This window comes from Paenibacillus lutrae (assembly GCF_009757775.1).
GTDB classification, from domain to species: Bacteria; Bacillota; Bacilli; order Paenibacillales; family NBRC-103111; genus Paenibacillus_F; species Paenibacillus_F lutrae.
The window spans coordinates 173,015-373,005 of record NZ_RHLK01000003.1 but is presented as its reverse complement, the minus strand read 5'-3'; the positions used below and the strand labels follow the sequence as shown (position 1 = coordinate 373,005).

The 199,991-nt window shown below is 49.2% G+C and carries 188 protein-coding genes, 4 tRNA genes, 1 other RNA gene and 1 other annotated feature (1 of these 194 cut by a window edge); of the genes, 156 read left to right on the top strand and 37 right to left on the bottom strand.

Annotated features, from left to right (window positions below; genetic code table 11):
- The first annotated feature begins 297 nt into the window (after positions 1-297).
- The 17 genes from yqfC (at position 298) to rnpB (ending at position 16,571) form a co-directional block, all read left to right on the top strand.
- Entirely contained in the window at positions 298-576 is a 279-nt protein-coding gene (yqfC, locus tag EDM21_RS07760) for a sporulation protein YqfC (protein ID WP_068774378.1), read from the top strand.
- Between the two features lie 25 nt (positions 577-601).
- The gene (gene yqfD / locus EDM21_RS07755; RefSeq protein ID WP_166541889.1) at positions 602-1,792 is read left to right on the top strand and encodes a sporulation protein YqfD; all 1,191 of its coding nucleotides are present in this window, start codon (positions 602-604) and stop codon (positions 1,790-1,792) included.
- Positions 1,793-1,798: 6 nt separating this feature from the next.
- Positions 1,799-2,770 (top strand): PhoH family protein, encoded by a 972-nt coding sequence (locus EDM21_RS07750; protein ID WP_157334393.1) that lies wholly within the window; start codon positions 1,799-1,801, stop codon positions 2,768-2,770.
- 40 nt (positions 2,771-2,810) lie between these two features.
- Positions 2,811-5,033, top strand: coding sequence for an HD family phosphohydrolase (locus EDM21_RS07745; RefSeq protein WP_157334926.1), 2,223 nt, complete (start codon positions 2,811-2,813; stop codon positions 5,031-5,033).
- A 33-nt stretch (positions 5,034-5,066) separates the two neighbouring features.
- Positions 5,067-5,603: an rRNA maturation RNase YbeY gene (gene ybeY / locus EDM21_RS07740; RefSeq protein WP_166541888.1), complete on the top strand. Its 537-nt coding sequence runs from the start codon at positions 5,067-5,069 to the stop codon at positions 5,601-5,603.
- Positions 5,600-6,301, top strand: coding sequence for a diacylglycerol kinase (locus EDM21_RS07735; protein ID WP_157334392.1), 702 nt, complete (start codon positions 5,600-5,602; stop codon positions 6,299-6,301). Before ybeY ends, EDM21_RS07735 begins: the two co-directional genes overlap by 4 nt.
- A 115-nt stretch (positions 6,302-6,416) precedes the next feature.
- On the top strand, positions 6,417-7,316 hold the full coding sequence (gene era / locus EDM21_RS07730) for a GTPase Era (protein WP_157334391.1): 900 nt from the start codon (positions 6,417-6,419) through the stop codon (positions 7,314-7,316).
- 108 nt (positions 7,317-7,424) lie between these two features.
- Positions 7,425-7,571, top strand: a complete 147-nt coding sequence (locus EDM21_RS07725) for a YqzL family protein (RefSeq protein WP_157334390.1) — start codon at positions 7,425-7,427, stop codon at positions 7,569-7,571.
- Between the two features lie 55 nt (positions 7,572-7,626).
- Complete coding sequence (gene recO, locus EDM21_RS07720; RefSeq protein WP_068774384.1) at positions 7,627-8,376, top strand: DNA repair protein RecO; 750 nt, start codon at positions 7,627-7,629, stop codon at positions 8,374-8,376.
- 199 nt (positions 8,377-8,575) lie between these two features.
- Entirely contained in the window at positions 8,576-9,403 is an 828-nt protein-coding gene (locus EDM21_RS07715; protein ID WP_157334388.1) for a pyruvate, water dikinase regulatory protein, read from the top strand.
- A gap of 82 nt (positions 9,404-9,485) precedes the next feature.
- Entirely contained in the window at positions 9,486-9,956 is a 471-nt protein-coding gene (locus tag EDM21_RS07710) for a YaiI/YqxD family protein (RefSeq protein ID WP_420850648.1), read from the top strand.
- Between the two features lie 60 nt (positions 9,957-10,016).
- Positions 10,017-11,843 carry a DNA primase gene (gene dnaG, locus EDM21_RS07705; protein WP_157334387.1) on the top strand — a complete coding sequence of 609 codons (1,827 nt, stop codon included), beginning with the start codon at positions 10,017-10,019 and terminating at the stop codon, positions 11,841-11,843.
- Between the two features lie 40 nt (positions 11,844-11,883).
- Complete coding sequence (gene rpoD / locus EDM21_RS07700; RefSeq protein WP_068774388.1) at positions 11,884-13,005, top strand: RNA polymerase sigma factor RpoD; 1,122 nt, start codon at positions 11,884-11,886, stop codon at positions 13,003-13,005.
- Positions 13,006-13,394: 389 nt separating this feature from the next.
- Complete coding sequence (locus EDM21_RS07695) at positions 13,395-14,222, top strand: hypothetical protein (RefSeq protein WP_157334385.1); 828 nt, start codon at positions 13,395-13,397, stop codon at positions 14,220-14,222.
- Positions 14,223-14,224: 2 nt separating this feature from the next.
- Positions 14,225-14,989 carry a tRNA (adenine(22)-N(1))-methyltransferase gene (locus EDM21_RS07690; RefSeq protein ID WP_157334383.1) on the top strand — a complete coding sequence of 255 codons (765 nt, stop codon included), beginning with the start codon at positions 14,225-14,227 and terminating at the stop codon, positions 14,987-14,989.
- Positions 14,965-16,080 carry a Nif3-like dinuclear metal center hexameric protein gene (locus EDM21_RS07685; protein ID WP_157334381.1) on the top strand — a complete coding sequence of 372 codons (1,116 nt, stop codon included), beginning with the start codon at positions 14,965-14,967 and terminating at the stop codon, positions 16,078-16,080. The genes EDM21_RS07690 and EDM21_RS07685 overlap by 25 nt, the downstream gene beginning before the upstream one ends.
- A gap of 77 nt (positions 16,081-16,157) precedes the next feature.
- An RNA gene (gene rnpB, locus EDM21_RS07680) (RNase P RNA component class A) lies at positions 16,158-16,571 on the top strand.
- Between the two features lie 79 nt (positions 16,572-16,650).
- Here the strand turns inward: rnpB and EDM21_RS07675 are convergent.
- The gene (locus EDM21_RS07675; protein WP_157334380.1) at positions 16,651-18,558 is read right to left on the bottom strand and encodes a S8 family peptidase; all 1,908 of its coding nucleotides are present in this window, start codon (positions 18,556-18,558) and stop codon (positions 16,651-16,653) included.
- A gap of 186 nt (positions 18,559-18,744) precedes the next feature.
- Here EDM21_RS07675 and EDM21_RS07670 point away from each other — a divergent pair, with 186 nt between their 5' ends.
- The 10 genes from EDM21_RS07670 (at position 18,745) to EDM21_RS07625 (ending at position 27,304) form a co-directional block, all read left to right on the top strand.
- Positions 18,745-19,245, top strand: a complete 501-nt coding sequence (locus EDM21_RS07670) for a YpuI family protein (protein ID WP_068774393.1) — start codon at positions 18,745-18,747, stop codon at positions 19,243-19,245.
- Positions 19,246-19,412: 167 nt separating this feature from the next.
- Positions 19,413-19,625 (top strand): DUF1540 domain-containing protein, encoded by a 213-nt coding sequence (locus tag EDM21_RS07665; RefSeq protein WP_157334378.1) that lies wholly within the window; start codon positions 19,413-19,415, stop codon positions 19,623-19,625.
- A 39-nt stretch (positions 19,626-19,664) separates the two neighbouring features.
- The gene (locus EDM21_RS07660; RefSeq protein ID WP_157334376.1) at positions 19,665-20,099 is read left to right on the top strand and encodes a hypothetical protein; all 435 of its coding nucleotides are present in this window, start codon (positions 19,665-19,667) and stop codon (positions 20,097-20,099) included.
- Between the two features lie 215 nt (positions 20,100-20,314).
- Entirely contained in the window at positions 20,315-21,220 is a 906-nt protein-coding gene (locus EDM21_RS07655) for an ABC transporter ATP-binding protein (RefSeq protein WP_201280764.1), read from the top strand.
- Complete coding sequence (locus EDM21_RS07650) at positions 21,217-21,984, top strand: ABC transporter permease (RefSeq protein WP_157334373.1); 768 nt, start codon at positions 21,217-21,219, stop codon at positions 21,982-21,984. The genes EDM21_RS07655 and EDM21_RS07650 overlap by 4 nt, the downstream gene beginning before the upstream one ends.
- A 153-nt stretch (positions 21,985-22,137) precedes the next feature.
- Positions 22,138-22,914: a lytic transglycosylase domain-containing protein gene (locus EDM21_RS25300; RefSeq protein ID WP_157334924.1), complete on the top strand. Its 777-nt coding sequence runs from the start codon at positions 22,138-22,140 to the stop codon at positions 22,912-22,914.
- A gap of 235 nt (positions 22,915-23,149) precedes the next feature.
- A complete protein-coding gene (locus EDM21_RS07640) occupies positions 23,150-24,322 on the top strand; it encodes a cysteine desulfurase family protein (RefSeq protein WP_157334371.1) in 1,173 nt (390 codons plus the stop codon).
- Positions 24,319-25,524, top strand: coding sequence for a tRNA uracil 4-sulfurtransferase ThiI (thiI, locus tag EDM21_RS07635; protein ID WP_157334370.1), 1,206 nt, complete (start codon positions 24,319-24,321; stop codon positions 25,522-25,524). The genes EDM21_RS07640 and thiI overlap by 4 nt, the downstream gene beginning before the upstream one ends.
- Positions 25,525-25,635: 111 nt before the next feature.
- Positions 25,636-26,307, top strand: a complete 672-nt coding sequence (locus tag EDM21_RS07630) for a TerC family protein (RefSeq protein WP_157334368.1) — start codon at positions 25,636-25,638, stop codon at positions 26,305-26,307.
- Between the two features lie 184 nt (positions 26,308-26,491).
- Entirely contained in the window at positions 26,492-27,304 is an 813-nt protein-coding gene (locus EDM21_RS07625; RefSeq protein ID WP_157334366.1) for a hypothetical protein, read from the top strand.
- Between the two features lie 148 nt (positions 27,305-27,452).
- Here EDM21_RS07625 and EDM21_RS07620 read toward each other — a convergent pair whose 3' ends face one another.
- Complete coding sequence (locus tag EDM21_RS07620) at positions 27,453-28,661, bottom strand: MFS transporter (RefSeq protein ID WP_157334364.1); 1,209 nt, start codon at positions 28,659-28,661, stop codon at positions 27,453-27,455.
- A gap of 241 nt (positions 28,662-28,902) precedes the next feature.
- Here EDM21_RS07620 and EDM21_RS07615 point away from each other — a divergent pair, with 241 nt between their 5' ends.
- From EDM21_RS07615 to EDM21_RS07585, 7 genes are all read left to right on the top strand, one after another.
- The gene (locus tag EDM21_RS07615) at positions 28,903-30,555 is read left to right on the top strand and encodes an alkaline phosphatase (RefSeq protein WP_420850647.1); all 1,653 of its coding nucleotides are present in this window, start codon (positions 28,903-28,905) and stop codon (positions 30,553-30,555) included.
- A gap of 268 nt (positions 30,556-30,823) precedes the next feature.
- A complete protein-coding gene (locus EDM21_RS24710; protein ID WP_201280760.1) occupies positions 30,824-31,687 on the top strand; it encodes a hypothetical protein in 864 nt (287 codons plus the stop codon).
- A gap of 371 nt (positions 31,688-32,058) precedes the next feature.
- Positions 32,059-33,894, top strand: coding sequence for a translational GTPase TypA (gene typA, locus EDM21_RS07605; protein ID WP_157334360.1), 1,836 nt, complete (start codon positions 32,059-32,061; stop codon positions 33,892-33,894).
- 104 nt (positions 33,895-33,998) lie between these two features.
- Positions 33,999-34,292 (top strand): YlaH-like family protein, encoded by a 294-nt coding sequence (locus EDM21_RS07600; RefSeq protein WP_157334358.1) that lies wholly within the window; start codon positions 33,999-34,001, stop codon positions 34,290-34,292.
- A gap of 47 nt (positions 34,293-34,339) precedes the next feature.
- Positions 34,340-34,618, top strand: a complete 279-nt coding sequence (locus EDM21_RS07595) for a hypothetical protein (protein WP_166541887.1) — start codon at positions 34,340-34,342, stop codon at positions 34,616-34,618.
- 208 nt (positions 34,619-34,826) lie between these two features.
- On the top strand, positions 34,827-35,099 hold the full coding sequence (locus tag EDM21_RS07590; protein WP_157334356.1) for a hypothetical protein: 273 nt from the start codon (positions 34,827-34,829) through the stop codon (positions 35,097-35,099).
- 125 nt (positions 35,100-35,224) lie between these two features.
- Positions 35,225-36,556: a PhoH family protein gene (locus EDM21_RS07585; protein ID WP_157334354.1), complete on the top strand. Its 1,332-nt coding sequence runs from the start codon at positions 35,225-35,227 to the stop codon at positions 36,554-36,556.
- A gap of 258 nt (positions 36,557-36,814) precedes the next feature.
- Here the strand turns inward: EDM21_RS07585 and EDM21_RS07580 are convergent, their stop codons facing one another.
- Both EDM21_RS07580 and EDM21_RS07575 read right to left on the bottom strand, forming a co-directional pair.
- On the bottom strand, positions 36,815-37,912 hold the full coding sequence (locus EDM21_RS07580) for a coiled-coil domain-containing protein (RefSeq protein ID WP_235918092.1): 1,098 nt from the start codon (positions 37,910-37,912) through the stop codon (positions 36,815-36,817).
- A 101-nt stretch (positions 37,913-38,013) separates the two neighbouring features.
- Positions 38,014-38,973 carry a hypothetical protein gene (locus tag EDM21_RS07575; RefSeq protein WP_157334353.1) on the bottom strand — a complete coding sequence of 320 codons (960 nt, stop codon included), beginning with the start codon at positions 38,971-38,973 and terminating at the stop codon, positions 38,014-38,016.
- 314 nt (positions 38,974-39,287) lie between these two features.
- Here EDM21_RS07575 and EDM21_RS07570 point away from each other — a divergent pair, with 314 nt between their 5' ends.
- Complete coding sequence (locus EDM21_RS07570) at positions 39,288-40,355, top strand: SAM-dependent methyltransferase (RefSeq protein ID WP_157334922.1); 1,068 nt, start codon at positions 39,288-39,290, stop codon at positions 40,353-40,355.
- 126 nt (positions 40,356-40,481) lie between these two features.
- Here the strand turns inward: EDM21_RS07570 and EDM21_RS07565 are convergent, their stop codons facing one another.
- Entirely contained in the window at positions 40,482-40,712 is a 231-nt protein-coding gene (locus EDM21_RS07565; protein ID WP_068774410.1) for a DUF2626 domain-containing protein, read from the bottom strand.
- Between the two features lie 376 nt (positions 40,713-41,088).
- Here EDM21_RS07565 and EDM21_RS07560 point away from each other — a divergent pair, with 376 nt between their 5' ends.
- From EDM21_RS07560 to EDM21_RS07370, 39 genes are all read left to right on the top strand, one after another.
- Complete coding sequence (locus tag EDM21_RS07560; RefSeq protein ID WP_157334352.1) at positions 41,089-41,736, top strand: RsfA family transcriptional regulator; 648 nt, start codon at positions 41,089-41,091, stop codon at positions 41,734-41,736.
- Positions 41,737-41,930: 194 nt separating this feature from the next.
- Positions 41,931-42,881, top strand: a complete 951-nt coding sequence (locus EDM21_RS07555; RefSeq protein ID WP_157334351.1) for a ketopantoate reductase family protein — start codon at positions 41,931-41,933, stop codon at positions 42,879-42,881.
- A 7-nt stretch (positions 42,882-42,888) separates the two neighbouring features.
- On the top strand, positions 42,889-43,281 hold the full coding sequence (locus EDM21_RS07550; protein ID WP_235918089.1) for a DUF3397 domain-containing protein: 393 nt from the start codon (positions 42,889-42,891) through the stop codon (positions 43,279-43,281).
- A 521-nt stretch (positions 43,282-43,802) separates the two neighbouring features.
- A complete protein-coding gene (locus tag EDM21_RS07545) occupies positions 43,803-45,482 on the top strand; it encodes a peptide ABC transporter substrate-binding protein (RefSeq protein ID WP_157334350.1) in 1,680 nt (559 codons plus the stop codon).
- Positions 45,483-45,582: 100 nt separating this feature from the next.
- Entirely contained in the window at positions 45,583-46,515 is a 933-nt protein-coding gene (locus EDM21_RS07540; protein ID WP_068774413.1) for an ABC transporter permease, read from the top strand.
- 2 nt (positions 46,516-46,517) lie between these two features.
- Positions 46,518-47,453 carry an ABC transporter permease gene (locus tag EDM21_RS07535; RefSeq protein WP_157334348.1) on the top strand — a complete coding sequence of 312 codons (936 nt, stop codon included), beginning with the start codon at positions 46,518-46,520 and terminating at the stop codon, positions 47,451-47,453.
- Positions 47,454-47,467: 14 nt separating this feature from the next.
- Positions 47,468-48,514, top strand: coding sequence for an ABC transporter ATP-binding protein (locus tag EDM21_RS07530; RefSeq protein ID WP_157334347.1), 1,047 nt, complete (start codon positions 47,468-47,470; stop codon positions 48,512-48,514).
- The gene (locus EDM21_RS07525) at positions 48,507-49,463 is read left to right on the top strand and encodes an ABC transporter ATP-binding protein (protein WP_157334345.1); all 957 of its coding nucleotides are present in this window, start codon (positions 48,507-48,509) and stop codon (positions 49,461-49,463) included. The genes EDM21_RS07530 and EDM21_RS07525 overlap by 8 nt, the downstream gene beginning before the upstream one ends.
- Positions 49,464-50,050: 587 nt before the next feature.
- Positions 50,051-51,685 carry a bacillithiol biosynthesis cysteine-adding enzyme BshC gene (gene bshC, locus EDM21_RS07520; RefSeq protein WP_157334343.1) on the top strand — a complete coding sequence of 545 codons (1,635 nt, stop codon included), beginning with the start codon at positions 50,051-50,053 and terminating at the stop codon, positions 51,683-51,685.
- Positions 51,686-51,699: 14 nt separating this feature from the next.
- Positions 51,700-52,962 carry an adenosylhomocysteinase gene (locus tag EDM21_RS07515; protein ID WP_157334341.1) on the top strand — a complete coding sequence of 421 codons (1,263 nt, stop codon included), beginning with the start codon at positions 51,700-51,702 and terminating at the stop codon, positions 52,960-52,962.
- 158 nt (positions 52,963-53,120) lie between these two features.
- Positions 53,121-54,173, top strand: coding sequence for a DUF4349 domain-containing protein (locus EDM21_RS07510; protein ID WP_157334339.1), 1,053 nt, complete (start codon positions 53,121-53,123; stop codon positions 54,171-54,173).
- 252 nt (positions 54,174-54,425) lie between these two features.
- Complete coding sequence (gene mraZ / locus EDM21_RS07505) at positions 54,426-54,863, top strand: division/cell wall cluster transcriptional repressor MraZ (protein WP_068774420.1); 438 nt, start codon at positions 54,426-54,428, stop codon at positions 54,861-54,863.
- A gap of 44 nt (positions 54,864-54,907) precedes the next feature.
- Positions 54,908-55,858 carry a 16S rRNA (cytosine(1402)-N(4))-methyltransferase RsmH gene (rsmH, locus tag EDM21_RS07500; RefSeq protein ID WP_157334337.1) on the top strand — a complete coding sequence of 317 codons (951 nt, stop codon included), beginning with the start codon at positions 54,908-54,910 and terminating at the stop codon, positions 55,856-55,858.
- Between the two features lie 14 nt (positions 55,859-55,872).
- Positions 55,873-56,295, top strand: coding sequence for a cell division protein FtsL (gene ftsL / locus EDM21_RS07495; RefSeq protein ID WP_157334335.1), 423 nt, complete (start codon positions 55,873-55,875; stop codon positions 56,293-56,295).
- Between the two features lie 36 nt (positions 56,296-56,331).
- Entirely contained in the window at positions 56,332-58,647 is a 2,316-nt protein-coding gene (locus EDM21_RS07490) for a penicillin-binding transpeptidase domain-containing protein (protein ID WP_157334333.1), read from the top strand.
- 93 nt (positions 58,648-58,740) lie between these two features.
- Positions 58,741-60,693, top strand: coding sequence for a stage V sporulation protein D (locus EDM21_RS07485; RefSeq protein WP_157334331.1), 1,953 nt, complete (start codon positions 58,741-58,743; stop codon positions 60,691-60,693).
- A gap of 105 nt (positions 60,694-60,798) precedes the next feature.
- Positions 60,799-62,286, top strand: coding sequence for a UDP-N-acetylmuramoyl-L-alanyl-D-glutamate--2,6-diaminopimelate ligase (locus tag EDM21_RS07480; protein WP_157334329.1), 1,488 nt, complete (start codon positions 60,799-60,801; stop codon positions 62,284-62,286).
- Positions 62,283-63,704: a UDP-N-acetylmuramoyl-tripeptide--D-alanyl-D-alanine ligase gene (locus tag EDM21_RS07475; RefSeq protein WP_157334327.1), complete on the top strand. Its 1,422-nt coding sequence runs from the start codon at positions 62,283-62,285 to the stop codon at positions 63,702-63,704. Before EDM21_RS07480 ends, EDM21_RS07475 begins: the two co-directional genes overlap by 4 nt.
- Before the next feature lie 192 nt (positions 63,705-63,896).
- On the top strand, positions 63,897-64,859 hold the full coding sequence (mraY, locus tag EDM21_RS07470; protein WP_166541886.1) for a phospho-N-acetylmuramoyl-pentapeptide-transferase: 963 nt from the start codon (positions 63,897-63,899) through the stop codon (positions 64,857-64,859).
- Between the two features lie 2 nt (positions 64,860-64,861).
- Entirely contained in the window at positions 64,862-66,250 is a 1,389-nt protein-coding gene (murD, locus tag EDM21_RS07465) for a UDP-N-acetylmuramoyl-L-alanine--D-glutamate ligase (protein WP_157334325.1), read from the top strand.
- 110 nt (positions 66,251-66,360) lie between these two features.
- Complete coding sequence (gene spoVE, locus EDM21_RS07460) at positions 66,361-67,458, top strand: stage V sporulation protein E (RefSeq protein WP_157334323.1); 1,098 nt, start codon at positions 66,361-66,363, stop codon at positions 67,456-67,458.
- A gap of 5 nt (positions 67,459-67,463) precedes the next feature.
- A complete protein-coding gene (gene murG / locus EDM21_RS07455; RefSeq protein WP_157334321.1) occupies positions 67,464-68,582 on the top strand; it encodes an undecaprenyldiphospho-muramoylpentapeptide beta-N-acetylglucosaminyltransferase in 1,119 nt (372 codons plus the stop codon).
- A 221-nt stretch (positions 68,583-68,803) separates the two neighbouring features.
- On the top strand, positions 68,804-69,709 hold the full coding sequence (murB, locus tag EDM21_RS07450; protein ID WP_157334319.1) for a UDP-N-acetylmuramate dehydrogenase: 906 nt from the start codon (positions 68,804-68,806) through the stop codon (positions 69,707-69,709).
- Positions 69,710-69,724: 15 nt separating this feature from the next.
- Positions 69,725-71,011 (top strand): UDP-N-acetylglucosamine 1-carboxyvinyltransferase, encoded by a 1,287-nt coding sequence (gene murA, locus EDM21_RS07445; protein ID WP_157334317.1) that lies wholly within the window; start codon positions 69,725-69,727, stop codon positions 71,009-71,011.
- Positions 71,012-71,095: 84 nt separating this feature from the next.
- The gene (locus EDM21_RS07440) at positions 71,096-72,022 is read left to right on the top strand and encodes an FtsQ-type POTRA domain-containing protein (RefSeq protein ID WP_166541885.1); all 927 of its coding nucleotides are present in this window, start codon (positions 71,096-71,098) and stop codon (positions 72,020-72,022) included.
- Positions 72,023-72,378: 356 nt separating this feature from the next.
- A complete protein-coding gene (gene ftsA / locus EDM21_RS07435; protein WP_157334315.1) occupies positions 72,379-73,632 on the top strand; it encodes a cell division protein FtsA in 1,254 nt (417 codons plus the stop codon).
- Positions 73,633-73,857: 225 nt separating this feature from the next.
- On the top strand, positions 73,858-75,000 hold the full coding sequence (ftsZ, locus tag EDM21_RS07430) for a cell division protein FtsZ (protein ID WP_068774434.1): 1,143 nt from the start codon (positions 73,858-73,860) through the stop codon (positions 74,998-75,000).
- A gap of 199 nt (positions 75,001-75,199) precedes the next feature.
- Entirely contained in the window at positions 75,200-76,123 is a 924-nt protein-coding gene (gene spoIIGA / locus EDM21_RS07425; protein ID WP_157334313.1) for a sigma-E processing peptidase SpoIIGA, read from the top strand.
- A 29-nt stretch (positions 76,124-76,152) separates the two neighbouring features.
- A complete protein-coding gene (gene sigE, locus EDM21_RS07420) occupies positions 76,153-76,875 on the top strand; it encodes an RNA polymerase sporulation sigma factor SigE (RefSeq protein ID WP_068774436.1) in 723 nt (240 codons plus the stop codon).
- Positions 76,876-77,123: 248 nt separating this feature from the next.
- Positions 77,124-77,951, top strand: a complete 828-nt coding sequence (locus EDM21_RS07415) for an ABC transporter substrate-binding protein (RefSeq protein ID WP_157334311.1) — start codon at positions 77,124-77,126, stop codon at positions 77,949-77,951.
- A gap of 353 nt (positions 77,952-78,304) precedes the next feature.
- Positions 78,305-79,087, top strand: a complete 783-nt coding sequence (sigG, locus tag EDM21_RS07410; RefSeq protein WP_166541884.1) for an RNA polymerase sporulation sigma factor SigG — start codon at positions 78,305-78,307, stop codon at positions 79,085-79,087.
- Positions 79,088-79,294: 207 nt separating this feature from the next.
- Positions 79,295-79,591 (top strand): YlmC/YmxH family sporulation protein, encoded by a 297-nt coding sequence (locus EDM21_RS07405; RefSeq protein ID WP_157334309.1) that lies wholly within the window; start codon positions 79,295-79,297, stop codon positions 79,589-79,591.
- Positions 79,592-79,809: 218 nt separating this feature from the next.
- On the top strand, positions 79,810-80,664 hold the full coding sequence (gene pgeF, locus EDM21_RS07400) for a peptidoglycan editing factor PgeF (RefSeq protein WP_157334307.1): 855 nt from the start codon (positions 79,810-79,812) through the stop codon (positions 80,662-80,664).
- 53 nt (positions 80,665-80,717) lie between these two features.
- The gene (locus EDM21_RS07395; RefSeq protein WP_157334305.1) at positions 80,718-81,401 is read left to right on the top strand and encodes a YggS family pyridoxal phosphate-dependent enzyme; all 684 of its coding nucleotides are present in this window, start codon (positions 80,718-80,720) and stop codon (positions 81,399-81,401) included.
- Between the two features lie 83 nt (positions 81,402-81,484).
- The gene (locus EDM21_RS07390) at positions 81,485-81,916 is read left to right on the top strand and encodes a cell division protein SepF (RefSeq protein WP_157334303.1); all 432 of its coding nucleotides are present in this window, start codon (positions 81,485-81,487) and stop codon (positions 81,914-81,916) included.
- A gap of 30 nt (positions 81,917-81,946) precedes the next feature.
- Entirely contained in the window at positions 81,947-82,228 is a 282-nt protein-coding gene (locus EDM21_RS07385; protein ID WP_068774443.1) for a YggT family protein, read from the top strand.
- Entirely contained in the window at positions 82,221-83,000 is a 780-nt protein-coding gene (locus EDM21_RS07380; RefSeq protein ID WP_166541883.1) for a YlmH/Sll1252 family protein, read from the top strand. The genes EDM21_RS07385 and EDM21_RS07380 overlap by 8 nt, the downstream gene beginning before the upstream one ends.
- Before the next feature lie 119 nt (positions 83,001-83,119).
- The gene (locus EDM21_RS07375) at positions 83,120-83,605 is read left to right on the top strand and encodes a DivIVA domain-containing protein (protein WP_068774445.1); all 486 of its coding nucleotides are present in this window, start codon (positions 83,120-83,122) and stop codon (positions 83,603-83,605) included.
- Between the two features lie 388 nt (positions 83,606-83,993).
- Complete coding sequence (locus EDM21_RS07370) at positions 83,994-84,365, top strand: DUF5665 domain-containing protein (protein WP_235918087.1); 372 nt, start codon at positions 83,994-83,996, stop codon at positions 84,363-84,365.
- 29 nt (positions 84,366-84,394) lie between these two features.
- Here the strand turns inward: EDM21_RS07370 and EDM21_RS07365 are convergent, their stop codons facing one another.
- On the bottom strand, positions 84,395-85,132 hold the full coding sequence (locus EDM21_RS07365; protein ID WP_166541882.1) for a TraR/DksA C4-type zinc finger protein: 738 nt from the start codon (positions 85,130-85,132) through the stop codon (positions 84,395-84,397).
- Positions 85,133-85,275: 143 nt separating this feature from the next.
- Here EDM21_RS07365 and lspA point away from each other — a divergent pair, with 143 nt between their 5' ends.
- Genes lspA through EDM21_RS07350 form a run of 3 tightly spaced genes read left to right on the top strand, consistent with a single transcriptional unit; the run spans position 85,276 to position 87,940 of the window.
- Positions 85,276-85,755 carry a signal peptidase II gene (lspA, locus tag EDM21_RS07360; protein ID WP_157334299.1) on the top strand — a complete coding sequence of 160 codons (480 nt, stop codon included), beginning with the start codon at positions 85,276-85,278 and terminating at the stop codon, positions 85,753-85,755.
- Positions 85,752-86,714: an RluA family pseudouridine synthase gene (locus tag EDM21_RS07355; protein ID WP_157334297.1), complete on the top strand. Its 963-nt coding sequence runs from the start codon at positions 85,752-85,754 to the stop codon at positions 86,712-86,714. The genes lspA and EDM21_RS07355 overlap by 4 nt, the downstream gene beginning before the upstream one ends.
- Before the next feature lie 56 nt (positions 86,715-86,770).
- Entirely contained in the window at positions 86,771-87,940 is a 1,170-nt protein-coding gene (locus tag EDM21_RS07350) for an aminotransferase A (protein ID WP_157334295.1), read from the top strand.
- Between the two features lie 126 nt (positions 87,941-88,066).
- On the opposite strand, the gene EDM21_RS07345 is transcribed toward EDM21_RS07350, so the two are convergent.
- Together EDM21_RS07345 and dapD are read right to left on the bottom strand one after the other, a co-directional pair.
- Positions 88,067-89,224, bottom strand: a complete 1,158-nt coding sequence (locus tag EDM21_RS07345; RefSeq protein WP_157334294.1) for an N-acetyldiaminopimelate deacetylase — start codon at positions 89,222-89,224, stop codon at positions 88,067-88,069.
- 132 nt (positions 89,225-89,356) lie between these two features.
- A complete protein-coding gene (gene dapD / locus EDM21_RS07340; RefSeq protein ID WP_157334292.1) occupies positions 89,357-90,067 on the bottom strand; it encodes a 2,3,4,5-tetrahydropyridine-2,6-dicarboxylate N-acetyltransferase in 711 nt (236 codons plus the stop codon).
- 431 nt (positions 90,068-90,498) lie between these two features.
- On the opposite strand from dapD, the gene pyrR reads away from it, so the two are divergent.
- The 7 genes from pyrR to pyrE all read left to right on the top strand — a co-directional run bounded on the left by pyrR (position 90,499) and on the right by pyrE (position 99,298).
- The gene (pyrR, locus tag EDM21_RS07335; RefSeq protein WP_068774451.1) at positions 90,499-91,050 is read left to right on the top strand and encodes a bifunctional pyr operon transcriptional regulator/uracil phosphoribosyltransferase PyrR; all 552 of its coding nucleotides are present in this window, start codon (positions 90,499-90,501) and stop codon (positions 91,048-91,050) included.
- The gene (locus tag EDM21_RS07330) at positions 91,047-91,955 is read left to right on the top strand and encodes an aspartate carbamoyltransferase catalytic subunit (RefSeq protein ID WP_166541881.1); all 909 of its coding nucleotides are present in this window, start codon (positions 91,047-91,049) and stop codon (positions 91,953-91,955) included. The genes pyrR and EDM21_RS07330 overlap by 4 nt, the downstream gene beginning before the upstream one ends.
- Before the next feature lie 53 nt (positions 91,956-92,008).
- Positions 92,009-93,301 (top strand): dihydroorotase, encoded by a 1,293-nt coding sequence (locus EDM21_RS07325; protein WP_157334290.1) that lies wholly within the window; start codon positions 92,009-92,011, stop codon positions 93,299-93,301.
- 43 nt (positions 93,302-93,344) lie between these two features.
- Complete coding sequence (gene carA, locus EDM21_RS07320; protein ID WP_157334288.1) at positions 93,345-94,523, top strand: glutamine-hydrolyzing carbamoyl-phosphate synthase small subunit; 1,179 nt, start codon at positions 93,345-93,347, stop codon at positions 94,521-94,523.
- On the top strand, positions 94,510-97,719 hold the full coding sequence (carB, locus tag EDM21_RS07315) for a carbamoyl-phosphate synthase large subunit (protein WP_157334286.1): 3,210 nt from the start codon (positions 94,510-94,512) through the stop codon (positions 97,717-97,719). Before carA ends, carB begins: the two co-directional genes overlap by 14 nt.
- A gap of 126 nt (positions 97,720-97,845) precedes the next feature.
- Positions 97,846-98,586 carry an orotidine-5'-phosphate decarboxylase gene (pyrF, locus tag EDM21_RS07310; protein ID WP_157334284.1) on the top strand — a complete coding sequence of 247 codons (741 nt, stop codon included), beginning with the start codon at positions 97,846-97,848 and terminating at the stop codon, positions 98,584-98,586.
- Between the two features lie 67 nt (positions 98,587-98,653).
- Positions 98,654-99,298 carry an orotate phosphoribosyltransferase gene (gene pyrE / locus EDM21_RS07305; protein WP_157334283.1) on the top strand — a complete coding sequence of 215 codons (645 nt, stop codon included), beginning with the start codon at positions 98,654-98,656 and terminating at the stop codon, positions 99,296-99,298.
- Positions 99,299-99,428: 130 nt separating this feature from the next.
- Here pyrE and EDM21_RS07300 read toward each other — a convergent pair whose 3' ends face one another.
- Both EDM21_RS07300 and EDM21_RS07295 read right to left on the bottom strand, forming a co-directional pair.
- Positions 99,429-99,935, bottom strand: a complete 507-nt coding sequence (locus EDM21_RS07300) for a GNAT family N-acetyltransferase (protein ID WP_157334281.1) — start codon at positions 99,933-99,935, stop codon at positions 99,429-99,431.
- Positions 99,936-100,078: 143 nt separating this feature from the next.
- The gene (locus EDM21_RS07295) at positions 100,079-101,455 is read right to left on the bottom strand and encodes a dipeptidase (protein WP_157334278.1); all 1,377 of its coding nucleotides are present in this window, start codon (positions 101,453-101,455) and stop codon (positions 100,079-100,081) included.
- Positions 101,456-101,725: 270 nt separating this feature from the next.
- Between EDM21_RS07295 and EDM21_RS07290 the strand changes: the two genes are divergently transcribed.
- The 4 genes from EDM21_RS07290 to EDM21_RS07275 all read left to right on the top strand — a co-directional run bounded on the left by EDM21_RS07290 (position 101,726) and on the right by EDM21_RS07275 (position 110,366).
- Positions 101,726-103,861, top strand: a complete 2,136-nt coding sequence (locus EDM21_RS07290; protein WP_157334276.1) for a COG1470 family protein — start codon at positions 101,726-101,728, stop codon at positions 103,859-103,861.
- A 238-nt stretch (positions 103,862-104,099) separates the two neighbouring features.
- Positions 104,100-107,198, top strand: coding sequence for an efflux RND transporter permease subunit (locus EDM21_RS07285; RefSeq protein ID WP_157334274.1), 3,099 nt, complete (start codon positions 104,100-104,102; stop codon positions 107,196-107,198).
- Between the two features lie 41 nt (positions 107,199-107,239).
- A complete protein-coding gene (locus EDM21_RS07280) occupies positions 107,240-108,499 on the top strand; it encodes an efflux RND transporter periplasmic adaptor subunit (protein WP_157334272.1) in 1,260 nt (419 codons plus the stop codon).
- 34 nt (positions 108,500-108,533) lie between these two features.
- Entirely contained in the window at positions 108,534-110,366 is a 1,833-nt protein-coding gene (locus tag EDM21_RS07275; RefSeq protein ID WP_157334270.1) for a hypothetical protein, read from the top strand.
- Positions 110,367-110,457: 91 nt separating this feature from the next.
- On the opposite strand, the gene EDM21_RS07270 is transcribed toward EDM21_RS07275, so the two are convergent.
- Entirely contained in the window at positions 110,458-110,970 is a 513-nt protein-coding gene (locus EDM21_RS07270; RefSeq protein ID WP_157334268.1) for a 2'-5' RNA ligase family protein, read from the bottom strand.
- A 222-nt stretch (positions 110,971-111,192) separates the two neighbouring features.
- Here EDM21_RS07270 and EDM21_RS07265 point away from each other — a divergent pair, with 222 nt between their 5' ends.
- From EDM21_RS07265 to EDM21_RS07245, 6 genes are all read left to right on the top strand, one after another.
- Positions 111,193-111,681 (top strand): phosphatidylglycerophosphatase A family protein, encoded by a 489-nt coding sequence (locus EDM21_RS07265; protein ID WP_157334908.1) that lies wholly within the window; start codon positions 111,193-111,195, stop codon positions 111,679-111,681.
- A gap of 117 nt (positions 111,682-111,798) precedes the next feature.
- The gene (locus EDM21_RS24545) at positions 111,799-111,966 is read left to right on the top strand and encodes a hypothetical protein (protein ID WP_166541880.1); all 168 of its coding nucleotides are present in this window, start codon (positions 111,799-111,801) and stop codon (positions 111,964-111,966) included.
- A 93-nt stretch (positions 111,967-112,059) separates the two neighbouring features.
- Positions 112,060-112,136: transfer RNA gene (locus EDM21_RS07260), tRNA-Met, on the top strand.
- 38 nt (positions 112,137-112,174) lie between these two features.
- Positions 112,175-112,248 (top strand) — tRNA-Ile (locus EDM21_RS07255).
- Positions 112,249-112,254: 6 nt separating this feature from the next.
- A tRNA-Leu gene (locus EDM21_RS07250) sits at positions 112,255-112,340 on the top strand.
- Positions 112,341-112,535: 195 nt separating this feature from the next.
- Complete coding sequence (locus EDM21_RS07245) at positions 112,536-113,477, top strand: alpha/beta hydrolase family protein (protein WP_157334266.1); 942 nt, start codon at positions 112,536-112,538, stop codon at positions 113,475-113,477.
- A gap of 233 nt (positions 113,478-113,710) precedes the next feature.
- Here the strand turns inward: EDM21_RS07245 and EDM21_RS07240 are convergent, their stop codons facing one another.
- Positions 113,711-114,202: a hypothetical protein gene (locus EDM21_RS07240; protein ID WP_157334264.1), complete on the bottom strand. Its 492-nt coding sequence runs from the start codon at positions 114,200-114,202 to the stop codon at positions 113,711-113,713.
- A gap of 152 nt (positions 114,203-114,354) precedes the next feature.
- The gene (locus EDM21_RS07235) at positions 114,355-115,065 is read right to left on the bottom strand and encodes a CPBP family intramembrane glutamic endopeptidase (protein ID WP_157334262.1); all 711 of its coding nucleotides are present in this window, start codon (positions 115,063-115,065) and stop codon (positions 114,355-114,357) included.
- Positions 115,066-115,396: 331 nt separating this feature from the next.
- On the opposite strand from EDM21_RS07235, the gene EDM21_RS07230 reads away from it, so the two are divergent.
- Genes EDM21_RS07230 through EDM21_RS07220 form a run of 3 tightly spaced genes read left to right on the top strand, consistent with a single transcriptional unit; the run spans position 115,397 to position 116,775 of the window.
- Positions 115,397-116,098, top strand: a complete 702-nt coding sequence (locus EDM21_RS07230; RefSeq protein ID WP_157334260.1) for a hypothetical protein — start codon at positions 115,397-115,399, stop codon at positions 116,096-116,098.
- A 2-nt stretch (positions 116,099-116,100) separates the two neighbouring features.
- Positions 116,101-116,625 (top strand): accessory gene regulator B family protein, encoded by a 525-nt coding sequence (locus tag EDM21_RS07225; protein ID WP_235918113.1) that lies wholly within the window; start codon positions 116,101-116,103, stop codon positions 116,623-116,625.
- A gap of 24 nt (positions 116,626-116,649) precedes the next feature.
- A complete protein-coding gene (locus tag EDM21_RS07220) occupies positions 116,650-116,775 on the top strand; it encodes a cyclic lactone autoinducer peptide (RefSeq protein ID WP_084783519.1) in 126 nt (41 codons plus the stop codon).
- Positions 116,776-116,995: 220 nt separating this feature from the next.
- Here EDM21_RS07220 and EDM21_RS24540 read toward each other — a convergent pair whose 3' ends face one another.
- Both EDM21_RS24540 and EDM21_RS07210 read right to left on the bottom strand, forming a co-directional pair.
- The gene (locus tag EDM21_RS24540; protein WP_166541879.1) at positions 116,996-117,202 is read right to left on the bottom strand and encodes a hypothetical protein; all 207 of its coding nucleotides are present in this window, start codon (positions 117,200-117,202) and stop codon (positions 116,996-116,998) included.
- 238 nt (positions 117,203-117,440) lie between these two features.
- Positions 117,441-117,851 (bottom strand): helix-turn-helix domain-containing protein, encoded by a 411-nt coding sequence (locus EDM21_RS07210; protein WP_157334254.1) that lies wholly within the window; start codon positions 117,849-117,851, stop codon positions 117,441-117,443.
- Between the two features lie 367 nt (positions 117,852-118,218).
- On the opposite strand from EDM21_RS07210, the gene EDM21_RS07205 reads away from it, so the two are divergent.
- On the top strand, positions 118,219-118,584 hold the full coding sequence (locus EDM21_RS07205; protein WP_157334253.1) for a hypothetical protein: 366 nt from the start codon (positions 118,219-118,221) through the stop codon (positions 118,582-118,584).
- Positions 118,585-118,941: 357 nt separating this feature from the next.
- Here the strand turns inward: EDM21_RS07205 and EDM21_RS07200 are convergent.
- Together EDM21_RS07200 and EDM21_RS07195 are read right to left on the bottom strand one after the other, a co-directional pair.
- Positions 118,942-119,014, bottom strand: a tRNA-Val gene (locus EDM21_RS07200).
- Positions 119,015-119,186: 172 nt separating this feature from the next.
- Positions 119,187-119,369: a hypothetical protein gene (locus EDM21_RS07195; protein ID WP_157334251.1), complete on the bottom strand. Its 183-nt coding sequence runs from the start codon at positions 119,367-119,369 to the stop codon at positions 119,187-119,189.
- A gap of 207 nt (positions 119,370-119,576) precedes the next feature.
- Here EDM21_RS07195 and EDM21_RS07190 point away from each other — a divergent pair, with 207 nt between their 5' ends.
- The 6 genes from EDM21_RS07190 (at position 119,577) to EDM21_RS07165 (ending at position 124,144) form a co-directional block, all read left to right on the top strand.
- Positions 119,577-119,807: a hypothetical protein gene (locus EDM21_RS07190; protein ID WP_157334249.1), complete on the top strand. Its 231-nt coding sequence runs from the start codon at positions 119,577-119,579 to the stop codon at positions 119,805-119,807.
- Positions 119,808-119,944: 137 nt separating this feature from the next.
- Positions 119,945-120,331 carry a VOC family protein gene (locus tag EDM21_RS07185; protein WP_157334247.1) on the top strand — a complete coding sequence of 129 codons (387 nt, stop codon included), beginning with the start codon at positions 119,945-119,947 and terminating at the stop codon, positions 120,329-120,331.
- A gap of 282 nt (positions 120,332-120,613) precedes the next feature.
- Positions 120,614-122,104, top strand: a complete 1,491-nt coding sequence (gene glpK, locus EDM21_RS07180; protein ID WP_157334245.1) for a glycerol kinase GlpK — start codon at positions 120,614-120,616, stop codon at positions 122,102-122,104.
- A gap of 298 nt (positions 122,105-122,402) precedes the next feature.
- Positions 122,403-123,041, top strand: a complete 639-nt coding sequence (locus tag EDM21_RS07175) for a superoxide dismutase family protein (RefSeq protein WP_157334243.1) — start codon at positions 122,403-122,405, stop codon at positions 123,039-123,041.
- Between the two features lie 34 nt (positions 123,042-123,075).
- The gene (locus EDM21_RS07170; protein WP_157334241.1) at positions 123,076-123,750 is read left to right on the top strand and encodes a hypothetical protein; all 675 of its coding nucleotides are present in this window, start codon (positions 123,076-123,078) and stop codon (positions 123,748-123,750) included.
- 202 nt (positions 123,751-123,952) lie between these two features.
- Entirely contained in the window at positions 123,953-124,144 is a 192-nt protein-coding gene (locus EDM21_RS07165; protein WP_157334239.1) for a hypothetical protein, read from the top strand.
- Positions 124,145-124,325: 181 nt separating this feature from the next.
- On the opposite strand, the gene EDM21_RS07160 is transcribed toward EDM21_RS07165, so the two are convergent.
- Complete coding sequence (locus EDM21_RS07160) at positions 124,326-124,739, bottom strand: CBS domain-containing protein (protein WP_157334237.1); 414 nt, start codon at positions 124,737-124,739, stop codon at positions 124,326-124,328.
- 170 nt (positions 124,740-124,909) lie between these two features.
- Between EDM21_RS07160 and EDM21_RS07155 the strand changes: the two genes are divergently transcribed.
- Positions 124,910-125,347, top strand: a complete 438-nt coding sequence (locus EDM21_RS07155; RefSeq protein ID WP_157334235.1) for a GNAT family N-acetyltransferase — start codon at positions 124,910-124,912, stop codon at positions 125,345-125,347.
- 4 nt (positions 125,348-125,351) lie between these two features.
- Here the strand turns inward: EDM21_RS07155 and EDM21_RS07150 are convergent, their stop codons facing one another.
- Together EDM21_RS07150 and EDM21_RS07145 are read right to left on the bottom strand one after the other, a co-directional pair.
- A complete protein-coding gene (locus tag EDM21_RS07150; RefSeq protein ID WP_157334233.1) occupies positions 125,352-126,980 on the bottom strand; it encodes an ATP-binding protein in 1,629 nt (542 codons plus the stop codon).
- Positions 126,981-127,143: 163 nt separating this feature from the next.
- Entirely contained in the window at positions 127,144-127,887 is a 744-nt protein-coding gene (locus tag EDM21_RS07145) for an MBL fold metallo-hydrolase (protein ID WP_166541878.1), read from the bottom strand.
- Between the two features lie 174 nt (positions 127,888-128,061).
- Here EDM21_RS07145 and EDM21_RS07140 point away from each other — a divergent pair, with 174 nt between their 5' ends.
- Positions 128,062-128,541, top strand: a complete 480-nt coding sequence (locus EDM21_RS07140; RefSeq protein WP_201280759.1) for a CcdC family protein — start codon at positions 128,062-128,064, stop codon at positions 128,539-128,541.
- A gap of 44 nt (positions 128,542-128,585) precedes the next feature.
- On the opposite strand, the gene EDM21_RS07135 is transcribed toward EDM21_RS07140, so the two are convergent.
- Positions 128,586-128,753 (bottom strand): aspartyl-phosphate phosphatase Spo0E family protein, encoded by a 168-nt coding sequence (locus tag EDM21_RS07135; RefSeq protein WP_157334224.1) that lies wholly within the window; start codon positions 128,751-128,753, stop codon positions 128,586-128,588.
- A gap of 117 nt (positions 128,754-128,870) precedes the next feature.
- On the opposite strand from EDM21_RS07135, the gene EDM21_RS07130 reads away from it, so the two are divergent.
- Together EDM21_RS07130 and EDM21_RS07125 are read left to right on the top strand one after the other, a co-directional pair.
- Positions 128,871-129,818, top strand: coding sequence for an alpha/beta hydrolase (locus EDM21_RS07130; RefSeq protein WP_157334222.1), 948 nt, complete (start codon positions 128,871-128,873; stop codon positions 129,816-129,818).
- Positions 129,819-130,019: 201 nt separating this feature from the next.
- Positions 130,020-130,337, top strand: coding sequence for a DUF1292 domain-containing protein (locus EDM21_RS07125; protein WP_157334220.1), 318 nt, complete (start codon positions 130,020-130,022; stop codon positions 130,335-130,337).
- 106 nt (positions 130,338-130,443) lie between these two features.
- Here EDM21_RS07125 and EDM21_RS07120 read toward each other — a convergent pair whose 3' ends face one another.
- Both EDM21_RS07120 and EDM21_RS07115 read right to left on the bottom strand, forming a co-directional pair.
- Entirely contained in the window at positions 130,444-130,863 is a 420-nt protein-coding gene (locus EDM21_RS07120; protein WP_157334218.1) for a DUF1885 family protein, read from the bottom strand.
- Positions 130,864-130,936: 73 nt separating this feature from the next.
- Positions 130,937-132,406, bottom strand: coding sequence for an aminotransferase class I/II-fold pyridoxal phosphate-dependent enzyme (locus EDM21_RS07115; RefSeq protein WP_157334216.1), 1,470 nt, complete (start codon positions 132,404-132,406; stop codon positions 130,937-130,939).
- Positions 132,407-132,587: 181 nt separating this feature from the next.
- Here EDM21_RS07115 and EDM21_RS07110 point away from each other — a divergent pair, with 181 nt between their 5' ends.
- From EDM21_RS07110 to EDM21_RS07100, 3 genes are all read left to right on the top strand, one after another.
- Positions 132,588-133,928, top strand: a complete 1,341-nt coding sequence (locus EDM21_RS07110; protein ID WP_235918086.1) for an MFS transporter — start codon at positions 132,588-132,590, stop codon at positions 133,926-133,928.
- Between the two features lie 257 nt (positions 133,929-134,185).
- Positions 134,186-134,614 (top strand): SRPBCC family protein, encoded by a 429-nt coding sequence (locus tag EDM21_RS07105; RefSeq protein WP_157334214.1) that lies wholly within the window; start codon positions 134,186-134,188, stop codon positions 134,612-134,614.
- Between the two features lie 354 nt (positions 134,615-134,968).
- Positions 134,969-136,120, top strand: a complete 1,152-nt coding sequence (locus tag EDM21_RS07100) for a right-handed parallel beta-helix repeat-containing protein (protein ID WP_235918085.1) — start codon at positions 134,969-134,971, stop codon at positions 136,118-136,120.
- 161 nt (positions 136,121-136,281) lie between these two features.
- Here EDM21_RS07100 and EDM21_RS07095 read toward each other — a convergent pair whose 3' ends face one another.
- Entirely contained in the window at positions 136,282-137,001 is a 720-nt protein-coding gene (locus tag EDM21_RS07095) for a hypothetical protein (protein ID WP_157334212.1), read from the bottom strand.
- Between the two features lie 158 nt (positions 137,002-137,159).
- The gene (locus tag EDM21_RS07090) at positions 137,160-137,810 is read right to left on the bottom strand and encodes a YktB family protein (protein ID WP_157334210.1); all 651 of its coding nucleotides are present in this window, start codon (positions 137,808-137,810) and stop codon (positions 137,160-137,162) included.
- A 154-nt stretch (positions 137,811-137,964) separates the two neighbouring features.
- On the opposite strand from EDM21_RS07090, the gene EDM21_RS07085 reads away from it, so the two are divergent.
- From EDM21_RS07085 to gndA, 13 genes are all read left to right on the top strand, one after another.
- The gene (locus EDM21_RS07085; protein WP_157334208.1) at positions 137,965-138,807 is read left to right on the top strand and encodes a stalk domain-containing protein; all 843 of its coding nucleotides are present in this window, start codon (positions 137,965-137,967) and stop codon (positions 138,805-138,807) included.
- Positions 138,808-139,179: 372 nt separating this feature from the next.
- Complete coding sequence (locus tag EDM21_RS07080) at positions 139,180-139,776, top strand: hypothetical protein (RefSeq protein WP_166541877.1); 597 nt, start codon at positions 139,180-139,182, stop codon at positions 139,774-139,776.
- Positions 139,777-139,964: 188 nt separating this feature from the next.
- On the top strand, positions 139,965-141,455 hold the full coding sequence (locus EDM21_RS07075; protein ID WP_338043947.1) for a serine/threonine-protein kinase: 1,491 nt from the start codon (positions 139,965-139,967) through the stop codon (positions 141,453-141,455).
- 19 nt (positions 141,456-141,474) lie between these two features.
- Positions 141,475-142,593: an SAF domain-containing protein gene (locus tag EDM21_RS07070; RefSeq protein ID WP_166541876.1), complete on the top strand. Its 1,119-nt coding sequence runs from the start codon at positions 141,475-141,477 to the stop codon at positions 142,591-142,593.
- Positions 142,594-142,616: 23 nt separating this feature from the next.
- Positions 142,617-143,330 carry a hypothetical protein gene (locus EDM21_RS07065; RefSeq protein WP_157334204.1) on the top strand — a complete coding sequence of 238 codons (714 nt, stop codon included), beginning with the start codon at positions 142,617-142,619 and terminating at the stop codon, positions 143,328-143,330.
- On the top strand, positions 143,327-144,160 hold the full coding sequence (locus EDM21_RS07060) for a hypothetical protein (protein ID WP_157334202.1): 834 nt from the start codon (positions 143,327-143,329) through the stop codon (positions 144,158-144,160). The genes EDM21_RS07065 and EDM21_RS07060 overlap by 4 nt, the downstream gene beginning before the upstream one ends.
- 6 nt (positions 144,161-144,166) lie before the next feature.
- Positions 144,167-146,074, top strand: coding sequence for an ATPase, T2SS/T4P/T4SS family (locus EDM21_RS07055; protein ID WP_157334200.1), 1,908 nt, complete (start codon positions 144,167-144,169; stop codon positions 146,072-146,074).
- On the top strand, positions 146,061-148,139 hold the full coding sequence (locus tag EDM21_RS07050) for a hypothetical protein (RefSeq protein ID WP_157334198.1): 2,079 nt from the start codon (positions 146,061-146,063) through the stop codon (positions 148,137-148,139). The genes EDM21_RS07055 and EDM21_RS07050 overlap by 14 nt, the downstream gene beginning before the upstream one ends.
- A 21-nt stretch (positions 148,140-148,160) precedes the next feature.
- On the top strand, positions 148,161-148,640 hold the full coding sequence (locus tag EDM21_RS07045; protein ID WP_157334196.1) for an ABC transporter permease: 480 nt from the start codon (positions 148,161-148,163) through the stop codon (positions 148,638-148,640).
- A gap of 13 nt (positions 148,641-148,653) precedes the next feature.
- Positions 148,654-149,052 (top strand): hypothetical protein, encoded by a 399-nt coding sequence (locus EDM21_RS07040; RefSeq protein WP_157334194.1) that lies wholly within the window; start codon positions 148,654-148,656, stop codon positions 149,050-149,052.
- A 66-nt stretch (positions 149,053-149,118) separates the two neighbouring features.
- Complete coding sequence (locus EDM21_RS07035; RefSeq protein WP_157334191.1) at positions 149,119-149,658, top strand: hypothetical protein; 540 nt, start codon at positions 149,119-149,121, stop codon at positions 149,656-149,658.
- Complete coding sequence (locus EDM21_RS07030; protein ID WP_157334189.1) at positions 149,645-150,628, top strand: hypothetical protein; 984 nt, start codon at positions 149,645-149,647, stop codon at positions 150,626-150,628. The genes EDM21_RS07035 and EDM21_RS07030 overlap by 14 nt, the downstream gene beginning before the upstream one ends.
- A gap of 579 nt (positions 150,629-151,207) precedes the next feature.
- The gene (gene gndA, locus EDM21_RS07025) at positions 151,208-152,617 is read left to right on the top strand and encodes an NADP-dependent phosphogluconate dehydrogenase (RefSeq protein ID WP_157334187.1); all 1,410 of its coding nucleotides are present in this window, start codon (positions 151,208-151,210) and stop codon (positions 152,615-152,617) included.
- A 138-nt stretch (positions 152,618-152,755) separates the two neighbouring features.
- Here gndA and EDM21_RS07020 read toward each other — a convergent pair whose 3' ends face one another.
- Positions 152,756-153,055: a hypothetical protein gene (locus tag EDM21_RS07020; protein WP_157334185.1), complete on the bottom strand. Its 300-nt coding sequence runs from the start codon at positions 153,053-153,055 to the stop codon at positions 152,756-152,758.
- Between the two features lie 168 nt (positions 153,056-153,223).
- Between EDM21_RS07020 and EDM21_RS07015 the strand changes: the two genes are divergently transcribed.
- Complete coding sequence (locus EDM21_RS07015) at positions 153,224-153,772, top strand: shikimate kinase (protein WP_157334183.1); 549 nt, start codon at positions 153,224-153,226, stop codon at positions 153,770-153,772.
- Between the two features lie 81 nt (positions 153,773-153,853).
- On the opposite strand, the gene EDM21_RS07010 is transcribed toward EDM21_RS07015, so the two are convergent.
- Entirely contained in the window at positions 153,854-154,147 is a 294-nt protein-coding gene (locus tag EDM21_RS07010; RefSeq protein ID WP_157334181.1) for a rhodanese-like domain-containing protein, read from the bottom strand.
- Between the two features lie 137 nt (positions 154,148-154,284).
- Here EDM21_RS07010 and crcB point away from each other — a divergent pair, with 137 nt between their 5' ends.
- From crcB to EDM21_RS06950, 12 genes are all read left to right on the top strand, one after another.
- Positions 154,285-154,665 carry a fluoride efflux transporter CrcB gene (gene crcB, locus EDM21_RS07005; protein ID WP_157334179.1) on the top strand — a complete coding sequence of 127 codons (381 nt, stop codon included), beginning with the start codon at positions 154,285-154,287 and terminating at the stop codon, positions 154,663-154,665.
- Positions 154,662-155,018, top strand: a complete 357-nt coding sequence (locus tag EDM21_RS07000) for a fluoride efflux transporter FluC (protein ID WP_338043946.1) — start codon at positions 154,662-154,664, stop codon at positions 155,016-155,018. Before crcB ends, EDM21_RS07000 begins: the two co-directional genes overlap by 4 nt.
- A 113-nt stretch (positions 155,019-155,131) precedes the next feature.
- Complete coding sequence (gene aroA, locus EDM21_RS06995) at positions 155,132-156,430, top strand: 3-phosphoshikimate 1-carboxyvinyltransferase (RefSeq protein ID WP_157334177.1); 1,299 nt, start codon at positions 155,132-155,134, stop codon at positions 156,428-156,430.
- A gap of 13 nt (positions 156,431-156,443) precedes the next feature.
- A complete protein-coding gene (locus EDM21_RS06990; RefSeq protein WP_235918084.1) occupies positions 156,444-157,259 on the top strand; it encodes a C39 family peptidase in 816 nt (271 codons plus the stop codon).
- A 53-nt stretch (positions 157,260-157,312) separates the two neighbouring features.
- Positions 157,313-157,738, top strand: coding sequence for a CoA-binding protein (locus tag EDM21_RS06985; protein ID WP_157334175.1), 426 nt, complete (start codon positions 157,313-157,315; stop codon positions 157,736-157,738).
- Between the two features lie 202 nt (positions 157,739-157,940).
- The gene (locus tag EDM21_RS06980; RefSeq protein WP_157334173.1) at positions 157,941-158,663 is read left to right on the top strand and encodes a hypothetical protein; all 723 of its coding nucleotides are present in this window, start codon (positions 157,941-157,943) and stop codon (positions 158,661-158,663) included.
- 115 nt (positions 158,664-158,778) lie between these two features.
- Positions 158,779-160,671, top strand: a complete 1,893-nt coding sequence (locus EDM21_RS06975; RefSeq protein WP_157334171.1) for a glucose PTS transporter subunit IIA — start codon at positions 158,779-158,781, stop codon at positions 160,669-160,671.
- The gene (gene ptsP, locus EDM21_RS06970; protein WP_157334169.1) at positions 160,664-162,394 is read left to right on the top strand and encodes a phosphoenolpyruvate--protein phosphotransferase; all 1,731 of its coding nucleotides are present in this window, start codon (positions 160,664-160,666) and stop codon (positions 162,392-162,394) included. Before EDM21_RS06975 ends, ptsP begins: the two co-directional genes overlap by 8 nt.
- A gap of 33 nt (positions 162,395-162,427) precedes the next feature.
- Positions 162,428-162,976, top strand: a complete 549-nt coding sequence (locus tag EDM21_RS06965) for a type 1 glutamine amidotransferase domain-containing protein (protein WP_157334168.1) — start codon at positions 162,428-162,430, stop codon at positions 162,974-162,976.
- A gap of 252 nt (positions 162,977-163,228) precedes the next feature.
- Positions 163,229-163,582, top strand: a complete 354-nt coding sequence (locus EDM21_RS06960; protein WP_338043945.1) for a hypothetical protein — start codon at positions 163,229-163,231, stop codon at positions 163,580-163,582.
- Between the two features lie 283 nt (positions 163,583-163,865).
- Positions 163,866-164,870, top strand: a complete 1,005-nt coding sequence (gene ccpA, locus EDM21_RS06955) for a catabolite control protein A (RefSeq protein WP_166541875.1) — start codon at positions 163,866-163,868, stop codon at positions 164,868-164,870.
- 37 nt (positions 164,871-164,907) lie between these two features.
- Positions 164,908-165,606: a 5'-methylthioadenosine/adenosylhomocysteine nucleosidase gene (locus tag EDM21_RS06950; RefSeq protein ID WP_157334165.1), complete on the top strand. Its 699-nt coding sequence runs from the start codon at positions 164,908-164,910 to the stop codon at positions 165,604-165,606.
- Between the two features lie 111 nt (positions 165,607-165,717).
- Here EDM21_RS06950 and EDM21_RS06945 read toward each other — a convergent pair whose 3' ends face one another.
- Both EDM21_RS06945 and EDM21_RS06940 read right to left on the bottom strand, forming a co-directional pair.
- Positions 165,718-166,896, bottom strand: coding sequence for an acetoin utilization protein AcuC (locus EDM21_RS06945; RefSeq protein WP_157334164.1), 1,179 nt, complete (start codon positions 166,894-166,896; stop codon positions 165,718-165,720).
- Between the two features lie 35 nt (positions 166,897-166,931).
- The gene (locus EDM21_RS06940) at positions 166,932-167,570 is read right to left on the bottom strand and encodes a GNAT family N-acetyltransferase (RefSeq protein WP_157334163.1); all 639 of its coding nucleotides are present in this window, start codon (positions 167,568-167,570) and stop codon (positions 166,932-166,934) included.
- A 202-nt stretch (positions 167,571-167,772) separates the two neighbouring features.
- On the opposite strand from EDM21_RS06940, the gene acsA reads away from it, so the two are divergent.
- Complete coding sequence (acsA, locus tag EDM21_RS06935; RefSeq protein WP_157334162.1) at positions 167,773-169,497, top strand: acetate--CoA ligase; 1,725 nt, start codon at positions 167,773-167,775, stop codon at positions 169,495-169,497.
- Between the two features lie 198 nt (positions 169,498-169,695).
- Here acsA and EDM21_RS06930 read toward each other — a convergent pair whose 3' ends face one another.
- A complete protein-coding gene (locus tag EDM21_RS06930; RefSeq protein WP_157334161.1) occupies positions 169,696-172,806 on the bottom strand; it encodes a transglycosylase domain-containing protein in 3,111 nt (1,036 codons plus the stop codon).
- Between the two features lie 140 nt (positions 172,807-172,946).
- Positions 172,947-173,268 (top strand) — a binding site (T-box leader).
- A 79-nt stretch (positions 173,269-173,347) separates the two neighbouring features.
- Between EDM21_RS06930 and tyrS the strand changes: the two genes are divergently transcribed.
- Positions 173,348-174,619: a tyrosine--tRNA ligase gene (tyrS, locus tag EDM21_RS06925; protein WP_157334159.1), complete on the top strand. Its 1,272-nt coding sequence runs from the start codon at positions 173,348-173,350 to the stop codon at positions 174,617-174,619.
- Positions 174,620-174,682: 63 nt separating this feature from the next.
- On the opposite strand, the gene rpsD is transcribed toward tyrS, so the two are convergent.
- On the bottom strand, positions 174,683-175,288 hold the full coding sequence (gene rpsD, locus EDM21_RS06920) for a 30S ribosomal protein S4 (protein ID WP_068774529.1): 606 nt from the start codon (positions 175,286-175,288) through the stop codon (positions 174,683-174,685).
- A 322-nt stretch (positions 175,289-175,610) separates the two neighbouring features.
- On the opposite strand from rpsD, the gene EDM21_RS06915 reads away from it, so the two are divergent.
- From EDM21_RS06915 to EDM21_RS06895, 5 genes are all read left to right on the top strand, one after another.
- The gene (locus EDM21_RS06915; protein WP_157334157.1) at positions 175,611-177,626 is read left to right on the top strand and encodes a sensor domain-containing diguanylate cyclase; all 2,016 of its coding nucleotides are present in this window, start codon (positions 175,611-175,613) and stop codon (positions 177,624-177,626) included.
- Positions 177,627-177,731: 105 nt separating this feature from the next.
- Positions 177,732-178,460 (top strand): TVP38/TMEM64 family protein, encoded by a 729-nt coding sequence (locus EDM21_RS06910; RefSeq protein ID WP_157334155.1) that lies wholly within the window; start codon positions 177,732-177,734, stop codon positions 178,458-178,460.
- 27 nt (positions 178,461-178,487) lie between these two features.
- On the top strand, positions 178,488-179,603 hold the full coding sequence (locus tag EDM21_RS06905) for an aminopeptidase (RefSeq protein WP_157334153.1): 1,116 nt from the start codon (positions 178,488-178,490) through the stop codon (positions 179,601-179,603).
- 106 nt (positions 179,604-179,709) lie between these two features.
- Positions 179,710-179,952, top strand: a complete 243-nt coding sequence (locus EDM21_RS06900) for an HPr family phosphocarrier protein (protein WP_157334151.1) — start codon at positions 179,710-179,712, stop codon at positions 179,950-179,952.
- Between the two features lie 152 nt (positions 179,953-180,104).
- Entirely contained in the window at positions 180,105-180,389 is a 285-nt protein-coding gene (locus EDM21_RS06895) for an Fpa/YlaN family protein (protein ID WP_068774534.1), read from the top strand.
- A gap of 35 nt (positions 180,390-180,424) precedes the next feature.
- Here EDM21_RS06895 and cax read toward each other — a convergent pair whose 3' ends face one another.
- On the bottom strand, positions 180,425-181,468 hold the full coding sequence (cax, locus tag EDM21_RS06890) for a calcium/proton exchanger (protein ID WP_157334149.1): 1,044 nt from the start codon (positions 181,466-181,468) through the stop codon (positions 180,425-180,427).
- A gap of 207 nt (positions 181,469-181,675) precedes the next feature.
- Between cax and EDM21_RS06885 the strand changes: the two genes are divergently transcribed.
- On the top strand, positions 181,676-182,059 hold the full coding sequence (locus EDM21_RS06885) for an Asp23/Gls24 family envelope stress response protein (RefSeq protein ID WP_157334147.1): 384 nt from the start codon (positions 181,676-181,678) through the stop codon (positions 182,057-182,059).
- A 125-nt stretch (positions 182,060-182,184) separates the two neighbouring features.
- Here EDM21_RS06885 and ftsW read toward each other — a convergent pair whose 3' ends face one another.
- Both ftsW and EDM21_RS06875 read right to left on the bottom strand, forming a co-directional pair.
- Positions 182,185-183,369, bottom strand: coding sequence for a putative lipid II flippase FtsW (ftsW, locus tag EDM21_RS06880; RefSeq protein ID WP_166541874.1), 1,185 nt, complete (start codon positions 183,367-183,369; stop codon positions 182,185-182,187).
- A gap of 10 nt (positions 183,370-183,379) precedes the next feature.
- On the bottom strand, positions 183,380-183,727 hold the full coding sequence (locus EDM21_RS06875; RefSeq protein ID WP_166541873.1) for a YugN family protein: 348 nt from the start codon (positions 183,725-183,727) through the stop codon (positions 183,380-183,382).
- Positions 183,728-183,935: 208 nt separating this feature from the next.
- Between EDM21_RS06875 and EDM21_RS06870 the strand changes: the two genes are divergently transcribed.
- The gene (locus tag EDM21_RS06870; RefSeq protein ID WP_157334888.1) at positions 183,936-185,090 is read left to right on the top strand and encodes a M20 metallopeptidase family protein; all 1,155 of its coding nucleotides are present in this window, start codon (positions 183,936-183,938) and stop codon (positions 185,088-185,090) included.
- 197 nt (positions 185,091-185,287) lie between these two features.
- Here the strand turns inward: EDM21_RS06870 and EDM21_RS06865 are convergent, their stop codons facing one another.
- Complete coding sequence (locus EDM21_RS06865; protein WP_157334143.1) at positions 185,288-186,043, bottom strand: thermonuclease family protein; 756 nt, start codon at positions 186,041-186,043, stop codon at positions 185,288-185,290.
- 193 nt (positions 186,044-186,236) lie between these two features.
- Here EDM21_RS06865 and EDM21_RS06860 point away from each other — a divergent pair, with 193 nt between their 5' ends.
- The 3 genes from EDM21_RS06860 to EDM21_RS06850 all read left to right on the top strand — a co-directional run bounded on the left by EDM21_RS06860 (position 186,237) and on the right by EDM21_RS06850 (position 190,704).
- Positions 186,237-187,916 (top strand): DNA repair helicase XPB, encoded by a 1,680-nt coding sequence (locus EDM21_RS06860; protein ID WP_157334141.1) that lies wholly within the window; start codon positions 186,237-186,239, stop codon positions 187,914-187,916.
- Positions 187,906-190,119 (top strand): helicase-associated domain-containing protein, encoded by a 2,214-nt coding sequence (locus tag EDM21_RS06855; RefSeq protein WP_157334138.1) that lies wholly within the window; start codon positions 187,906-187,908, stop codon positions 190,117-190,119. Before EDM21_RS06860 ends, EDM21_RS06855 begins: the two co-directional genes overlap by 11 nt.
- A 135-nt stretch (positions 190,120-190,254) precedes the next feature.
- Positions 190,255-190,704: a YlbF family regulator gene (locus EDM21_RS06850; protein ID WP_166541872.1), complete on the top strand. Its 450-nt coding sequence runs from the start codon at positions 190,255-190,257 to the stop codon at positions 190,702-190,704.
- A 184-nt stretch (positions 190,705-190,888) separates the two neighbouring features.
- Here the strand turns inward: EDM21_RS06850 and EDM21_RS06845 are convergent, their stop codons facing one another.
- Positions 190,889-191,911, bottom strand: coding sequence for an asparaginase (locus EDM21_RS06845; protein WP_157334136.1), 1,023 nt, complete (start codon positions 191,909-191,911; stop codon positions 190,889-190,891).
- A gap of 64 nt (positions 191,912-191,975) precedes the next feature.
- On the opposite strand from EDM21_RS06845, the gene EDM21_RS06840 reads away from it, so the two are divergent.
- From EDM21_RS06840 to EDM21_RS06815, 6 genes are all read left to right on the top strand, one after another.
- The gene (locus EDM21_RS06840; protein WP_068774545.1) at positions 191,976-192,239 is read left to right on the top strand and encodes a YlbG family protein; all 264 of its coding nucleotides are present in this window, start codon (positions 191,976-191,978) and stop codon (positions 192,237-192,239) included.
- Between the two features lie 286 nt (positions 192,240-192,525).
- A complete protein-coding gene (locus tag EDM21_RS06835; RefSeq protein ID WP_157334134.1) occupies positions 192,526-192,963 on the top strand; it encodes a hypothetical protein in 438 nt (145 codons plus the stop codon).
- 116 nt (positions 192,964-193,079) lie between these two features.
- A complete protein-coding gene (locus EDM21_RS06830; RefSeq protein ID WP_157334132.1) occupies positions 193,080-193,988 on the top strand; it encodes a selenium metabolism-associated LysR family transcriptional regulator in 909 nt (302 codons plus the stop codon).
- A gap of 46 nt (positions 193,989-194,034) precedes the next feature.
- Positions 194,035-194,883, top strand: coding sequence for a PHP domain-containing protein (locus EDM21_RS06825; protein ID WP_157334130.1), 849 nt, complete (start codon positions 194,035-194,037; stop codon positions 194,881-194,883).
- Positions 194,880-195,758 carry a UTP--glucose-1-phosphate uridylyltransferase GalU gene (gene galU, locus EDM21_RS06820; protein WP_166541871.1) on the top strand — a complete coding sequence of 293 codons (879 nt, stop codon included), beginning with the start codon at positions 194,880-194,882 and terminating at the stop codon, positions 195,756-195,758. Before EDM21_RS06825 ends, galU begins: the two co-directional genes overlap by 4 nt.
- A gap of 181 nt (positions 195,759-195,939) precedes the next feature.
- On the top strand, positions 195,940-196,875 hold the full coding sequence (locus EDM21_RS06815; protein ID WP_157334128.1) for a MerR family transcriptional regulator: 936 nt from the start codon (positions 195,940-195,942) through the stop codon (positions 196,873-196,875).
- 76 nt (positions 196,876-196,951) lie between these two features.
- Here EDM21_RS06815 and EDM21_RS06810 read toward each other — a convergent pair whose 3' ends face one another.
- Positions 196,952-198,709: an Rqc2 family fibronectin-binding protein gene (locus EDM21_RS06810; RefSeq protein WP_157334126.1), complete on the bottom strand. Its 1,758-nt coding sequence runs from the start codon at positions 198,707-198,709 to the stop codon at positions 196,952-196,954.
- Positions 198,710-198,882: 173 nt separating this feature from the next.
- Here EDM21_RS06810 and EDM21_RS06805 point away from each other — a divergent pair, with 173 nt between their 5' ends.
- Positions 198,883-199,991, top strand: partial view of a calcium-translocating P-type ATPase, SERCA-type gene (locus tag EDM21_RS06805; protein WP_157334125.1) — the 5' end (the start) only. Its footprint extends 1,678 nt past the window's final position; 1,109 of the gene's 2,787 nt are visible here — the first part of the coding sequence; it begins with the start codon at positions 198,883-198,885; its stop codon lies beyond the right edge, outside the window.

Sequence of the window (199,991 nt, the reverse complement as noted above, 5' to 3'; positions counted from 1 at the left end):
CGTGTCCGTCACCGTGTCCGTCACCGTGTCCGTCACCGTGTCCGTCACCGTGTCCGTCACCGTGTCCGTCACCGTGTCCGTCACCGTGTCCGTCACCGTGTCCGTCACCGTGTCCGTCACGCAACTCAAATTTTGCCCAACACCAACTTTTTAGAGAACAATTGCAGGCAATAAGCTCATAAAACTTTCCGGAGCCGCATAGATTGGAAAAAGCAGCGGTCTAAAAGAGCATGTCTTTAGAACATACGCCTGCATGCTTATGCACTGACGGGCAATGGCTGGGAGGGACGAGAGAGGATGCGCCGGCTCACGCAAAAGTGGAAGCAACTGACCGCCAATATGCTCGACCTGCCTCAGGATGTCGTACAAGACATCCCGAGGATTACGATGATTGGCAATGTCCAGCTGTATGTGGAGAACCACTGCGGCGTCCTTCATTTCTCAAGCGAAATGCTGCGCCTGCAGTTGACGAAAGGAAGGCTGGAGGTAACCGGTCAGGAACTGGTTATTCGTGCCATTTTGTCCGAGGAAGTTTTGATCGAGGGGATTATAGCAGACATCAAATATATGCCGTAAACCGGATTGGAAAGGGGCGCTTCGGGTGCAATCGGAAGTGGTGCGGTGGATTCGGGGTTATGTCAGACTTGAGGTGCAGGGCAAAAGTGGTGCGGAACTCATTAACCGGGCACTGGCACAAGGTTTCGCTTTATGGGATATAAGGGTATCAGGTGAAGACAAGGTGCAGATCAGCATTCCCGGCCGGGATGCGCTGCGTCTTCGTCCGCTTTTGAAAGAGACAGGCTGCCGTATACATGTGCAAAAGCGTGAAGGCCTTCCTTTCGCCGCGAGAAAATGGTCCAAGCGTAAGACTTTTGCTATTGGCGCTGTCCTGTTTGTCGCTGCGCTTTATTTTCTATCTTCCTTTGTTTGGAACGTTAAGGTCGAAGGTAACGTATCAATAAGGACACAGGCGATTCTGGATGCAGCCAAGCAGGAGGGGCTTTATCCTTATCAGTGGAAGCCGCGCATGCCGGATTCCGAGAAGCTCTCTTATCAGCTCCAGACACGTCTGGAAGGGACATCGTGGGTTGGAGTTGAAATTAACGGGACGCAGGTAACCATCAAGGTCGTCGAAGCGGACAAACCTGAAGAAAAGCCTCTGGTGAGCCCGCGTAACCTGGTAGCGGGCAAGCATGCGGTGGTAACAGAAATTCAGGCGAAGAGAGGACGCCCGCTAGTCCAGCCCAATACATATGTCCGTAAAGGGGACGTGCTTATTTCAGGTACGCTCGGGGATGAAACTCACCAATCCATTGTGGTTGCGGACGGATATGTTAAAGGCATCGTCTGGTATGTATCGAAGATTGAGGTTCCGCTGGTTCAGACTTATCAGACCTATACGGGAGAGAGCAAAACGCGGCGGTACCTTGTTCTGGGTTCCCAGGGCATTCAAGTGAGCGGTTACGGCAAGCTGCCTTTCCAGCAATACGTGACGGTTCCTGAGCATACCACCTTGCAATGGCGCACATTCAAGCTTCCGGTGGGATGGCTGAGCGAGAAGCTTCTTGCGTCGGAAACGGTTGAACGACAGATGGAACCGGCCGAAGCCAAAGGAATGGGATTGGAGCAGGCCCGCGCCGATATTTTATCAGAAGGCGGACGGGAAGCGCGCATCGTCAGCGAAAAAATTTTGCATGAAAAAACAGAGAATGGTAAAGTTTATATGGAAGTGCATTTTGAGGTAGAAGAATTTATTATGCAAGAGCAACCTATCGTAAAGCAAGGAGAATGAGACCTTTTGGGAGAATACGCAAAGACTGTTAAATTAGAGTTGTCTAACACATCGGAAGCTCAGGCCGTATTCGGTCCACAGGACCGCTTTCTGCACCTGATCGAACAGGAAATGAACGCAAAGATTTTCACGCGTGATGCAGAGCTTACGATACAGGGGAGCGCGGAAGAAGTCCGCAAATTGGAGCACTTATTCGAAGTGCTGCTGGAATTGGTGCGCAACCAATATCCGCTGACAGAGCGTGATGTTCTGTATGCGGTGGAACTCGCTAAACAAATGAAAGCGGACCAGCTGCTGGAACTTTTCAAGGGAGAAATCACCACAACTTTTAAAGGGAAGCCTATCCGTGTCAAAACGATTGGACAAAAACAGTATGTTTCTACTATACAAAAGAAAGATATTGTATTCGGGATCGGACCGGCGGGTACGGGGAAGACGTATCTGGCAGTTGTTCTTGCCGTAAAAGCCCTTAAGGAATCCAGAGTAAAGCGGATTGTACTGACACGCCCTGCCGTAGAAGCGGGAGAAAGTCTGGGATTCTTGCCGGGTGACCTGCAGGAAAAGGTTGACCCTTATTTGCGGCCGTTGTATGATGCTCTTAACGACGTGCTGGGACCTGAACAGGTAGCTAAATCCCTGGAACGCGGCTTGATTGAAATCGCTCCACTGGCATATATGCGCGGGCGTACGCTTGATGATTCGTTTATTATTCTGGATGAAGCGCAGAATACGACGCCCGAGCAGATGAAAATGTTTCTGACCCGTCTCGGATTCGGTTCGAAGATGGTCGTTACCGGTGATGTGACACAGATCGATTTGCCCCGCGGCAAAACTTCGGGTTTAATTGAAGCTCAGCGCATTCTGAACGGCATTGAAGAACTTGGTTTTATCACCTTCGCGGAGCAGGATGTTGTCCGTCATTCCTTGGTTCAAAAAATCATCGTCGCTTATAATGACGACTCGCTAATTTCGGGTTGATTTACGGGAACGAAGAGGCAAGAGAGGAATGACCTTCATCATGAAAAAAGAAGTGACCATGCAGGATTTCAAAACAAATAACAATAAGCTAAGCGGCTGGAGGACAAGTTTTCCGGCACGCTTGCTTCTGCTTTTCGCCATTGTATTGATTTGCTACGTATCGTTGTTCTCAAGGCTTGTCCCCCAAACATTTGATATCACGCTGGGTTCGACTGCTGAGAGAACCATCTATGCGCCCAAGCAGCTTGAGAATTCAGTAGCCACGGAGAAAGCCAAGGAAGATGCGGTCAAGAAGGTGCCTCCGGTTTATAAAGTCGTAAATCTTCGAAATGAAGCTATGGTGGAATCAATCTATAACCGGATTTTGCAAATTAATGCAGATCCGGATGTGAAGTTTGAAGATCGGGTAAACGTATATCGCACAGCAATAACGATCATCATAGCGGACATAGAGAAACAGGCTCTTAGAAGTATAAGCGACAGTAATTTCGACAACCAGGCCTTTATTGACGAAATAAGAACCAAACTAGGCGAACAGCAGTATCGGATTCCGGAAGAAGTTTATTACAAATTCCCTCGTCTGACGAAGGAAGATGTGGCTGCAATGATTCCTATTACCCGGGAAATTGTTTCCAAACTAATGATTGATCAGGTTACGGACGCGCAGACGGCCAGAGCCAAAGTAGCGGAGCTCGTCAATTCTTCCGATCTTTCGAAGAATACGCTGCGTGAACTTGTTCAGGAGATTGTCCGAGTTGTTATTACTCCGAACAAATTTCTGGATCAGAAAGCAACGGAAGATAAACGTGCGCAAGAGCGTGAAACTGTGAAACCTGTTTATATCAACCAGGGTGATGTGATTGTCAGTAAAGGCGATATAATTACAGATGAGATTTATAAACGCCTCAAAACCGCAGAGCTTTTGAAGGAAAAGACGAACTATTGGCCTCATGTTGGTCTTATTCTTCTGGTGTTTATTCTAACCCTGATGATTTATTTGTTTATACGCCAAAGCTCACTCTCTATAAGAACGAACAATGCTCAGCTGCTCATGTTTGTGCTTATCTTTGCCATTAATATTCTGACCATGAAAATAGTGGCACTGGGCCAGAATCCTGACTATCCTTATATCGGTTATTTAGCGCCTGTGGCAATCGGCAGCATGCTGATTACGATCTTGCTGAACAGTCAGCTTGCTTTTGTCGCGAGCGTATTGTTCAGTATCATGTCGAGTATTATTTTCAATATGCACGGTACTCAATTGTTTGATTACCGTTATGGTCTGGTAACGCTTGTGATCTGCTTTGCTTCTGTCTTTGTGATTCAAAAGGCGAGCCAGCGTTCAAGTATTTTGAAAGCGGGGGTAGTCATTTCCTTTATTGCGATGATGACGATCATTTCGCTGATCCTGCTGGAAGACAGTATTACGCGCAGGGATATGTTATTCTCGCTTTCTTTCGCAGCGGCCAGCGGTATTCTTACAGCGGTATTCGTGATCGGGTTGCTGCCTTTCTTTGAAACAGCTTTTGGTATCCTTTCACCGCTGAAGCTCGTAGAACTTTCCAATCCCAATCATCCGCTGCTGAGGAAACTGCTCACGGAAACTCCGGGTACTTATCATCACAGCATCATGGTAGGGAATCTGGCGGAATCGGCTGCCGAGTCGATTGGGGCAGACGGGCTTTTATGCCGGGTAGGATCTTATTATCATGATATCGGAAAGACCAAACGGCCGAGTTATTTTATCGAGAATCAGACGAACATTGAGAATCCGCACGATAAAATCGAACCGGCTCTGAGCAAATCGATTATAACTGCACATGCCCGCGATGGTGTGGAAATGTTGAAGGAATATAACATTCCTAAACCGATTCGCGATATTGCTGAGCAGCACCATGGAACGACACTGCTGACTTTCTTCTATCACAAAGCAAGAAAACAGGCGGAAGAAGAAGGTCGTGAGATCGAAGAAATAGACTTCCGCTATGAAGGGCCCAAGGCTCAGTCGAAGGAAGCGGCTGTCGTCGGCATAGCGGACTGTGTAGAAGCGGCTGTCAGGTCCCTGCGCAATCCGACGATCGAACAAATCGATACGATGGTGCGCAAAATTATTAAATCAAGGCTCGACGACGGGCAATTTAACGATTGCGATCTCACCTTGAAAGAACTGGATACCATTGCCAAGACGCTGAATGAGTCTCTGCTTGGTATTTTCCACTCACGGATTGAGTATCCGAGCGAACTTCCTGCCAAAGAAAAATAACAGTCTAAGACGAATCAATTAGGAGGGATAGTAGTGGCATTAGTATTAGCATGGAACGATGAACAAGATGTTTTACCGGTTGATCCTAAATTTGCGGACAAGTTGAAGGAATTATTACGTCTGGCCGGTAAGGCCGAAGGCATTGAGGACGGAGAAGTGGCTTTAACCTTTGTGGACGATGAGAGCATACATGAGTTAAACCGGACATACAGGGGCATCGACCGCCCGACAGACGTTTTGTCTTTCGCCATGCTGGAGAAGGGTGAAGACGAGATTGCCATTATTTACGGAGAAGAAGAGGAAGACGAAGATGAGGATGTAACCTCTGATTCTGAGAATACAGAAGATGAAGAAGGTTTTGAAGAACCATTAGGGGATATCGTCATTTCTGTGCCGCGGGCCGCTGCCCAGGCGGAGGAGTACGGACATTCCGTGGAACGTGAACTTGGTTTCCTGTTTGTTCACGGATTCCTGCATCTGGTAGGCTATGACCATGACAATGAAGAGGCTGAACAGCAGATGTTCGCTAAGCAGGAGCAAATTCTGCAGCAAGCGGGGCTTACCCGTTGAGTTCTTTCCGCCGCTTTTTGCGGGGTTTCCGCTTCGCGTATGAAGGAATTAAATATGCATTTGATACTCAGCGCAATATGAAGTTTCATTTTTTTGTCGCTTTTCTAGTTTTTTTCGCGTCGGTAATTCTAGGTCTGCCTCATTGGGACGTGCTCTTCCTGCTGCTGGCCGTAGTGCTGGTGGTGATGACCGAACTAATCAATACCGCGGTAGAGAAAGCGGTTGATCTGGCCATGCCGGAGCAGCATCCCTTAGCCAAAATCGCTAAAGATACAGCCGCCGGGGCCGTCTTGGCGGCAGCGTTATTCGCAATTGTTGTCGGGATAGTCGTCTTCTACGGGCCGGTAGACCGGTTGTTGAGACAAGCGCAAAGTACGGCTTCTGCTAACATGCCAGGAATGGTATGGACGTTAGTGGCACTCGTTATGCTCGTGACTCTAGTTATTGAAACGCGTTTCAGCGATAGGGGTAAGCTGGTGAGACCTAGTCTGCTATCGGCGGTATTAACCGCACTGGCAACCTTGATCTCAGCCCTGTCCGGCCAAACGATTGTTACCCTGCTTTCTTATACTCTAGCTGGACTTGCTCTTATGGTACTGGCAGAGAAAAAACATAGGGCCCTGCCCTCGATGCTGCTGGGAGCTGTGATCGGCATTGCCATCACCCTGATCGCATGGATGTGGCGAGGATGGAGCTGAATTTCACGGAAGCTCATGCAGATGTTTACGGCCGTAGTCACACTTTAAGGTGGACACGGCTCTTTTATATCATGAAGAATAATCTTTTACGAGCAATAGGAGGAACATGAACAGCATGACTAAAGAAAAATTCAAATCGGGTTTCGTCTCTATTATTGGACGTCCCAACGTAGGTAAATCGACCTTAATGAACCAGGTTATCGGCCAGAAAATCGCCATCATGTCAGATAAGCCGCAAACCACGCGGAACAAGATTCATGGCGTGTATACAACAGATCAGTCGCAAATTGTATTTCTTGATACGCCGGGGATACACAGACCTAATTCGAAGCTGGGCGATTATATGATGAAAGTCGCTCACGGAACATTAAGTGAAGTGGATGCGATTCTTTTCCTGGTCGATGTGGCGGAAGGAATTGGCGGCGGAGACCGCTATATCATTGAACAGCTGAAGTCCATCAAGACACCGGTTATTCTAATTCTTAATAAAATTGATCAGGTGCACCCGGAACAGCTCTTGCCTATCATCACAACCTATAAAAATCTGTATGATTTTGCGGAGATCGTACCGGTATCTGCTCTTCTAGGCAACAATGTAACGACCATGCTCGAGCAGATTGTCCGTTATTTACCGGAAGGACCTCAATATTACCCGGCTGACCAGCTTACGGATCATCCCGAACAGTTTGTATGTGCAGAGCTGGTTAGGGAGAAAATTCTGCATCTCACCCGGGAAGAAATCCCGCATTCCATTGCGGTAGCTATCGAGGACATGAAGGTAGAACCCAATGGGGTTGTTCATATTTCGGCTGTTATTTACGTGGAACGTGATTCCCAGAAAGGGATCATTATCGGCAAGCGTGGTGCCTTGCTCAAAGAAATAGGCAAACAGGCCAGACATGATATCGAAACGCTGCTTGGATCCAAAACATTCCTTGAATTATGGGTCAAGGTTAAAAAAGATTGGCGGAACCAGGAACGTGTTCTGCGTGATTTGGGTTTCCGTAACGAATAAATTCGCCGCGACTGCGGTTGTTCCAATAATTGCTTCGTATAATCTGCTTCGGCGGGCTCATCTTAAGGGTAATCATCAATATTGAGATTCCAGGAGAGGATGATCCGCATGAGAGATTTTACGTGGCAATATTTCTGTACAACCGGAGATGTAGATGCATATATGCTCTACAAAGATTTGGCTCCAAGTCCCGATACCGGTGCGGAAGAGTCTGAAACATTCGAGCGGATGGCATTGGAACCGGTAGAAGCCTGAGGAACACATAAGAACGTGAGTCTGGTTCACGCTTCGGGAAGGAAGCGTATGAATAATGCTGAACCGTGTGCAAGGGATTGTGCTTCGTAGTATGGACTATGGAGAAGGCAATAAAATCATTACACTGTATACGCGTGAACTCGGTAAAGTGGGGGTTATGGCGCGCGGAGCTAAGAAAGTGAAAAGCAGGCTCGGTGCCGTAACCCAGTTGTTTACCAATGGAGATTACGTGTTTTTCAGACAAGGCCAGCAGCTCGCCTCACTCAACAGTGGCGAAATCATCGAGCCTCATCATAAGCTCAGAGAAGATCTTTACAAATCTGCGTATGCGTCCTATCTGGTCGAAATGGTCGATCGCATGTTAGGAGAAGAAGACCGCAGCTTGTTCTTATTTGACCAGTTGGAAGCAGGTTTACTGGCGATTGAACAGGACAAGGATATGCAAATTGTCGCGCATGTTTTTGAACTCAAAATGCTGGCATTGGCAGGCTATACGCCGATTCTGGATAGATGTGCTTCCTGCGAACGTACAGATGAGCTGTCGGCATTCAGTGTCAGTCTTGGAGGGGCCGCCTGCATCAATTGCCGCAGACAGGATCACTACGCGGCCCCAGTAGCGGATAGCACCCTCAGGCTGATGAGGCTTTTGCAGCAAGTTGATTTGCGCCGAATCGGAAACGTAAACGTGAAAGACTCGACTAAAGCGCAGCTCAAGCATTCCATGCGGCTTTATATGGATGCTCATGTAGGCATTAAATGGAAAGCGCGGAGCTTCCTCGATCAGATGGATAAATACGATTTGTAGGTTTGACTTTTGTAAGTTCATTCCCTATAGTAAGTGGATATGGTTTATACGGAAATGGATGCTCGTTCATAGATGCAAGCCGTGGGTGAAACTGGAGGAAGGGTTTTTAATCTTCTCGTATACGGGATGCCTTGGCATTCGAAGCTCCCGACGGTTCTTTTGTCGTCCTTTCCGTCATTTGGTACAGGGAGGGAAAGCTATGAATTCAACGAACAATCCGGTCATCGTCTATGTGGTCTCCGATGCCATTGGAGAGACGGGCGAATCGGTTGTCAATGCAGTTGCCTTACAATTTTACCCTGCGCCTATTATTATCGAACGAGTGCCTTTTGTTCACGATAAACAAGAGATTGACAGGCTTCTCGATAAAGTATCCAAGCAGCAGGGAGTCATTGCGTTTACGCTGGTTATTCCTGAATTGCGTGATTATTTAACGACCCGGGCTGAACAGGCCGGGTTTGCTTTCGTTGATTTGCTTGGACCGCTCATCCATACGTTCGAGAAGGCTTTCAATCGAAAAGCCAGTCATCTGCCTGGCGGGAATCATCCCCTGGATGAAGATTATTTCCGTAAAGTAGAAGCTATTGAGTTTGCTGTTAAGTACGATGATGGCCGTGACTTTAGCGGGGTTGTCAAAGCGGATATCGTTCTGGTCGGCGTATCCCGCACGTCTAAAACGCCGCTGTCGATGTACTTAGCCCACAAAAAATATAAAGTGGCTAATGTACCGCTCGTGCCTGAAATGCAGCCTCCCGAAATTATTTTCCGTGTACCTAAGAATAAGGTTATCGGACTTCTTATTGATCCCGACAAATTAAATGCGATCCGCAGGGAAAGATTGCGTACCCTTGGATTAGCTTCCAATGCAACTTATGCCAATGCGGAACGTATTAAAAAAGAGTTGGATTTTGCAAGCAAGGTATTGGACCGAATCGGGTGTAAGGTGATCGATGTATCGAACCGAGCAGTCGAAGAAACGGCCAGTCTGGTTCTCGAACACATCCGGCGCAGCCCTAATTTATCTTAAGCACACAAGAGGCAGGATTTTTCGGGTGTTCCGCGTATATAATAGTACGGAAGAACTTAAGTAAGAATCGGGGGCTTTATTTATTGTCATTTCTTCTTTTCAGATCATCGTAGACGCGGATGCATGTCCCGTCAAAAACGAGATCGTACAGGTTGCTTTACGATATTCGGTTCGTGTTCTTATGGTGGCTTCTTTTGATCACCGGCTTCAAGAGCAGGAAGGAGTTCAGATCGTACAGGTAGACCGCTCGGATCAATCCGTCGATTTGTTTATTGCTAACCATATCCACCGTGGAGATGTACTGGTAACGCAAGATTTCGGACTGGCTGCTATCGGTTTAGGTAAGGGAGCGGTTTGCTTATCTAACCGGGGTCAGGAGTATACGAATCAGACCATTGATTTTCTGCTCGACAGGCGACATACCCAAGGAAAACTACGCCGTGGAGGTAAACATTCCAAGGGACCTAAGCCCTTCACAAGTAAAGATAGAGAATTTTTTCTACATGGTTTGACAAAAGTTTTACGTCGTTTGCAGGAGAATAGGCCTGTTTAGCGAATACGTATAGTTGTTTACCGCACATGAAGCTTTTTTTAAGGATTGAAGGTGGGGGAAATGGGTTACGGACGCATCCCGGATGAAGTGATTGAAGCTGTTCTGCAGCGACATGACATCGCCGATGTTATCGGCAAATACGTCCATTTGACCAAACAAGGCCACTACCTGAAAGGGCTTTGTCCTTTTCACTCGGAGAAGACACCTTCCTTTACCGTTACGCCTGAGAAACAAATTTATCATTGTTTCGGATGCGGATCGGGAGGGAATATGTTTCAATTTCTTCGGGAAATCGAAGGGTACTCGTTCGGTGAGGCAGTCAGCCATCTTGCGGAAGAAGCGGGAATTCCCGTTACCTGGGAAGACTCTAACCTGGGACAAAATCCCCAGCAGATGGACCGGTCCAAGCTGCTTGAAGCCTACGAGAAAGCGGCCAAGCTGTACCGTTACATTCTAATGAACACCGATCAAGGTAAAAATGCGCTGGATTATGTGCGACGCCGGCAGATGTCGGATAAATTGATCGATAGTTTTCAAATCGGATATGCTCCCGCGATGTGGGATACGCTTGTCCAGCAGCTGCAGAAAGCGGGTTATGATCTTCCGCTTATGGAGCGCGGCGGGCTGATATCCGCACGTTCGGAAGGGGACGGATATATCGATAAGTTCCGGGACCGGGTAATTTTCCCGATCTGGGACGCTCAAGGCAAGGTGATCGCTTTCGGCGGCCGGGCTACAGGTGAGGTACAGCCCAAATATTTAAATAGCCCCGAAACGATGCTGTTTAACAAAAGCCGGGTGCTGTACAACTTTCATCAGGCACGTCCGCATATTCGGAAAACGAATACCATGGTTCTGTTTGAGGGTTATATGGACGTGGTAAAAGCGTGGGAAGCCGGAGTAAAGCACGGGGTCGGAACAATGGGCACCGCACTTACACCGGAGCATGCTGAAGTGATCCGGCGCAACGCAGGAAAAGTTGTCATCTGTTATGACGGAGACTCAGCGGGCCAGAATGCGGCTTATAAAGCTATTCCGCTGCTCGAACAAGCCGGATTGGAAGTAAAAGTGGCTATGCTGCCGGATGCCAAAGATCCGGATGAATTTATTACCGCATACGGCGCCGAGCGATTTGTACGGGATATTATCGAATATGCCGCACCCTCGATCAAATACAAGCTGCACTACGTCCGCCGGCATTTCCGCCTCCAAGAGGAAGGGGATCGGCTGCGTTACCAGCAGACAGCTCTGAAGATGATTGCGGATCTGAGTTCTATCGAACGTGAACATTATTTAAAACAACTGGCATCGGAATTCGACACATCCTACGAGTCCCTTAAGCAAGATCTTGCCAATCACCGGACCAAAAGCGAAAAAAACCTCACGTTCAGGGATAATATCGACGCTCCGTGGAATAATGGTAGGCAGAATAGGAAGGAAAAGCCAAAGACGCCTCTTTATCCGGCTTATCACAACGCGGAACGACAACTGCTTGCCATTATGATGCACGATCAGGACGTATGTGCCCATGTGGAGGAGCGGCTAGGCGATGAATTTAACGTGGATGCCCATGCGGTTCTTGCAGCTTATTTATATGCTTTTTACGCTCAGAACCCCATGCCTAATGTAAGCCGGTATATGGCTATGCTGCAGGATGACAAACTCGAATCTTTGGCTAGTTCTATCGCGATGATCGGTGCAAGACATGGCATTAATGAAACGGTTATTGATGATTACATTAAAGAAATCAAAAAATACCCGAAGCAACAGGAAATAGTGAAAAAAAGAGAAGAAATGGTCCGTGCGGAGCGCTCGGGAGATCCATTGCAGGCCGCACAAATTCTTAGTGAAATCATTGCCCTAGAGAAACAGCTTAAGTTATCGTAACGAAAGGTTCCGGATAATCTAGGGAGGAGGGAGTTGGATTATGGCGAACGATCAACATACTGATATCGAAACCGAGTTGACCTTGGAGCAAGTAAAGGATCAGCTCATTGAATTAGGCAAGAAACGTTCCTCACTCACTTATAAAGATATTACGGAACGGTTGGCTCCTTACGATCAAGATCCGGAACAGATTGATGAGTTCTTTGAACAATTATCTGAAATGGGTATTGATGTTGGAAACGAATCCGATGAAGAAGAAGGAAGACCGAAGTCGGACGATCAGGACAATGAGGAATTCAGTTTTGAAGATGATCTGACTCTACCGCCAGGCATTAAAATTAATGATCCTGTCCGTATGTATCTGAAAGAAATCGGCCGTGTTCCGCTTCTCTCTGCCGATGATGAAGTGGGCTTGGCCAAGCGCATTAATGAGGGTGACGAAGAAGCGAAGCGCCGCTTGGCGGAAGCAAACCTCCGTCTCGTTGTCAGTATCGCCAAACGCTATGTCGGCCGCGGGATGCTTTTCCTGGATCTGATTCAGGAAGGCAATATGGGCTTGATTAAAGCGGTTGAGAAATTCGATCATAACAAAGGCTTCAAGTTCAGTACGTACGCGACATGGTGGATCCGTCAAGCGATTACGCGTGCCATTGCGGACCAGGCCAGAACGATCCGGATCCCGGTTCATATGGTCGAGACGATCAACAAATTGATCCGTGTGTCTCGTCAACTGCTCCAAGAACTCGGACGCGAACCTACTCCAGAGGAAATCGCCAAAGAAATGGAACTCAGTACCGATAAAGTCCGGGAAATTATGAAGATTGCCCAAGAGCCTGTCTCGCTCGAAACACCGATCGGCGAGGAAGATGATTCACATCTGGGTGATTTCATTGAGGACCAGGAAGCACTTGCTCCGGCAGATGCAGCGGCTTACGAGCTCTTGAAAGAACAGCTTGAGGATGTGCTTGATACACTGACTGAGCGTGAGGAGAATGTTCTCCGTCTGCGTTTCGGCCTGGATGACGGGCGGACCCGGACGCTGGAAGAAGTGGGCAAAGTATTCGGAGTTACCCGCGAAAGGATTCGTCAGATTGAAGCCAAAGCGCTTCGTAAACTGAGACATCCTAGCCGCAGTAAACGGTTGAAAGATTTTCTCGAGTAGCCCGTAACTTGTACCCGCCATCCGGCGGGTTTCTTTCTTTTCTGCTAAAACGCATCATTTGTGCATGCTGCTTGATAAGAACGGTAACGAATGTCTGGACGATGCGGTAAGGTTTAGGGGCAGCTTACGGAGGTTATCATTCTTCATTCTTCATTCTTCTTAGGTTGGCTCCTCTTCATTCACGCATAGGCAGATACGTCGGCTCTTATGCACGGGGTATATTTGACGGTTGGTTATTGAATCTATAAGCCGGCACGTGCTGCACCTTCATGTTCAGCGATCGAAATATATGTATGTTGGCGAACATTCAGCGGATAAAAACTCGGCAGTAATTCCTTCTCAAGTTAAGACTGCAGCCGACCGATAAAGTTCTTGGGAAGGTGAAGCGAATGGAACAAGACAAAAGAGCTCTTATCGTAAAGGAAATCGAGCAGTGGCGCAGATCCAAACTGCTTCCGGCTCAATACTGCGATTTTCTCCTTAATTTGTATATGGAGGATGGACAAGAACCATCCAAACGGGTATTTGGAATATCGGCCAAATCCATACGTACGAGCCATTGGAAATTCTGGCTGGCAGCTGTATTCGGTGTTATGGCGTTGTCTTTAACGCTTCTCAATTTTAACTCTTTTGGAATTTCATTGCAAATTGGCGTTTCCGCTGTTTTTGTTGTATGTTGGTATATAATCAGTTTCCGGCAAAAAGATGAAACGCCTCTTAAAGCGCATTTGTCATCCGGCATTGCTTCCGCTTCGTTAATTGGCTTCGGGGTCTGGATTCTGTATGCCAACGGATTGGGACAGCAGCTGCCGGTCGGCATTTTCATAGCGCTTTGCGGTGCCGTGTGGCTGCTGGCCGGACTGGCCGGGAAATTCCCGATGCTGCAGTACTGCGGCTGGATAGGTCTTCTCGTTACATACGGATTTATACTCAGCGACAGGCTGGAACCGGCAACCTGGTACAAGCTTCAGCTTGGATGGCTGCCGATCAGTTTTGTACTGATGTGGGGAGGCTGGCTGATCCAGCACCGCTGGAAAAAGCCGGGAGTGGTTATGCTTCTGGCAGGTGCAACAGTCTGGTTCGCTCCAGAATTGTTTGGACTTGCCTGGGGAACTTCGGCCGAGCAGCTGCTTCAACTTTCATTAGTCGGAAAAGTGGCAGCGGCCGGAGTCGCTCTTTTTGCCTACCGGAAAAATTGGACGGAATGGGTTGCATAAATATGGTGAAATTATCCAAGCGGTTACTTACAATAGCAAATATAGTGCCCGAAGGGGCCAGACTCGCCGACATCGGTTCGGATCATGCGCTGCTTCCAACCTATCTGGTTCAGCAGGGCAGGGTCCCTTTTGCCGTCGCAGGCGAGGTGAATAAAGGGCCTAAAGAAGCCGCAGAACGCCAAGTACGGGATGCGGGATTGACCGGCCGTATCGAAGTTCGGCTGGGCAACGGGCTTGCCGTTCTACAGCCGGGTGAAATAGATGCGGTCAGTATCGCGGGAATGGGGGGAGCTTTGATTGCCTCCATTCTGGATGCCGGTCAGGAGAAGCTTCAGAGCGTGCAGACGCTGATTCTCCAGCCTAATGTAGGGGAAGATCTGGTCAGACGCTGGCTGCGTCAGCATGGATGGCATCTTGCGGCAGAGACCATTCTGGAAGAAGACGGTAAAATCTATGAAGTGCTGACTGCGGTCCGGATGGAAGCGGAGCACCGTTCGGACGTTCCTCTTTATGCGGAACGAACGGTGGAAGAGACGACACTTCGATTGACGGAAGAAACTCTTCTTAGAATGGGTCCTTATTTGATCCGGGAACCGAAGGATGCCTGGTTTAGGAAATGGGAGTACGAACTGGATAAACTGGATATGATCCGCAAGCAGCTGGAGCGATCGACTTCTGAATCCGCAGATGACAAACGTGCGGAGCTTGAGGTGGAGAAAAACCGGATCAGGGAGGTTTTGACATGTTTGCGAAAGGACAGACCGTAATTCAGCTCTTTGAGAAGTTGGCGCCGAAGCATTACGCGGTACCCGATGATAGAATCGGCCTGCAGCTGGGTTCGCTGCAGAAAGAAATCAAGAAGATTCTGGTCGCGCTGGATGTGACGGATGAAGTGGTGGAAGAAGCAATCCGTACGGAGGCCGATTTGATCATCGCTCATCATGCGATTATTTTCAGACCGCTTAAAAATTTACAGACAGACACACCGGCCGGCCGTTTATATGAGAAGCTTATTAAGCATGATATCGCGGTTTATATCGCGCATACGAATCTGGATGTGGCCGAGGGCGGCATCAATGATCTGATGGCGGAAGCGCTCGGCTTGACGGACCTGACTCCGCTTGATGAAGTACATACAGACAAGCTGAGCAAGCTTGTCGTGTTCGTGCCGCAGACCCATCACGAGCAGGTGCTGGAAGCGCTGTTCAATGCGGGAGCGGGCTGGATCGGCGATTACAGCCACTGCAGCTTTAATATACCGGGCACGGGCACATTCCTGCCGCGGGAGGGAACGAGTCCCTTCCTGGGCAAGCAGGGCAAGCTGGAGCGCGCGGACGAGGTGCGGGTCGAGACCATCGTGCCCGCAAGTGTCCAGCGGGCCGTCATTCAGGCGATGCTGAAGGCGCATCCGTATGAGGAAGTCGCGTATGACCTGTACGCGATGGACCTCAAAGGCCGCACCTTCGGCCTCGGCCGCGCCGGCAAGCTGCCGCAGCCGGTTACGCTTGGCGAGCTGGCTGAAGCGGCCAAGCAGGCTTATGACGTGCCGACCGTACGCGTAGTCGGCGATCTCGGCCGCACCGTCCGCAAAGCGGCGGTGCTGGGCGGTTCCGGCGGCCGCTACGTGCGGCATGCGATGTTTGCGGGGGCCGATGTCCTGGTGACCGGGGACATCGATTATCACACCGCGCACGACGCCCTGGCGGCCGGCATGTGCCTCATCGACGTGGGGCACAACGTCGAGAAGATCATGAAGCGCGCCGTTGCGGAATATATGAACCGCGCGCTTGCGGAGAAGAAATATGCGACCTCAGCCGCCGCATCGGAGCCGAGCACGGAGCCTTTCCAATTCGTTTGAAGCTGAATTGGATGAACTCCCAAGCATTCACGGTTGAATTTAAGACGGATTCGCTGTATACTAGCAAATGAATTCGGAAAGTTTGACAGACAATCGCTGGCAGTGTTCGCACTGCGAGAGGAAAGTCCGGGCTCCATAGGGCAGGGTGCTGGATAACGTCCAGTCAGCGCGAGCTGAAGGATAGTGCCACAGAAATGGACCGCCGATGGCGCTTATGGCGCACAGGCAAGGGTGGAACCGTGGTGTAAGAGACCACGAGGGGTACTGGTGACTTTACCCCTGGTAAACCCCACTTGGAGCAAGACCTAATGGGACGCGGTTTGCAGGCTCTGCCTGTAGACAGCCTTAGCCCGAGGCGCGTCTGGGTTGGTCGCTTGAGCTGTATAGCAATGTATGGCCTAGATAGATGATTGTCACTTCAATGGTGGGAGGGTGTCGTAGCCCGCTGCACCACCGGAAGGACAGAACCCGGCTTACGGCAAGCTTTCCATCCATACGACAACGGAAAACCGCTTGTTATCTTCGGATAACAAGCGGTTTTTTATGTTTGTTGCAGCTCTGCCCTGCCAGTTAGCGGACGGCAGGCACCGGTACAGCGGACGGCGATCCTGCCTGCACGGGCCCTTTGCCGGTAGCGGATTGGATGGCTCTCTCGACATCAATTAATCCATAGCCAAAATCGTTATCACGGCCCTCACTGCCCAGATCCTGAGCGGTTTGGCGCATAATATCCATGATCTCGGTATTTTTGAGTGAAGGGTTGGCAGAACGGAGAAGCGCGGCCAGAGCAGTTACATGCGGGCATGCCATAGAAGTGCCCGATAAGGCCGCATACTGGTTGCTGGGATACGTGCTTGCGATACTGACACCAGGCGCTGCAGCATCGATATAGTCCCCGTAATTGGAGAATGGAGCCCGCTTGTTCCCGGAATCGGTTGCTCCTACGGCAAAAACTTCCGGATAAGCGGCAGGGTAGCCCGGACGCTCCGTATTATCGTTGCCGCTGGCCGCGATAAGGACCACATCCTTGTTATAGGCATATTTAATAGCCTCATGGAGAAAGTCGGAGCTGGCGTAATTTCCAAGGCTCATGTTTATAACTTTGGCTCCGTGATCGGTAGCCCAGATGATTCCCTGCGCAACCGCATAAGTGCTGCCGACTCCGCTATTGTCCAGCACTTTGACCGGCATAATCTTGTTGTACCAGGTCATACCGGCTACACCCAGGCCGTTATTTACCTGAGCGCCGATTATGCCGGCGACATGGGTCCCGTGTCCGACATCGTCTGCGGGTTTGCCTGCTGAATCGATGGCGTTGAAACCTTCTACGAGCTGCCCCTTTAAATCTTCATGATCCAGATCCACACCCGTGTCGATCACCGCGACGGTGATATCCTGATTTCCTTTATTCACATTCCAGCCCCTGAGCGTATCGGTTATAGGCAAATTCCATTGATATTTGGAGAAAAGAGCATCGTTGGGAATCACGTCCGGCTCTGGGGCGGCTTCATGACGTTTTTGGCTGCGGTCCGATTTATTTCCCGGCCACCAGTCGAAAAACCACCCGAGCGGTTTTGTGCCCCTGGAGAGATCATTGGATTCGTAAATGTAATGCGGCTCCACAAAACGGACGTCTGTCCTTTTACGGAAATAATCCATCAGCTGCCGCGCCTCTAGGCTGCGTGCCGTAATAATATAAGTATCTCCGATTTGCTTGATCTTCGTCGCTCCGGTATCAAGTCTGATTCTCGACAGATCGCTGTCATTTAGTGCCCTGTGGAACTGCACCACGACATCATGGCGTTCATAGTGGCTGGTTCCTTCATGTTCTTCCGGATGAGTTACACGTCTGGGCTGTAAAGTTTCGCTGTCGACCGTCTTTATTTTCCATCCTGTTTTCTGCTCGTTGTTAAAAGGTTTCAGGCGCAGATTTTTTAACTGGTGGTTAGAAACCTGCTGGACAATCGTTTGTTTGACGATGGCCGTTACCGCGCTTTTTTTATCGGAAGAGGGCACGCTCGTGACAAAATAGGGGGTTTCGTTGATCACAAAATTAGGAGAAAAATACGTTTTGGATGAGGCCGCGGATTTCCGGGCTTCTTCCAGATAAGGAGCGGCAGCCTGCTCAATCTCTTTGGTGAGCTTACCCGTAATGATTTCAGAACGGCCGGAAGAGGCTGCAGGGGTCCAGATGAGCCGAATCATATGTTCATGAGTCTGCTGCATTTGGCGCAGTTTGTCCTTTATTCGGCCGGCATCCTGATCTTGCAAAGAGGCGTGCAGGCGGTTTACATGAATCAGGCACTGGTTGCGGCAGAGATCCCCGGTTGTGGCCATATCCTGAGCGACTAAAGCTTGCTTGCTCCTCAGTTCCGCTTCAGGCTCCATACGCCTTGCCTCGCGGCCGCTGCTGCAGGCACTGAGCAGGATAAGGCCGGTCATTGCTATATGATGAAGAGCGACTTTTTGACGCCGCATAGGACTGCCCCCTTTCCTTTGATGAGTCGATAAAAGTAGGGTGGGATACCGGTTCAAATTTTATGCACCGCACGAATTAAGCTGGCGGAATCGGGTACCTTTTCCAGGGAAAGTGTGATACTATATGGGTGGACTGAGCTGGGCGCGAGGTTCCCGCTCTGTTAACTAGAGGAGGTCATAACCGCAATGGCAATGGATAATGTGAAGAAGACATGTGAGAGAACGCGAAAGAAATTGAAAGATGCAATCGATCTTATGGAGCCGTTTCTGAATACCTATTCCCTCCCTCAGCTTAATGCGGAGGAAAACTCCGAGATGGAAGATTTCTACCGCGCCTATTTGCAGGACACGCGTCATCTGCTTGTATTTTGTGAAGTCGCTTATGAGAAGCTTGGTGTAAGTCTGCGGAGACCCACGTTTAATGTTGAATTTACTCAGAAAGTGCTTTATGAGGTGTATCACAACTGCATTAGTCCTTTCTTTTATCCCAAAAATGAATGCTACTCGGAAGACGGCCGTTACGCTTATACCGGACAAGACGCCATTCGTTTCCGTAAGAAACCTACACGCGAACTGCGTGATCTGACCATTGAATTGTCCAAAATCTTTGAAGAGCTACGCGAAGAACTGGCCTACTATGAGAATGACTATATTACTCAGCGCCGCATGCAGGGCGAAAGGGTTTAAAATAGAAAATGAACAAGCCTTCCGGTTACCGGAGGGCTTTTTTTGTGTGCGGATGATTGCGGCATTGACCTATGCAACGTATGGAGGGAGACTGTCAGGTTGTGTCAGCGGCGAAAGGGGATAGAGGGGACCGCTTGGGGAATTCTACTCTTCAGGAGGTGATTAACATGCCAGAAGTAAAATGTGCCGTATCCAACTGCGCGTATTGGGGTCAAGGGAACAACTGCCGTGCGGATGTCATCATGATCGAGACCGACAAGCATGCCAATGCGGATCTTTCCTCTGAATTTGCCGGCGAAACATTCGATGTGAATCACAAAGACCAAGCCATCAATGCAGCGAACACCTGCTGTCACACGTTTAAGGAAAAGAAGAAGTAAACCGTCACCGATTCCTTAAAAAGGCCGGAGGTGTTAGGTGTGAGTCACAAAAAGCACGCACATAAGCATAAGCATAAGGATGCCAATGACGGACATGGTGCGGGCGGGGCTCATCGGGAAGCCAAACCTGAGGCCGCCCCGGGAATCGAAGGGGAACCGGTGGATACGATTGATCTGGGTGCGAACGAGGAATATGCAGCCGAGCTTTCACCGGCAGATCCAAGTCTGAGTAATGCGGATAAGGCGGAACGCGGCATACCGGACAATTGGATGAACGCCAGAACGCTCGGTATGATGGCCATGGGTTCGTCTATTCTGTCCTTTTTTCTTCTTCCGCTGTTTCTGGGATCGCTGGGAATGCTCCTTGGCTTTATGGCATTCTCCGATGGCCGCAAAGCGCTCGGCGGCTGGGCGATTGCTCTTGGACTCATCAGTTTTGTGTCCAAGCTGGCATTTGTTCCTTTTTTATTTTAAATAGTCAAATGGAGCAGGTCCTGAGGGATCTGCTTTTTTACTTTGTTTGGGGTCCTTAAAGGTACGGCGAGCTGTCGTACGCTTGTACTTTTCTGTGCACTTCACTGGCAACAATTAGACTAAGACCCGTGAAAAAGGTATAATTTGCTGATACATGTAGCACCTGACAGGAAGAAATGGAGGAACCTTTTTTGGAAACAGAACAAAAACAGGCTATGGAGCTTGTCAGCGTAACGAAAAAAATCGGCGGACGCACCATTATCGACAACCTGTCTTTTACCGTTCGGCAGGGGGAAATATGCGGTTTTCTAGGACCGAACGGTTCAGGTAAAACGACGACTATACGGATGATGGTCGGACTGATGGCCATGACCGCAGGTGAGATCCGGATTGCGGGGCATTCAATCCGCACTCACCGGTCGCAGGCACTGGCCAGAGTGGGCGCAATCGTAGAGAATCCGGAACTGTACCCGTATATGACAGGGAAGAAAAACATGATCCATTTTGCGCGTATGGCTGCAGAGCCTGTTTCTGACCAGCGAATCAATGAAATCGTGGACCTGGTCGGACTCAGTGACGCCATTCATGACAAAGTCAAAACCTACTCGCTCGGAATGCGGCAGCGCCTCGGGATCGCACAGGCTCTGCTTCATAAACCGACGGTCCTCATACTGGACGAGCCGACTAACGGACTGGACCCGGCGGGTATTCGTGAATTGCGTGACTATCTTCGGGAACTGGCCAGGCAGGAAAAAATCGCGATTCTCATCTCATCGCATCTGCTGGCTGAAGTGGAATTGATCTGTGACCGGGCTCTTATTATTCAAAGCGGCCGGCTTGTAGGAGAACGGACCGTAAGGGGGACTGCCGGAGAAGATGAGCTGGTTCTGGTGGAACTCGAGCTGAAAGGAATGGAAAGAGCCCGGGATGCTTCTGGCCAAGGTTACGGGCTTGTGAAGCGGGAAAGCGGAATCTATACCGCCAATATAGCGAAATCGGCCATTCCGGAGCTTGTCGCTAACCTCGTGCGGGATGGAATTGAAGTGTATCAGGTTGCGATACGTAAACCGACTCTTGAAGATACCTTCCTGCAGCTGACGAAAGGAGACGAGGCTCTATGAAGTTCTTTTCACTGATACAAAATGAAATCATGAAGCTGGCCAGTAAAAGATCAACCTGGATCTTTTATGTGTTTATCGTGCTGATTAGCTTGTTCTTGGGAATTCCCATTAAAATATGGATTCAGAGTTATATAGGGAACTATGTCAGTTTTAGCAGTACCGTCATCATGGTCTGCTCCCTGTTCATTACACTGTTTGCCCTTGTGCTGGGTGCGCAGACCGTGACGGAAGAGTACAAAGACGGCACCATTAAACAACTGCTTATCCGGCCCGCGAGCCGGACATCCATCCTGATGGCCAAATATATTTCCTGCCTGCTGACAGCGCTCCTGGCGTACGTGCTGCTCTTCATCAGTTCGATTGCCGTCGGAGCCGTGTTGTTCGGGACAGAACCGCTGGCGGAGCAGGAGTTCATTGTTCATCTCAAATCAGTTTTATATGCCCTGCCGGATTTGATTTTCATGTACACACTTGCTTTCGTTATCGGAACGGTATTCCGCAGCAGCGCGCTGGCGATTACGATCGCCGTGGTGATGAATATGGCCGGATCTGTTTTTGCCGTCCTCCAATACGATTGGGCCAAGTATTTGATTTTTAACAATACGAATTGGACTATGTATGACCCCAATCCGCATGTTTCGGAGGGGCTCTCGCCTCCATTCCCCGGCATGACGTTCGGATTCTCCTTCACGATCTACCTGGCGTATTGGATTATTCTGATGGGCATAACGATCTATATTTTCCGTAAACGGGACATAGCTTAAAAAGATTGCTTAAAAAGAGCGCCGGCGGCCGATGAGTTCCGATCCGCTAAAAAAAGATAGGGAAACATCGTCTCAAAGGTTCAAAATCAGGCTGCAGCTGCCGATATACTCCTTATACACTTGAAATGGGATAACTAATTGGGGATGACAATGATGAACGGCATAGATCCTAGATTAATGAAAGAAATTTTAAAACTCGAGATGCTGAATAAATCAGCGCTTGTCAGCGGAGCGAATGGAGGATCAGCAGGCACAGGAGCGGCGGATGGCGAATTCGGTTCCATGCTGAATGCGCTGCTGCTGGAACAAGCGGGTCTGACTTCGGGAACAGAAGCGGCAGGATCTTTGCCGCTTCAGGCTCTGCAGACAGGCTGGAGCGGCTTAAGCGGCGAAGATCTTGCGGCAGGGACCGCGCCGATGAGTCCGGCGGTTCTTAACCAGGCGCTGAGATCTTACGGATCGGCATCTTCTCCCGCTGCTGCGCCTGTATCCAAGGGTGAAGGGGCTTACGATGCCTATATCGCCCAGGCAAGCTCCCGGACCGGCGTTGATCCTGCCCTGATTAAGGCCGTGATCCGCCAGGAGTCCTCCTTCAATACAACCGTCGTTTCGAAAGCGGGAGCCAAAGGGCTGATGCAGCTGATGGACGGTACGGCCAAAGGCTTGGGCGTAACGAACCCCTTCGATCCGCAGCAAAGTATTGAAGGCGGGGCGCAGTACCTTTCTTATCAGCTTAAACGGTTCGACGGCAATGTGGGTACAGCCCTGGCTGCGTATAATGCCGGTCCGAACCGGGTTAGCAGGCTGGGGATCAAGAATGACAATGATCTGCTAGAGAAAATGCACCTGCTGCCTACAGAGACACAGCAGTATGTGAAAAAGGTTATGAATCATATGCAGCGTTATGAACGGGATTTTCCCCAAGTGTAACGATTCGGATGGAGAAGCGGCAGCCCTTTGAGGGCCTGCCGCTTTTCTGCATGACAGAAGGTTATGCCGCAGAAGCGAAACATAACGGATTGGCAGTCCAGGCAAGATGACCGCTACTTAGGGCACACGGACAACGGCCTTGTATTAAGATTGGATTTGCGATTTAATGGGGAAAGGGCCAATAGGACCCCAATTGATTTTTTATCGCTTCGCTAGACGAAAGGACAGAATAGATATGCTTTATTTGGATAATGCCGCCACGACACCTCCTTACGAAGAAGTTGTTACAACCGTAGCGGATGTTATGCGTCAGCATTACGGAAATCCTTCTTCGATCCACCGGCTCGGTATGGATGCGCAGAAGCTGGTTAGCCGCGCCCGGGAAGTGATCGGCAGTGTGCTGCACGTAAAGCCTACCGAGCTGATTTTCACTTCGGGCGGAACCGAGAGCAGCAATCTTGCTATTAAAGGCGCCGCGTACCGGTACCGGAACCGCGGCAGCCATCTTATAACAACCGCTATCGAACATGCATCGGTAACGGCTGCTTTTGAACAGCTGGAAGCGGAAGGTTTCACGGTAACGATTCTGCCGGTCGACGACACAGGTGCAGTCACTCTGGAGCAGCTGCAGGCAGCCGTAACAGATGAAACGATCCTGGTCAGTGTCATGCATGTGAATAACGAGATGGGACGAATTCAGCCGATTGCCGAAATCGGCCGCTGGCTGCGCGGCAGGCGGACTGTACTGTTCCATGTCGATGCGGTCCAAGGGGTCGGGAAGCTTCCGCTTCATCCGGCTGAAATGGGGATCGACCTTATGAGTGCTTCGGCGCACAAGTTTAAAGGCCCCAAAGGCGCAGGCTTTTTGTACAAACGGGAAGGAATCGAACTGTATCCTCTGCTTGCAGGCGGGGGCCAGGAACATGGAATGAGGTCAGGTACGGAGAATGTTCCGCTTATCGTCGGGATGGCCAAGGCTTTGCGCCTGGCTACGGAGCATCTGCAGGCGGATATTCAGCGCAAGCGCGCTTTCCGCGATATTGTTGCGGATGGAATCCGCTCCATGCCGGAACTTATGCTGACAGGCTCAGCCGAGCCCGCGCATATGGCGCCTCACCTGCTTCATTTTTGCTATCCGGGCATGAATTCCGAAGTTGTCGTACATGCTTTGGAGCAGCGCGGCATATATATATCTACGAAGTCGGCCTGCTCGTCAGGCGTTCCCGAAGCGAGCAAGGTGCTGCTCGCGATGGGGTTCGACAAGCAGCGTGCTTCCAGCGGTCTGCGGGTAAGCTGGACCGAGGAGCACAGCGAATCAGATGCGCACCGGTTTGTCGGAGAGCTGCGGCAAGTGATTGACGAGCTCGTGCCGGTCACCCTTGCGGACAAAGGGGGGCGCAAACGATGAAACCGGATCTGCTGCTTGTACGCTTCGGTGAAATGATGTTGAAGGGCAAAAACCGCTCGCGGTTTGAGAAGAAAGTCATCCGCCAGCTGAGAGACCTTCTCATGCCCTTCCCGCAGGTGAAGCTTGTAACCGAATACGGGCGTGTCTACATCGACCTGGCGGATGAGCCCCTCGAAGATGTGAGCCGCGCGGTCGGCAAAGTATTCGGGATTGATTCCTACAGCCCGGTGTATACGGCTCCCTCAGATGCGGCAGCGATACAAGAACTTGCCGCTGAATTGATGCGGGAAATCGTCACGCGTCCGCAGACGTTCAAGGTCGAGGTCAGACGCGTGGACAAAAGTTTCCCGCACGACACGTTCGAGATGAACCGGCTGGTAGGCGGAGCGGTTCTCCGGGCATGTCCGCAGCTTAGCGTGGACGTCCGCAAACCGGAGACGACGCTGCGCGTAGAGCTGCGCGAAGGAAGAGCGCTGCTCTTCGTCCAATCGTTCGAAGGCGCGGGAGGCTATCCGCTCGGTACGAACGGAAAAGGAGTGCTTCTTCTCTCGGGCGGGATCGACAGTCCGGTAGCCGGCTGGCAGGCTATGCGCAGAGGCTTGGAGCTGGAAGCTGTTCATTTTCACAGCTATCCCTATACGAGCGAGCGGGCCAAAGAGAAAGTCATCGATCTTGCCCGCAAACTGTCTGCCTACAGCGGAGGCAGCCTGAAGCTTCACCTGGTGTCGTTCACCGAGGTGCAGACTTCCATCTACGCGGAGTACAAGGATAACTTACTTGTCACTTTGCTGCGCCGTGCGATGTACCGGATTGCGGAGAGGATTGCCGAGCGTGAGAAGGCCCTTGCTCTTGTTACAGGGGAAAGCCTCGGCCAGGTAGCCAGCCAGACGCTGCCCAGCCTGAACGCGATCGGCAGAGCGGTATCTCTGCCGGTCCTCCAACCTTTAATTACGACCGATAAGCACGATATCATCCGAATGGCAGAGCAAATTGACACCTACAACATATCGATTCTGCCCTATGAAGATTGTTGTACGTTATTTCTGCCGCCTTCTCCAAGCACCAACCCGAATCTAAGGGTTGTGGAAGCCATAGAGCGGAAGTTTCCGCAGTTGGAAGAGTGGATAAACAGGACGGTTGAACAAGCCGAAACCATCGTGGTTCGTGCGGACGAGGAACCGGCCCGGGATTCCTACTTCTAATTGCCTCTCCTAGAATGGATTCACAGCGTAGTGATATACGTCCGCATAAACGGGGCGGGGCAGCCGCTTGGAGGAGCCGGTATAGTATAGGGCCGGAGGGGGAGAGGCATTATGTTGGAACAGATCGGAATGTTCCTGCAGATCATGCTGATCAACATTGTGCTAAGCGGAGACAATGCTGTCGTGATAGCCATGGCCAGCAAGAACCTGCCGGGCGCCCAGCGCAGGCAGGCTGTCTGGTGGGGAGCTTTCGGCGCAATCGCATTGCGGCTTCTTCTTACGATTGTCGCCGTCAGCGTACTCCAAGTCCCGTATATACAGGCCGCAGGTTCCCTGCTGCTGCTGTGGATCGCAATCAAGCTGCTTATCGACAACGAGAATCATTCTTCGATTCCGCAGGCGTCTAGCTTATCCAGGGCGGTCTGGACAATCGTAGCCGCGGATTTCGTCATGAGTCTCGATAACGTTCTGGCGATTGCCGCAGCTGCGGGCAACAATTTGACGATCCTCATACTAGGCATCGGACTCAGTATTCCGATCATTATTTGGGGGAGTGCCGTAGTTGTAGAGCTGCTTGCCAAATTTCCGATTCTTATTTATATAGGGGCGGGAATTCTCGGTTATACGGCGGGGGAGATGTTCCTGAGCGATTCGCGGACGAGCGGATGGGTACTCGGCGCCTTGCCTCACTGGCCGGTGCCGCTTGCAGCCGCTGGATTCGTTGTGATCGCGGGTCTATTGTGCAAGTGGCTTATCACACAAAAGAGAAACACGGCTTACTAGAAGAAGACCGGACCCGGCAGGTCCGGTCTTCCTATTTGTTCAATTGTATGATAAACTATCCAAGAATTGGTGATAATGATTATCATTATTGATGAACAATGCGACAAATTCGACCCTAAGCTTCTTACCTATACAAATTGTCGATTGCCCTTATAAATCAAATGTTTACAGGCGGTGATTCAGGTTGAGCGAAGCAAATGCGCCATTCTTCAGTTTACTGGAAAGTCCGGATTATTATGAGAAGTCTTTCAGGATTGTTTTTGGAAAGCAGCACAGACTTAAACATTGTACCGATGAAGCGGGACTGCTGGATCGAGGGCTGCAGGAAGTCCTGAGCCATTACACGGCCCATTATGAAACCAAGCATATTCGTGCGGTGGGTGCTACTCTATCCAGTACGCTAAGCCTGCTAGCTGCCGCATACCTGCATGCTATGTCTCATTATAACTATACGCTGGCTTGCCGGCCGGAAGATATCCGGATTCATTACGAGGGCGTGACACTCTTGTTTGAACTTGCGGGGCAGCCCGAGCCCATGGGTAAGGATACTGCCGACCGTTCCGTATGGAGAGAGGAAGCCGTCCGTAAACTTCTTACAGATTGTATCGTTCCACTTTATACGCGGATCAGGGAACTCAGCCGCATCGACCGGCATACTCAGTGGTCTTTTGTAGCCAACACTCTTAATCGAAGCTATGAAGCCTGGCTGGATGCGGCGCCGACAGAAGAGCTGAGGCAGCGTTTGCTGGAAGACCGGGAATATGTGCTGCAGGCAACCGATCCGGAGTGGTTCGGCGGGCCTGGCAGGAACGGAGAACATCCGCTGTATGTTGATTTTAAATTTCTGCCTGATCTATACGAAGAAGGCAGCCAGGTCCGTATGAAACCGAGATGCTGTCTCTACTACCAGCTAACCGGAACCTACTGCTATACTTGCCCGATTATTTCGGAGGAAAAAAGAGCCGAACGGGTGAAGGAGCTTACAGGAAAAGGGTAAACTTCTGTAAAGCGACAACCTACTGAGTGTCCCGGCAGCCCGTTACTTCCTTCTATACGCCGAGCAGCTGCAAAAGCCGTCCGCATGATATAAAATGCGGACGGCTTTTTTGTTGTTAGCCGGTTAAGGAGCAGCTGCCCTCCGTCCGTTAAGCGGGCTTTATTCGTGCTGCTTTCCGCTTAGCTCTAATCAAGTAGCAGGCATAGATGGCAAGCAGCACGACAATCAGCACGACGGACCACCGGTAAGCTGCACCGTAACCGCCGGTCCGGGTGGCGAGAATCCCCAGAAGCATAGACCCCGTGCCGATTCCCAGATCATTGGCGGAGTAGAACGTCCCGTTGGCGGCGCCTCTGCGGGAAGGAGGAGTCCGCTCGATCGTCCACGCCAAGAGAGCGGGCTGCACAGATCCGAACCCTGCGCCGAATACAGCGGCGGCCGAGGCCAGCGACAGAGCCGAATCTGCGTAGGATAGCAGCCATAACCCGCCCCCGGTGAACAGAGCGCCGGGTATCAGCACCCAAGAGGGGCCCTTGCGGTCAAAGATCAGACCGGTCAATGGACGGGTCACAAGCAGCATGACCGCATTCACCACAAAAAACCAGCCGACGTTAGAGATGCCGGCTTCTTCGCCGAACAACGTGAGGAACGTAACGACGCCCCCATAGCATGTCGCCGTAAAAAATAACAGCAGGGAAGGCAGCAAAGCTCCGGGTTCAAGGAGGCCGCTGGACATAGAACGCCATGTGAAGGCGACAGGCTTTTTCTGTGCACGGCGGGGCTTTTGATTAATTAGAAAAGAAATAAGCATAGCCGCGAAAGCGAGCAATGTAGAGGATACGAAAAGTGCATGAAACCCGTAGGTACTAGCGATCCATAGTCCGGTTAAGGGAGCGAGGGCCATCGCCATGGTGTTGGACAAACCGTATATGCCCATTCCTTCCCCCCGCCTGTCAGAAGGAACGATATCGGAGATAACGGTGCCCAGAGAGGTTGTGGATATTCCCCAGCCGATTCCATGAATGAATCTTAGAACGAGCAAGAGAGTCAGCACAGCGGCAAGAGAGTAGCCGAATACGGCTATTCCGCACAGGGCGAGACCGGCTGTAAGTACATGTTTTCTTCCCAGCACGTCCAGTGCCTTCCCGGCGAGAGGCCTTGTCAGCAGGGATGCAAGTGTAAACAAGCCCATTAATAAGCCGATCTGGGCTTGTCCTCCGCCTAGCTGCGCTGCATAGAGAGGGATGGTAGGAATGAGGAGCTGGAAGCTGTAAAAAAGAAGCAAATTGGACAGCGTCGTGACTGCAAAATCCCGGGTCCACAGCCTTTTGGCCGCTGCCCTTATCTTTGTGCGCATGAACAAATCTCCCATCGTGTCATCATGCGGTAGTATCCCCGTTTTACCATCGCTTAATAGTTGTGCCGTAATTTAACAGAAACAGGTCTGCCCTTTGAAATCTGGAAAACAGTAAGGCGGTAAGATGAGAAGTGTTGGGAACTTAAACGCGGAGGGGATTCTTTTGAGCAAAAGATTACAGCGTACGCTGGTTGCCGGTACGGCAATCGCACTTCTTCCATTTAGTCTGGTCAGCGGGGCGATGGCAGCGGGTACAACTGCCCAGGAGCAGCCGGCAGCCGCATCCAAAAATGTTATCGTGCTGATCGGAGATGGAATGGGACCGGCACAGGTGTCTGCGGCGCGTACATTCTCCAAGTACAAATTGGGTAAGAACAGCCTTGAGTTGGACTCGTATTATGTGGGACAAGCTACCACTTACGCGGACCGCGGTGAAGACGGCGGTACCATAGTTTCGGGTGAGGTCACGGACTCGGCTTCTGCGGGTACAGCTTTTGCCACCGGCCACAAGACCTATAATGCCGGAATCAGCGTATCGAATGAAGATGTTTCGGAACCTTTCGGATCGGTGATTGAAGCGTCAGAACTCGCAGGCAAATCAACGGGGCTCGTCACGACCGCACGGATTACTCATGCGACTCCGGCTGTTTATGCTGCTCATGTGCGCAACCGGGATAATGAAAACGCCATTGCCTCCCAATATTTAACGGACGGGGACGTGGATGTGCTCTTCGGAGGCGGCAAGCAGTTCTTTTTCAGTAAAGAGGAGAAAGGCAAGCGCACAGACAAGACGATCATCCCGGATTTCGAAGCGAAAGGCTACAAAGTCGTGTATGACAAACAGGGACTTGCTTCCCTCGGTTCCCAGACAGGCAAAGCACTGGGGCTGTTCGGTAATTCCCATGTGGATTATGTGCTGGACCGGGATGCGAAGGTGCCGAACCTGGCTGAAATGAGCCAGAAAGCCATTGATATTCTCTCCCAGAACCCGAAAGGTTTCACGATGATGATTGAAGGCGGCCGTATCGACCATGCGGGGCACGCCAATGATCTGAGCTCCCTCGTTCAAGAAATGCTCGATTTTGACGCAGCCGTGAAGGTGGCGATGGATTTTGCCAAAAAAGACGGCAATACCTCTGTCGTGATTACCGCTGACCATGAAACCGGCGGGTTATCTTTGTCCCGTGACAACATTTACGAAATAAATGTGGATGACTGGGACGCGCAGCAGAAATCTTCGGAGCTGATCGGCGGGGAATTAAAGAACGCCAAGAGCAGGAGCGAAGTCAAAGCCATCGTTGCCAAGTATACCGGCTATGAGGATTTGACCGATGCGGAAGCCGATTTCATTCTAGCCGGCGACGGTTCCTCGTATAAGCAGGAAGGCGCTTTTAATGCCGTGATGGCCCGCAAATACCTGATTGGCTGGTCCGGGCACGGTCATTCGGCTGTAGATGTGGGGGTATGGGCATATGGGCCGATTGCAGAGAAAGTGAAGGGACAAGTCGACAATACCGATATTGCCCGTGCCGTTGCATCCGTGGCAGGTCTTGATTTGGCCAAGGCTTCGGAACAACTGCAAAAGGAGTACCTGTATCCTAAATTTAAAAATAGCCCTGAAGGCGCGGCCTTGTTTCCGGCCAGAGCTTTGGCGGAAGCCCTCGGGGCACAAGTGAGCTGGGAGGGGGCGGCAAGAAAAGTGCTCCTTACATCGGCAAACGGAAGTATCTCGGTCTCCATTGATACAAGCAGCGTTCAATGGAATGGCGGAGAGAGCGGGCTTCAAGCTCAGGTAGACCATGATGTGCTCTATCTTCCGCTGGAGGCTTTCAGTAAGCTGACCGGCAAGAGTCTTAAGTGGGATGCACTCTCCGAGCGTATTAAATTGCAATAATGCTATCGGCTGCAGAGGCGCAGCGAATTCGGACGGGCAGGGCTGGCAGCAGCTTCTGCCCGTTTATTGATGGAGGGGGATAGCGAAGGGGAAGTAATCCGGCTTATAATAGGAGCAGTCTCCTCTAGCCAGCCGCAGCGGTTTGCGATAAACTGGAAATAAAAGTGTCGATACACGCCGTGTCTTGCCGAATAAACGGCCTGAATCCGCTCAGGCAGTTCCAAGGGCAGGCAAGCGTCAAGTATCGTCCGTATTCGGGGGGCAACGGATGTCGAACAAACCTTTATCCATGGGGATTATCCTCATCGCGACAGCTTTTGTACTGCTGCTGGGCAAGCTTGGCTTTTTTACTTTGATCGGGTCGCTCCTGTGGCCGCTGCTGCTTCTCGTTGTTCCCGGCGTTCTGCTTTATCTGCTAGTTTCTAACCGGACCTTGCCGGATGCAGCGATCGTACTAAGCGGAGTGCTCGTTACGTATGGCGTCATCTTCTTTATTTGCGGCTTGTTTGGCTGGGGTTCTCTTCGAATTCTTTGGCCGGGTTTTATTTTCGGCTTTGCCGCCGGACTGTATCTGCTTCATGGATTCCAGAGAAGCCGTCATAACTCAGTGCGGACCGCAGCCGTCGGTCTTGGTGTTCTATCTCTCCTGCTATTCTTGGTCAGTCTTGTCTATAACGCTGGAATATATCTGTTCGTCTTTTCCCAGTTTGCCCAAAGCGGACTTCCCGGTACACTCTGGTCGCTTCTGTGGCCGCTGCTGTTAGTCCTTCTTCCGGGCGTCCTGCTCCATCTGTTCGTGTTTAACAGGACCCTGCCTGCGGGCGCGCTTATACTCGGAGGAATTCTCGTGGTCTACGGCGTATTCTTCTTTATCCTTAGTCTATTCGGCTGGGGCCTGCTTACGCTGCTATGGCCTGTTTTCTTGCTCGGCATCGCGGCCGCACTCTATGAACTTATATGGTTTGAAAGAAGCCGCGATACGGGACTGAGGACGGCTGCTCTCATTCTGGCGGCGTTATCTCTCCTGATCATCGTGTTTAATCTGCTCTTTCATGTGAGCGTATATTTATTTATTGCTCTCCTCCTGGTTGCGGGCGTCCTGCTGGTCTTTTTACAAAGACGCAGGTGGTGAAAGAGATGCCTGGGAATCTGGGTCTACTCAGTGAGAATAAGGTTGTGCACAATCAACTCATCCATTAGTTGTTAAAATGACTTGCTTTTTGGAGCCATTTCCCGTATAATCGGAACGTTGTAGCGTCGGCATGTGTCCGACGCTTTATTTTGAGCCAAGATGCTGGCTGTCCGGTAGACCCGCTCTTCAGTTGGACCGCACAGCGCAGCACGACCATGGATTTGATACTCGTTTCAGCATGTCCCCGTAAGATGCCGGAGGGTAATCTCCTGCACTTTCGCGTAACATAACGGTAATACAAAGCAAGATGAGGTTCACCGGTCTACGATTACTAACCAGCGCATCTGCGCACAAGAGAGAGGACTTACTTTATGTTTCCCAGAGAAAAAATTCGCAACATCGCTATTATTGCGCACGTCGATCACGGTAAAACAACGCTAGTTGATAAGCTTCTTCAACAGTCCGGTACGTTTCGCGACAATGAAGCGGTTCAAGAACGGGCTATGGACTCCGGTGATATTGAGCGGGAACGCGGAATCACGATTCTTGCTAAAAATACGGCTATCAATTACAAAGACCATCTGATCAATATCGTGGATACGCCAGGACACGCCGATTTCGGCGGTGAGGTTGAGCGCATCATGAAAATGGTAGACGGCGTACTGCTAGTCGTTGACGCATTCGAAGGCACAATGCCGCAAACGAAGTTCGTTCTTCGTAAAGCATTGGAGCAGAACCTGACTCCGGTCGTAGTTGTTAACAAAATCGACCGTCCCAACGCACGTCCGCTTGAAGTGATCGATGAAGTACTGGATCTGTTCATTGAGCTTGGTGCAAATGATGAGCAACTCGAATTCCCGGTTGTTTACGCATCTGCCCTGCAAGGTACATCCAGCCTGGATGCGGATACTCAGAACGAGAACATGCTTGCTCTGTACGAAACTATCATTTCTCACATTCCTCATCCGACTGAAAGCACGGAAGAGCCCCTTCAGTTCCTCGTGACCCTGATGGACTTTAACGAATATCTGGGCCGTATCGGTATCGGTCGTGTTAACCGCGGAATTATCAAACAGGGACAAACAGTTGCGGTTATGACTCGTGAGGGCGGCATGAAGCAGGCCCGGATCGAGAAGCTGTTCGGATTCCAAGGTTTGAAGCGCGTTGAAATCGAACAAGCGGGCGCGGGTGACATTATCGCGATTTCCGGTATCAAAGATATCAACATTGGCGAAACGGTTGCGGATCCTGCCAACCCGGAAGCTCTTCCGGTTCTCAAAATCGATGAGCCGACCCTGCAGATGACGTTTATCGTCAATAACAGTCCTTTTGCGGGACGTGAAGGCAAGTGGGTAACATCCCGTAAACTGCGTGAGCGTCTGTTTAACGAGCTGGAGACAGATGTCAGTCTTCGTGTAGAAGAAACGGACAGCCCGGATGCCTTTATCGTTTCCGGACGCGGCGAGCTCCACCTGGGTATCCTGATTGAGAACATGCGCCGTGAAGGATTCGAACTTCAAGTATCGAAGCCTGAAGTTATTATCCGCTATATCGACGGAGTGAAGATGGAGCCGATCGAGAGCCTGCTTATCGACCTGCCTGAAGACAGCATGGGTGCTGTCATGGAAAGTCTCGGAACACGTAAAGCCGAGATGGTGAACATGGTCAACCACGGCAACGGCAACGTTCGTCTTGAATTCCTGATTCCTGCACGCGGACTGATCGGTTACCGCACGAACTTCCTGACGCTGACACGCGGTTACGGGATCATGAACCATGCATTTGACAGCTATGGTCCTTATGCAGGTGCAGGTGTGGGTGGACGTCATGAAGGCGTTCTGGTATCGATGGAGAACGGAGTGTCCACGACGTACGGAATTATGTCCATTGAAGACCGCGGTACCCTGTTCATAACACCGGGTGCTGAAGTATACGAAGGTATGATCGTCGGCGAACACACACGTGACAACGACATCGTCGTGAACATCTGTAAAGAAAAGCAGTTGAACAACATCCGTTCAGCGGGTAAAGATGATACCGTTAAATTGAAAGTGCCGAGAATCTATTCGCTTGAGCAGGCACTTGAATATTTGAACGATGACGAGTATTGTGAAATCACTCCTAAATCGATTCGTCTTCGCAAGAAGATTCTGAACAAAAACGAACGCGAACGCGCTGAGAAACAGCGTAAGACGGCGAACGCCTAAATAGTAACGAGCAACGAAGGGAAATCAGCGGGAATTTAAGTTCCTTCGCCGTATTTCCCTTCTTTTTTACACCTGATACAATGGATATAAGGAGGAGATCGTTCATGAATGAATGGTTCGCCCAGAATTTTTGGATCACCTGTTTACTGATTTTCGTTATGATTTCCTATGTGTACAACAAAGTGTTCCGCACCCGGAGATTGCCTCTGCTTAAGACTCTGATCGTCTATATTCTGCTTGCGGTAAGCGCTTTGATGCTGACGCTGTTTCAAGTATTGGGACCGCAAATTCCGATCGTCCCTTCCCTTGCCTTCGCCATTCTGCTGATGATGATCTTGCGGATCCGGTATTTTATTGAGGGCAGAAGAAAAAAGAATGAGGCAAGCAGCACGAAATAAGTACATGCCAATAATCGATTGCCCGGTAAGGGCGTGGGGGGATTCGTGTGACACTTCAGGATGCATTGTTTAATTGGGCACAAATCCGCCTGGTAGCTGATGCGAGGCCGGATGACCATGCGGCAGCGGAAACCGTTGATTTTTTTGCCGAAATTCTGCAGGAAGATCACCAGGTGACAAGTTTTGGACTTGTTGTTGTGGATGAGGAGATCATTCGTCTGGATTACACTCATGAAGGAGTCAGCAAATCACAGCCTTACGACCGGGACCGTGTGGAACGCCTTCTGGCCGATATCCGGTCCAATCCCAAATATAACGAACAATGAGCTTTGGAGCGGAATAAGACAAGGTTGACATATCTTCTGTGTGGATGCGAATACAATAGAAGTATCCGCTGCTAAAGGAGTGTGAATACGTGACTCCACCGCTGTACATAGCTTGATGATTAGCACCATGTTATACTGAATTCAGTTACGGATCCTCTCGATCCGGTACGTAAGCATGTATTCTATGTTGCAGGAGGCGCTGGGAAGAATGGCAGAAAACATGACCGCTCTTTCGGAACAACGGATGAATCTCCAGGTAGATTACAACGCCTGCCCGCATACGGCCGATACGGAATCCGGCGCATCTCTGATTGGTATGCTTTCATCTGGGGATAGAACGGATGCGGGTATGATTCGTTCTGCAGAGAACGATTACTCCAGCTCGGATGTTATCTCTATGGATGCTGAATGTATGAACATGTTAGTTGAGCGTGCAGCTGATCGGCTGTGCGGTAAGCTTGAAGCGATACTTAAAGCCTAGGCACCCAGGTGCCCGGGCTTTTTGTCTCTTATGAAGCATGTCGGATTTTCGCGGTTTCTGCTGATGAAAGATAAGGTGTGCAGTTTCCTTGCCAAACACCTGTGAATCGGGAGGGGATTTCGGGAATGAAAAAAATTTTCGTGCTCGATACGAATGTTTTGCTGCAGGATCCGAACGCTATTTTCTCTTTTGAAGATAATGAAGTCATAATTCCCGCAGTCGTTCTGGAGGAAATAGACACCAAAAAACGCAATGCCGATGAAATTGGCCGTAATGCCAGAATGTTCTCCCGGCTGCTCGATCAGATGCGTACAAGGGGACGTCTTCATGACGGGATCACGCTTGACAGCGGCGGAACCCTGAAGGTAGAACTGAATCACCGGAGCTTCAATAAAATGCAGGAAGTGTTCGCCGATGCGACCAACGATAACCGGATTATCGCCGTCGCCCTCAATTACCTGACAGAAGAGCAGAGCAAGCCGCAGGCTCGTCCGGTCATTCTAGTGAGCAAAGACACGCTGGTAAGAATTAAAGCGGATGTGCTCGGACTGACGGCGCAGGATTATTTAACGGACCGTGTCGTTTCGGATCATGAAATGTACAGCGGCTGTGCGACTCTGCACGTGCATCCTGCGGTTATTGACGAATTCTATTCCTTCCGCTTTCTGAGCGTACCGGCCCTGCATTTGGGTTATAAGCTGAATCCCCATGAGTTTGTTATCCTGCGCGATGAACTCGGCACATCCAAATCCGCTCTGCTTAAGACGTCATCGGATGGCAAGAAATTGGAGCCGCTGTACTTGTCCAACGATCCGGTATGGGGGATTGCGGCCCGTAACGCTCAGCAGAGGATGGCCTTAGAGCTTCTTCTGAATGATGATATTCCGTTCGTGACTTTATCAGGGAAAGCCGGGACCGGTAAAACTTTACTGACGCTGGCAGCGGGTCTGATGAAAGTAGAGGACGAACGCAAATACAAGAAGCTGACGATCGCGCGCCCTGTCGTGCCTATGGGCAAAGACATCGGTTTTTTACCGGGGGAAAAGGATGAGAAGCTGAGGCCGTGGATGCAGCCGATCTACGACAACCTGGAGTTTCTGTTCGATACGAAAAAATCCGGAGATATTGATAAAATTTTGGCCGGAATGGGCAGTATTCAAGTCGAAGCGTTAACCTATATTCGCGGCCGCTCAATTCCCGGACAGTTTATTATCATTGATGAAGCGCAGAATCTATCGAAGCACGAAGTGAAAACAATCGTTTCCCGTGTAGGCGAGGGAAGTAAAATTGTACTGCTCGGGGACCCGGGCCAAATCGATCACCCCTATCTGGATGCCGCAAGCAATGGATTGACGTACGCGGTAGAGCGGTTCAAGCATGTTGAAATCAGCGGACACGTTACTTTGGAAAAAGGCGAGCGGTCTCACTTGGCCCAATTGGCCGCTGATCTGTTGTAGGGGAGAGATGAAGCGGAAGCTTGAGACCACCCAAAGAGGCAAAGAAAAGCGTCAGGCTGATTAGCCTGACGCTTTTCCTCTAGATTGGCGGGCCCCTGGCAGAATGCCTGCCAAAGAGTAAGAAATGATGAAAATAACCTCGCAGTGATAAGTCCTGGCCGTCCGCTTCATAAGCACATCATGCAGGGGGCGACCGCTTACGCTATGCAGGGAGTCGCTGGCTGTACCCTCAAGAGAGTGTTTGGTCGCTCCTTGGACTCACCAAGTAAGTTTTAGCCGGATGGCCAGGAGACCTTCCTGCAAAATAATCTGTTCCACCGATACGAATGAAAACAACTTCTTCGGGTAGATCCGCAAATCGAATTCTTCTTCCAGAGATTTGCTTGTAGTATCCGGGAGTTTAAATCCGTTAAACACAAGCTCCGAGACGCGGAACGCAACGACAGGCTGATCGCCGTCCTTTTCCATTTCATAAGTCCCCTTGATCGACACATCCATATCATCCTTCGTGCCGAAAGCAAGCACACCATCGGGCCTGAACTGGAAAGTAAGATCATCGAACATGCTGTTTTTGCTCCGTAAGAAGGCGTTTAACTCATGATCGGTCATCTGGAATTTACCGCCGCCGTTCTCAAGCGTCAAATGGCTGTTTTTACCGCCTGGTGTAAGAAGTTCAGGGAAATATTCCATAACACTGGCAAGTCCCCGGAAATATTCACGGAAAAGAGGGAGCCCTTTTTCTTCCCAGCGGCCGTTTAACTCCTGAATGAGAGCGAGAATCAGCTCGCTGCGGCCGCTGGCATCCAGCTCCCGGTTGAGCTCTGCTTGAAGCGCTACGACCCGCTCCCTTTGTTTTAAGTAGTTTTCCTTAGTCTTCTGCAAATCGGTCCGCTCATTGGCGAGCTTGTTCTTCATTGTGCCAAGCTCGCGGTAGGCTTCTTGATGAGTCTCTAAGGCCTGCTGGTCGCGGTCTAGAATCAGATCCAGATATTCGTAGGTCTTCAGCATATCCGCGAGGGAACGCACGCTAAGCAGCACGCTCCACAGCGATTCGCGTTCTCCTTTGTAGTAAGAGCGAATAACGCGTGCCGCCCGTTTCTTGGCTTCCTTGACCCGAACCTCCTGCACCGCGATCTTCTGCTCGGTATCCGTCATTTTGACCACGAGCTTGCTGTCCTCTTCGGCAAGGCGCTCAATTTCGCGGTCGATTTCATGGACGGTCAGCCCCTTCTGAAGGAGAGCTTCCGTTTCCTTCCTGACGGCGTCCTTGTCATCTGCAGCCTGCACGGTGGGGAGGATGATGCCGGCGATGAGCAGGAGGCTGCAGAGCGAGCGTAACATTCGGTTATAAAGCATGAATAAAGAGCCCCTTTTTACCTGTGATAAGTCCAGAAATTTGAAATGGTCCTTCAAAAAAATACTTACCTCCCGAGGCCGGAACGTAAGCAGGTAACCGATTATTTACTTGCACCTTCCAAACGTTTAAGAATCTCGTCGAAAGATTTGGTGCGTGCAGGCACTTCCTTCTGAACGGCCGGCATCTGATTAATGCCGTCAAATGTCTGTTGAAGCGTTATTTTCTTGTCCTCTGACGTATCCGGTTTACTGTCGCCGGCCGTGAAAACCAGATCGATTTCCTGTTTACGGAGGAATCCCTGCCCGTCCACCGTAACGGACCATTTGCCCGGGGCTTTGAGCTTGAATTCAGCCGCTTCCTTCTTCCATAGTGCGGCCTGTGTGTCTGAGATAAAGCCGTTAGCCGCAAGGGCATCCAGGACGCGAGGCAGCTTCTCTTGAAGTTGTTTGTTCCACGCTCCGGCGTTCACCCGGGTTACGGCAGCCGTATAGGATTTGGCGGAGGAACCGTCTGCGAGCACAGTGTCCTCTTCATCGAACCAGGCAGCATCTGCTCCTTCCATGAGCAAATCAGACAGGTCAGAAGTAAGACTGGACACTTGCTGAAGCTTGTCTACCGCGTTTGTGTCTTGTGGATCGCCCGGTGATTTCAAACTGGTGACGAAGTATTCGTCCTTTTGATTAAGAAGTGGCAGGCGGAAGTACAATTTGTTATCTTGGAAAAAGACGGGAATGGTTAATTCGGCACCGGCGCTTCTTGAATTCAAGATAAGATCGGTCTGGGTTCGGAAAGGCCTGGCTTCAACGGACCCTTTCCAAGAGATCCGGCTGTCTTTCAGGAAAGAAAAGAGCTGCGCGGTTAAGGGACTTATGTCCTCGGCCGCCGGAAGTCCGTTCATCTTTAATTCGGCGTTTCCGGTAAAAGAGTACGAATTCATCTCAGCCTGTTTGGTCAAGGCCTGCTGTACGGCAGCTCTGGTAGCAGCCCGGTCGGTACAGCCGTTAACCAAGGCGGCAGGGACAACGGCGACGAATGCAAGTAAGAGCCATTTTTTAAACATGAAGAAGCTCCTTCCTTAATCTACCTTCTCTATTATATCTATTCAACTAAGCTTTGTCTTTATCCCTACTTTTTGAGGCGAAGTGTAAAAAAATGATCGAATCGGATCTGCGGGGCAAGGAAAATACGCCTGAAACGGGGGATGAATAAGTGTCCGGTCTCTATGATAAGAATTCTATAAAAACAGAGAAAGCAGCTTCGGCTCTTTCGCAAGGAAGAGAGAGCGGGGTGGAAATAGAGGGGGGAGAACAAGAAAATCGTAAGTCTCTCCCTCTAAACGGCCATCCGGGAGTTGAAGCTGCACTTCGCCGCAAGATGAGTGAATCCCCATCTGGTCTTCTCACATTCCGGGCTTACATGGAAATTTGCCTTTATGAGGACTCATGCGGTTATTACCGCCGGGAAGAGCCCAAAATCGGCCGGGATGGCGATTTCTATACAAGTGCGTTTGTAGGCCGCTGGATGGGAGAGATGATTGCGCAAGAGGTGATACGCACCATGGGTCCTAACGGCTCGGCTCGCCCGGTCGAGCTGGTGGAGTGGGGCGGTGGTACAGGCAGGCTCGCGAGGCACGTGCTGGATGCTCTGCGTGATCAGGAGCCTGCTCTGTACGAGAGGATTCGGTTCACCTCCATCGAATCGAGCGCGTACCACCGCAATCTGCAGCGGCAGGAGCTGCAGGAACACGGCACTCCCCTGCGCTTCGCTGAGGAGGCGCAGTGGCTTGCCGAGCCGCCCGGCGATGGCGTTATTGCCATCGCTAACGAGCTGCTGGATGCGATGCCGGTGCACCGCATCCGCTCCTCGGGCGGCCGGCTCGAGCTGTGCGCGGTCGGCCTGGACGACCGCGGCGGGTGGTGCGAGCGCTGGCAGCCGCTCGAGCCGGGTCATGCGGCTGCTGTGCATATAAGCCGCGAAGGCATCCGCCTGGCAGATGGGCAGCAGGCGGAAGTGAACTTGGACGCGGGCCAGTGGATCGCCCGCGTCGCCCCGCGCATCCGCAGCGGCCGGATGCTGGTGGTGGATTACGGCGATACCGCCGGGGAGCTCTATGCGTCCCACCGGATGAAGGGGACGCTGCTGTGCTACCGGCGGCATCTCGCCGATGATCTTCCTTACGCCGCACCGGGGCGTAAGGATATCACCGCGCACGTCGATTTCACGGCGTGCATGGGGGCCGCCCGGTCGGCGGGATGGACCGTCGCCGGGTATGAGACGCAGCGCGAGTTTCTGGTGCGCTGCGGGATTCTCGGCCGGCTGGCGGCGCATGCGGGCACGGACCCGTTCAGTCCGGAGGCCCGCAGCAACCGGGCGATCCGGCAGCTTCTGCTCAGCGACGGCATGAGCGAGCTGTTCAAGGTGCTGACGCTCACCCGCGGCTAGACGGTCACCGTCCGCCGAAGGTATGCGGCAGAGGGAAGGAAGATCCCGCAAAAAAAGGTGTTTCGCGATTTCAGTCGCGAAACACCTTTTTTGTTCAAGTGCCATTATGTAGGTTGCATGTGAGGGTTAGAGTGGCATTTTGAAGACGGACCAATACGTAAATCCGCTAAACGAAAGGACCATATAACCCCAGAAAAGGACAATGTATGTCTTTTCCGACAGTTTCAGATAACCCAACATTACAAATACAATGGTTTGAAAAAAGAACAGCATGGACATGGGATACAATTCTCCCGCCAAACTCATCAGGGCGATCACCAGAGTCCAGAAACCCAGAACTCGGAACATGCGATCCATGAAAATTTCCCCCTCTCCTACCACGATGCGAAATAATCTAATCTTCATTATACCCAGTAGACCCGGCAGTGTAAACATACAAAAGACAACCTTTGTTAAAAGATTGTGACAGGGTTTACAGAAATGGTGGTTCTTTCCTCTCTCAACTCACTTATTAGAGGTATGAGTGTCATAAATTTTGGAAATACCAAATAGTATCGAATAGATTCTATGAAATCTACCAGGGGCATAGAGATATTACGAATGGATACGTTCGCGGCTAATCATTCCTGCCTGCTTATAACGAACGGTCCTGTCGGATAGGCATATGGAATACCGGGTGCACGACTGGTGACATGATCTACTTTTGGACAATAGGTTAGGAGGATTGTAAAAGATGACGGCAATCAGGCAGGACGCATGGAGCGATGAGGATGATTTGATTCTAGCGGAAGTTACGCTGCGTCACATCCGGGAGGGCGGGACTCAGCTCGCCGCTTTTGAAGAAGTGGGTGAAAGAATCGGCCGCACAGCAGCAGCCTGCGGTTTTCGCTGGAACAGCTTTGTGCGCAAAAAATACGAGGCTGCGATCCAAATCGCTAAAGCCCAAAGACAAAAACGAGCTCAGCTCAAGAAACATGCCGCTGTATCCGTTTTTAGCGGCGGAGCATCCACAGCGGTTCTGGAAGGAATGGACAGCAGATCCAGAGAAGTGAATGAAGAGGCCATATCGATTGATGCGGTCATCCGTTTTCTGCGCCAATGGAAGCAGACTTATCAGGATCTTATGCGTCATATTAAGCAAGTCGAACGAGCTTTGCATGAAAAAGAAGAAGAACTGGCTAAATTCCGCCGTGAGAATGAACAGCTCAACAAGCAGGTCAATGAAGTTGAAACCGATTACCGAGTAGTCAATGACGATTATAAGGCGCTTATACAGATCATGGATCGGGCACGTAAAATGGCCTTTCTTGTGGAAGAAGAAGAAGATAGTAAACCGCGTTTTAAAATGGATGCCAATGGAAATCTTGAAAGAATTGATTAAGCTGAAAGTTTAAGAGTCCCGTCCGGCTAGATGCGGCGGGATTTTTTATGTTATTGTGTATTGTTAAAAGGCCTGCGGGCGTTTTATACTCTTAGAGGAAATTCGGATCTTGAGAATCCGTTGACGTACTTAATAGAGCCTCAAATGTGACGTATAGAGAGATTGAAAAGGGGGCGGAAAATATAGAGACAAAAATGAGATATATCCGCGTTATGGGTGGAGGGGCGTTAGGTCTTTTGTTCGCAGCTAAACTGGCTGCATCGGGCTGCCGGATCGACCTTGTTACACGAACCAGGGAGCAGGCGCTGCTTCTCCGGGAGAATGGCATTGAAATAGAGGGAGAGTCGTCGGTCTATATTCATGTGGACAATGTCCGCAGTTTCCAGGATTTGGTGTGGGAGCCTCAGACCTCAGACTCGAAGCCGGATGCGATCCTACTGGCGGTTAAGCAGACGGCGATGTATGGGGATATGGCCTCCTACATAGCCTCTGCGTCCAGAGACACAGTGATCCTCTCGATCCAGAACGGGATCGGACACTGGGATGCGCTGGGCATCTCGACAAATCGGGATCATCTGATTCAAGCTGTTACGACAGAAGGCGCCCGCAAGATTACGCCTATCTCCGCAGCCCATACGGGCCGGGGCTGGACACGGATCGGACTGGTGTATCCGGGTGAGAGCCGCTCTTCGTCAGACGGGGTTTTGGATAACATTCAAAAATGCTTAGAACAAGCAGGATTTCAGGCGTCGTTGTCGAAAAATATAAATCACACGATTTGGGAAAAGCTGCTGATTAATGCGGTTATTAATCCTCTGACTGCCCTTCTGGGTGTAAGCAACGGGGAACTTCCTGAATCCCCACAAGCCCTTTCGTTGATGCGCAGCCTTTTTGATGAAGGGGTGGAAGTGGCGAAATATCAGGGGATTTCCATAGAGGAATCGCACTGGGACGAAATCTTGCAGGTCTGCCGTAAGACGGCTGGCAATCATTCTTCGATGCTTCAGGATCTTACGGCCGGCAGGCCTACGGAGATTGAATCGATTAATGGCGGTTTACTGCGGCTGGCGGAACGAACAGGATTAGCTTTGCCCGTGAATGAGACTGTGTACCGGTTAATTAAAGCGGCGGAACTAAAAGGGTGATGAATGGTTGGATTTTCTGGCAGAAAGTCTTTCGAATTTGTATGCGGCTCTGGCAATGCTTCCTATACTTTCCTTTGTGCTCATATGGATAATCGTCTATGCTTTTACCAAACACAAGAAAAAATCAGTCCGGATTACTATGGATATCACGACCTTCCTGTTGCTCGGTTCTGTCGCTTCGCTGTGGAACCAAATTTTCGGGAGTTCATTCGGTTTGTGGTTTCTGCTTCTGTTGATCCTGATTGTCTTTGGGTTAATTGGCGGTTATCATACGGACAAAAAGGGGAAGGTGGAGCTGGGCAAGTCATTACGTATCGTTTGGCGTCTTAGTTTTATGGGACTTACGGTGCTTTATGTCATGTTTATGTTCATCTGGATGGGGACTGCTATGCTAGCCTAGCAGCCCTTTCCTGCCGGATTTTTTACAAGTATTCAGATGAAAGAGGGCTTTTTCTGTATAAAATCCTGTTTCAGCCTTTTAGATCCCCCGGCAACGGCATGAATTGACCTTAGTTCAATCAAGTGCTGTTTTAACGCTGTAACGCGCGCCAGATAAGGTATTGAAGGACTTTGGAACGGGCCGGATTCCTCCTCTTATGTAGAAAATTACAAGTAGATTTTATTGACCTTTGGTTGTATAATAGGTAATTAGTAACAGTTTTGAGTTTTACAACATTTTAACAAATTGCCGCTTGTAGGAGATTTTCTTTGTAAAGAGGCTAGACGTTCTGACATTCTATGTTATAAAATGTGACATAGATTGCCGGGCCGTACCAACCAAGATCGATTCTAATCTTGGATTTTGTTGGCCTTCGGTATTACCCTCGTAAGCAGGGGAAGCGGTGTCACCGGAAAATTCAAAATTTTCGGTCAGCGCCTTGATCCATAAGAATCATCTATTAAAGGGAGGAAAATACCGAAATGAAAACTACAAAAAAATGGGTGTCTACAGCAGTAGCGCTGACGCTTGTTGGCAGTTTGGCAGCAGGTTGCGGCAATGGCGAGGAAGCTCCGGCAGCATCGGGCGATGGCAACGAGACAGCGAAGCCGGCCGCTAAACAAGAATTGCGCGTGAACTTCAACGCAGAACCTCCGGTTCTTGACAGCTCTAAAGGAACTACAAATGCAGCGTTTACAATGCTGAATGCACTTAACGAAGGATTGTACCGGATCGATAAAGACGGCAAGCCTCAGCCGGGTCTGGCTGCAGACAAGCCGCAAGTTTCTGAAGACGGTCTTACTTACACGATCAAACTTCGTGATGCGAAGTGGGCGGATGGACAGCCGGTTAAAGCCAGCGACTTTGTATATTCCTTCCAACGCACACTGGATCCGAGCACGAAAGCCATGTATGGTTTCATGCCTGCATGGATCAAGGGCGGTAACGATGTAATTAAAGCTAAGCCGGAAGAACTGGAAGCGAAAAAAGCGGCGCTCGGTGCTAAGGCGCTTGACGACAAGACGCTTGAAATCAAATTGGAGAAGCCAATTACATTCTTCGAGCAGCTGTTAGCTTTCCCGATCTTCTTCCCACAGCGTGAAGATATGGTAACAAAGAACGGCGAGAAATACGGCGGAGACGCAGACAAAATCGTGGGTGCAGGTCCTTTCGTTCTGAAAGAATGGAAGCATGACGCGAGCCTGACGTTCGAGAAAAACCCGAATTACTGGGATGCTGCCAACGTGAAGTTGGAAAAGCTGGTCGTGAATATCGTTACGGACTCCAACACATCCCTGAACCTGTATGAAACAGAAGAAACGGATTTGATCAGCCTTTCCGGCCCGCAGTACATGGCGAAGAAAGACGCTGAGAAAGCAAACATTCAAATTAAGAATGAGTTGACTTCCGCTTACCTGATGTTCAACACCAAGAACAAAGCTCTTGCGAACGCTAACATCCGTAAGGCGCTGACACTTGCTGTCGATCGCCAGTCTTATGTGGATACGATTCTGCAGAACGGTACAGCTCCTGCTAAAGGACTCGTAGCAGACGGAACGCAAGATGGCAACAAGAATGAATTCCGTAAGTCCGCGGGTGAGACTCTTCCTAAAGCAGATCCTGCTAAAGCGAAAGAATATCTTGCCGCTGGTCTGAAAGAACTGGGTATCGACAAGCTTCCTGAACTGAAGCTGACAGGTGACGAGCAGGGTACAGGCAAGAAAACCATCGAGTTCATCATGGGCGAGTGGGAGAAGAACCTCGGCTACAAACCGGTGGGCGAGCCAATTCCTCACAAACTGCGTGTAGAACGCCAGAACAAGGGTGATTACGATATCATCATGGCTCTGTGGGGCGCTGATTATAACGACCCAATGACGTTCCTCGATATGTGGGTAACCGGCAGCGAATTCAACAACGTGTATTACAGCAATCCGGCTTATGACGAGAAGATTAAAGCAGCCGACAAAGAAGCCGATCCTGCAAAACGTGCTCAATTGCTCGTCGATGCAGAGAAAATTCTCATGACGGATATGCCGGTCGGTCCTCTTTACTCCCGTAAAGTTCCTTACCTCGTACGTAACACAGCAAGCGGACTTGTTCTGCCGAACTACGGCATGGAGTGGGAAGCTCGTTGGGTAGAAATGAAGGCGGCGAAATAAGCTACTTTTCATTCAGCTTTATAGCACCTTAAGTCAGAAGGGGACGCACCTCGCGGGACGTCCCCTTCCGGCTTCATTTTATCCCAAAGGAGGATCTTATGTGTTCAGATATATTCTGCAACGTCTGTTATATGCACTCATTACACTCTGGCTTATCGTCACGCTCACCTTCGTTTTAATGAAACTGCTCCCAGGCGATCCGTTTGGTGAAGCAGTTCTGAAGATGACCAAAGAGAACTATCAAATTCTGCTTGCCCAGTACGGGTTGGATAAGCCTTATTGGCAGCAATATTTAATCTATGTCAAAAACATCCTGCAAGGTGATTTGGGGGTTTCGTTCCAATTCCCTGCCAGAGATGTAGCGGACATGATTAAAGGGGGATTCCCGGCTTCTCTTGAACTTGGATTATATTCGATTTCAATAGCCGTTGTATTCGGATTGCTGCTCGGAATTGTCGCTTCTCTTAATCACAATAAGTGGCAGGACCGTACGGCCATGTTTATCGCGGTGCTTGGGATTGCGGTTCCTTCGTTTGTCCTGGGTCCAATTATTGCTTATTATATCGGGAATAAGTGGCACTTGCTGCCGCCGGCTCTCTGGAAAGGCCCATCTTATAAGATTCTGCCAACTCTTGCGCTGACGTTCGGTACCATGGCGAATGTAGCCAGAATGATGCGAACCTCTATGCTAGACGTTCTTAATCAGGATTACATCAAGACGGCTAAAGCTAAAGGCTTGTCAGGCCGAACAGTTGTATGGCGTCATACGATCCGAAATGCGATTATGCCTGTTGTAACCATTATCGGTCCGGTCTTTGCCGGCTTGATAACCGGTACGGTTGTTGTGGAACAAGTTTTCTCGGTTCCAGGCTTAGGAAAGCAATTGGTTAACGCTATTTATTCGAATGACTATACGGTTATTTCAGGATTGACAGTATTTTATTCTGCTATTCTAATTTTTGTAATTCTAATTACCGACATCCTCTATGGGTATATTGACCCTAGAATTCGTCTGGGGAAAGGCGGGAAATAAGCATGCAAAAACAAGGACAACCCCAAGTTATCGCACCAGGCAAGTTTGTTCCTCTTCCAAAAGATGAGCAGCTGCAGGAACAAATCGTCCGCCCGTCGCAGACGTATTGGAAGGATGCTTGGCGGCGACTTAAGAAAAATCGACTGGCTATGGCCGGCTTGTTTATACTTATTATTCTAACGATTATGTCTATCATTGCTCCTCTGCTGTCAAGCCACACGTACAGCGCGACAAATCCACCGATGGCGAACCAGAAGCCGAGTGCGGAATACTGGTTCGGGACAGATGATCTGGGACGTGATTTGTGGACCCGTGTCTGGTGGGGAACCCGCGTATCGCTCTTTATCGGTATTATCGCTGCCATCATTGATTTAATTGTAGGCGTTATCTATGGCGGTATCTCCGGATACTATGGCGGAAAAGTAGATGCGATCATGCAGCGTTTTATTGAAGTGATCTATTCGATCCCGTTCCTTCTGATCGCGATCTTGCTGATGATGGTACTGAAGCCGGGAATTACCTCTATTATTATCGCCTATGCGATAACAGGCTGGGTGCCGATGGCAAGGCTTGTCCGCGGACAGGTGCTTCAATTAAAAGAGCAGGAATATGTACTTGCCTCCCGTACACTGGGTGCAAATACTTCCCGTATCATCCTGCGTCACCTTGTTCCGAACGCTTTGGGTATTATTGTGGTTCAAATCACGTTCGTTGTTCCATCTGCTATATTTGCAGAAGCATTCCTGGGCTTTGTCGGTGTCGGTTTGAGACCACCGCTTGCCTCTCTTGGATCACTAATGTCAGACGGGGCCAACAACATGCGTTATTTCCCGTATCGCTTGTTGTTTCCAACCTTCGTCTTTAGTTTGATTTTGCTCAGCTTCAACCTGCTCGGTGACGGCCTGCGCGATGCACTTGATCCGAAAATGCGTAAGTAGAAGGAGGGAGTACCTTGAGTAAGCATAAAGAAAATATTCTTGAAGTGAATGATTTGAAGGTCTCCTTTAACACGTATGCGGGTGAAGTTCAGGCGGTACGCGGCGTCTCCTTCGATGTGAGAAAGGGCGAAGTACTCGCCATCGTAGGAGAGTCGGGCTGCGGTAAGTCCGTAACCTCCCAAACGCTTATGCGTCTGATTCCTTCACCTCCCGGCGTTATTAAAGGCGGATCTATAAAGTTTAAGAGCAATAAAGGCGAGGTGGATATCGCCAAGCTCAGCAATACTCAAATGGAATCGATCCGCGGCTCGGAAATGGGCATGATTTTCCAGGATCCGATGACTTCATTGAATCCGACTATGACCGTCGGCCGCCAGATTTCAGAAAGCTTGATCAAACACCAGGGCATGAACAAAGAAACCGCCCAGCAGCGTGCCATGGAACTGCTTCGTCTTGTCGGTCTATCTAACGTGGAAGGTCGCGTCAAACAGTATCCGCATGAATTCTCAGGCGGTATGAGACAGCGTGTTATGATTGCCATTGCACTTGCTTGTACGCCGAAGCTTCTGATTGCGGATGAGCCGACTACGGCACTCGATGTGACCGTTCAAGCTCAAATCATTGAGTTGATGAAAGAATTGTCCGAGAAAACAGGGTCATCCGTCATTCTAATTACCCATGACCTGGGTGTAGTTGCCGAAATGGCAGACCGCGTTGTCGTGATGTATGCAGGTAAAATTGTCGAGAGAGGCACCGTCGACGAGATCTTCTATGATCCGAGACATCCATACACATGGGGGCTGCTCAAATCCGTTCCTCGTCTGGATACGAGAGCGGACGAAGAGCTTGTCCCGATTCCGGGAACACCGCCCGATTTGTTCGCACCGCCCAAAGGCTGCGCCTTCGCAGCTCGCTGTCCTTATGCCATGCAAGTATGTGTCGAGCAAGATCCGGAACATACTCCTCTGTCATCGGAACACAGCGCAGCTTGCTGGCTGCTCCATCCGGATGCGCCCAAAGTTGAGCGGCCCGTCGAAGTAGGAGGGAAGCAGCATGTCTGAACAACCGATTCTTTCTATCCGCAATATGAAGAAGCACTTCGATCTGGGTCCAGGCAAGATTCTTAAAGCGGTAGATAATTTCTCCATTGATATATTTCGCGGTGAGACGTTCGGGCTGGTAGGGGAATCCGGCTGCGGTAAATCCACAGCCGGCCGTACTATTATCCGTTTATATGAAGCGACCGATGGTGAAGTCATATTTAACGGGGAGAATGTCCACAAGCTTAGCGGCCGTAAAATGCATGAATTTCACCGCAATATGCAGATGGTATTCCAAGATCCCTACGCATCGCTGAATCCGCGTATGACCGTCGGGAACATCATTGCCGAAGGCATTGACATTCACGGTCTTTCTACCGGTAAGAAGCGGAAAGAGCGTGTCATGGAGCTGCTGGATGCGGTGGGTCTGAATGCCGAGCATGCGAGCCGTTTTCCGCACGAGTTCTCAGGCGGACAGCGTCAGCGGATCGGAATTGCCCGCGCACTGGCGATTGAGCCGCAATTTATTATTGCCGATGAGCCGATCTCAGCGCTGGACGTATCCGTCCAAGCCCAAGTCGTGAATCTGTTTAAGAAATTGCAGAAAGACCATGGTTTGACGTATTTGTTTATTGCGCATGACCTTGCAATGGTGAAGCATATTTCCGACCGGATTGGCGTTATGTACCTGGGTAACCTGGTTGAAGTAACGACTTCCGCCGATTTGTATGCAAAACCGCTGCATCCTTACACGCAGTCTCTGCTGTCCGCGATCCCGATTCCGGATCCAGAAATTGAGCGTAAGCGGGAACGTATTATTCTTAAAGGCGAGGTGCCGAGCCCGCTGAATCCGCCGAGCGGCTGTCCGTTCCGGACACGCTGCCCCAAAGCGATGGATGTATGTGCAGGTTCCATGCCTCCGATGAAAGAAGTCGAGCCGGGACATTTCGTTTCCTGCCATTTATACTAAACGTTCTTAGCACGCCGTCTGTGCCAGAGCTGACCGATTCGGTCAGCCTGGACAGACGGTTTTTTCTCGTGCGGATGACAAAAATGGATGATTAAGGACGGTTCGAGTCATAGCATCTCTTCAGAGATAACTAGCGTTACAAATTGAGCTGCATGTTCTTCTTATAAGTATTCAGATCTTGCCGTAACACTCGGTCTTGAAAATTTCCCTAGCAAACACGACTCCCCGGCCCCCGTTAATACAAAATGAATAAAATGAGTTTATACAAAAATAAATGGTATGCCTGGTTATAAATTAGCCTCTGGGTTATAGGTAATAAAGGAAAAAGTAAAGAAACCAGGTGTATTACTTTTCTTATTACAGTGGATAATGGAAATGGCTAAAGAGCCCTGAAAGACAAACAGAGTTATTCTAATGAAGAAAATAACTATCCAGTGCAGGCAGGAAATAGAAATGTGTATTTAAAAAGTACAGTTAGTGTGATATGTTTTAATAGTAGCTTACGTTTTGACGATAGATGGAATGGCGTGTACAATCAGGAAAGAGAATTTAACAGACAGGGTTAACGGGGGAGGCGGCTGTTAGAGATGCCGTGTACAGCATATAAATGGAAGAAGAGCCAGCCTTTAACCGAGGATTACATCCAAGAGTACGACCGTGTGTCGTCGTTATTTGATTATAATCCGTGGGGCAAGGAAAGTTTACATGAACGGGCCGATGCTGTCCGTCATTCGGATGCACTGCGTGCGGACCGCAGCGTGCTTGCAGAGGTACTGATTGAATATAACCGTCGTATGGGCGGTAAGGAAGCGGCAATTGCCGCAGCGGGCAGACTTGCTGACGAACATACACTTGCCGTTGTAGGCGGTCAGCAGGCCGGCTTGTTCGGCGGGCCGCTGTATGTGATCTACAAAGCCGTAACGCTCATTATGGCGGCGAGGCAGGCAGAGGCGGAACTCGGAACGCCGGTTATTCCGGTTTTCTGGATCGCAGGGGAGGATCACGACTTCGAAGAAGTCGATCATATCCATGTCCTGCGGCCCGGGCTCGACATCAGCAAGATTGCGATTGACAGACCCTGGAATCTGCGCACTTCAGTAAGCCGCTGGGAAGCAGAACCAGAAGCGTGGGAAGCTGCCCTGCGCCAGCTGGACGAAGCGCTGCCGGACAGCCCGCACAAAGCCGGGCTTCTGCGTGACTTGCGCACTGCGATTACCGGCGATCGTACGCTGAGCGGAGCTTTCGCCGGTTGGATGGCGGCGCTTTTCGGCGACAGCGGCCTCGTGCTGCTTGACGCCGACGATCCGGCGCTGCGCAGGCTCGAAGGGCCGATGTTCGCGCAGCTCATCGGCGGCAGTGCCTCGCTTGCGGCCGCGCTTGTCCGCGGCCGCGAGCAGGTTGAGTCGCTGGGCTACGCGCCTCAAGTGGATGTATCGGACGAACAGGCTCACCTGTTCGTCCATGACCGCGGCGAGCGTGTCCTGCTGCAGCGCAGCGGAGACGGCTTCACCGACAAGAAAGGGCTGCGCACCTTCAGCAGGGAAGAACTGCTGAAGGTGGCAGCGGAGGAGCCTGAGCGCCTGAGCAACGGCGTCATGTCGCGGCCGCTCATGCAGGAGTTCCTGCTGCCGGTGCTGGGCACCGTTCTTGGTCCCGCGGAGGTTGCCTATTGGGCGATGACACGGGACGCTTTTCATCTGAATGGCATGACGATGCCGATTGTGCTGCCGCGTTTGGAGTTCACGATTGTCGAAGACACCGTGACGAAGTGGATGGACAAGTACGAGTTGTCCATGGACGATGCGGCTTCCGGCTCTCTGGCAGCGCGGAAGGAAGCTTGGCTCGGCAGCCAGAGTCCGTTCCCCGTCGAACAGCGCTTCGAGGAAGCTCGGGCTGGCGTGCGTGAGATCTACTCTCCGCTGCTGGATTCGCTCGCTTCGATAGAAGCGGGGCTGCCTGAACTGGGAAGAAGCAATCTGGATAAGATTCTGCACCAGATTGACTATTTGCAGCACAAATCGGAGCAGGCGCTTGTACGCAAGCACGAAACCGCTCTGGCCCAATGGAAGCGTGTGGAACAGTCTCTGACTCCACTGGGCAAGCCGCAGGAGCGTGTTTACAACGTATGCGCATTTTTGAGCCGTTACGGGTATAATTGGCTTGATGAACTAGTTGAGGCTGATTTAGCTCCCGACGGAAGCCATTATCTGATTCACATATAAGAGGAGGAAGTGTAATGACTGCAGCAGACAACAGCATCGTAACTGATAAAAGCCTCGCACCGGAAGGACACTTGAAAATTGATTGGGTTCAAGCGCACATGCCGGTTCTGAATCGTATCCGGGAACAATTCGAGAAGGAGCAGCCGTTTCGTGGGCTTAAAGTAGCCATTTCCCTTCATTTGGAGGCAAAGACTGCTTATCTGGCCAAAGTCGTTCAGGCAGGCGGGGCTGAGGTAACCATTACGGGCAGTAACCCGCTTTCTACTCAGGATGATGTGTGTGCCGCGCTTGTTGAAGACGGCATCACGGTCTTTGCCAAGTACAATCCGGACCCGAAGGAATACAAAGAGCTGATGATCAAGACACTTGAAACCAGACCGGATCTGATTATCGACGATGGCGGTGATCTGGTTACCATTCTTCATTCGGAACGCCGTGATTTGCTGGAGGGTGTCCGTGGCGGAGCGGAAGAGACAACAACAGGTATTCTGCGCCTAAAATCGCTGGAGAAAGAAGGCCGTCTGGAATTTCCGATGGTAGCTGTCAACGATGCGAACTGCAAATATTTGTTTGACAACCGTTATGGCACGGGCCAGTCGGTCTTTGACGGAATTAACCGGACTACGAACCTTGTCGTTGCCGGTAAAACAGTCGTCGTGGCCGGTTATGGCTGGTGCGGTAAAGGGGTTGCTATGCGTGCCAAAGGTTTAGGTGCCCAAGTCGTTGTGACCGAGATTGACGCGATCAAAGCGGTTGAAGCTTATATGGACGGGTTCACCGTGCTTTCGATGTCGGAAGCGGCCAAAATCGGGGATTATTTTGTTACTGTAACTGGAAATCGCGATATTATCCGCGGCGAACACTACGAAGTGATGAAAGATGGGGCGATTCTGTCTAATGCCGGACATTTCGACGTAGAGGTGAACAAGCCTGAACTCGAAGCTCAATCTGTTTCCGTGCGCACGGTACGCCGGAACATTGAGGAATATCAATTGAAAGACGGCCGCAAAATTTATCTGCTGGCTGAAGGCCGTCTGGTTAATCTGGCCGCAGGTGACGGACATCCGGCCGAGATTATGGATATGACTTTTGCTCTGCAAGCCATGTCCCTCAAATATGTGAACGACCGCTATGAGCAAATCGGCAAAGCTGTCGTTAATGTTCCTTACGAGCTTGACGAGCAGGTAGCGCGTTATAAGCTGGAATCACTCGGGATTGCCATCGATCGTCTGTCTGATGAGCAGAAAGCTTATTTGGACAGCTGGCAGGAGCATTAATCGAATTTATTTCCATAACGCTTTTCGCAGTTCCTTTGGGGCTGCGGGAAGCGTTATTTTTTTGCGGTAATCTACTCCTCAAACTCCCGCAACTTATGGAGCCGGAACGGCGTCTGGTAGTTGATGTAGAAAATAATGGAAGTTCGAGGGGGCTTAATATGTCAATTACAGAGAAAAATCAAACTAATCCAAAGAAAAGGAAACGATTTGGGAGTTCTTTAGCCGTATTGTTGATGCTCGTGATTCTACTTGCCGGATGTGGCTCTGGTTCCAGCGCTCCGGACTCAGGAAATGCAGCCGCATATAAAGCTGCCGTGACTTCAGAACTAAGCAAGGCTAAGAATGATTCCAAAAGAGAAGGAAGCGAGTTTAATAAGGAACCCGATTCTCAATTAGCAGAACCTGATTCTGCTGCTGTTCCTTCAGCGACTGCACCGGCAGATAGCTTAAACCGTAAGCTGATTTATAAAGCTAATTTGACGATGGAAGTAAAGAACTATGCCCAGGCACAGACCGAACTTCGTAACTTAGTGGCCGCTAGCGGCGCCTACTTGTTAGAATTCACCGAGAATACGAGTTCCTCCGAGATCGGAGGGAATTTTACCATTAAAGTTGCTTCAGGCGAATTTAATTCCTTACTGGATGCGATGGAAAAAATGAATCCGGCCAAGCAGCGGAATGTTACGAGTCAAGATGTCACAGAGGAATACGTGGATCTGGCTGCCAGACTTAAAGCCAAAGAAGTAGTGGAAACCAGACTTCTTTCTTTTATGGAGAAGGCAACCAAGACGGATGAACTGCTTGCCTTCTCGACGGAACTCGGGAAAGTCCAGGAGGAAATAGAGAGGATTAAGGGACGAATGCGGTTTCTGGATCAGAATGTGGAATTGTCCACCATAGAACTACGGATGTACCAACCGATTGGCGGCGCCTTTGTATCAGATGGCAGGAGTCCTTTTGGTCAACAGCTTGCAGCAACGGTTAACAAAAGTATCGAAGTGCTGCTATCGGTTCTAAGAGGAATTCTTATCATGGTAGCCGCCCTGCTGCCTATTGCCGCAGCTTCTTTAATGGTATTCATTCCGGTGTGGTTCTACCTTAGACACCGCAGAAGGAAAGCGGAGGCATCCCGTAAGGAAGTGCGGCAGGCGGGTCGTGATCCCCATTTTCTAGTGAAAGAAACCTCTGAGGAAGAGAAGAAACCGGAATAAGATCTTGAACTGTGGAGAATGTTTGGATTGGAAGCTGTCATAATTGTGACTTGTGGATCATACAAGTTCCGAAAAGCCTGATGCCCACAGCATCGGGCTTTTTCTATGTTTTGACTCCGCTTATCCACAAAGATGAGAAAAATTAAATTTCAAGGATTTTTGCTTAATAGAAGGATTTTGAGTGTAAATGAAGAAGTAAACATACAAAGTGGTGAAAAGTGGTGTAAAGTGGGACAGAAGGGGTGAGGGTCAATGTTTATGGGAGAATACCAGCATAACATTGACGAAAAAGGCCGGCTGATCGTGCCGGTTAAATTTCGCGAAGCCCTCGGCAGCTCCTTCGTCGTCACACGCGGTCTTGATCAATGTTTGTTTGTTTACCCTAAGACAGAGTGGGCTGTTCTGGAAAAGAAGCTTAAAGCGCTGCCGCTTATGAAAGCCGATGCACGTGCATTCACGCGCTTCTTCTTCTCCGGTGCTACTGAAAGCGAGCTGGACAAGCAGGGAAGAGTCAATATTCCGAACAATCTGGTTGAGCATGCCAAACTCGAAAAAGACTGCATTGTTCTTGGTGTTTCCAATCGAGTTGAGATTTGGAGCAAGAACGTTTGGGAAAACTATTTTGAACAGTCCGAACAGTCTTTTAACGAAATTGCCGAGAAACTGGTTGATTTCGATTTTGACTTATAACATCACGACGAAGCTTAGCGAGTTACTTAGGGAGGGATTTTTCTTTGTTTCATCATGTTACGGTGCTAAAAGAAGAAGCGGTTGAAGGCTTACACATACATCCTGACGGCGTATATGTTGATTGTACGCTAGGCGGTGCAGGGCACAGCTCTGTGATCGCCTCGAAACTGGGGCCGGAGGGCCTGCTGATCGCCTTGGATCAGGATGACGCGGCTTTAGCGAACGCTGAATACATACTTGCGCCCTACCGGGACCGAGTCCGCATTGTCAAAACCAATTTTCGTAAAATCGAAGAAGTTCTGCAAGAAGAAGCGAGGATTCTACAAGACGGTGTGCCTCAAGTAGACGGGATTCTCTTTGATCTGGGCGTGTCTTCTCCTCAGCTTGATGAGGCTGAGCGCGGTTTCAGTTATCATCAGGAAGCTGAACTTGATATGAGAATGGACCGCAGTACGGAGCTTACGGCCAAAATCATTGTCAATGAATGGCCTGAAGCTGAAATTGCCCGTATTCTATATGTTTATGGTGAAGAGAAGTTCTCGAGGCGTATTGCCGCGGCCATTATCAAAGCCCGGGCGAGCGCTCCCATTACGACGACCAGCGAACTGGTTGAGCTGATTAAGGAAGGAATTCCTGCCGCTGCCAGACGTACGGGCGGTCATCCTGCCAAAAGAAGTTTCCAGGCGCTGCGGATTGCCGTTAACGATGAATTGGGCGCGTTCGAAGACGCTTTGCATCAATCCATCCGTTGTCTTGCCCCAGGCGGGAGGATTTCTGTCATCACCTTCCATTCTCTGGAGGATCGTATATGTAAACAAATTTTTTCAAGCTATGTGGGCCGATGTACATGTCCGCCGGATTTTCCGTTATGTGTATGCGAAAGTACCGGTGTGGTTAAGCTTATCAACCGCAAGCCGATTACAGCAGGTTCTGCTGAACTCGAACACAATTCCAGAGCTAGATCAGCCAAGCTACGTATCGCAGAAAAGCTGTAATCAGGAGGGGACATATGTCAAGATACATCCAAGGAAATTTAGCCGAGAAATCGACTAGCAGTACTCAGCGCGTAACCGTGCGCGAAACTAAGAAAGTTATCGTTAAGAATAAGCAGCTGCCTGTTGGCGAGAAACTACTGTATTTGATGCTTGTCCTGATTTGCGTATTGATTGCGAGCGGGATCGTTGGAAGGTATACATCAATATATCAGTTGAACAGTTCAATCAAGGAAACGAAGACCGAAATTGCAAAGGTCCAAGCCGATAATGATGCCAGCAAGCAGGAAATCGAGAAGCTGAAAGATCCCGAGAGACTTGAAGCGCTTGCCAAGCAAAAAGGGCTGAAGCCTGCTGACGATGCACAGGTTAGACAAGTGGTTCCCGGTACTGGCCAGACTGCAGGAGGCAAGGACAACTCTGTTGCAACCGGTCGCTAGGTACAAAGAGCAAGTTCGAACGTGAGGTGTTTGCAGATGGTGAAGAAAATTAAAATGCGCTCACTACTAATCGGAGGGGTTTTTACCCTTCTTTTTATTATCTTTGTAGGTAGAGTGTTTTGGATTCAAGGGGTTAAAGCCAATAAGCTTCTTTCCGAAGTTCAGCAAATTTGGGAAACCGATAAGGAAGTGCCCGCGCAGCGCGGTAAGATCGTGGATCGAGAGAGCAGAGTGCTGGCAGAAGAGGTGCCTGCCTATTCCATCTCTGTTAATCCGTCGCTCATTAATCAACTGGATATTCTAGATGGCGTCACAGAAGGGTTGACGGAGATCTTGAAGGATGGGCAGGATAGTTCGGAGCTGAAAGAGAAGATACGGGGTCTCGCCACCAAGAAAAGAACCGTTGTCCCGTCAGCAGAGAATCAGACGGATGCCGGCGCTTCAGCGGACAAAGGGAAGGAAGATAAGAAAGATAAAAAGCCGGTTGATCCCTATCTTAAGAACGTTGAGGTGAATAACGAAGGCAAGAACATCGATAAGGCCAAAGCGGATCAAGTCAACGCGCTTATTAAGAAGCTTCAGGCCGAGGTATATGCTAAAGAGAAGAAATACGGCCAGAAAGCGGACGTAGGAATCAACATTAAAACGGGCAAAAAGCGTTTTTATCCGGGAAATAATCTGGCTGCGCAAATTATCGGTTATACCAACCGGGAAGGCAAGGCCAGCGTCGGCATTGAAGCCCAGATGGATGAGTATCTCAAAGGGACTCCGGGATCAATCAGCTATAAGAGCGACAGTAAAGGCGTCGAACTCGTGCAAAGTAAAACGGTACTAGTCCCGCCGGTTAACGGGAAAGATGTTAAGTTGACCATTGACAGTAAAATCCAATATTACATGGAAAGTGCTCTCTCCAAGGTTATGGACGAATGGAAGCCGAAGAGTCTGATGGCGATTGCTGCCGATCCCAAGACGATGGAGATCTTGGGCATGACCAGCTTTCCGAATTACAACCCTAATGAATTCTGGAAGGCAGCCGAGCAGGGGCAGACGAATCACAATATTCAGTCCCAGTATGAGCCGGGATCGACCTTCAAGCTTGTAACACTGGCCGCTGCCATCGAGGAAGGAGTTTTTGATCCCGGAGCTTGGTTCAAATCCGGCTCTGTGCAGGTAGAAGGAAGGAAGCCTGTCTACGACCATAACAGAATCGGATGGGGGAATATTCAATATTTAAAAGGGTTGAAAAAGTCCAGTAACGTAGCCTTTGTTAACCTGGGTTATAAAATGCTCGGTGCGGAGAAATTGGCTCAGTATATTGATAAATTCGGTTTTGGTAAAAAAACCGGGATCGACTTATATGGGGAGGTAGCCGGTAAAACCAAGCTTCCTTATGAGGTCGATTATGCGGCCGCTACCTACGGGCAAGCTCTGACGGCGACTGCGATTCAGCAGGCAGCGGCCTATGGAGCCGTAGCCAATGGCGGCAAGCTGATGCAGCCTTATGTAGTTAAAGAAATTATAGATCCTGCAACCAATGAAGTCGTTCAGCAGACTAAACCAAAAGTTGTGGGACAGCCTGTCAGCGAGGCGACTGCAAATAAAGTAGGCGAATATTTAGAGCAGGTAGTAAGTGATCAAGTGGATGGTACAGGCAAAGATGCTTATATAGAAGGGTATCGCATAGCGGGCAAAACCGGTACAGCAAATAAGGTCATTCCGGGTCAAAAAGGGTATTCCAAAGATAAATGGGTCATCTCATTTGCCGGTTACGCGCCAGTTGAAGATCCCCGGATAGTCTTGATCATTATCGCGGACGAGCCTCAGCTGGGCGGTGTTTATACACGCGGACACTATGTCGCGGCACCCGCATTCAGAGAGATCATGCTGAACTCTCTCCGGTATTTGGGAGTTCCGTCGAGTAAGACGCAAACAACGGCAGCCCCCGTGCAGAACAATGCATTGAAGGCACCGGAACTGGAAGGTCTGACAACCGCTCAAGCTAAAGAGGCGGCTGGCCGTGCCGGATTGGAAGTTGAGATTCTCGGGCAGGGGACCAAGGTTATCACGCAGTTCCCTAAGCCGGGTACCGAGATCGGACCTTATCAGAAACTGTATCTCGCTGTCCAGCCGGCTGATGAATTAGACATTCCGGATTTGAAGGGCAAATCTCTGCGTGAAGTGATGGAGCTGTGCTCTCTTCTGGGAATCCGCACGGCAAGCAGCGGCGAGGGATATGTAGTGACCCAGACGCTTCAGGGTGAAGGAGATCAGCGGGTCCTGACGGTCCAGCTCGCTCCGCCGGGCGGCGAGGTTGTAACCCCGCCCAAGGAGAAGTATGAGGCCCCGGAATAACTGAATATAAGGAGAAGCTTGTTCTAACCCTCTCTTATTCCGAATAGTCATGAAAAGAATAGTCATGACTTGTCTGGAAGGGGAGCGTTATCCATGCGAGTATCGAGCTTTACAGTGCGGCGGCGTTTGTTCGCCGCATTGATTTTAGGAACGGTCTTATTCGTCGCTCTGATTATCCGTTTGGGATATGTACAGCTTTGGCTGGGACCGGGTTTATCGGCCAAAGCGGAAGACTCCTGGCGGCGGGAAATTCCTTTCGCGGCGAACCGCGGTGAGATTTGGGACCGCAACGGAGAGAAACTGGCGTACAATATCAGCACGCCGTCGATTATGGCAATCCCTGTGCAGCTTCAAGATCCTAAGGCAACCGCCGCTAAACTTGCGGAAGTTTTGCAGGCGCCGGAAGAAACCATTTTTAAACAAATTTCCAAGCGTGCCCGGATCAATGAAATCAAACCCGCCGGACGCAAGCTTACCCTGGAAAAAGCACAGGAGGTCAAGGCGCTTAATCTGCCCGGAATCGTGGTTGCAGGCGACAACCGCCGGTATTATCCGATGGGGAATCTAGCCGCTCATATTCTTGGTTTTACAGGAACCTACAACCAGGGATTGACTGGTGTGGAGAGCAAATATGACAAGTTGCTGACGGGATTGAAAGGAAATATCTCCTATTTGGCAGATGCGGCTAACCGTAAAATGCCGGGTTCCTCCGAACAGTATACGGGACCGAAGGATGGGCTGAACCTGCAGCTGACCATTGACCAGCATTTGCAATCTGTTCTGGAGCGTGAGCTGGATCAGGCGATGGTCAAATACCAGCCTAAGCATGCAATCGCCATTATGATGGATCCAAGCAATGGGGAAATACTGGCGATGGGGAGCCGCCCGTCTTACGATCCGGGCAATTTCAGCGAATACCCGGTGGAGACGTATAATCGTAATCTTCCGATCTGGATGACTTACGAGCCCGGATCCACCTTTAAAATTATTACGCTGGCGGCGGCTCTTCAAGAGAAGAAAGTGGATCTCAAAAATGAACGTTTCCATGATCCCGGCGCAATTGAAGTTGGAGGGGCCAGGCTCCGCTGCTGGAAGCGGGGCGGACACGGCAGTGAAACTTTCCTCCAGGTCGTAGAAAACTCTTGCAACCCGGGTTTTGTCGTGCTTGGTCAAAGGCTCGGTAAAGACATGCTGTTTGATTATATCAAGCGATTCGGATTCGGCCGCAAAACGGGAATTGATCTTGGCGGGGAAGAGAACGGGATCATGTTTAAACCGTCTCAGGTCGGCCCTGTCGAGCTTGCCACGACGGCCTTCGGCCAGGGTGTATCCGTAACTCCGATTCAGCAAATTACGGCTGTTTCGGCAGCCATTAACGGGGGTAAGTTATTCAAGCCCCATGTCGCTAAGTCCTGGATAGACCCGGAAACAGGCCGTGTCATTGAGACGGTTAAACCGGAACTGGTAGACACGGTAATTTCGGAAGATACATCCAGGCAGGTTCGGGAGGCGCTGGAAAGCGTTGTCGCCAAAGGAACCGGGGGCAATGCCTTTATTGACGGGTACCGGGTAGGCGGCAAAACGGGAACGGCCCAGAAGGTCGTGAACGGCCGTTATTCTCCAAACGAACATATCGTGTCTTTTGTCGGATTTGCACCGGCGGATAATCCGCGTGTCGTCGTTTATGCGGCTGTGGATGATCCCCAAGGCATCCAGTTCGGCGGACTGATCGCGGCTCCGCTGGTCAAGAACATCATGCAGGATGCGCTTCGCTATATGAAGGTGGAGCCGGATAAGAATCAGCTCAGCAAGAAATACAAGCTGGGGGAAACACCTGTTATAGAAGTGCCTAATTTGGTCGGCGCGACGGTACAGGATATTTACGAAGACCTTAATTCCGATTTTCTTCTGGCGAAATCAGGTGAAGGCAATACCGTAATTAGCCAGGCCCCGAAGCCCGGTACTAGAGTAGACCGGGGTTCAACAATTCGTGTATACTTATCTAATCCGCCGCAAGGCGCTACGGACAAAAAAGAGGGGCGCTGATTGTTTCGGCGCTTCTTTCTTGTCAGACTTTTGTCCATACTGGTAGTAATCAAATACCGCAATCAAAATTAATTTTTTCGTGCAAATGGTGGGGGGCGATAGAACATGCAGCTGAAAGAACTGGCTTCTCAGCTTTTGATTTGCAAGCTCGTAGGGGATGAAACAACCGAAATTACCGGCATCGCAACCGATTCGCGTCAAGTGCGCAGGGGAGATTTATTCGTGTGTGTACTGGGATTCGTATCCGACGGACATGATTACGCTTCTGTCGCGATCGGGAAAGGAGCGGCAGCTCTGGTCACGGAACGAAGACTTGATCTTGATATCCCGCAGATTATCGTACGTGATTCAAGACATGCAATGGCTGTATTTTCCGCACACGTGTATCAATATCCGAGCCGGAATATGAAAGTAATCGGGATAACCGGAACGAACGGCAAGACAACGACAAGTTATCTGGTTGAGCATATTTTACGCGATCAGGGGTACCGGACAGGGTTGATGGGGACGATTTCCGCTAGAGTAGGATCTCAGATTATTCCGATGGAAAGAACCACGATGGAGGCTTCCGCTCTGCAAGATACATTCCGCCGTATGGCAGATGAGGGTACGGATTATTGTATTATGGAAGTTTCGTCGCATGCGCTGGATTTAGGACGGGTCAAAGGAATCCGGTTCCGTTCTGGAGTTTTTACAAATTTATCTCAGGATCATCTTGATTATCATGAGACGATGGATAAATATGAAGCGGCTAAGGGACTCTTGTTCTCTCGGCTCGGCAACGAATTCTCGCCCCTGCCTGAGTATAAGCAGTATGCTATTCTGAACGCGGATGATCCGGCTTCTGAGCGTCTGGCCCAATTAACCGCCGCTGAAGTGATTACATATGGAGTCAAGCAGGAATGCGCCGTTAAGGCCAGTCATGTGAAAATTACCGCCAAAGGTACCGAATTCGAGGTGGAATCATTTGCAGGCACAATGCCGATGCGGATGAACCTTGTCGGCCTGTTTAATGTGTATAATGCTCTTGCTGCGGTTTCGGTATGCTTAGCGGAAGGACTTACACTGGCTCAAGTGCGTGATAGCCTGGCAAGCATGCCGGGAGTCGACGGGCGGATGGAAGTGGTGGACGAAGGCCAGGATTTTCTGGTATTGGTTGACTACGCGCATACGCCGGACGGTCTGAGCAATGCGCTGGAATCCATACGTGAATTTGCGGCGGGCCGGATCAGATGTGTGTTCGGCTGCGGCGGTGACCGGGACCGGACTAAGCGTCCTCTGATGGGCCGGGTTGCTGCTGCCCTGAGTAATGACTTGTATGTGACTTCGGATAATCCGAGGACAGAAGAGCCGGAAGCGATTCTGCATGATATCGTACCGGGAATTGAGGAAGCCGGACTTTCGAGGGAACAGTATCGGCTTGTAACCGAGCGGCGCGAAGCGATTCAAAAGGCTATTGAAGAGGCAGGCCCTGACGATGTAGTATTGATAGCGGGAAAAGGACATGAAACCTACCAGGACATCGGAGGAGTCAAGCATGACTTTGATGATCGTCTTGTTGCGCGTGCCGCATTAAGGAGCCTGAAGAGATGAAACGACTTACTTTGAATGAGATCGCTCGGATGTCCGGCGCAGAACTGGTCCTTCCGGCTTCCTCTGCAGACGGGGATAGGGTCTTCATTGATTCTGTATCCACGGACACAAGAACGATAACGGCCGGAAGTTTGTTCGTTCCTCTCGTCGGGGAACGCTTTGACGGCCATGCATTTGCCGCCGAGGCAGCCGCGCAGGGAGCTTCCGCCATGCTATGGCAGAGGAACCGTCCGGAGCGACCGGAAGGAATGCCGCTGCTGCTGGTCGAAGATACTTTGCAGGGGCTGCAGCAACTCGCCCGCGGGTACCGGCAGTCCCTGCCCCTCCGGATCGTCGGAATTACAGGCAGCAATGGTAAAACAACAACAAAGGATATGATTGGCTCTGTACTGGGAACCGCCTTTAGCGTCCATAAGACCAAAGGGAATCTGAACAACCATATCGGCTTGCCTCTGACGCTGCTGCAGCTGGAGGAAAACACGCAGGTAGCGGTCGTTGAGATGGGAATGAGCGGCCGTGGAGAGATTGAGCTGCTCTCCGAAATTGCCGATCCCGATGTGGCTGTCGTGACCATGATCGGAGATGCCCACCTGCTGCAGCTTGGCTCAAGAGAAGAAATTGCGAGGGCTAAGACTGAAATTCTTAGCGGTCTGGCTGACGGGGGCACATTTATTTATCACGGGGATGAGCCCCTTATCCCGCTGGTGCTTCCGGAGATGAAGCAGCCGGGCCGTATGACTCAGCTTCGATTTGGACGCAGTCAGACGAATGACCTCTTTCCGGTTAGCATCCGTATGGATGAGGAGGGGACTCATTTTACGGTCAGCACGCCTCAGAGCCCGGAAGCGGATTCGGATGGCGAGAGCTATTACATTCCGCTCCTGGGCGAGCATAACGTTGATAATGCGCTTGCGGCAATCCTGGTAGGGCGTACGCTTGGCGTGTCCGAGGAAGATATCAGGCGCGGGCTTGCCGGTCTCGAGATGACGGGAATGCGCATTGAGAAGCAAATATCGCCTTCTAAGGTTACGGTGCTGAACGATGCGTACAATGCTTCTCCGAGCTCGATGAGAGCGGCAATCCGTCTGGTCGAACAGCTTGAAGGCTACCCGAACAAGTACGTTGTACTCGGGGATATGCTGGAGCTGGGCGAGCAGGAGCAGGAATATCACCGTCAGATCGGGGCCTTGCTCTCACCCGATTCGCTTGCCGGCGTATATGCCTACGGCCCGCTAGGCCGCTTTATCGCAGAGTCGGCAGCCTTGCAATTCGGCTGCGAACGCTCGCGCTGGTTTGAGGACAAAGCGGCTTTGACGGCGGAACTCGCGGCTCGAGTGAAGCCAGGAGACCTCGTTCTGGTCAAGGCATCTCGAGGGATGAGGCTCGAAGAAGTCGCAGACGCTCTGGTGGCTGAGTAGCAGCGGACCCTAATAAATATTGGGCGGTAAGCTAAGCAACAAATGAACGTCAGCCGGCGTTAAAGAAACGTAAGATTAATCTCATCGGAGATCATGCACTGCAGAGCGGCTGATATGTGGCCAGCCGTTCTAGTTCGATAAACGCTTGATAGCAGCTTTCCCGCAGGGGAGCTTTGTAGGAGGATAGAAATCGTGGAGTTAAAAGTGATCTTATTCACGATGGGAGTAGCTTTTCTGCTCGCTCTCATCTCGGGCCCGCTGTTCATTCCTCTTCTCAGAAGACTGAAATTCGGACAGCAAATCCGCACGGAGGGGCCGCAAAGCCATCAAAAAAAGCAAGGAACACCCACAATGGGCGGGATTATTATTCTGATTGCGCTGGCTATTGCGGCTCTTCGCTTCTCGGACAGTAACACCGAGCTGTGGATTTTGCTGATCGCTTCCCTGGGATATGGGCTTGTCGGTTTTCTGGATGATTATATTAAAATCGCATTTAAACGGTCGTTAGGTCTCAACGCTAAGCAGAAGCTGATCGGACAGCTGGTCGTTTCGGCTATTGTCTGTGTGCTTCTGGTTACATCCGGACACAGTACGGAACTTTTTGTTCCCGGATTTGATGTTTCGTTCGATACCGGGTGGCTTTACTTCCCTTTGATGACCATTCTTATGCTGGGCGCTTCGAATGCTGTGAACTTTACAGACGGGCTTGACGGTCTGCTTGCCGGCACAAGCGCAATTGCTTTCGGCGCATTTACCATTATTGCGATGAACAATACCCAGCCGGAAGCCGCGATTTTTTCTGCAGCTATGGTTGGAGCGGTACTTGGCTTTCTTGTATTTAACGCGCATCCCGCCAAAGTGTTTATGGGGGATACCGGTTCCCTGGGAATCGGAGGCGGCCTGGTTGCGGTTGCGATTCTAACCAAAGCCGAACTGTTACTAGCCATTATTGGCGGTGTGTTCCTGATTGAAATTTTATCGGTCGTCATTCAAGTTATATCTTTTAAAACAACAGGCAAACGTGTCTTCCGCATGAGTCCGATCCACCATCACTTTGAGCTTGTGGGATGGTCGGAATGGCGGGTTGTGACAACATTTTGGGCGACAGGTCTTGTTTTGGCGGCAGTGGGACTTTATATGAATGAGGTGTTATAGCAATGAAGCATCCGAGCAAGTACCGGGGAAAGAAAGTGGTCGTACTCGGCCTGGCGCGCAGCGGGGTCGCAGCGGCCAAATTTTTTCATGAGATAGGGGCACAAGTCATAGTGAATGACCGCAAATCGCGTGAAACGAGTCCTGAGGCTGACGAACTGGAGGCCTTGGGAATTTCTGTTGTTTGCGGGGGGCATCCGCCTGACTTGATCAGCGGGGACACTGTGCTGGTGGTCAAAAACCCAGGCATCCCGTACACGGCACCTCCCCTAGTCCAAGCTGTGGAACAGGGAGTCGAAGTGGTTACGGAAGTGGAGGTTGCTTACCGGATTTGTAAAGCGCCGATCATCGGAATTACGGGAAGCAACGGCAAAACAACGACGACCACGCTGGTTGGCCTCATGTTGGAAGAAGACAAGCTTCAGCCCATTGTAGCGGGCAATATCGGGCGGGCTTTGATCGAGGCAGCGGCAGAGGCTTCGCCGGATCACTGGATGGTCGTCGAACTGAGCAGTTTTCAGCTCAAGGGTACACATGAATTCAGACCGGCCATTGCTGCTCTGCTCAATGTCTATGAGACTCATCTGGACTACCATGGTTCGATGGAAGATTACACGGCTTCGAAAGCCAAGCTGTTTGCCAATCAGACGCAGGAAGATAAGGCCATTCTTAATGCCGATCATCCTGTCTGCCAGAGTCTTGTTCATACAAGCCAGGCGCAGGTAATGCTGTTCTCCAGGCAGAAAGTGCTGGATCACGGTGTCTATCTGTCAAAAGACGGGGTTCTAACCTATCGGGATAAGGACGGAAACGTCCAGCCGATCTTGCCTGCCAAAGAGCTGGGTATTCGGGGCAGTCACAATATCGAGAATGCATTGGCTGCATCGGCGATTGCTTTATGCGCGGGCGCGTCGGCAGAGGCGATCGCCAAAGTTCTGAGAGAGTTTCGCGGTGTGGAGCATCGCCTGGAATTTGTATCCAGGCATGGCGGCGTCTCCTTCTATAATGACTCCAAGGCCACCAATCCTGCAGCTACAACGAAATCAGTTGAGGCTTTCGATAAGAAGATTATTCTTATTGCGGGGGGGCTCGACCGGGGGTCGGATTATTCGGAGCTGCTGCCTCTCCTGAAATCACATGTGAAGGCGATTGTTACGCTCGGCGAGACAAGGGAGAAAATAAACCGTGTCGCCCGTGAAGCGGGGTTGAGCGCTGTAGAAACGGTCGATACTGCTAACAGTGCGGAAGCGATACGCGAAGCCGTCCAGGCGGCCGTCAGGCTGGCAGGGGAAGAGGACATTGTTCTTCTTTCTCCGGCCTGTGCCAGCTGGGACATGTTTCCTTCTTATGAAGAACGGGGACGCATGTTTAAGGAGTCCGTGCATAATCTTTAAGGAACGGGTAGTCAAGCCTTCTTCGTCCGCGTCTTAGGAAGCGGTATGGTCAGTCATCTGGAAGCTCTGGCTTTAGACACCCGACATTCTTATTCGTAAGAGGTGTTCCTATGGCTAAGGCACGGTCCGCTCCGGATGTATGGATTCTTGTTTCTACCTTACTTATTTTAACGATCGGCGTTATTATGGTTTACAGCGCCAGCGGTGTCATGGCTTTTCGCGAATACGGGGACTGGTTCTATTATCTGAAAAGACAGCTCTTGTTCGCCGTGCTCGGCATTACCGCCATGTTTTTTACAATGAATACCGATTATCTTATCTGGAAAAAGTACGCCAAAATCGGCCTGCTGCTCTGTTTCGGCCTGCTGCTCATCGTATTGATTCCGGGTGTCGGAGTTGTTCGTGGCGGGGCGAGAAGCTGGCTCGGAATCGGGTCTTTCGGTATTCAGCCCTCCGAGTTCATGAAAATCGGCATGATTATTTTCCTGGCGAAACTTCTGTCCGACAGACAGTCTCAGATCACGTCTTTCACCAAAGGTCTGCTTCCCCCGCTCGGATTAGTGGGACTCGCATTCGGGCTTATTATGCTTCAGCCCGACCTGGGTACAGGAGCCGTTCTTGTAGGTGCTTCTCTGCTTGTCATTTATACGGCCGGAGCGAGGATTCTGCATCTGTCGTATCTGGGACTGGCAGGGCTTGCCGGCTTCGTGGGGCTGATTATTGCGGCTCCTTACCGGCTGCAGCGGATAACCGCTTTTATGGATCCCTGGTCGGACCCGCAGGGTGCCGGTTACCAGGCGATTCAATCGCTGTACGCCATAGGGCCGGGAGGCCTTGTCGGACTCGGCCTGGGGATGAGCAGGCAGAAATACAGCTATCTGCCGGAGCCGCAGACGGACTTTATTTTCTCTATTATAGCGGAAGAACTCGGTTTTATAGGAGGTTCTGCGGTCCTGCTGCTGTTCACCGTACTGGTGTGGAGAGGAATGCGTACGGCTATAACCGCGCCTGATACGTTCGGCAGCCTGGTGGCTGTAGGCATTGTAGGCATGATAGCGGTCCAGGTCATTATTAACATCGGCGTTGTTATAGGGATGTTCCCGATTACCGGGATTACCCTGCCGCTTATAAGTGCCGGGGGATCTTCCCTCACGCTTATGCTGACGTCCATTGGCGTTCTGCTCAATATATCCCGCTACTCGAGGTGAAACGCATGCGAATCGTATTTAGCGGGGGAGGTACGGGAGGGCATGTATACCCGGCTCTGGCCATTGGTGAACAATGTCTTTCCGATCAACCCCGTTCTGAATTTTTATATATAGGTACAAGTTCCGGCTTGGAGCGCGATATCGTTGCGCGTTCCGGGCTGAACATGCCTTTTGAAGCCGTTGAAATTACAGGGTTTCGCCGTAAACTCGCTTCTCTGGATAACGTGAAGACAGTTATGCGCTTTTTGCGCGGTGTCCAGCGTGCCAAAGGTATCTTGAAACAATACCGCCCCGATGCCGTCGTGGGTACGGGAGGCTACGTCTGCGGCCCTGTGCTGTTCGCTGCGGCCCGGCTCGGCATTCCGACACTCATCCATGAACAGAATGCTCTTCCGGGCCTTACGAACCGCTTTCTGAGCCGCTACGTGGATACAGTAGCTGTAAGCTTCCGGGGTACAGAGGGGAAATTCCCCCAAGCCCGGCGAGTTGTGTACACCGGGAATCCACGTGCCACATCTATGGTCAAAGCGGACAAAGCCAAAGGCCTGGCATCTCTGGGGCTGCCTCAGGATGCTCAGCTTGTCATTGTCGTCGGCGGCAGCCGGGGCGCCAAAGCGATTAACGAAGCGATGATCGAACTCGCTCCGCTGGTCAAGGCACTCCCCGGTACTCATTTTGTATTCGGGACAGGCCAGTCTTATTACGATTCGACCTCTGCCCGTATCGTGGAAACTGCCGGAGCCCTGCCGGATAATCTTCAGGTGCTCCCGTATATTCATAATATGCCGGAAGTTCTGGCAGCTTCCAAACTGATCGTAAACCGTGCCGGCGCATCCCTGATGGCCGAAATTACCGCCTTAGGCATTCCTTCGATTCTTATTCCGTCACCGAATGTGACAGACAATCACCAGGAGCATAATGCCCGCTCCCTTGCGGACGAAGGCGGTTCTGTCATGCTGCTGGAGAAGGATTTAAGCGGCTCCGCGCTTTTTGATCAAATCCATAAAATCATAACCGATCCGCTGCGCTGGGAGCACATGGCAAAGCAATCCGCCCGTATGGGCCAGCGTGATTCGGCTTCTCTGGTGGTTCAGGAGCTGAACAGGATCGTACGCAAATCCTAAAGAACTTCACGTCTATGCGGTTTTGGCAAACCGTATAGGCGATTGTCACACTCTATCGACTTCTACATAAACTACACTATAACCGTGGCAGAAACCTAAGGCGAAGCCGTACCGGACCCGTTATTGCATTATTCATGCCGGGCCCGGACCCGGCGCATCTGTATATTCAGAAGCCCGGCAAAGCTTCATCTCCCTTAAAGTTCTGTGAAGGAGGTTTTCCCATGCACCAGTTAATATCAGACTTGCAAGCGGCCCAGGTGGGTGAAATCCTGACGAACGAAAAGCTGGCTCCGTATACGACCTGGAAAATCGGCGGTCCTGCCGATTTGCTCATCATCCCGGAAGATAAACAGAAGCTGGCGGCGACCGTCAGGCTTCTGAGGCAGCATGAGACGCCATGGACCATAATAGGGCGGGGATCGAACCTGCTTATTGGAGACAAAGGAATCCGTGGAGCCGTCATTAAATTAAGCCGGGATTTTGAGAACCTGCGTTTTGAAGGGGAAACGGCGTATGTAGGAGGAGCTTATTCGTTTATCAAACTAACCGTCATGGCCGGCAAGGAAGGATTGACCGGGCTTGAATTCGCCGGAGGCATTCCGGGGTCAGTGGGAGGCGCCGTTTACATGAACGCGGGGGCTCATGGGTCTGATGTGTCACGCATTCTTAAACAGGCTGAAGTGCTGCTGGACACAGGGGAATTGATAACCATGCGCAATAGCGACTTGCAGTATGCATACCGGCATTCGGTCCTGCATACGCTGCCCGGCATTGTGACCGAAGCGGTATTCGAACTGCAGTACGGCGACCGCAAGCAAATTGCGAGCGCGCTCGCTGCACACAAAGCCCGCCGTTTGAGAACGCAGCCCCTTCAGCTTGCTTGCGCAGGAAGTGTATTCCGTAATCCGGAAGGCAACCATGCCGCCAAGCTGATAGAAGAGGCCGGCCTCAAGGGAACGATGATAGGCGAAGCCGTCATTTCTCCGCTGCATGCGAATTTCATTGTGAACACCGGCGAAGCGTCGGCCGAGGATGTTCTTGCCCTCATTGCACTGGCTCAGCGCACCGTGCTGGAGAAATTCGGCGTGGAGCTGCAACCCGAAGTACTGGTGGTGGGTGAGAGGTAATTCGGAGGTGAGACATTGGAGAAGTTGGTAATCGAAGGTGGAAAACCCCTCTCGGGAGCCGTCCGGATCCAGGGCGCTAAAAATGCGGCGCTGCCTATTCTGGCGGCAAGCATCATGGCAGCCGGAACCCATACGCTGCGCAATGTCCCGAAACTGCTCGACATTGAAGTAATGCTGGGTATTCTGCGTTCTCTCGGGTGCAGCGCCGAACACAACGGCGATACAGTTGTGCTGGATACGACTCGTTTGAACAGTTCCCACGTTCCGGAAGAGCTGATGAAGCAGATGCGCTCGTCGATTTTCCTGATGGGCCCTTTGCTCACAAGATTCGGCAGTGTTCAGGTGTATCAACCCGGTGGCTGTGCGATCGGGGAACGTAAAATCGATCTGCACCTGAAAGGCCTGGAGGCTCTGGGTGTGTTGATTGAGGAGAAGGGTAATACCATCATTTGCACAGCAGATCGTTTAAGAGGGGCGGACATTACACTTGATTTTCCGAGTGTCGGCGCTACCGAGAATGTGATGATGGCCGCCGTAGTAGCCGACGGTATCACAACCATCTCCAACGCAGCCAGAGAACCGGAAATCCAGGATTTGCAGAACTTCCTGAATGAGATGGGAGCCGATATTATCGGCGCCGGAACAGACACGATTACGATCCGGGGCATTCAGTCCCTTGCCGCCTGCAGTTACCGAATTATTCCGGACCGTATTGTAGCCGGTACTTTCATGGTAGCCGCAGCAGCCACAAGGGGAAGTGTGACGCTGGAAGGCGTATGCCCGGCCCACCTGAACTCCGCTATTCATGTGCTGCGCCGTGCAGGTGTTCAAATTACAGTTCACGATGATATAATAAATGTGCACGCTCCGATAAGGCCCAGAGCCGTGGAGCGTATCGTAACCGCGCCGCACCCGTCTTTTCCGACGGATCTGCAATCGCAGGTTATGGTACTTCTTTCCTTAGCCGACGGCGTCAGTATAATGAAGGAAACCATTTTTGAGAGCAGATTCAAGCATGTAGATGAGCTGACCCGGATGGGAGCGGACATCCATGTTGATTACAACGCCGCTTTCATAAAAGGAGTTCCAAGATTGTACGGGGCAACCGTTGAAGCGACGGATCTTCGGGCGGGCGCAGCCCTTGTTATTGCGGGGCTGGCTGCTCACGGGACTACGGTCGTGGAACAGATTCATCATGTAGACCGGGGATATGACCGTATCGAGGAGATGCTGACATGTCTTGGTGCGCGTATTCGCCGTCAGGCACCAATTCTGGATGAAACGCCAATTACCAGTGAATAACGCAGTGCCTCTAGTCCCTTCCTGCTTACAGGAGGGGATACGAGGTTTTCAGACTTTCACACATGTACAGGAAACGAGCAGGGGGTGCGTGGCTTGCCAGAAGATAATAAAGTCCCGGTTCTGCCGAACCCTAAGCCAAGAAGGACACGGACGAACCGCAAACTGCTCATGTTGCTGTTCCTGTTCTTCATCACTATACTAGCCGTGCTTTTCTTTCGTTCGTCACTCAGCCGGATCAGTGAGATCCGCATAGAAGGGAACGAAATGCTGACTTCGGCGGAGATAGGACAAGCTGCCGCTGTTCAGGCAGGCGATCATTTTTTTGCGGTCAATACGGAGAATGTGCGCCAGAAAGTAGCTGCTCTGCATATGGTCCAGACCGCCGAAGTGACCAAGCATTTTCCGGGCGAGTTGCGGGTCGTTGTCCATGAGTACCCCCGGGTTGCTTTTCAAATTGGAGCGGACGGGTCCAGGCAAGCGGTCCTTGCCGATGGTTCTGCGGTTGCAGTTCCCGATGAAGATATACCTGTCGACAAACCTATTCTGACGGGCTGGTCGGATAAAGACCCGAATAGGAAGGCGCTTTGCCTGGCTCTGTCTGCTATTCCGGCTGGTTATCTGTCGGATGTCTCAGAGATTCGTCCGGACCCTTCCGAAGCCTATGGAGATAAAATCAAGATATATACCCGTTCCAAGTTCGAAGTGATTACAACGGTCGGCTATCTGCCGGATAAAATCAAGAATTTGTCCGCATATATCACCAGCATGCAGGAAAGCAAAGTAACGTCAGGTGTGCTGGTATTGCTGGAAACAGATGATCACCTGCCGGGCAGTGGTTCAGGAACCGGCGACAAGGATGCAAAAGTCAAAGCTCCCAAATCTTCAAATTCCGGAGACAAGCAGACAGAGGCCACCCCCGGTAAAACAAGTACAGGAACAAGTACAGGAACAAGTACAGGAGCTTCTACAGGCAAAAGCTCCCCTCCGCCGGATGAGCGTAAAACAGAGTGATTCAGAAGGTTGTAATCCGGTTAACTGATCCTGTTACGGGCTCCGCAAAATGTCTCTAACAGACTGGTGATATTCTGCCGATAATGAAGGTGGAAGTTAGCGCAAACGGCATCTGAACCGGGCTGTTTTCTAATCGTATCCTCAGGCATTTCTCAGGAAAATATTACTATCCAGCCTATTAAATTAGTGTTAGAATTGATTTTATGGTATTCTAATTTTACGGTTCATAAGTAGAAATTATAGACTATGAGACTTCTTAAAAAAAATGTATTAAAAAGAGGGAAACAAGCCGTCACGTTGAATAAATGTAGATGACGGGCAATGCCCTGATATCATTCACAGGAGGTGCCAAGGGCTTGAGCAACAATGACATCATTGTTAGTTTAGACATCGGTACATCCAAGGTTCGTGCTATTATTGGGGAAGTCGTTAACGGAACCATTAATATAATAGGAGTAGGATCCGCCGATTCGGAAGGCGTTCGCAAGGGTGCCATCGTGGATATCGACCAGACTGTACAATCGATTCGCTCTGCGATCGATCATGCTGAAAGAATGGTTGGCATACAAATTACCGATGTTTACGTCGGGATTACGGGGAACCATATCGCGCTTCAGGACAGTCACGGTGTCGTAGCCGTCTCCAATGAAGATCGCGAAATCGGCGAAGAAGACATCGAACGGGTTATTCAAGCAGCGAAAGTAATAGCGCTGCCTCCTGAGCGCGAAATTATCGGAATTGTACCTAATCAATATCTGGTAGACGGACAAGAAGGCATACATGAGCCCAGGGGCATGATCGGAGTAAGACTGGAAGTACAATCCACCATCATCACTGGCGCTAAGATGGGCATACATAATCTGCTCCGTGTTGTAGAAAAGTCAGGCCTGAAAGTAGCGGGGTTGATTCTGATGTCACTGGCATCCGGTCAGCTGGCGTTATCGAAGGATGAGAAATCGATTGGAACTGTGCTCGTGGATATCGGAGCAGGCTCGACCACGATCGCGGTGTTTGATCAGGGCAATCTTGTGGCAACGTCTACACTGCCTATCGGCGGTGACTTCATAACCAACGATATTTCAATCGGACTTCGCACGCAAATGGATATTGCGGAGAAGATCAAATTGAAATATGGATGTGCAACGATACAGGATTCCGTTGCGGACCAGGTGTTTAAGGTGAACCGGATCGGCAGTCAGGTGGACAAAGAATTCTCACAGATTGACTTGGCTAATATTATTGAGCCTCGCGTCCAAGAGATCTTCCACCTTATCCGCACGGAGACACATCGCCTTGGATATGGAGATCCGGCTGGCGGTTACGTCCTCACGGGAGGTACCGTATCATTACCCGGGACGCTCATTATCGCCCAGGAAGAATTAGCTGCAACTGTTCGTATCGCAGTGCCTGATTTTATCGGGGTACGCGATCCTGCGTATACAAGCGGAGTTGGAATCATCCAATTTGTATGTAAGTTTATGCGAAACCGCCCGGTCAGTGCAACGCCGAAGAAGCAGGCAGCTAAACCAGCTGCTGTCAAAACACCCCAGACTGAATCAAGCCCTGGCTGGTTTGACAAAGTCAAAAATTTTCTCAAAGAATTTATTTAACGGGACAAGATCAGCTGTTTCTTAGGCTACTTTACCGGTTATGGATACAAGTGTCCTGCCATAGGCCGATGAGTGTTGAGCGGCGGCGGGACAAGCACACCATTATACATCCAACAGAATGACTCGAAGTGTGTGCAGCTCTTAAGAATGCCGTGCCTAATAGGTGCGTTACCCATTTTGAGCAGTAAGCTCACGGAAAGTTAAGTTAGGGGGACATTGACTGCTATGTTTGAATTTGATCTGGATATAGAACAACTGGCCCAGATAAAAGTCATCGGTGTAGGCGGCGGCGGTAGTAATGCAGTTAACCGGATGATTGAAAATGGAGTGCAGGGAGTCGAATTCATTACGGTGAATACGGATGCCCAAGCCCTTCATCTGGCCAAATCGGAGCATAAGCTCCAAATCGGTGATAAATTGACCCGTGGATTAGGCGCGGGTGCCAATCCTGAGGTAGGCAAGAAAGCGGCAGAAGAATCACGCGATATTATCATGAACACTCTTAAGGGCGCAGATATGGTGTTTGTGACCGCAGGGATGGGCGGCGGTACAGGTACTGGCGCAGCACCTGTAATTGCTGAGATTGCCAAAGAGTGCGGCGCGCTTACGGTAGGTGTCGTAACACGGCCGTTTACTTTTGAAGGACGCAAGCGTGCTTCACACGCAGAGCAGGGGATTGCTGCTCTGAGAGAAAAAGTAGACACTCTTATTGTCATTCCGAATGACCGCCTTCTTGAGATCGTCGATAAGAAAACACCAATGCTGGAAGCATTCCGCCAAGCGGATAACGTGCTTCGTCAAGGTGTGCAAGGGATCTCGGACCTCATTGCGGTACCGGGACTCATTAACCTTGACTTCGCTGACGTGAAGACGATTATGACGGAACGTGGTTCTGCTCTTATGGGCATCGGTGTAGCTACAGGCGAGAATCGCGCCGCAGAAGCTGCCAAGAAAGCGATTATGAGTCCTTTGCTTGAAACTTCAATTGAAGGCGCACGGGGCGTACTGATGAATATTACAGGCGGCAACAACCTCAGTCTGTACGAAGTGAATGAAGCTGCAGACATTGTCGCTTCTGCTTCTGATATTGAGGTAAACATGATCTTCGGTGCGGTAATTAACGAGAACCTCAAAGAAGAAATCATGGTTACTGTGATCGCGACCGGCTTTGAGCATAATCCGCAGCCGCCGCAGCCACAGAATCGCCGTCCGGGCACACAGCATATGACACAGCCCGAGACTCAGCAAACCCAGCAGCAGACCGAGCAGCAGCGTGTCAACAACTTGCGGCCGTTTGGTGGACAGCCTGGGGATTTGGAAGTACCTACGTTCCTTCGGAACCGTGGACGCAATAACCTCGACAAATAACTCCATTATGGACTTCTTTTATTCGGAGGCATCATAATCTCCGGGCAAAAGCCGTTATAACCGAAATTCCTCGGTTATGACGGCTTTTTTCTTTTCCCCCAACATGCGACAAAAATAGTTGGCCGACTCCCGCAAGTTTAGACAGACTTTGAAGGTGCAGTTTAATATACTAGTTTCATCCGCTCGGGGGTGAGGAAAATTGGTCGTTTACGCGGATCTGATTTTCCTGTTGAACGTCGTGATTGATGCGGCTATTTTACTCGTAACCGCCAGGACGCGCAGACTCTCCTTTAATCCATGGAGAATGGTTATATCTGCAGCGCTGGGCGCCTCTTACGTAGTCATGATGTTTGTACCGCCCTTGTCCTTTTTGTTTACGTTTGTCATCAAGCTTCTCGTCTCCCTTTGTATGATCTGGATCGCTTTCGGCTTTGGCAGTTTACAGCAATTTCTACGTACTCTAGGCACTTTTTACTTGGTCAATTTTGCAGGAGCCGGCGGTATATTCGGTTTAAACTATGTGTTCCAAACTTCTGGAGATATCATGAATGGAATTTTATTCAGTCAGACAGGTGCAACCCATTTTACCCTGAGGATTGAAACTTGGACCGTAATTCTGCTTGGCGGAGGCACCTTGGTGCTGTACCGGCTGATTTTTGCAGGCGTCAAACGAAAGGAGGAGCTGACCGCTCATTTAGCTGAAGTCACCGTTGTCATCGAAGGGGTAGTGTTTCAGTGTACAGGCTTGATTGATACGGGCAACCAGTTGTATGATCCGCTGACCCGTACGCCGGTTATGGTAATGGAAGCCTCCAGGTTATCGGAGCAGCTCCCGGATTCATGGCTGAAACGGATTCGCGCGGCTGAAGTAGAACAGATCATCACGGCAATGGGCACAGAAGGAGAATTTGTGTGGCAGGACCGTTTAAGACTGATACCGTATCGGGGAGTGAACCGCAGTACTCAATTTATGCTGGCGATTAAGCCGGATAAAGTAATCATCACTCAAAGCAGCGGCCAAGTAGAAGCTACGAAAGTACTGATTGGACTGGACGGCGGTCAATTGTCCGGGGACGGGGCGTATCATGCCATTATTCATCCGAAGCTGGTGGATGCCAGTTAAAGAAAGGTTATGAGTGGGAGGAAGCTGTTATGCGGGTCAAATGGAAATTGCAGATGCTTATTTTTTACTACCGGTTTCTTATCTTATTAGGTCTAAAAGGGGAAGAAATTTATTACATAGGAGGAAGCGAAGCGCTGCCTCCGCCTTTGACAAGGGAAGAAGAAGAATATCTGCTCGGAAAACTGCCGTCCGGCGATGCCGCTATCCGCGCCATGCTGATCGAACGCAACCTCCGGCTGGTTGTTTATATAGCTCGTAAGTTTGAGAACACGGGGATCAATATTGAGGACCTTGTCTCCATTGGAGCCATCGGTCTCATAAAAGCAGTGAACACGTTCGATCCGGAGAAGAAAATCAAATTAGCCACCTACGCATCACGCTGTATTGAGAACGAAATTCTGATGTACTTGCGCCGCAACAGTAAAATCCGTTCCGAAGTTTCATTTGATGAACCGCTCAATATTGATTGGGACGGCAATGAGCTTCTGCTCTCGGATGTTCTCGGTACGGAGAACGATACGATTTACCGCAACATCGAAGAGCAGGTAGATCGCAAGCTGCTGCATAAGGCACTGGATAAGCTGACGGAGCGCGAACGTACGATCATGGAGCTTCGCTTTGGCCTTCAGGACGGGGAAGAGAAGACGCAGAAGGATGTCGCGGATCAGCTTGGTATATCCCAGTCCTACATTTCTCGTCTGGAAAAGCGCATTATCAAGCGTCTTCGTAAAGAGTTTAATAAAATGGTTTAAGCGGGGGCCTATCACATATTGTGGTAGGCTTTTTTTATGAATGTGAACAGAGCAAGAAAATGGCTCTCATTAAAAAAGGAATTATTTACATGAATATCTTTAATTTATAAAATAGAAATACTCACATATAGAGGTGAACAATTAAAATGGGACGGAGAATAAAGAAGCTAACTTTTATAACTATCCTGATAGTTGGAATACCTGCAGGATGTTCTTCCGATAATATCGGACCTCCTCAGGAGAAATACATGGTAGAAGATTCATGTCAGAACCGAGTTATGCAAAATTTAAAAATGGATAGAATGGTTCTGCTTTATGAAAATCAAGATGAGCTTATGAAAAAGCTTAATTTAGCAGCTCAAATCATTCAGTGGGAACGTGAGCAAGCAGGATTAAAGGCAAATGAATTTGCTGAGGTAAATGAAATTCTCAAAGTTCAGCCAGACGTAGTGATTGGTCTGTCAGACCATATCGATGAGAGAGCTTGCAAAGTATCCAAAAAACTTAGCGAGCATGGTATCCAACCTATCCTAATGGAGTATAAGAATGTACAGCAACTGAAGGAATCGGTTCATAAGCTTGGCTTACTCACGGGACGAACAATGGAAGCGAAGCAATGGGGGGATGAAGTAGATAACAGCCTGGAACAAGTTAAGACAGCTATAGCCAAGAGTCCTGTAAAGAAAGTTTATTGGGAATTTGATTTCAAGCCAAATCAAATCGAAAGTGGCATGGATCAAGGACTTACATTGGCAGGAACTCATTTATTGAATGAGCTCCTTACATTTGCAGGGGGTACCAATATCGCTGAAAAGGAAAGAGTGGAACCAACCTCCTCGTATGCGGCCATGAAAGAAGTGGAAATTATGGAGGCTAATCCTGATATTCTATTTATTCCGGTAGGTTCATCTAACTTATTTTCCTATACTCGACCTGAAAAACGTAGGAACTGGGACAAGATAGAAGCAGTTAAGGAGAATCGATTATACGAGGTTAATCCGGAGACGTACGATATAGGCAGACTGCCTGAAACGATAGTTTGGCTTGCTACACATATGCATCCTGATGCGTTTTAATATCATTAGACAATGGGAATGCAGGAATGAAATCTTGCCTGAATGCACCGGAGTTGTTAGAACACCTGGGAGGTCTTGAGAGCGAGGAGCAGATCATCGCACCCCACGGAAGTCCGTATCTCTTACATGAACCTGGTTCGGTATAATCCGTTTCAGGTTTTTTCAATTTATTAATGAGCTATATGCAAATTCGAAAAAATTCTCGATTCATGAAAGCGAATTCGAGCCAACAAGGGCAGGAGAGAGCAATTTTTCCACACTTGTCAAGCGGATAAGAGCACGGATTCAAGCGCATAAAAACGCCGCCCCCGGAGATAATTAACAGTAATGTTTCTCCTTGGGAGGTAATCACCGTGACCAGAAATAAAGTCGAAATATGTGGTGTCGATACCGCCAAACTACCTGTTCTTACAAATGTAGAAATGCGTGAGCTTTTCGCTAACCTGCAAACGAAGAACGACAGATCTGCAAGGGAGAAACTGGTTAATGGCAACTTGAGACTGGTTCTCAGTGTCATTCAGCGTTTCAATAACCGCGGCGAGTTCGTCGATGATCTTTTTCAGGTGGGCTGTATCGGTCTTATGAAAGCTATCGACAACTTTGATCTGGGCCAGAATGTTAAGTTTTCAACCTATGCGGTGCCGATGATTATAGGTGAAATACGCAGATATTTACGGGACAATAACCCGATCCGTGTTTCCCGGTCGTTGCGGGACATTGCTTATAAAGCCCTACAAGTACGCGATAATCTGACCAACATAAATTCGCGTGAACCTACCGTCTATGAAATATCGGAGGCGCTCAATGTGCCGAAGGAAGATGTCGTGTTTGCACTGGATGCCATTCAGGACCCTGTATCGCTGTTTGAACCGATTTATCATGACGGTGGAGATCCTATTTATGTGATGGACCAGATTAGCGATGAGCGCAACAAAGACATGTCCTGGATCGAAGGTATTGCGCTAAGAGAAGCCATGACAAAGCTGGGCTCCCGTGAAAAAATGATTTTGTCGATGCGGTTTTTCGAAGGTAAAACACAAATGGAAGTCGCCGATGAGATCGGCATTTCTCAAGCTCAGGTGTCCCGTTTAGAGAAGTCGGCTATCTCACAAATGCAAAAGTACGTGAGAAGCTGACTCCCGGCTTTTGAAGCTGAAAGGAAGAGAACGAAATGAAAGCCCGGGTCTCCGGGCTTTTTTTGCGATTTTGCCTGTACGCAGTAGTCCGTCTTCCTTCATCATCCTCCCCGAGGAGGATTTCTTGCGTTTAGCAGGACATTTTGACCGGGTCCCTCATATACTAGAGTAAACGGGCGAATAACCTGAAAGCGTGGGGACGATACAATGAAAATATCGGATTTTCAGACGAAAGACGTCATTAATATCGTCGACGGGAAGAAGCTCGGCCAAATCAGTGATCTGGAACTTGATCTCCGGCAGGGCAAGATCGACTCCATCGTAGTTCCTAATAACAGTAAGTTTTTTGGCTTGTTTGGCGGAGGGACGGATATTATTATCCCTTGGAAACATATCGTCAAAATCGGCGCGGATGTGGTGCTGGTCAAGCTCGATGATGCCAAAACTTCGCGGGCTGTAGAAGAAAGTGAAACAGTTGATTATAATCGCAGCAGCCGGGGGTAATAAAAGAAGATGAACGCTTCGTAGCTGCGATTATTACCCGCTTAATACGGGGACAACAGGTCAATATCGATACACGGGTACTTGGATCATATAATAATTTCCAATAAGAAGCAGTCAAATGAGCTGAGTCCCGATAGATTTTGTCGTTCCTTGACTGCTTGTGATACACTTGAACAAGCACAAGGGATGTTGCGCGAGGCGAAACAGGAGGGACAAGCATGGAACCGTTTGTACGTACGAGAACTAACGCAGGGGAGCCTGAGCTGTTTGTGCTATCCGGGCTGCAGGAACGCTTTCCTTTTCTGCAGGCCGGATTCACTTCGCGGCACGGCGGTGTAAGCTCGGCGCCTTTTGATTCGCTGAACATGGGTCTTCATGTCAATGACGGGGAGAACGACGTCACTCACAACCGCAAGAAGCTCGCGGAGGCGCTGAACGTCCCTTTCGGTGCACTTACTTTCGGCGAGCAGGTCCACGGCAAAAATGTTGCCGTTGTCAGCGCAGAGATGAAGGGAAAAGGGCGATTGTCCCGGGCCGATGCCCTTCAAGATACGGACGCCTTTGTGACTGCCGACAAAGGCGTTATGTTGTGTGCCTTGTTTGCGGACTGCGTGCCGATTTATTTAATTGATCCCGTAAACCGGGTTGTCGGTCTGGCTCATGCCGGCTGGAAAGGCACAGTGCTTAACATTGGGGCAGCGACGCTGGCTTCCATGTCCCGGTCATTCGGTAGCCGTCCTGACGAGGTGTACGCAGCCATAGGGCCCTCTATAGGGGCCTGCTGCTATGAAGTCGATGATACTGTTGCGGACCGCATCTACCAGGCGCATGCGGAGATAGGTGCCCCGCAGGAAGATACAGATCGTGTCGTAATGCCTCATAATAAAGGTAAATATCAATTAAATCTTCAGGAATGCAACCGACAATTTCTTGAGAAAGCAGGAATTTTGTCGTCACGCATAGAAGTAACAAAGTTATGTACAAGCTGCGCAACCGACTCGTTCTATTCCCACCGTAAAGAAAAGGGATTAACTGGTCGGATGGCCGCTTGGATCGGTCTAAGAGACGAATAACCCGCTTACACGGTTAGTCTTGCAGACAGCAAGAAAGGAGTGAACCGCAGCTGATGAATTTGCAAGCCCGCATAGATGAAGTGGATCGGCGCGTGGAGGCAGCGTGCAGGCGGTCCGGCCGTAACTCTGCCGATGTGCGAGTAATTGCGGTCACTAAATATGTTTCACTGGAAGCAACACGCGAAGCTCTTGACCATGGGTTGAATCAGGTCGGTGAGAACCGCTGGCAGGATGCTAAGGAAAAGTGGGAAGCGCTGGGGCAGCGGGGGGAGTGGCACTTTATCGGCCATCTCCAAACCAACAAGGTCAAAGAGGTCATAGGCAAGTTTGCTTATATTCATTCTTTGGACCGTTTATCGCTTGCTAAAGAGTTGGAGAAAGAAGCATCCAAAAGAAATATTACCGTGGATTGCTTTATTCAAGTGAATGTTTCCGGAGAAGAATCCAAATATGGGCTTCCGCCGCAGGAGCTGGAAGCATTTGCAGAACAACTGCTTTCGTATTCACATTTGCGCATTGTGGGCTTAATGACAATGGCTCCGCTGGAATCGGAGGCAGAGGCAACCCGTCCCGTATTCAGGCAGCTTAGAGAGCTGAGGGATCAACTGAACGCGCGAGAAATTCTGCCTTATCCTATCCCTCATTTATCGATGGGGATGTCAGGAGACTTCGAAGTAGCCATTGAAGAGGGAGCGACTTGGGTTCGGCTCGGCTCGGTCTTGGTCGGCAAGTCTTAGCTTATTGGAATTTAAGTAAGCGTATCGGGGTCCGTCAATAGCGGTAACTATACCATCTTATCCATAAAAGGAGGAAAATCAGGATGGGCGTTATGAACAAATTCATGAATTTTATCGGGCTGCAGGAGGAAGAAGAGATTGTGGAGCGTGAAAGAATCGTCGAAACTCCAGAAGAACCTGAAACCCCTTTGCAGGAACAACGTACGAAACAACAGCAAAATAAAAATAACATTGTAAGTATTCATTCGCAGAAGAACAGCCGGGTAGTCCTTCATGAACCGCATTCTTTCGACGATTCGCAAGAAATTGCCGATCATCTGCGCTCTCGCAGAACCGTCGTCGTTAATTTGCAAAGAGTTCGCCCCGAACAAGCCGTTCGGATTTTTGACTTTTTGAACGGAACCGTGTACGCGCTCAATGGCTCGATCTCCAAAATCGGACCTAATATATTCTTGTGCGCTCCGGATTCGGTTGAAATTCAAGGTTCCATTTCAGATTTTCTGCATGAAGCTTAGCATTGGATAAAAAGGTTGAGGTGAAGGCGATTGCTTTTTCAAATCTACTCATTAATTGACACACTTGCTCAAATTTACTTCTACATGATTTTCGGTTATGTATTGTTATCCTGGTTCCCTAATGCCCGGGAAAGCTTTATTGGGGAAATGCTCGCCAAGCTGGTGGAACCTTACTTGAGCGCATTCCGCCGGTTTATCCCTCCTATCGGCCCGCTGGATATTTCGCCAATCGTAGCAATGGGGGTTTTCTGGCTAGTGGTCAATGGACTCAAAGTGGTCATCGGTTTTATCTATGGATGGATCGGTGGCTAAGGGAATCTACGGACATTTTCATCCGGATGAGCATGCATTCGTCGACCGGGCTCAGGAGTGGATCGAGAATGCGTCCCACCACAAAGTAAAACGGACCGATTTTCTGGATCCGAGGCAATCGTTTATCGTATCTACATTGATAAATCGGAATCCCGATGTGCAGATTAGAATGGACGGCGGATTTCCGGACGCGGAGAGAAGAAGGGCCATAATAGGACCGGATTATCTTGATATGACGAGTGAGGACATGGGCCTCCGGGTCCTGTCGGTCGAGTCCGGAGACAGCAAGTTCCAGACCCTTACTCACGGCGACTATATGGGTGCCATACTGGCGCTTGGGATGAAGCGGGATAAAGTAGGAGATATTCATGTTTCTCCGGAAGGCTGCCACTTTGTTGTAGCGGAAGAGGCTGCTGATTATTTGCATCTTCACCTGAGCCAGGTTCATCGTGTTCATGTCGCGACCGAAATTCTGCCCATCGACAAGCTGATAGCTTCACCTGTCAGGCTGGAAGAGATGACATTGTCTGTCGCATCGTTGCGCTTGGATGGTGTGGTTAGTGATGTTTTCAGATTAAGCCGGGCTAAAGTGCTGGTTCCCATTGGAGCGGGTAAATGTAAGGTGAACTGGAAGCCCGAGGAGAATCCGAGTGTTCCGCTCAAAGAAGGAGACGTCGTTTCTTTGCAGGGCTTTGGGCGTTTTCGCGTGCTGGAAGTAGAGGGCACGACGAAAAAAGGCAGGATGCGGATAAAGATAGGCAAATATGCTTAATAGGTATAGATGCGAGAAAGGAAGGATTTTTAATCTTTCTGTCGAAAACCTACAATACCCATCAATATTTTCATAACCATACAAACGCTCCAACCGGTTAACATTTTAGGAGGTGCACCATGCCCTTAACACCACTGGATATACATAATAAAGAGTTTGCACGCTCATTCCGGGGCTATGATGAGGATGCCGTTAATGAGTTTTTGGATCAGGTCATCAAAGATTATGAAGCGATTATCCGTGAAAACAAAGAGCTGCAGAATCAAATTTTGGCCCTTCAAGAACGATTGGACCATTTCTCCAATATCGAAGAAACACTTAGTAAAACCATTATCGTCGCACAGGAAGCTGCCGATGAAGTGAGAAATAACGCGAAGAAAGAAGCACAGCTCGTTCTTAAGGAAGCAGAGAAGAATGCAGACCGGATCATTAACGAGTCACTGACCCGTTCCCGCAAAATCTCTGTGGAAACCGAAGAGCTTAAGAAGCAGGCCTCCATTTACCGTACCCGTTTCCGGACCCTTCTGGAAGCGCAGCTGGAGCTGCTTCAGGATGACGGCTGGAAAACACTTGATCACGATAGAGTGCTGGAGCTGGAGAAATAACAACTGTCCTAAACCAGGTACGTAAATGCTTTTATTGAAGACCGTACTCGGAAGCGGTTAGGCCTTTAACTGAATCTATGCAAAAGCGATGACTGGATTCAAGCCGCGAGCTCTAAACTTCTCATCCCTTTGGGATGCAGAAGTTTTTTCAATTCCGCAGGCACCGCGGAAGAACAGCCATACAAATATTCGTGGCTACTAGGATGAATTGAATCGGCTTCTGGATAGTGATGACTGGAATAGGGCACAACAAGGGTATCCGACACTTTGCCAGGCTATCTGCGGGTGTTGTATCTCAGTTCCTAGCAGAGCCAGTACAGCGGAATAGACCGCGCATTCCGCTGTTGGCTGTATGGGGCTGAGCACTGTGACAACAGGAGTGTACTCTATGGACTTGATGGACAAAACCAGTAGCAAAGAAAAAGATGAACCCCTGGACGATTCAACGGAAGAGGTGAGTGAGCGCCGTCTGCTGAATCAAATTCACGCCAAGGTAACAGAAATTTCCGCAAACATAGAACGAACACAAATTGCGGATTACGTAAGTCTGATGAACAAGCCCCGCAAGCTTATTCTAGGCAATCTCATAGCGGGCGTAACCCGGGGAGTCGGACTGGGTCTGGGTATCACGGTGTTTGCGGGTACGATTTTGTATGCCCTGAAAGCGCTGGGAGCCCTTAATCTGCCGATTGTAGGAGAATATATTGCAGATCTAGTGGAGTACGTGCAATTTCAGTTAGAAGGCCGCCGGTTCTATTAACTGGGAGAGAAAAACGCAGAGGCTGACCGTCAGCTCTGCGTATCCTCCGAGTCATGGTCCGGTTCAAGAAGCGGGTCTCCTTCGTTGTTATCCAGATAAGACCGGTAAGCTTTATTTCGAATAATCGTGAGATGATTGCCGTATATATCGGTGGCAAGAAAACTTTCGAAAGGTTCAACATACCCGTCCAATTCATCTGCTTCGATGGCCATGTCGTTGTAATCCGATACCTGATTATCCTCGGCCATAGCGGGGGAGTTGGAGGTTCCCCAACTTTCTACAATTTGCCAGGCGTCTTCTCCGTCAAACTGATTTTGTTCAGAGAGTTCATCCAGGCTGGTTCGGCCAAAAGGCGGAGCTAGAACAGCTTCCTCTATAGGCCGTCGGTCGGAGGCATAACGATCCGGGACATGCTCATAGCAGTACAGTGTCGTTGGAATGGCGCTCAGTCTTTCAAAAGGAATAGCTTTGCCGCATTCGGCACAAAGACCGTAGGTTCCTGCATTCATTTTCTCGAGAGCCAGGTTGACTTGATTCAAATGGTTTTCTACATTCTCCAGCAGCGAGATGTCTTTCTCCCGTTCGAAAAGTTCGGTTCCCAGATCGGCAGGATGGTTATCGTACATGGACAATTCGCCCGTATTATCCCGCAGTGATTCACGCAACCCGAAGTGCTCATCATTCTCAAGTTGCTTATTAAGTTCTTGCCGCTCTGTCATCAATTGCTGCCTGATTTGTCCGATCTGTTGCTCATTTAATGATAGCACGGTTTACAACTCCCTTCGGAAGGTTGGCCAATACAGATAGGGTTTACGAAGGACTCTCTTTTTAATGTGGAAATTCCAAGCATGGCACCCAGTCACGCATCCCGTCACAAATCCGCAACCTTATTTAGAGGAGGAATATTCGTTTGAGGTATTATATTATCGCCCTCATTGTTTTTTTATTAGATCAGGCAACCAAATGGCTTATTGTCAAAAATCTTGCATTGGGAGAGACCATTTCTGTTATCGGTGAGTTTTTCCAGATCACTTCTCATCGTAATCGCGGAGCAGCCTTTAGTATCCTGCAGAACCAGCGCTGGTTTTTAATCGCTATGACCCTGGTCATAGTCGTCGGCATTTTATTCTATTTAAACCGCACCCGCAAAACGGATCAAAGATGGCTCTCCATGGGACTGGCTCTCGTTCTGGGAGGAGCTATCGGTAATTTCCTGGACCGGTTGCTGTTTGGAGAAGTTGTGGACTTTCTGATGTTCCATTTCGAATTCATTAATTATACGTATCCAATCTTCAATATTGCAGATTCAGCGATTGTAATCGGAGTGATTTGCATCTTCATTGACTCCATTATTGCTTGGAAAAAAGAAAAAAGAGGGACGGCATCATGAGCGAAAACAACGAGTACGAAAAGAACAGCCTGCACGAAATGGATGAATCAGAGGCAGCCGAATGGGTAGTTGAGCAAGCACAAGCAGGGGAACGGATCGATAAGTTCCTGTCCGATTTGATGGATCAGGTATCACGGACACAAATTCAGCAGTGGATTAAGGACGGACATGCCCGGGTTGACGGACGCGGTGTGAAGCCTAATTATAAGCTGGCCGAGAGCCAGACGATTGTGCTGAGCATCCCGGACCCGACTCCTATGGAGTTGACTGCGGAAGCCATTCCTCTGGAAGTAGTCTACGAGGACTCCGATGTTATCGTCGTGAACAAGCCGCGGGGACTCGTCGTTCATCCGGCTCCCGGACATTACAGCGGGACGCTGGTCAATGCGCTGCTGTATCACTGCAAAGACCTGTCGGGCATTAACGGCGTGCAAAGACCAGGAATCGTACATCGCATCGACAAAGACACCTCCGGTCTTCTTATGGCGGCTAAAAACGATCAGGCTCACAGTCACTTAGCCGCGCAGCTCAAAGAACATTCGGTTACGCGCAAATATATCGCGATTGTCCACGGAGTTCTTCACCATGATAACGGAACGATTGACGCACCGATCGGAAGAGATGCCAGTGACCGCAAGCTGTACACCGTTACGGAGAAAAACAGCAAGCATGCCGTGACCCATTTTGTGGTCTTGGAGCGTTTTGACGGTTACACGTTGGTAGAGCTCAAGCTTGAAACCGGCCGTACTCACCAGATCCGCGTCCATATGAAATTCATCGGACATCCGCTTGTTGGCGACCCTGCTTACGGACGCAGCAAAGGAATGACAATGGACGGGCAGGCTCTGCACGCGCAAGTACTCGGGTTTACTCATCCGAAGACAGGCGAGAGGCTGGAATTCGAGGCGCCGATACCAGAAGATATGGCGGATTTGCTCCATCGGCTGAAGAACGTCTAAGCTGGTTTATTTTTAGAAATGAGAACACAGCAATGGGGAGAGGGGAAACGATCGTCATGGAATCGTTGATTAACCCGCAAGTCAAAGACATTCAAATATCCGGCATACGTAAAATCGCTAACAAAGTGGCTTCCATCCCGGATGCACTCGCGCTCACAATCGGCCAGCCTGATTTTCCGACACCGCTGCATATTGTAGAAGCCGGGCAGCGTGCGCTTCAGGAAGGCAAGACCTTGTATACGCCTAACGCCGGGGTGCTGGAGCTAAGGCAAGCGGCAGCTGACTTTGTCAGCACCCGATACGGACTTTATTACGATCCAGTCAGTGAAGTTATTGTGACCAATGGAGCCAGCGAAGCACTGGATATAACGCTGCGGACGATATTGACTCCCGGAGCTGAAGTGATTCTGCCGGGTCCTATTTACCCGGGGTATGAGCCTTTGATTAAGCTCTGCGGCGGAATACCCGTATACGTGGATACAAGGCCTCATGAGTTCAAGCTGACCGCGGACGTATTGGAGCCCTATTTGACCGAACGGACCCGCTGCGTCATTCTGGGCTATCCGAGCAACCCGACGGGGCAAATTTTAACGGCAGAGGAATTAAGCGAGCTTGCAGCACTTCTCCAAGACCGTGAGCTTTTTATCATTTCGGATGAGATCTACAGCGAGCTGGTGTATGGGACGACTCATTCATCTATCGCAGCCATTCCGGGCATGAAGGAAAAAACGATTGTCATTAACGGGTTGTCCAAGTCTCATTCGATGACCGGCTGGCGGATCGGGTTTACGTTTGCTCCCGCATACTTATCTCAGCACATGGTGAAAGTTCATCAGTACAATGTGACCTGCGCGAGCTCGGTCAGCCAATACGCGGCGATTGAAGCTCTAACTGCGGGCCGTGACGATGCGCTGCCGATGAGAATATCTTATGCCGAGCGTTTGCAGCATACTTATGCAAGACTTCAAGAGATGAGCATCGAGGCCGTTAAGCCTAAAGGGGCATTCTATTTGTTCCCGTCGATTGAGCGGTTCGGTCTAACTTCGGAAGAATTCGCCTATAGACTTCTTGAAGAACAACGCGTGGCGGTTGTGCCGGGTGATGCCTTTTCGCCGCTAGGTGAGGGATACATCCGCCTGTCTTACGCGTATTCATTAGAAGTTATAGATGGTGCGCTGGATCGACTGCAAGCGTTTATTCGCAAGCTGGATCAAGCCGGTACATAAGGGATGTTTGCGGAAGTTTTGGTCCGCCTTCAGATATTTATCAATGAAATAACCCCTTGGGATAATCTGCGGTGGCCTTCAAAGGCGCTCAGATTATTCAAGGGGTTATTTGCTGCCGCCCGGCTCTTAGCGGTTGACCGCAGGCGATTCGTCCAATGAACCTGATTTCCAGCGGAAGTAACGGCTTACGGTATCGATGGCTAAACCAATCGCCCGTTCATCCGGCTCAATTTTTGCATGGTGCAGACCATAGGGGGTTTCGGCACCAAGCCAGAACATGAAGCCGGGTATTTTCTCGAGAAAATAACCGTAATCCTCTCCAGTCATGGCTTCCGTGCATTCCACCAGCTGAACGCCCGAATCGCTCTCGCCGGTTAACCAATCCATAAATTCACGAGTCAGTTCTTCATGGTTGTACACCTGCAAGTAATTCGATCCGTAATCAATCGTAATTTGGCATTCGTAAGAAGCTGCTATCCCGCGGGCAACCGCTTCAATTCTTGATTTGATAAGCTGCATGGCTTCCGCGGAAAGAGTACGGATCGTTCCTTCAAGCCGGGCTTTCTCCGCAATGATGTTCTGTTTCGTTCCGGCTTCCATCTTGCCGATCGTCAACACTGCGGAATCCAGCGGATTGATATTGCGCGCTACGATGGAATGGAGCTGGGAAACCATCTGGGAAGCGGCTACGATCATATCGTTCGCTTTATGCGGATAGGCGGCATGTCCTCCTTTGCCGGTCAGATCGATGAACAGCTCGGAGGTGTTGGCGAACAGGATGCCGGGCCGGGTCGCAATGACGCCGACGGGATACTCCGGGGCAATATGAAGTGCCACGATCTGCTCCGGCATCCAGTCTGCCAGTTCTTGCGCCGCCAGCATAGGCAGCGCTCCGCCGGGTCCTTCCTCCGCAGGCTGGAACAACACGACGAGATCGTCCTTCATCGGTGTCTGGGCAAACTGCGTAACTATGCCGGCTCCGATCGCCATATGAAGATCGTGTCCGCAGGCGTGCATATAGCCGGGGTGCTCGGATTGGAAGTTGTAACCGGTTTCTTCGGGAATCGGAAGTCCGTCCATGTCTGCCCGGTAGCCATACCGTTTGACCGGGTTCGTTCCTTTTAAATAGACAAGAATACCGGTGCGCCATGTTTGTATTTCCATGTTCTCCTGGGGAAGAGTCTCAAGATAATCGAGCAGCAGGCGCTGGGTCTTGAACTCTTGAAATCCGGGCTCCGGAATCCGGTGCAATTGGCGTCTTAACTCTACATAAGGGCTGGTCATGGTAGCATCTCCTGCCTTTCTGCTGATCTTAAAGTAAGAATATAAGGGTCCAGTGTGGAAAAAGCCCCGCGCTTGCAGCGCAGGGCCGGGATGTGTATCAGCGCGAACCCTTCGACTAAGGGACTGAGGATCTTACAGTTCGCGGAGTTCTTTAAGAATTTCGGTTTTGGATTTCGTTTTGTCATCCACACGCTTGATAACGCGGGCAGGAGTACCTGCTACTACAGTAAACTCAGGCACATCTTCAACCACGACAGCGCCTGCAGCGACTACGGAACCTTGTCCAATGCGTACACCTTCCAGGATAACCGCATTAGCGCCTACAAGTACATCGTCTTCTACCACACAAGGCTGCGCGGATGGAGGCTCGATTACACCTGCAACGACTGCGCCTGCGCCGATGTGACACATGTTGCCGATTTGAGCGCGTCCGCCGAGAATGGCGTTCATATCGATCATCGTGCCTTCACCAATGGAAGCACCGATGTTGATCACTGCGCCCATCATAATAACGGCGTTGTTCCCGATGGATACTTTGTCGCGGATAATGGAACCAGGCTCGATACGGGCATTGATCCCTTTCAGGTCAAGAAGAGGGATAGCAGAATTGCGGCGGTCGGATTCGACAACGAAATCTTCAATGTCCGCTTGGTTAGCTTCAAGAACTTTCTGAATGTCTGTCCATTCTCCGAAAAGCACACCGCTTTTACCGGATACAAATGATTGGATTTCTGCGCCGAATTCAACAGCTTCCAGATTTCCTTTTACGTATACTTTCACCGGGGTTTTCTTTTGGCTGTTCTTAATGAACTGGATAATTTCTTCTGTATTCATTTGAGTCATCTGTTCCACTCCTCCTGCATAGTAACTTATATCTTTACCATAATAGCAGATGAAGAGGGGTTACGCGATAGCATTGTCCAGAAAAAACGACATGAACTGCCCCTCAGGCTGTTTCATTCCTTATAAACAGGCGGTATACCCGGAAAAAGCGTTGGAAATAACGATTGACTTCTTTTGTCGAAAGTGGGATAATGGGCTTCAAGTGAATAGGGTACCTTTAAAATCAGTCCAGAGAGGCTGGCAAGGTCAACGATTATGCAGAAGCGGTTCCTGAGGGAAAGTCGAATATGCAGCGAGCAGCTGCACTTTTCCCGGGTCTTAGCTACACGTCTGTTTCTGCACATGCGAAAACCTTCCTGCCTAGGGTGCAGGGAGGTTTTTTTATGGCCGAAATACAAGATATACGTACCCGACATAAGGAGGCAGTCGACATGAGTGAACACATGCACGTACTGCTGGATGAGATGGCAGTGCGCCGAGCGCTGACACGAATCGCACATGAGATTCTGGAAAAGAACAAAGGGGTCGGAAACTGCATTCTGATTGGCATCCGGACCCGCGGCATCTACCTGGCTCAACGGGTCGCCGAGAGGATCAAAGAGATTGAAGGAGTTCCCGTGCCCGTAGGGGAAATCGATATTACTTCCTACCGGGATGACCGGGTGAAAGTGAAGTCCGTCGATAACGTACCCGGAGGGGGCAAGCTGGACATTCAGAACAAGAAAGTCATCTTGGTCGACGATGTCCTGTTTACCGGCCGGACAGTAAGAGCCGCACTCGACGCGCTGATCGATCTGGGACGCCCCGAAATGATTCAGCTCGCAGTGCTGGTTGACCGGGGCCACAGAGAATTGCCGATCCGCCCTGACTATGTAGGGAAGAACGTACCGACTTCAAAGCTTGAGAAAATCGGAGTGCATTTAACAGAAGTAGACGACGCTGACCAGGTGGTTATCATACAACAGAGGGGGAATGAGGCGTGAGCACGGTAAAGAGCACAACATCCAGACATTTTCTGGGGCTTAAAGGTGTCAGTTCTTCAGAGATCAAGGATATTCTCGACCGGGCAGACTTTTGGGAGAACCATCCGCAGAAAGTAACGGATCGCCTTAAAGGCAAATTCGTCTCTAACCTTTTTTTTGAAAACAGCACGCGAACGCGTTTTTCATTCGAAATGGCGGAGAAGAGACTGGGCGCCAACGTCCTGAACTTCTCCGCGGCAGAATCAAGCGTACAGAAAGGCGAATCGATATACGATACCGTCCGCACGCTTGAATCTATGGGCATTGATGCCGGAGTCATCCGGTTAAAGCCGGTCGGACTGCTTGCGGAGCTGGCGGAGAAGATCCGTGTCCCGCTCATTAACGCCGGGGACGGCAACAATGAGCATCCTACCCAGGCGCTGCTGGATTTGTACACCATGCGCAGCCACTTCGGTGAAATCCGCGGGCTTACGGTATCGATCATCGGAGATATTCTGCACAGCCGGGTAGCCCGCTCAAACCTCTGGGCGCTTCGGGAAATGGGCGCAGCCGTTAAGCTCTGCGCACCGGCGAATATGCAGGCGCCTGAACTGGCGGCTTACGCTCCCTACGTTTCCATGCAGGAAGCCCTGCAATCAGACGTTGTCATGATGCTCAGAGTGCAGCTGGAACGGCACGATAAAGGCATGATCGCTTCCGCTGAGGAGTACCGGGAACAATACGGGCTGACATCCCGGCGGCTGGAGCAGATGGCTCCGCACGCGATCATCATGCACCCGGCTCCCGTTAACCGGAATGTAGAACTGGACGATGAGCTGGTTGAGCATCACCGCTCCAAAATTTTTACGCAAATTCATAACGGTGTTCCGATCCGGATGGCGGTTATTGAACGGACATTAAGCTAAGACAGAGTCTCACAGCGATTGCTAAACACAGATAAGAGGAGAGGATACGCAGCATGGGAATTTGGATTCTAAACGGCACAACGCTGGATGCTTCCGGCCAAGAAGCGGTCAAGCATCTTTTTATAGAGAACGGGAAAATCGCACAGCGGTTAGACGGGCAAGAAACGCCGGAGACAGCGGGTCATGAAGTGATTGAGGCGGCAGGCAAGCTGGTATCCCCCGGATTCATTGATATGCATGTTCACTTGCGGGAGCCGGGCTTTGAACATAAAGAAACCATTGCAAGCGGCACTCGCTCGGCTGCACGCGGCGGGTACACGACAATCGCATGCATGCCGAATACGAAGCCGGTTATCGATACGGTCGATACGGTTAAATTCATCCAAGGCAAAACTGAAACGGAAGGCAACGGAGTCAGAGTGCTGCCTTACGGCTGTATCAGCAAGAATCAGCTTGGACGGGAACTGACTGACTTCGAAGGGCTTAAAGATGCAGGCGTTGTAGCCTTCACCGATGACGGTGTCGGGGTCCAGAGCGCCCAGATGATGAAGGACGCTATGGCGCGCGCAGCCGCTCTTGGAATGCCGATCGTCGCGCACTGTGAGGATGATACGATGGTGAAAGGCGCTCCCGTATCGGAAGGCACCTTCGCCGACAAGCATGGCTTGAAGGGCATCCCGAACGAGTCAGAGGCGATTCACGTCGGGCGCGATATTCTTCTCGCAGAAGCGACCGGGGTACATTACCACGTGTGTCACGTGAGTACGGAGCAATCCGTCCGGTTAATCCGCCTCGGTAAACAGATCGGTGTTAAAGTTACCGCTGAGGTTTGTCCGCATCATCTGCTTCTTTCAGAAGAAGACATTCCGGGAATGGACGCGAACTGGAAAATGAACCCGCCGCTTCGCTCCAAGCGCGATGTTGAGGCCGTTATCGAAGCATTGGAGGACGGTACGATCGATATGATCGTGACGGACCATGCTCCTCACAGTGACGAAGAGAAAGCTAAGGGAATGCAGCTGGCACCTTTCGGAATTGTAGGCTTCGAAACAGCTTTCCCGCTGCTCTACACTAAATTTGTGGCAACAGGCAAGTGGTCGCTTGGCTTTCTGATCGAGCGTATGACCTCGGTGCCGGCTGATGTGTTCGGCCTACCGTGGGGCCAGCTTGAGATCGGCAGTGAAGCGGACTTGACCCTTATCGACTTGAAGAAGGAAAAAGAAGTGGATCCGGCTGAATTCTTATCGAAGAGCCGCAATACACCTTTTACAGGATGGAAGTTGAAAGGCTGGCCGGTGCTGACCATGGTTGCAGGGTCGGTGGCATGGACGGAATCAAGCGAATAGAAGAACAGACAACTTTGAAGATATAGAGAAGGAGCTGAGGGGCATGAAGGCAAAAGCAAGACTGCTGCTGGAAGACGGTACGCTTTTTACAGGAAAATCGTTCGGTGCTGAAGGGAATTCAGTAGGCGAAGTCGTGTTCAACACAGGAATTACAGGTTACCAGGAGGTATTGTCTGACCCGTCGTACTGCGGGCAAATCGTGACCATGACATATCCGCTGATCGGTAACTACGGTATTTCCCGGGATGACTTTGAATCGGTGAAACCTTTCGTGCACGGCTTTGTGGTACGCCGTCATGAAGAAGCGCCGAGCAACTGGCGCGCACAATATACGCTGGGCAACCTGCTGAAGGAATACGGCATTATCGGAATCAGCGACATCGATACCCGGATGCTGACCCGTAAAATCCGTCATCACGGCGTGATGAAGGGCATTCTGACGACGGGGGATCTGTCCATCGAAGAACTGAAAGAGCAGATGCAAGCTACGCCTCTCATGTGCACTCAGGTTTCGACGGTATCTACGCCGACTGTGTTCAGCGCGCCGGGCAACCGCGAGCGTGTGGTCCTTGTAGACTTCGGAGCTAAAAGCGGTATCGTCCGCGATTTGTCCAAACGCGGCTGTGACGTCGTCGTTGTGCCTCAAGATACGACGGCCGAGCAGATCATGCGCCTGGCACCGGACGGGGTCCTGCTTTCCAACGGTCCTGGAGACCCGAAAGATGTTCCGCATGCAGTAGAAACGGTCCGCCAGCTGATGGGCCAAGTGCCGCTCTTCGGAATTTGTCTGGGCCACCAGCTGTTTGCACTTGCAAGCGGCGCGGATACCGAGAAACTTAAGTTCGGTCATCGCGGAGGCAACCATCCGGTCAAAGATCTCATTTCCGGCCGTTGTTACATCACTTCGCAGAACCATGGCTACACAGTTAAAGAAGATTCTATTGCCGGCACGGAGCTGACGGTTACACATATCAACAATAACGATCGTACGATCGAAGGACTTAAACATAACAAATACCCGGCTTTCTCGGTTCAATATCATCCGGAAGCAGCCCCAGGACCTTTTGATTCCAGCTACTTGTTCGATGATTTCCTGGAAATGATCCGCAATCACCAAACAGATAATCCGCAGGCTCCACGCCAGGCGCAAATGCTTGCCGCATGGAAAGCCGAGCAGTCAGACAGCAGCACGAAAGGAGAACTTCACTATGCCCAAAAATGAGAAGCTCAAAAAAATTCTGGTGATCGGATCCGGTCCGATCGTAATCGGCCAGGCGGCGGAGTTTGACTACGCCGGTACACAAGCTTGCCAAGCACTCAAAGAAGAAGGCATGGAAGTTGTCCTGATCAACAGCAACCCGGCTACAATTATGACGGATACGAACATGGCCGATAAAGTCTATATCGAGCCGATCACACTCGAATTCGTGACTCAAATCATCCGCCAGGAACGCCCGGATGGACTTTTACCGACACTTGGCGGACAAACTGGACTTAACATGGCAGTTGAGCTTGCCCGCGCAGGTGTGCTGGAGCAGGAGAACGTGAAACTGCTCGGAACGCAGCTGACCGCCATTGAAAAAGCCGAAGACCGCGACTTGTTCCGTGATCTGATGCGTGAGCTCGAGCAGCCGGTTCCCGACAGTGTTATCGTTACGACTGTGCCGGAAGCCGTTGATTTTGCAAATGAGATCGGCTACCCGATCATCGTGCGTCCCGCTTACACGCTGGGCGGTACAGGCGGAGGGATCTGTAATAGCGAAGAGGAACTGGTTGAAACGGTAGCTTCAGGTATCCGCTACAGCCCGATTTCCCAGTGTCTCGTCGAGAAAAGCATTGCAGGCATGAAAGAAGTCGAATACGAAGTTATGCGTGACGCAAACGATAACTGTATCGTAGTCTGCAATATGGAAAACTTCGACCCGGTAGGGGTTCATACAGGAGACAGCATCGTTGTGGCTCCTAGCCAGACGCTTTCAGACCGCGAGTACCAGATGCTCCGCTCCGCTTCGCTCAAAATTATTCGTGCGCTGAATATCGAGGGCGGCTGCAACGTGCAGTTTGCACTGGACCCGTTCAGCTTCCAATACTATGTGATTGAAGTGAACCCGCGTGTCAGCCGCTCCTCAGCGCTGGCTTCCAAAGCAACCGGATACCCGATTGCCAAGATGGCCGCTAAGATCGCGATCGGCTACACGCTTGACGAACTCATCAACCCGGTAACGGGACAGACGTACGCTTGCTTCGAGCCAACGCTTGACTATATCGTATCGAAGATTCCTCGCTGGCCGTTCGACAAATTCATCTCGGCGAACCGCAAGCTCGGGACGCAGATGAAAGCGACAGGAGAAGTTATGGCGATCGGACGTACGTTCGAAGAATCCATTCATAAAGCAATCCGTTCACTTGAAATCGGTGTACACCGTCTCTTCCTCAAAGAAACGGATCTGCTTGACAAGGAAACCCTGGAGCAGCGCCTGCAGAAGCCGGATGATGAGCGTCTGTTCCTGCTGGCAGAAGCTATCCGGCGCGGCTACACCATCGAACAGCTCCAGGAGCTGACTAAAATCGACTGGTGGTTCCTGCACAAACTGGACGGAATGATCCGCTACGAGCAGGAAATCGCTGCCATTGAACTGGATCTGGAAGTTCTGTATGACGCTAAACGGATGGGCTTTACGGATCGCGCAATCGCGGAGATTCGCTCACTCGCAGGCTGTCAGTCCTTCACGAACGAAGCTGAGATCCGTACGCACCGCTTGGCGCAGAACATTAAGCCCGTATACAAAATGGTGGATACGTGCGCGGCTGAATTCGAAGCCACAACGCCTTATTACTACTCGACTTATGAGGTAGAAGACGAAGTTCTGGAGACCACCAAAGAGAAGGTTGTTGTCCTCGGTTCCGGTCCGATCCGTATCGGACAAGGTATTGAATTCGACTACTCCACGGTTCACGCAGTCTGGGCTATCCAGGCAGCCGGCTATGAAGCGGTCATCATCAATAACAATCCGGAAACGGTATCGACAGACTTCAATACATCCGACCGTCTGTACTTCGAACCGCTGTTCTTCGAGGATGTCATGAACGTGATCGAACGCGAGAAGCCAATCGGTGTCATCGTACAGTTCGGCGGTCAGACCGCCATCAACCTGGCAGCTCCGCTTGCCAAAGCCGGCGTACGCATCCTCGGCAGCGATCTGGAAAGTATCGACCAGGCGGAAGACCGCAAGAAATTCGAAGCGCTATTGCGTAAGCTTGATGTGGCTCAACCTCCGGGCGGCACGGTAACCTCTGTGGATCAGGCTGTCGGGGTAGCTTCCCAATTCGGATACCCGGTTCTGGTTCGTCCTTCTTATGTACTGGGTGGACGCGCAATGGAAATCGTATACTCCGATGATGAGCTGCTTAGCTACATGGAATATGCAGTCAAAATCAATCCGGAGCATCCGGTTCTGATTGACCGCTACATGCTTGGCAAGGAAGTAGAAGTAGATGCAATCTGCGATAAGGAAACGGTAGTTATTCCGGGTATCATGGAACATGTTGAGCGCGCGGGCGTTCATTCGGGCGACTCCATTGCGGTATATCCGCCCCAGTCGCTCTCCGATGAGATCAAGAGTCAAATCGTCGACATTACGACTAAGATTGGCCTGGAACTTCAGGTAGTTGGTCTCGTCAACATCCAGTTCGTCATCCATAACGATCAGGTTTACGTGATTGAAGTGAATCCGCGCTCCTCGCGTACGGTTCCTTTCCTGAGCAAAGTGACGAACATCCCGATGGCCAACGTTGCAACCCGCGTGATTATGGGTCAAAAGCTGACAGAGCTTGGATACAAGAGCGGCCTGTGGCCCGAAGATGACTTTGTATCGGTTAAAGTACCGGTATTCTCCTTTGCGAAGCTGCGCCGCGTAGATACAACCCTGGGACCTGAGATGAAGTCAACGGGTGAAGTGATGGGCCGCGATGTGAACTTTGCCAAGGCGCTGTACAAAGGCTTGATCGGTGCGGGAATGAAAATTCCGGCAGCCGGCGCGATCATTGCGACAGTAGCCGATAAGGATAAAGAAGAAGCTGTTGAGATCTTTGGAGGTTTCCAAAGGCTCGGCTACAAGATTATTGCTACAGGCGGAACTGCGAAAGTGCTTGAAGAAGCCGGAGTTCCGGTTACAACCGTTAACAAGCTGAGCGAAGGCTCGCCGAATATTCTGGATCTGATCCGCAGCGGGGAAGCCCACTTCGTCGTCAACACCTTGACGAAGGGTAAGACACCTCAACGCGACGGATTCCGTATTCGCCGCGAAGCGGTAGAGAATGGCGTCGTTTGTATGACTTCGCTGGATACGGTTCGCGCACTGCTTCATATGCTCGAAGCGATTAACTTCTCTTCCCGCGCTATGCCGGTACACGCATAAGCACACGGATATAAACCAAATCAGGGGATGTACGCCCAGCTTGCCCGTTCCATAACGGGGAGGCCGCGTGACATCCCCTCCTTATGAACAAATGCAGACTAAGGAAGCGAATGGGGGCGGCAGTGAATGGAACAGGCAGGAGAGAGAGCGGAAGCAGCGGCACGGATTATGGTAGCATTAGATTACCCCGATGCGCGGAAGGCAGAGTTGCTGATCGAGCAGCTGGAAGGGATTCCATGTTGGATGAAGGTGGGCATGCAGCTTTTCTATGCGGCGGGTCCTGACTTTATCACGGGCCTGAAGCAGCGGGGATATCGTGTTTTCCTGGACGTCAAAATGCATGATATCCCGAATACCGTAAAAGGCGGTTCGGAAAGTGTGACGCGCTTAGGAGTGGATATGTTTAATGTCCATGCGGCTGGCGGCATTCACATGATGCAGTACGCGCTCGAAGGCGTCGACAAGGCGATAGGCGGTTCTTCTGCCAAACGGCCGCAAGTCATCGCGGTTACTCAGCTGACCAGTACCAGCCAAACGGTGTTGAACGATGAGATCGGGATCTCGGGTCCGGTAGAAAATACGGTTGTCCGCTACGCCCAGCTCGCCCGCCAGGCCGGACTGCAGGGCGTCGTGGCATCTCCTCTTGAAGTGGCTGCTGTTAAAGCCGCTTGCGGCAAAGAATTCGTCACGGTGACACCCGGAATCAGGCCTGCAGGCGCAGATCTGGGCGATCAGTCACGGGTAATGACCCCGCCGGAAGCATTCGCTGCCGGGACAGATTATGTGGTAATCGGCCGCCCGATTACTGGAGCGACCGATCCGCGTGAAGCGATAGAGCGGATTATAGACTCGGTTACGCAGCGTTAAACAGAGCGAGTAAACGGGTGAATGGGTGAAGTACATTTTATAATATAAGAGACGGAGTGATTCAAGTATGACAGTTGAAACTTCTAAAGAACGCCAAATCGCGGCAGGTCTTTTGAGCATCGGGGCTATTGCTCTGCGTCCGAACGAGCCTTTTACTTGGACGTCCGGTATCAAATCGCCGATCTACTGTGACAATCGTCTTACAATGTCCTATCCGGAAATTCGCGATGCGATTGCAGAAGGCTTTGCAGCTAAGATCCGCGCAGAATATCCGGAAGCGGAGATTGTTGCAGGGACAGCAACGGCAGGTATCCCCCATGCGGCGTGGGTAGCTCAAAAGCTGGGTCTGCCGATGATTTATATTCGTGACAAGGCAAAAGGCCATGGCAAGCAAAATCTTATCGAGGGTGCGCTGAAGCCGGGCCAGAAGGTTATCGTCATTGAGGATTTGATTTCCACGGGCGGAAGCTCCCTTAAAGCGGCTCAAGCTGTTAATGAAGCAGGAGGGCAGGCACTGGGTGTGCTGGCTATCTTCACGTACGGACTAGACCGCGGTAAAGCGGCTTTCTCGGAAGCCGGCATGCCGCTGGATACCCTGTCGAACTATGATGCGCTTTTAGAAGTTGCTGTGGAGCAAGGGGCGATCGCGGCAGTTGATTTGGAAAAGCTGCAGGCATGGCGTAAAGACCCTTCTTCATTCGGGCAGGCATGATACCAGGCACAGCAAGTGGAATTAAGGCAGGCATCAAAAACAAAGATAAGTGTTCTGATCATTGATGAGTCAGAGCTAATTCCAAAAAGACCTTACCGCATCAAGAGCGTTAAGGTCTTTTTTGGTGTAATTAGCCCACGCGCTTGCCCATAATGATCAAGTCGCGTTCAATTCCGTCGAGCTCCGCGATTCGCGGCAGTTCCGCCCATTTGCTGAAACCGTAACGGGCAAACAGGGTCAAGCTGTGTGCATTGTGACCGAAAATAAATCCAAGCAGCGTTTTAATTCCAAGCTCGGGGCAGGCCGCGATTGCTTTCTCAAGCAGATAGGGTCCGAGTCCGCGTCCGCGGCAAGCTTCGTCCAGGTATATGCTTACTTCGGCGGTGCCGTTGTAGGCGGGGCGGCCATAAAAGGATTGAAAGCTCAGCCATCCCCAAACCTTTTCATCCTTTTCCAGCACCCAGATCGGCCGGGTCTTTGGATTGTGTTCGGCAAACCAGTTTTCACGGCTTTGCACGGTCACAGGCTCAAGATCCGCTGTCACCATTCTTCCTGGGATGGTGGAATTGTAAATTTGCACGATCGCGGGAAGATCATTCATGATGGCATCCCTTAGCTTGTATGTGTCCTGCTGCATTGTTTCTCCTCCGTCATTTCAAATGCGCCGCGGCGGCTCTTGAAGGCTCCGCAGTATGGCTGTTCTAGGGATGATCTGCTCTGACTTAGTGCTTTTCTATAATCCATATTAGCATGATCCACCTTAATGCTGGAGATCAAGCTTTATAACGTCTCAGAAGCCGCGAGTTCATCCCAGAATAGAGTGACTGTCTGAAGGCCTTTATCGAAGTTATCCAAGTCAAAATGCTCATTAGGCGCATGGAGATTCTCATCCGGAAGTCCGAATCCCATCATCACCACGGGTGTTTTCAGCAGCCGTTCGAAAACATCGACAATCGGAATCGAGCCGCCTCCGCGTGTTAGAGCCGTTTGCTCGCCATAGGCTAGTTTGAGCGCATGTGAGGCAGCGACCATGATCGGGTGATCGGAGGGGGTCAAGAACGGATTGCCTTGCAGAATCCTCGCTACAGTCGCTTTAACACCTGGTGGGGTATGAGCGGCTACATGTTTCTCGATCAGCTTCATGATTTCTTCGGGCCGCTGATCTGCAACCAGCCGGCAGGCGATTTTAGCCTTTGCCTGTGCGGGAACAATCGGCTTGATGCCTTCGCCGGCAAAGCCGCCTGTAATGCCGGTTATTTCCAAAGTCGGCCTGGCGGTCGTTCGTTCTGTGAAGGTATAGCCTTCTTCCCCGTAGAGCTCGCTAAGTTCCAAGTCTTTGCGGATCTTCTCTTCATTCTGTGCGACACGGCCAAGCTCTTCCCGTTCCTTCTCCGTAAGGGTTACGATACGGTCATAGAATCCTTCTACCGTGACTTGCCCTTTCTCATCATGAAATGAATCGAGAAGAGATACGAGCGCGTGCACCGCATTCGGAACACCACCACCGTACAGACCGGAATGAAGGTCGTTTTTGGCTGCCTGGACACTGATTTCTACACCGGCAACGCCGCGAAGTCCGTAAATGAGCGCCGGTTTTCCTTTTTCCAGCATAGGGGTGTCAGAAATTATAACGGCATCCGCCTTTAATTTATCGGCATGCTGCTGAATGAAAGGAGCTAGAGAAGGACTGGTGATTTCCTCTTCGCCTTCCAGAATAAACTTAAGATTAAGGGGGAGTGTCCCTGCTGTCTTCAGCATGGTCTCAGCCGCTTTTACATGGATCCAGAACTGAGCTTTATCGTCCGTGGCTCCTCTGGCATAGATTTTTCCGTCCCTGATCTCAGGCTCAAAAGGTGCTGAATCCCACAGATCCAGGGGGTCAGCCGGTTGTACGTCATAATGGCCGTAGATCAGGAGAGTCGGTTTACCGGGGGCATGAAGCCAGTCTGCATACACGATAGGATGGCCGGCTGTCTGCATGACTTCCGCATGCTCCAGACCGGAATCAGTTAAAGCTTCCGACAGCCACTGGGCGCATCGGGCTACATCTCCTTTATGTTCAGAGAGCGTACTTATGCTCGGGATGCGCAGCAGTTCCTTTAGTTCTTCCAAGTGACGCTCTCTATGCTGTGCCGCATATTGTTCGGTTTTTTTCATGTGATGAGCTCCTTTTTAACAACAGGTTAAAAACCACTTCTTACTTGATAATTTCCCCGTTCCTGATTAAAATCCTGCAAACCTTCCTGAGACTTGTGAGAAATGATCGTATTACAGTACATGTCTGTTCCCAAAAAATTGATAATATTCATTCCATCGGAGAAACTTCCCGCCGTTTCAATCGTCTTATTTAGTGAGTCTTTATGGAAAAGTTTTCATTTTCCATTCGGTACTCCAGTTCAAACAAACGTTCCTAGAGAGGTGAAAGCAATGCGCAACAAAATGGCCGCACGGGCAACCGCTATAGCTCTCCTACTGACCCTTAGCACGGGGACTGCTTTGAGTATGACCCCTCGCTCCGTACAAGCAGCAAGTGAACCGGCTATCGGAGCCGTATCCGTGAACGGCGGTTCTTCATTTGAACTTAAGAAAATTCAGATGCTGCCTGACCCAAGCGGCAACATCGTCACGTTTACCGTGAACATACATAACAAAGGGAATTCGGACTTATCACTGGTGGACTACTGGTTTCGTCTTAAAGGCAAGTCAGGCAATACATACTCGGTCAGGATGATGCCCCAAGATAAGGTTGTCAAACAGGTAGGTGCCCATTCAAACGAAGAGATTACGTATTATGCCAAAGTCGGCAGCGGGATTAAACTTCAGGATCTGCAGCTTCAAATTATAAAATGGGATTCCAGTCAGCCTAATTTTGAAAAAGTGCTGGGCCAGGTCTCCATACCGGCTTCTTACACAGGTGTTACCCCCAAAGGGGAAACGGCAAGCTTCCAGACGGGCGGCAGCGAGTTGAAGCTGTCTGCACAGAAATTTACAAACGGCAAGAATGAGAAGTATTATTTGCCGGCGATCACTCTCAGACTGGAAAATACCGGCGGATCGGCTGTTGCGTTGCCGGATATCCAGTATTCGCTAAGGACCCCGGAAGGGCTTTTATATCCGCTGGAAGCCAAGAAAGCCAAGGACCTCACAATCAGTCCCAAGGATTCCAGGGACATTCAGCTCACAGGAACGGTCCCGCTTAAAGCAGGCGACAAGGGCTGGGAGCTTGTATTGACGCAGATGCACCCGGAATTAAAATTCAATATACTCCTTGCCGCGCAGCAGCTTCCGGCTCCAAGTGAGACGACAGGCGGAGAAGCAGGGCGCGAGACGCAGTTTATGAACAAATCCGGTCTATATACCGCTAATCTGAGCGGCATTTATCGTCTTCCGTGGGAGGATCAGGATATTTTGACCGCTAACCTGAAGTTGTCTAACCAAGGGGAACAGTCACTGCCGATTCCAGATATGACGGCCTACTTCCTGCTGGACAATGCGGTCAGAGTGGATGCCAAAATCGTTCGTACGGACAAAGTAATCGGTATTGATCCGGGGGCTGTGCTTGCGGTTGAGATACTGGGTAAAATTCCTTACACCTATGAATACAAAGAAGTAAAACTGGTACTGCAGGAGAAAGAAAGTGAGACGCAAATGAACGATTTGCTGGAACTGACAGCCAAATCGGAGTTGCAGAAGCTGCCTTTTATCGGGCTAGGCTCTACGTACAAGCGAGAAGATGCCGGCCGCAAAGCCAGCTATACGGTGTCCGAGATTCATACGTATTCAGGACTTAGCGGCAATATCGTGTCTGCGGAACTCGATATTGAGAATTTGGAAAAAAGATTTACACCTCTTACAGGACTTGTCGCTCATTTTCAGCTGAAAGACGGCAAAGTGTATCCCGCAACCGTGTCGGAAATTAAGAAATCAATCGCGCCTAACGGTAAGGCAAGAGCGAATGTGTGGACAACCATTCCAGAGGGTGTCGATATGGAGAACGTTCATCTTCTGCTCGGAGATGCAGTGACTCTTACAGAAGGAACCGTCAAACAAACGGGCACTCAACAAGCGGTCAAACCGGATGCGTATGTAAAACCTATGACTTTTGCGCTGCCTAAAGAAAAGAATGACGTGAAAGACAAGCTCAAGGATCTTGATTTATTTCCTTATATCGTATCGCTTAGCCGCATCAATACATCCATTAATACAGACGTTCTTAGTCTCAAGTTCGATTATAATATCCGTAAAAAGCTGCTGACGGAGTCTTCCCCTGATGGCCATAAATTAGTGCTTGTCTTTGAAGATTTCAACGGCAAGAAATCGTTTGAGAAATCCTATGACCTTAAAAACTGGGAGCCTAGAGAAGGTCAGACAGCAGAACAGGTAACAGAATCCGAACTGAGAATTGGTTCAAAAGAACAGTTTGAAATCCGTGTTCAGGACGCGGAACTGATTTATAAGCAGAGATTTCTCGAGAAATTTCATTTGAGTGTATATCATGAATTTCAAGGGCAGCGCAAGATGATCGCACGGCAAAGTTTGGATTGGTTTGCCTTTTCGGAGTAACAAGATGCAATAATGTGATAATTTGAGAAAAAGTTCCATCTCAGGATGGAACTTTTTCCATTTTTTCTCGTACTGTCTGAAGGGAATGTCGCTGCTGCAGCGTCAAAATATAGGCATGCATCTACATAAAAAACATGCAGTTTATATTTTTTTAAGCTTTACGTTTTAAAATGATAATGTATGGGTAAAGCTTCCAGATTTAGAGAGGTTGTTATACGGGTGCGGAGGAGTCGAGTCGATGAACAAATTAACCAGTTTTTCAATGAAAAACGTAGCAGCCTTGTTTATTATCATGCTGCTGATTTTCGCGGGGGGGATTTATGCAACTAGTAAATTAAAAGTGGAGAGCATGCCGGATATTTCGTTTCCGATTGTTGTGATCTCTACCCAATACACAGCCCCTCCCAAAGATGTGCTCGAACAAGTGACGGAACCGCTTGAAAAAGCCGTTGCCAGCTTTGAAGGTATCAAGAATTTAACATCTACATCCAGTGATAATTTCTCCCAGATACTTATTGAACTGGAGCAGGATATTAAGCCTAAGGATGCCAAACAGGATTTGGAAGCGTTAATTTCCAACGTTAAGCTTCCGCAGCAGTCCGAGAAGCCTCAAGTGCTGACGGAAGGATTTTCATCCGCGCCGGTTTATTATTTATCGGTGTACGGAAATGATGGGATGAATCAGACAGAGCTTGATAAAATTTACAAAGATACGATTTTACCCGGCTTTAACTCGCTTAAGGGAATTGACCATGTAGATTCGGTCGGTAATCAGGAAGCGACGCTTTCCATTAAGCTGAATCAGAACACGATTGACAGCTACGGTATGACGCCTTCCGATGTCTCGAACCACATTCGGGCAGCACTGACTTCCAGTCCCGCGGGGAGTGTTGAATTTAGCGGCAATACTCAGATGGTGCGTGTAACCGGTAAATTAGATACCATTTACAACCTCGATAATCTGACCCTCACTACGCCACGTGGTGATGTGGTGCAGTTGAAAGACCTCGGCAAAATTGAAGCAATCAGTGAATCCGAATTTGTCGCAAGGCTCGACGGCAAACCTGCGATCGGTGTTCAATTGTTCAAAACTAAAACCGCTAACGCAGTTAACTTTGCAGATGAGGCGGACGCCATGATGGCAAAGTGGGAACAAACCCTGCCTGGCGTTAAATTCAAATCCATTTACAATACGGCTGACGATATTAAGAAATCCATTCACGGGATGGTACAAGAGGGTGGGATGGGCGCACTGCTCGCCTCTATCATGATCTTGCTCTTCCTTAGAAATATTCGGATGACCCTGATTGTTTTGGTCTCGATTCCATTATCCATCCTTATTACTCTGTTAATGATGGTGCCGCTTGATATCTCGCTGAATATTATGACTCTCGGCGGTATGGCGATTGCAGTCGGCCGGGTTGTAGACGATAGTATCGTGGTCATTGAGAATATTTACAGCCAGCTGCAAAAAGCGGAAGAACGCGGCGAATCCGTGATCAAGATGGCAACGGCACAGGTTGCAGGGGCAATCACATCGTCTACTCTGACGACAGTTGGCGTGTTCGGACCCATTGCTCTCGTCAGTGGAATGATCGGGGAAATTTTCCGCCCTTTTGCTCTCACACTCGTTGTAGCGCTTCTTTCATCGCTCCTGGTGGCGCTAACCGTTATTCCGATGCTTGCTAAATTAATGGTTCTCAAGAGCAAGAAACTGGGCAGTCACGATGAGAACCATGAGGGCAGAATTACTCGAGGGTATAGACGTGCCCTGGCTTGGTCGTTAAATAACCGCATTAAGACTTTAATTTTTTGCGGTTTGCTGTTTGCGGCATCTCTTATCCTGATTACTCCAAGACTGGGTGTGGCCTTTATGCCAGAGGATCAGGCGGCCCGCCAAATGCTTATCCAAATCCGTATGCCGAATGAAACATCTTTCGATATGATGGACGCCAAGTCCAAGCAGATCGAAGAAATGATGAGAAATGCGAAGGATCCGGCCGGAGATCCATTATTTACATACAATGAGTCCATGATAGGTTACAACATGAGCAATGATGTAGTGCCTTACCGGACACTTATGTTCACCGAAACGAATGCGAACAGCGATGCAAAGCAGGTGCTTGAAGAGTACAAGCAGAAAATCTTGTATGAGCTTCCAAAAGGCTCCGAGGTAGAAGCGCAGCTTCTTGCGATGAGCGCCGGCGGAAGCGGCACTGATTTCTCTTATGCTCTTAAAGGCGACGATATTGTGTACCTGAAGCAGGCTGCCGAAATGGTCAAGAGCAAGATGAAGGAATTTCCGGAACTGAAAGAAATCAAAGACAATTTGAGCGAGTCTAAGAATGAAATAGAAGTGACGGTGGATCAGAACAAAGCCCGTCTTTACGGCCTGAGCTCCGCCCAAGTGCTTGAAATGGTGAATTCCTGGATCGGTGTCTCCAAGCTGGGGGATATCAAATTTGATAATGTCACTTATAAAACGAATGTAGAGCTGGATCCGGTTCATAAAGACTCGGTAGCTAAAATTGGACAGTTTTTGTTCAAAACTCCTACCGGGCAAATGGTTCAATTGAATGAAATCGCAAAAGTAACCCAGATTGAAGCTCCGACTTCAATCACACGTGAGAACCAGATGCAGACACTCAAAGTAAGCGCCAAAATCGATGGCAATGACAAAGGCGGCGTAAGCGGCCGCGTGGCTGAAGCGTTGGATGCTCTGAAGCTGCCTGCCGGGATTAGTCGTGAAGTGGCGGGTGTGTCCGATGACATTGCTTCCGGGTTTACCGATATGTTTATTGCCATGGGAGCTTCGATCTTTATCGTCTATCTTGTGATGGTGCTTGCTTTTGGGAATGCCAGTGCCCCGTTTGCGATTCTATTTTCCCTTCCGCTTGCAGTGATTGGTGGTTTGTTCGGACTTCTGGTAACAGGAGAATCACTGAACATCACTTCTCTGATCGGCTTCTTGATGCTCATCGGTATTGTTGTGACGAACGCCATTGTGCTCATCGACCGGGTTCAGCAGCTGCGTGAGGAGGGCGTGAATGTTAGGGATTCGCTGCTTGAGGCAGGGATGTCGCGTCTTCGTCCGATTATTATGACGGCGGGCGCTACGGTTTTTGCGCTGATGCCGCTTGCACTGGGTCTGTCCCAAGGAACGATTATTTCGAAAGGTCTCGCGGTCGTTGTAATCGGCGGCCTGATAACTTCGACGATCCTGACGCTTGTCGTGGTTCCTATTGTCTATGAAATGATTGAATCTATCAAAAACAGAACATCCAGAATAGTACACCGTAAATCGAATAAGAATGCAGCTACAGATGCTACAACGTAAAATCTGTACAACTTAAAGTATAGAGAAGAGGAGATAAACCGATGAAACGTCCGCTAGTCACAATGGTCCAAAGAAGTACAAAATTGGCCGTAATTGCTGCATTAACGGCTGCAATTGCAGCCGGATGTTCCGATAAACCGCTAGCTGGTCCGCAGGATCAGAAGCCAGGCCAGGAATCCCAGCTTAAGACGGTCCAAACGGTTAAAGTAACCAAGGAAAAAATCTCCGAACCTTTGGAGCAGGTTGCCAATGTCATCTCGTCCATTCAAATGGACGTTGTGGCCAAAACGAGTGGAGATATCCTGCAGGTTTATAAGAAGAAAGGCGATAGCGTAAATAAAGGTGAAGTGTTATTCCGTATTGACGCGACTGATCTTCAAATGCAGAAGCAGCAGGGTCAGCTTGGCATTAAAAGTGTTCAGGCACAAATGAAACAGGCTAAAGATGAACTGGCGAACAAGAAAACAGAAGTCGATAACAATATTACCAAAGCGGAACAAGGCATCAAAGACGCGGAAAAAAGCTTCAACAAACTCCGGAACGATTACGATGAAGGTCTGATAACCAAGGTTGAACTCGAGAAAGCACAAACTCAGATAGATGGGCTGAAACTTGATCTCAGCAGTATGAAACAAGCGCGCAAGACTCTGGATAACACCGATGCACTGGCCGCCTTGCAAGTTCAGTTAGAGACTTCCGACCTTACTGTACGTAAAGCTGAGCGCGAATTAAGTAATACGGAAGTAAAAGCCCCGATCAGCGGCATTCTCACCGATTTCGGAGTGGAAGCGGGAATGACACTGGCACAGGGCACTAAAGCCGGACAGATCCAACAAATGAATCCGATCCGAATTACCGCCGACTTGACGGAAGAAACGGTTAAGCTTATCCGCGGCAAAAAAGAGTTGAACTTCTATGTTCCAGGAGCTGAGGGGCAGATGAAGGCTCCCGTAAGTTACTTGTCCGATGTTATGGATTCACAGACAAAAGCCTACACCCTGGAATTAGAAGTTGGGAATGCCGAGCATAAACTGAAGCCTGGACAGAAAGTCCAGATTCTGCTGACGGATGAGGCAGAGCAAGTGGTTGTTGCCGTTCCGACACTGAGCATTGTTAGAGAAGGCAGTGAATCCTTTGTCTTCGTACTGCAAGGAGATATTGTAGAGAAGCGCAAAGTTCAACTTGGCCGTCTAAATGAAACAATGCAGGAAATTATCTCGGGTATAGCTGAAAATGATCTTCTTGTTATTTCCGGTCAGCATCAGCTAAAAGACAAGGAAAAAGTGACGGCAGGAAACTAACCCTGCTTATCACCCAATTGGAGGAGAGAATATCTTGAAGAGCCCATGGAAATCTACCGCAACCACAGTCGTATTGACAGCCGCTCTGCTCGCATCAGCCACTCCGGCTTTGGCGGCAGCTGATCCCAAATCAGCTGTAGTCAAACCAGCTGTACAAGCACCGCTATCCTATACATTGACGCAAGATCTTCAGGTGGAAATTAAAACGGTTGTCAATGAGAAAACGCCCGATGGCACACGTTTAGGTGCAGTAGTACGGATAAAGAATACAGGAGCCAAACTGGTTCGTGTTCCGGAATACGAAGTTCGTTTGAAGACGAAAGACGGGGTGGAGTATAAGCTTCAACCCAGCCTGGGGAGCCCCAAGTCGATCCAGCCTAAATCGCAAGCGGAACTTAGCTACCTGACTACAGTAGATAGCGCAGGCGGTGTAGAGCTTGGCGAATTGACATGGGTAGACATTGATGTCTATGTCTATCCTAAGAAAGAAACACCTAAGCTAAGCATTCCCATAACCGAGGTGGCCTGGAGCGGGACGGATAACGCTGAAATCCCATCGGCTTCCGTCAAAAAATGGGGAGAGTCGTTTGCCATTCCGTCTTTAGACACTCCGCTTGAGTTTAAACTGTCGAATATCAGCCGTAACTATGAAGGAAACAAAGCGTCTTCTATCGTACAGGTACTGCTTACTAATCCTTCTAAGAAGCGCGAAAAGCTGCCTGATATCGTTCTGGAGGGGAAAAGCGGATTAAAGACTTATGACAGTGCGCTTGTGGAATCCGGAGTGGCACTAGAGCCTGGTGAGCAAAAGTATGTTCATTTTGTTATTCCGACCGAGCTCAATACGGAACTGGATGCGTTCAATATAGTTACAACGGAGAAGTATATCAATGATCAGAAAGAACCCGTAACTTATCGCGTCGGCAGAGTACACGTGCTGCTGCCGGATAAACAGTCGGACGCCCTTCTTATACAAGGCAAGTATGCATTTGGCGAAGCAATGAAGATGGATCCGCTGAATAATCTGATCCATCCCGATATGTCCGTCTCACTGGTTGAACTGCACATGGAGGAGAATGAAGGGGATGGCTTCAATACAGCCATTGCGAAGTTCAGGCTGACGAACAAATCCTCCCGCCCCTTGGGTGTTCCATCTTTCGCAACGGATTTGGTGAGCAGCGACGGGTATACGTACAGCGGAAGCAGACAAGGACAGACGTCCATTCGGGTGCTTCCTAACGCTTCATATATCGTGAGCTACTCCTATGTACTTCCAGCATCAGAAACAGGCGAGGAACTTAAGCTAGCTTTATACGAAGCTCAAGGATCAGCATCACCTGAAGCCAAGACACCTGCTTCGGCTGGCGGACCTGATAAAGATGGCAAAGATGCATCAGCTTCGGATGCAGCAGCAGGAGCTTCGCTAAAAGGAGCGGTGTCATTCAAATCTCTTCTTACAGCCTACAAGGTGGATGTTCAGCCTCAGCCGGAAAGTAAGGACCTGTTTGCCTTGTACCCTTTAAACGTTAAAGTGAATTTATGGGATATATCGGCTATCTATAATTTGCAGCAAGGATACAACTACAGGTTGAAATTGATGCTTGATATTAAGCAGGAGAAGGATGTTCTTATCGACCGGACCTTCTCGCAGCTGCAGTTTGATATGTATGACAGCGGCGGGACTCTGATTTCATCCATCTCTCATCCTTTCTTTGGTCAGAATAAGCTTCAGAACGGCACTAATATTCTTAATTTTAGTCCTAACACCGAGGAATTAGGTTACCCGATCACAATTAAAGTGTATGAAGCTTTTGAGAACGATAAGGGCGAGACGGTTAAACGTCTACTCGGTTCTTTCAAGCAATAAGGTAAGGCACATATAACTGTAAAAAGCCTTTACCAGCCCCTTAAAACGGCTGGTAAAGGCTTTTATTGTTGAATGAAACCTGAGAAAAGGGTTACCCCTGGAAAGGGAACGAACGAATGACAGTCCACTCACCGTTCTCCTGGCGGCCTAATACATGCAGGGCGTCTACCGTAAACGAATAATCGACAGCCGTGTTTTTGAGGCTGGCCAGCACATCATGCAGTTCGTCTGCACCCATTTTCTGGCCGACCGTTAGATGCGGATGATAATTATAAGGTTTTCCTGAATCCTCCAAAGGTCCTGTGCACACTTCGTCATGAAGCGCGATAAGAGGCTGCGTTTCTTTAAAAGCCATATAAATTACATTGTTTACGGGGTAATAGGAAGAAAAACGGTTGAAATTGACTTGGAAAGGAGCTTGTTTCTCTGTTACATGCTGCAAATGAAGTGAGGCAGCTTGCAGTTGCTCTTCCGTCCAGTCTTCTTTTTCCCTAACGGTAATATGGGGCTGTATGGCCTTGTAATAAGGGTCAAAGCGTTTACGATAGCTGTTGGCATCCTGTTGAATTTCATTCGGCGGAAGAATTGCAATTCCGTACAGCATGTAGGTCCCTCCCTGGATATTAACGTATTGGATTGCGTAATACTTCTATTATACCGTGTTTTGGTATCTTCTCACAATTCAATCTGAATAAGTGCAATACAGCGCATGCCTATAACCTTTTGAGCAGCTTGTTCATATAGTAAACATAACGTGCTCATTAAGGGGAGAAGTCAGGTGGAATCCAAACGACAAGTTCACAGTCATGAAATAAAAAATGCCGTGATGCAGAAACTTGCTGAAAGAGGTGTGCAGCTGGAAGATATTGCAGAGATTGTGTTTGCGATGCAGGCCCCGTATCATCCTGATTTGGCTATGGAAGCTTGTCTGCAATCCATTCATGCGGTATTGGGTAAAAGAGAGCTCCAGCATGCCATCCTGGTTGGAATTGAACTGGACATAATGACGGAGAAGAAACAATTGTCGGAACCTTTGCAGTCTATTCTGGAAAACGATGAGAGTTTGTTTGGATGTGATGAAACGTTGGCCATCGGTTCTGTTTTCGGTTACGGTAGTATTGCCCTGACGACGTTCGGATATCTCGATAAAGAAAAGACAGGCATTATCCGCAGGCTGGATACGAAGACAGGTGGCGCTGTCCATACCTTTCTTGATGATATGGTTGCTGCCATCGCGGCCGCGGCATCGGGGAGGATTGCTCATAAAAGCAGGGACGAATCGGAGCGGGCAGGCGGCCTTGTAGAGGATGTTTGAATGAATCTGGAACCTGCAAGAAGAAATCCGTTAAAAAGTTGTATGTTCCATCGATAGCCCCAGGCTGTTTGGGTTATGCTATCCCTAGGCTAATAAACCGCTAACGGAGTGTGGAGCATGCGCTGGATCTATTGGGTGAAGCTGTACGACAGCAAATTCCAGGCAGGAGTTCTTGCCAGAAGGATGGAAGAAGACTGGTGGATTTACGGATATGAATGTCCGCGAGAAGTCGAGATTTTCAAATCCAGAAGAGGGCGGTTCGGCGTCAGATATTCCGTTCAATAACCAAAGAGAATCGGAGCGTAAATTTCAAAAAAAGATTGACTTTATAGCTGATCATGTTGTATATTTATTTTTGTCGCTATAATATAAAATTGACGCGGGGTGGAGCAGCCCGGTAGCTCGTCGGGCTCATAACCCGAAGGCCGCAGGTTCAAATCCTGCCCCCGCAACCAAATTTTTTTTGCCTGTTTTTAGCGATACAAATTAGCAAGGGCCCTTAGCTCAGTTGGTTAGAGCGGTCGGCTCATAACCGATTGGTCGGGGGTTCGAGTCCCTCAGGGCCCATTGTAAGCCGGAGTGGCGGAATTGGCAGACGCACAGGACTTAAAATCCTGCGGTAGGTGACTACCGTACCGGTTCGACCCCGGTCTTCGGCATCAGGGTGCAAGAAACCATAAAGACTTCTTTATCTTACCGTGCATGATGCACAGGGGATAAAGAAGTTTTTATTTTGTAACGAGATACAAGCAGCCGGATTCGTATAGCTCGATCGCCTCACAAACATTTCCATGTTAGACTATACCTAGATGTTGGGTAAAGAAGGTATAAAAAAGCCAAAGGAGGCGTATTTGATGTCGATCCCTTTTCGTATTGTATTAGACGAAAATAAAGCAATCCGCGGGGACTTTTATCCTGCGGCTTCAATTTCCAGAGGTGTACTCATTATCTCTCATGGATTTAAAGGATTCAAAGACTGGGGGATGTTCCCATATGCAGCGGAGCGGCTAGCCAAAGATGTCGATGTAATCACGTTTAATTTTACACATAATGGTGTAGGAGAAGATGGGGAGACGTTTACTGAACTCGAGAAATTCGCTAAGAATACCTACAGCTGCGAGTTGGATGATCTGTCCACTCTTATTTCCGTTCTTACGGACGAATTTGACTTTAAAAATAAGCTGCTGAGTTCAGATAAAAAGCAGCCGGTTATTTTTTATCCGAATCACAGCCGTGGCCTTAATCTGTTAAATACAGGACCTGATCATGCAGGTTCAGCCAATCCGTTATCTAATCTGCCGTTCTTTCTTTTAGGACACAGCCGTGGTGCAGGGGTAAGCCTTATTTACGCTCTTGATCATCCATCTGAAATCGCAGGCGTTATCAGTTGGAACGGAATTACCCAAGTCGATATTTTTGATGAAGCGACCAAGAAGAAGATGCGCAAAGAAGGACGCGCATATTTGACCAATACGAGAACAAATCAGGAGATGCCGCTTGATAAGGTAATTCTCGATGATATAGAAGCCCGACAAGCCGATTACAACATCGTGGAAAGAATGCGCGGGGCCCAGTTCCCAGTGGTGCTGATTCAAGGAGAGGAAGACTATGCCAATCTCCGTAAAGGGTCCAAGAAGCTTGTGGACAGTAATTCCGGTGTGAACTGGATACAAGTGCCCGGCGGCAACCATACCTTCGGGGCAGTTCACCCTTTTCAAGGCACGACAGATGCCCTCGAGAAGGCCATCGAACACACCTTGGAGTTTCTTCGCCAGAGGGTAGTTCCGACGGCATAAACGGGAATTGTGACCGTGTGAATAATGATCGTATCAGGCTGATTAGGGCCGCATAGATGAAAAACCCTTGATTCCTCAAGGGTTCTTTTGTGTAATCTGACTGTAATCGATACCACAGCCCGCACCCTGTTAATGCTGCATTGCCCGGTTCACGCGTTAAGTGGCTTTTTTAGATAATGCTTGGCGTCAGTCTGCGTTTTATGGATACGTTCCAAAGTTTTTCTGGTTAGTTATTATTCGTTTGAAGACACGGTCATTCTTTTATATTTAACCGCTTTACTAAACACATATCGAACAAGTGGTCCGACTATAAGGAGTTGGAGGGGAAAAGCAAAAATAAAATTTTTGAACACTAAAGAAAAGTAACTTGTCACTAAGGGTTCACCGCTCAACGTATTAGACAAGTAAGACATTCCCAATCCGTACAGCGACATAAAGAGAACCATTCCACTCACCATAAAAAATGCAAGGGATAGAATCCCATATCCTTTCTTAGATTTATCAAATGGCAAGGAGAAAGCAAGCTTCTTGGCCACAGGGCCGACAATAAACAATTCCAATAAAGAAGCCGTGATAAAGACAGCGATAAGTTGAATAAGTAGTTCTTTTAAAGAAATGGTGCCCATCATGCCCTGTGTAAGCAAATTATACAACGTCATGAATACAACCATTCCACAGCACATCATCAGTCCAAAATAGACCTCTTCTTTCTTAGTTGCTGGCAATTTACATCATCCTCTCTGATATCCTTTGTTATTATAAAGATAGTGGATGTCTTTACATAAGTGAACATTTTGTGAACATTCTGAATATGGGCATACACACAGAAAAAAAGCCGGCCCATCTGGACCGGCTAAACGGAAACATCACACAAGAACTAGAGAACATCTGGAGCATATTCGGATTGGGTATTTTTGTTATTTAGTATCTTTTGTACCCCAATGATCTTCAGATCATACAAAATGTGCAGAATGACCGGGAGCAGCAGGCTGCCTGTTATAAAGTATAACCATGCCATCACCGCTCCGAATACAAATGATGAAAAAATGCCGGCCAGCCCTTGAGAGAAGTGTATGAGTCCAAACACAAGGCTTACTGTAACCGCACTGGCAAGTGAAGATAATCCCCAGTGCTCCACTCCGTAGTTGTAAAGGAAGCCCCGATATAAAATCTCCTCTGTTATGCCTACCGTGATCGACACCCATACAAATAATTTGTGCTGCCGCTCTGTAGTAGGGAAGGTATGTCGCCTTTTCTCGTAACTTTTGGCCACTTCTTTCCGTAAGTCCCCATTGTACCTTAGCAAGATCAGAGGAACCACAGTGACGATGAGCAGGTAGGCAAGAGCTGCAGACAGTAAGGTGTGCCCCATCCAGCCCAGCTCCAAGGAATGTCTGACCCGGTAAACGGTGGGATCAATCAATAGAACAGGAAGTGCAGCTATCCAGTAAACCCCATGAAGTATTAGGTATGCCTGCTCTTTGGATGCCTGAGATGTCATACGTTTGAGACGCCGCTGTTCAAGGAATCCGCTTACAGGAATAACCAAGCTTATATAGACAGCAATAAGATGCCAAGCAACATCCATTTAAAGAATCCTTTCTTGATCTAAAATTAATACAATGTATTATAAATTCGAGTGGCTTTATATAATACAAAGTATTATAATGCAGATATCAAATAAATGGAACAAGGGTGGTGTCAATGAAGAACGAACGCCCTCGAATACCGCCACTATGCGGTACTAAGGAAGTGGCTGAATTACTGGGGATAACTCGTCAGAACGTACCAAACACAAGAAAAACAAAAGGGTTTCCAGATCCGATAACCCATATAGGCAAAAGGCCGTTTTGGCTTGAATCAGATATATTGGAATTCAGAGATAAAAGAAATCATCGTAAAAGTGAGGGTATCTTAAGATGAGTGTATACATGGGGAACTTATTGCTGCTAATTATCAAGATACTGGGTTTATCATCTTTTGTTATCATGACCTTCACAATATTCAAAATCCCCTTGCGGGAAAATCATAGAAGTATTGCTGCAATGGGAATGATTCTGGGTACAGTCGGTTACTACATCAAAAACATTTTAAATTCGCCTTTGTACTTTATTTTCTTGATAGCTGGTTTTACTGTACTGCTCATGGTAATCAGACGCTATCCAATCCTGTATTGCTTACTGATAAGTCTTATCGGATTTGGTGCTTCAACCATTGTGGATACCGTCATATCTTTTACAAATATGGGCTTGAACTTGGCGACAATTGAACAAATGAAATACGATTTTAACACCAACATCGCTTTAAATATTGCTTATACAGGTTGCTGTTTACTCCTAGCGACAGTCTTACATACATTCAAATTAGGATTTTCCTTTATCGTTCGAAGATTTTCAGGGACCAGAACCATTCTTAAGCCGCACAATTTTGTATGGGCCATGCTATTGATCGCAGGGGCTCTGCTCACACATATTTTTATTGTATCTAATAATGAAGAATACCACACGTATCTCCTGGTTGGTATCTTAATCGTATTTGCAGCTAGTATTCTCTACTCTTTCTTGCAGAATAAAAAGGTATTGAAAGACCGCTACCCTAAAACTGGGGGAATTGATTCTTGAGTATGACTGAAAAAATAATCGGATTTGTCGAAAGCAATGCTGACAATCCTGAATCTACGGCAATTTTAAAATACGGTTTACGTATTGCAATGGAAACAGCAGCGGTAGTGATTCCGGTAATCATTCTGAGTATAATAACCGGTCAATTTTTAGAAGGTCTGGTTTCGACAGCGGGGTTTTTAATTCTTCGCTATTTAAGCGGGGGGATGCATTTTAAAAAAGCTTCTACATGCAATATCATTTCGATCATTATTTTAATAATTTCCATTTCAATACCTGTACCATTTGACAATGTTGGTTGTATCATGACTGTAGTGGCAGCAATAATATTGTTCTTTACAACTCCCAGTAATACGAATCGGAGGCGTCTTGACCCCAAGTACGATCCCTTGCTTAAGGTAATCGCCGCAGGAATTGTAAGCATTAATTTTATCGCTGAGTCGTCTGTCCTATCACTAACTTTTTTTATCCAAGCTCTCACTACACTTCCGATCTTTTGGAAGCTACTCGATACATATCAAAATTAAATTAACGAGAGGAGGTTAAACGATATGAAAACATTCCTGGCGAATGCAGTTAACAAGGCTTTGAAGATGGTCGCGAGAAGAGCGACGGATACTGGCTGCACATTTATCTGCCACAATCCGGAAGCGCCTGATGAACTCTTTTCAAAGTAATCGTCGGTAAGTTCCTGTCAGAAAACGGGGGATTCTGTAACTACAAAGCAGACTTATTCTAAGGATGCGGCAAGACCGTGGAGATATCAAAATACGTCTATCCAACAAGAAAGGATCACTTTCCCGATAGGGAGGTGATCCTTTTCTTGTTGGCAGAGATTAACGTCCACTGGCAGAAACCTTGGTTGTGGCGCAGCTGTGGTTATTTCTCGATGGGTATTCAAAAATTTTCTTCAAACTTAAAAAATTTGAGGAATGACTTGTGCCGGGCTTTATTGGCTTGTTTTAAATCCTCCAGATTAACCGCGTGCATAATCCCTTTGTGCGACATGTGGCGTTTTACAAGTTCAAAGCAGGCTTGCTCTTGAGTTTCCAGATCTAGTTGTGCATTGAGCATAATCCGGTAAACTCCTGGCAATGTCTCCATGTAAGAGCCTGCTATGATGTCCATATCATCCGGGCAGCTGATCCGTATCCCTAGGTGCCTGGCTGCTCTATAGGGACAGTTAATCGATATCTCTTCAAATACGGCTTTAATGGACCGGTTAGACATAATTACACACTCCCCAGGTTATTGTTTTAAAACATCTGGTCATGATGATGATCTGGGAGCGTATCTGCGACAAGATGCTAAGACAATAGGTGTTAGTTAAATATAACACACGTTATTTAGAATTTCTTCCTTTTTTTTCTTCTTCTAGGTCATTTAAAAATGTATATCGCATATAACTCATAACATGTCTTAGTTTTTCCTCTGTTACACCCTTCGAACGAAACAAATTTTCCGTCTCAGAAATGAATCTCTTATACATCAGTTGTTCTTCTTCGGAAAGGCCGTCTACCGTATTTTCATCCCTAAGAGGTGATTCAGTTCTTCCTAGAAGATAATCGGTGGTTACGTTAAATAGGTCTGCAGCTTTAACCAATAATGGATATTTTGGGGTAGCGCCATTCTTGCCTGCTGTTTCATATTTTGAAATACTAACCCTTGAAACACCTAACATTTCAGCTAAATCATCTTGTGTCCAGCCGCGTTTTTCGCGCATCTGGACAAAGCGTTCTGCAAATGAAGACACTAGGACTCAACTCCTAAATTGAAATGTAACGTTAATGTTGGTTAGTTAACCAAAAGTAAAAAGCTGGGATTCACTCATCCCGAACGAGAAAAGTGAATGTAAAAATGAGTATATAGTCCTTGCTGATAATTTAATTATATGACGTAACTTATGGTTACGCAATCACGGGTTAATATATCGAAAATACAATGCAGCATCCACAATGTTGGTATTGCCTGAACAGGGGAAAATGGAAATTGTGACAAGGGTGGAGAAGTAGGAAACTAAGATAAAGACAAATTAAAGACGAATTAAAGATGTTTCATGGCTGGTAAAAGTTGTTAATAACCATTTGTAACATAAAAATTACAATATATGGAGGTGTATTATGATTAAGAAGAAACTTATGTCCGTTGCTCTGACCAGTATTTTTTCGCTAGCTTTAGCTTCATCGGCTTTTGCTGCAAACGACGGGATTGTAGCTATCGCAGCTCCTAATCAAATTACAGCAGCGTATGGTCTTACGGGCCAAGGGATTACGGGTAAATTTACGCTTGCGACCACTTCTTCAACAGGCTATGCCTATGCAACGGTAACAGGATGCGGGGATCGTTTTACTTCACCTAATGTTTCGGGTGCCAGCGGGCAGTATACAACTTCAATTTTTCTGAAATCAGGCTGCTCTTACCAGGTTAATCTTTACAATTATTCGGGCGGCACCGCAAAAGCTTACTTAAACAATTGGTATAATTAGTTCCTTATATGTTTTGAAGGTCACTCAATCGAGTGGCCTTTTTAATTAGATCAGGATACTGACATCAACTATGAGGAGGCGAGGAAATTCGCTACGTTTATGGAGGACAAGGTTACGGGGGACTCCAAGTGGATGAACTTCTTCAAACATACGAAAGGTGTACACTACAGGGAACATATAGCGCATGAAATAAAATATTTTAACTTCGCAGGGAGTAAAGCCACTGCATTTGCTTTGTATCAGACACCCTATAAGTACCAAATTCGTATCAAAGACTATTTTAGGATGATTCTGGCATAAAATTTATCACTCTATAAACAGCGAAAAACCCTTGATTTCTCAAGGGTTTTTCTTGGATGACCTGAGCCGGGCTCGAACCGACGACCCCCACCCTGTCAAGATGGTGCTCTCCCAGCTGAGCTATCAGGTCATGTATGTAAATTCAGTTGTTTCTAGCGACAAGTAGTATCATACCAAGGAATACATCAACTGTCAATGCTATTTTTATTTAAATAGTTGCATTTAAAAACTCCCCGGAAAGGGGAGCATGGTTGTCGGTAAAACCTGTATGTGGGTCGATCCAATCGTTAATGGTGTGGGCCTTATTTATCTTTTTTGGGTAGATCCTCATCATCGGCAAGTTTGTCCATGATTTTGCCCACCACTCCGCTAATTGGATCAGTCGCTGCTTTGTCTTCGCGTTCAGGAGGGGTATTAATGCCACCGGCCGTATTTGAAATCTCATTATAATAGTCTTTATTGTTCTTGTCATTGGATTGCGCCATGATCATTCATTCTCCTTTCTTTTATCCGCTATAAGTATCTTGCACAAGAAGTTAAAATTTATCATTATCAGATAAATTAACCGGACTAGCTGCAATTCAAACAAGGGCATACGATTTATCTAAATTTTCTGACAATTGTATTGTAATATTTTCACCCTTGTTTTATAATGAAATCAGAAGATAAATGAAGGGAAAGGGTGATATTTCATGACAGCACTGCTTTTCATAGGAGGATTCATCATTATTGGCTTTAAATTCGCAAATATGGTCTCTAAACCGAATTATAATCACCGCAGCAAACGTAAGTCAGGCTATTCGAGCCATACGGATTCAAGCGGGTATTATGGGGGCGACGGCGGTTCAGATTGCAGCAGCAGCTCGGGCGGCAGTGATTGTTCAGGCGGGGGAGATGGCGGTGGAGGCGGCGGAGGCGACTAAGTCGCACCAGGCGCTTTTTTTTATGTCTGAAAAAGTTTGTTAGCTGCTCGCCGCATAAAAATAGGGTTGCCTCTCCTTTATTTATGTCACACAATAGGAGAGAATCTAATCAATTATACATAGCGGGAGGAATCCGAATGCCGGTCAAAAAAATTGAACATGTCGGAATCATGGTAAGCAGCATTGAAAAATCCGTTTCCTTCTATGAAAGGATCGTCGGCCTGAAGCTGAAGGGGGCTGAATCGAATGGTTCTTTGAAGCTCGCTTTTCTTGGTTTCGATGTGCAGGGCGAGACGGAGGTAGAACTTATTGAAGGCTACGGGGGTCCTGTTACGGAAGAAGGCCGAGTCCATCATATTGCATTTACGGTGGACAGTATTGAAGAAGAATTTAAGCGAATCCGCCAGACGGACATCAAGCTGATTGATTCTGAAATAACGACTCTGCCTAATGGTTCCCGGTATTTCTTTTTTCATGGACCGGATGGAGAATGGATTGAATTTTTCGAAAGCACACGTACGTAACATAGCGTACTGTTCTGCCGGGAAATAAAGCTTCTGATGGAGTTGACACGAATTTTAATTCGGGTTATTCTACTAAGAAGTTAATAGAAGTGACGGAGACGAGGAGATTTCATACGAAGCGCTTGACCCCTGGGGGTCCGGCTGGTTTGTCATGGGTCTCTTTTTTTCGTGCATATGGTTCTGGAACAATAAGAAAATGCTTGGCTTCTGAACCATAACTGCTATAAACGAACACGCGTACATTTCAGCAGGTGATAGTGTTTTTAGAGGGGGCTCTTAAAGATGACATCTTACATATTATCCATTGATCAGGGGACGACCAGCTCGCGCGCGATTTTATTTGACCGTGGGGGTCACATTGTACATACGGCACAGCAGGAGTTTGCTCAATATTTTCCGCAGCCCGGCTGGGTGGAACATAATGCCAATGAAATCTGGGCCTCGGTTCTCGCAGTTGTTGCAACTTGTCTTATAGAGTCAGGAGTTAAACCGGAACAGGTAGCCGGCATCGGCATTACAAACCAGCGTGAAACAGCCGTCGTGTGGGACAAAGCTACGGGGGAGCCTGTATACAACGCCATCGTGTGGCAATCCCGCCAAACACAGTCGATATGCGACGACTTGAAGAACCAGGGGTTGCAGGATAAATTCCGCGAGAAGACGGGACTATTAATCGACGCCTATTTCTCAGGAACTAAGGTGAAATGGATTTTGGATCATGTGGAGGGTGCAAGAGAACGCGCGGAGAAGGGCGAACTTCTATTCGGAACAATCGACACATGGCTGATCTGGCGCCTGACGGTCGGCAGTACTCATGTTACGGATTACTCGAATGCATCCCGGACGTTAATGTACAATATTCATGAGCTGAAGTGGGACGAAGAACTGCTGGAGATCTTGAATGTGCCGGCCAGTATGCTGCCGGAGGTGAAATCATCATCAGAAGTGTATGCTTATACGAGCGAATCGCACTTCTTTGGCCAGCAGGTGCCGATTGCCGGTGTGGCTGGCGATCAGCAGGCCGCTTTGTTCGGTCAGGCCTGCTTCGAGAAGGGAATGGCCAAGAACACTTATGGAACCGGCTGCTTCATGCTGATGAACACGGGGGATCAGGCGGTGGCGTCCAGTCACGGTCTTCTCACTACGATTGCCTGGGGAATCGGCGGCAAAGTCGAATATGCGCTTGAGGGCAGCATATTCGTCGCTGGTTCTGCGATTCAATGGCTCCGAGACGGGCTGCGCATGATTAAGTCCGCGAAGGACAGCGAATCTTACGCTTCCCGCGTGGACTCAACGGAAGGCGTATACATCGTACCTGCCTTTGTCGGACTTGGAACGCCGTACTGGGACAGTGACGTTAAAGGTGCGGTCTTCGGACTAACACGGGGGACGAGCAAAGAGCACTTCATCCGCGCCACTCTGGAGTCTCTGGCTTATCAGGCTAAGGATGTGCTTGCTGCGATGGAAGCGGATGCGGGTACAGAGCTGAAGAAGCTCCGGGTAGACGGGGGAGCCGTCTCTAATGAGTTCCTCCTCCAGTTCCAGAGCGATATGCTGGGAGTACCCGTGGAACGCCCGCTCATTAATGAGACCACGGCCCTCGGCGCCGCTTATTTGGCAGGTCTTGCAGTCGGCTATTGGAAAGACTGCGATGAAATCGCCGCACAGTGGGCAAGCGGCAAGGCTTTCGAGCCGGCAATGGCACCGGAGCGCAGCAGCGAGCTGTATGAGGGCTGGAAGAAAGCTGTGCGTGCAGCGATGGCTTTCAAGTAAGAGGGCGGCTTGTCTAACCTGAGGCTTTTAAATTATATAAAAAGAAGCTCCTTGTTGTCCCAAGCTGGGGATTACTACAGGGAGCTTCTTTTATATTTTTTTATAGGACAGTGCTTATTCGACAACATTTCCAATGGTTCTAATGGATACTTAAGCATGAGAATCCAGTTCAAACCGGCTGATTCTAAGGTAAAGGTTTGGTTTCAGGAGGATATCGGGTAAGAAAAAAAGGATACCGGGGCGTTTAGTCCGCGTCTTGTTGGCATATCCTACTATTATCGGATCAGGAGGTTTCAATATGCGAAAACCTATTCAAACCCTGCTGCTTTCCGCGGTTGCACTTACGGCACTGGCCGGCTGCGGTAACAGCAACAACGAATCGACCGGTTCTCTTACTTCACCGTCACCGGCAGCACTGCCGACAGCTTCGGCTGCGCCATCGCCATCACCATCCGCCTCTCCTTCAGCTTCACCGGGTTCATCCGTGGTCGAAGTAGGGCTTAAGAATGCAGAAGGAACCGCTATCGGAACGGCGCGCTTCTCCAAAGAAAATAGCGGAGTAAGGGTAGAGGTCCAGGCAACGAAATTAACGCCGGGGGAGCATGGGATTCATATCCATGAATCGGGAGCTTGCGAAGGGCCGGATTTCAAATCCGCGGGTTCTCATCTTAATCCGGAATCCCGAATGCACGGGACGGAGAATCCTCAAGGACCCCATCTGGGAGATCTTCCGAATCTGAAAGCGGAGGCAAACGGTGAAGCAAAATTGAATGTGCTTGTGGAAGGCTTCACGCTGGAGAAAGACAAGCCGGGTTCGCTGTTTAAGCAGGGAGGAACATCGCTGGTCATCCATGAGAAGAAGGATGATATGAAGTCTGATCCGGCTGGAAACTCGGGTAATCGTATCGCATGCGGCACGATTTCGAGCGGCAAATAGGCCATAATTGGCTAGCTGATGGAGGCAGGCAAGCATGATCAAGACACAAGAACTCAAACAACAAATGGATGATTTATCCAGACAAAACGACATGCTGCTGGTAGAAGTGGAGCAGTTAAAGAAAATGATCCAAAATAATGAACAGCAAGGCAATAACGGGCAGGGAGCCGCGAATAGCCCGGATCGTGGGGACAGTCAGTCTTCCTCGAACTCGTCAGGCTCCGGCGGGGCCGATCGTTCTGGCGGCGGCTCGCAGGATGCCGGGAATGGCGGATCTGATGCAGGCGATCAGGAGCAGGGGAATGACAACCAGGCTCAGAGCTCACCAGGGCAGACGACCCGGCGCAGTTCATCGAACAGACAAAGACAATCCGCCCCGAATGAGAGTTCTTCTTCCGGAAGCGATCAGGGTTCTGCTCAAGATCAATCGGCAGGTCAGAACCAAGGACAGCAGCAGCGCGCGGATCAAGGGCAGAATCAGCAGAACAACAGTCAAGGCTCCGGTTCCGGTGTATCCGCGATGGCAGACGATCTGAATGTTATTAAAAACATGGTTGAGGAACTGGAGAGAAAAACAACGAGGCTGGTTTCGGATCAGACTAACGGATCGCTGACGGAGAAGGATGTCGTTAATTTGATTTTGTATATGATGAACGGAATGATTGACTGGACCACCGATTTTGTCAGACAAAATAAGACATCCTCTTGAACTATTCGACAGGTATGAAGCCGTGAGAGCGGCTTTTTTTCTTGGAAAAAAAGAGGAAAACTCATTAATCCATTCTTTAGTGAATTCGACAAGATACACTTATTTACAGTTCCCGGAAGTCCATATAAAGTAATGATAGTGTTGTTTACTCGCTGGGGCTTGACCTGCCTGAACCGGACTATTGAGAGGATGAGCTGGGAGTATGAGAAATTTGGATATTCGAATCATAAGCACACAGCTTGGATTACGCTCCGAATCGTTGGAGGCTTGGCTGGCAAAAGAACAGCAGACGAAATCGGAGCAGAATTACAAACCGGAAATGAGAAATCAGTGTCACAAATACGCTCCGTACGAGAACAAACCATCGGATGAAATGTCTATTATTTCTTTATAGTTAAGTCTTATTCAGACGATTTGTACAGCATAGTGCGGATCGTCGCCCGTCTTCGGGTCCTCCCCTTACATATCTTCCGCTTCCTGCCTCCTGCATTCCTTGGTAACTTCCCGCCACGGTTACGGTCCCTATAGAAAAAAGCCTCTCAGAGAGAGGCGCCGGATAGTCGTCCGTTCACAAACTAAACGGGTGCTTGAAACATTTGTTTGGCACAATATTCGATAATATCACTCCGTCTTACAATTCCGATAAAATTACCGGAGTCGTCCACGATCGGTACAAAGTTCTGCACCTTGGAGAGATCGATCAGATCTTCCATGTTGGCATGAATATGAACCGGTTTATTTTTCATGCGAAGCGGTATTTCTTTCAGAGTATGCCGGTGCGCATTATCGAATGTAACGCCCGGTGTATTTTTGAAATACCAGAGCAGGTCTCCTTCAGTTATCGTCCCCATATATTTTCCATCCTCCGTGAGGATAGGAACTGCTGTATACCGGTGATATTCCATACGCTCTAGCGTCTGGCGGAGTGTAGCATCAATCGTCGTTGTAATGACTTCCTGTTTGGGAAGCAGGAAAAAAGCAATGTTCATGAATCAGGCTCCTTTACGGGCTAATAAACGTGATCAATGATGACCCTCATCAATTATTATACTATATCGCCGGCATAGAAACGATAGGTGCCAACCCGGATGATCGCCTGGACAAGGCGGCCTCCAATAAGCTATAGTATCACGTAACATTCAGAAAAGGAGATACAGCAATGGAATTCATCCGTGTAACTAATCAGGAGCAGTTAAAGGAATGTCTGGACATCCGCAAGGAAGTATTCGTGGTCGAGCAGCAGGTTCCGGTTGATTTGGAGATTGACGAAATAGATGCTTCCCCGGCAAGCGGGTATCACGTCCTGATCCGGGAGGATAATCAAGGGGCAGCGGCGGCACGTTGGAAAGATTACGGGGAAGGCCGGGCCAAGCTGCAGCGTATTGCGGTGCGCAAACTCTTTAGAGGGACGGGCCTGGGTTCAAAGCTGGTATCAGGCATGGAGCTCCACGCCAAAGAGCTCGGCTTTAAGGAAGCGGTTCTCGATGCACAATGCCAAGCCGAGTCTTTCTATGCGAAGTTGGGGTACAAGACGATTTCGGAGAAACCGTTCGATGATGCGGGAATACCTCATGTACGAATGATCAAGTCGCTGTAGCTCTCTAAACCGCGTCTTTCTGGCGTGAAGAATAGGCTGGATTGGATTCTTCCTTGCTCGCCATCGGAAATGTCATAATGAAGCGGGTTCCTTTATTCAATGTGCTTTCGATCTCAATCGTCCCATCGTGATCCTGGACGATTTTGTGACAGATGGAGAGGCCCAGGCCCGTTCCACTATCCTTCGTCGTATAGAAAGGGTTAAAAATCTGATCAAGCTGCTCCGGTGGAATTCCGGAGCCTTGGTCCTCTATCTCAAGGACAACATGGTAATCACGCGGATAAAGGCGGATGATTACTTTTTTATTATCCTCCATGGATTCATAGGCGTTCTTGATCAAATTAATGAGCAGCTGTATCATTTTATCCTGATCCATCCAGATATTCATCGGTTCTTGGGGAGGCACGTACACCACTTCATGACCGAACCGGCTCATTTCAGACAACGTCAGTGAAATTACCCGCTGAATGCACACCTGGAAAGATTGTACGCGAAAATGGACGGCATGAGGCTTGGAGAATTGCAGGAACTCTGCCGTGAGCTCGCTCATCCGGCTGATTTCATCCATAATTAGCGGATACCAGTTCTCGATGTTGTAGCCGTTTGATTTTGAAATTTGCAAAAAGCCTTTAATCGTCGTAAGCGGGTTGCGAATTTCATGCGCCATACCCGAAGCAAGCTCTCCCACGATCCGTAGTTTCTCAGAACGCAGCATATGTTCCTCGCGTTTGAGCCACATCTCTCTTTTCATCTGGAATAAATTGTTCTCTGCAAGCAGTATGAGGTCATCTTTAGTTCCACCCTTGTCGGTCAGAACGGCGCTTCCGTATGTAATTTGTATGCCTGTTAATTTGGGGAGTTCGGAGCCGAGCTGCTGTTCGATATACTGAAGCATCTGCTCCCGTCCTGTGTACGTTAACGCGACAGCGAATTCATCTCCGCCATAGCGCGAAATGAAGAAAGCTTCCGAGAACTTGATTTGCAGAAGTTCGGCTACCTGCTTCAGAACTAAATTCCCGGCTTGAAATCCTTGTGATTTATTCATGGCCTTCAGATCGGTACAATCAATCAGGATGAACATAACGTGCGATTCCTTGTGAAGCAGGTCCTTTAACTGCCTGTGACAGGATTCATAATTCGGAAGGCCGGTCAATGCATCATGTGTACTTAATTTTTTTCGCTCTCCCGCCAGCTTTTCTGCTTGTTTAATCAAGCTGATCAGCGTGACGGAAATAAGAATGAACACGGCGAAATTCGTGACGTAGAGAACAAGTCCCCATAATGTCGAAAATGTCGTGAATGAATGGACGACAGCTTTAGAAATGACCGGAAACAAGATCATATTAAGCCCGACTAGAGTCCAGATGGTTGATTTTGATTTATTGTCATGTAAATCAGCGGTCAGGATCAGAATATACAGGGAAAAGCACCAGTCCGTCTGGGAGATCCAGTGAAACGTAATAAGCAGAGCGAGTTTAGATAATGATACATACAGAGAAGGTTCTTTTGTAAAATGAGCAAGTATGAGAAGGATACATAACCCGATCAGCAGTACATTATGCAGTGCCAGGCCGAAAGAAAGAGACAGAACCGTAATAACGGAAGCATAAGAGGCCACGAACCATTTGTACATATAGAAATCCACCTCTTGGAGGTCTTGTAAGCATCTCATTAGGGGTTGGTCTGGTTAGCAGGGGATGCAGCATAGGACCTGTTAGTTTCAAAGAACTAGGTCGAACGACTTATAAAAAATGTCTCAATAAGTAAAACCAGGTGCATTCACCTGGTTCCGTTCTCTATAAAGTATAGATTTGGTGCTGCTTGATAAAAGTCATTTTTCCGGATTTGCCCGAATACAAAGGCATACTATCCCCGTAATGCATCAAATAAATCCGGGATTGCACCGATTCGGGCAGGGTCAGCAGCTCTTCGAGCGAAGCATGCACGACACCCGGGCTCTCAAGCTGGCAGTCATGGAAAATCCGTTTGCATTTGCGTTTCTGGATGACTTCCCCGATGAGCAGCTCCGGGCAAAAACGAATATCGGCGCTATAAAAAATTTGATCGTTTACAAAAAGAGAAAAGCTCTTCTTACCCGTAATATGCGGAGTTTCCATAATTTCGATCTGGAGCCCTTCATGGATAGACACAGGATGCCCTTCATGTAAAAGTTCGACCTCGAAGTAATCCGTTAAGCCGGACAATTCCTCTCCCGCATTCTCCATGCCGCCTTTGAGTGTATGTTCCCAAATGGTCTCTTCCAGCGCAGCGGGAAGATAGAGCTTTAATTTACGTCCGTGTTTGTACCGCATTTGAAAAGCAAGTTCCTCAAGCCCGCCGACATGGTCGGAATGAAGATGGGTAATCAGTACGCCCCCGAGTTCATTCACTTGAATGTTCAACTCATGGAGCGCGCGGGGAGCTGTATTGCCCGCATCCACCAGAAGCGTAAATCCGTTGCAGGTCCAGAGTGCATTGTTGTTATAGAATTTCTTGGCAAAAGCACTGCCGGTTCCGATCATTTGCAGCTGTAAGCTCACAAAACGGCCCCCGTTCTCTAGAGATACGTTCTTTCACAACTCTAGCACGGAAAAAGTTGGATTTCAACCGCTTTCATTCTGTAAAAGTTTTGTAGGATTCGACTTCTGTACGGAGGGCGGCAGTGATATAATGGAAGGTGAAGAGGCATTAGGTAAGGAAAGTAGGGGGTTAAGATGGCATTATCTCTGGGGTCAAATTTACAAGCGATTTCACTGTTCGGTACGCTGGGTATGGCACTTCTTGTTCTCGCTATCCGGATGAAGGCATCCAAGCGGCCTGTGAATGCGATGAAGATATTAATGCCGCCCATTGGGATGAGCACAGGCTTTCTTATGTTTGTGGCTCCGATGACACGCATACCGGTGACGTGGGGATTGCTTGCTTTTGCGGTAGGGGCAGTCGTGTTTGCCTACCCTCTGATCCGAAGTTCAGGCTTTACGAAGCAGGGTGATCATGTGTATCTTCACCGTTCCAAAGCTTTTCTGTTTATATTGATCATCCTGCTCGCCATTCGGATGCTGCTCCACGGTTACGTGGAGGAATTTATCAGTGTCTATCAAACCGCTTCCGTGTTCTTCATTCTCGCATTTGGCATGCTCCTTCCGTGGAGGGTTGCCATGTATGTGCAGTACCGTAAATTAATGAATTCATAGAAGACTGGTAACCTGCCGCCGTTAGTTCAGGGCTTTTGCCCTAATTAACAGGCGGCCCGTTTTTTCATGCACTCTACAATCAGGCCATCTAATTGCTGGCTGATTTCCACTACTTTGGGATGATTCATATTATATTTATGTTTAGCGGCCATAAACGACAATACACCTTTTAATTGCTCGATCTCCAGATCTAATGTGAATGGGATGGACATAATACGTAAAACCTCCTCCTATAGTAGAATGGATGATTGGCATAAAGGAATGGACGACAGGAAACCGTTTATTTGCAAGTGAAGCTTAGCTAAACGAGTCGGAGAGGAACAGAAGATATGTCTTGGGTTTTGTGGAGTGTAGCGGCGCTCATCTCCTTTGTAATAGTAGGTTCTATCGGGATTTCCGCCTATGTGGGGTGGCAGCTTACACATCCGAGGAGACAGCCTGTAGATGATTCACCTCAAACCTATGGGCTGACTTATGAGGATGTAGAATTCGTAAGCCGGAAAGATTCAATGAAGCTGAGCGGCTGGCTGATTTCGCCCGAGGAGAATGGCGGTGATCAAGCGGTTATGACGATTATCTTCGCGCACGGGTATGCCGGAAACCGTCTGGAGCGCGGTCTGCCTGCTCTTGCACTTGCAAACACGCTTGTCCGTTCAGGATACCGGGTACTTCTGTTTGATTTCCGGAATTCAGGGAGATCTTCGGGGACCCTGACTTCGGTCGGTTATTATGAGAAACAGGATCTCCTGGGAGCGATCGATTGGATGTCGGATAAATTTCCGGCGGAACCAATAGGTTTAATCGGATTTTCTATGGGAGCGACTACATCTTTGCTTGCAGCGGCTGAGCACCAGAATGTGGCAGCCGTAATTGCGGATAGTCCTTTTCACCATTTGAAAAAATATCTGAAGACGAATTTACCGGTGTGGTCCGGACTTCCCAACTTTCCGTTTACCCCTCTTATTCTGAGCCTGTTTCCTCCGCTGCTTAAGATTGATCCGGAAGGAGTGGATGCTACGTCTGCAGTAGAGGCGATCTACCCGCGGCCCGTCCTCTTTATTCACAGCAGGGATGACGCGGCCATACCGCAGAACTCGTCCGAACAGTTGTGGGAGCGGCATCAGGATCGGTTTGAATTCTGGCCTACTGTCGGAGCGCCTCATGTTGGTTCCTATCAGATGCAGCCCGAGGAATATGCTGGACGTATCCTGGCTTTTTTCGGTTCCGTTCACACGATGGACAAAACTTTGGAACCTGCCGCGCGTTTATTCCTGTAATTCCCATTAACCGCAATTCATTCCTGTGAATCGGTCTTTTGGAAAAAAAATTATTTTTACCGGAAATGCAGAAATTCAGCTTAGAAGCCTCGTGACAGAAGGGGTTTGACCTGCCTGATATTCCATGTTACGATACGTTCGAGATAGGCTTTATAAGCACTAAATTAAATTGAAAATTGAAAAACGAAATGAGGTTCTACGATGAGCGATCACAAACACGAACATGGCGAGGATTGCGGATGCGGGCATGACCACGATCATGAGCATGAAGAGAGTGTGTTTATAGTAACGGACGAAGAAGGTAAAGAGCATGAGATGGTCATGGTTTACACATTCGAATCCAAGGAACAGCTTTATGCGGTTCTTCTCGACAAGAATGACCCTGAAGCGGATGGCGTTATTTTCCGTGTAGAGGAAGAAAACGATGATGCTTACCTGGTAAACATTGAGGATGAAGAAGAATGGGAACGCGTCGTAACTGTCTATAACAAAATTATTGAAGAAGAAGACCGCGAATAGTTTGCGGCAGAACATGCATGAGTTCGTGAAGCATTGCTGCACGTACAATAAAAAATCCCTTTTCCTGCCTGACAGGAAGAGGGATTTCTGCGTTGATGCTTGGATGTTATTTGCGAGGGTTAAAGAACATGGTGCGACCGTTAAATAGTTCCAGTTCGGCCTTCCATTGGCGGGCCAAATACTTGCATAGTTCATTGCCTTTGGATTTGTCGCCATGTGATGACGTGTCCGGAAGAACAACTTGAACAAAATGCTGTTCTTTGTCTTCCTCTATCCGGGAACCGACACCCAGAACGATATTCCGGTAGCGGGAAGAGGTTCCTTTTAAATAGAACCATTTGCCTTCCGCCTCAGGCGGGGTTTCCACAGTATAAGGAAAACCGGCAGCATCGTATTCCCATCCGAGCTGCTCACCTGTCCGGGCCAGCTGCAGTTTGTACTGGGAGAGCTGCTCCTTCAGTTCTTCTAACGTGAGGGAAGATAAGGTGGAACCTGTGACAAAACGGATAAATGCGCTCTGACTCATAAACAACGGCACCTCCTGACAGCAATCCCCCACATCATAGCATTAGCGGTCATTTTTTACAATTGGGCGTTCATTAGAAAATCGCTTGGGTTTCAACGATGACTTTGACGAACTGGCAGCTGCGATCCTCAGGACCCTTCACTGGAAGACCCACTTCAACGTGCTCGATGATATAATCGATATTTTCCTGTGAAATGACTTCACCCGGCAGCAGAATTGGAATACCCGGCGGATAGACATAAATAAATTCAGCAATAATTCTTCCCGCTGATTCCTTAAAGGGAACAATTTCCGTATCTCCGTAGAAAGCATCACGCGGAATGAGGGAGAGTTGGGGAATCTCCGGGATAATGACGATTAATTCGTCTTGTGAATCCTCCGTATAATACTCAGCGGCTAATTCCCTTAAGGCTTGAAGAAGGATTTCGATATTGTCTCTTGTGTCTCCGGGAGTGAACAGGCACAGGATGTTGTACATATCACTAAGCTCAACTTCAATATTGTAATGATCCCGAAGCCAGTTCTCTACATCGTAACCCGTGATGCCGAGATGCCGGATATGAACGGTCACCTTCGTCGGATCGTAGGCATAGGTGGCTTCCGTTCCAAGAATTTCATCTCCGAATGAATACAGTCCGGGGATTTTATTAATCTCCAGGCGAGCGTATTCCGCCAGAGCAATCGTATTCTCCGCAAGCTGATGACCGTTCAGCGCGAGATGACGGCGAGCGGTATCCAGGGAAGCCAGGAGTATATAAGAAGTGGACGTGGTTGTCATCATGCTCATAATCGTCTGGATACGCTTAGGATTGACGCGGCTGCCTTGAATGTTCAGAACGGAACTTTGCGTCAAGGAACCGCCCAGTTTGTGTACGCTTGTAGCGGCCATATCTGCACCGGCTTCCATAGCGGACATGGGCAGCTTATCATGGAAATGAATAAGCACCCCGTGGGCTTCATCGACGAGCACCGGAATGTCATAACTGTGAACCAGCTCGACGATTTCTGAAAGATGGGTGCAAACGCCGTAGTAGGTCGGATTTATGACCAGAACACCTTTGGCATCCGGATGCTTTTCCAGCGCCCTCTGCACAGATTTGGTTGTGATCCCGTGGTCGATACCGAGATTGGCATCTCGTGCGGGAGAGATAAAGACCGGTTTGATACCGGCAAAAATAATGGCGGCCATAACAGATTTATGTACATTCCGGGGAATGATGAGCTTATCGCCTTCACTCGCAACGGACATGATCATGGTCATGATGGCCCCGCTTGTGCCCTGAACGGAAAAATACGTATAATCGGCCCCGAATGCGTCAGCGGCAAGTTTTTGAGCTTCTTCTATAACGCCCGTAGGCTGATGAAGGTCATCCAGGGGAGCAATGTTGATCAAGTCGATGGATAGTGCGTTATCGCCGAGAAATTCCCGGTATTCAGGATCCATCCCGACTCCTTTTTTGTGACCTGGAATATGGAATTGGATCGGATTTTTCTCCGCATGCGAGCGCAGTGCCGAGAATAGGGGCGTGCGATGGTGTTCCATCCGGCAACCCTTCCCTTCTGAGTGGAATTTCTGGACATCGTAAATACGAATCCGAGAATAAACAAACAAATTAGAGTATAACAAATACGGACAAGCATGCAAGTATATTTTATAAAATAGTTTGCCCTGCCGTTGGAGAAACTAACAAAAAGCAGGGAATATAAGGAGAAGGGGAGACCTGATGAATCTTGCGATATGGAAAAAAAGAGCGGGAGTGACTTCTCCTTTCGTCTTTCAATTGCTGGTTATTATGTTTCTCGTTGAATTTGTCAAAGGCGCCCTGCTGCTTACCATCTTGCCCGTCTACATGTCAACCGTACTGGGCGCAACGGCCTATGTGGTGGGCTGGTCCCTTGCCGCTCAATATATTGGAGATAACGTCTTCCGGACACCTGTCGGATGGCTGATTGATAAGGCGGGCTACCGCATTTCTATGCTGCTCGGAATCTTGCTCACAGGAAGCGCTGTCGTCATCATGGCGACGTTTACAGCCCACGGCTGGATGGTTGCGGCCTGTGCTCTGCTCGGCGTCGGTACGGCGCCCCTATGGCCCGCTGTAATTGCGGGCACCACAGAAGTAGCCGGGGATAAGGCGAAAGGTACGGTCATGAGCATCGTATATATGGCCTGGTTATCCGGTACCGGACTAGGCCCTATTGTTATTAATTTTTTCATTCAGGGAGCGAATTACGGTCCCGCCTATCGGGTGCTGCTGACCAGCATGGGCATTGTGCTACTGGTATCGGTATTTCTTCCTAAAAAACCGCAGACCGGAAATCCAGCAGATGCTTTACAGACGGATAAACATGATCAGACAGTAAAGAATAAGCCGTTTCAGACGGGTGCAATGACCATGGAGGCCGGAGCCGATCCGCTAGGCGTTCTTCCGGAACGTACCCGCCCAGAAAGTCAGACGATCTTAAAGCGCGCCATTCAATATTTCCGGGAAGTGCGGTCCTCACTGCGGGACATGAAGGTGAGCCGCTTTCTTTATCCGGCGATGTTCTTACAGACTTTTGCGCTTGGAATCCTGACCCCCATCCTGACTCTTTTCGCCCGCGAGGTCTTGCATTTATCTCCGGCCAAATACAGTATGCTGCTTCTTATTGGCGGAGGGGCTGCGGTTCTGCTGCTCGTTCCCGTCGGCAAGCTGGTCGATCGCTTCGGCGTCAAACTGCTGCTGACACCCGGGTTGATATGCAGCGCTGCCGCGTTGCTCTCCTTAGGTTTTATCCGCCAGTATGCCTTCGTATATGTGCTCGTGATCTTGCTGGGGATCGGCTATGCACTCATTATCCCTTCATGGAATGCCTTGATTGCATCGGCGGTTCCGAAAGAAAAGCGGGGGGCAATCTGGGGTTTTTTTCTTACGATTGAAGGGATGGGCATGATTATAGGCCCGATTGTATCCGGCAAGCTGTGGGACACGTTCGGTCCTGCTGTACCTTTTACGGTAAGCGGCTCGGTCCTGCTGGTCCTGCTCATCCTGCAGTGGCGCATTTTGGCTAAAAGTCAATCCTGACTAAAGAAGAAGCGAACGTCTATCGGCCCGGCAGCCCGCGGACGTTCTTTTTATTGGATAGTTTTTTTAAAAGTTATGTAACAAGGCACGAATACCAAACTTAGGCTATCTGCATATTCTTATTAAGCTAACGGGTAGGGTAGATGAGCAAATAATTGCAATAACTGCAACATAGCAATCCAAAAGAAACTATTATATTCATCCTATGTTATCATAAGCATCAAAAATAAATTATTGCAGTTAGAAAGGAGTAAGGCATGGCCAATATCGAGCACTTGCAAACCATACATGTTCCAGCGTCGAAGGTGTATGAAACTTTAACCACCGCTGAAGGACTGTCGGAAATATGGACCAATGAACTTATTATTAATAATCAGATTGGTTTTATTAATGAATTTCGATTCGGCAGCGATGATATAACTAAGATGAGAATAGAGGAATTGATCCCTAATAAAAAAGTCGTTTGGCAGTGTATAGATTCAGATCCGGAATGGATGGGTACGATTATTTCCTTTGATATTCAAGAGAAGAACGGGAAGTCTTTTATTACTTTGCGTCATACGAACTGGAAAGAAGTAACGCCATTCTATCGCTCCTGTAACTACAACTGGGCTATTTTTCTTTATAGTCTCAAATCCTATTGTGAAGATGGCGATGGTATTCCCTATCAAAAACGTAAGTTTTAACGATGTATGTTATACTGCTCATTCCGCTAATGGGGAACGATAGCTTAATAAAACGCTTTTTCGCTAAGGCAGTTTTCTTATGGTCAAATATTAACATTAAAATTCAACATAACCTTTAAAAAAGAAAAAGGGGATCATTAGGTTTTGGAAGATGCTATAATACAAGTGTTTTTACGAGAGGGGATGGTAAAAGCTGACGAACGGATATTTCCCATAATAGTAAGCGCTTACTGTATGGAGGAATTAGGAGGTGGATGACGAAATTCGGATGGTTTTGGTGCTGCGGTTAGTACGGGGGCGACCTTTAATAATTTTTGACAAGGTAAAATAGAAGCGAAGGAGGCTGGAATTGTTATGAAAATGAAAAAGAAAAGGAAATTATCTCATTCCCTTGTGGAGCAGACAATGCGGGCAAACCTCATTGCAGCAGCCTGTTTGCTTCTGTTGACATCGCCGGTATCAGCTGTCAGTGACTCGCAGGCAGCGGCTCTATCTGAGCAGGCTGGAGTTGCGCTTCGAGCGGAAGAGACGGATAAGCTAGCTGCAGGAGAGGCAAGGCCGGCTGTGTTAAGGACTTTGCCGGTTGCAATGCAGTCCGTCTTGCAGGAGCCGGCACCGCTTCGGACGGTATCCTGTGCAACCGCTTCCTGCCTGCAGAGTGCACTCAAGAAGGCTTCCGCAGGTGATCGGATCATGCTGGCTCCAGGTGTTTACACGGGCACTTTCTCATCAGCGGGAGAAGGGACTCCGTTGAACCGGATCACGATCGAGAGCCAGGATGCAGCTAATCCGGCCGTGATTTCGGGATACTCGGCAGGGGGCGGTTACGCGCTGAAAGTGACGGGAGATTTCTGGACCATCCGTAATCTGAAATTTACCAATGCACAGAAGGGGATCATTCTCGACCATTCCAATGATTCGCTTATATCCGGGGTTGAGGTATACGGAATCGGCTATGAGGGCGTACATTTCCGCGATGGAAGTTCTCGCGGCAGGATCGAAAATTCATATATACACGATACGGGGACTGTGAACAAAGGATTCGGGGAAGGCATCTACGTAGGATCTGCTGAAGGATCGGGTTACAACCAGGCCGTGCATGATACGGTTATACGCGGGGTCAGGCTGGGTCCGAACGTAGCTGCGGAGCATATTGATATTAAGGAACGGACGAGCGGGACAATCGTGGAGGACTGTATTTTTAACGGTACGGGCATCAGTGGCGAGAATTATGCGGACAGCTTTATTGACGTCAAAGGAAACAATGCTTCGATAAGGAATAACACAGGGTACCGAAACGGCAATGTACTGGTTAAGGATGCTTTTCAACTTCATCAAATTGTTGCAGGCTGGGGCATTAACAATCACTTTAGCGGGAACCAGTTGTTTTTGGACAACGCCAATGCTTATGTTATTGCTGCTTCGAACGGCACACAGGCATTTGCGAGCCAGAATGTCCGGACTCCCGCCGGCAACTTGTATACGGGGAATGTTACAGTATACTGATTATCTCTATCGCGGTCTATTCTACCTGTAATGAATGTGAATGATTAAGGATGTAAAGCCGGGATTCGCCAGCCTTCTATCAGGAGGCGGAACCCCGGCTTTTTGACGGGCTTATAGACGTTGGTGCACTATGCATGCAGCAGGCCGGCAAACGTGTACGATTAGGAATCTTTTGCGGCTGGAACTTTCTGCTCGATATATTTTTCCAGGTCTGGGGCCAGCACGTTCTGAATCCGTTCAATGAGCTGTCGTTTGGTGATCCCTTTACTCTCTGCAATCTGCTGAAGGGATTTGCCTTGACTCAGTTGAAGCTGAAGGTCCTGCCTGCTGATCCCGATTGCCTGGGCAAGCTTTTCTTGGTTCGGTTTGAGTCCGTACCGGACTTTATCTTTGCCATGGAACTTCTCGTGGTGTTCAAGCAGGGCTTTGTCCTGCAGCATCCGCTTAAGATGGTCGGCCATCCGCTGCTTCATTTGAGCTGCGCGCTCGGCATCCAGACGGCCTTCTTTGACAGCCTGATCGATCTTGGCGCTGCGCAGTGCGGTTAGCTTCGCGCTTAAGTCGGCTTCGCTGATCCCTATCTCGGCAGCGGCTTCTGCCAGGCTTTTGCCTTTGCCGAGCGTTTCCTTCAGAGCGGCATTTTGTATGCCGAGAATAGCGGCAACTTCATCAAGAATCGGCAAACCAGGGACTCCGTGCTCTTTATGAGAACTTTCTTCTTCAGATCGACCAGGTTGATTTGCAGCAGGGTATGTCCCGTATAGGGAGTCGTCACCGCGTTCCTCAAGCGCAAAGGCTTCTTTGTCACCAAGTGACAGAGAACCGAGTAGAAAAGCGAGCGCAAGCGTTCCTGCAAGCTTATTTTTAGGCAAGGAAACCATAGAAGTACCTCCTTTAAATGGATGTCTTCTCTAGTGTTTCCCAAATTACGCTAAAATATTGATAAGCACATAAAGTTTAAATGGCTGATGGAGTCATATTCGGCGGAGCCGCTTCATACTCAGGCCCATCTTGCCGATATAAAAAGAAGAGCCCGGGGTTATCCCCGGGCTGCACGGTAAAACGGCATTAAAGAGTGGAACGTTTCTTTTGCAAGTGACAGAAAAGCCTCTCCATCAGCCAGGATCGGATCAGAGGAGGAGAGATGCCGGCCTACCAGGAACTCCGCTTTTTTAACATCCCTCAGACGTACGAGAGAGGCACTAAAGTCTTCGAGAGAAAGTTCGTCCGAAGAGAAGCTTTTTTTCTGAGTATGGTCAAAAGAAAATACATAGCCCTCCGGTATACTGTCATACAAAGCTTGCTCATTCGCCAGGAATCTCCCGGCTATCACCTCTTTGTCCGGCAGCTCATAAATAAGCGCAAACCACAGGAAGACATGATCATCGAACAGACCGACTTGAAAATGCGGATGCTGCTTATACCCGCGTTTGTTGGCTGCAATTGCAAGCCACGTATCTTTGGGCGGATTGACAGTACGGCGTGCGTGCCTGGCAATATGAAGGTACATTTCGGTGCCTGCCTGCATAGCGATTTCATCGCATAAAGCTTCACCGATTGCTTTGAATTTGGGCTGGATTCTTTCCTGGATGGCTTTCATGCGTTCATCGAGCCCGTCGATACCAAAGGTGTCGAAATCATTAGAGTTAAATCCCTTGAAATCGGGATGAAGGGTACTGGAGTTAGACATAAATCCTCCTATCATGGTTGCAGATGTTTTGAGAAAGAAGATTGCGCGGAGATGGGCTTGCTTGTTTTTACTATACCATAAACGTTTGAATTCGGCATAACCGGGGGTTGGATACAGCAGAGGCACCGGTTTTAATGTGAAGGGAGAATGAAAAATGCGTCCTATACGTAAAAGAATGGTTGCTGCGGCAGCCGCAGGTTTAATGAGCATATCGTTTGCTGCAGGAGTCTATGCGGACGATTGGATTCAGAAAGTGACCGCTTACTTACGGAGTGATTTTAGTGTAGTTGTAAATGGAGTGCCTGCGAATTTAAGTAATCCGGTTCTGATTTATGATAATAACAGCTACTTGCCGCTAAAAGAGATTGCGTCCCGGCTCAGTGCAACCGTTAATTGGGACGAATATAAAAAAACCATTTACATAAACAATCGCATTTATCCACAGCAGCCTGATGACCCCGATGATGTCGTTTTTGATGAAATCAAGCTTGAGAATCCTTCGGCCTATATGGTGAGATATTTGGGCAGGGATTATCCCGTTCTGATTAATATGGGAAGGGGGATGTACTATCGTTTAAAGGATGTTCAGCAGATGGGGATCGATACTAAAGGACTGCATAAGGCCAAAGAAAAGTATACGGGTGAGCTGTACGTCAACGAGACCGAGCTCCAGAAAGCCTGGAAAGAAACGCCGCTGCTGACTTATGGAGAGGAAATGCCTATTATTGCCGGGGAGAAGGATGATTTCAAACTGATAGCCTTACGCGGCTATGTGAAAGACATGTCTAATTACAAAATTGGTGATAAATACTATTATCACAATCCCATTTTCATAGAAAAGCTGGAAGAAGAAAACCACTACCGTTATTTAGTAACTGAGAATGGTACCTATTATGATATTTATCTTCAACTGACTGAATTAAAAAAGGATTATTATGTGGTCGGAAGCTACTCTAAGAAACTGATCGGCGATCTTGTTCCAACCCCGAATTATTAAAAGCAGTGGCTGTCCCTCGCTCAGGAATATTCCTGGGCGATTTTTTTGTTTAAAACCTTTTCCGAGACGTGGATTTCAAGCGAATGCTCGGACTGTGCCAAGCCCTGTGACCGAAGAAATTCTTCAGTAGAAGGATAAAGGATGCGGCTGGTGCTGCGGGAACTGCCTGAATAAACCGGTCAGTTTGCTGTGTATGCCGGTTGCGCAAAAATAGAGCGTTATTTTTGTGCCAAAATGGGGTAAATAATTGACAATATCCAAGTTGCGAAATCATATGATACATAATAAGATGAAGTAAACCTTGAGTTGTCTGAAATTTCTGTCAAAGGAAAACCAATCAAGCCAATCGAAGTGTTCCGGGAGGGGATTGCCGTGAGCAAAAATAACGAAGTCGAATACTGCAACCTTGAACTGCGGTTCGACCGCCGGCTCATCCGGCAGTTTATAAAAGCGCTCATTCAAGAAGGATACTCGCTTTATTGGAACGAGAATGATCATCAGTTCATCATTTCAATCCGCTCCGGAAGAAAATTGGTCAAACTGAAATTCGAACGGATTGGGGAGCGTTATAAAATCGTCGGCAATTACTCGTTTAAAGATGAAAAACTAGCTGAAATGATGGAAAAATTAATTGGTGATACACGGGGACATGCTGTCGTTAAGCGCTTCAGAGACCGTCAGATTCTGATCGAAAACATCATGTTCGGAGAGATTATCCGAATGGTTGAGATTTCGGGTATCGAGCATAAGGTTCTTTTTCAGAAAGAACCTGTAGTTACCTTCGAAGAGATGCTCCAGGCGTTCCGCTCCAATCGTCCAGAGGAACGAATTCCCGTCCTAAGACTTGAACTGGATTATGAACTTGCCGTACTTTCGGAAGCGCTGCAGGATGGAGATATTGCAACCATAGTCGATTCGAAGGAAAAACTTGAAGAGTTAAGACGAGAAATGCTTTTGCTCGAAATGTAAGGAAAGAGCCTAAGTACGATAATGAATTCCCGATTTGACAGTGATGGAAAATTTTGTTGTCAGATAACGTAAGATATGATATCTTTATGAGGAACTGAATGAATCGGGTGCGGAAGAACCGCCCATGTACATGCATAGCATGTCGTGGGCGGTTTTTTTGTGCTTTAACATCTGAGGGGGGATGAGAGGTGGGGCCAGGTCATAGCAGGCTTGGAAACGGTACCGTGCTGAGCGGGCGGTATAAAGTGGTATCTGTAATCGGCCGGGGTGGCATGGGAACCGTGTATCTGGCCGAGGATTTGAAGCTGAGAGGCAAGCGCTGGGCCATCAAGGAAACTCAGCACGTCTTACATGATTATCAGAGGTTTATCGATGAAGCCGAAATGTTAATCCGCCTGCATCATCGGCATCTTCCCGGCATTGTGGATTATTTTCCGCCATGTGAGGACGGCTACAGTTACCTTGTGATGGATTACATTGAAGGAGAAACGCTTGCCGCCCGGTTTACAAGGCTCGGACAGCGTGTAGAAGTCACGGAAGCGTTAGCTATCGCCAAACAACTCTGCGAGTTGTTTCATTATTTGCATGATGAGCTGCCTGTTCCTATGATTTACAGGGATTTGAAGCCGTCCAACATTATGATGGACAGCCAGGACCAAGTGCGGCTTATTGATTTTGGCATCGCCAGACATTACAAGACAGGCGGAAATTTGGATACCGTTCAAGTGGGAACGATAGGTTTTGCTGCACCCGAACAGTTCGAGCATAAGCAGACTGACCGGCGGACGGATCTGTATTCGCTGGGAGCCGTACTATATTTCCTGCTCAGTGGGGGCAAATATCCCTATTCTTCGAATATACCTCTCTCGGAGATCAATGAGGATGTGTCACCCGATTTGTCCGATATCGTAGGTAAGCTGCTTATGACCGATCCGGCCAGGCGGTACTCTAATGCCCGTGAGGTGAGAAAGGAGCTGGAACGTGTGTCGGCGACTCTTCTGCAGGATGACAGTTTGACGGCTGCTACCCGGTCTTTTCTGGGTCCTGTCGTAATCGCCGTATGCGGAACAGGACCGGGTACGGGAAGTACCCATACTGCTGTACTTGTGGCGCATTTTCTAGCTCGTAAGCGCCGGAATGTAGCGCTTGTAGAAGCCAACGGTTCGGGCGACTTCAGCCGGATTGAGTGCACGTATGAAGGTGTCAAAGGACCGATTCTTGACCGTCCTACCTTTAACCTGCGGGGAGTGCGGTATGCCAAAGCGGATGACGGGCTCGATATGATTGCTTTTTTGTCGGGACCGTATGATTTTATCGTACTTGATCTCGGAAGTTATATGAAGACCGAGTGGTTTGGAGAATTTCTGCGGGCCGCTGTGCAAATCGTTGTAAGCACCGGTGCGGAATGGAAACGGACAGACATTTTATCTTTTTTTGAAGCCTATCCGGAACTTGAACCTGCCCATTGCAGTCTCTTCATGCCTGTTGCTTCCAAGACGATGATTCGTGATTTGCGGAGTCTGCTCCCGGAATACCGGGTAATCGCACTGCCTGTTCATTCCGATCCGTTCTGCCATCAACAAGATACAGCGGTCATACTTGAAGAGTGGCTGGGGCTTGCGAAGCGAAGGAAGAAAAAATCCGGCGCAGCAGCTTTTAAATGGTTTAGAGCCTTTTAACAGGGGAAGGAGAGAGTATGTGTCTGTCATTCGGCAAAGAACCAAACACTTGCTGTACGCCGGTTTGACGGGAGCGCTAGCGGCGGGTTTGATAGCAGCAGGAGTTTTTATATACGGCGGACTCCAGAATCGCAAGGAGTTCGAGCAGGTTAAAGAGCGTTATGAAGCGGAACTGGCAGAAGCCAAAGGTGTTTCGCTGGATAGTAGCAGCAGGAAAATACTCGTGCTCAGCAGGGATGTTGAGGCGGGGGACAAGTTGACGGAAGCCGACCTTATCAAGAAAGATATGCCTGAATCGGAAGCCCCGGCTTACGCTGAAGAGGACATATTGAAGGTTATCGGCAAGTCATTCAAAGTAACGGCAGGAAAGAACACCCCGATCCTGACATCGCTGCTGCATGAGGAGGGGGTTATACCGAAAGATCTGAGGCATGAGGAATTTAAAATCATAGGTTTGCCGAGCAAGCTCAAAAAGGACGACGTTGTGGATGTCCGGATCCGTTTCCCCACTGGCCAGGATTATATCGTAATGGCCAAAAAGCAAGTAGATGATGTTCAGGAGGGAACGCTCTGGATGAAGATGAACGAGAAAGAAATCCTGGACATGTCCAGCGCTATTGTTGACGCTTATCTGCAGGAGGCCAAGTTGTATGCACTGACTTATGTAGAGCCCATGATGCAGGAGAAGGCAGTGCCTACCTATCCGGTTAATTTAAAAGTGCTGGATTTGCTCCGAACAGACCCTAATGTACTGGAAACAGCTAAGTTCGAATTAGCTAAAAGTATGCGTCAGCTTCTGGATAAAGATCTGCAGGGGATGGATGAGACGGAGAAGCAGAAGATCAACAGCAGCCGGTCCAACCTCCCGACAGAATCAGACGTCAATAGGCCTGGTTCTGTACAAGCACCACCTGCCAAATCACGCGGAGGTGCCGGCAAAGATTCTGCACCGTCCAGCTCAGCAGGCAGTACCGGTGTGTCAGCTAAATCAGCCGGTTCCACCCGCTATCCGGAAAACCCGCCAGCAAATGCCAAAGGCCTGCCGGAGAGCCACACACCGGAGGCGGCTCCTTCGGAAATCCGGGAGCAGCAGGAAGATATTCTGAGAGAAGCTGTTTCGGGCAGATCAGAGCCATAACTCATGGAAAGGAGGTATGTTGGATGAAGCGGCTCTGTATTGGTGCAAGCGAACACAGTGATCTGCTGCTAGGTATCTGCCGCCTTGCTGCCTTAGCCGGCAAACGTGTCCTGCTGGTGGACGGAACATTATCCGGCAGGATCACATGTATCGTAGCTTCCGAGGAAGGACCTTCACTAGTCCGATTTGGCGGGTTTGATGTGGCCTGTCTTTTTCCCACACTTGGTAGTGTAATTAGTCATTTAGAGGAAATGGAACTTGTTTTTGAGGAATACGAATTGGTGCTGGTAGACACGGATCAGCTTGAATTTTTGGATAAGCTCCAAGGGAGCGGTCCCAAGTTCGATGGTCTCTACATAACGACAGCATATGACAAATTCACCCTTCACAGGACGGTAAATCTGATTCGAAATATGGATGCTGCAGGGAAGCTGCCTTCCGGGAAGAGTACAGTCGTTATAAGAAATGCAGTGGATTGTAACATCGATGAAGATTATGTAGATATGCTTCTGGCCCCTCTTCCGTTCAATAGGCCTGAATTTTACCGTTTGTTACCTTTTGATGAGGTTGATCTGGCCGTTCTGATTGACAGCGGTCATCAAGGAACCATAGAACTAAGACGAATGTCAAGAAGCTACCGCAAAGTGCTTGTGTCCGTTGCACACGAAGTAACCGGAGAGGAAGTGCCAATCCTCAAACGAATGATAAAACAGGCTATGAGGAGGAAAATAAGATGAGCCAAGTTGCGTTTTGGGCACCGGCCCGCGGACATGGAGCAGCGACGTCTAATGTCATTGCCGTCTCTACTATGATCGCATTGGATTATTTCGCCCGCATTATGATAACCCACACCAGAAGGACAAAGACGGCTATGGAGAATGCCTTTAGCCGTTCTGGGGCAGGCGAAAGTAATTTAGTGCCGTTTTGCGAATATGGAGTGAGTGCTTTGGAGCGGCTGCTGGAGAGTGACAAGCTGACGCCTGAGCGGATACAGGATTATACGAAGCCGATTGTGAAAGATCGTCTTGATCTCCTGCCCGGATCAAGAAAAGGAGAATATGAACCGAGTTTATGCCACGAGGATACACTCCCTTATATTGTGAAAAGCGCGAGCCGATACTATGACGTCACATTCGTAGATGTAGGAGATGAAGCCGATGAAGGGGCAGCGGCGGCTATTCTGAGAACCTCTGATATGATCGTGGTAAACCTCAGCCAGAATATAGATGTTTTGGAACGGTACTTTGACAAGGAACTTTGGGTAGAAAGCCTTCATATTAAACCACTAGTACTTGTACTGGGTAATTATGACGAAAACTCCAAATACAATGCTGTGAATATAGCGAGAAAATACAAATGGAAACAGCCGATTTATACGGTTCCTCATTTCACCGGCTTTCTTGATGCGAGTAACGAGAAAAACATTCTGGAGTTTTTCCTGCGTAACCGGAACGTGGGCTCAAAACACCCGGCGTATGCATTCATTACCGAAGTGAGGCGATTATCCAAAGCGCTTCTTAATGAACTGGGTGTGGACACGAAGTTTCTTCAGGAAAGGGGCGCCTAGCGGGGCATGTCGACTGAAAGTGTAAATGCCGCATTCCTTGGAATGGTATTGGTTCTGGGAATCGGACTTATTTATTTGCGGCTTGGCTATTTGCGTCATAAAAACCAGGTTATTGCGATTAAAGATAAACAGTATTCTTTAGATAGCATGGCTCAATTTATTAGAGATACCTTTACGGAAATAACTGCAGGAACTCAGAGTGAGCTTCGCTTGTCAGAAGAAGAGTACCGGCGCAGCCGTAACAAGCGGTTGGAGCTTAAGAGAGCTCTCAAAGGATGCGCGCACGGTGACTTGCAGGATAAAATTTTCGTAAAGCGCATGATAAGTGATTTACTTACTTCCGTATACCAACTAAATAACAGCAAAATTCATCTCGCAATTCCCTTTGATACCCCCGTCCTTCTTACTCCGCAGGATCAATTTGACATCCTATTGCATACGTTCAAAAGAAAATATGGATCCGAAGGCCTTACCCGTCTTATTGAGAAACATAAGCTGGATACAATTAAGTATGTAATAGAAGAGGGGAGCACACCTTCTTACATCATTACCGCCGATGAAATCAAGAAGATCTATTTCAAAGAAATAAAATCCCTCGCCTTTGAAGACAGGCTGGAAATTGTTGTTCAGCGTATTTACCAGCACTATAAGGGCTTTGGTGTTATTGATGAAATTCGGGATATGCAGATTGACGGCGTTTCCGGTGGTGTATCCGGTGCGTGTTCCTATGCAGACAGTCAGCGGATTGACCGAAATACTTTGAGCTTACGCGGTAATGGAAAGTCAGAACTCTCTGCTTCTCACGATAGCGTTTGGGTCTTTTATAAGGGGAAACCGATCCATTTCTCTTTTCTGGGCTTTGGTTCAACGGATGAGCTCCGGCGTGTTTGTCAGAACATCTACAAATACAATTACCCCGGACAATTGTCCGAGGCGAATGGATATAAGGTAAACGATATGAAAGATGGTTCACGGGTCGTTGTCGTACGGCCGCCGTTTTCCGAGTCGTGGGCCTTTTTCGTCCGAAAATTCGACCTGCCGAACGCGGTACTGGAGCAATTAATTGTTAGTCCGAACGCCCAATTGCCGATCGGAATGATTGAATTTCTCGTCAAAGGATGCCGCATTACAGCGGTAACCGGTGCACAGGGAAGCGGCAAAACTACGCTGCTGATGGCCATGGTGAAGCCGATTTCGGCTACTTTCACACTACGTGTTCAAGAGATGGCATACGAGCTTCATTTACGTAAATTGTATCCCCAGCGCAATATTCTCAGTTTCCGAGAAACTGAGCACATTACCGGTCAGCAAGGACTGGACGTTCAGAAGAAAACAGACGGTACCGTGCATATTCTCGGTGAAGTTGCAACGGACAGTGTGGCTTCATGGATGATTCAGATGGCCCAAGTAGCCAGCTTGTTTACACTATTCACTCACCACGCAAAAACCTTCTCTAATCTTGTTGAATCGCTCCGCAACTCGCTACTCAAAACAGGCATGTTTCATAATGAAGCGATGGCAGAAAGCCAGGTTGTTCATGTCCTCCATTTTGATATTCACCTCCGCAAGCAGGCAGATGGAAGCAGATATATTGAGCGAATAACCGAATGTGTACCACTCGCAGGTTCCCCCTATCCCAGCCAGGGTCAGAAGGAAGAGTCGGCCCCTGATGCAAGCTCACATTGGTCGGGGTTTATTGACAATGCTGCTGAGTACTTTCAGAGATCGACGGACCGTAAGCTTTATGAAGCCAGGAATATTATCGAATTCAAAGAAGGCGAATACAGAGCTTGCAGCCCGATCAGTCCGCGTAATATTAAAGATATGCTTGATCATATGACGGTAGAGGATGCACAGGTCTTCAGAAGATTTTTGATAGAGCATTGGGGGGGAGAAGACCTTGCCGCTTCGTGATGGGCTGATTTGGATTTCGGCTGCTTGTGCCGCTTGTGCCCTTCTAACCTGGGTTTTGTATCTATCCGCTACGCGCAGAGAAGCCAAGCAGACCGGCATGAATGCAGATGAGCTGAGGAGTCTGCTTTCTCCCTTAAGAAGAAGCGGGCGAAAACAACTCAAACAGCTGCATATTGTTATATATGCGTATTTGGTAAGGGTCCCTGTAATATCCCGTTATACTCAGCGGATTTATAGAAGAATTGCTCCCCTGTACGCTTATGATGAATCGGCTATCCGCATAGAAACAGCAAAAATTACAAGTTGCGCAATTCTCATTGCTTGGCTTTCGGTCGGAGCCATTCTGCTTTTTTATCCGGACTTCTCCTATATGATAATGATCCTTTTGGGAGCGCTCATTCTTCACGGGATCTTAATCGATTCACTCGTGCATCGTGCGGAAGCGCGTCTGCTGAAGCAGCTTGTGGAGGTTTTGTCCGATGTCCGGCATTATTACCATCAGCATGCAATGGTGGATGAGGCTGTTTATGATGCCGCGCAGATAGCAGGACGCCAGATTGCTCTGCATGCGGAAGCCATTTATACACTGCTGACGTCGGATCAGTCCGAAACGAGGCTGGAAGCTTACTATGAGTCCGCACCCAATCGTTTCATGAAAGTTTTTGCAGGAGTATCCTTCTTAGTCCGGGAATTCGGGGACAAGATTTTACCGCAGGGATCTATGTATTTGCATGCGCTGAGTAAAATATCAAGCGAAATCCGTTTGGAGATTTTACGTCAAGAGAAGCTTCATTACATGCTCCAAGGATTGACCATCATCGCTATTGCGCCCATCCTGGCTGCCAAACCCGTGGAGTCTTGGGCAAGAAATCATTTTCCGGCGATGGATGAATTTTATTCCGGATCGGCAGGATTTGCAGTGAAATCAGGTATATTCGTGCTCATTTTAATTTGCTTTATTTTGCTTCGTAAGCTTCAAGATACATCGGACGAAGCTGGCAAGCAGAGAAGAAGGAAGCCGCCGGAAAAGAAATGGATGCGTGTTCAGGTAATACAACGGGTTGTCAGAAGGTTCATGCCTAATGATCGTTCCGCTGAGTTTACCAAAATAGACAGGCTCCTCAGAGAAGCTAATTCTCCGCTACTTGTTGACTGGCTGTATTTGCGGAGATTGATACTTGCTGCAGCCAGTTTTCTTCTTTTGTTGAGCATTTTTATGGGCATGCACATCCTGACTGTTCGTCAGATCAATTTTTCTCCTACCAGAACCGCTGTCATGTTCGGCGTTTTATCGCCGCAGGAGGAGAAGAAAGCAGCCGAACGTACAGAAATTGACCGCGCCATTATTGAAAAGTATAACCAGGGCGGAGGACAGCTTCGTGAGATTATATCCGGCGAGCTTCGGAGCAAGGGGCTTTCCCTTCAACAGACTGAGCTGAATCACACTGCTGACCGCGTTATTAAGAAACTTCGGGGTATTTCAGACGCGACCTTGTCCTGGTGGCAGCTGACGCTTTGCTTTATTTCTGGCTGGATGGGTTATCATTCTCCGATGGTGCTCCTGCATATTCAGATTAGAATGCGCCGCATGGAGTTGAAGAATGAAGTCGATCAGTTTCACGCCCTGCTCTCCATTTTGTCCCAGTTCGAGAGAATGTCGGTCGAGCACATGCTGGAATGGCTCGACAGGTTTGCAGTACAGTTTCGGGCGCCTGTTTCGTCGTGTCTGCTTGCTTACGAATCCGGTGCTGAAGAAGCTCTGGAGAAACTCAAAGAGGAAGCGGCATTTGTGCCTTTTGTACGGATAGTAGAAAGACTTCAGGCTGCGGTCAGTCACATTCCGGTTCTACAGGCATTTGACGATCTGGAGGCGGAGCAGCAGTACCGTTTTGAACAACGCAAACAGGAATATGAACGCATGATTGAAACGAAAGCGGGTTGGGGGCGCTGGATTGGTTTTGCCCCGATGTATGCTCTTGTATTTCTTTATCTCGTTATTCCGCTTGTTTATATGAGCATGCAGCAAATGAGTACCTACTACGAACAAATTCAAAAAATTTCATAACTGAAGGAGACTCAGCTCAAAATGGGAAACGCACAGAAAGCACTAATTATGGCGGCAGGATTTTTCCTTGCCATTGCATTAATTACGATTGCGGTAGTTATGTTTATTTCTGCTCAGGATGCGACTAAAGCAGCACAAAATAATTTTTCCGACATTCAGACAGAGCTTTCCCAAACCGCGTACACCGTATATGATAACACCGTTGTTTCCGGGAGCCAGGTCGTTAACGCGCTTCGCAAGTTTGCAGACAAGGAACAGTTTGGCATACAAGTGAAGACCGGAAAAAATATGACCGGGTCCTGGTATACCAACGTAATTGATATTTCTTCCCCGATAAGCAACAATTACGGTTCCGTCGTCTCTTCTATACCAAGGGAAAATATTAATTATGCGGCAGTAGAAGCTCATATTGATTATGTGAATCCAAGCGGTAAATTCAAAGCCAAGATCATTAAGGATAAAAGCAACGTGATCCGCGGCATCGAATTCAGCCAGCAATAGGGGAGAGAGAAGTATGGGCAGCGCAACTCATTCTATTCTTTATTTTTGCACAGCGATGCTGCTGTTCATGGGTGCCGTTAATTCGGGGATACTACTTTTATTCACAACTAGAGTGGCAATTGATGAGACATATGTATCTCAAGGACAGTTGGATCGAAATCAGCAGACGATAGGACAAACGTTCGGCAGACTGGCTGAAGGGACGCTCTATACGGGGGCCGAGGTCATGATGACGCTGCATGCTAATGCGGCTGAAACTTACGACATAGAAGTCGGTGGCACTCTCTATGCGGCCGGAAGGAGTGCGAATGAGACTGATACGACAGGTATGGATACAACTGCATATTACCAGCTGAAAGAAATAAGAAGAAGCGATGGCTCTCTTGGACGGATGATATTTACTAGAATCTGATGGACAACTGCCTGCAACATCATCCAATTGTTTAGCAAATCGGCTGCGGCCGGGAATGGGGTGGAGATGAACACTTTAAGCAAAGCGTTTGCTCTCATAGTAGCCATGCTGCTTCTATACATTTATCCGCTGGCGGATTCCGCAGAAAAACGGGATGATCTTACACGACTCTTTACCTTTCAAGCTCTTACCCGGTTTGTGGATAGCGTTCGGGATAAAGGGGTAATCACCCCGAATATGTTCAATGATTTTCAAAAGGAACTATCCGTTTCTTCACAAGAATTTGAAGTGAGCATGGAACACAGACACAAGCAGTATATACCCGTTTATAATGACAGCGGGCATTTTCAGGATCGCTATTCGGTAGTGGATGAGGCTTTCTATCAGACACAAATTATGGAGGTGCTGTTTCCAGACTCCATTCTTTCTCCGGACGATTCAGAACGTACATACCGGCTGGGTGCGGGGGATTTTTTTACGGTAACTTTAAAAAGTCTCGGTCAATCCTCATCTGCTGTGTGGAGAGATGCCCTGAACGGGACAAACAGTCCTGCGGGAGAACTATATCTGCCCTATGGGGGAATGGTCCGTAATGAAGACAGCTAAACTCGGTATTCTTTTTGTTCTGATTTATCTGCCATTTTCTTTTGTAGGTAAGATGGATATGCGCGCACAGGCAGATGCCTTTTATCTTGAGACCCGTTATAATGCGGCTGTAAATGCGGCTGTTGAAGACGGCGCCAACTCACTTTTGGCAAATGAAAAGCAGGAAGAAGAAGCCCGGTATGAATCCTTCAAGAAAGTCACCCTTAACCGGGAGGAAGCACTAAACACCTTTTACCGGACTCTTTTTATGAATTTCGGAGTAAACGACGATAAGATCGGCCAGAACATACTTGATCAATATGTCGCTGCACTTATGATTATTGGATATGACGGATGCTACGTGTACGGCTATGAATCCTATACAGGCGCGGACGGCCGCCCCATGAGCCGCAGACTTGAAAGTGCAAAAATTCCTTACGCGTACACAGACTCTTCCGGAGAAGTCATCTCTTTCACTCTTGACGATTACGTAATCATAAATAAACCCGGAAGCAGGGAGTGGTACGAGGGTTTCCGCAGTGAGATGAGTTTGGTTGCGCAAGCTGAGATTCTGAAACCCGGCTTTCCTTTTGACGAAGTCAGAAGGAGCACCATTCTGGCAACGATACAGAAAGAGCTGAAAATGACCCTCAACGAACATAATGCCAGATCGCTCAAGAGTGGGGCTGCCTACACCTTTACACTTCCCTCCATACCGGAGGAAGAATGGAACAACACAATCGACGACATAGGGATGCTGGCTTTTATACAAGGGATTCCGATGGGATACCGGGCCTATAACAATTATGCGTTAGGCGGAGCCCGGGTCGTTAAAAAGTCCGGCTATTACGGTTTTTATGATAATGGAATTCCGTATTATAAAAGCAATTTTTGTCCGAAACCGAAAGAAATAGTGGAGGTTTTTAGCGATAAAAAGGAAGCGTCCAGCAAAGGGTTTCATCCGAAAGAGTGCATAAACGGACGTATATAGAGCGCGTAAACAAAGGAATGAAGGAAAGCGCTTCACAGAAAAGATTGCACGATAAAATTGACATCTCAGCGGCGAAACGTTTATCATCAAGTCAATGATGAGTTCGATGCGGATTCCACCAGCATGGCTGCATGTTTTATTCTCCAAGCCGGTCAGGTGCGGACGATAAAATGTGCCGGCATCAAGCGGAATCAGCTCAGTGGGGTTTATGGCTGCTATTGTTTTGCGAGAGCGGTTTAATGTAAATCGTTTGCGGATTCATTCCTGGTCCGCATAAGATTAGCGATTACATGTGTTGGGAAATCTACGGTTAGGGAACAACGGGCTGTAAAGTCCATTCAGGAATCCTGATCCGGAGGTTTCCCATCTATGCGTAGGCCGGCTTCAAAGCATAAACTGTGAGTCTTGGCCCGGAAGCTTTGCCTCGGCCGGGCGCCTTATTTGTACGTTTTCCGGAAGGGGAAACGGCGATATCTTCTGCCCGCGCGGGTCGAATCCATCCTTCGGAAGCCGGTCTGTAGTTCCTGAGAATGTCAGTCGGTGACGATTCTACTTATACAAGGAAAGGGTGTTTGATTCATGTCCAAACAACAAATTGGCGTAATCGGTCTGGCGGTTATGGGTAAAAACCTGGCGTTTAATATCGAAAGCCGCGGTTTTACCGTGTCCGTCTTCAATCGCTCGCCTGAGAAAACAAAAGAGCTTCTCGAAGAAGCGGCAGGCCGCAATGTTACAGGTACTTACAGCATGGAAGAGTTCGTTCAATCGCTCGAAATGCCGCGTAAAATTCTGATTATGGTAAAAGCGGGCCAGCCGACAGATGCAACCATCGAGCAGTTAGTACCTCTTCTGTCTCCGGGAGACATCCTGATTGACGGAGGGAACGCTTACTTCCCTGATACGCAGCGCCGCAACAAGGAACTTGAAGCACTCGGTTTCCGCTTTATTGGTACCGGTGTATCCGGCGGTGAAGAAGGAGCGCTCAAAGGTCCTTCTATTATGCCTGGCGGACAGAAAGATGCTTACGAGCTTGTAGAGCCGATTCTGACAGCAATTTCTGCCAAAGTGGATGGCGATCCTTGCTGTACGTATATCGGACCAGACGGCGCGGGTCATTATGTGAAAATGGTACATAACGGAATCGAATACGGGGACATGCAGCTGATCTGTGAAGCGTACCAGCTTCTCAAGGATGTGCTGAACGTCAGCACGGAAGACCTGCATGCCATCTTCAGCGAGTGGAATAAAGGAGAACTGGACTCCTATCTGATCGAAATTACACGTGACATTTTCACGAAGTATGATGAAGAAACCGGCAAGCCGATGGTGGATGTTATCCTTGATTCCGCTGGTCAAAAGGGTACCGGCAAATGGACAAGCCAAAGCGCTCTGGACTTGGGTGTTCCATTATCCATCATTACGGAATCCGTATTCTCCCGTTTCTTATCTGCTATGAAAGAAGAGCGTGTGGCAGCTAGCAAAGTGCTTAACGGTCCGGCAGTTAAGCCTTATGACGGTGACCGTGAGCAGTTTATCGAGGCGGTACGCAAAGCGCTTTATGCAAGCAAAATCGCTTCCTATGCTCAAGGATTCGCACAAATGCGTGCAGCTTCCGAAGAGTATAACTGGAATTTGAGCTATGGCGAAATCGCAATGATTTTCCGCGGCGGCTGCATTATTCGTGCCCGTTTCCTGCAGAATATTAAGGATGCGTACGATCGTGATCCGGAGCTTCGCAACTTGCTGCTTGACGAGTACTTCAAGAACATTGTCGAAAATTACCAGGATGCATGGAGAGAGGTTGTCTCACTTGCGGTTACCCGCGGCATTCCGGTTCCGGCATTTGCTTCGGCGCTGGCTTATTATGACAGCTACCGTACAGAACGGCTTCCGGCTAACCTTCTGCAGGCGCAGCGGGACTACTTCGGAGCACATACGTTCCAGCGAGTGGACAAAGAAGGAAGCTTTCATTATAACTGGCTTGGATAATAGTCTTAATGCAAAAGGAGCCCGAAGAGGGCTCCTTTTTGCGTTCGTTCATTTGGAGCCCAACCGGATACCATGGCATTCCCGGGCCGATTTTATCTGACAACGAATAGCCCTAAGCATTTCATCCAGGAGCTGCTGCTAGATCAGCCCGTGAGCAGCTTCTTTCAAGCAGCTTTTGATCCGATCCGCTTCCTGGTCAAAGCCGCTTCCTCGGTGAATGAGCATCATCGACACCTCTGCAAAAGATTCAAAGTTTTTGAGTAATCTCGGTTGAGATAAACTTTGCAGGGCAGGGTCCTGCTCCGCTATTTTTTTGCGTATAAATTCAAGCGCCCAGACTACATCATTCCTGCATAACATATAAGCGGGCTGTAGCATGACTTGCAGCCGTTCGGATGCGTTCCAACCCGGCTTTGGCATTTGCGGACGAGGGATCAAATGGACATCGCTCCTTGTACTCTACTGGATCTGTACTTATCATCTTAACTTGAAAAGTAGCGGATTATTCACTATACAATATGATTTTGACTGAAATTGTATTCATCCCTGGCTTTTGCTGTGATATGATAGTGGAAAGTTATACCCGAGAGAGGAAAGAAGACCAGGATGAGCATAGATTCCAAAATGAAAAACCTTGTGCTGATCGGTTTTATGGGCACGGGTAAGTCAACTGTGGGCTTGAAGCTGGCTGAAGATCTAGGGTGGCGGATGGTGGACACAGATGAAGAAATTGTAAAGAAGGCGGGCATGTCCATACCGGATCTGTTCGCCGCTCACGGAGAGGCTTACTTCCGCAGTTTGGAGCGTGAGGTCATCGAAGAAGTTCTGGCTGGCCGAGATCAAGTCGTATCAACAGGCGGCGGTGCCGTTCTAGCTGAAACGAATCGCAAACTAATGGGTAATAATGGCTTTGTAACGGCACTGACGGCATCGGTTGAAACCATTGTAGAACGTGTACAAAATGACCAGAACAGGCCGCTTCTGCAAGGAGACGTGGAAGAGAGGGTGCGCACCATGCTCCAGCTTCGTCAGGATGCTTATTCCTTTGCGGATTTGACAATCGATACAACCTCATTGTCCGTCGTTGAGATTGTCAATTGCATCCTGAAGGAGTGGAGAGAAGACGAGCATGAAGAAGAGTTGCTTTCAGGTTGATTCAACGGGTGCGGCTATCTGATTATGAACTGTTATAGCTGCGGTGTTTAGCAGGTGGTTTTAATGGGCAAGTTGCCGGTTCTACAATTCATCCCAGGCCAGCATGCCGCCATCCATATTTTTGAGGTTCTTGAAACCTTGAGTTTCCAGAAAAGCATAGGCTTTGCCGCTGCGGTTACCGCTCCGGCATACGAGAATAACTTTGCCTTCTTTGGGAATTTCGTGCAAGCGTGTATGAATTTCGGTCAGCGGAATTGACTTTGCTCCTGCGATCATTCCTGCGGCAACTTCTTCGTTTTCCCGCACATCAATAACGGATAGTGGCTCACCTGCAGCTAATCTTGCTTTAAGTTCGGATGGTTGGATAATGTTCATAATAAGCGGAACCTCCCTGATTCGTTTTCTTGTACTATACAAAACTGCCAGAAGCAAGTCAAACGAAGGTTTGGCAAGGATCATGGCCCTAACAGCAAGGCAATCATCTGATTCATTCAAAGAGAGAAGAGCAGCTTATGAAAGTGATTTACATTGGTTTAGCGGGATTTGCGGGAGCGCTTAGCCGCTATAGCTTGTCTTTCCTATGGAATGAAGGTCCCGGCCGCTTTCCCTGGGGGACGCTTGCATGCAATTTACTGGGATGTCTCCTGCTGGGTTATTTGAGTACGGCCGTACTCGTTAACTGGAAGCCGGACTTGCGTATAGCCGTAACGGCAGGATTCATCGGAGCTTTTACTACATTCTCGGCCTTTAGCCTCGAGATCGTGCAGCTTGCAGCAAGCGGACGAACCGGTATCGCAGTTGTTTACGGTCTCGTGAGCTTGTGGGGCGGACTTCTTTTTACCTGGGTTGGTATGGCTGCGGCCGGTAAAAGGAAGGAAGTGGACCGGGCGTGAGTATATGGATCAAACTTCTGCTTGTAGGTTCCGGCGGTTTTGCAGGTGCTGTCTGCCGTTATAAACTGGCCGGATGGATACATGCCCGTTATGCATCAGCCTTTCCTTATGGAACGTTAACCGTTAATTTGCTGGGCTCTTTCCTATTGGGGTATCTCGCTGGCCATGTATCTGCTGAAACATTTGTCCTGTGGATGGGAACTGGTTTTATAGGCGCGTTTACAACCTTTTCTACTTTGAAGCTGGAAAGCATAAAGCTGCTGAAACAGAGATTGATGCTTGTCTGGCTGCTTTATACAGGGGTTACTTACACATTCGGGATTCTGCTTGCTTACGCGGGCTATCATATCTAACCAGTCTGACTGGCTCCACGTAATAGTGAGGAGATACTCGTCCAACCTACATCTTATCTACATACGGTTATATTAAATTTAAATAGATAGATCGAATAAAAGGAGAGAATATTATGAAAGCGATCGTAACGGCTACACCTAAACTTCAGGGTGAAATTCAGGCCCTTTCTTCTAAAAATTACACCACCCGGTATCTGCTTCTCGCAGCTCTGGCTGACGGGACAAGCACGGTCCGGTTCCCGGCCCACAGCGAGGACAGTGACGCCATGCGCCGCTGTATACGCGATCTTGGCGCCGTTCTCGAAGAAGATGAGCATAAGATCGTCATTAAGGGTTTCGGCAAAAAGCCTCAGCCGATAGAAGAACTTAACGTCGGTAACGCGGGGGCTGTACTGCGCTTCCTGATGTCTACGGCAGCTCTCTGCCAGAGTGAAGTAACGTTTATTAATAAATATCCCGAGTCGCTCGGCAAGCGTCCGCATTTGGATCTCATCCATGCTTTGGAACAAATGAATGTAAAAGTCGAACATAATGAAGGCCGTCTGCCGATAACTATTAAAGGGGGACAACCTCGTGGAGGCCGCATTACCGTATCCGGGAATGTCAGCTCCCAGTTCCTCAGCTCTCTGTTGTTCCTGACTCCTCTGCTTGAGGAGGACAGTGAAATTGAAGTTCTTCATGATTTGAAATCCAAAGTTATTGTCGGACAGACGCTGGAGGTACTTGAACAGGCAGGTATTCGCATCGAAGCCAGCGAAGACCTTATGCATTACCGTATTCCTGGTAACCAGTCTTATGAAGCCAAGGAATATATCGTGCAGGGAGATTACCCGGGATCCGCGGCAATACTTGCCGCCGCCGCCGTTACCGAGTCAGATGTAACCCTGCATCGTCTGGATGAGAATAGCCGTCAAGGCGAGAAAGCTTGCGTGGACGTCCTGCGCGCGATGGGAGTCTCTCTGACTCATGAGAATGGCATCGTACGTGTGCAGGGGACAGGTAAACTGCAGGCAGGCGAGTTTGATGGTGATCACTTCACGGATGCGGTACTGGCGATGGTAGCGGCCGCTGTTTTCGCGGAAGGCACTTCCCGCTTCTATAACGTAGAGAATTTGCGTTATAAAGAATGTGACCGCATTACAGACTTCCTCAACGAGCTCCGTAAAGCCGGAGCGAACGTAGAAGAACGTCAAAGCGAAATTATTGTGCATGGACGTCCGGAAGGGCTGGAGGGCGGAGTTGAAATCAACGCGCATTATGACCATCGTGTCATTATGGCTCTGTCTGTAGCAGGTTTGCGGAGCAAACAAGGGCTCATCATCCGTGATGCCCACCATGTAGCCAAATCGTATCCTCAGTTTTTCGATCATATGATTTCACTCGGAGCGCAGATAGAATTAACGAACGAATGAATGGGTGAGTAAGATGCGTATTATTTGGCAGGGCATGAAAGTCACACTTGGTTTTTTCGTTATCCTCGGACTGTTATTTTCCGGGGGCTTCATGTCCGTAATGCTGTACGCCAAAATAACAGGACAAGATGTTCAGACGGTAATGGCTATCGATGCGAAACCGGAGGAGACCCCGCCCGTACCGGAGCCGCCCCAGCCAATTGCCGCAGCGGTTCAAGAAAGAAAATCCAAGGTTTTGCTGGACGCACCCGTTATAGCGCAGAAACCCGAGCTCCCTTCGGGCTGTGAAGTGACGTCCTTGGCCATGCTGCTGCAATATAAAGGGATACAAATCGATAAAATGACGTTGTATGATCAAATGCCCAAAGACACCACTCCGATTGTATGGACCAAGGACGGTTCCTCTATTCAATCATGGGGTCACCCCAACATCGGGTATGTAGGGGATGCTACGGGTAAATCCAAAGGTTTCGGCATTTATCACAAAGGTTTATTTCCGCTTCTTCAGCAGCACGTGCCCTCCGCGATTGACCTGACCGGTAAATCATTCGATAGCTACGAGCAGCATGTATCGGAAGGCCGTCCTGTGGTGGTCTGGACCACAATCGGGTTCGGGATGCCTACGAATTGGACGGATTGGAACACCTCGATCGGTATGATCCGGACCACTTTTTCCGAGCACGCGGTATTAATGGTCGGCTATGATGAAACGGCCGTGTATGTAAATGATCCGTGGGACGGGACGAAGAATCTCCGTATCGATAAGAAACAGTTCATCCGTGTATGGGAAGCGATGGGGAAGCAGGGCTTGTCTTATTCAGCTGACTAAGGCACAATGGTGTTGAATCTAAAGCTCAACCATTTGGAAGGGAAGTGTGTGTCATGACTTTCGAGAATCCTTCGCGCGAACGAATCAAAGAGATACTGGCAAACGCTGGGGCAATCGCTGTAGTCGGTCTTTCCGATAATCCGGATAGAGTCTCCCACATGGTTGCTGCCGCTATGCAGGCCAGAGGATACCGGATTATTCCGGTCAATCCGAATGCAGACCGAATCCTTGGGGAGAAGTGTTATGCTTCCCTCGATGATATCCCGGAAGAAATCGATCTCGTGAACGTATTCCGTCGCAGCGAAACTGTGGTTCCTATAGCGGAGGATGCCGTTCGCAAAGGCGCCAAAGTATTCTGGCTGCAGCAGGGAGTATATAACGAGGAAGCGGCGTCGATCTGCAGACAAGGCGGTCTCGAAGTTATTATGGATCGCTGTATCAAGGTGGAAGATGCCGTCTTGAATCCTAGAGGCGTGTAACATCCAACTCAATTTTTAATCGAATCGAAATACATGAGCCCGTAACCGGAGATTCTTCTTTGGTCTGCGGGTTCATTTTTAATGATTTTTTTTGAAAAGAAGATCATAATTTGCACGGGAGCTGCAAACAATAGGGGAGGCTCCAGAACAAGGATAGGCTTGTCTGGAAGACTTTTCATTCCCCTGAAGGAGGAACTTCCGCATGTACAATCAGTACCAGAACCAAGCTGGAATCGGCTCCCAATCCCAGTACCAGAACCAGAACAAATTTCAGCCAACGGGTTATGTTCAATCTTCATATGGCCAAAATCAATTCCAGAATTCCCAGTACAGCAATAACAGTTTCCAGAACCCGCAGGCGCAGTCTTTCCACACGGCTAATTACCGCGGCGACCAACCGGGCCATGACAGCTACCTGCGTTCGGATTCTCAAACTCCGGCTCAGCAAAGCTACGCTTCTTTCGGCCAGAACCAGTCATATGGTTCCCAGAACTTTGGAAATCAAGGTTACATCGCTCAAGGTCAAAGCTATGGCCAGCAGCAGTTTGCTTCGCCGCAATCGTTCCACACGGCTAACTACCGTGGCGACCAACCGGGCCATGACAGCTACCTGCGTTCGGATTCCCAAACTCCATCGCAGCAAGGCTATGCGCAAGCTTCTTACGGCGCTCAATCGTACGGTGCGCAGAATAACGCTTCCCAGAACTTTGCTTCTCAAGGTTACGGCGGTCAAAGCTACACCCAGCAAGTATCCCCACAGTCCTACCACACAGCTAACTACCGTGGTGACCAGCCGGCCCATGACAGCTACCTGACGTCGGATTCCCAGACTCCTTCGCAAAGCCAATTCGCAGGCGGATACTCCAATAACGCCGCTTCCGGCCGCCAGGGTTCCGGACTGCCCTATACAACAGGCACGTTCTAAGAGAGTACCTCTTGAATAGAGACGGTCAATAAGCAGGTCCTCGGACCTGCTTATTTTTTTTGACAAAAACTCCAAGAGCCATTAGGATCGAAAGAGAGAGGAGGCTGGATCGAATTTGAACTGGATGGGAAATTTGCAGCAGTTCGGGCGTTCATTGATGCTTCCGATGATCACGCTCCCTGTTGCCGCGGTGCTTATCCGCTTGGGAATCCTGCCATGGGAAAGTATAGGAGCAGCTTCTCTCGGTGAAATGATACTTCTCGCGGGCTATACGATCTTTAAGTTTCTCCCGCTGGTGTTTGCCGTCGGAGTTGCGCTGGGTTTGACTGAGAATGCCGGAATCGCCGGTATTTCCGCACTCATGAGCTATTTCCTTTTTACAGAATTAACCCAGCACCAGCTCGGAGAAGCTTTTCAGCTTGGGGTAGCGGGTGGAATATTGATCGGGCTCTTGTCTGCTGTCGCGTATAACCGCTGTAAGCATATCAAACTCCCGGAATCGGTTCAGTTTTTTGGCGGGCCCCGTATCGTTCCGCTGATCATGGGTGCGATTACACTCGTTTTGTCTTCCCTCATGATCACAATCGGTCCCCATCTGGAAAATGGGATGGAGCAATTAACAGCCTGGGTACTCAGCCTGGGTGGCTTTGGCACGTTTTTGTACGGAATTGCCCACAGGCTGCTGGTACCCTCAGGTCTGCACTACATTCTAAACAATTTTTTCTGGTTTCAGCTCGGTGCCTTTGAGAAGCCGAGTGGAGAAATGGTCTATGGTGATCTTCCCCGTTTCTTCGCGGGAGATCCTGCAGCGGGGGCCTATATGGCCGGTTTATACCCGATTATGATGTTTGCGCTGCCTGCTATTGCTTTTGCCATTATTCACGAAGCTCGTGAAGATCTTAAGCCGAGTGTACGCATCACCTTTCTGACTGCTGCGCTTACCTCCTTCCTGACAGGAGTGACAGAACCCATTGAGTTTGCGTTTTTGTTCGTGGCGCCGTTTCTATTCGTAATTCATGCGATATTGTCTGGGTTTGCCATGTGGATCGCTTATGCCCTTAACATTAGCCATGGTTTCTCGTATTCGGCCGGGGCTATCGATTTTGTCATTAACGAGCACTTGTCTACAAATGGATGGATGCTGATTCCGATCGGTCTTGTTTTTGGCCTCATCTACTATGTGCTTTTCCGTTATGCAATCAGACGCTACCGGATACCGACTCCCGGGAGGGAAGAAGGTTCCTCTCTGGAAGAGTGGGCGGGCGATATTCCCTATCGGGCTCCGCTGATCGTGGAAGCGCTGGGGGGCAAGGGCAATATCAAAAAAATCGAAGCCTGTATCACCCGGCTGAGGCTTACGCTTGAATCAGACAGACTGATGGACATAACCGCACTCAAGCATCTGGGGGCAGCTGGAGTTATCCGGCTGGGCGGCGGGAATGTACAGGTCGTGTTCGGTACGTTCTCAGAACTCATTCGTGAAGAAATTATGAAGCTGCTGCGCAAAGATATACATCTGGTGCTGTTCAGTTCACCGGTTGCAGGCCGCATGATACCGCTTGATGAAGTGCCGGACCGTATTTTTGCGGGTAAAATTGTAGGAAACGGAGTAGCCTTTATCCCTGAAAAGGGGGAACTGCTCTCGCCGGTATCCGGTAAAGTGATGCATATTTATCCGACCATGCACGCGCTGGGGATTCAAACGGAGGAAGGACTTGAAGTTCTGCTGCATATCGGCATCGATACGTCGAGTCTGTCGGAAGGCTTTTTCCAGGCTCAGGTTCAACCGGGAGATGAAGTCGAAGCCGGGCAGCTGCTTATCCGTTTTAATTTAAGTCAGGTCAAAAAACATGCGAAATCGCTTGCGACTCCTATGGTAATTACGAATTCGGACCGGGTGAAATCTTGGAGCTTTGCTCCATACAAGTCCGTTAAAAAAGGACAGGCATCAGTCATGTCCGTTGTGTTGAAAAAACCGGAACAGAGCGGAGGGGCTTCTAATGATTAAAGGTTTGGGAGCATCATCGGGGATAGCAATGGGCCCTGCCTACGTCATCCCCGCCTGGGATTGGGAATTCCCTGACAAAATGGTGGATGCCACGGAATTGTCCTTTGAATTTGAACGATTGTATGACGGTGTCCGGTCATCCAAAGACGAGCTGGAGCATATTAAGCAGGAGATTAGAGAAGTGCTCGGCCAGGAGCAATCGTATATTTTTGATGCTCATCTCGCCATTCTGGAAGATCCGGTTTTCATGAATGAGATTCAGGGAATCATCAGCAGGCAATATAAAGCGGCAGAGGTAGCGGTTAAAGAAGTTATAGATAAGTTCGTCGATATGTTCGATGTGCTGGATGACGATTATATGAAGGAACGGGCTATGGATATTAAGGATGTGGGGAACAGGCTGCTGAAGCATTTGCTCGGAACAGTGGAAGATACGCCTCCTCCGGCTGATCATGCCTATGTGCTGGTCGCCAAGGAGCTGACCCCCTCCCAGCTCGTTCATCTGGATCCGGCAAGCATTCTGGGCATTGTTACGATGATGGGCGGTTTAACCTCTCATACCTCTATCATGAGCAGGGCCATGGGTATTCCTTTTGTCCTCGGCTTGGAAGGCAAGCTTATCCGTCCTATCCAGAACGGGGATATGGTGATTGTGGACGGTGAAGAAGGTGTCGTCTACGTGAACCCGGATCATGAGACGATTGAGCTGTATGAGTCCCGTAAAAACAACTGGCTGCTTCATCAGGAAAGATTACAGGAAATTGCCCACGTGCCGTCTATGACGGAGGATCGTAAGTCTGTTCGGCTGGCTGCCAATATCGGTTCTATTAAAGAGATTGACCAGGCGCTTAAAAACGGCGCGATAGGTGTAGGTTTATTCCGCTCCGAATTTTTGTACATGGACCGCGATTCTCTCCCGGATGAGAATGAGCAATACGATGTTTATCGGCAGGCGGCAGTTAAGCTCGAAGGCAAGCCGTTAATTATTCGTACGCTCGATATCGGCGGGGATAAGAAGCTGGACTATCTGCCTATGCAGGTAGAGGATAATCCGGCGCTGGGCTGCCGGGCAATCCGTATCTCTCTTGAGCGGCATGAGCTGTTTAAGACACAACTGCGTGCAATTCTAAGAGCTTCCCATTTTGGTCAGGTCAAGATTATGTATCCGATGATCTCATCGCTCAATGAATTGCGTCAGGCCAATGAACTGCTGGCACAGGCCAAACAAGATTTAAGCCGGCGGGGTCAACCGTTCAATCCGAATATAGAAGTCGGTCTGACCATTGAAGTGCCGGGCGCAGCGCTTATCGCGGACGTGCTGGCCAAGGAAGTTAATTTCTTTTCAATCGGAACCAATGATCTGATCCAATTCGTCCTGGCTGTAGACCGGATGAATGACAGCATCGCACATTTGTATGATCCCTATCATCCGGCGGTTATCCGTTTGCTTAAGCTCACCATTGATGCGGCCAAGTCAGCCGGCATACCGGTGGCGGTATGCGGAGAATTCGCGGGAGATATCCGCGCTCTTCCGTTATGGCTTGGGCTTGGAATCGAAGAGCTCAGCATGTCGATGCAGCTGCTGCTTCCCATTAAGCATCGTCTGCTTACGAGTAATCATGCGGAATGTGAACGTATGCTTGAAGAAGTATTGAAATGCGGCACGAGTGAGGAAATTATAGGTGTGCTGGAAAGCTCTAATTCAAAATCAAGCGCTTCTTAAATCATTCAGAAACAAACCAAGGAGGAAATAAAGATGACCAATCAACCAATTTTGAGCGGACAAAGAATTTTGGCTTTTGTAGATGATGAATTTGAAGACTTGGAAATGTGGTACCCGGTTCTGCGGCTTAGGGAAGCAGGCGCTCAAGTAGACATTGCAGGACCGAAGGGGGATACGGTATACACCGGTAAGTATGGAGTGCCAATCACGTCGGATTATGCGTATGGGGAAGTTAAAGCTGCAGACTACGACGGACTTTATGTGCCTGGGGGCTGGGCTCCGGATAAGATTCGCCGGTATGAGGATGTCCTGCGCTTAACCCGCGAGATCCATGAGGCCGCTAAGCCCATTGCCCAAATTTGTCATGCTGGCTGGGTGCTCATTTCAGCCAAAATCGTGAACGGCTTCACGATGACATCCACTCCCGGCATCCGGGATGACCTTGAAAATGCAGGTGCAATTTGGGTGGATGAAGAGGCCGTTGTGGACCGCAATATCGTCTCGGGCCGCCGCCCGCCGGATCTGCCGGCTTTTATGAGAGCCTACATAGAAGTGCTGGCTGACAAAAAGAACGGCCGGTAAATCTCCTTTACTCTGCTGGAAGCAGTTGGCCGCATTTGACTTTTTTTAAATGGATATACCTTCCTGTGTTAACAAGCAGGAAATCCGCACCCTTTGGTAGAAATAACACGTGTACAGCAAGTTGCGTAGACAGCAAACGTACATCGGGCTGCCAAAGGAGTGAGTGTATTGAAAAAGCGTTGCTTCTGTGGACAATCAGTTCACTTATGTCTAAGAACCGTGGTTTTTCAACAAAAAGTCGAGATTGAAAATGTGCCCATATATTCTTGCGAATCATGCGGCAAGAGCGGCGTATATGCCAGTGTTAAGCCCAAAGTAACCGAGCTTATCGGACAACTTGGACCTGAACCGGACAAACAGATTGTCCGCTTTGAGGATGTATCCGAAGTCGCCTGCCTGATTGTGCGTTTAGCCCATTCATCTGAGGATGGTTATGGTCTTAAGCAGGCATTCGATGAGAGAGTCAATGAGCTGCTTGACCTGCTCCTGCTAGCTGCTTCTCTGGGAGATAAGCAGTGGGGAGCGGATCTGCAGCATCGTTTGGTGCAAATTAGTGAACATATGTTCACGGACGAAGCCAAGCAGGAAGTGTTTGGCGGCTCGTAACAAGAGCTGCAGGGGGCGGATTGACTCTAGTCTATTCGCTTAAACAAAGAAAAACGATCGCAATAGTCGCGTTATCTCCACACTTGCTGGGATTTCGGTAGGGCCAACCTGACGAACAGACTGCTTCATGCAGAATGTGAACGGCGCAGGTTGGCTTTCGTCCTTTATTTTTGCTACTATATAGAGGGTCGTGTTTTAATTGCGAAAAGGTAAATAATGTCGTATGATAATCAGTAATATAGCAAGGACGACGAATATTCGAATATAAATGGAGAGAATGACCGTGACTGTTACTATTTATGACGTAGCAAGAGAAGCAGGAGTATCGATGGCAACGGTTTCGCGTGTCGTCAATAACAATCCGAACGTAAAGCCGCAAACAAGGAAGAAAGTCTTTGAAGCCATTGAACGGCTGGGTTATCGCCCTAACGCGGTTGCAAGGGGACTTGCGTCTAAGAAAACAACGACTGTCGGAGTCGTTATACCGGATATTTCGAACTCTATTTTTGCCGAAGTGGCTCGTGGAATCGAAGATATCGCCAATATGTATCACTACAACATCATCTTAAGTAATGCCGACAAGAAGAAGGAAAAAGAAATCCGTGTCATCAACACACTGCTCGAGAAGCAGGTGGACGGGCTGCTCTTTATGGGCGGGGTCGTATCGGAGGACCATATTAATGCTTTCCGGACTTCCTCTGTGCCTGTTGTTCTTTGCGGAACAGCGGACGATCAGAATATTATGCCTTCCGTTGATATCGATCATGAAAGGGCAGCTTTTGATGCCGTTCAATTGCTTATTCAGAATGGGCATCGCAGCATTGGGATGATTTCAGGCCCGCTTCAGGATCCGGCTAACGGATTTTCCCGTTATCAAGGTTACAAGAAAGCCTTGGAAGAGGCTGGCATTGAACTGGATGAAGACTATATCCGTCTGGGCAATTACCGTTACGAGTCGGGGATCGATGCAACGGATTATTTCTTGAAACTCCCTAATCGTCCAACGGCTATTTTCTCGGCAACGGATGAGATGGCAATCGGTGCTATTCACAAGATTCAGGACGAAGGCCTGCGGGTTCCGGAAGATATGTCGGTTATGAGTATTGATAATATTCGTATGGCTTCCATGGTACGGCCGCAGCTGACGACCGTGGCACAGCCTATGTATGATATCGGGGCTGTATCGATGCGTCTATTGACCAAACTGATGAATAAAGAAGCGATGGAAATGACTCAAGTCGTTCTTCCGCACGAAATTATTAAGCGCAGCTCAGTGGCTCCTCGTTGAGCCGCTTTTTGTTGAGCAGAAAGAAGAGGAGCCGGAGATGATCAACAAGATCGGTTTAATCGGAGCTATGAATGAGGAAATCGAACTGCTTATTCAGGCTATGACGGGTGTAAAAGAAACGAAAAAAGCAGGCATTACATACCGGGAAGGGCTTTTTCAAGGTAAAGAAGTTGTCGTATGCAGATCTGGTGTCGGTAAAGTGAATGCAGCGGTCTGCACGCAGATTCTAATCGACCAGTTCGGAGTAAACGCCGTTTTGTTTACAGGTGTGGCGGGAGCACTGGACCCGGAGCTTAACATCGGCGACATTGTAATCTCTACCGCATGTATGCAGCACGATATGGATGTTAGAGCTCTAGGATTCCCTCGCGGAGTTATTCCTTATGAGGAAGTGTCCACGTTTGCTGCGGATCCTGAGTTGATTAAGCTTGCGGACGCGGCGAGCAGAGAGTTGTTTGACGGACGCACCAAACAAGGTCTTGTTTTGTCAGGCGATCAATTCGTTGCATCGCGCGAACTGGTGGCCGAACTTTTCCATGATCTGGGCGGGTCCTGCACGGAGATGGAAGGGGCGGCAGTAGCCCAAGTATGTTCTATGAATTCGGTTCCTTTTGTTGTTATTCGTTCCATGTCTGATAAAGCGGACGGTTCAGCTCATGTGAATTTCGCTGAATTTACTAAGCAAGCTTCAGAGAACTCACATCGTATTATTGAGCATATGGTGCGTTCGATCTAACTAAATATTTGTTTACATAAAAACCGCTTGTATCCACGGATACAAGCGGTTTTTATGTAAACGGAGGAATCTTAATGTTCTTCACTCCGTCTATACGAATTAAACCCTAAGTTACTTCACATAAAGGAGTGCGATTTCAACGGTTTTCTTATTCTTCTCGACGATAACTTCCCTACGCGGGATGGGTTCCCATGAATCGGTCTGATCCAGCCAAGTATCAGGAAGATCCACAGGGCTTTCGGCCTGATTCTCTATCAACCAGCCGGAGGGTAGAGAGAGCAGAGGTTCTTGCTCCAGCCGCTGGATCAGCGGATGATCGGACATGACGAGCCAGAGAAGGCTCCAGGCCCGGGGGACAACGCGCCAAATGTCATAACCGCCGCCTCCCAGAGCAACCCAGCGCCCCTCACACCAGCGGTCCGCCCACTGCCGGATGAGCTTCGGCATCTCCTTGTAGATCCGCATGGAGCAGTGTACGTGGGCGAGAGGATCGAGCGCGTGGGCATCGCAGCCATGCTGAGACACGATGATGTCCGGCTTGAAGCGCTCAATCAGGGGCTCCAGCACCTGCTCGAAGCTCTCCAGCCACGAATCATCCTCGGTGTACGGTTCTACCGGGACGTTCACGCAGGTACCGAAAGCTTCGCCTTCCCCGCGTTCGGTCACATCTCCAGTGCCGGGGAACAAATATTTCCCCGTCTCATGAATGGAGAAGGTGCACACGCGCGGATCGCTGTAGAAGCTCCACTGCACACCGTCGCCATGGTGGACATCGGTGTCGATATAAAGCACGCGAGCGTTGTAATGCTCCGTGATATGTGCAATCGCAGCGGAAGCGTCGTTGTAGACGCAGAAGCCCGCTCCTTTGCTCTGCAGAGCGTGATGGAGGCCCCCGCCGAGATGAAGCGCCCGCTTGGCGGCGCCAGACATGACCGTCTCGGCTGCCGTGATCGAGCCGCCCACGACCATAGAGGTGACCTCGTGCATCAAAGCGAAATACGGAGTGTCCTCGGTATCCAGGCCGTACCGGGAAGCGCTTTCGACCCATTGGCTGGCCGGAGAAGGCTCACTAAGCGCTTTCACAGCTTCGATAAACTCAGGCTGATGAACACGCGCGAGCTCTTCCTCGGTTGCGGAGCGGGGGGTTATGATTTGGGAGTCTTGAAGGGCTCCGGCTTTTCTGAGCAAGTCAACAGTAAGTAAGAGTCTTTTCTGGTTGAATGGATGTTCATCGTTGAACTTATAGGTTGTCTCATGCTCGTTATAAACAAAAACAGATTCGTTCTTCATTGCGAGCTGTTCCTCCCGTAACCCCGGAAATGGTTCTAATACATGAACCGCTGTTGAAAGCGAATGCGGTCGAACTGCTCGATAGAGTCGAAGGGAACCTTACTTCCGATCCGTACCATCAGGCAGTTGGCCGGGTGCGAACAAATTTCCGGATCGTCGGTGGCGTACCACACCATATCCACACACTTCATTAAATTTTCCATCATTTTGCGGTAATCCCACACACTAAGTCCGCTGCTTTCCAGATCCCAGTGCCAGTAATACTCCGTGGTAAACGTAATGACATTCTCCATCTGCTCGTCCGTAAAAGCTAACCGGATCATTTTCTTGCCGAGACCGAGCGCGCGGTAGCTGTTGGCTACTTCAATAGCACCCAGTTCAATCAGATCCTTCATGTTCCCCTGGGACCAGCGTTCGATCTCATCAGGATAGTGGAACGTCACATAGCCGACAATACAATCTCCGGTGCGGGCGATAATAATGCGGCCTTCAGGCAGTTCCGATATTTCAATTAGTGCTTCATGCTGATCCTTCGGCTTACGAAAAGCATCCAGGTCATCATGCATATGAAGGCCGCGAAGATGATCCGGCAGGACCGGACCTTCTACGGTAATTTCAGCGTTCATATCAGGTGGAACGAAAGAATGCGAATGATAAATTTTTTTATGCTCCATGAGAGGGGTCTCCTTACAAACGGCGTCAGTAACATGGATCTCTCTATACTCTCTTATATCACATTTATTGGTTATTTGAAAAGGAATAGGCAAACATAACCTGCTGTGTTATAATATTCATTATGAAAAATAAGTCTTTCCTGTCAGGCACAAAGCATTCAAAAGAGTTTGAAAGCGTTTCAATTGTCGGGAGGTAGGAGAAATGAGCCAGCTAAAAGGTGAAGTTATTGATGCAGTTTCACAGAATTCCAACCTAGGAGATTACGAGAAAGCTCGGGAAACTTTCCGATGGGAAGAGGTAGAATCCAGCTTCTCTTGGTTCGATACGGGAAAAGTAAATATAGCCTATGAAGCTATTGACCGTCATGCGGAGTCTTCCAGAAAAGACAAAGTAGCCTTGCATTACAGCGACCAAACAAGAGATGAGTCCTATACGTTTGCGCAAATGAAGGCGAAATCGAATCAATTCGGTAATGTACTGCGTAAGTTAGGCGTCAACAAGGGTGACCGGATTTTTATTTTCATGCCGCGTACACCTGAGCTGTACATGTCCTTGCTAGGCTCGATCAAAGTCGGTGCCGTTGTCGGACCTTTGTTCGAAGCTTTTATGGAAATGGCGGTCAAAGACCGTCTACAGGATAGTGAGGCCGTCGCTATTATTACAACGCCTGCACTTGTCCACCGGATCCCTACGGCTGACCTGCCGCATCTGAAGCATGTCATTCTGGTCGGTGAAGATCTGGAACTGCAGGAGCGCCAAGTCGATTTCTACAAGGAAATGGCACAGGCATCCGAAGAACTTGACATCGAATGGGTTGACCGCGAAGATGGTATGCTGCTGCACTACACATCCGGCTCGACGGGTAAGCCGAAGGGCGTATTCCATGTCCATAATGCGATGCTCCAACAATATTATACGGGACGTATTGTCCTTGACCTTAAAGAAGATGATGTCTACTGGTGTACAGCTGACCCAGGCTGGGTAACCGGAACTTCTTACGGCATCTTCGGCCCATGGCTTAACGGTGCTACCAACGTAATTCGCGGCGGACGTTTCAGCCCGCAGGATTGGTATAATACGATCCAGAAATACGGCGTAACCGTCTGGTATAGTGCGCCGACAGCATTCCGCATGCTGATGGGCGCGGGAGATGATGTGGTGAATCAATTTGATTTGTCCTCGCTCCGCCATGTACTCAGCGTCGGCGAACCGCTTAACCCTGAGGTAGTACGCTGGGGAATGAAAGTATACGGACAGCGTATCCATGATACGTGGTGGATGACGGAGACTGGCGGCCAGGTTATTTGTAACTATCCGGGCATGCCGATCAAGCCGGGTTCCATGGGCCGTCCGATTCCGGGTGTTGAAGCTGCCATTATCGATGACAGCGGCAATGTTCTTCCTCCGAACCGGATGGGTAATCTTGCCGTAAAGACACCGTGGCCTTCTATGATGCGCAAAATCTGGAATAACCCCGCTAAATATGAAGAGTACTTCCGTTTAACCGGCTGGTATGTTTCCGGCGATTCCGCTTACATGGATGAAGACGGATACTTCTGGTTCCAAGGACGTATTGATGATGTTATCAATACGGCCGGTGAGCGTGTAGGACCTTTCGAGGTGGAGAGCAAGCTGGTTGAGCATCCTGCCGTTGCTGAGGCCGGTGTTATCGGTAAGCCTGATCCAATGCGCGGTGAGATCATTAAAGCGTTTATCGCTCTTCGCGAAGGTTTTGAACCTTCAGATGAGCTGAAAGCGGAAATTTCCAAGTTTGTTAAAGAAGGTTTGTCCGCCCATGCGGCCCCTCGCGAAATCGAGTTCAAGGATAAGCTTCCTAAGACACGCAGCGGTAAGATCATGCGCCGTGTATTAAAAGCATGGGAACTGAACTTGCCGACAGGTGATCTGTCCACGATCGAAGATTAATCATTATTCCTTGGCCTTTTTATAAAATACAACAAAACCCCGAGAACGTTTCGGGGTTTTTGTTTGGTTTATCTCATGATATTTGACCAGCATGGGGCCCAGGTCTATTGACATGAAAATCCCCTCGGATCAGGATTTGATGTTCCTGATCCGAGGGGATTTATGTTTAGAATAACCGGGTTAATGAAGAAGCTGCCATTAACGGGTGGTATATTTCACGGCAGCGGAAAGTTTGGATTCCCCGGAATCATTAACCGCAGATACTTTATAGTAACCGTCGTATTGAACGGCGACATGTACGTATTCGGCCGCAAGAGCCGAATCCATACGCTTGTAATCTCCGGTAGATTTCTCACTGTAGTAAATGTTGTACCGCTTTACTTTATCCTTTCCGGGATTGGCTTCCCATTTGAGCTTTAAGCCAGAGCCGCTCCATTTCGCGGTTAGACCCGTTGGCGCAGACGGAGACTTCTTGCCAGAGTCATCATTTGATCCTTCAGCGGGCCCTCCGGGAGGCGATGCGTTAGTTCCTGAACCGGCGCCTGTGCCCGGACTCTGTCCATCAGGAATGAACCCTGGGTCGAGGCCACCGCTATCAATGGCATTGGATCTGCCAGGGGCGGACTCCTTGCCTGCGACATCAACAGCCGTCACGTAGTAAGCATGAGCGGAAGACGGGTTTACGCTGTCCGAGAATTTCAGAGCCTGGCCTGTGAGGACCACTTTACCGGATTGCCTGATGAAGGGGCCGCCGTTATCGGAACGATACAGCCGGTAGCCGACCACATCATTATTTCCGCTAGGTTGGAAAGTGACAACAGCAGATCCGCCCGATTTGGTTACGGCCACACTGGAAGGTGAGGCTGGCGCATTTCCGTCGTCTTTGCGAGGATCGATTTCAGAAGGCGCATCCTCTTTATAATCTTTAGGCTTATAAAAATCCAGTGACTTGCGGTTTTTTGCAGGAAGTTTGGCAAGAATTCCGGACAATTCTTTAAGTATGGCATTGATGGACTTCTCGCGCATAATCACAACCTTGGATTGAACCATATCGCCTGGGGTCTGATTCTGCGCGATGTAGTTGATTCCATTATATTCGATAGTACTCATCGATTTCATCGCATTGTCAACATCTTTAGGGATGTACTTGCGGTTAAACCAGTCGGTCACCAGATGACCGGACTGCCGGTTGAGTTCGCTCGGCAGTTTGCCGGATACATCCGATACGGTCGCTTGCACGACGGTATTTGGTCTCGTGAAGGATTTGTCCGGAAAAAGCTCGGGCTTCTGCTCGACAGCAGCATTCATAATAAGAGACCAGATGTTCATCGCCCGCAATTTACCCGGATCACTAAGCTTATGGATCGATTTATCGTATCCGGCCCATACGCCCACCGTAATATTGGGCGTGTACCCCATGAACCAGGCATCGCCATCGTCTTGTGTTGAGCCGGTTTTCCCGACAACCGGGATTTTGCCGTAGAACTTGAAACTCTTCTTAATGCTTGTCGCCGTACCTTCTGTAATGACGGTTCTCATCATGTCAGTAATCAGATAGGCGGTTTCTTCCGAAAAGACGCGTGTAGGCTTAACCTGATGCTCATACACAACCTTGCCGGTCGAGTCCGTAATTTTGCGGATCATAAAGGCTTCGTTAAAAAGTCCTTTGTTAGACATGGAAGCATAAGAACTTGTTAAATCTTTTACAGTTACGCCGTACTCAAGTCCCCCTATGGCACCGGTTGTGTAATTATAATCCTTTTTGTCGATCGTGGTTATGCCCAGTTTTTTGGAAAAGTCGAGAGCTTCTTTGACGCCTACTGTCTCCGTGAACAGCTTGATAGCCGGGATATTATAGGACTGGTTAAGTGCTTTGCGAGCCGTGACCAGACCATTATATTTATCATTCCAGTTCTCAGGAATGTGGTAGCCCTTGCTGCCGTCTTTCAGAATGATCGGGGCATCGTCAATTATACTGGCCGGCTGAAGCTTGCCTTTCTCCATAGCTGGAATGTAGGCGGCGAGCGGCTTCATCGTGGAACCGGGCTGCCGTACAGCATCAATAGCCAGATTGTTCTGGTTCTTGCTGTAATCACGGCCTTCGATCATGCCCAGGACAGCGCCGGTTTTGCTGTCCATCATAACAGCTCCGACTAGTTCATCGCCCTTGGTTGCATTGTGAGGCGAGAAGTTCTTAGGATTCTTGGCTATGTTCTGCATAGAATCATAGATCGTCTGATCTATGCTCGTATACACCTGGTAACCGCCGCGCTGTAAGTGATCGCGCATATTTTTAAGCGCTTCTTTGTATGCTGCATTATTCTTGCCCGGATCAAGATCAGGCTGCTGCTGGCTAATTAGAATTTTGGCAGCTTGAGTCTCTGCTTCAATCATCAGATACGGATAACTCGCATAGGCTTTTAATTGCTGTTTGGCCAAGGAGGATTCAATGTCAAAATTAAGGGCTTCCGTATACTGTCCCTCGGTTAACTTGTTCTCCTCAAGCATCCTTTTGAGTACGAGCTTCTGCCGCGTTACTGCATTCTTGAAGCCCGTTGCGTTAGGAGCCCCTGTACTCGTGAAAGCGGAGTAGTTGCTCGGCTGCTGCGGAAGACCGGCGAGATAAGCCGCTTGGGCCGCATTCAATTTGTTCAGATCATCCAGATCGAAAATCCCCTTTGCGGCTGCTTTAATTCCGTACAAGTTATACCCGGTTGCACCGTTTCCGTACGGAATTTTATTCAAATAAGCCAGGAGAATTTCATCTTTGGAGATGAGTCTGTTCATTCTGAGTGACAGCAGGAGTTCTTTTGCCTTGCGTCCTGCGTCCCGATCTAATGTCAGAAATACGCGCCGGGCAAGCTGCTGCGTAATCGTACTGCCGCCAGTTTGTACTTCTTCATTAAAAAGCTTTTGTGTAACAGCACGGGTAACGCCTTTGATATCCACCCCGTTATGCTGGTAGAAGTTGTTGTCTTCAATAGCTAGAACGGCATCGAGTACAATCTGGGGGATTTCTGACAGCTCGGCAAGCCGCCGGTCTTCCTCCGTACGAAGCTGGCCGATTACAGAATCGTCATTGAAATAAACGAACCCCGTGATGGCGTTTTCTTCGATTTTCTGGCGCATATCTTCCTTGTTCCGGACAGGCTCGTCTTTGACAAGAGCGCCGACATAGCCCACGGCCGCGGCCCCTCCAATAATTCCTACGGCAAGAAACGCCACGAAGGCCCATTTTAACGTATGGAAAGTAATCGACAGAGCTTTACGGACTCTCGGTTTTTGTAAGAAAGAGAGTTTTTTTGCCATATTTCCAGGATTCCTCCTTTTATAACCGCTTCAATTATAGCACAAAGGCAAAATCTTGAATACCGCTGTACAAGGGGCCTGCTTGGAGGCGTTTGACATGTTTGTATCTTGTATGATATAAAGAGTGAACACAATATTTTATAAATGCTTTGAAAGACTTGAGTAGCAGGGCAGGAACAGGCAGCAGAGAGCCGATGGATGGTGTGAATCGGTGCCGGCCTCCATTAGCGAATTACCGTCTGGAGCAGGGAAAGGGAACACGTAAGCCCGCAGGCCTTATGGCCTTGAGTGCGCTTAGCCTATATTCCATTCGTATGGACAGGGCTGGAGCGGGGTTTACAGTAGCTTTCTCCCGGGATCATTCCCGTTATCCGTAATGAGTGAAAGTCACTCTTCTGGGCATACCACGAGAGTGCTTTAATTAGGGTGGTACCGCGAGTTCAGAGCCTTCTCGTCCCTTTGTGGATAGAAGGCTTTTTTTGTGCATTTTTTATGGAAAGAAAGGGTAACAGGCAAGCAAACAAGATGAAGAGAGGATCTGATGACTGTGACGAAAACAGACGTATGGGCACAACTGACGCCCGAGCAGCAGGAGGAAGTAACCCGCCAGCTTGAAGTTCTGCGACGGGGTGCGGTGGAAATCGTGCCGGAGGAAGACCTGAAGCTCAAAATTGCGGAAGCTATAATAGACAACAGACCGCTTAAAGTTAAACTCGGTCTGGACCCGTCGGCGCCGGACATTCATGTCGGGCATACGGTTGTGCTGCACAAGCTGCGCCAATTCCAGGAATTCGGTCATGAGGTACAGCTTCTTATCGGCGATTTCACTGGAAGGATCGGTGACCCGACAGGCAAATCAGAGACCCGCAAGCCATTGACAGAAGAAGATGTTAAGCGTAATGCGGAAACATACAAAAAACAAATTTTTAAAATTCTTGATCCGGATAAAACAACGGTTTGCTACAACTCGGAATGGCTGAGCCCGCTTACATTCACGGATGTTGTAGAGCTTGCTGCGAAGCTGACGGTAGCCCGGGTACTTGAGCGGGATGATTTCTCCAAACGGTACACGTCAGGCCAGCCTATTCATGTACACGAGTTTTTCTATCCGCTCATGCAGGGGTATGATTCCGTTGCGCTTAAGTGCGATGTGGAGCTTGGCGGCACCGACCAAAAGTTCAATCTTCTAATGGGACGTACCCTTCAGAAGGAATACGGGGTGGCTACGCAGGTAGCTATTATGATGCCGCTGCTCGAAGGACTGGACGGCGTTAACAAAATGAGCAAGAGCCTGGGCAATTACATCGGAATTGATGAAGAAGCGAACCAGATTTACGGAAAATCCATGTCGATCCCGGATGAGTTGATGCTCAAATATTACGAGCTGGCAACAGATCTTACGAACGATGAGCTTGCTGCTCTGCGTCAAGGTATTCAAGACGGAACGGTTCATCCGCGCGATGCCAAAATGAGACTGGCGGCAACTTTCGTCCGGATGTACCACGGGGATGAGGCGGCTCAAGAAGCAGAGCGGCATTTCGTTACGGTATTCCAGCAGCGTGCGCTTCCTGACGATATCGAGGAGATTGAACTTTCTGCTGCTGAACTTGAAGACGGTTCGATTCGTTTAGTGAAACTTCTGGTGTCGCTGGGACTCCAAGCTACCAATGGAGAAGCGAAGAGAAGTATCCAGCAAGGGGGCGTACGCCTGAACGAAGAGAAGATAGCCGACCCGAATGCATCCGTTGCAATCAAAGAGGGTGACATTCTCCAGGTTGGCAAGCGGAAGTTCGCCAAAATTAAATTAGCATAGAGATAGAAGAAACCCCCGATCCGAGGATCGGGGGTTTCTGAGTTGTCGATTGATAACGATCGACTAGGAAAGACGGTTGTAGAACTCGACAATTTGCTTCTCGTCGATTTCTTGTGGAAGCTCGGAACGCTCAGGAAGACGAACATACTTACCTTCTACAGCTGCTTCGTTGAATTCAACGTAAGTCGGCAGGTAGTTGCGGTTAGCCAAAGCTTCTTTGATTACGGACAAACCACGGCTCTTCTCGCGAAGACCGATTACGTCGCCGGTTTTTACCGTGTAAGAAGCGATGTCAAGCTTTTTGCCGTTAACGGTAACGTGACCGTGAGCAACCAGTTGACGTGCGCCTGCACGGGAGTTGGAGAAGCCAAGACGGTAAACCAGGTTGTCCAGACGGCTTTCAAGAAGCTGCATGAACGTTTCACCTGTGATACCTTTTTGCTTAGCAGCTGCACTGTACAGGTTGCGGAATTGCTTCTCGCTTACACCGTACATGTGACGAAGCTTTTGCTTTTCTTGAAGCTGCATACCGTAGTTGCTGAGCTTCTTGCGTTGTCCCGGACCATGTTGGCCTGGAGGAAACGGACGCTTCAGTTCTTTGCCGCTGCCGCTCAGGGAAATGCCGAGACGACGGCTTAGTTTAAATTTAGGACCAGTATAACGTGACATATTGGATGTACCCCTCTTCAAATGTTAGTTTAAATAGATAGGCAGATCCCGTGCTAATTTCACTGACGGATACGATTAAACATGTATCCATCTGACAAGCTGTTCAGCCGCAGGCTTGTCAGCAGTGGAATTATAGAGGGTGAGACACGAAAATCTCCCGATAACCTTTTGTACTCGACTTCTTATTTTATGCAAATAGAAGAAGAATGTCAAGTGAAAGAACTCTTATAATCTCTTGGAAAACATAGTGCATAACTACTAAAAATTTAGTATCATTAGGGGTATACTTCTTATTTATCGGGAAGTGGAAAAGGAGTTGTCTATGAGCGACAAACTTCACCACCCTATGCCGGACCGTCGGACTAAAAAGGGCAAAAGGCTTGAAGAATCAGGCCCCGACCCGTATGTTCTACATATCGTTAAGCAGGAATGTGAGCTTTCTTTAAGGAATGAACTCTACAATCTCTTCTATAATTGGATAGGTCATTCGACTTGGTCTCTTCGTTCTTTGATTGGTTCCTTAGAACTAGTCGATCATTCGGGCCAATCTATCACATATTTTTGTTCGGACGGATTTTTACACCCGCTTCACCAGGATGCATTGAACTGGATGGAGGATTCCGTGGGCAAGTCCGCTTTCTCTGAATGCAAGCGTCAACGTGTCATTGTTACCGTAAGTGGTGATGAACATGACTGCGCAGCTCTAAAGGATTATGTTACTTGCGCGGCTCCACTGTACGATAGTTCGGGTTTTTATATCGGTTCACTTGGCCTGGTTGTCAAGACCGGACAAGCCTGGGGGCTTCTGGAGACGCTGCTGGACTCCTGGATATTAGCGGTTCAGCAATTAAGTATGCACAGTCAGACGGATGTGACTTCCCATAATCTTACGCGACAGGTTTACCGCAATGAGCGGGAGCTGCGTAAATGGGAGATTCTTTTTCAGACGACGAATAAGCTTCATTCTCAAATTGATGTAAACGCCGTCTTGTCCGTTGTAATCGACTGCATTCAAGAATTGTACCCTTTCGTCAATCTGGATCTGCTCCTCTCACAGGATTACCACAGCGGCTCCCTTCCGGTTAAGCTGCTTCGGTTTCAGCAGGCGGAGAATGATATATGCGCCAAAGCTTTCATGGAAGGGCGGGTGTTTGTCCAGGAGGATACGCTTCCCGAGGGGATCAGACGCCGCGAAATCGCGGCTCCGCTATCCGGTAAGCAGGGGGTATACGGTGTGCTGCACCTGACCTATTCCCGGGATACGTTCGATCCGGCGGAAATTTCTTTTATAACGCTTTTGGCTGATGCCGCGGGCAATGCGTTTGAGAACGCCAAATTGTACGAGCACTCCAATCTGCTGGTGGACGAGCTTCGCCTTATCAACGAGATGACCCAGAAATTGACGCAGAGCTTGAGTCTGCATGAAATTTTTGATTTTGCCTGCCGCGAGCTCACGGATATATTTAAAGCCGATTATTGTTCCATTATGCAGACGGATGATGAAAGGCAGAGACTGATCGTCAAAGCCAGTAACTTCCCTCCGATGTATCATGAGCATCTGTCGATGGGAACCGGTTTCACCGGTCTTGTATACGAGAGCAAAGAAGCGGTTATTGTCTCCGACTATCAGCAGAACGACTATAAGCCGTCTAAATTGATGGAACTCTCCAACTCACGTTCCATGATGGCGGCTCCGGTGTTAGGCGGAGGTGAGGTGCTGGGAGTTATCCTCGTTGTTCATCGGGATCCGCATTATTTCTCTTATGATAATTTTAAGCTGCTGCAAGCCTTGTGCAGCCATATCGGACTGGCTATTACCAATGCGGCTCTTCATGCGGAACTGCAGCGGCTGGTCATTATGGATCAGCTGACAGGCCTGTACGCACGCCATTATTTGAATACGCAGGTTCAAGAGATGCAGAAAAAAGATTTCTGCGGTTCCCTGATCGTGGTTGATATTGATTACTTCAAGCAGGTTAACGACACATACGGGCACCAGGTCGGTGACCGGATTCTCATGCAGGTTAGTGATATTCTTGCGACGAGCATCCGGGAAACGGATATTGCGGCCCGCTGGGGCGGCGAAGAGCTGGCGATCTATTTGCCGAGGGTCGGCAAGCAGCAGGCGCTGCGGGTGGCTGAGCGGATACGCGAGCGGGTGATGAATGAAACCGATCCCAGAGTGACCGTTTCCTGCGGAGTGTCCGACTGGTTCTGGGAAGATGACAAAATTAGCGTAGAGTCTCTGTTCTATAAAGCGGATATGGCTTTGTATCAGGCTAAGCATGACGGACGAAATCAAATTGTTATGGACCAAAGCCGTTCCCTCACCTCGTGATGGAACGGTTTTTTCTTATTGAAGCAGGGGAAAGTAGACGGGAAGAACGCGCGTTTCACATCCTCTTAGAAAGTGTTACAATAAAAAGGTGAGGAGGCTGGAACGTTGAAAGGGATTAAACTTATGCGCAGCAAACGACTCATGTACGTTTTGACCCTTCTCTTAATCTTAATTGCGATCGTTTATTTCTTTTTCTACAAAAAAGATGTCTGGAACTTCGGAAGTATTCGTATGCAGCAGCTCGCACCCTGGCTTGAGTCCCTCGGTCTATTCGGGAAAACGATTGGCGTTTTTCTTGTTTTTCTGCAAACGCTTTTTCCATTCGTGCCATTTGTGCTTGTTGCAGGCGCAAACGTGGCGCTTTTCGGAATGAAGTGGGGCTTTGTTGTCAACTATGTCATGTCTGTTGTTGCCAGTCTGGTCGGGTTTATTGCCGCTCGGTATTTTGTGCATGCTTGGGTAGAGAAGAAATTGAGCTCCAAACCAACCATTCAGCAGTTTAACCGCAAGTTAGAAACCCAGGGGTTTTTATATATTCTGCTCGGAAGGTTAATTCCCGTAATCCCTTCTTCGGCTATCAATTACGGGGCCGGGGTGACTCGTATCACACTGCGCCATTTTATTCTGGGCACGGTGATTGGTAAACTGCCGATTATTTATTTGGAGTCCTTAATTGCGCATGATTTATTCCATTTTCAAGATTATAAAGGAAGATTGATGATTCTGGTCGCAATTTTTGCACTGCTGATTCTACTGGGCAGCCTGTTCAAAAAACGTCTGGATTCACGCAAACATACGAAAAAGGTGCCGCCGCGCTCACGTCAATCCGGTTAACCGATTACATAAGGAGGAATTTGAAAGATGAGAGATCCAAGAATTCAAGAACTAGCAGCCAATCTGGTCCAATATTCCGTAAACGTTCAACCTGGCGAGAATATCCTTATTGAAATGTACGGGACTGAAAAAGAGCTTGTCCGCAGTCTGGTTGAAGAGGTGTATGCACGGGGAGGGAAGCCCTACGTCAAGCTCATTGACCGTCGTGTGATGGGAACCATTCTGAAATCAGCGACTGAACAACAAATAAAGGAATGGGCAGAAGAAGATTTGGCACAGATGAAAAGAATGGACGGTTACATTGCGGTCAGAGCCGGAGAGAATGTCAATGAGTGGGCGGATGTTCCGGAGCAGCAAATGAAGCTGTACAATCTGCACTATCTGAAGCCGGTTCATTTGGAACAGCGCATCAAGCATACGCGCTGGGTTGTTCTCCGGTATCCGAATGCTTCGATGGCACAGCTTGCCGAAATGAGTACGGATGCATTTGAAGATTTTTACTTCGATGTCTGCAATCTGGATTATGGCAAAATGGATGAGGCCATGGACCCGCTTAAAGCGCTTATGGAGCGTACGGATAAGGTGCGGCTGGTGTCTCCCGGAACCGATCTTACTTTCTCGATCAAAGGGATCCCGGCTATTAAATGTTCGGGCCAGAACAATATTCCGGATGGGGAATGTTTTACAGCTCCAGTGCGTGACTCTGTCAACGGTACGATCACGTTCAACACTCCTTCCGTTCAGTCCGGGGTAACATTTGATCAAATTTCATTCCGCTTTGAGGACGGTAAAATTATTGAAGCGACCAGCAGCGATACGGAGCGGATAAATGAAATTCTGGATATGGACGAAGGCGCACGGTATGTAGGGGAGTTTAGTCTCGGTTTTAACCCCTACATCAAATACCCGATGAAAGATACGCTGTTTGACGAGAAAATCGACGGCAGCCTGCATTTCACTCCGGGACAGGCTTATGAAGAGGCGGATAACGGCAACCGATCCTCGCTGCATTGGGATCTCGTATTGATTCAGCGGCCTGAATACGGGGGCGGCGAAGTATGGTTTGACGATGTACTGATTCGTAAAGACGGCCGCTTCGTTATTGAGGAACTGGAGCAGCTTAATCCTGAAAATCTCAAATAACGGTATCGGGCTTTGATTTTGGAAAAAGTTGTTGCGTGGAGTGGTGCTGCAAGGTATCATGAAAGAGTAAAGGACACGTCTGTGAACCGTATAGGAGGAATGCCTCATGCCAAGTGCCAATAATACTGCAATTGTTGAAATCTCTCAAACTGCGAACCAGTTCCGCTCTTCCATCGTACTTCAGTATGATAACAAGTATATTGATGTTAAGAGTATCCTGGGCCTGTTTACTACGCTGCTCAGTTCGGGCCAGTATGAACTTCATGTTCATGGACCGGATGAAGACGAAGCGAAGAAAGCCATGGCGGAAGTTTTTGCCAAGCATCAATTAGAAATTGCGATTGTATAAAGTTTACTAATAATGAACCGGAAGCGTCCCTGACAGGGGCGCTTTTTCAATAGGATCGCAGGGAGAAGTCCCGTGGGGCATCTCTTGTATCTTGGCTTGTTTTCGTCTATATTAGACTTAAGGCGTAGGAATATGTACAGGGGGGAAAAGGTATGTCTTCATCTGATTTGCTGGTGAGCTTGAACCAGAAGGCACTTAATCTTCTTGAAGAAGATGCATATAAAATCGAGAAGCTGATTGAAATTCAAATGGAGAACCTGACAACCCGTCAGTGCCCTTTGTACGAAGAAGTGCTCGATACACAGATGTACGGCTATTCACGTGAGATAGACTTTGCGATTCGTGCAGGGCTGATTCCGGCTAGTGTAGGCAAAGAACTTTTGCATAAGCTGGAGCAGAACTTGGCTAAACTGTATGAAGCTTTAAATAAAAAGTAACCCACTTTTCAGCGGGTTACTTTTTTTTGTGTGCATTAAACGAGGAAGAAAACGACACCCAGTATGATATATACAGCAAGCAGAAGAACTCCCTCGTACCAGTTGGAAGAGCCATCCTGTGAAATCGATTTGGAGATTAGAACAGCAACTCCAATTGCTACGATCTCGTAAGTGGTGAAAACAATATCCATGGTTTGCCCCATGAAGAAGCTGGCAAATACAAGCACTGGCGCTACGAATAAGGCAATCTGCAAGGAGCTGCCGACAGCAATCTCAACGGCTGCGCCCATCTTGTTCTTCATCGCCATCATGACGGCTGCGCTGTGTTCTGCCGCATTACCGATTATGGCGATCAGGAAGGCGCCGACAAACAGTTCGGAAAGACCGAATTTGGCTGTGAACTCATCCAGCGTTCCAACGAGCCATTCACTTGTGAAGCCGACCATAACGGTAGCCAGAATGAGAAAGAGAATGGAAGTCTTTTTGGACCATGCGGGCTCGCTGTGCTCGACGACTTGATCGGACAGCTCCTTTTTATGCGTGACCATGGAGAAGATCAGCCATAGAATGTAGGCAACTATCAGTATGCCGGCAACGACCAAGCTCATTTCCGTTGTTTCTTTGACCGTTAGGCTTTGAGCAAAAACAGCGGGAATGAACAAAGCGATAACGGCCAGGGACATGAGGGAGGCGTTATGGGAAGCCAGCTTGATATTAAAGGTCTGCTCTTTAAACTTCAAGCCGCCTGCCAAAGCGCTGATGCCCATTACAAGCAGGAGATTACCGATAATAGCACCGGTCAAGCTTGCTTTTACCACATCGAATAATCCGTCTTTAACGAGAAAAAAGGCAATAATTAATTCTGCCGCATTACCGAATGTGGCGTTAAGGAAACCGCCCATACGATCTCCCGCATAGTGGGCGACACTTTCCGTTGCTTTGCCCAGGAAGCCCGCAACGAAGAGGATCGCAATACACGAAATAGTAAATTGGATCGTATTGCCCAGATGCATGTAGTGCGCAACTGCGCTTAATGCAAATGACACGATCAAACCAATGTTAAATAAGTTTTTCCTCAACTTTAATCCCTCCGCCATGTATCTTTGATTATTGCTGTTTCGTACGGTTATGTAAGATAGCCTCTAATAATATACCCACAACTTAGCAGATTGTAAAACCTCCTTATAAAAAGAGTTTATGTTCGCTGGAAGCAAATACAACCTTGGTTGCTTTCTCATTTGGCAAGACTTACAATAAGAGTAATGATAGATGAAAGGGTGGTTCGGATGGCTGAAGATATTCAAACGGGTAATATTCGCATTTCAGACGATGTAGTGGCTACAATTGCCGGCCTGGCGGCTGTAGAAACGCCGGGGATCGCAGCGATGTCAGGCGGGATTTCAGAAGGATTTGCCAAACGCCTCAGCGGTAAAAATGTACAGCGTGGCGTTTCTGTTGAGGTAGGACAAGTGGAAGCTGCGGTTGATTTGCGTGTGATTGTCCTTTACGGCAGCCGAATCCAGGACGTATGCAGAGAGCTTCAGCTAAATGTACAAGAAGCGGTGGAGAATATGACGGGACTTCGCATTGTGGAAGTGAATGTCAAGGTTGAAGGTGTCTCTTTCAAGGAAGATGAGATCGCCCTTGATGATCCGCAGCGTGTGAAGTAAATCTCCGGCTTACGGCAGGTACATAACTAAACAAAGAGGATGCTCTCAGAGCATCCTCTTTGTTGTGTTTGTCCTCTGAATGGCGTCAGCTCGAATGAGGGAGCGAGCAGTATAGAAGATTAGACCTACCGGTATACACGGGTCGTCTGGGTGACCTTCTCCACTTTCTCTTTCTTCTCGAGCCGATTCTGCTCGCGTGAGAGACTGAGTACAATCCCCATGCCGATCAAAGTGGCCATGATCGAGGAGCCGCCGTAAGAAATGAGCGGCAGGGTGACACCGGTCATTGGAATGGCACCGATGACGCCCCCGATATTGATGATCGCCTGGAAACCGATCATTCCCATAATGCCTACTCCTGTCAGCATGCCGAATGTATCGGGGCAGCGGACAGCTATAATCAGTCCGCGCCAGATAAATACGATATAGACCAGCAGGAAAAGGCAGCTTCCGATTAAGCCGAACTCCTCGGCAATAATAGCAAAGATAAAATCATTATACGGCTCAGGGATATACATCTTCTGGATGCTTTGTCCGAACCCTGTTCCCATAATACCGCCGTGTCCGAGTGCATATAAAGCGTGCATGATCTGGTAGCCCTCACCGAGCATATCATCGCGGGGATTCAGGAAAGTGTTAATCCTCGCCATTCGAATACTGAAGAATGAAGAAGCACTCTCGGGATCGAATAAGAAATAGAGTCCCAGTAAGATCGTGATGGTAGCTGCACCTAATCCGCCTAGAATGAGGAGGTGCTTGAGCCGGGCGCCTCCAACGAATATAACGGTAAAGGCGGTTAGGATAAAGATCGCGGCTGTACCGACATCGGGCTGTACCACAATTAAAGCACTAACGAAACCGGTAACGATAATAGCGGGCAGCAAGCCGGATTTAAGCTTTTTAATTCTTTCTCCCTTCTTACCGATCAACAAAGCCAGATACATGATAATGCCGATCTTGGCAAATTCGGAAGGCTGCATGCTTAAGGGGCCGATTTTTAACCGGCTTCGTGCACCTTTATCTTCGGGAGCGATCATAAGAACGACAACCAGCAGAATAAGTATGATTATAAAAGCCGGAATCACTAATTTTTTAAGTTTGGTATATCTAATATTCATCGTTAACAGCAAACAAAAGGTACCGATCAGGACGGAAATAATTTGGTTGGAAGTCAATAACCAAGAATCATTCCACCGGGTGGCTGCGTATACCGAGCTTGAACTGAATACCATCACAACGCCGAAACAGACCAAAGCAAAGGTCAGGAAAAGAAGCAGAAAATCAGGTGTTCCTCTGCGCGGGGCATTCACTGGATGTCCCCTATTGGGCCAGCAGTTGATGAAGTTGGGACAGCTTCTGCTTTGCTTTGTTCAGGATATGATCCGGAATCGGAGATTCGTAATCTAATCCGTGAGGGAAGGTCGCTTTGCCTATGTATGCTTCTTCAATATACAGAATGGCATAAGGGGATTCTAACTTGCCGGATTCCGCGCGGGTATTTACACGCAGGAAGTATTCTGCATTGGTTGTTTGGTCTTCGAGTTTCAAATCATAAGTAGCTCGTGTATACTCCCACTGCCAACGAACGAAACCAAGTTTCGCAGTTACATCATCGAGGTGAGCAAGGTCGCTTTTCAGGCCTTTAAAGCCAGTCGTTTCAATAATCACATCAGACGCCTCCAATATCTATACATTCTTTAACCATGATAGTATGTTTCCCAAAGTCTTGCAAGTAAACGCAGCCCTGCCGCGTTGTAATTTTTCAACTATAATTAGCGGTGAAAGACGCCGGGGGATTTGGTACAATGGAAGGAAGAACCAATAATACCTTGGAGCGGGTGATACCTTGATTACACTGGACAACGAGTTGGAGGCAATGTACGAAACAATGGTGTCATGGAGAAGGCACCTGCACCGGCATCCCGAGCTTTCCTATAAAGAAGTAAACACGGCTGCATTCGTAGCCGAGAAACTGAGGGACTGGGGCCTTGATGTGAAGACTAACATGGGCGGCAACGGACTTGTTGCAGACCTGCTGGGACAAACGGACGGCCCCACGGTTGCTCTCCGTGCGGATATGGATGCACTGCCTATTCAGGATGAGAAAACCTGTGAATATGTGTCAACCGTTCCGGGCGTCATGCACGCCTGCGGCCACGATGCCCATACCTCGACACTTCTGGCTGCAGCCAAAATTTTAAGTGAGCGCCGCGATCTGATACAAGGCCGCATCCGGTTTATTTTTCAGCATGCGGAAGAGGTAACCCCGGGGGGAGCTGCCTCGATGATTGAGGCGGGTGCGCTGGATGGTGTCGACTTCATATACGGGGTTCACTTGTGGACACCGTTGGAACTGGGAGTGGTCGGTTCCACACCCGGGGCTATGATGGCAGCGGCGGACGAATTTGATTTTGCTATCCGCGGCAAAGGCGGCCACGGCGGACTGCCGCATCAGGCGGTTGACAGCGTTGTAATCGGCTCTCACGTTGTTGTGAACCTTCAAACGATCGTCAGCCGGACCGTGAGCCCGATTCAGTCGTGTGTGGTTACAATCGGTTCCCTGCACGGCGGATCGAACTTTAATGTTATTGCTGAATCGTGCGAGATGAAGGGAACTACGAGAACCTTCGATGCCGAGCTGAGAATGGAAGTGAAGAGCAGAGTCGAAGAGATAGTAGAATCGACCTGCCGCATGTACGGGGCTCAGGCCGAGATGGATTACCGGCTCGGATACCCGCCGCTTGTGAATGATGCTGCAGAATTCCAGCGTTTTGTACAAGTAGCATCCGAACTGCTGCCTGCCGAGAACGTGCGGACATTAGAGCCGGTTATGGCGGCCGAGGATTTCGCGTATTACCTGGAGCGGATCCCCGGCTGCTTTATATTCGTAGGGGCAGGCAACCCTGAGATTGGAGCGTCATATCCGCATCACCATCCGAGATTCGATTTGGATGAGCGGGCTATGCTGACCGCCGGCAAGCTGCTGATCCGGCTGGCTCTTAGTACCAAGCAATCACAGTCGGTCGTTTAATTGCCGGATCGTTCGCTGCACTTTTTCCGTTGAACAGGATAGGGAAGACCGCTATTTAAGCCGCATGAACTGTATCTGCAGATAGACTGTATAAGAAGCCAAAAGGGCATCCGTTTCTAAACGGATTGCCCTTTTTAATTACGCGATATGATTGGCAAGCTGTATTCGTTTCCTGACTGACTGCTGCCGATTGATCGTTATTTACCCGCTTTTCGGAACCCCGCCGATTGTGCCTCTTTCTCCGTACAGAACATCTCTTCGGCTTGTGTCTGATCATAGCTGGCCCCGCCGGGCATATGATAGATCTTTTCATTTTTGGAGTTGATATTTCCTTTGATAGCAGGATTTTTGCAGGAGGCAGCACTGGCAGGTTTGCCTGGAGCGGATTCGCCGGAACTGCTGCCGGAGGTTTGTCCGGGTTTCTTTTCAGCCCCCCACAGTCCTTTATTTTGCTGCCTGGCTTCCCGTTCAAGCTTCACAAAGGCATCTGCAAACATAGCGTTCGGCTGGATGGTCATGACGTTGGCATAGCCTTCGCGAATCAGCAGCTCATTGAACATCACTGTCTGCCCGTCTATAAATACATACCGCAGCAGGCGTCCGTACTTATCTGAATCACCGGCGTCGCTGAAGAGGTATACCTTCTTGCCGGTGAGTTCATCTTTGGTGAAAGCCGAGGCTTCTTTGCCGTATTGTTCCACGGGGCTGTCCGGTTTGACGGTCTCTGGTGTATTTACACCGATAAGACGTACTTTCTCTCCGGTTTCTAGTGTGAAAGTGTCTCCATCTACAACGCGTTTAACTTGACCTGTCGTCATCTTTTGAGATTTTAATTGCGGATAATGGTTATAGATTTGATCGGTAAAAGAAGAGCCCGATTCACTGCCTGCACTACAGGCGGAGGCTAGTAAAGTCGTCATCGAAATCAGCAGCAGCATTGCAATTTTCTTCATAAGATCCGTCCTCTTGTTGGCATTTTGGAGTGTAACATTCACGTAATGAGTGCGTTTCTGCAACCTAGTTAGTATACAATGCTCCGAAATGGAGCACAAATCGGATTGCCAGAAGTCCGCAGCATGTTTATTTCAATGCGCTTCCTTTCATACTATTAAGTAGAAGACAGACCAATGAAGGAAGATGTATGCCATGGATTTGCGGGACTCCGCTCCTCTGATCGTCCAGAATGATTTAACTGTACTGCTTGAAACGGATCATGAGGACTTTGAAGCCGTACGGGCTGAACTTGCATGGATTGCGGAATTGATTAAAAGTCCGAAATATCTTCATACCTATAGAATTACTCCGTTATCTCTATGGAACGCAGCGGCTTCCGGTATAGCAAGCGCGCGGATCGTTCATTTTCTTGAAGAAAAATCAAAGTATGGGATACCGCGCAAGGCTGCGGAACAAATAATAGAAACCCATAACAGGTACGGGCTGCTTAGGCTTATATCTGCAAACGGCTGTTTACTGCTGGAAAGTGAGCGTCCGGAGCTGTTGGCCCAAATAAAGGGACGCCAAGATTTCAGGCGCTTTATAAGCGGCAGTTCCGGACTTTCGGACGCGGCGGAGACACCGGATTTTCTTGTCATCCGGCCTGATCTGCGTGGGCTGTTGAAACAAGAACTGACGCGTCTGGGTTATCCGGTAATAGATCAGGCCGGTTATCATTCAGGAGAGGAGCTGCCTGTAAGTCTTAGCGGAGTGACTCTCCGCGGCTATCAGGAGCAGGCCGTTGATAGTTTCCGGTCTCCTGCCGGAACCGATAGCGGAAGCGGAGTTCTGGTGCTGCCCTGCGGTGCAGGGAAGACGGTCATCGGTATTGCTGTTATGGCAAGGCTGAGCTGTGCCACGTTGATTTTAACGACCCATATTACTTCTGTTCGTCAATGGATGAAAGAAATCAGAGCCAAGACAGATTTGGATGAATCCAGGATCGGGGAATACAGTGGTGCCCATAAACAGGTTAGCCCCATTACGATTGCGACTTATCAAATTTTGACCCACCGCCGGGAAAAAGGGGGAGAGCAGGTTCATATGAACCTGTTCAACAGCCGCGATTGGGGGCTTATCATTTATGATGAGGTACATCTTCTCCCTGCTCCGGTCTTCCGGGCGACTGCGGATATTCAGGCTACCCGGAGGCTTGGCCTTACGGCCACGCTGGTCCGGGAGGATGGGCGTGAAGCCGATGTTTTCTCCTTAATCGGGCCCAAATTGTATGACATGCCATGGAAGAAGCTGGAAGAAAGCGGCTGGATTGCCCGGGTTACCTGCAGCGAAGTCGCCGTGGGAATGCCTCGGGAATCCATGCGGCTCTATTATGAAGCCGACAAGCGAAGCCGCTTTCGGATTGCGGGCGAGAATCCGGCTAAAATAGACGTTGTCATGAAGATTCTGCAGCGGCACAAAGATGAGTTCATACTGATCATCGGGCAATATTTAGACCAGCTTCGCGGCATTGCCAAGCGGCTCAATCTTCCTCTTATTACAGGAGGCATGCCCCAGACAGACAGGGAACGGCTGTACCAGGATTTCCGGGCAGGGAAAGTGAAGGTGCTCGCGGTTTCCAAGGTTGCCAACTTTGCCGTTGATCTTCCGGATGCATCGGTTGCCGTTCAAGTCTCGGGAAGCTACGGGTCCAGGCAGGAGGAAGCCCAGCGTCTGGGACGGATTTTGCGGCCGAAACGGGAAGCGAATCGGGCTTTTTTTTATACCTTGGTGAGTAAAGGGACAACCGAGCAGGAATATGCGCTGAACCGGAGAGTGTTTCTGTTGGAGCAGGGCTATGAGTACCGGATGGAGGAGGGAAACGATGAATTATAGACAGTTGTTCGCTAAAATGCCGCAGTCTGCGCGTGATCGTATGTTTGAGCAGACTTGGGTCAGGGAAGCAGCCGAGAAAGGGCTAATGCCTGAGCATGCTTATACCGATGACACAGCGCTAAGAGTGCTGCACAGCGGCTTGAACGAGGAAGAAGACAGCCTGCTGCGCTTGATCCTGGTCCGGTTCGGCAGCCGGGCCTTCACGCCCGGGGAGCTGGCGGAAGCTGCCGGGCAGTGGGCGCTTGCTTTTATGAGAAGCGCGTTAGGAAGTTTGCGCGCCTATGGAGTTATAGCGGCTTTCCGCAAATCTTGGGGAGATCCGTTATATTTGCTTCCTCATGACGGGATGAGGGCTTGGCAGCGGATATATTTTCCGATCAACTTGCCGATCCGTAAAGGGAGCGAAGAAATTACCGGAGTAAAGGCGCTGCAGAGCAGCAGTGAACAGGAAGAACAAGAAACACGAGAAGCGGTGCTGCGAATTCAGGAATTGTCAGATGCCGGAGATAAGCCCAGACAGGGGCTTGATCTCGATCTGTTTGCCGCTCTAAGTTATGTGCATCTGCACGAATTGACGCTTACGCAGCGTGGAGCTATTCATAAGCGGCATGTACAGAAACTGGCTGAGCGGCTTACGTTGGCAGAAGCAGATTTAGCGGGCTGTAAATTACAGTATCCTTTCGGGGATACATACAGTCCGGCGGCAGCCGTGGCTCTTGATTTTCTGCTTAGACTCGGACTTATTGTGCGCAGTGATGACCGGATAGAGTGTGAGGAAGAGAAACTGCGTGAGTGGCTGCATAAGGAACGTCCGGAGCGGACTGGAATCCTGTACAGGCTCTGGAGAGAGCATAGAATTCCCGATACCAGTCCATTGCAGCATCTTGTGCTTTTGATGGAAAGGGTGCCTGCCGGAATCAAACAGAGTTTACCGGTCCTGGTAGATCTGCTGAGAAGATGGGGAATTGTCGGGAGCGCGAAGGAAGCGGATCAGTTGATAGCGGAGGCGATCGAAACTTGGCTGCAGCCTATGCGCGCGTTCGGATGGCTTCAGTGGCACCCGGTCCAGGGGGGCTGGGACAGCGAGTTTGAATGGCTCATTCCGATTGATTATGCGGCTGGGCCGGGTACGGATGCAGCGGCTACTCTATCTCCGCAGAGCCAAGCGACTCTCTTTGAACGAGACGAAGCCCCTTCCCGGCTGGAAGAAGGCTTATCCGGCGGATTAGAACCGGCTGATAGATCAGCGGGTTACGAAGCGGCGGAGCAGGCAGGGTATGATTCAGCACGCTGCCTGTTCGTGCAGCCGGATTTTGAAATTATGGTCCCGCCTGAATGCCCGCTTTACGTCCGCTGGGAAGTCGCCCGGACTACCGAGTGGCTGAGGGCGGATCAGGTGGCCGTTTACCGTTTGACGAAAGAAGCGGTTCAGCGGGCTGCTGACCTGGGTATATCGGCTGAGCGTACGGCCGCGCTGCTGGAGCGGTATTCCCGTCATGGATTGCCGGATCCGGTGCGGGTTACTCTGCTTGCCTGGGGCGAGCAGTATGGCCGTGTGTATCTGGCCGACATTACGGTGCTGCGCTGCACAGACCCGGCTGCAGCCGAGCAGATAGAGAAGCATCCGAAGCTTCAATCTTATGTGGTGGAGAAGCTCGGTGAAGATACTTTTATTGTCCGGGATCATGAACAACGGGAGCTTCTTCATATTCTCGAACATGCGGGATTTTCACCCCGGAAACAAATTTTGTACGATCAGACTCGCCGGAAGCCGAAGAAGGCTGTAACGGCAGCGACGCATAGCAGGGAAGATACGGGAGAGAAGCATCCCAAAGGACTTATCTACGATAAGGATCCGGTTCAATATCTGGATGTGGACATCCGTATTCCCGCGGACAAGGAATTGATTGAAGGTCTCCGGAGCGTTCCCTCCGTATGGCACACCGAGTATCGCCGGTATCACCCTTCTACCTGCTTGAATATAATCCGTCAGGCAATAGAATGGGGGACAGTTATTTGTATAAAGAGTGAGGAAGAGAGCGGCGGGGGTTCTGTCAGGACTCTAGTGCCCAAAGAAATTCGGGGGCAGGGCAATCGTGTATTTGTAGAAGGATATGAAAATGGGCGCCGAGCGGTGCTGGGTTTGGAGGAATTTGGGAGCATCTGCATCCGTCTGCCTGGATTCCAAGAACGGCACAATTAGAAGCGTGGCTGTCATTGGTTTAACAGCGGGACGAGGAAAAGGTATCGGAAAGGATCTCAAAAAATGGGGAAACTCGAATGGAACTATGATATGATAATAAGGCAGGACAGGAAACATAAAAGGAAGTGATAGAGAGTGAGTATGGCGGAAGCCAAGACGCTTGATATGTCTTCCATTCTAATGGAAGCGTATGATGTTGCCGATTCCATCAACCGTTCCGTCGAAGTGGCGGATTACTTATATTGGAAGCAAGCGATGGAGAATGATCTGCAAGCTCAGTCAGTTGTCAGGGAATTCAACAAAGCGAAGGAATTATTCGAAGAATGCGAACGTTTCGGTCATTTTCATCCCGATTATCATGCCTCCCTGGATAGAGTGCAGGCTGTACAGGTGAAATTTGACAATGTACAGAGCATTCACAAATATAAAGAAGCGGAAGAGCGGTTAGACGAACTGCTGTATACGGTATCCAAAATGATCGCAGCTGCTGTATCGGATACGATCAAAGTCCCTGGCGGACTTGATACCGGCGGAGGCGGTTGTTCCGGAGGTTCTTGCTCCGGGGGCTGCTCCAGCTGCGGCTGACTTTTTCCGGGTCTTTGACCCGCGGAAGAAGCTGGCAACCTGTGCATGAATGACGGAAGCGGAATAGTCCAGGTATCACACGCGCAGGTACATCGCGCCGTATGACCTCCCGCTTTATGCCGGAAGGCATAATGAACCAAAAAGCCGTGTTCCCGGAATTTGATTCCGGGAACACGGCTGCATTTCAAGAGAGGCGGAAGTCAGGTCTGATTACGCCGACTTCAGTTCCGCGCCAGTTCGTTACCTTTGGTTCACGAAATGCCGCAAGGGCTTTCAATTCGGACGGCCTCAGGAGTCCGAGCTGGTTGAGCGCTTCCAGCACCGCACAGTAGAGCGCACGCTGCGCGCCGTCCTCGATTTTGAGGACGAGGCCCAGGCTTTCCTCCGGTACGGTCAGCGCAAACAAGCCCTCGGCGCCCATCTTGCCGATGATGCGCCCGCCTGTCGCTTCGATCAGTTGTGTATCGAAGCGGTCTTCTCCCGCGAGGTAAGCGGGTTCGCGCCGGATCGCGCCAATAATGCGTCCGCAGGCTTCTGTGCGTGCCGCAGGCAAGCCGTACGGCTTGCCGAGCCTGGCGTAGGCCAGTGCCAGGCGGTCAATGGCGAGCCCGAACACGGGCACGCCGCAGCCGTCGGTACCGAGCGGAATGTCTTCTGGCGCGAGGCCGGCCATGTCGGCAACCGCGAGCAGCATCTCCCGCTGAACGGGGTGATCAGGCGACATATAGTTATCGGCGGACTGGCCAAGCTTGGCGGCAAGCGTAAGCATGCCCGCATGCTTGCCGGAGCAGTTGTTATGCAGCGGCGTTGGCGCTTCTCCTTCTTCTTTCATCCGCTTCGCGGTTGGTCTATGGAAGGGGAAATGTGCGCCGCACTGCAGATCCCCGGGATCTGCGCCCGCTTTGGCGAGTAAGGAGCGCGCCGTTTGTACGTGCGCCGGCTCGCCGTTATGGGATGCGCAGATCAGGGCGATTTCTTGATCCGACAACCCGAAGTCGGATGCAGCGCCGGATTCAAGCACCGGCAGCGCTTGAATCAGCTTGGCCGTCGATCGTGCAAACGTAACCGCTTGCGGATCGCCCAGACTATGGAGCAGGCGGCCTTCGTTATTAACGACGGCGATGTGCCCGCGGTGAATGCTTTCGGTAATGGGCCCGCGGTCGACTCGGGCGATAACAGCTGAAGAAGCAGAAGCTGACTGAACCATAAAATCATCTCCAACCTAGATTATTAACCAATGTATGAATTTTTAGCTAAAGGGGTCAACCGCCATGATAACGGATCGAACCGGATTAATCATATGGGTGACTGACCTGAAGGCGGCCAAAAATTTGGAACGTTTCGGATCGGTCCACTACATGTCCAAAAAAATGCAATACGTGGTTCTTTATATTAATGCAAGCCGCTACGATGAGACAATCCGCCAACTGCAGAAGCTGGCTTATGTCCGCAAAGTGGAGCGTTCATACCGGGCCGAGATCAAAACCGAGTATGACAGCAATGGACCAGACAAATCAAAATTTTACACACTGTAGGGCAAAAGCGCAAATGTTACGATGTTTGCGCTTCTTGTTATGCCCTCGTGTGTGTTCTGATGCTTACTAGATCAAGCAGGTCTCTTATTCATCAGGCAGAACACCATTTAAAAGTTTGATTTTTTAGTTTATTTTGAATTTTCTACATTTGTGTGACATTTTTCCGGGATCACGGCCATATGAATAAGGTAAGTGATAATTTTTATTTGGAAATATTTAATAGATCGGTTACAATAGATGGCGTAGGTATAAAGACCTAACAGCGTGTGGAGAGGAGTTGTGATTCATGAGGGACAAAATAATGGACCGCTGGAGCACGTACGAACCTTTTTATGTTATCCTGAATGACAAAAAAATTGCGGACATTGTCATCACGAATCATGCTCGGCTCCGTTGGGCAGACCGGATTGAAAGTGAGAAAACCGGATTTGAAGACATCTGCGATTATTTATGGGAGAAGCTGAAGGACGGCCAAATCGCTTCTTATTATAGAAACGAGCAGGATGTTTATCTGGTTGAGGACGACCTCGTGATGGTGGCTGAATTCTCTGTCATCGAGAATGAAACGGATATTGCAGGCAATCCTTTGCACAAAATGATTATCGTGACCTTCCTGGGCCGGATGTCGGAGACCATTGAACTTCGGGACCTCAAATCGTACTATTCATGGCTGCGTCATTCCCGCCGTATGACATTAATTAAGAACAGCCGCAAGCGCAGATAACAGGAAGCCGCTCCTTAGCTTCATTGTCTTGCGGAGAGCATGCTTGCTATTGCAGGCATGCTCTTTTTCGTACACGAAGTTCTGGTATAATAAGGGCAAAGAAAGGCGGCGATGATTTGGCTCTGAATTTTCATCAGCTACATATTTTTTATACCGTTGCCGAAAAGGGTAGCTTCTCGCATGCCGCACAGGCACTGCATATGACGCAGCCCGCCGTAACGATGCAGGTTCAATCGCTTGAGGATCACTTTGGGATTAAACTCTTTCATCGTTCCACCAAAAAAATCGAGCTGACCGAAGCCGGCAAAGCGCTTATTCCTTACGCACGCAAGTGTGTGGAATTGATCCGCCAAACCGAAGGTGCTATGACGGGTTATAGCGCTATGGCGGAAGGGCGCCTGCAGCTTGGTGCTTCACTGACGATGGGAGAGTATATTCTTCCGCGGCTTCTGGGGCCTTTCAGCAAAGAATATCCTCATATATCGGTATCTATGAAAGTGATGAATACAACCCAAATCCTGGATGAAGTATTCGCTCATCAGCTGACCTTCGGTCTGGTGGAGGCGCCCATTCAGCATCCCGATGTCCACACGGAGGCTATTTTGAGTGACGAGCTCAAGCTCATCGTGCCTGCAGAACATCCTCTTGCCGAACAAGAGAGCATTCAAATGGATGATGTATTCCGCTTTCCTTTTGTGCTGCGTGAGGAAGGATCGGGAACGAGGAGGGTAATGGAAGAAGAATTGGAGCGCAGAGGCATAAGCTCTCCTTTGAATATAGTGATGGAGTTAGGGAGCACAGGAGCGATTAAATCCGCGGTAGAAGCAGGACTAGGGATATCCATCCTGTCTCAAAGCTCCGTTAAGCACGAAGTGAGTCTGGGAATTTTGAAATTGAAGAAAATCGAAGGGATTTCTTTCAGACGGAGCTTTCATGCGATCTATTTAAACTCCACTTTGCTGCCTTTGTCCGCCGTCAGCTTCCTTAATTTTATGAGGCGGGATGATCTGGACAAATGGCTGTGAAGGGACGGAATGACTAGAAGATTGTCTTGAAGGAGGAACTGGAAGAATGGAACAATGGGCCGATTTACACACACACACGACGGCGTCAGACGGGACTTTGCCCCCGGAAGAAAACGTGAGGATTGCCAGGGAGGCAGGCTTGTCTGCCGTTGGAATTACGGATCATGATACCGTGGCGGGTATTCCGGCAGCTATAAAGGAGGGGGAACGTATCGGTATTGAGGTCGTTCCCGGTATAGAGATTAGTACAGTGGCGGGAGGCCAGGACATCCATGTGCTGGGTTATTACATGGATATCCAGGATCCGCTGTTTCTAAGCCGTTTGGAGGAGCTGCGCGGCACGCGGAACAAGCGGAATGCAATGATACTTGAACGGCTGGGGGAGCTGGGGATATCCGTGACGATGGCGGAAGTGCTGGAGCATCTTGAGTCGGACAAGCAGCTGGAGGATACGATCGGTAGGCCTCATATTGCGAATGTTCTTCTTGCAAAAGGGTACGTAAGCACGATGGGGGAAGCGTTTGAGCGGTATTTAGGCAAGCAGGGAGCCGCTTATGTGAATCCGCCGCGTATTTATCCGACCCAGGCCATTGACTGGATCCGGGAAGCGGGCGGTGTTGCTGTTCTGGCCCATCCGGGTCTTTACGGGGATGATGATGTTGTTGCGGAACTTATCCGCTACGGGCTGGATGGGATTGAGACCCGGCATGCGGATCATACGCCCGAACAGGTCGCCCATTACGAAACGATTGCACGTGAGCATGGCCTGATCGAAACAGCAGGCTCCGATTTTCACGGAGTGAGGGCGGGTAAAGTGTTCCACGCGCCGCTTGGATCACGGCGTACCGGTCTAAATACTGTCCGGATGCTCCAGAAGCGGAGGGACAGCCGGTGAAAGTACGCAAAGCCATTATTCCTGCGGCAGGTCTAGGTACACGATTTTTACCGGCAACCAAAGCGCAGCCCAAGGAAATGCTCCCGATTGTGGATAAGCCGGCGATCCAATATATCGTAGAAGAAGCGATCGAATCCGGGATTGAGGACATTCTCATCGTAACCGGACGCAATAAGCGCGCGATCGAGGATCATTTCGATAAATCCGTTGAGCTGGAGTTAATGCTGGAAGAAAAGGGAAGCGATGAACTGCTGGCACTTGTCCGCTCTGTGTCGAGTCTCGCCGATGTTCATTACATAAGACAGAAACAGCCGCTAGGTCTTGGACATGCCGTCTATTGCGCACGCAAATTCATCGGCAATGAACCTTTCGCCGTCATGCTGGGTGACGACATTCTCCAATCGGAGAAACCGGCCCTTCGCCAGATGATGGATGTGTTCGAAGAAACGCAAACTTCCGTTATCGGGGTCAGGGAAGTACCTTGGGAGGATGTGAGTAAATACGGCATCGTGGCTCCATCCGACGAAATTACAAGGTACAAAACGATTGCAGATCTCATGGAAAAACCGTCCCAAGAAGATGCTCCTTCCAATTTGGCGGTTATCGGACGTTACATCATTGCCCCGGAAATTTTTGGAATTCTGGAAAATTGCGAACCGGGCAGAGGCGGAGAAATTCAGCTGACGGACGCGCTGCGTATTCTAAACCGGCGCAGCCCGATGGTCGCCTACCCGATCCAGGGCAGAAGATACGATGTAGGCGACAAGTTTGGTTACATCCAGGCGACAATTGAGATGGCTTTGGGCCGTGAAGAGCTGAAAGAAGAGCTGGGAATTTATTTGAAGGCTTTAGTCCAAGAGCGGTTTGGCTCATAAAAAGAGCGGTCATTTATCCGAGAGCGACTCCTAAGTAAGTGATTCAGTTGGCTGATAGAGCAGGTATACGATGAGGCCGATATCCTTACTTTCCGGCTGAAATCAGGCGGCAACTCGTTGTACAACCTTTGTAAATGGTTTATAATGAGGTCATGTTTATGGCAAGTCGGGGGTACGCATAATGAATCGACTTTATACGATTAAAGAGGTTTCCATGCGTTCGGGTCTTTCCACCCAGCTCATCAGGAAATGGGAAGAACGTTATGAAGCGGTGAAGCCGGCGCGGTTCCCTAACGGCTACAGGGGATATACGAAGAAGGATGTTGAGACGCTGATCTGGCTGAAAAGTAAAGCGGATCAGGGAATGCCGATTGGTCTCGCTGTGCAGGAGCAGCTGCTGCTGAATAGCTCCGCGTCCGCTGAGATCATGCTCGCAGAACAGGCTGAACCGGAGTCAGTGCTGGAGCGCAGCGAGCTGAAAGAATACCAGCAGAGACTTGTCTCGCTGTTCCTTCAGCTTGATCATACGGGAGCGCAGCGGTTTTTTGACCAGCTTGTAGCGCTGCATCAGATGGACTTCATCCTACTGAAAGTACTGCAGCCCACGCTTATTGAAATCGGCACGATGTGGGAGCAGGGGGAAATTTCGGAGTATCAGGAGCACTTTGGCAGTCATTTTATACGGGAAAGGCTGCTTGCGTTAAAGAACTTATTTTCTATTCCTACCGGCAGTCCGAAGCTGATCACGGCTTGCTCGCCGTTCGAACGGCATGAGCTCGGAATTTTGTTTCTTGGCTATTTTGCGCTGCAGAATGGTTTCGAAACCATCTATCTGGGGGCCACTCCTTCAGAGAAAGGCATTTTCGATTGCCTGCGGCAGCAGCAGCCGGCTGCTTTCGCTTTTGGCACCACAATGAAGTCTATGCTTCAAGAGTCGGTTCCCTTCTATATGAAATTGGACCGGTCCATCGTAGAACAGGGGCTAGACACTAGAGTTTTTATCGGCGGAAGTGTGATAGAAGAAGATGCGATTCTGCCTGGAACGAAGCGTATCTATCTGCTCTCTGGTGACGCCAGGGAAGCTATGAGTAAAGTAAAAAAGCTGACAGCGAATTAAGAGCTGATCAGCTTTTTTATTATGTTATTAATCTGCTAGACTATGATTCACTACAGACTGCGGACATCCGCTGATGCTAAGCTTTAACTGCCTGGGGAAGCTGCTTGATCAGCATCGTATCCGGTGTGACGAACAACGTTTTCTGCTGCTCGTATATGACGAACCCGGGTTTAGCGCCGCTTGGCTTATGCACGTGACGGACCAGGGTGTAATCCACCGGAACAGAGCTGGATTCTCTTGCCTGGCTATAATAAGCGGCCAGTTGAGCGGCTTCGTGAAGGGTAGCTTCTCCAAAGGACTGGCTGCGGATCACGACATGGGAGCCGGGAATGTCCTTGGTATGCAGCCATGTGTCACCTGAACTGGCCAAACGGTTTGTTACGTAATCGTTCTGTGTGTTGTTTTTACCCACATAGATCGGCAGGCCTTCGCTTGAGGTGAAGCAGGACACAGACGGCTTATCCGTCTTTTTCTTGCGTTTGCCTTTGCCGCTGCGCTGCCTCACATATCCTTGCTCGGCAAGTTCATCCCGGATCTCTTCGATATCCCGCAGAGAAGCCGTGCCGAGCTGCTGAAGCAGCGAGGATAAATATCCGATTTCCATTTCTGCCTGTGCGAGCTGCTGCTCTACATAAGCGAGACTGTTCTTGCTTTTCGTATACTTTTTAAAATAACGCTGCGCGTTCTCTGAAGGCGTCAGAAGAGGATCCAGCGCAATGGTTTGCTGGGGCTGGTCTTCTTCATAGTAATTGGTCACCGCTGCCTTTTTGTCTCCTTTACGGATTTCATGCAGGTGTGCGGTTAATAATTCGCCCATGATCCGGAAACGGTCTGCGCCTTGGGCTGCTTCCTTTGTTTCACGAAGCTTTTCTATTTTTTTGAGATTTTTGGCTTTCTCATTCTGCAGCAGCTTAACCAGATCTGCCGCGCGCTGCTTGACGGTATCTCGCTCCGCTTTATCTCCGTAATAGCTCTCCAGGCATTCACTGATCGTAGGGAATGTTTGAACTTCGCCGTCTATATGCGTTAACTCCGTTACGGAAAAAAACAGTTTGCCGGATTGACTATCTTCCACAATGACCGGTGTATAATTTCGTTCGCGTACGGCATCCGTTACACTTCGGAAAGATTGCCACAGAGGAGTTAAATCTGTCTCTGTATAAGCTTCGCCGGCTTTTACGCCGCTCCGGTGTACGATTTCACGCGAGGCAAGCGGGCTCATTCCGCTAAAGGAGCGGAGAATCTGCTGTTCCGGCGGATTCCCTTCCTCCATCCCGGAAGTCATATGACGGCGGAATACCGCTTCGCTTGTATCGAGCGGGTTGGCTTTGTCCTGCTCCGGAGGCTCTACATAGGCACTTCCAGGCATGATAATGCGGTAAGAACTGATTGCAGGCGTAACGTGATGAATGCCGTCCAGTATCGTTCCTGTCGAAGGGTCCATCAGGATCAGATTGCTGTGCCGTCCCATAATCTCGACCACGATCGTTTTTGTACTGACGTCTCCGAGTTCGTCCCGCTGACGGATGCGAAAATGCACGATCCGCTCAAGTCCTACCTGTTCGATTGAATCGATAATCCCGCCCTCGCAATGCTTGCGAAGCAGCATACAAAACATGGGTGCTTCTTGGGGGTTCGAATAGGATTGTTCGGTCACATTCATGCGCGGATAGGTCGGATTCGCAGAAAGCAGAAGCTTAAGCGAGCGCCCCCTCGCGCGTATTTGCATAACGATATCACTGCCGGTAGGTTGATGTATTTTATTAATCCGGCCTCCGACGCATTCCTGCAGTTCGTGCACGATTGCGTGAAGGACCAGTCCGTCTAAGGCCATGGTGGACACTCCTATTCAAGTTCATTACCCTCTATCATGCCATAAACCGGATGAAATTTAAATTTCTTTCTGAAATCCGCATCGTCCAAGCTGTGATATTTTGCGGCTTGTCTGAATACATTTAGCTTGTGGAGCAGTCTTGCGATGATAGTAACCGGGAGGGAAAAACGGAGATGAGTCACAAAGAGTGGTACCAGATGACGGCGGATGAAGTTCTCCAGGCACAGCAAGTTGTCCTGGCCGAGGGGCTGTCCTGGGAGGAAGCGGACAGCAGGCAAGCCGAATCCGGCCGCAATGAGTTGTCCGAAGGCAAGAGTGTTTCGCCGATCACGCTGTTTTTAAACCAGTTCAAAGATTTCATGGTCCTTGTATTGATGGGAGCTACTCTTGTCTCGGGACTGCTCGGCGAATACCTGGATGCCATAACGATTGTAGCCATTATCATCATGAACGGAATTTTGGGCTTTATACAGGAATTTCGGGCGGAGCGTTCCCTGCGTGCATTGAAAGAACTTTCGGCACCGAATGCGAAGGTATGCAGGGGAGGGGAGATTCATGCGGTACCCGCGCGTAATCTTGTACCCGGAGATATCATTTATCTCGAGAGCGGAGACCGGGTTCCGGCTGATATCAGGCTGATTGAAACAAACAGCTTCTATGTGGAAGAATCCGCCTTAACCGGAGAATCCGTACCTGTCGGCAAAACGGTAGCTCCTCTGGGAGCGGAGGCCATTACGCTCGGCGATCAGCGCAATATCAGTTTCATGGGGACCATGGTTACCCGTGGAACTGCCAAAGGGACCGTAGTTCGGATCGGAATGGCGACAGAGATGGGGAAAATCGCGGATCTTATTCAGAACACAGACGTGCTGCAGACTCCGCTCCAGCATCGGCTGGAGCAGCTCGGTAAAATTCTGATCATTGTCGCCGTCTGCCTGACCGTTATGGTCGTTATTGCGGGGATAGCGCATGGACAGCCTCCATATACGATGTTCCTCGCCGGCGTTTCTCTTGCTGTTGCGGCGATTCCGGAAGGCCTTCCGGCTATTGTTACGATAGCGCTCGCTATGGGTGTACAGCGGATGATCAAACGCAAAGCCATTGTCCGCAAACTTCCGTCGGTCGAAACGCTCGGGTGTGCGTCGGTGATCTGCTCAGACAAAACAGGCACCCTGACTCAGAATAAAATGACCGTCACTCATTTGTGGGTGGGCGGGGAGCTGCTTGAAGTCAGCGGCGACGGATATACCCCGGAAGGGGAAATCAGCAGCGGCAGCGCGCG

Coding starts and splice junctions, on each gene's coding strand:
- sigE (WP_068774436.1), top strand. CDS start 76,153: ATGCGGGTCAAATGGAAATTGCAGATGCTTATTTTTTACTACCGGTTT.
- dapD (WP_157334292.1), bottom strand. CDS start 90,067: ATGACTCAAATGAATACAGAAGAAATTATCCAGTTCATTAAGAACAGC.
- EDM21_RS07120 (WP_157334218.1), bottom strand. CDS start 130,863: ATGAGTCAGAGCGCATTTATCCGTTTTGTCACAGGTTCCACCTTATCT.
- EDM21_RS07280 (WP_157334272.1), top strand. CDS start 107,240: ATGAAACGTCCGCTAGTCACAATGGTCCAAAGAAGTACAAAATTGGCC.
- EDM21_RS06885 (WP_157334147.1), top strand. CDS start 181,676: ATGGCTGAAGATATTCAAACGGGTAATATTCGCATTTCAGACGATGTA.
- EDM21_RS07165 (WP_157334239.1), top strand. CDS start 123,953: ATGAGAAATTTGGATATTCGAATCATAAGCACACAGCTTGGATTACGC.
- murD (WP_157334325.1), top strand. CDS start 64,862: ATGAAGCATCCGAGCAAGTACCGGGGAAAGAAAGTGGTCGTACTCGGC.
- EDM21_RS07650 (WP_157334373.1), top strand. CDS start 21,217: ATGAAGTTCTTTTCACTGATACAAAATGAAATCATGAAGCTGGCCAGT.
- EDM21_RS06980 (WP_157334173.1), top strand. CDS start 157,941: ATGTACAATCAGTACCAGAACCAAGCTGGAATCGGCTCCCAATCCCAG.
- bshC (WP_157334343.1), top strand. CDS start 50,051: ATGCCGTGTACAGCATATAAATGGAAGAAGAGCCAGCCTTTAACCGAG.
- ftsL (WP_157334335.1), top strand. CDS start 55,873: ATGTCAAGATACATCCAAGGAAATTTAGCCGAGAAATCGACTAGCAGT.
- EDM21_RS07480 (WP_157334329.1), top strand. CDS start 60,799: ATGCAGCTGAAAGAACTGGCTTCTCAGCTTTTGATTTGCAAGCTCGTA.
- pyrF (WP_157334284.1), top strand. CDS start 97,846: ATGGAACAGGCAGGAGAGAGAGCGGAAGCAGCGGCACGGATTATGGTA.
- EDM21_RS07325 (WP_157334290.1), top strand. CDS start 92,009: ATGGGAATTTGGATTCTAAACGGCACAACGCTGGATGCTTCCGGCCAA.
- EDM21_RS07100 (WP_235918085.1), top strand. CDS start 134,969: ATGAAAATGAAAAAGAAAAGGAAATTATCTCATTCCCTTGTGGAGCAG.
- EDM21_RS07745 (WP_157334926.1), top strand. CDS start 2,811: ATGAAAAAAGAAGTGACCATGCAGGATTTCAAAACAAATAACAATAAG.
- typA (WP_157334360.1), top strand. CDS start 32,059: ATGTTTCCCAGAGAAAAAATTCGCAACATCGCTATTATTGCGCACGTC.
- EDM21_RS07270 (WP_157334268.1), bottom strand. CDS start 110,970: ATGCTGTACGGAATTGCAATTCTTCCGCCGAATGAAATTCAACAGGAT.
- EDM21_RS07185 (WP_157334247.1), top strand. CDS start 119,945: ATGCCGGTCAAAAAAATTGAACATGTCGGAATCATGGTAAGCAGCATT.
- carB (WP_157334286.1), top strand. CDS start 94,510: ATGCCCAAAAATGAGAAGCTCAAAAAAATTCTGGTGATCGGATCCGGT.
- EDM21_RS07640 (WP_157334371.1), top strand. CDS start 23,150: ATGCTTTATTTGGATAATGCCGCCACGACACCTCCTTACGAAGAAGTT.
- EDM21_RS07355 (WP_157334297.1), top strand. CDS start 85,752: ATGAGCGAAAACAACGAGTACGAAAAGAACAGCCTGCACGAAATGGAT.
- EDM21_RS07575 (WP_157334353.1), bottom strand. CDS start 38,973: ATGTTTAAAAAATGGCTCTTACTTGCATTCGTCGCCGTTGTCCCTGCC.
- EDM21_RS07115 (WP_157334216.1), bottom strand. CDS start 132,406: ATGGAACACCATCGCACGCCCCTATTCTCGGCACTGCGCTCGCATGCG.
- EDM21_RS07535 (WP_157334348.1), top strand. CDS start 46,518: ATGCAAAAACAAGGACAACCCCAAGTTATCGCACCAGGCAAGTTTGTT.
- EDM21_RS06810 (WP_157334126.1), bottom strand. CDS start 198,709: ATGGCCTTAGACGGACTGGTCCTTCACGCAATCGTGCACGAACTGCAG.
- EDM21_RS07285 (WP_157334274.1), top strand. CDS start 104,100: ATGAACAAATTAACCAGTTTTTCAATGAAAAACGTAGCAGCCTTGTTT.
- EDM21_RS07295 (WP_157334278.1), bottom strand. CDS start 101,455: ATGAAAAAAACCGAACAATATGCGGCACAGCATAGAGAGCGTCACTTG.
- EDM21_RS06845 (WP_157334136.1), bottom strand. CDS start 191,911: ATGGTTCAGTCAGCTTCTGCTTCTTCAGCTGTTATCGCCCGAGTCGAC.
- acsA (WP_157334162.1), top strand. CDS start 167,773: ATGAGCCAGCTAAAAGGTGAAGTTATTGATGCAGTTTCACAGAATTCC.
- EDM21_RS07395 (WP_157334305.1), top strand. CDS start 80,718: ATGAATTTGCAAGCCCGCATAGATGAAGTGGATCGGCGCGTGGAGGCA.
- pyrE (WP_157334283.1), top strand. CDS start 98,654: ATGACAGTTGAAACTTCTAAAGAACGCCAAATCGCGGCAGGTCTTTTG.
- EDM21_RS07105 (WP_157334214.1), top strand. CDS start 134,186: ATGGCCAATATCGAGCACTTGCAAACCATACATGTTCCAGCGTCGAAG.
- EDM21_RS06895 (WP_068774534.1), top strand. CDS start 180,105: ATGTCTTCATCTGATTTGCTGGTGAGCTTGAACCAGAAGGCACTTAAT.
- EDM21_RS07490 (WP_157334333.1), top strand. CDS start 56,332: ATGGTGAAGAAAATTAAAATGCGCTCACTACTAATCGGAGGGGTTTTT.
- EDM21_RS07675 (WP_157334380.1), bottom strand. CDS start 18,558: ATGCGGCGTCAAAAAGTCGCTCTTCATCATATAGCAATGACCGGCCTT.
- pyrR (WP_068774451.1), top strand. CDS start 90,499: ATGAGTGAACACATGCACGTACTGCTGGATGAGATGGCAGTGCGCCGA.
- EDM21_RS07190 (WP_157334249.1), top strand. CDS start 119,577: ATGACAGCACTGCTTTTCATAGGAGGATTCATCATTATTGGCTTTAAA.
- mraZ (WP_068774420.1), top strand. CDS start 54,426: ATGTTTATGGGAGAATACCAGCATAACATTGACGAAAAAGGCCGGCTG.
- murG (WP_157334321.1), top strand. CDS start 67,464: ATGCGAATCGTATTTAGCGGGGGAGGTACGGGAGGGCATGTATACCCG.
- EDM21_RS07515 (WP_157334341.1), top strand. CDS start 51,700: ATGACTGCAGCAGACAACAGCATCGTAACTGATAAAAGCCTCGCACCG.
- EDM21_RS07060 (WP_157334202.1), top strand. CDS start 143,327: ATGAGCCAAGTTGCGTTTTGGGCACCGGCCCGCGGACATGGAGCAGCG.
- EDM21_RS06835 (WP_157334134.1), top strand. CDS start 192,526: ATGAGGGACAAAATAATGGACCGCTGGAGCACGTACGAACCTTTTTAT.
- EDM21_RS07230 (WP_157334260.1), top strand. CDS start 115,397: ATGAGTGTATACATGGGGAACTTATTGCTGCTAATTATCAAGATACTG.
- carA (WP_157334288.1), top strand. CDS start 93,345: ATGAAGGCAAAAGCAAGACTGCTGCTGGAAGACGGTACGCTTTTTACA.
- EDM21_RS07055 (WP_157334200.1), top strand. CDS start 144,167: ATGTCGACTGAAAGTGTAAATGCCGCATTCCTTGGAATGGTATTGGTT.
- ptsP (WP_157334169.1), top strand. CDS start 160,664: ATGATTAAAGGTTTGGGAGCATCATCGGGGATAGCAATGGGCCCTGCC.
- EDM21_RS06990 (WP_235918084.1), top strand. CDS start 156,444: ATGCGTATTATTTGGCAGGGCATGAAAGTCACACTTGGTTTTTTCGTT.
- EDM21_RS06985 (WP_157334175.1), top strand. CDS start 157,313: ATGACTTTCGAGAATCCTTCGCGCGAACGAATCAAAGAGATACTGGCA.
- EDM21_RS06965 (WP_157334168.1), top strand. CDS start 162,428: ATGACCAATCAACCAATTTTGAGCGGACAAAGAATTTTGGCTTTTGTA.
- dnaG (WP_157334387.1), top strand. CDS start 10,017: ATGGGTTACGGACGCATCCCGGATGAAGTGATTGAAGCTGTTCTGCAG.
- recO (WP_068774384.1), top strand. CDS start 7,627: ATGCTGAACCGTGTGCAAGGGATTGTGCTTCGTAGTATGGACTATGGA.
- EDM21_RS25300 (WP_157334924.1), top strand. CDS start 22,138: ATGAACGGCATAGATCCTAGATTAATGAAAGAAATTTTAAAACTCGAG.
- EDM21_RS07225 (WP_235918113.1), top strand. CDS start 116,101: ATGACTGAAAAAATAATCGGATTTGTCGAAAGCAATGCTGACAATCCT.
- EDM21_RS07170 (WP_157334241.1), top strand. CDS start 123,076: ATGATCAAGACACAAGAACTCAAACAACAAATGGATGATTTATCCAGA.
- EDM21_RS06915 (WP_157334157.1), top strand. CDS start 175,611: ATGAGCGACAAACTTCACCACCCTATGCCGGACCGTCGGACTAAAAAG.
- EDM21_RS07570 (WP_157334922.1), top strand. CDS start 39,288: ATGAGTGAATCCCCATCTGGTCTTCTCACATTCCGGGCTTACATGGAA.
- EDM21_RS07555 (WP_157334351.1), top strand. CDS start 41,931: ATGAGATATATCCGCGTTATGGGTGGAGGGGCGTTAGGTCTTTTGTTC.
- EDM21_RS06825 (WP_157334130.1), top strand. CDS start 194,035: ATGGAACAATGGGCCGATTTACACACACACACGACGGCGTCAGACGGG.
- EDM21_RS07585 (WP_157334354.1), top strand. CDS start 35,225: ATGAAAAAAATTTTCGTGCTCGATACGAATGTTTTGCTGCAGGATCCG.
- yqfC (WP_068774378.1), top strand. CDS start 298: ATGCGCCGGCTCACGCAAAAGTGGAAGCAACTGACCGCCAATATGCTC.
- EDM21_RS07160 (WP_157334237.1), bottom strand. CDS start 124,739: ATGAACATTGCTTTTTTCCTGCTTCCCAAACAGGAAGTCATTACAACG.
- EDM21_RS07040 (WP_157334194.1), top strand. CDS start 148,654: ATGGGCAGCGCAACTCATTCTATTCTTTATTTTTGCACAGCGATGCTG.
- EDM21_RS06905 (WP_157334153.1), top strand. CDS start 178,488: ATGAGAGATCCAAGAATTCAAGAACTAGCAGCCAATCTGGTCCAATAT.
- EDM21_RS07405 (WP_157334309.1), top strand. CDS start 79,295: ATGAAAATATCGGATTTTCAGACGAAAGACGTCATTAATATCGTCGAC.
- EDM21_RS07715 (WP_157334388.1), top strand. CDS start 8,576: ATGAATTCAACGAACAATCCGGTCATCGTCTATGTGGTCTCCGATGCC.
- EDM21_RS07485 (WP_157334331.1), top strand. CDS start 58,741: ATGCGAGTATCGAGCTTTACAGTGCGGCGGCGTTTGTTCGCCGCATTG.
- EDM21_RS06865 (WP_157334143.1), bottom strand. CDS start 186,043: ATGAAGAAAATTGCAATGCTGCTGCTGATTTCGATGACGACTTTACTA.
- aroA (WP_157334177.1), top strand. CDS start 155,132: ATGAAAGCGATCGTAACGGCTACACCTAAACTTCAGGGTGAAATTCAG.
- EDM21_RS07670 (WP_068774393.1), top strand. CDS start 18,745: ATGGCAATGGATAATGTGAAGAAGACATGTGAGAGAACGCGAAAGAAA.
- EDM21_RS07300 (WP_157334281.1), bottom strand. CDS start 99,935: ATGCAGCAGGACACATACAAGCTAAGGGATGCCATCATGAATGATCTT.
- EDM21_RS07375 (WP_068774445.1), top strand. CDS start 83,120: ATGCCCTTAACACCACTGGATATACATAATAAAGAGTTTGCACGCTCA.
- EDM21_RS06950 (WP_157334165.1), top strand. CDS start 164,908: ATGATCAACAAGATCGGTTTAATCGGAGCTATGAATGAGGAAATCGAA.
- EDM21_RS07110 (WP_235918086.1), top strand. CDS start 132,588: ATGAATCTTGCGATATGGAAAAAAAGAGCGGGAGTGACTTCTCCTTTC.
- EDM21_RS06855 (WP_157334138.1), top strand. CDS start 187,906: ATGAATTATAGACAGTTGTTCGCTAAAATGCCGCAGTCTGCGCGTGAT.
- EDM21_RS07220 (WP_084783519.1), top strand. CDS start 116,650: ATGAAAACATTCCTGGCGAATGCAGTTAACAAGGCTTTGAAGATGGTC.
- EDM21_RS24545 (WP_166541880.1), top strand. CDS start 111,799: ATGCGCTGGATCTATTGGGTGAAGCTGTACGACAGCAAATTCCAGGCA.
- EDM21_RS07010 (WP_157334181.1), bottom strand. CDS start 154,147: ATGAACATTATCCAACCATCCGAACTTAAAGCAAGATTAGCTGCAGGT.
- pgeF (WP_157334307.1), top strand. CDS start 79,810: ATGGAACCGTTTGTACGTACGAGAACTAACGCAGGGGAGCCTGAGCTG.
- EDM21_RS06900 (WP_157334151.1), top strand. CDS start 179,710: ATGCCAAGTGCCAATAATACTGCAATTGTTGAAATCTCTCAAACTGCG.
- EDM21_RS07085 (WP_157334208.1), top strand. CDS start 137,965: ATGCGTCCTATACGTAAAAGAATGGTTGCTGCGGCAGCCGCAGGTTTA.
- EDM21_RS07685 (WP_157334381.1), top strand. CDS start 14,965: ATGTTTGCGAAAGGACAGACCGTAATTCAGCTCTTTGAGAAGTTGGCG.
- gndA (WP_157334187.1), top strand. CDS start 151,208: ATGTCCAAACAACAAATTGGCGTAATCGGTCTGGCGGTTATGGGTAAA.
- EDM21_RS06930 (WP_157334161.1), bottom strand. CDS start 172,806: ATGGCAAAAAAACTCTCTTTCTTACAAAAACCGAGAGTCCGTAAAGCT.
- EDM21_RS06945 (WP_157334164.1), bottom strand. CDS start 166,896: ATGAAGAACGAATCTGTTTTTGTTTATAACGAGCATGAGACAACCTAT.
- EDM21_RS06840 (WP_068774545.1), top strand. CDS start 191,976: ATGATAACGGATCGAACCGGATTAATCATATGGGTGACTGACCTGAAG.
- EDM21_RS07045 (WP_157334196.1), top strand. CDS start 148,161: ATGGGAAACGCACAGAAAGCACTAATTATGGCGGCAGGATTTTTCCTT.
- EDM21_RS07525 (WP_157334345.1), top strand. CDS start 48,507: ATGTCTGAACAACCGATTCTTTCTATCCGCAATATGAAGAAGCACTTC.
- EDM21_RS07130 (WP_157334222.1), top strand. CDS start 128,871: ATGTCTTGGGTTTTGTGGAGTGTAGCGGCGCTCATCTCCTTTGTAATA.
- ftsZ (WP_068774434.1), top strand. CDS start 73,858: ATGTTTGAATTTGATCTGGATATAGAACAACTGGCCCAGATAAAAGTC.
- EDM21_RS07035 (WP_157334191.1), top strand. CDS start 149,119: ATGAACACTTTAAGCAAAGCGTTTGCTCTCATAGTAGCCATGCTGCTT.
- EDM21_RS07370 (WP_235918087.1), top strand. CDS start 83,994: ATGGACTTGATGGACAAAACCAGTAGCAAAGAAAAAGATGAACCCCTG.
- tyrS (WP_157334159.1), top strand. CDS start 173,348: ATGACTGTGACGAAAACAGACGTATGGGCACAACTGACGCCCGAGCAG.
- EDM21_RS07245 (WP_157334266.1), top strand. CDS start 112,536: ATGTCGATCCCTTTTCGTATTGTATTAGACGAAAATAAAGCAATCCGC.
- EDM21_RS07135 (WP_157334224.1), bottom strand. CDS start 128,753: ATGTCCATCCCATTCACATTAGATCTGGAGATCGAGCAATTAAAAGGT.
- EDM21_RS06860 (WP_157334141.1), top strand. CDS start 186,237: ATGGATTTGCGGGACTCCGCTCCTCTGATCGTCCAGAATGATTTAACT.
- EDM21_RS07235 (WP_157334262.1), bottom strand. CDS start 115,065: ATGGATGTTGCTTGGCATCTTATTGCTGTCTATATAAGCTTGGTTATT.
- EDM21_RS06870 (WP_157334888.1), top strand. CDS start 183,936: ATGTACGAAACAATGGTGTCATGGAGAAGGCACCTGCACCGGCATCCC.
- EDM21_RS07665 (WP_157334378.1), top strand. CDS start 19,413: ATGCCAGAAGTAAAATGTGCCGTATCCAACTGCGCGTATTGGGGTCAA.
- EDM21_RS24540 (WP_166541879.1), bottom strand. CDS start 117,202: ATGGAGACATTGCCAGGAGTTTACCGGATTATGCTCAATGCACAACTA.
- EDM21_RS07690 (WP_157334383.1), top strand. CDS start 14,225: ATGGTGAAATTATCCAAGCGGTTACTTACAATAGCAAATATAGTGCCC.
- EDM21_RS07350 (WP_157334295.1), top strand. CDS start 86,771: ATGGAATCGTTGATTAACCCGCAAGTCAAAGACATTCAAATATCCGGC.
- spoVE (WP_157334323.1), top strand. CDS start 66,361: ATGGCTAAGGCACGGTCCGCTCCGGATGTATGGATTCTTGTTTCTACC.
- murB (WP_157334319.1), top strand. CDS start 68,804: ATGCACCAGTTAATATCAGACTTGCAAGCGGCCCAGGTGGGTGAAATC.
- rpoD (WP_068774388.1), top strand. CDS start 11,884: ATGGCGAACGATCAACATACTGATATCGAAACCGAGTTGACCTTGGAG.
- EDM21_RS07695 (WP_157334385.1), top strand. CDS start 13,395: ATGGAACAAGACAAAAGAGCTCTTATCGTAAAGGAAATCGAGCAGTGG.
- EDM21_RS07560 (WP_157334352.1), top strand. CDS start 41,089: ATGACGGCAATCAGGCAGGACGCATGGAGCGATGAGGATGATTTGATT.
- glpK (WP_157334245.1), top strand. CDS start 120,614: ATGACATCTTACATATTATCCATTGATCAGGGGACGACCAGCTCGCGC.
- EDM21_RS07095 (WP_157334212.1), bottom strand. CDS start 137,001: ATGGTTTCCTTGCCTAAAAATAAGCTTGCAGGAACGCTTGCGCTCGCT.
- EDM21_RS07345 (WP_157334294.1), bottom strand. CDS start 89,224: ATGACCAGCCCTTATGTAGAGTTAAGACGCCAATTGCACCGGATTCCG.
- EDM21_RS07615 (WP_420850647.1), top strand. CDS start 28,903: ATGGCAGCGGGTACAACTGCCCAGGAGCAGCCGGCAGCCGCATCCAAA.
- EDM21_RS07015 (WP_157334183.1), top strand. CDS start 153,224: ATGAGCATAGATTCCAAAATGAAAAACCTTGTGCTGATCGGTTTTATG.
- EDM21_RS07545 (WP_157334350.1), top strand. CDS start 43,803: ATGAAAACTACAAAAAAATGGGTGTCTACAGCAGTAGCGCTGACGCTT.
- EDM21_RS07725 (WP_157334390.1), top strand. CDS start 7,425: ATGAGAGATTTTACGTGGCAATATTTCTGTACAACCGGAGATGTAGAT.
- EDM21_RS07150 (WP_157334233.1), bottom strand. CDS start 126,980: ATGTACAAATGGTTCGTGGCCTCTTATGCTTCCGTTATTACGGTTCTG.
- rpsD (WP_068774529.1), bottom strand. CDS start 175,288: ATGTCACGTTATACTGGTCCTAAATTTAAACTAAGCCGTCGTCTCGGC.
- thiI (WP_157334370.1), top strand. CDS start 24,319: ATGAAACCGGATCTGCTGCTTGTACGCTTCGGTGAAATGATGTTGAAG.
- EDM21_RS07590 (WP_157334356.1), top strand. CDS start 34,827: ATGGCAGAAAACATGACCGCTCTTTCGGAACAACGGATGAATCTCCAG.
- EDM21_RS07655 (WP_201280764.1), top strand. CDS start 20,315: ATGGAGCTTGTCAGCGTAACGAAAAAAATCGGCGGACGCACCATTATC.
- EDM21_RS07580 (WP_235918092.1), bottom strand. CDS start 37,912: ATGCTTTATAACCGAATGTTACGCTCGCTCTGCAGCCTCCTGCTCATC.
- EDM21_RS07030 (WP_157334189.1), top strand. CDS start 149,645: ATGAAGACAGCTAAACTCGGTATTCTTTTTGTTCTGATTTATCTGCCA.
- EDM21_RS07205 (WP_157334253.1), top strand. CDS start 118,219: ATGATTAAGAAGAAACTTATGTCCGTTGCTCTGACCAGTATTTTTTCG.
- EDM21_RS07510 (WP_157334339.1), top strand. CDS start 53,121: ATGTCAATTACAGAGAAAAATCAAACTAATCCAAAGAAAAGGAAACGA.
- EDM21_RS07175 (WP_157334243.1), top strand. CDS start 122,403: ATGCGAAAACCTATTCAAACCCTGCTGCTTTCCGCGGTTGCACTTACG.
- EDM21_RS07155 (WP_157334235.1), top strand. CDS start 124,910: ATGGAATTCATCCGTGTAACTAATCAGGAGCAGTTAAAGGAATGTCTG.
- EDM21_RS24710 (WP_201280760.1), top strand. CDS start 30,824: ATGTCGAACAAACCTTTATCCATGGGGATTATCCTCATCGCGACAGCT.
- EDM21_RS07265 (WP_157334908.1), top strand. CDS start 111,193: ATGCAGAAACTTGCTGAAAGAGGTGTGCAGCTGGAAGATATTGCAGAG.
- EDM21_RS07390 (WP_157334303.1), top strand. CDS start 81,485: ATGGGCGTTATGAACAAATTCATGAATTTTATCGGGCTGCAGGAGGAA.
- crcB (WP_157334179.1), top strand. CDS start 154,285: ATGAAAGTGATTTACATTGGTTTAGCGGGATTTGCGGGAGCGCTTAGC.
- EDM21_RS07090 (WP_157334210.1), bottom strand. CDS start 137,810: ATGTCTAACTCCAGTACCCTTCATCCCGATTTCAAGGGATTTAACTCT.
- era (WP_157334391.1), top strand. CDS start 6,417: ATGACTAAAGAAAAATTCAAATCGGGTTTCGTCTCTATTATTGGACGT.
- EDM21_RS06815 (WP_157334128.1), top strand. CDS start 195,940: ATGAATCGACTTTATACGATTAAAGAGGTTTCCATGCGTTCGGGTCTT.
- EDM21_RS07125 (WP_157334220.1), top strand. CDS start 130,020: ATGAGCGATCACAAACACGAACATGGCGAGGATTGCGGATGCGGGCAT.
- EDM21_RS07630 (WP_157334368.1), top strand. CDS start 25,636: ATGTTGGAACAGATCGGAATGTTCCTGCAGATCATGCTGATCAACATT.
- EDM21_RS07565 (WP_068774410.1), bottom strand. CDS start 40,712: ATGGATCGCATGTTCCGAGTTCTGGGTTTCTGGACTCTGGTGATCGCC.
- EDM21_RS07415 (WP_157334311.1), top strand. CDS start 77,124: ATGGTAGAAGATTCATGTCAGAACCGAGTTATGCAAAATTTAAAAATG.
- EDM21_RS07065 (WP_157334204.1), top strand. CDS start 142,617: ATGAAGCGGCTCTGTATTGGTGCAAGCGAACACAGTGATCTGCTGCTA.
- EDM21_RS06940 (WP_157334163.1), bottom strand. CDS start 167,570: ATGGAGCATAAAAAAATTTATCATTCGCATTCTTTCGTTCCACCTGAT.
- EDM21_RS07600 (WP_157334358.1), top strand. CDS start 33,999: ATGAATGAATGGTTCGCCCAGAATTTTTGGATCACCTGTTTACTGATT.
- EDM21_RS07140 (WP_201280759.1), top strand. CDS start 128,062: ATGGCATTATCTCTGGGGTCAAATTTACAAGCGATTTCACTGTTCGGT.
- EDM21_RS07195 (WP_157334251.1), bottom strand. CDS start 119,369: ATGGCGCAATCCAATGACAAGAACAATAAAGACTATTATAATGAGATT.
- EDM21_RS07290 (WP_157334276.1), top strand. CDS start 101,726: ATGCGCAACAAAATGGCCGCACGGGCAACCGCTATAGCTCTCCTACTG.
- EDM21_RS07620 (WP_157334364.1), bottom strand. CDS start 28,661: ATGCGCACAAAGATAAGGGCAGCGGCCAAAAGGCTGTGGACCCGGGAT.
- EDM21_RS07475 (WP_157334327.1), top strand. CDS start 62,283: ATGAAACGACTTACTTTGAATGAGATCGCTCGGATGTCCGGCGCAGAA.